This window comes from Acinetobacter sp. ABJ_C5_2 (assembly GCF_044538485.1).
Taxonomy (GTDB): Bacteria; Pseudomonadota; Gammaproteobacteria; order Pseudomonadales; family Moraxellaceae; genus Acinetobacter; species Acinetobacter nosocomialis_A.
On sequence record NZ_JBIUCS010000005.1, the window covers coordinates 1 to 171130 of the forward strand.

155 protein-coding genes and 3 pseudogenes are annotated in these 171130 nt (G+C 37.1%); 94 read left to right on the plus strand and 64 right to left on the minus strand.

The genetic code is table 11. The annotated features are described in order from the left end of the window. Positions 1-439: 439 nt before the first annotated feature. From ACH8JV_RS08150 to ACH8JV_RS08165, 4 genes are all read right to left on the minus strand, one after another. Positions 440-1459, minus strand: coding sequence for a fimbrial protein (locus ACH8JV_RS08150; protein ID WP_396520616.1), 1020 nt, complete (start codon positions 1457-1459; stop codon positions 440-442). Further along, positions 1456-3993, minus strand: coding sequence for a fimbria/pilus outer membrane usher protein (locus tag ACH8JV_RS08155; protein WP_396520618.1), 2538 nt, complete (start codon positions 3991-3993; stop codon positions 1456-1458). Before ACH8JV_RS08155 ends, ACH8JV_RS08150 begins: the two co-directional genes overlap by 4 nt. 55 nt (positions 3994-4048) lie before the next feature. Further along, positions 4049-4789, minus strand: coding sequence for a molecular chaperone (locus tag ACH8JV_RS08160; protein WP_263613552.1), 741 nt, complete (start codon positions 4787-4789; stop codon positions 4049-4051). A gap of 70 nt (positions 4790-4859) precedes the next feature. Continuing rightward, complete coding sequence (locus tag ACH8JV_RS08165; RefSeq protein WP_311071398.1) at positions 4860-5396, minus strand: fimbrial protein; 537 nt, start codon at positions 5394-5396, stop codon at positions 4860-4862. A 446-nt stretch (positions 5397-5842) separates the two neighbouring features. Between ACH8JV_RS08165 and ACH8JV_RS08170 the strand changes: the two genes are divergently transcribed. Both ACH8JV_RS08170 and ACH8JV_RS08175 read left to right on the plus strand, forming a co-directional pair. Beyond that, positions 5843-6193 (plus strand): hypothetical protein, encoded by a 351-nt coding sequence (locus ACH8JV_RS08170; protein ID WP_263613554.1) that lies wholly within the window; start codon positions 5843-5845, stop codon positions 6191-6193. Between the two features lie 66 nt (positions 6194-6259). Next, positions 6260-6472, plus strand: a complete 213-nt coding sequence (locus ACH8JV_RS08175) for a hypothetical protein (protein WP_396520620.1) — start codon at positions 6260-6262, stop codon at positions 6470-6472. A gap of 45 nt (positions 6473-6517) precedes the next feature. Here the strand turns inward: ACH8JV_RS08175 and bioB are convergent, their stop codons facing one another. Continuing rightward, positions 6518-7507 (minus strand): biotin synthase BioB, encoded by a 990-nt coding sequence (gene bioB, locus ACH8JV_RS08180; RefSeq protein ID WP_002049782.1) that lies wholly within the window; start codon positions 7505-7507, stop codon positions 6518-6520. A gap of 87 nt (positions 7508-7594) precedes the next feature. Then, a complete protein-coding gene (gene queG, locus ACH8JV_RS08185) occupies positions 7595-8695 on the minus strand; it encodes a tRNA epoxyqueuosine(34) reductase QueG (RefSeq protein WP_396520775.1) in 1101 nt (366 codons plus the stop codon). Positions 8696-8721: 26 nt separating this feature from the next. Between queG and ACH8JV_RS08190 the strand changes: the two genes are divergently transcribed. Continuing rightward, positions 8722-10182 carry an NAD(P)H-hydrate dehydratase gene (locus ACH8JV_RS08190; protein ID WP_396520622.1) on the plus strand — a complete coding sequence of 487 codons (1461 nt, stop codon included), beginning with the start codon at positions 8722-8724 and terminating at the stop codon, positions 10180-10182. Between the two features lie 4 nt (positions 10183-10186). On the opposite strand, the gene ruvC is transcribed toward ACH8JV_RS08190, so the two are convergent. Continuing rightward, positions 10187-10732 carry a crossover junction endodeoxyribonuclease RuvC gene (gene ruvC, locus ACH8JV_RS08195; protein WP_002121356.1) on the minus strand — a complete coding sequence of 182 codons (546 nt, stop codon included), beginning with the start codon at positions 10730-10732 and terminating at the stop codon, positions 10187-10189. A 193-nt stretch (positions 10733-10925) separates the two neighbouring features. On the opposite strand from ruvC, the gene ACH8JV_RS08200 reads away from it, so the two are divergent. After that, the gene (locus ACH8JV_RS08200) at positions 10926-11519 is read left to right on the plus strand and encodes a helix-turn-helix domain-containing protein (RefSeq protein WP_396520624.1); all 594 of its coding nucleotides are present in this window, start codon (positions 10926-10928) and stop codon (positions 11517-11519) included. Then, on the plus strand, positions 11516-12061 hold the full coding sequence (locus ACH8JV_RS08205) for a GNAT family N-acetyltransferase (RefSeq protein WP_396520626.1): 546 nt from the start codon (positions 11516-11518) through the stop codon (positions 12059-12061). Before ACH8JV_RS08200 ends, ACH8JV_RS08205 begins: the two co-directional genes overlap by 4 nt. A 71-nt stretch (positions 12062-12132) precedes the next feature. Here ACH8JV_RS08205 and blaOXA read toward each other — a convergent pair. Beyond that, positions 12133-12973, minus strand: a pseudogene (gene blaOXA / locus ACH8JV_RS08210) (class D beta-lactamase). 391 nt (positions 12974-13364) lie between these two features. Between blaOXA and ACH8JV_RS08215 the strand changes: the two are divergent. Further along, positions 13365-13925 carry an FxsA family protein gene (locus ACH8JV_RS08215; protein ID WP_311071383.1) on the plus strand — a complete coding sequence of 187 codons (561 nt, stop codon included), beginning with the start codon at positions 13365-13367 and terminating at the stop codon, positions 13923-13925. Between the two features lie 69 nt (positions 13926-13994). On the opposite strand, the gene ACH8JV_RS08220 is transcribed toward ACH8JV_RS08215, so the two are convergent. After that, the gene (locus ACH8JV_RS08220; RefSeq protein ID WP_396462968.1) at positions 13995-14186 is read right to left on the minus strand and encodes a hypothetical protein; all 192 of its coding nucleotides are present in this window, start codon (positions 14184-14186) and stop codon (positions 13995-13997) included. A 258-nt stretch (positions 14187-14444) separates the two neighbouring features. On the opposite strand from ACH8JV_RS08220, the gene ACH8JV_RS08225 reads away from it, so the two are divergent. Continuing rightward, complete coding sequence (locus ACH8JV_RS08225; RefSeq protein ID WP_263613561.1) at positions 14445-14693, plus strand: hypothetical protein; 249 nt, start codon at positions 14445-14447, stop codon at positions 14691-14693. A gap of 122 nt (positions 14694-14815) precedes the next feature. Here the strand turns inward: ACH8JV_RS08225 and metK are convergent, their stop codons facing one another. Then, the gene (gene metK, locus ACH8JV_RS08230; RefSeq protein WP_151739665.1) at positions 14816-15982 is read right to left on the minus strand and encodes a methionine adenosyltransferase; all 1167 of its coding nucleotides are present in this window, start codon (positions 15980-15982) and stop codon (positions 14816-14818) included. Positions 15983-16507: 525 nt separating this feature from the next. On the opposite strand from metK, the gene tkt reads away from it, so the two are divergent. Further along, positions 16508-18496, plus strand: coding sequence for a transketolase (tkt, locus tag ACH8JV_RS08235; protein ID WP_263613562.1), 1989 nt, complete (start codon positions 16508-16510; stop codon positions 18494-18496). A 58-nt stretch (positions 18497-18554) separates the two neighbouring features. Here the strand turns inward: tkt and ACH8JV_RS08240 are convergent, their stop codons facing one another. Continuing rightward, positions 18555-18962, minus strand: a complete 408-nt coding sequence (locus tag ACH8JV_RS08240; protein WP_396520629.1) for an OsmC family protein — start codon at positions 18960-18962, stop codon at positions 18555-18557. Positions 18963-19176: 214 nt separating this feature from the next. Here ACH8JV_RS08240 and ACH8JV_RS08245 point away from each other — a divergent pair, with 214 nt between their 5' ends. After that, positions 19177-19767 carry a YceI family protein gene (locus ACH8JV_RS08245; RefSeq protein ID WP_304400663.1) on the plus strand — a complete coding sequence of 197 codons (591 nt, stop codon included), beginning with the start codon at positions 19177-19179 and terminating at the stop codon, positions 19765-19767. A 46-nt stretch (positions 19768-19813) separates the two neighbouring features. On the opposite strand, the gene ACH8JV_RS08250 is transcribed toward ACH8JV_RS08245, so the two are convergent. Then, positions 19814-20404, minus strand: coding sequence for a lecithin retinol acyltransferase family protein (locus ACH8JV_RS08250; protein ID WP_087605546.1), 591 nt, complete (start codon positions 20402-20404; stop codon positions 19814-19816). A gap of 187 nt (positions 20405-20591) precedes the next feature. Here ACH8JV_RS08250 and ACH8JV_RS08255 point away from each other — a divergent pair, with 187 nt between their 5' ends. Beyond that, complete coding sequence (locus tag ACH8JV_RS08255) at positions 20592-21338, plus strand: phosphodiester glycosidase family protein (protein ID WP_396520631.1); 747 nt, start codon at positions 20592-20594, stop codon at positions 21336-21338. 35 nt (positions 21339-21373) lie between these two features. Here the strand turns inward: ACH8JV_RS08255 and ACH8JV_RS08260 are convergent, their stop codons facing one another. The 4 genes from ACH8JV_RS08260 to putA all read right to left on the minus strand — a co-directional run bounded on the left by ACH8JV_RS08260 (position 21374) and on the right by putA (position 27375). After that, positions 21374-21604, minus strand: coding sequence for a hypothetical protein (locus tag ACH8JV_RS08260; protein WP_002050077.1), 231 nt, complete (start codon positions 21602-21604; stop codon positions 21374-21376). 248 nt (positions 21605-21852) lie between these two features. Continuing rightward, positions 21853-22938, minus strand: a complete 1086-nt coding sequence (trmA, locus tag ACH8JV_RS08265; RefSeq protein ID WP_396520633.1) for a tRNA (uridine(54)-C5)-methyltransferase TrmA — start codon at positions 22936-22938, stop codon at positions 21853-21855. Between the two features lie 105 nt (positions 22939-23043). After that, complete coding sequence (locus ACH8JV_RS08270) at positions 23044-23517, minus strand: GrpB family protein (protein ID WP_396520635.1); 474 nt, start codon at positions 23515-23517, stop codon at positions 23044-23046. Positions 23518-23622: 105 nt separating this feature from the next. Then, positions 23623-27375 carry a trifunctional transcriptional regulator/proline dehydrogenase/L-glutamate gamma-semialdehyde dehydrogenase gene (gene putA / locus ACH8JV_RS08275; RefSeq protein WP_396520637.1) on the minus strand — a complete coding sequence of 1251 codons (3753 nt, stop codon included), beginning with the start codon at positions 27373-27375 and terminating at the stop codon, positions 23623-23625. Positions 27376-27499: 124 nt separating this feature from the next. On the opposite strand from putA, the gene ACH8JV_RS08280 reads away from it, so the two are divergent. Beyond that, the gene (locus ACH8JV_RS08280) at positions 27500-27988 is read left to right on the plus strand and encodes an Lrp/AsnC ligand binding domain-containing protein (RefSeq protein ID WP_019458967.1); all 489 of its coding nucleotides are present in this window, start codon (positions 27500-27502) and stop codon (positions 27986-27988) included. A gap of 35 nt (positions 27989-28023) precedes the next feature. On the opposite strand, the gene putP is transcribed toward ACH8JV_RS08280, so the two are convergent. The 14 genes from putP to ACH8JV_RS08350 form a co-directional block, all read right to left on the minus strand. After that, positions 28024-29514 (minus strand): sodium/proline symporter PutP, encoded by a 1491-nt coding sequence (gene putP, locus ACH8JV_RS08285; RefSeq protein ID WP_134261611.1) that lies wholly within the window; start codon positions 29512-29514, stop codon positions 28024-28026. 423 nt (positions 29515-29937) lie between these two features. Then, a complete protein-coding gene (locus tag ACH8JV_RS08290) occupies positions 29938-30645 on the minus strand; it encodes an NAD-dependent deacylase (protein WP_311088067.1) in 708 nt (235 codons plus the stop codon). 98 nt (positions 30646-30743) lie between these two features. Further along, complete coding sequence (gcvH, locus tag ACH8JV_RS08295) at positions 30744-31118, minus strand: glycine cleavage system protein GcvH (RefSeq protein ID WP_001016341.1); 375 nt, start codon at positions 31116-31118, stop codon at positions 30744-30746. A 38-nt stretch (positions 31119-31156) separates the two neighbouring features. After that, positions 31157-32182 (minus strand): AraC family transcriptional regulator ligand-binding domain-containing protein, encoded by a 1026-nt coding sequence (locus ACH8JV_RS08300; protein ID WP_396520639.1) that lies wholly within the window; start codon positions 32180-32182, stop codon positions 31157-31159. Positions 32183-32290: 108 nt separating this feature from the next. Next, complete coding sequence (locus tag ACH8JV_RS08305; protein WP_396520641.1) at positions 32291-32731, minus strand: MaoC family dehydratase; 441 nt, start codon at positions 32729-32731, stop codon at positions 32291-32293. Then, a complete protein-coding gene (locus ACH8JV_RS08310; protein WP_396520643.1) occupies positions 32731-34578 on the minus strand; it encodes an ABC transporter ATP-binding protein in 1848 nt (615 codons plus the stop codon). The genes ACH8JV_RS08305 and ACH8JV_RS08310 overlap by 1 nt, the downstream gene beginning before the upstream one ends. Positions 34579-34952: 374 nt before the next feature. Continuing rightward, positions 34953-35489, minus strand: coding sequence for a DUF2058 domain-containing protein (locus ACH8JV_RS08315; protein WP_263613572.1), 537 nt, complete (start codon positions 35487-35489; stop codon positions 34953-34955). A 3-nt stretch (positions 35490-35492) separates the two neighbouring features. Beyond that, positions 35493-36173, minus strand: a complete 681-nt coding sequence (locus ACH8JV_RS08320) for a YoaK family protein (protein ID WP_396520645.1) — start codon at positions 36171-36173, stop codon at positions 35493-35495. A 5-nt stretch (positions 36174-36178) separates the two neighbouring features. After that, entirely contained in the window at positions 36179-37381 is a 1203-nt protein-coding gene (gene sstT / locus ACH8JV_RS08325) for a serine/threonine transporter SstT (protein ID WP_396462979.1), read from the minus strand. 418 nt (positions 37382-37799) lie between these two features. Then, positions 37800-38108 (minus strand): metalloregulator ArsR/SmtB family transcription factor, encoded by a 309-nt coding sequence (locus tag ACH8JV_RS08330; RefSeq protein ID WP_263613574.1) that lies wholly within the window; start codon positions 38106-38108, stop codon positions 37800-37802. Positions 38109-38584: 476 nt separating this feature from the next. Then, complete coding sequence (locus ACH8JV_RS08335; protein WP_263613575.1) at positions 38585-39151, minus strand: TetR/AcrR family transcriptional regulator; 567 nt, start codon at positions 39149-39151, stop codon at positions 38585-38587. Positions 39152-39512: 361 nt separating this feature from the next. Beyond that, a complete protein-coding gene (locus tag ACH8JV_RS08340; RefSeq protein ID WP_396520647.1) occupies positions 39513-40676 on the minus strand; it encodes a JmjC domain-containing protein in 1164 nt (387 codons plus the stop codon). 30 nt (positions 40677-40706) lie between these two features. Next, on the minus strand, positions 40707-41300 hold the full coding sequence (locus ACH8JV_RS08345; protein ID WP_396520649.1) for a Maf family protein: 594 nt from the start codon (positions 41298-41300) through the stop codon (positions 40707-40709). Then, positions 41300-41683, minus strand: coding sequence for a DUF2237 family protein (locus ACH8JV_RS08350; protein WP_002050020.1), 384 nt, complete (start codon positions 41681-41683; stop codon positions 41300-41302). Before ACH8JV_RS08350 ends, ACH8JV_RS08345 begins: the two co-directional genes overlap by 1 nt. A gap of 138 nt (positions 41684-41821) precedes the next feature. Here ACH8JV_RS08350 and ACH8JV_RS08355 point away from each other — a divergent pair, with 138 nt between their 5' ends. The 3 genes from ACH8JV_RS08355 (at position 41822) to fba (ending at position 44532) form a co-directional block, all read left to right on the plus strand. Then, entirely contained in the window at positions 41822-43009 is a 1188-nt protein-coding gene (locus tag ACH8JV_RS08355) for a phosphoglycerate kinase (RefSeq protein WP_396520651.1), read from the plus strand. A gap of 121 nt (positions 43010-43130) precedes the next feature. Then, positions 43131-43373, plus strand: a complete 243-nt coding sequence (locus ACH8JV_RS08360; protein WP_396520653.1) for a hypothetical protein — start codon at positions 43131-43133, stop codon at positions 43371-43373. A gap of 121 nt (positions 43374-43494) precedes the next feature. After that, complete coding sequence (gene fba, locus ACH8JV_RS08365) at positions 43495-44532, plus strand: class II fructose-bisphosphate aldolase (protein WP_002121428.1); 1038 nt, start codon at positions 43495-43497, stop codon at positions 44530-44532. Between the two features lie 118 nt (positions 44533-44650). Here fba and ACH8JV_RS08370 read toward each other — a convergent pair whose 3' ends face one another. Both ACH8JV_RS08370 and ACH8JV_RS08375 read right to left on the minus strand, forming a co-directional pair. Next, positions 44651-45961: a peptidylprolyl isomerase gene (locus ACH8JV_RS08370; RefSeq protein WP_396520655.1), complete on the minus strand. Its 1311-nt coding sequence runs from the start codon at positions 45959-45961 to the stop codon at positions 44651-44653. Beyond that, the gene (locus ACH8JV_RS08375; protein WP_396520657.1) at positions 45961-48399 is read right to left on the minus strand and encodes an LPS-assembly protein LptD; all 2439 of its coding nucleotides are present in this window, start codon (positions 48397-48399) and stop codon (positions 45961-45963) included. Before ACH8JV_RS08375 ends, ACH8JV_RS08370 begins: the two co-directional genes overlap by 1 nt. 120 nt (positions 48400-48519) lie before the next feature. Between ACH8JV_RS08375 and ACH8JV_RS08380 the strand changes: the two genes are divergently transcribed. The 28 genes from ACH8JV_RS08380 to pyrF all read left to right on the plus strand — a co-directional run bounded on the left by ACH8JV_RS08380 (position 48520) and on the right by pyrF (position 70677). Next, positions 48520-49533, plus strand: coding sequence for an aminoglycoside phosphotransferase family protein (locus ACH8JV_RS08380; RefSeq protein ID WP_396520659.1), 1014 nt, complete (start codon positions 48520-48522; stop codon positions 49531-49533). Further along, the gene (murU, locus tag ACH8JV_RS08385; RefSeq protein ID WP_396520661.1) at positions 49533-50222 is read left to right on the plus strand and encodes an N-acetylmuramate alpha-1-phosphate uridylyltransferase MurU; all 690 of its coding nucleotides are present in this window, start codon (positions 49533-49535) and stop codon (positions 50220-50222) included. Before ACH8JV_RS08380 ends, murU begins: the two co-directional genes overlap by 1 nt. Before the next feature lie 87 nt (positions 50223-50309). Then, the gene (rsmG, locus tag ACH8JV_RS08390) at positions 50310-50942 is read left to right on the plus strand and encodes a 16S rRNA (guanine(527)-N(7))-methyltransferase RsmG (protein ID WP_032007248.1); all 633 of its coding nucleotides are present in this window, start codon (positions 50310-50312) and stop codon (positions 50940-50942) included. 21 nt (positions 50943-50963) lie between these two features. Next, the gene (locus ACH8JV_RS08395) at positions 50964-51746 is read left to right on the plus strand and encodes a ParA family protein (RefSeq protein ID WP_263613584.1); all 783 of its coding nucleotides are present in this window, start codon (positions 50964-50966) and stop codon (positions 51744-51746) included. Beyond that, the gene (locus ACH8JV_RS08400) at positions 51743-52630 is read left to right on the plus strand and encodes a ParB/RepB/Spo0J family partition protein (RefSeq protein ID WP_396520663.1); all 888 of its coding nucleotides are present in this window, start codon (positions 51743-51745) and stop codon (positions 52628-52630) included. The genes ACH8JV_RS08395 and ACH8JV_RS08400 overlap by 4 nt, the downstream gene beginning before the upstream one ends. A gap of 49 nt (positions 52631-52679) precedes the next feature. After that, the gene (locus ACH8JV_RS08405) at positions 52680-53315 is read left to right on the plus strand and encodes a MotA/TolQ/ExbB proton channel family protein (protein ID WP_396462986.1); all 636 of its coding nucleotides are present in this window, start codon (positions 52680-52682) and stop codon (positions 53313-53315) included. A 16-nt stretch (positions 53316-53331) separates the two neighbouring features. Beyond that, on the plus strand, positions 53332-53760 hold the full coding sequence (locus tag ACH8JV_RS08410; protein ID WP_000669682.1) for a biopolymer transporter ExbD: 429 nt from the start codon (positions 53332-53334) through the stop codon (positions 53758-53760). Next, positions 53757-55484 carry a lipid A export permease/ATP-binding protein MsbA gene (gene msbA / locus ACH8JV_RS08415; protein WP_396520665.1) on the plus strand — a complete coding sequence of 576 codons (1728 nt, stop codon included), beginning with the start codon at positions 53757-53759 and terminating at the stop codon, positions 55482-55484. Before ACH8JV_RS08410 ends, msbA begins: the two co-directional genes overlap by 4 nt. A gap of 2 nt (positions 55485-55486) precedes the next feature. Continuing rightward, on the plus strand, positions 55487-56497 hold the full coding sequence (gene lpxK / locus ACH8JV_RS08420) for a tetraacyldisaccharide 4'-kinase (protein ID WP_396520667.1): 1011 nt from the start codon (positions 55487-55489) through the stop codon (positions 56495-56497). 9 nt (positions 56498-56506) lie between these two features. Beyond that, positions 56507-57268, plus strand: a complete 762-nt coding sequence (gene kdsB, locus ACH8JV_RS08425; protein WP_396520669.1) for a 3-deoxy-manno-octulosonate cytidylyltransferase — start codon at positions 56507-56509, stop codon at positions 57266-57268. 11 nt (positions 57269-57279) lie between these two features. Continuing rightward, entirely contained in the window at positions 57280-58260 is a 981-nt protein-coding gene (locus ACH8JV_RS08430; protein WP_396520671.1) for a DNA polymerase III subunit delta', read from the plus strand. A gap of 12 nt (positions 58261-58272) precedes the next feature. After that, positions 58273-58614: a PilZ domain-containing protein gene (locus ACH8JV_RS08435; protein WP_001183024.1), complete on the plus strand. Its 342-nt coding sequence runs from the start codon at positions 58273-58275 to the stop codon at positions 58612-58614. 17 nt (positions 58615-58631) lie between these two features. After that, positions 58632-59405, plus strand: a complete 774-nt coding sequence (locus tag ACH8JV_RS08440; protein WP_311087771.1) for a TatD family hydrolase — start codon at positions 58632-58634, stop codon at positions 59403-59405. Between the two features lie 37 nt (positions 59406-59442). Further along, complete coding sequence (locus ACH8JV_RS08445; protein WP_000375838.1) at positions 59443-60051, plus strand: TetR/AcrR family transcriptional regulator; 609 nt, start codon at positions 59443-59445, stop codon at positions 60049-60051. Between the two features lie 9 nt (positions 60052-60060). After that, positions 60061-60612, plus strand: a complete 552-nt coding sequence (locus ACH8JV_RS08450; RefSeq protein ID WP_396520673.1) for a type II secretion system protein — start codon at positions 60061-60063, stop codon at positions 60610-60612. Continuing rightward, complete coding sequence (gene gspI, locus ACH8JV_RS08455) at positions 60602-60982, plus strand: type II secretion system minor pseudopilin GspI (RefSeq protein ID WP_019458993.1); 381 nt, start codon at positions 60602-60604, stop codon at positions 60980-60982. Before ACH8JV_RS08450 ends, gspI begins: the two co-directional genes overlap by 11 nt. Continuing rightward, a complete protein-coding gene (gene gspJ / locus ACH8JV_RS08460; RefSeq protein WP_077168510.1) occupies positions 60982-61797 on the plus strand; it encodes a type II secretion system minor pseudopilin GspJ in 816 nt (271 codons plus the stop codon). Before gspI ends, gspJ begins: the two co-directional genes overlap by 1 nt. Continuing rightward, positions 61797-62753 carry a type II secretion system minor pseudopilin GspK gene (gene gspK / locus ACH8JV_RS08465; protein ID WP_311071329.1) on the plus strand — a complete coding sequence of 319 codons (957 nt, stop codon included), beginning with the start codon at positions 61797-61799 and terminating at the stop codon, positions 62751-62753. The genes gspJ and gspK overlap by 1 nt, the downstream gene beginning before the upstream one ends. Positions 62754-62982: 229 nt before the next feature. Beyond that, on the plus strand, positions 62983-63579 hold the full coding sequence (locus ACH8JV_RS08470; protein WP_263613594.1) for a 6-carboxytetrahydropterin synthase: 597 nt from the start codon (positions 62983-62985) through the stop codon (positions 63577-63579). A gap of 49 nt (positions 63580-63628) precedes the next feature. Beyond that, on the plus strand, positions 63629-64342 hold the full coding sequence (ung, locus tag ACH8JV_RS08475) for a uracil-DNA glycosylase (RefSeq protein WP_263613595.1): 714 nt from the start codon (positions 63629-63631) through the stop codon (positions 64340-64342). Beyond that, complete coding sequence (locus ACH8JV_RS08480; protein WP_396520675.1) at positions 64339-65463, plus strand: enoyl-CoA hydratase/isomerase family protein; 1125 nt, start codon at positions 64339-64341, stop codon at positions 65461-65463. Before ung ends, ACH8JV_RS08480 begins: the two co-directional genes overlap by 4 nt. A 7-nt stretch (positions 65464-65470) precedes the next feature. Next, the gene (gene tadA / locus ACH8JV_RS08485) at positions 65471-65974 is read left to right on the plus strand and encodes a tRNA adenosine(34) deaminase TadA (RefSeq protein ID WP_396462993.1); all 504 of its coding nucleotides are present in this window, start codon (positions 65471-65473) and stop codon (positions 65972-65974) included. 69 nt (positions 65975-66043) lie between these two features. Further along, positions 66044-66484: an SRPBCC family protein gene (locus ACH8JV_RS08490; protein WP_032047936.1), complete on the plus strand. Its 441-nt coding sequence runs from the start codon at positions 66044-66046 to the stop codon at positions 66482-66484. A 10-nt stretch (positions 66485-66494) separates the two neighbouring features. Continuing rightward, complete coding sequence (gene cmk, locus ACH8JV_RS08495; protein WP_396520677.1) at positions 66495-67181, plus strand: (d)CMP kinase; 687 nt, start codon at positions 66495-66497, stop codon at positions 67179-67181. 104 nt (positions 67182-67285) lie between these two features. Beyond that, the gene (gene rpsA / locus ACH8JV_RS08500) at positions 67286-68959 is read left to right on the plus strand and encodes a 30S ribosomal protein S1 (RefSeq protein WP_002050239.1); all 1674 of its coding nucleotides are present in this window, start codon (positions 67286-67288) and stop codon (positions 68957-68959) included. A 156-nt stretch (positions 68960-69115) separates the two neighbouring features. Further along, positions 69116-69418, plus strand: coding sequence for an integration host factor subunit beta (locus tag ACH8JV_RS08505; protein WP_002050043.1), 303 nt, complete (start codon positions 69116-69118; stop codon positions 69416-69418). Positions 69419-69442: 24 nt separating this feature from the next. Then, positions 69443-69808 carry a lipopolysaccharide assembly protein LapA domain-containing protein gene (locus ACH8JV_RS08510; RefSeq protein ID WP_263613598.1) on the plus strand — a complete coding sequence of 122 codons (366 nt, stop codon included), beginning with the start codon at positions 69443-69445 and terminating at the stop codon, positions 69806-69808. A gap of 170 nt (positions 69809-69978) precedes the next feature. Continuing rightward, complete coding sequence (pyrF, locus tag ACH8JV_RS08515) at positions 69979-70677, plus strand: orotidine-5'-phosphate decarboxylase (protein ID WP_263614967.1); 699 nt, start codon at positions 69979-69981, stop codon at positions 70675-70677. Here the strand turns inward: pyrF and ACH8JV_RS08520 are convergent. Together ACH8JV_RS08520 and ACH8JV_RS08525 are read right to left on the minus strand one after the other, a co-directional pair. Continuing rightward, positions 70674-71585: a lysine exporter LysO family protein gene (locus tag ACH8JV_RS08520; RefSeq protein ID WP_396520679.1), complete on the minus strand. Its 912-nt coding sequence runs from the start codon at positions 71583-71585 to the stop codon at positions 70674-70676. The genes pyrF and ACH8JV_RS08520 overlap by 4 nt on opposite strands. A 49-nt stretch (positions 71586-71634) precedes the next feature. Continuing rightward, the gene (locus tag ACH8JV_RS08525) at positions 71635-73182 is read right to left on the minus strand and encodes a flavin-containing monooxygenase (protein ID WP_396520681.1); all 1548 of its coding nucleotides are present in this window, start codon (positions 73180-73182) and stop codon (positions 71635-71637) included. Positions 73183-73303: 121 nt separating this feature from the next. Between ACH8JV_RS08525 and ACH8JV_RS08530 the strand changes: the two genes are divergently transcribed. The 4 genes from ACH8JV_RS08530 to ACH8JV_RS08545 all read left to right on the plus strand — a co-directional run bounded on the left by ACH8JV_RS08530 (position 73304) and on the right by ACH8JV_RS08545 (position 78635). Beyond that, entirely contained in the window at positions 73304-74329 is a 1026-nt protein-coding gene (locus ACH8JV_RS08530; RefSeq protein ID WP_396520682.1) for a helix-turn-helix domain-containing protein, read from the plus strand. A 77-nt stretch (positions 74330-74406) separates the two neighbouring features. Then, positions 74407-75549, plus strand: a complete 1143-nt coding sequence (zapE, locus tag ACH8JV_RS08535; protein ID WP_151789524.1) for a cell division protein ZapE — start codon at positions 74407-74409, stop codon at positions 75547-75549. A gap of 369 nt (positions 75550-75918) precedes the next feature. Continuing rightward, the gene (locus tag ACH8JV_RS08540) at positions 75919-78084 is read left to right on the plus strand and encodes a malate synthase G (protein ID WP_151789523.1); all 2166 of its coding nucleotides are present in this window, start codon (positions 75919-75921) and stop codon (positions 78082-78084) included. A gap of 101 nt (positions 78085-78185) precedes the next feature. Then, a complete protein-coding gene (locus ACH8JV_RS08545; protein WP_000609164.1) occupies positions 78186-78635 on the plus strand; it encodes a GNAT family N-acetyltransferase in 450 nt (149 codons plus the stop codon). 66 nt (positions 78636-78701) lie between these two features. Here ACH8JV_RS08545 and ACH8JV_RS08550 read toward each other — a convergent pair whose 3' ends face one another. From ACH8JV_RS08550 to ACH8JV_RS08575, 6 genes are all read right to left on the minus strand, one after another. Further along, positions 78702-79115 (minus strand): biopolymer transporter ExbD, encoded by a 414-nt coding sequence (locus tag ACH8JV_RS08550; RefSeq protein WP_000525666.1) that lies wholly within the window; start codon positions 79113-79115, stop codon positions 78702-78704. A 19-nt stretch (positions 79116-79134) separates the two neighbouring features. Next, a complete protein-coding gene (locus tag ACH8JV_RS08555) occupies positions 79135-79557 on the minus strand; it encodes a biopolymer transporter ExbD (RefSeq protein WP_000525862.1) in 423 nt (140 codons plus the stop codon). A gap of 15 nt (positions 79558-79572) precedes the next feature. Then, a complete protein-coding gene (locus ACH8JV_RS08560; protein ID WP_396520684.1) occupies positions 79573-80454 on the minus strand; it encodes a MotA/TolQ/ExbB proton channel family protein in 882 nt (293 codons plus the stop codon). Between the two features lie 40 nt (positions 80455-80494). Next, complete coding sequence (locus ACH8JV_RS08565) at positions 80495-81211, minus strand: energy transducer TonB (protein WP_114158986.1); 717 nt, start codon at positions 81209-81211, stop codon at positions 80495-80497. Positions 81212-81322: 111 nt separating this feature from the next. Next, positions 81323-83995 carry a TonB-dependent receptor gene (locus ACH8JV_RS08570; protein ID WP_396520686.1) on the minus strand — a complete coding sequence of 891 codons (2673 nt, stop codon included), beginning with the start codon at positions 83993-83995 and terminating at the stop codon, positions 81323-81325. Positions 83996-84515: 520 nt separating this feature from the next. Next, the gene (locus ACH8JV_RS08575; protein ID WP_139344670.1) at positions 84516-84629 is read right to left on the minus strand and encodes a hypothetical protein; all 114 of its coding nucleotides are present in this window, start codon (positions 84627-84629) and stop codon (positions 84516-84518) included. 142 nt (positions 84630-84771) lie between these two features. Between ACH8JV_RS08575 and ACH8JV_RS08580 the strand changes: the two genes are divergently transcribed. From ACH8JV_RS08580 to ACH8JV_RS08610, 7 genes are all read left to right on the plus strand, one after another. Next, positions 84772-86562: an ABC transporter substrate-binding protein gene (locus tag ACH8JV_RS08580; RefSeq protein WP_396520688.1), complete on the plus strand. Its 1791-nt coding sequence runs from the start codon at positions 84772-84774 to the stop codon at positions 86560-86562. Positions 86563-86577: 15 nt separating this feature from the next. Then, complete coding sequence (locus ACH8JV_RS08585; RefSeq protein ID WP_396520777.1) at positions 86578-88401, plus strand: ABC transporter substrate-binding protein; 1824 nt, start codon at positions 86578-86580, stop codon at positions 88399-88401. Then, complete coding sequence (locus tag ACH8JV_RS08590; RefSeq protein WP_396520690.1) at positions 88402-90435, plus strand: M3 family metallopeptidase; 2034 nt, start codon at positions 88402-88404, stop codon at positions 90433-90435. 12 nt (positions 90436-90447) lie between these two features. Beyond that, the gene (locus tag ACH8JV_RS08595) at positions 90448-91386 is read left to right on the plus strand and encodes an ABC transporter permease (RefSeq protein ID WP_039251373.1); all 939 of its coding nucleotides are present in this window, start codon (positions 90448-90450) and stop codon (positions 91384-91386) included. A 7-nt stretch (positions 91387-91393) separates the two neighbouring features. Beyond that, complete coding sequence (locus ACH8JV_RS08600; protein WP_396520692.1) at positions 91394-92536, plus strand: ABC transporter permease; 1143 nt, start codon at positions 91394-91396, stop codon at positions 92534-92536. A gap of 12 nt (positions 92537-92548) precedes the next feature. Beyond that, a complete protein-coding gene (locus ACH8JV_RS08605; RefSeq protein WP_396520694.1) occupies positions 92549-94279 on the plus strand; it encodes an ABC transporter ATP-binding protein in 1731 nt (576 codons plus the stop codon). 107 nt (positions 94280-94386) lie between these two features. Further along, positions 94387-95046, plus strand: coding sequence for an SOS response-associated peptidase (locus ACH8JV_RS08610; RefSeq protein ID WP_263614969.1), 660 nt, complete (start codon positions 94387-94389; stop codon positions 95044-95046). 53 nt (positions 95047-95099) lie between these two features. Here ACH8JV_RS08610 and ACH8JV_RS08615 read toward each other — a convergent pair whose 3' ends face one another. After that, positions 95100-95468, minus strand: coding sequence for a hypothetical protein (locus ACH8JV_RS08615; RefSeq protein WP_311087757.1), 369 nt, complete (start codon positions 95466-95468; stop codon positions 95100-95102). Between the two features lie 310 nt (positions 95469-95778). Between ACH8JV_RS08615 and ACH8JV_RS08620 the strand changes: the two genes are divergently transcribed. Beyond that, positions 95779-96636 (plus strand): 3'(2'),5'-bisphosphate nucleotidase CysQ, encoded by an 858-nt coding sequence (locus ACH8JV_RS08620; protein ID WP_263613611.1) that lies wholly within the window; start codon positions 95779-95781, stop codon positions 96634-96636. Between the two features lie 57 nt (positions 96637-96693). Then, positions 96694-97428 (plus strand): phosphoglycerate mutase family protein, encoded by a 735-nt coding sequence (locus ACH8JV_RS08625; protein ID WP_311071295.1) that lies wholly within the window; start codon positions 96694-96696, stop codon positions 97426-97428. 57 nt (positions 97429-97485) lie between these two features. Here the strand turns inward: ACH8JV_RS08625 and rpsT are convergent, their stop codons facing one another. Then, a complete protein-coding gene (rpsT, locus tag ACH8JV_RS08630; protein WP_002117906.1) occupies positions 97486-97752 on the minus strand; it encodes a 30S ribosomal protein S20 in 267 nt (88 codons plus the stop codon). A gap of 213 nt (positions 97753-97965) precedes the next feature. Here rpsT and ACH8JV_RS08635 point away from each other — a divergent pair, with 213 nt between their 5' ends. The 8 genes from ACH8JV_RS08635 to ACH8JV_RS08670 all read left to right on the plus strand — a co-directional run bounded on the left by ACH8JV_RS08635 (position 97966) and on the right by ACH8JV_RS08670 (position 107225). Then, positions 97966-98631, plus strand: coding sequence for an NAD(P)H-binding protein (locus ACH8JV_RS08635; protein WP_335862167.1), 666 nt, complete (start codon positions 97966-97968; stop codon positions 98629-98631). 12 nt (positions 98632-98643) lie between these two features. Beyond that, entirely contained in the window at positions 98644-99150 is a 507-nt protein-coding gene (gene rraA / locus ACH8JV_RS08640; RefSeq protein WP_311071290.1) for a ribonuclease E activity regulator RraA, read from the plus strand. A gap of 24 nt (positions 99151-99174) precedes the next feature. Beyond that, positions 99175-99954 carry a glutathione S-transferase N-terminal domain-containing protein gene (locus ACH8JV_RS08645; RefSeq protein ID WP_396520696.1) on the plus strand — a complete coding sequence of 260 codons (780 nt, stop codon included), beginning with the start codon at positions 99175-99177 and terminating at the stop codon, positions 99952-99954. A gap of 143 nt (positions 99955-100097) precedes the next feature. Then, entirely contained in the window at positions 100098-101030 is a 933-nt protein-coding gene (locus ACH8JV_RS08650; RefSeq protein ID WP_396520779.1) for a Dyp-type peroxidase, read from the plus strand. A gap of 85 nt (positions 101031-101115) precedes the next feature. Beyond that, positions 101116-101472 (plus strand): hypothetical protein, encoded by a 357-nt coding sequence (locus ACH8JV_RS08655; protein WP_396520698.1) that lies wholly within the window; start codon positions 101116-101118, stop codon positions 101470-101472. Positions 101473-101606: 134 nt separating this feature from the next. Continuing rightward, positions 101607-105068, plus strand: a complete 3462-nt coding sequence (mfd, locus tag ACH8JV_RS08660) for a transcription-repair coupling factor (protein WP_396520700.1) — start codon at positions 101607-101609, stop codon at positions 105066-105068. A 200-nt stretch (positions 105069-105268) separates the two neighbouring features. Further along, entirely contained in the window at positions 105269-105703 is a 435-nt protein-coding gene (locus ACH8JV_RS08665) for an HIT domain-containing protein (protein ID WP_004701924.1), read from the plus strand. 52 nt (positions 105704-105755) lie between these two features. Further along, positions 105756-107225 (plus strand): adenylate/guanylate cyclase domain-containing protein, encoded by a 1470-nt coding sequence (locus ACH8JV_RS08670; protein WP_396463214.1) that lies wholly within the window; start codon positions 105756-105758, stop codon positions 107223-107225. 50 nt (positions 107226-107275) lie between these two features. Here ACH8JV_RS08670 and fdx read toward each other — a convergent pair whose 3' ends face one another. The 8 genes from fdx to ACH8JV_RS08710 all read right to left on the minus strand — a co-directional run bounded on the left by fdx (position 107276) and on the right by ACH8JV_RS08710 (position 113389). Then, positions 107276-107614, minus strand: coding sequence for an ISC system 2Fe-2S type ferredoxin (gene fdx, locus ACH8JV_RS08675; protein WP_002049779.1), 339 nt, complete (start codon positions 107612-107614; stop codon positions 107276-107278). Positions 107615-107632: 18 nt separating this feature from the next. After that, on the minus strand, positions 107633-109492 hold the full coding sequence (gene hscA, locus ACH8JV_RS08680) for a Fe-S protein assembly chaperone HscA (protein WP_396520702.1): 1860 nt from the start codon (positions 109490-109492) through the stop codon (positions 107633-107635). Positions 109493-109530: 38 nt separating this feature from the next. Continuing rightward, positions 109531-110049 (minus strand): Fe-S protein assembly co-chaperone HscB, encoded by a 519-nt coding sequence (hscB, locus tag ACH8JV_RS08685; protein ID WP_151793645.1) that lies wholly within the window; start codon positions 110047-110049, stop codon positions 109531-109533. An 85-nt stretch (positions 110050-110134) separates the two neighbouring features. Further along, on the minus strand, positions 110135-110455 hold the full coding sequence (gene iscA, locus ACH8JV_RS08690) for an iron-sulfur cluster assembly protein IscA (RefSeq protein WP_002050042.1): 321 nt from the start codon (positions 110453-110455) through the stop codon (positions 110135-110137). A 30-nt stretch (positions 110456-110485) separates the two neighbouring features. Continuing rightward, on the minus strand, positions 110486-110872 hold the full coding sequence (gene iscU / locus ACH8JV_RS08695; protein ID WP_002049835.1) for a Fe-S cluster assembly scaffold IscU: 387 nt from the start codon (positions 110870-110872) through the stop codon (positions 110486-110488). A 66-nt stretch (positions 110873-110938) separates the two neighbouring features. After that, entirely contained in the window at positions 110939-112156 is a 1218-nt protein-coding gene (locus ACH8JV_RS08700; RefSeq protein ID WP_002050229.1) for an IscS subfamily cysteine desulfurase, read from the minus strand. Between the two features lies 1 nt (position 112157). Continuing rightward, positions 112158-112631, minus strand: a complete 474-nt coding sequence (locus ACH8JV_RS08705; RefSeq protein WP_004701912.1) for an Rrf2 family transcriptional regulator — start codon at positions 112629-112631, stop codon at positions 112158-112160. 110 nt (positions 112632-112741) lie between these two features. Continuing rightward, positions 112742-113389 (minus strand): hypothetical protein, encoded by a 648-nt coding sequence (locus ACH8JV_RS08710; RefSeq protein ID WP_311087750.1) that lies wholly within the window; start codon positions 113387-113389, stop codon positions 112742-112744. A gap of 210 nt (positions 113390-113599) precedes the next feature. Between ACH8JV_RS08710 and ACH8JV_RS08715 the strand changes: the two genes are divergently transcribed. The 3 genes from ACH8JV_RS08715 to ACH8JV_RS08725 all read left to right on the plus strand — a co-directional run bounded on the left by ACH8JV_RS08715 (position 113600) and on the right by ACH8JV_RS08725 (position 116494). After that, complete coding sequence (locus tag ACH8JV_RS08715) at positions 113600-114055, plus strand: phasin family protein (RefSeq protein ID WP_396520704.1); 456 nt, start codon at positions 113600-113602, stop codon at positions 114053-114055. 169 nt (positions 114056-114224) lie between these two features. Next, a complete protein-coding gene (locus tag ACH8JV_RS08720) occupies positions 114225-114497 on the plus strand; it encodes an HU family DNA-binding protein (RefSeq protein ID WP_001043034.1) in 273 nt (90 codons plus the stop codon). Between the two features lie 131 nt (positions 114498-114628). Then, on the plus strand, positions 114629-116494 hold the full coding sequence (locus ACH8JV_RS08725; protein ID WP_396520706.1) for a SurA N-terminal domain-containing protein: 1866 nt from the start codon (positions 114629-114631) through the stop codon (positions 116492-116494). A 41-nt stretch (positions 116495-116535) separates the two neighbouring features. Here ACH8JV_RS08725 and ACH8JV_RS08730 read toward each other — a convergent pair whose 3' ends face one another. After that, positions 116536-117501 carry an AraC family transcriptional regulator gene (locus ACH8JV_RS08730; protein WP_396520708.1) on the minus strand — a complete coding sequence of 322 codons (966 nt, stop codon included), beginning with the start codon at positions 117499-117501 and terminating at the stop codon, positions 116536-116538. A 171-nt stretch (positions 117502-117672) separates the two neighbouring features. Here ACH8JV_RS08730 and ACH8JV_RS08735 point away from each other — a divergent pair, with 171 nt between their 5' ends. Then, positions 117673-118896, plus strand: coding sequence for an alkane 1-monooxygenase (locus ACH8JV_RS08735; RefSeq protein WP_396463218.1), 1224 nt, complete (start codon positions 117673-117675; stop codon positions 118894-118896). Between the two features lie 115 nt (positions 118897-119011). Here ACH8JV_RS08735 and ACH8JV_RS08740 read toward each other — a convergent pair whose 3' ends face one another. From ACH8JV_RS08740 to ACH8JV_RS08755, 4 genes are all read right to left on the minus strand, one after another. After that, a complete protein-coding gene (locus ACH8JV_RS08740; protein ID WP_396520711.1) occupies positions 119012-120217 on the minus strand; it encodes an acyl-CoA dehydrogenase family protein in 1206 nt (401 codons plus the stop codon). A gap of 21 nt (positions 120218-120238) precedes the next feature. After that, complete coding sequence (locus tag ACH8JV_RS08745; protein ID WP_396520781.1) at positions 120239-121522, minus strand: acyl-CoA dehydrogenase family protein; 1284 nt, start codon at positions 121520-121522, stop codon at positions 120239-120241. 228 nt (positions 121523-121750) lie between these two features. Then, positions 121751-123124, minus strand: a complete 1374-nt coding sequence (locus tag ACH8JV_RS08750; protein WP_396520713.1) for an ABC1 kinase family protein — start codon at positions 123122-123124, stop codon at positions 121751-121753. 234 nt (positions 123125-123358) lie between these two features. After that, a complete protein-coding gene (locus ACH8JV_RS08755; protein ID WP_396520715.1) occupies positions 123359-123661 on the minus strand; it encodes a hypothetical protein in 303 nt (100 codons plus the stop codon). A 191-nt stretch (positions 123662-123852) separates the two neighbouring features. Here ACH8JV_RS08755 and ybaK point away from each other — a divergent pair, with 191 nt between their 5' ends. From ybaK to ACH8JV_RS08795, 8 genes are all read left to right on the plus strand, one after another. Beyond that, a complete protein-coding gene (gene ybaK, locus ACH8JV_RS08760; RefSeq protein WP_396463220.1) occupies positions 123853-124317 on the plus strand; it encodes a Cys-tRNA(Pro) deacylase in 465 nt (154 codons plus the stop codon). A 430-nt stretch (positions 124318-124747) separates the two neighbouring features. Further along, the gene (mtlD, locus tag ACH8JV_RS08765; protein ID WP_396520717.1) at positions 124748-126895 is read left to right on the plus strand and encodes a bifunctional mannitol-1-phosphate dehydrogenase/phosphatase; all 2148 of its coding nucleotides are present in this window, start codon (positions 124748-124750) and stop codon (positions 126893-126895) included. A 105-nt stretch (positions 126896-127000) separates the two neighbouring features. Next, positions 127001-127627, plus strand: coding sequence for a 2'-5' RNA ligase family protein (locus tag ACH8JV_RS08770; RefSeq protein WP_396520783.1), 627 nt, complete (start codon positions 127001-127003; stop codon positions 127625-127627). Then, entirely contained in the window at positions 127615-128133 is a 519-nt protein-coding gene (gene cobU / locus ACH8JV_RS08775; RefSeq protein WP_396520719.1) for a bifunctional adenosylcobinamide kinase/adenosylcobinamide-phosphate guanylyltransferase, read from the plus strand. Before ACH8JV_RS08770 ends, cobU begins: the two co-directional genes overlap by 13 nt. Position 128134: 1 nt before the next feature. After that, on the plus strand, positions 128135-129190 hold the full coding sequence (gene cobT, locus ACH8JV_RS08780; protein WP_396520721.1) for a nicotinate-nucleotide--dimethylbenzimidazole phosphoribosyltransferase: 1056 nt from the start codon (positions 128135-128137) through the stop codon (positions 129188-129190). Beyond that, positions 129183-129785, plus strand: coding sequence for a histidine phosphatase family protein (locus tag ACH8JV_RS08785; RefSeq protein ID WP_396520723.1), 603 nt, complete (start codon positions 129183-129185; stop codon positions 129783-129785). The genes cobT and ACH8JV_RS08785 overlap by 8 nt, the downstream gene beginning before the upstream one ends. Positions 129786-129905: 120 nt before the next feature. After that, complete coding sequence (locus tag ACH8JV_RS08790) at positions 129906-131471, plus strand: histidine-type phosphatase (RefSeq protein WP_396520725.1); 1566 nt, start codon at positions 129906-129908, stop codon at positions 131469-131471. Between the two features lie 106 nt (positions 131472-131577). Next, entirely contained in the window at positions 131578-132321 is a 744-nt protein-coding gene (locus tag ACH8JV_RS08795; protein WP_396520727.1) for an adenosylcobinamide-GDP ribazoletransferase, read from the plus strand. A 73-nt stretch (positions 132322-132394) separates the two neighbouring features. Here ACH8JV_RS08795 and ACH8JV_RS08800 read toward each other — a convergent pair whose 3' ends face one another. The 6 genes from ACH8JV_RS08800 to ACH8JV_RS08825 form a co-directional block, all read right to left on the minus strand. Continuing rightward, entirely contained in the window at positions 132395-133504 is a 1110-nt protein-coding gene (locus tag ACH8JV_RS08800) for a 3-deoxy-7-phosphoheptulonate synthase (RefSeq protein WP_009504867.1), read from the minus strand. Positions 133505-133600: 96 nt separating this feature from the next. Further along, on the minus strand, positions 133601-134488 hold the full coding sequence (locus ACH8JV_RS08805; RefSeq protein ID WP_263613634.1) for a sulfite exporter TauE/SafE family protein: 888 nt from the start codon (positions 134486-134488) through the stop codon (positions 133601-133603). A 138-nt stretch (positions 134489-134626) separates the two neighbouring features. Continuing rightward, entirely contained in the window at positions 134627-134923 is a 297-nt protein-coding gene (locus tag ACH8JV_RS08810) for a DUF1634 domain-containing protein (protein ID WP_396520729.1), read from the minus strand. Then, the gene (locus ACH8JV_RS08815; RefSeq protein ID WP_396520731.1) at positions 134920-136476 is read right to left on the minus strand and encodes a PepSY-associated TM helix domain-containing protein; all 1557 of its coding nucleotides are present in this window, start codon (positions 136474-136476) and stop codon (positions 134920-134922) included. Before ACH8JV_RS08815 ends, ACH8JV_RS08810 begins: the two co-directional genes overlap by 4 nt. After that, positions 136469-136768: a hypothetical protein gene (locus ACH8JV_RS08820; protein ID WP_396520733.1), complete on the minus strand. Its 300-nt coding sequence runs from the start codon at positions 136766-136768 to the stop codon at positions 136469-136471. Before ACH8JV_RS08820 ends, ACH8JV_RS08815 begins: the two co-directional genes overlap by 8 nt. A 61-nt stretch (positions 136769-136829) precedes the next feature. Next, complete coding sequence (locus tag ACH8JV_RS08825; protein WP_396520735.1) at positions 136830-138965, minus strand: TonB-dependent siderophore receptor; 2136 nt, start codon at positions 138963-138965, stop codon at positions 136830-136832. Positions 138966-139185: 220 nt separating this feature from the next. On the opposite strand from ACH8JV_RS08825, the gene lpxB reads away from it, so the two are divergent. Beyond that, positions 139186-140361: a lipid-A-disaccharide synthase gene (gene lpxB / locus ACH8JV_RS08830; protein ID WP_396520737.1), complete on the plus strand. Its 1176-nt coding sequence runs from the start codon at positions 139186-139188 to the stop codon at positions 140359-140361. Here lpxB and ACH8JV_RS08835 read toward each other — a convergent pair. Then, a pseudogene (locus ACH8JV_RS08835) lies at positions 140358-140690 on the minus strand (CerR family C-terminal domain-containing protein); the annotation flags it as partial. The gene lpxB and the pseudogene ACH8JV_RS08835 overlap by 4 nt on opposite strands. Before the next feature lie 275 nt (positions 140691-140965). On the opposite strand from ACH8JV_RS08835, the gene ACH8JV_RS08840 reads away from it, so the two are divergent. The 4 genes from ACH8JV_RS08840 (at position 140966) to ACH8JV_RS08855 (ending at position 151473) form a co-directional block, all read left to right on the plus strand. Then, positions 140966-142312, plus strand: coding sequence for a tyrosine-type recombinase/integrase (locus tag ACH8JV_RS08840; protein WP_396520739.1), 1347 nt, complete (start codon positions 140966-140968; stop codon positions 142310-142312). 314 nt (positions 142313-142626) lie between these two features. Then, a complete protein-coding gene (locus ACH8JV_RS08845) occupies positions 142627-143637 on the plus strand; it encodes a hypothetical protein (RefSeq protein WP_396520741.1) in 1011 nt (336 codons plus the stop codon). A gap of 182 nt (positions 143638-143819) precedes the next feature. Further along, the gene (locus ACH8JV_RS08850; protein ID WP_396520743.1) at positions 143820-148856 is read left to right on the plus strand and encodes a RecQ family ATP-dependent DNA helicase; all 5037 of its coding nucleotides are present in this window, start codon (positions 143820-143822) and stop codon (positions 148854-148856) included. 319 nt (positions 148857-149175) lie between these two features. Then, entirely contained in the window at positions 149176-151473 is a 2298-nt protein-coding gene (locus ACH8JV_RS08855) for a hypothetical protein (RefSeq protein WP_396520745.1), read from the plus strand. A gap of 56 nt (positions 151474-151529) precedes the next feature. On the opposite strand, the gene ACH8JV_RS08860 is transcribed toward ACH8JV_RS08855, so the two are convergent. After that, positions 151530-151760: a helix-turn-helix transcriptional regulator gene (locus ACH8JV_RS08860; protein WP_396520747.1), complete on the minus strand. Its 231-nt coding sequence runs from the start codon at positions 151758-151760 to the stop codon at positions 151530-151532. A 493-nt stretch (positions 151761-152253) separates the two neighbouring features. Between ACH8JV_RS08860 and ACH8JV_RS08865 the strand changes: the two genes are divergently transcribed. From ACH8JV_RS08865 to ACH8JV_RS08885, 5 genes are all read left to right on the plus strand, one after another. Further along, positions 152254-153231 carry a hypothetical protein gene (locus ACH8JV_RS08865; RefSeq protein ID WP_396520749.1) on the plus strand — a complete coding sequence of 326 codons (978 nt, stop codon included), beginning with the start codon at positions 152254-152256 and terminating at the stop codon, positions 153229-153231. 131 nt (positions 153232-153362) lie between these two features. Beyond that, complete coding sequence (locus ACH8JV_RS08870) at positions 153363-154286, plus strand: hypothetical protein (RefSeq protein ID WP_396520751.1); 924 nt, start codon at positions 153363-153365, stop codon at positions 154284-154286. Positions 154287-154484: 198 nt separating this feature from the next. Then, positions 154485-155501, plus strand: a complete 1017-nt coding sequence (locus ACH8JV_RS08875; protein WP_396520753.1) for a hypothetical protein — start codon at positions 154485-154487, stop codon at positions 155499-155501. A 783-nt stretch (positions 155502-156284) separates the two neighbouring features. Continuing rightward, a complete protein-coding gene (locus ACH8JV_RS08880) occupies positions 156285-161177 on the plus strand; it encodes an AAA domain-containing protein (protein ID WP_396520755.1) in 4893 nt (1630 codons plus the stop codon). Beyond that, positions 161177-162523 carry a hypothetical protein gene (locus ACH8JV_RS08885; protein ID WP_396520757.1) on the plus strand — a complete coding sequence of 449 codons (1347 nt, stop codon included), beginning with the start codon at positions 161177-161179 and terminating at the stop codon, positions 162521-162523. Before ACH8JV_RS08880 ends, ACH8JV_RS08885 begins: the two co-directional genes overlap by 1 nt. Positions 162524-162964: 441 nt before the next feature. On the opposite strand, the gene ACH8JV_RS08890 is transcribed toward ACH8JV_RS08885, so the two are convergent. After that, positions 162965-163279, minus strand: a complete 315-nt coding sequence (locus ACH8JV_RS08890; protein ID WP_396520759.1) for a hypothetical protein — start codon at positions 163277-163279, stop codon at positions 162965-162967. Between the two features lie 686 nt (positions 163280-163965). Between ACH8JV_RS08890 and ACH8JV_RS08895 the strand changes: the two genes are divergently transcribed. The 9 genes and pseudogenes from ACH8JV_RS08895 (at position 163966) to ACH8JV_RS08935 (ending at position 170772) form a co-directional block, all read left to right on the plus strand. After that, positions 163966-164226, plus strand: a complete 261-nt coding sequence (locus ACH8JV_RS08895) for a hypothetical protein (RefSeq protein WP_396520761.1) — start codon at positions 163966-163968, stop codon at positions 164224-164226. Between the two features lie 103 nt (positions 164227-164329). Then, positions 164330-164479 carry a hypothetical protein gene (locus ACH8JV_RS08900; protein WP_396520763.1) on the plus strand — a complete coding sequence of 50 codons (150 nt, stop codon included), beginning with the start codon at positions 164330-164332 and terminating at the stop codon, positions 164477-164479. A 12-nt stretch (positions 164480-164491) separates the two neighbouring features. Further along, a complete protein-coding gene (locus ACH8JV_RS08905) occupies positions 164492-165565 on the plus strand; it encodes a DnaJ family molecular chaperone (protein WP_396520765.1) in 1074 nt (357 codons plus the stop codon). Between the two features lie 3 nt (positions 165566-165568). Continuing rightward, complete coding sequence (locus tag ACH8JV_RS08910) at positions 165569-165817, plus strand: hypothetical protein (protein ID WP_396520767.1); 249 nt, start codon at positions 165569-165571, stop codon at positions 165815-165817. A 103-nt stretch (positions 165818-165920) separates the two neighbouring features. Then, positions 165921-167036, plus strand: coding sequence for a hypothetical protein (locus ACH8JV_RS08915; RefSeq protein ID WP_396520769.1), 1116 nt, complete (start codon positions 165921-165923; stop codon positions 167034-167036). A gap of 92 nt (positions 167037-167128) precedes the next feature. Next, positions 167129-167422, plus strand: a complete 294-nt coding sequence (locus ACH8JV_RS08920) for a hypothetical protein (protein WP_128385813.1) — start codon at positions 167129-167131, stop codon at positions 167420-167422. Between the two features lie 67 nt (positions 167423-167489). Further along, positions 167490-168539 carry a DUF932 domain-containing protein gene (locus tag ACH8JV_RS08925; RefSeq protein ID WP_396520771.1) on the plus strand — a complete coding sequence of 350 codons (1050 nt, stop codon included), beginning with the start codon at positions 167490-167492 and terminating at the stop codon, positions 168537-168539. A gap of 126 nt (positions 168540-168665) precedes the next feature. Continuing rightward, a complete protein-coding gene (locus ACH8JV_RS08930; RefSeq protein ID WP_396520773.1) occupies positions 168666-169757 on the plus strand; it encodes a YqaJ viral recombinase family protein in 1092 nt (363 codons plus the stop codon). Positions 169758-169875: 118 nt separating this feature from the next. After that, positions 169876-170772, plus strand: a pseudogene (locus ACH8JV_RS08935) (hydrolase or metal-binding protein). The last annotated feature ends 358 nt before the right edge of the window (positions 170773-171130 follow it).

Here is a 171130-nt window from a genome sequence, read left to right on the forward strand (position 1 = left end):
ATATTGCACATTAGTCTCTATAAAATTCATATTTTCTTAATTAATAGAATGATAATTCTTTAGAAAGCCTGTAGAATAGGGAGTCTGAATTTTATTTTTAATTAATTTTTGTTTAAAATTAATCGGTTAAATAGTTTTATCAAACTTTTGTTAAAAAAAAGACTTGATATTTAAGCTAAATTTTGAAATTATAGTCATGCAAATTGTGATCTATTTCCCACAATTTGTATTTCAGGTTAAGTGGTTATCACTAATGCTCATGAGCTTTATTCGCTTATGAGCATTTTTTTAGCTTATTGATTAGTAAAATTTAAAAAATAATTCATGTTAAAAAATAATTTTTTTAGTATTAATTAAAAATTATTTCTATAGTTTTTTCATTCAATATATCTAACTATGTTCTGTTCAGAGTCAGTACTTAGAATGTACCAAAACTATTCTAATCATATTGAATCGTGACTGTGGCGTTAGCTTTGACTTCTCCAGCGGTGACATTGGCAGCAGTCTGGTAGTAACGCGCAGTTAAGGGGACATCATATTGAACCGTTTGGTTAGAGCCTATAGTACCAATCCCTAGTTTATTTCCTTTTTGAATCGTGTTGTTTGCACCATTCATATTCCATAGAAGCTCTACACCAACGCCGTTTGCTTTAGTCCATTCAGCAGCGCTGTTGTTAATAACCTGACTATTTGCAGTGTCAGAATTATAGTCAAAGCTTAAACTCAATGTATTACTTGTAGGTACACCCGAGTTATTCTCGCCACCGTTACACAGAATGGATAGGTTAAAGTTTTTCTCACCTTGAGTTGATCCGATAGCTCTAAAGCCTGATTTTGTCACAGTGGGAAGTTCGACAACCGTATCTACGCCATTTTGGATTTCACAAGATGATGATGCAATGAGAATAGGTGCACTTCCTAATACTGTGGTTGTTAAGAAGGGCCGATTTTGCTGACCTGTTACATAGTAAGTACTATAACGACCAGTCACCAATGCCCCAGAACCAGTAGTAGCAGCAGTTTTAATCACTTCCAAGACAATATAGCCTGGTGAAAGAGTGTATGTTGTCTGGGGAGTCAATGTAAGTTTATAAGGGTAATAGCCAGAAGCGTTTGAAGAGTCTGTTACTTCACGATAAATTCGAATGCCTATACCCGGAATATTTGTAGCATAAACATTATTGCCTATAGCACTAATTGGATAATTTAGAGGTAGAGCCGCTGTAATTTGGTCACTGGGGCGGTTACACGTTGCAGTAGAATTATTGGGTGAAATGGTAAAAGTATTCTTTTGTAGAACTGTTCCGATTGGATCGGTTGGACGAACTACAATGGTACCAATCGTTATTGGAATATCCACTGTGGTAAAACCTTTACTTAAAGTACAGTTTGCATAGACTTGGTTGTAAATAAAGAAACTCGTGATTAGTAAGCCACTCTGTATAAGCATTTTTTTCATTTGCAGATTGCCTCTGTCATAATAATTGATTGTTTTTCCTGTGAGATTTTTGATTGAATGTCATATTCAAGGTGACATTCTTCGGTATTACTTTCTCCCCATTTCACATAAAGATGATCATGGGTCAGAGGAGTACGTAAATAAATGCGACTACCTTGAGCTACCATTCCAACCGCTTCGTTATTCTGGTTAAAAACTTGCGCAGCAAATGGCAGATGACCACCATTAGGTGTTTGGGTACTAATAAAGAGTGCATAACCCGTTTTTGTTGAAAAATCGACTTTGGTTATTGATCCTGCATAAGGTGCAATACGGTGACTTGTTTCTGAAAGTTCAACATTTGATGGCATTCCTTGAGGGTCAAGGCTAATGTCATTCAAACGGTACGGGGTAACATAAGGAATAACTGCATAACCTTGTTTATTAATGCTTAGACCAGACGTGTTGCCGACTCGAGCACCTGTGGCTTCAGGCGCATAGACCAATACCATGGTTTGCACTTGATCTGGTCCAAATAAAAGACCTTTCGAATGGGCAACTACACTTCCGTTTAAATTGACCATTTCCTGTTGATATGCGTCTGATTGACTAAATGACGCACCTACAGTTGTGTAGTTGGTCCGGTAGGTACTATTAATATTTGCGCTGGTTTGTCCTTGATCTTGATATGAAACGGATGAGCCATATTCAAAGCGGTTTCCGATATAACCGCTCATCCCTAAAGTCTTACTATCTTCTGAAATAGAACTATTAAAGTTAATTGTGTTTTTCTTAATTTTAAGTGGAAAAGATAAGGACAATAAATATTGCGTTTCATGATCTGACCGTTGATTTTCTAAGTCTAGCTCATGAGTCATTGCGGAAATACTGTAGGTTAAATCTCTAAATTGATTGCTATATCCAAATTGAAATTGTTGATTACGATGAGGTTGATTCCAGTAACTAATCCATGAACCTACCAAATAAAAATTGCCCCACTGATTTGGAAGACTTTGATTTAATGTGACCTGAAATTCACTTTTTTGTTTACCTACAGAAAAACTATCGATATTTCGTTGTTGTAAATCTTGAATTAAAATTGAATCTCTTAATTTCAAATAATTTTCGGTTGAGTATCTGTAGGTTGCCAAAGTTAAATTTGTATTAGTTGGCGTAAATAATCGATTATAACTTAAACGGTAACTTTGCCCTTTAAGTGTAGGCTTTTGGTCAAAATCAGCATTCGATTGAGTTGCATCAAATGCAATTGCACCAATTGGAGTTGCAAATGCGCTACCTATGAGAAAAGACTGGTAGTGCTCGGTTGCCTGAAACCCTGCATAACTTGTTAAATAGTTATTAATGCCTCTTTGATATTTCCCTTGTACCAGCCATGGATTTAAATTGATATTGGCATCTCTAAACTGTCCCAGAGTAAAAGAATAACGGCTCATCTTTGGGCGTAGCATCTCTACTACAGAAGCGTAGGGAATAGAGAACTTTTGAATCTCTCCATTGGTCTCGTATATAGAAACTTGTAGTTCACCACCAAAACCTGTCGGGTAAAGATCGTTAATTTCAAAACTTCCGGGTGTAACAGTAGCTTGATAAATTAAATTTCCCTGTTGGCGTACTTCAACTTTCGCATTGGTCTTTGCATAACCCCGAATTTGTGGAGCATATCCAAGCATACTGTTAGGCAGCATGCGGTCATCACTTGATATGTTAATTCCACGATAAGGTAGGGCATCAAAAAAATTACTATTGGTAAAGTAATCACCTAAAGTAACAACACTATTAAGCTTAGGAAATGCTTTTTGGGCATAAGTATTATTAGATGTATAGGAAGAAGTCTTTTCTGAGATTTCGTTATGATCTTGCCATTTCCATTGCCCAGTATGGCGTAACTGCCAGTCATAGAGATTTATCCCGACATTTGTACCCATAAAAGCATGATTTGTTTCATGGTCATTACTTACAATACGGTAGGCAGAAGCATTGTATGCAAAAAAAGCAGCGTTTATACCACGATCCCATAAACGTGGGTCGACGTATCCTTGAGCATTTTTTTGTAAAGCAACTTGAGGGATCGAAATATCAAGTCTTAAACGAGAAGTATCAAATTGATAAAAAGCATCGTTGACCCATTTTTCTAAATCACTACAGGTAGGTAAATTATTTGTTTCCCGATGAAGAATTTCTGATTTAACCCCATATTCTAAAAGCATATCTGCGGTAAAACAGGTTTTTGCATTTTCATTGGAACTTGTAGTTTTAAAAACAAACTTTCTTTTACCTAACCATTGTCCATTAATATATACATCAAGACTATATTCGCCCGGTAAAATAGGATTGCCGTATTTAAATCGACCAATGTCGATTTTCTGTGCATTTCCTACTAAAAAGTTAGTATCAAAGTCTGCTTTTAGTATATTTTGCCCACTCATATTATCTGATGCATATGCGACTAAGGGCACATTAATCGCTATGCTTAATACTAGATAATAACTAGTGCGCTTTTTAAAGCATGTGCTGAGCATGAACCATTCTGACATAGTCTTTATGCCTATTCATAAATAGGTGTTTAAGTTTTTAAAAAGATAGATAGGTTTAGAACTTTATTGTTTTTTCAATTCGCCCGCCGTAATCATTTATATAAACAAAGCTCATATTCGTTATATTGCTATTTTTAAGTTTTATCTGATCTTCTGAAAATGGAGCAATCATCAAACCTTGTTTTAATAAGTCTGTTTTTTGATGATTCTGTTCTTGAAAAATTGAGCTTATTGTAATGTAAAAGGGAGTAGGGTTTTTAATAAGCAATGTTTCCCCGTTTTTTACCCACTGGATTTTTTCACTAAAAGTATCAATATTTTCTTTTAAATTTACTGGTCGATAAAAGAATTTAATTCGTGAACGAATCGCTAATTGAAGAAAATTATTAGGTAATGCTTCATTATTTTCTTGTTTTTTCCCTTCTGGTCTTGGGGGAATATCTAATACATTAAGCCAGAAAACACTTTCTTTATTTTGGTTTAATTGAGACGCATTGGGTAGCGCAGTAATTCGTAAAGTTTGACCTTTAGATGGTTCGATGCGTGAAATAGGAGGTGTAATAATAAAGGGTACATTCGACTCATCGGGAGTCGATTTAGCATTTCCGTCATCAATCCAAGCTTGAACAAGAGAAGGAGCTGTACCATTATTGCTGAGCTGTAAGCTGACTTCTCGGGCGTCCGATGGATATATTACACGTGTACCATGAAGTACTATTTCAGCATGTCCTGTAGTAGCAATTACGGCTTGAAGACAAGCCATTCCCCAAAAAAATTTACGACCACGAAAAAGCATGAGTCATATTCTCAATAACAAATAATAGATGAGATATAGCTTCTATTTAATAATAGAAGCTGGTTTTAAATTATTGATAAATAATAGTGTATTTTACTTGTGAAGTTACAGTACCAGCAGTAGATGCACCAGTCGCATAATATTCAGCATAATAATTAAGATCAGCATTACCACCAGCAGAAACATTTACCCATTGAGAGTTATCCTGTGCACCTGAAATTCCTTTAGCAAGTACAGGAATTACTGCATTATTGCTCCCTAATAGTTGAATATTGACATTAGCAGCTGCACCAGAGGTAGCTTGGTTTAATAAGCGGCCAGTATTAAAATCGACAGTTGCGCCTGGTTCAAAATAAGTCGCAACTTTTCCAGCTGAAGCACAATTGGTTAAATTGATTTGAAAAGGAGTGCGACCAGCAACATCACCTGCATTTTTTAAAGATTGAGATGATACTGTAGGTAAATTCACAGTAAGGTTTTTATCACCTGTATCAATTGTACAAGTATTATCAGTTACTAAACCATTAATAGTAATTGTACCGTCCGCTGCTTGTGCTGCTGTAATATTAAAAAGCGTAGCTGTCGCTATAAAAATAAATTTTTTCATGAAATCCCCGAAATATCCTATAAGTATAGATTGCTTACTTTTCAGTGCTTTTATTCTGATCAAGTAGTGCGGTGGAAATATAGCACCTTTCAATTAAAAAACAGGAATAACATTATATTTTTATATATTTTGATTGGTTATTTTTTAATAAATAAGTTTATTTTAATTGTGATTTATACCATTTGATAAAATACATTAAATTTATTTTATTTAAAATAAATTGATAATGAGTTTAATTTAAGTTGTTGAATTTAATTAATTTAAGTTTTTCTTTAAAAATAAATATAAAATGTATGTTTTCTTCTTTACTTAAGTGATTGTTTTTTAATGATAAAATTGTTTTGTTTATATTGCTTAAAGATATTAATTTTTTTAAGAATTTTTTAAGGTTTAATTCCTAGTGTTTTAGTTGTAATTCAATAAAAGATCGTCTGGAGTTTGTTTCCATGAACAGCATGAAATACAGTTATAAACCAAATTATTTTTTCTTTGCTCATAAATTAGTCTTATTTTTAAAAGACTATTTACTTAAACATCCTACAGAACAGAATACGACGTTTAACTTACAGACAATTTATGATGTCTTTAGCCATGACTTGGCATCTAGTACAACGAATTTAGAAGGCATTTTAAATATTGTTGATGAGTATGTTCTAGAAACTGAAGAAGGGCTGTTACCACTGATTAGTAGACACTCGATCAACTTAAAAAGTCATGTACTTTCTTTAGAGTTTTCACCTAAGGCGTTAACTAGCTTGTTGTCAGGTCACTCATTGGTAAACCCTAAAGCTGCCTAAGGAAATTTCTTTTAAGCTCTGAATATCTCGGATAAAATTTACTTGGTTTTTTTATTAGAGTTATTCATGAGCAAAGACTATAAAGCTTTGACTTATATCGCGGATGAAAATATTTCAGATACCATTCTATGGCTTTTAAACCACCAAGATGTTTTTGAATCTTTTCAGTTTGATGTATTGAGCCAAGAATTATCGGTTACACATGCGGCAGGTAGGGATATTATTCGAGTTGGAACCTTTCTGAATGCTACTTATGGAATATTAGTCACTTGTGTATAAATGAAAAAGCCCTGAATGATCAGGGCTTTTCTATTCTTGATGCTGTTAAGCACTCATTGCATCTACTGATAGGTCAGAAACAGTTGGTTTTGGCTTTTCAGCAGTTAAACCAAGTTTGTTAAATAATGCTTGGTCTTTACCTTCACCTGCATTTGGAGTGGTAAGCAATTTATCGCCCGAGAACAGAGAGTTCGCACCTGCCATAAATGCTAAAGCTTGATCTGAATCACTTAAAGATTCACGACCTGCTGATAAACGGATATAGCTATGTGGCATAACAATACGTGCTACAGCAATTGTACGAATCCACTCAATGACATCTAGTTTTTCAACATCAGCTAGTGGTGTGCCTTCAATTGGAACTAGCATGTTAATTGGCACAGATTCAGGATGAATTGGTAGGGTAGCTAGTTCATGTAATAAACCGATACGATCTTCACGGCTTTCACCTAAACCAACAATACCACCACTACATACTTTCATACCTGCTTGACGTACATAGTCCAAAGTATTTAAACGGTCATCAAAAGTACGAGTACTAATAATATGAGAATAGTACTCACGAGAAGTATCAAGATTGTGGTTGTAATAATCTAAACCAGCATCTTTTAGGCGTTCTGCTTGTGATTGGTTAAGCATACCTAAAGTCATACAGGTTTCCATACCTAATGCTTTAACTTCACGTACCATTTCTAAAACATACGGCATATCGCGTTCATGTGGGTTACGCCAAGCAGCGCCCATACAAAAACGAGAAGAACCTGAATCTTTTGCAGCTTTTGCTTCGCTAATTACTTTTTCAACAGCAATACGTTTTTCTGCTTCTAATTTTGAATCGTAATGTGCAGATTGAGAGCAATATTTGCAATCTTCAGGACATTTACCCGTTTTAATCGATAAAAGGGTGCTGACCTGAATTGTATTGGCAGTGAAGTGCTCACGGTGTACTTGTTGAGCCTTAAAAACTAAATCCAAAAAAGGTTGTTCATATAGAGCTTGGATTTCTTCACGAGTCCAATCATTACGTAGAGTCATTGTCATATCCATGATGATGGCATTAATTCACTGTACATAATCATACAGAATTCGTATTAAAGCTATAGGGCAAAAAACATCATTTTTTTAATTTGATAGCTGAAGTTGATTAAGTTGCTGCTCAATTGCCCAATCAATATGCACATTGACGATTTCGTCATGTAAATTTTTGCCTTTGTGTAGTTGATCTACAATCTCTTTGGAGTAAGGTGCATTACCTAAACCAATGGCGATATTGCGTTTAAATGATTGGTAACCTGTACGGCGTATTGGACTGCCTTCTGTATTGGCTAAAAAAGTGGCTTCGTCCCACTGCCAGATATCAAGCAGACTAATATTATCTAACCCATGTCTAGGATTAAAATCAGAAATAGATGCTGTTTTGGCAAAGCTATTCCAAGGACAAATTAACTGGCAGTCATCACAACCAAATATTCGGTTTCCAATACCTGCACGTAATTCTTCAGCAATAATTCCTTTATATTCGATAGTTAGGTATGCAATACAACGTCTAGCATCGAGCATATAAGGTTCGACAATTGCCTGCGTTGGGCAAATGTCGATACACGCGCTACAAGAGCCACAATGTGCTGTTGCAGGTTCGTCAAAAGGTAGGTCGAGTGATGTAAACAATTCACCTAAAACGAAAAAAGAACCCGACTTTTTATGAATGAGCAAAGTATGTTTACCCGTCCAACCCATTCCAGCACTTTCAGCCAGTGATTTTTCAAATATAGGCGCCGAGTCAGCAAAAGGGCGTGACTCAAAATCTCCTACTTTTTCACGAATTCGTGTTGCTAAAGTTTTCAATCTACCACGCATCACCTTATGGTAATCACGACCACGTGCATAACGCGCGATAATGGCTGAGTTCGGTTCAAGCGGTACATATCGTGGCTTTGGCGATTCCACCAAATAATTCATACGTACGCAAATAATACTTTTTGTGCCCGGAACTAATAAGGTCGGATCAGCTCGCTTTTCTAGATTTTCTTCTAAATAAGTCATATCTGCATGATAACCACGTTCAAGATACTCTAAAAAACGTGGCATTTGCTCTTGAGCATCTGGTTTTGCGATGACACAATCAGCAAAACCCAAGTCTAATGCTTGAGCTTTGATCCATGCTTTTAATTCATGTGGATCAATTTGTTGCACTGCAATGCGTGATGTGTCGGAAGATGTCATAAACCAAAATGCAAGAGGATAATAATATGCAGGCGGTAGTTTACCATAGCGATGATATTCGAGCATGGGAGCAGCGCTGGTTTGCTGCGCAAAACTCATCATTAGGCTTAATGCAACAAGCAGCTTGGTTAATCACTCAACAGCTCAACGTACTTTTTGAAAACCAAAATCTTAAGAATATTGCCGTCTGGTGCGGACAGGGGAATAACGCAGGTGATGGCTATTTTATAGCGAGTTATTTGAAACAAGCTGGATTTCATGTAGAGATATTTGCGGCTGAGTTGGGCGGCTCAACTGATTTACACCATGCTGTCGATTTTGCGAAAGAAAATGATGTTCAGGTTCACCTAAGTTTTGAGATGAGTAAAATCTTTGATTGCCATATTGACGCATTATTTGGGATTGGTTTAAACCGTCAGTTAAGTGGTTATTGGCAAAATACTATTCAACAATTTAATGAACAAGTTGGATTAAAAATCTCGATTGATATACCCAGTGGTTTGCACGCAAATACAGGACGCGTCTTACCTTCAGCAATAAAAGCTGACCATACTTTTACTGTTTTAGGTCTTAAGGCAGGATTATTTACTGGGCAAGGTAAAGAGTACGCAGGGCAAGTTCATTTAATTAATTTGATTCCGGTAGATCAAGAGCTAAAACCTTTAGCTTATTTAACACCTATAAGTATTAAACTTCCTAAACGTATGGCTTTTGGACATAAAGGAAGTTATGGACATGTTTTGGTGATCGGTGGGCATGAGCAAATGGGTGGCGCTGTCATTATGGCTGCTGAAGCTGCTTTTCATGCGGGTGCAGGTAAAGTGACCGTGATTTGTCATCGTAACCACCATCAGGCCATTTTGTCACTAGCTCCTAATATTATGCTCCGTGATATTAATGAGTTCGATGAAAAAGTCATCAAAGATATTTTGTCTCAAGTCGATGCAGTATGTTTTGGAATGGGATTAGGCCGTGATGACTGGGCGCAGCAAATTTATCAACAATGGTTTAATTTCCTAAATCACGCCTCTCATTTGGAAGTTGTATTAGATGCAGATGCTTTATGGTTTCTTGCCAAGCAGCCTGAAAAATTGGGTGCACATGTTTATGCGACGCCTCATCCAGGAGAAGTTGCTACGTTACTGGGTTCTTCTACAGCCCAAATTGAAAATGACCGAATTGCTGCAATTTATGCCTTGCAACATAAATATGCGGGTCAGTGGGTACTTAAAGGGGCAGGTAGCTTAATTTTAGAGGACAACTTGTATATTTGTACCCAAGGTAATGCTGGTATGGGAACTGGTGGAATGGGGGATGTATTAGCAGGTATGATCGCGAGCTTAAAAGCTCAGTTCCACAAAGATATTACATTACATGAGATAGTTACTCTGCATGCTCAGGCAGGTGATGAACTTGCAAAACATGGCATGCGTGGTTTGCAAGCTTATGAAATGAATCAGGCAATTACTCAAGTCGTGAATCAATAAGGCTTTAACGTCTACGGCTACTCGAGCGGCTTCGTCCACGTGCCATACCACCTAAAGCATTTAAGACCGAAAGCTTACTCATACTTCCCGATGCATGAGCATGGCAAATGGCAGCCGCAAGGGCATCGGCTGCATCGGATTGAGGTTTAATGGTCAGATTAAGTAATCGCATAACCATCATTTGTACTTGTTCTTTATCTGCTGCGCCATAACCCACTACAGATTGTTTAATTTGACGGGCAGTATATTCTGCAACTTGTAAATCTAAATTAACTAATGCGGCGATGGCAGCACCACGGGCTTGTCCTAGTTTTAAGGCAGAGTCTGGGTTTTGGGCCATAAAAACTTGTTCAACCGCAGCTTCAGTTGGACCATGAAATTTCACAATTCGCTCAACGCCAGCGAAAATACGCTTTAAGCGCTCTGGCATTTCTTGAGTTTCTGTTCGGATTGTACCGGCATCGACAAAACGCAGTTTACTACCATCTTTTTCAATGATTCCATAACCTGTTAAGCGTGAACCTGGGTCAATTCCAATAATCAATGCCATATGAAGACTTGTATAAATAGTTTAGAGAGTATTGTTACATAGCCAAAACGGTTCTGCATGCGTAATTTAAAGAATGCTGTGATGAACGGTTATTTTTCGGTTTTTATCGTACCAATTTATATTTTTAAAATCATTTGATGTAATTCTATTTTAGTGGAATACTTATCTATAATTGTGGAATTGAGTCTGATGAATGGACGATATCAATATACGAATTGCACATCGTATACGAGAGTTACGTTTAGCACGTGGGTATACTTTAGACGTACTTGCAGCCCGATGCCAAGTCAGTCGTTCAGCTATTTCTTTAATTGAAAGAGGGGCAACGAGTCCAACAGCAGTCGTGCTTGAAAAACTAGCCAATGGACTTGAAGTACCCTTAACTCAAATTTTCACGAACGAAGCAACTAGTCCATCTCCTCAACCATTTATTCACCGAAATGAACAAGCTGAGTGGCGAGATCCGGAAACTGGGTATGTTCGCCGTACCGTATCACCACCGAATTTAAAACTACCATTTCAAATTGTTGAAATTGAATTCCCGCCTCATTCTCGAATTACGTATGAAATGAGTGAAAGTTCTAAAGTAGTACAACAGCAACTTTGGCTAGTTGAAGGGCAAATTGATATTCAATTAGGTGAAAATTCTTACGCATTAGGTCAAGGGGATTGCTTGGCTATGCAATTAGATCAACCTGTCATATACAGCAATAATTCATCCCAAGTCGCTCGCTATATTTTAGTCGTCTCTAATCAACTCGTGTCTGCTCTTAAGGAATCTTTATGAACTATTCCCTCGATTCTAATTTCCGCTTAATTGACTGTAATGAGGCAGAACATGCAGCAGCAATATTAGAGATTCTCAATGAGGCAATTATTAACTCTACTGCTCTATATGACTATGTACCGCGTTCGCTTGCTTCAATGAAAACGTGGTTTTCTATAAAAAGAGAAAATAATTTCCCTATCATTGGAGTTATAAATGAATCGGGTAAATTATTAGGATTTGCCAGTTGGGGAACTTTCAGGGCTTTTCCAGCTTATAAGTATACAGTTGAGCATAGTATCTATATTCATCATGAACATCGTGGCTGTGGTTTGAGTAAAGTTTTAATGCAAGCGTTAATTGAGCGAGCTCAAGAAGCCCAGCTTCATGTACTGATTGGTTGTATCGATGCGACAAATCAAGCCAGTATAGGCCTCCATGAAAAAATGGGATTCACACATGCTGGTACTTTTAAACAGGTAGGTTTTAAGTTTGGACAATGGTTAGATGCTGCTTTTTATCAGTTAATTTTAAATACACCATTTGAACCTGTTGATGGGTAAATGATCAAATTTTTTATTAGACAATGGCCCAGTTCAATATAAGAAAAACTGAACTGGGGCATAGCGCAGGTTTATAAAATACCTAATTGTTCTAAGCTTTTATAAGTAATCTCTTTTCGAACAGAGCTAGGTATTCCTTTTTTCATTTCTAAATTGAGCGAGAACGCGACAATATTCCCTTTAGGTTGCACCACCCAGTCAGTTAACCAACCCACTTGTGGGTCTACATCCCATCCCCAACCACTTTTTGCGTATATTTTATTTCCATTTTTTTCTTCTATGAAAAGCATGGATTGAACTTGTTCTTGTACATTTTGACTAAATGGAAGGGTTCTGTTAGCTAACCTATAGGCAAATTGTGCTTCTTGTTGAGGTGTAATTTTTAAAGGGCCGACAAGCCAAAAATTATCGACTTGGGTGCCAATATTAGTATTGCCATAATCTACACGTTTTACCTCAGCAGACATGAGCTCAAGTCCAATACGACGAGCTAAATCTTGATAAACTGGAATAGTAAACTGGAATAGCAGAAGCCTTCATAGCATCGCCTAGTGTCATATCCTTTTCCCATTCGGGAAAGAGTCGCTTTTTTCCATCCCATTTGAATATTTCTGTTGTGGTTACTTTATGGTGCTCAAGGCCGATTAAAGCATTAAGTATTTTAAAGGTTGAAGCCGGTACATACTCTGTTGAAGCTCGAGTAAGATCATTACCATAGCTTTGTTGTGTTTGACCTTGTTGAATAACTAAAACACCAGTTGTATGTGCTTCTTCAAAGATGTCTTTAATTTTCTGCGCTTTTTCATCTACTTTTAAAACACTATTATTTGGATTTGCTGTGACTATATAAGGTGAGCAGGCAGAAATAAGAAGAGCGCTTGTTACCACCAATAAGATAGCTTTAATATTCATGCGATTTATAAAATTAAATTTAAAGTTTAGCTAATTAATGTAGCTTGAGTGGATCAAATATTAGATATCAAAAATGTAAGTTAGATTTTAGAAAAATGTCGATAAGAGTTAAAAAAACGACTAATTTTTGAAAAAAAAGCAATCTTGTAGAAAAAACACTTGATAAAGTCGTTATAGCACTCATTAATAATAAAGTATGGCTATTTTATTAATTTAGAATCAGTCTTAGTGATAGTATTGCAGAATGTTGGTTTAGCGGTGATTTGAAGTTACAAGAAAACATTGTCTAAGCTTTACAGCCTTTTTAATCCTATTTTCAACTGAAAATGGTTTATGGGTTAGATGGTGACACCTGCAATGAATTTTCTTTTTGAGATAGATAAAGTTTTACATGAATTTACTTCTTATTGTGGTTCTGGGCGCGATTGTTGAAATTGCCGTATGGATTGGCGTAGCACAGTTCATCAGTGGATGGTATGTGTTTTTCTGGTTCATTATTGCTTTCTTTATTGGTCTAACGCTTATTCGTAAAAGTACGGCTGGTATTATGCCGCAATTACAACAAATGCAGATGACTGGGCAATTAGGCAGTGATCCAACTGTGACTAAAAAACTAGCATATGCTTTTGCAGGTTTTTTATTGATGGTGCCTGGATTGGTATCAGACGTTTTAGCGCTCTTAATTCTAATTCCGGGCGTACAAACTGCGTTCCGTAATATCGCAATGAGAACACTTGCAAAGCGTCAGCAAGCCATGATGGAAAAAATGATGGGTGGCATGGGTGGCGCAGGCGCTGGTCAAAATCCATTTGCTGATTTAATGCGTCAAATGCAGGACATGCAAGGTCAACAAGGTGGCGGTCAATACCGTGGCGATTCAAGCATTATTGATGGTGAAGCACGAGAAGTTACCCCAGACCACAAGAAAATTGAACATAAAAATAAGGATTAATTAATTCCTTATATAAAAGATAAAAGGCCTAAATCTTAAATGTTTAGGCCTTTTTTAATGTTATATGCGTTATTCATCTGAAGTTTTAGGAGTATCCATGTCAGCTGGTGCTGCTACAGTTTGATTTTCTTCTGACTTGGTCTGAGGTTGATACTTGTTTGAAGGCAGACTTGCTTGCTTGTTTTCAGACTGTTGATATTTCTGGCTTCTATTGGCTCTTTCACGAAAGCCACCTTTATTAATGAGCTGTGTGTGTGACATAGATTGGCCTAGAAAATAAACTATTCATGTATTTTAACAAATTCAGCAAAATATCAAAATAAGAAAAATAGTACAGAAAAAATAATATTTAATTTATCTCTTTGTATAATTTAAATTTTTTAAAAATGAACGCATTGTTCATTCAGATTGAATTCTCTTTTCATTTCACATAGGATAAATATAAAGGATGTATAAATTAAAAATTGTAGCAAACCTATTAAAACAACAACGGTTGAAGTAAGGGAAGGAGGGTTACCTATGCTATATCAATATCATTGTGCATGTTGTGACAAAGTCGTGGCATCAACAGATAAATCATGTCCGTATTGTGGTTCACACCATATTCGAAGCCCGTATGGGTTATGGATGTTTTGTGTGATGGCTTGTCTGGCTGTGGTTGTTGTATTCAAAGTTGTCCATGTTTATATCCAGAATCATCAAGATACGCCTACGCAATCGACTTTGTTGGATGTACTAAATGAAGGTGATAAAACTACGAAACAGTAGTAGTGCTTAATTTGCTACATACTTATTCAATAATGTGTGTTGGTTAACTTATTGCTTAATTTTGACAATATATAAAAAATAATAAAAAAGCCCGCATTGAGCGGGCTTTTAATATATGGGACTTAGAGGCCCGCAGCATCTTTAAGTACTTCAACTTTGTCAGTTTTTTCCCACGTAAATGCAGAATCTGAACCTTCACGACCAAAGTGACCATAAGCAGCTGTTTGCTTATACATTGGTTGAATTAAGTTAAGCATACGAGTAATACCAAATGGACGTAAATCAAAATGTTCACGTACTAATTGGATAATTAACTCATCAGAAACTTTTGCAGTACCGAAAGTATTAATTGAAATAGAAGTTGGTTCTGCAACACCAATTGCATAACTCACCTGAATTTCACATTTGTCAGCAAGACCAGCCGCAACAATATTTTTAGCAACATAACGACCAGCATATGCAGCTGAACGGTCTACTTTAGATGGATCTTTACCAGAAAATGCACCACCGCCGTGACGAGCCATACCACCGTAAGTATCAACGATGATTTTACGACCTGTTAAACCACAGTCACCTACTGGACCACCGATAACAAACATACCAGTCGGGTTAATGTGGAATTTAGTAGCAGCATGGAACATTTCAGCAGGAATGATCGGTTTGATAATTTCTTCAATTACAGCTTCTTTAAGCTGAGTTTGACTAATTTCAGGATCATGTTGAGTAGAAAGTACTACTGCATCTAAACGTACAGGTTTGCCATTTTCATAAGCAAAAGTTACCTGACTTTTTGCATCTGGACGTAACCATGGTAATGCACCTGAACGACGAAGTTCAGCTTGACGCTCCATTAAACGGTGAGCGTAAGAAATAGGAGCTGGCATAAGCACGTCAGTTTCACGACTTGCGTAACCAAACATTAAACCTTGGTCACCGGCACCTTGATCTTCAGGTTTTTGGCGATCTACACCTTGTGCAATTTCTGGAGATTGTTTACCAATCATGTTGATGACTGCACAAGTTGAACCATCAAAGCCTAGATCTGAGTGGTGATAGCCGATACCGTTAACAGTTTGGCGAACAACAGCTTCTACATCAATATTCGCAGTAGTTGTGATTTCACCTGCAAGTACAACAGCGCCTGTTTTTACCAGTGTTTCACAAGCAACACGTGCGTATGGGTCTTCTTTTAAGATTGCATCCAAAATAGCGTCGCTAATTTGGTCGGCCATTTTATCGGGATGACCTTCGCTTACAGATTCCGAGGTAAAAACAGCGTACTCGCGCATGAAAGTCCTATCTTGGTTATTTCAAAAAGACATAATATGTTACATCGACTTGAGCTTGAGGACCAGTTCATACTGACTAAAAAGCATGAATTTATTTCATTTCTACTATGTTTTAATTGATAAGTGTATCAGTGAAATTGATATAGTCATCTGATAATTAATTATTTTTATAAAAGACGACGCTCGTAACGCATAAATTTTAAGCATTTGATTTTGCGAAAAATTAATCAACAAAATTTAGACTGTGAAGTGAAATAGTACAAATAAGAAAGATAAATTCATATTTATATGCTTTTTATAAACATCAAATGCCTACAACAGTTCATTAAAGAATAGCGATAAAACGCATTGTTTCATGCAACTTAATAATCTAAATGTTTTTTGAGTAACCAAGAAATGGTTAAAAATAAAGAAATATACAGTGTTGGGGTTTACCCTTAGACGTTTTTTTAAGACAATATAGCGGCATTGAATGGTTATTCATCTTCTTCTTTTCATCAATCTATTAAAATTGGATTCTGATCTATGACGACCCCTTTAAACGAACGTCGTATTGCAAACGCAATTCGTGTATTGGCAATGGATGCTGTGCAACAGGCAAACTCAGGGCATCCAGGTGCTCCAATGGGGATGGCAGATATTGCTGATGTCGTCTGGCGCGAGTTTTTAAATCACAACCCAACTAATCCACAATGGGCAAACCGTGACCGTTTTGTTTTGTCAAATGGCCATGGCTCAATGTTGCAATATGCTTTGCTTCATTTAACAGGTTATGATCTTTCAATTGAAGATTTAAAACAATTCCGTCAATTGCACTCAAAAACTCCTGGTCACCCTGAATATGGTTATGCACCAGGCATTGAAACAACGACTGGTCCTTTAGGTCAAGGTATTGCAAACGCTGTTGGTTTTGCGTTGGCAGAAAAGACTTTAGCTGCCCAGTTCAATAAAGATGACTTAAAAGTAGTTGATCACTTCACTTATTGTTTCTTGGGTGATGGCTGTCTAATGGAAGGTATTTCTCACGAAGTATGTTCATTGGCAGGTACTTTACAGCTTGGTAAATTGATTGCTTATTATGATGACAACGGCATTTCAATTGATGGTGAAGTAGAAGGTTGGTTCAGTGATGACACTGAAGAGCGTTTCAAAGCTTATGGTTGGCAAGTTCTTCGTGTAGATGGTCATGATGCTGATGCTATTCGTCAAGCAACAGTTGAAGCTAAAGCAGAAACTCAAAAACCAACGATCATTATTTGTAAAACAATTATTGGCTTAGGTTCTCCAAACAAACAAGGCAAAGAAGACTGTCACGGCGCGCCATTAGGTAAAGATGAAATTACCTTAACTCGTGAAGCTTTAGGTTGGACTGAAGAAGCCTTTGTTATTCCTGCTGATGTATATGCTGCATGGGATGCTAAAGCAAAAGGTAATGAAGCTGAAGCAGCTTGGAATGAAGTATTCGCTCAATACCAAGCAAAATATCCAACAGAAGCAGCTGAGTTACTTCGTCGTATTAGCGGTGATTTACCAGCAGAGTTTTCAGCACAAGCAGATGCATTTATTCGCGAAACAAATGCTAAAGCTGAGACTGTAGCAACTCGTAAAGCAAGCCAAAACACATTACAAGCATTTGGTCCTTTATTACCTGAATTATTAGGTGGTTCTGCGGACTTAGCTGGTTCTAACTTAACACTTTGGAAAGGTTGCCAAGGTGTTCAAGAAAACCCAGCTGGTAACTACGTGTACTATGGTGTACGTGAGTTCGGTATGACCGCAATTGCGAATGGTGTTGCATTACATGGCGGCTTTATTCCTTACGTTGCAACATTCTTAATGTTTATGGAATATGCACGTAACGCAGTGCGTATGTCTGCATTGATGAAACAACGTGTAATTCATGTTTATACACATGACTCAATTGGTTTAGGTGAGGATGGTCCAACACATCAACCAATTGAACAAATTGCTTCTTTACGTGGTACACCAAACTTAAATACTTGGCGTCCTGCTGATACTGTAGAAACAGCAATTGCATGGAAATCTGCTTTAGAGCGTAAAGATGGTCCTACAGCACTTATTTTCTCTCGTCAAAACTTGCCTTTCCAAACGCGTACTGAAGAACAAATTCAGAATGCAGCAAAAGGTGGTTATGTTCTTGCTCAAGAGAAAGGTGAGTTGAAAGCAATTATTATTGCTACTGGTTCTGAAGTTTCTTTAGCAATGGAAGCTTATGCTCAACTTGAAGGTGTTCGTGTTGTTTCTATGCCATGTGCTGAAGAGTTCATGAAACAAGATGCTGCATACCGTGAAGCTGTATTGCCAGCTCATATCCGTGCACGTGTAGCTGTAGAAGCTGCTCACGTTGACTACTGGTGGAAGTTTGTTGGTCTTGATGGCAAAGTAATTGGTATGACAACTTATGGTGAGTCAGCACCAGCGAAAGACTTATTCCAATTCTTTGGTATTACAACTGAAGCTGTAGTAGCTGCGGTAAAAGAATTAACTGCTTAATGATTTAACTGAGCAGAAGAAAAAAGCGTCCTAACTAGGGCGCTTTTTTTTATAAATCTTAAATATTAAGCTCAGTTTGAATCGAAATATTAGAAGTTAAAAGCTTATGAATTGGGCAACTTTCAGCAACTTTTAAAAGACGTTTATGTTGATCTTCAGTAAATTCACCCTTTAAAGTAATTTTACGTTCAATGTTATTTTGACCTGCTTCCGGATCACCATTTGGATTTAAGGCTAAATCGACTTGTACATGCTCAAGCTTAATCCCTTTGTGACTTGCATACATTTCTAAAGTAATGGTGGTACAAGCACCTAAAGCTGATAGTAAAAGCTGAACTGGGTTCGGAGCTGTATCTTGTCCACCTTTATCAGTTGGTTCATCTCCAAACCATTGATGACCAGATGGATCGGTAAGTGTTACTCGGTAAGGAGTAGAAGTGCTTTGTGCTTGAACAGTGTTAACCATGTTTTACCTTGTTATTTATCAATAAAATCGAAGTAAAAACCAATAAATCTGAAGGTTTCGAATAGAAAAATATCTATACTTTATAATATGGGTTTTGAATAACAACTGTAACGCTTTTATTGTTGCATGGATGAAACATATCGTTTTATAAAGAATAGTGAATTTAATTACTTGATGTATACACTAACGACTATATCAATAAAGGATACGAAAAATGCATCTTAAGACATTAAGCTTCGGTTTGGCAGTGGCATTGGCAAGTACAGTTACATTAGCTGCACCAGTGGACTATAAAATTGATCCAACGCATACAGCGACTGTTTTCTCATGGAATCACTTTGGTTTTTCAACACCAAGCGCTAACTTCTCGGACATCCAAGGTGTAATTAAAGTTGATAATGCTAAACCAGCAAATTCTTCTGTAGATGTTACAATCCCTTTAAGCAGCGTAAATACAAACGTACCTGCTTTAGATAAAGAATTCCAACAAGAAGCTTGGTTTAATGCAGCTAAATATCCAAATATTACTTTCAAAAGTACGAAAGTAGAAACTAAAGACAAAAAGCATTTCAAAATTACTGGTGACTTAACTGTTAAAGGTGTAACTAAGCCAGTTGTGCTTGATGCTGTTTTAAATAAACAGGGTGAACATCCAATGGCAAAAGTTCCAGCGATTGGTTTCAATGCGACAACTTCATTCAATCGTTCTGAGTTCGGTCTAGGCAGCTATGTGCCAAACGTGGGTGATAAGATCACTGTAAACATTACGACTGAAGCAACGGCAGCTAGTGCAGCTAAAAAATAAGTTGTAAGTTTTCTAAAAAAGTCCTCAATGATGAGGACTTTTTTAATTAGATTGGTTCTTTTTTATCTGGTTCTATAAAAACTAAAGGTTGAGAAGGATCTACATTTCTTTTTTCGGCTTTTTCTCTTAAAAATTGATAAGTTGGTACTTTCATTTTTGCCTGATCACGTAATTTCTTTTTAATATAAAGAACAAGAGCAAAGCAGGTCGTTGCTACGGTCAACATCATGCCATTCATATAACTCATAATTGAACTTACATAGCCTATTGTGGTTAGACGATGCATCATACGTTCAACTTGGGTACTGCTTTCTATACCCGTAATTGCCCAACTACATAAATGTTCGCAATTATTAATGATCAGATGATAATGGTTTTCGTGCATGCGTGAGCGCATACGCCGTACAACAACTTTTCCTTTGTAACGTGGAGCATCGTAAGAACGTACATGAATTTTTTTGCCATGGGAAAAGGCATCTATTGATGTGATTTCAATGGGACGTTTTTTGATGAAATGTGCTAGGCCCGAATAATGAATAACTCGACCTCTCCCAGCGTAAATACCATGATGGCTATAGCCGAGATGTTTTACAATAAGATGAGCCCCTAAAGGGTAGCGTTTATTTGTTTGTTGCATATTCACGCTGATCCAATAAAGTTTTAACCACTTTTATTAAAAGCTGTTCACATTATAACGAATATAGTTGTGTTCTAGTGTATTGATTAGGTGGAATAAGCGACTTTCGGGTATACATCACATAAAAGCATTTTTACTTAATAAAGTGTTCTTGTGAACAGAAAATGACATATGAGGTTTGTCATTAATGAAAATATTAATACTGTGTATTATGAACTTTATAGTTTTTGTGCAATCTGCTTTAGCAGTAGAGTATCGACAAATTGAAAATGCTGCAGATGATCAATTTGAAGTCATTGAAATTTCTAATTTAAATCAACTACGTCTATTTTTGAAGAATCCACAGACTAATCAATATCATAAAAGCTTCGACAATATTCAGCACCAACTCAAATCATGTGAACAGCTTACTTTTGCAATGAATGCAGGAATGTTTCATTCCGACTTTTCTCCGGTAGGGTTGTACATTGAACAAGGGAACGTTATTCAAGCATTAAATGAGGATAGCGGGAGGGGAAACTTTTTTTTGCAGCCTAATGGGGTTTTAGCATGGAATAAAAGACAAGCTGTTATATGGACAACTGAACAATATAAAGCAAAGGCTTTTCAACCCGATTATGCGACACAATCCGGCCCAATGTTAGTAATGAATAGGAAAGTAAATCCCTTATTTCTAGCAAATAGTGATTCAAAGAAAATACGTAATGGGGTAGGTATAAAAAATAATAAGCTATATTTTGTGATATCTAAAAATAGAGTGAATTTTTATAATTTCGCTGAATTTTTCCAAAAGAATTTAAAAGTAGAACAAGCTCTTTATCTTGATGGTTCTATCTCTAGTCTCTATTTGCAAAAGAATAACCGTAATGATAGAAAATTTTATATGGGACCCATTATTGGTTTAGTCAGTCATGCAAATTGTGCAGCCAAATAAAATGCAAAAAAGCCAGTACAGGACTGGCTTTATAATTAATGAATAGATGGTTTTTGAATGAGTTCATTTAACTCTTTTCGGCTATACCCACGGGAAATAAGAACTTTTTTTATTCCCATAATGACATCTTCATCTGTTGCTTGTGCGAGCGCACTTAGAAGTTGTTCATTAGTTTTACATGAGCAGTCATTTTCAACACAAGCAGTTTGATTCTTATGCTCGTTATGCTGTTGATCTGCTAAGAACAGCTTTTGCCAAAAACTCATAGAGCCTTCATATACAACCTAACATAGATCGAAATATAGCCAATTTAAATTAAAATACAAGCCTCTATAAGTGATAAATCCACCAGTTGAACTAGAGAATTTTCGATAGTAATGGTTGAGTTAAACGAAATTATGACGAATAGATGACTTGATATTTTTTTTAAATTTAAATACTTAATAGAAAAATGTTGAAAAATAAGGAGATATTTAATCTCCTTATAAAATAGGGTTACATTGAAAAATTTTGTTTAAATCTTCTCAAGTAATACACCTGACTCAACATGATGCGTATAAGGAAACTGATCAAATAAAGCAAACTTAGTCACTCGATGAGTTTTTGTCAGCGTTTTTAAATTTTCATATAAAGTGTCAGGATTACATGAAATGTAGATGATACGCTCAAAACCTTGTAAAAGTTTTAAAGTTTCATCATCAATTCCTGCACGTGGAGGGTCTACAAATACGGTATCAAAGTCATAACTTTGAATATCAATATTTGCTTCTTGCAGACGACGGAACTCACGCTCACCCTGATAGGCTTGAGTAAACTCTTCAGCTGATAGGCGAGCTACTTGAATATTATCGATCTGGTTTTGTTCAATATTCCATTGAGCCGCATAAACTGATGATTTAGCAAGTTCGGTAGCAAGTACGCGTTCGAATTTTAGTGATAATGGAAGGGTAAAGTTACCGTTACCACAATAAAGTTCTAGTAAGTGTTTTTTAGAACCCTCAGCTGCATCACATGCCCATTGCAGCATTTTTTTGCAAACTTGAGCATTCGGCTGGGTAAAACTGCTTTCAATTTGTTTGTATTTGAATGTACGGTTTAAAAGATCAAACTCTTCTACAACAAAGTCATCGCCAATAACAACTTTTTGACCTCGGCTACGGCCCATAATTTTAATATTTAGTTTTTCAGCAAGTGCTTTAGCTGCTTGTTCCCATTCCTGATTAAGTTTACGGTGATAAATCAGGGTAACTAGCATTTCTCCACTAAGTGTTGCGAGAAAATCAACTTCAAATAAACGCTGTGAAAGTAAAGGTTCTGCTTTGAGCTCTGCTAAAAGGCGAGGCATTAAATCATTAATGCTTTTGTCTGCAATAGGAAACTCATCTATGCGAACAACGGTTTTTTGCTTGTCTTCATCGTTACGTTCAAACATGGCATAAAACATATCATTTTCTGTATGCCAGATCCGAAACTCAGCACGCATACGGAAATGTTGTTCAGGTGATTCAAACACTTCTAATGTAGGCGGTGTAAATTCAGAAAATTGAGTAGTAATGCGATCAATTTTAGCTTGAAGTTGTTGACGATAAGAAGAGGTCATAGACAAGAAAATTTAGACAGAATCAAATAGTGAATGGTATCAAAAAAATCGCGCTTGCAGGAGCCAATTTTAGTCAGATATTCATAAAGAAATAGGGCACTTAAATTAGAGATGATTTAAGACGCGGTTAATAAAATCTGATTTTATTGTTCTATATTGATCATGGTCTAAATGGCTACACGCTAATTTTAATTGATTATATTCTTTCACCAACCTTGGTGAGTCTATAAGCTTATTTCTAAATGTTAAGAAAAATGTGAATACTGAATCGGTTACTACAACTTGAAATGCAACATCATCGTTGTTGAGTGATTCGAGCATGCAAAGCTCATCGGTTCTTAATGTATTTTGCTTTTCTATAAAATTAAGCTTTTTTAATTGCTCTATTGCAAACTCAAATTGCTCAGGCATAACTTCGATATAAATATCTAGATCACCTTTTGAAATTGCATTCGGTATTGCTGATGAACCAATATGCTCAATTTTGGAAAATGGGAGAAGGGTGGAAATATCCTTTTGATATGAGTTAAAAAGCTGAACACAATTTTTTTGATATTGTTCTGGTTCTAAAAAGATCATTATGAAATTCTCTAATCGATAACATTTATATATTTAAAATAGATTACTCGATTAAAGAAAAAAGCCCAAATACTGAGATTTGGGCTTTTTAGATAAGTTTAGGTGTTAGTCAGACATAGTCATTAAGCTTGCATTGCCACCAGCCGCAGCTGTATTTACACTAATTGCACGTTCAATTACTAAACGTTCAAGTGGAATTGACTCGTTCGATTCAACATGTGTAATGCCAACAATCGCACCTGAGCGGCTAGCAATTTCTTGCTGTAATGAAAGAACCTCTTCACGACTACCATGGTGTAAAACAGCATCAAAATTATCTGATGTGATGTTTTTAACTGTAGTAATCGCATCAAGTACATCTTTTGGTAACGTTTGTTTATGTTTTGCCAACAATGGACTATTTGGCATTACCGCAGCTTGGCTACCCACTGCAAAAATTGCGAGCAATTGATGCAATTGATTTTGTTCAGTGTCTGCAATTGAAAGCACACGGTGACGCGGCAGAATAATATATTGGTTACTTTCCCCAGTAGGGCCTTGTAACTCATAAAACTTACCTACACCAAATGGTTCAATATCACGATTTGCTTGTGGTAAATGCTGTTTTGCCCAGTTTTGTAAGCTCTGATAAACCTCTCGGTTAAAGCCTTCATATGCAGTTTGTTCATTTTTCATAGCAAATGGCGTTGCCAATACTTTATTTGAACAATTTTGCATTAAGCGATACATGTAAAGCGGACCACCAGCTTTCGGACCTGTACCAGATAAACCTTCACCACCAAATGGTTGAACACCAACAACAGCACCAACAATATTACGGTTGATATAAAGGTTACCCACTTCAGCATGTTGAATAACGGTTTGGATGGTTTCATCAATACGGGTATGTAGACCCATTGTTAAACCATAACCTTTGGCATTAATACGTGAGATTAGTTGTTCAAGTTCGCCGTATTTATAGGTAATGATGTGTAAAACAGGACCAAAAACTTCGCGTTGTAAGTCATCGAGGTTAGGCAATTCAATTGCTGTTGGTACAACAAAAGTTCCCTTGTTCAATTCATTTTGACTAGATACACCAAACATCAATTGATGTACTGGATAGCCTTTAGACTTCATTTTTTGGATGTGCTGATCAATTGTCTGTTTTGCTTCTTCATCAATAACAGGACCAATATCCGTTTTTAAAATAGCAGGGTTACCAACAATTAACTGCTGCATTGCACCTTTAAGCATTTTAATAACGCTTGCAGCACTATCTTCTTGTACACATAAAATACGTAAAGCAGAGCAGCGTTGACCTGCGCTATCAAATGCAGAACTTACAACGTCAAGTACAACCTGTTCAGTTAATGCAGATGAGTCCACAATCATTGCATTCTGACCACCAGTTTCTGCAATGAGAGGAATAGATTGGCCATTAGCAGCCAAACGTTTTGCAACTGTTTTCTGCAAAATCTTTGCAACTTCAGTTGAGCCAGTAAACATGATGCCATCAATGCGTCGATCTTGGCTAAGCTGAGCACCTACTGTTTCACCACGACCAGGTAATAATTGTACAGCACCATGTGGAATACCAGCTTCCCATAAAATTTGCACTGCTTGAGCCGCGATTAAAGGTGTTTGTTCAGCAGGTTTTGCAATAACGCAGTTACCACTGACTAATGCTGCAGCAATTTGACCAGAGAAAATTGCAAGAGGGAAGTTCCACGGACTAATACAAAGTACAGTACCAAGCGGCTGAATAGTTGTATTTGCAGGAAGATTCTCAACTTGAGTTGCGTAGTAACGTAAGAAATCTACAGCTTCACGAACTTCTGCAATTGCATTGGCATAAGTTTTACCACTTTCACGGCAAAGTAATACCATTAACTCTTGAATACGACTTTCCATAAGGTCAGCTGCACGTTTTAAATATTGTGCGCGTTGATCTTTAGGTGTATTTGCCCATTCAATTTGTATCTGTTCAGCTGCATTCAATGCAATTTCTACATCATTAAGATCAGCTTCTTGTACATACCCAACAATTTCATCATTTTGTGCTGGGTTTGTAATTGCAACAGAATGGCGTTGTTCTGTTGATGCGTTATTTCCTAGTAATGGATGGCTTTGCCAAACACGGTTACGAAGTTGTTGAGCTGTGCTATCTAAAGCTTCAAGCGGCGTATCGTTTGCTAAGTCATATCCTTTAGAGTTTTTACGGAGTGTGCCATACATATCTAAAGGAAGAGGAATTGATGGGTGTTTTAAACCAATTGAACCTTCAAGCTTAGCTGCATTGCGTATATCGTAAATTGGAGACTGAATGAGGTCTTCAACTTTAAGTGTTTTATCGGCAATACGGTTAACAAATGAAGTATTTGCACCATTTTCAAGTAAACGACGAACAAGATAAGCTAACAACGTTTCATGGTTACCAACGGGAGCATAAATACGGCATGGCACACCTAATTTATTTTGCTCACGTGGACCAACAACTTGTTCATAAAGTGGTTCACCCATACCATGTAAGCATTGGAACTCATATTGACCAGCATAATATTTGCTTGGATCAGCTAAATGATAAATTGTTGCCAATGTCTGAGCGTTATGAGTCGCAAATTGTGGATAGATATATTCTGGCGCTGCAAGTAATTTTTTAGCACAAGCAATATAAGATAAATCTGTATGTACTTTACGTGTGAAGACAGGGTAGTCATCCATACCTTCGATTTGTGCTTTCTTAATTTCGCTGTCCCAATATGCGCCTTTCACAAGACGAATCATGAGGCGTTTTTGGCTGCGTTTAGCAAGATCAATAATATAATCAACTACAAAGAAACAGCGTTTTTGGTAAGCTTGAATAACGAATCCAATGCCTTTCCAGTTCGCTAGTTCTGGCTCGAAACAAAGACGTTCGAGTAACTCAAGCGAAATTTCTAAACGCTCTGACTCTTCAGCATCGATATTTAAACCAATATTGTAGTGTTTGGCTAAACGAGCAAGTTCAAATACTTTGCCGTAAAGTTCTTGATGAACACGTTCAATTTGCGCACGTTGATAACGAGGGTGTAAGGCAGAAAGCTTAATTGAAATACCTGGGCCATCGTAAACGCCTTTACCATTAGATGCCTTACCAATTGCATGGATAGCTTGCGTATAATCGTTAAAGTAGCGTTCAGCGTCATGGTCAGTTAAAGCTGCTTCACCTAACATATCGTACGAATAGCGAAAACCTTTGTCTTCAAGTACTTTCGCATGGTCTACAGCTTCTTCAATGGTTTCCCCAGTTACAAACTGTTCACCCATCATACGCATTGCAACATCAACTGCTTTACGAATAATGCCACGTCCACTACGTGCTAAAAGGCCAGTAAGTACACTTGAAAGACTAGTTTGCTTTGGTGTTTCCATCAGCTTACCAGTTAACATGAGGCCCCATGCAGCAGCATTGACAAACATTAAGCTGCTTTGGCCAACGTGTTCTTTCCAGTTACCTTGGTTGATTTTATCTCGAATCAGTAAATCACGTGTTGCTTTGTCTGGAATACGAAGCAAAGCTTCGGCAAGACACATTAAAGCCACACCTTCTTGTGAAGACAGAGAGAACTCTTGTAATAATCCTTGAACAATACCTGCTTTCCCAGAAGAGGTCTTACGTTCACGTAAATTATGGGCAAGGTTAAATGCAAGGTCATAAATTTTATGATCTAAATCATCAGATACTGCAGCAGCTTGTAATAACTCTTCTACAGCTTCAGGTTCGGCACGTCGCCAAGCTGTATTAATGCGCTGTTCAAACTCACTTTTATCGTTGAATTCGGTGATATAGCCTTGGTGAGATTTATCCATTTGATGAAAAGTATCCATTGTGTTCATATCTATTTCCGACAACCGACTCTCATAAACTCATCTTGAGTAGAGAGGTTTAGATAATTTATGATTACAGAAGAAACACCGAATAACTCACTATATTTAGCCTATTTTTTAGAGGAAAATTCAGATGAATGGCCCATTATTAAGCCTTGATCGCACTGATTTAAAAATTTTGGATATTCTTCAAACAGATGGGCGAATTTCTAATAGCAAATTAGCCGAAATGGTGAACTTATCTCCAACCGCTGTTATGGCTCGAGTGCAGAAGCTAACAAAAGATGAATTTATCTTGGGCTATGAAGCAAAATTGAATCCAATCAAACTGAATGCAAATTTTTTAGTGTTTGTAGAGGTCTTGCTTGATAAAACAACGCCTAACGTTTTAGACGAGTTTATTGATGCAGTTGTGCATTATCCAGAAATCGTTGAATGTCATATGGTCAGTGGCGGATTTGATTTTTTAATTAAATTACGAAGTGGCAGTATGGAGGAGTTTAGACGTATTGCTGGGCAGGTGCTATGGCAACTGCCGGGAGTGAAAGAAACCCGTAGTTACCCTGTAATGCAAGTAGTCAAAGATACTTCAAAAATTAAAATCAAAACTAAAAATAAATAAAAAGGGGCCGAAGCCCCTTTTTATTTTATTCATTTTTACACACTTTCTTTGTAGAGTTTGTCGCCTTGTTCAAAACGATCAGTCACATCAGAGTTTGGCGCTTTTGAAATTAAGCTTACTACAATGATGCTGATAAACGCACAGATAAAGCCAGGAATAATCTCGTAAACCCCAGTGCCTGCGAAAAGATTTTTCCAACCAATCACAACAACAGCACCTACGATCATGCCCGCTAAAGCACCTTCTAAAGTCATACGTTTCCAGAACAATGACAAGATGATGAGTGGACCAAATGCAGCGCCAAAGCCAGCCCATGCGTAAGCAACAAGACCAAGAACTTTACTGTCAGGATTACCTGCAAGTACAATTGCAAGAACTGCAATTGCAAGAACCATGATACGGCCAACCCATACAAGTTCTTTTTGAGATGCGTTTTTACGGATGAAACCTTTGTACAAATCTTCAGTTAGTGCACTTGAACATACTAAAAGCTGACAGCTTAATGTACTCATAACAGCAGCCAAGATAGCAGCTAGAATGATACCCACAAGCCATGGATTGAATAAAATTTTAGTCAATTCCATAAATACAGTTTCAGGGTTCTTACTTACAACTGTTGCAAGTTCAGGGTGTTGCTGGAAGTAAGCAATACCAAAGAAACCAGCACCGACTGCACCAACTAAACATAAAATCATCCAAGTCATACCAATACGGCGAGCAGCAGGAATTGATTTTACAGAGTCAGCAGCCATGAAACGTACAAGGATGTGCGGTTGGCCAAAATAGCCTAAACCCCAAGCCATTGAAGATAAAACGGCCACCACACTTAAATCTGAAACGATGTTAAATGCATGTGGGCGAGCAGTTTCAATAAGCGTTACAAACTGAGTTGTATCGCCAATTGCAAGGTAAGTTACGATTGGGGTGAGCAAAAGGGCAAAAATCATTAAGCCAGCTTGGAAAGTATCAGTCCAGCTAATTGCCAAGAATCCACCAATACAAACATAACTGATTGTTGCAATAGCACTTAACCAGATTGCGGTGGTATATGACATACCGAATAAATTTTCAAATAAACGAGCACCAGCTACCATACCTGAGGCACAGTAAATTGCGAAGAAAACCAAGATAATAACGGCAGAGAAAATACGAAGAATCTTTTTCTGGTCATCAAATCGACTTGTAAAATAGTCGGGCAGAGTGAGTGCATTATTTTGGATTTCAGTATGAACGCGTAATCGACCAGCAACCAGTAACCAGTTAAGCCAAGCACCGATAATTAGACCAATTGCAATCCACGCTTCAGATAAACCAGAAAGATAAATCGCTCCTGGTAAGCCCATGAGTAACCAACCACTCATGTCTGATGCGCCTGCGGATAATGCAGTAACGAAACTGCCTAAACTACGACCACCAAGAATATAATCAGAGAAGTCGCTTGTAGCACGGTAGGCGAATAAGCCAATAAGTACCATTGCTACGATGTACACCATAAACATGATGAGGGTGGGATCAAAATAACTCATAATGGATGTGTGTCCTTATATCCATAATCCGTGATTGTAACCTAATCCAGGTCGCTGTTTTCTTGTACGGCATTTCAAGAGGTTGAGATTCAACCACAAAAGAATTTTTTTGCTCTGTTATCTTTGTGATGTGTTTTATGTATTTTTATGTAAACAAGTGTAATTACAGTTACACTTTAAATTAAATTTATTTTAATCAATGATTTATATAAGTTAAATAATTCATTTATTCTTTAAAAAATTATAGGAATAGTAAATTAGGAATAGTAAATTTAGAAAATAGATCAGCTTGTTTGGTTACAAAATTAGCAATGACAATATATCACTCAAGAAAAAATTTGATATGAGTTGAGTGTTTTCGCATCAATTTCATGTGAAAAGACAACTTTAGAAGTGAAATCTGCAATAAAAATGAAAGAAATATTAGCTCGTCAACTGATGAAATAGCTCTTTCATACCTTCTGTGGCTGTCATATTTAATAGTTTATATTGAGATGGAACACGAGAATGATCTGCTTGAGGATCTATATAGTAGGCTTCAGTGTAATTTGGAATTTCATGAACTAAAGCAGCAACAGGATACACACTTAAGGTTGAACCAATAACAATGAAAATATCGGCTTCCTGTACTTGCTTTATGGCTTCTTCAAATGCGGGAACTGCTTCACCAAACCAAACTACATGAGGACGAAGTGGATAGCCATTTGGGCAAAAGTCATGTTCTAAGTCTAACTTCCAACCATTAATTTCATAAAACTCAGTTGTATATTGTGCATCTGGTCCAGAGCTTTTTGCTAATCGAATATTGCCATGTAGATGCAAGACATTGCGGTTACCAGCGCGCTCATGTAAATCATCAATATTTTGCGTAATAACCTGTACATCGAAATGGTTTTGTAGTTTGGCAATGTACTGATGAGCTTCATTTGGCTGAGCTTCTAAAATATTTTTACGGCGTTCGTTATAAAACCGCTGGACTAAAGCAGGGTCTTTGTTCCAAGCTTCTGGAGTGGCAACTTGTTGTATATCATAATTTTCCCATAGGCCATTACTGTCACGAAAAGTACTAATTCCACTTTCTGCGCTCATGCCTGCACCAGAAAATACAACAAGTCTTGTCATGTCAGTGATCCTATTCATCTGGTTTTTATAGCTGATTTATACATATATAAAAAAACCAGTTTAAAAGTAAACTGGTTTTTATTAAATATTGAAAGCGATGCTATCTTTTATAAGCCTGCTTCATATTCTGCATTTGTTAAAAGTTTTTCAACATCAGCTATGTTGTCTGGCTTGATTTTATAAATCCAGCCTTTCCCGTATGGGTCTTCATTTACAAAATCTGGATCATCTTCAAGGTCTGTATTTACTTCCACTACAGTACCAGAAACAGGAGCGTGGATATCAGAAGCAGTCTTAACTGATTCAACTACTCCAGCTTGTTCTCCAGCTGTTACTTTGCTGCCTACTTCAGGAGTCTCCACATAGACCAAGTCTCCAAGTTCATCTTGTGCATGGTCGGTAATTCCTGTAATAACAAGATCACCTTCAATTTTTACCCACTCATGTGTACGTGCATACTTCAATTCTGAAGGGTGGTTCATGACAACTCCTTAAGCTTGTGTCCAATATTTTAATAACATTATAAATAGGGGTCTTTGCGCCAGTTACTCGGACTACGGCCACTCCAGCGTTTGAATGCACGGCTGAAATTTGCGACATCGGAGTAACCAAGTTCATCTGCAATTTGTTCAAGGCTATAATCTGTACGTGAAAGTAATGACGTCGCATGACGATATCGGACTTCATCTACTAATGTTGAAAATGAAGTCCCTTCAGCTGCCAACTGTCGTTTTAAAGTACGATCTGACATATGTAGGTATTCTGCTACATTTTCTATGCTTAAGTAATGTTGTTCAGAATTACTTAAAATATCACGTACGCGCATTGCCAAACGGCGGCGTTCACCCAAAGCAGAGAGTTCAGCTTCACATTGGTTAATGGCAATTTGACTAGCGATTGGATCGGAATTAATTAATTTAATGCCTAAATATTTTTTATCAAAACTAGAAATTAAATGAGGCTGATTAAAGCGAATAGTGCTGCTGAGTTTGCTTCTATATTTATCAAAACCTGCTGGTTCTGAAAAATCTAGGTCGACATCGCCTGCTAAATCTTCGATACCTGTCATTGCTTTTGCCATTGTCATGATGCCAATGGTTAAGCCTAAAACAATTTCGGTACGAAGTGGTTCTAACTCAATATCACACTGTAATTGTAATGTGGCTTTGGGACCGAATGTAGAAAAATAAAGTTGTAAAAAGGGTAAGCGTAACTGGATAAAACGAGCAGCAAGAGCAATCGCTTCGGTAATATCTTTTGCTGTCATTATCGCGTAGCCAATAAACCCATGAATTGAAATACGCATTTGAGTGCCAATATGGAAACCCAATGTACTTTCACCAGTGAGATTTAAGGCATGTTTAACCAGCTCATTTGCTACAGGTGTTGAAATACGATATTCAGGATCGGCCAATTGCTCACTCGTAAGATGAAAAGGGGCAAATAATGTTTCATCGTTGTATCCCCAACGTGAAACAACATCTAATAGCAATAAACCATAGACTCCTGGTATACCTTGATCTTGACGAGCTGAGGTAATTTTCATATGCGTTCCGTTGCTCTCATCAATTTTCTACGTGCATTTCTTACACATCTTGTCATGAAATATAATTTGAGTTTATAAAAACTGTTAGACAATCATATCAACGATTCGTTAAACATTCTTTTTAAAGACAACGATTTTTGTCGTTGAAATAAGTAAAACATCCCCATGATGATTTAAGGCTTGCGTAACGTAACTTACAATACCACGATCCAATTTTGTTTTGGATGGTGTAATCGCGGAAATTTCAGCTTCAACATGAATACGGTCACCTGGACGGGTTGGACGAGGCCAACGTAGACTCGACTCCGAACCCACTAGTCCACCATGAATTGGCATACATTCAGTCCATAAGCGCATCGTAATTGCAGAGGTATGCCACCCACTGGCAGCAATACCTTTAAAAATGGGATCTTCTTTGGCTAGCTCTTCATCTGTATGGAAAGGCTGAGGGTCATAGTGGCTTGCAAATTGTTTGATTTCATCTAGTGTAATTTCATATTCACGACTGATAAAACGATCACCAATTTTTAAATCTTCTAAATAAAGCATTAATCCTGACCCTGTACTACTTTTTGCTCAATAAGAAAACCGCCAGTTTGACGTTTCCATAATTGTGCATATATACCATCTTTGGCAATTAATTCTTCATGGGTGCCTTGCTCTGCAATTTTACCTTCATCAAGAACAATTAAACGGTCCATTTGAGCAATGGTAGACAAACGGTGAGCAATTGCAATAACTGTTTTATCTACCATCAGGTCATTTAAACTAGACTGAATAGCTGCTTCAACTTCTGAGTCTAATGCACTTGTTGCTTCATCTAATATTAAAATTGGTGCATCTTTTAAGAAAACACGTGCAATAGCGATACGTTGTCTTTGACCGCCTGAAAGTTTAACACCACGCTCACCAACCTGTGCGTCATAACCAGAACGACCTTTTAAGTCGACAAGTTGGGGAATAAACTCGGCTGCCTTTGCTTTATGCACTGCGCTTTGCATGTCTAGATCGGTTGCATCTGGACGGCCATATTTAATATTTTCAGCAACTGAGCGATGTAGTAGAGAGGTATCTTGAGTAACTAAAGCAATATTCGCTCTCAAACTATCTTGGGTAACATCTTCAATATTTTGCCCATCAATTAAAATTGCACCTTCTTTAAGATGGTAAAAGTGTAAAAGTAATTGAATGAGGGTAGATTTTCCTGCACCTGAGCGGCCAACGATACCAATCTTTTCACCCGCTTTAATATGTAGGTTAAAGTGATCGATGACATTTTTATTGTTATAGGCAAAGGTAACATCTTTAAATACGATTTCACCTTGCTTTACTGTAAGTGGTTTTGCATCTGGTTTGTCTTGAATATTAATTTTCTTACCAAGAGTTTGCATACCATCTTGAATAGTCCCAACATTCTCAAATAAAGCTGACATATGCCACATCATAAACTCAGCCATGCTATTCAGTTTTAAAATCATCGCGGTAGTCGCCGCAATTACACCTAATGCTGCTAAGCCTTGTGTCCATAGCCAGACTGCAGTACCAATTACACCTATAAATAAAACAGCAGAGAGTAGATTAATGCTGACTTCAAAAAGAGTACCTAAACGCATTTGCGCATAGACTGTTGACATAAACTCTTTCATTGACGCTTTTGCATACTGACTTTCACGCCCAGCATGTGCAAATAATTTAACTGTTTGAATATTTGTATAAGCATCAGTTACACGGCCAGTCATCACGGCACGAGCGTCAGCTTGTTGTTGGGAAACTTTGCTTAAACGTGGAATAAAGAACCAAGCACTTAATAAAAATAGTCCCAACCAAACCATAAGGGGAATAAGTAAAGTTGGTGAAATTGCACCCAGAACAATACTAACGGTAATAAAGTAAATGCTGACGTAAGCCAACATATCACCCAAAATTATCCAAAATTCGCGTATAGCTAATGCTGTTTGCATCACCTTTGCTGAAAGGCGTCCCGCAAAATCATTATGGAAAAAGTCTAGGCTTTGCTTTAATAAAAGGTTGTGGAAGCGCCAGCGTAAGCGCATTGGGAAAGTACTATATAAAATTTGGTGTTTTATAACAGATTGAATATTAACAAATAAAATATTGGCGAATAAAACACTAATTAAAATAAGGACATTGGACGCATGTTGGCTTAAAAAACTTTCAGGCTGGCTATTACTCAGCCAATCTACTAATTGTCCAATTTTTGAAAAAAGTAAGGCTTCAAAGCTAGCTGCACCAGCTGTACAAATAATCAGTAATAGTAAATATGGGCGTACACCCTCAGTAGCTTGCCAAACAAATGGGAAAAAGCGAGTTGGTAAGGGCTCATCCAGACCTTTGGTTGGATAAGGATCTACAAGTTTTTCAAACCACTTCAGCATGAATGACTACCTTTATACATCAGCTACTTTATTAAAATTTCGCAATTTAATTTGCAATAAAGTCAGTTAGATCAAACCTGATAAAGATGTTGATCTGTTGGGTGTGTTGGTACACGTCAAAGTCTATGTTGTATATCTTTGGCTAAAACTGACATGATTTAGACAAGACATAAATTTGGAATCGGGAAAAGCCTAAGAGGCATGGTAAAGACAAAATGTTTTATTCATTATATCGATAATAATAGATGAAGTGGTGAATGAATTTGCCCAGAATGTAATTTTTATAAGATTTTTTAATAAATGATAAAATATTGATATTTACTGCTAAGCAGCATGAGCCTTTATCTCAATATTGATAAAGGCTCTCATGATAATTACCACATTAAATCATCTGGAATTACATATGCTGCATATGGATCTTCTTCATCGGTAGTTTGTTCATTTTTCTCTGCATTATTAATTAAAATAAAGCCTTGCATTTTTTGATCAATTTTTTCAGCCAAAGCCTTTGGTAGATACGCGTATTGATCTTGATCTTTTGCAATGACTAAACTACCTGTTACAAGTGCATTGTAGACTTGCTGAGATAGGTATACTTTTTTAATTTTATTTTCATCAATAAATTGATATGCAACATCTCCAGCAAAATCTGCAATTTTATGTTGTTTAATCATTTGAATGATTGAAGCCTTTAATGCTTTTTCTTCGAGTTGCTGCTGCTTTTCTAGATTCAAAGCTTGGTCTTTTGCTTGCTTCTCTTTTTGAGCTTTTTCAATATTTGCTTTGATTTCTGCTTCATTACTTTGACCAGTACGCTGTTCATGCTGAGCTTGCTTGGTGAGTTTTTTTGCTTTTTTATTGTCAACTAAACCGGCTTTGAGTAACTGAGCTTGTAAGGCATTTTTAACCATGACTTAATCCGAATCTGAAGAGGAAGAACTATGAAAATAAACGGCCCAATACGAAATACTGAGAGTTAAGCTTAAAATTGCTGGAAGCAAAAATGATTGCAATTTTAAGTAGGGGTGAACTGAAGCAGCAATTATACCACCAATAAGAAAACCTGAAAAAATAAGTAGATGTAAAATAATACGACGGTTTTCTACTTTTAAACCACGTGCCATATAACCAAGCGCAAGCCCAAGGTCTGTTAAGACACCCGATAAATGAGTGGTTCTGATAATAGTTCCTTTATAATGGCTCACCATCGCATTTTGTAACCCCATGGCGACACAGGCCCATAATAATCCATATTTGGGGAAATAAGGCAGTAATAACCAGCAAAGAAAAATAAAGAGGGCAACTAGGCTTAAAGGAAGGCCATAGCGACGGCCTAATTTAAAATAGCTATTACCTAAAATAAAGCCGCTATAAAATGATCCACATACGTAACACAGTATAACAAGTACTAAATATATGATGTGTTCAAATTGCCAGTTTACCAAACTCATCGCTAGCATACTGACATTACCTGTCATATGCGAAACTGACTGATGTAAAAGGGTGATTAGCCCTAATACATTAATCATTCCGGCATTTATAGCCAGTAAAAAGGTACCCAGCTGGAACCAGTTTGGTAAACGTTGAAATGGCATGTTCTCTAAGAGTTTTGTTTTGAGCGAATATCAACTGCGGCTGTAAATAAAACATCGGTAGATGAGTTAAGAGCCGTTTCCGTTGAATCTTGTAATACACTAATAATCATACCCACTGCAACAACTTGCATCGCAATTTCTGATGAAATACCAAATAAACTACAAGCTACAGGAATTAAAAGTAATGAACCACCTGCAACCCCAGATGCTCCACATGCTGAAACTGTAGCGACTACAGATAAAATAATCATAGTTGCTAAATCAACATGAATTCCTAAAGTATGGACAGTTGCCAAGGTAAGCACAGTAATCGTAACAGCTGCACCAGCCATGTTAACAGTAGCACCTAAAGGAATAGAAACGCTTGCAGTAGATGGGTTAACACCTAAACGTTCAGCTAAATCGAGATTAACTGGAATGTTAGCTGCTGAGCTGCGGGTGAAGAATGCGGTAATACCACTTTCTTTTAAGCATTTAAAAACAAGTGGGTATGGGTTACCACGAATTGTTAAACCCACCAAAATTGGATTAACTACAAGGGCAACAAAAAGCATTGTTCCTAGTAGAACAGCTAATAATTGTGCATAGCTTTCAAGCGTTGCTAAACCAGCATCGGCAAAAGTTACTGCCACTAAACCAAAAATACCCACCGGAGCAAATGCAATCACTTTATGAATAATCGCGCTCACTGCATGTGAAACATCATGCATTACTTGTTTAGTGGTATCTGAGCTGTGGCGCATTGCTAAACCGAGACCAATCGCCCATGCAAGAATACCAATAAAGTTTGCTTCGCTAATCGCTTGTACTGGGTTTGCAATAAAACTTAAAAGCAAGTTTTTTAATATATCAGCGAGACTACCTGGCGCTTGTAAGTTGTTATGCGAAACAGTGTTGAGAAATAAGGTGCTTGGAAAAGATAAGCTTGCTACAACAGCACTAAAAGCGGCTAATAACATACCTACTACATATAATAGTAAGACTGGACGTAAATTTGCACTGTGACCAACCTGAAAGTTGGCAATCGATGAGAGAACTAGGACAAAGACTAAAATAGGGGCAACCGATTTCAATGCTTTAATGAACAGTTCACCAAACAAGCTTAGGTAGGGCGTAACGTTTGGAAATAAGAGAGCAACGCCTATCCCTAAAATAATGGCGATAATAATTTTGGTGACTAAGCTTAATCGAGAAAAGAATTCAAGCATATAAAGGCCTTATTAACCTATTCGTGGCTAAAGGTTGAACAAGCGGAGTATTTTATACTTAAGTGATGTGAATCTTAAGCTTTTTTATACTCACTAATCAGTTTTATAAAAAATGGTAATATTAAGTATTTGTTTTTAAAATATTAAAATAGGAATATCAAAGTAATTAAAATGATGTTTTGCTTATATTACAGACAATAATGGAAATAAGCAGACTTAATTATTGAGGTTTAAGTCGAGTTAAGGGAGATATAAAAAGAAATAGGGAGATTATTTTTGTTTTCAATAGATTTGAATGCTAGAAAAACTACGCGAATTTTCAGTCCTCTTTGCTTGGATCATTACCAGCTACCAAGTTGAAAAATCGCATATTTCAGGAATACATTAATATTATTATAATTTTATAAGTTCAGCGCAGTTATTCTATACAGTATAACTGATAAAGCGTATTTAAAATGGAGTGCATCTTATCATCCTTTATGGAGTAGAAAATTTGTTTGCCATCACGACGTGTTGAAACGACATCACTTTTACGTAGCATCATCAATTGTTGTGAAAGGGTGGGTTGGGTGATTTGTGTTTTCTCTTCGATTTGAGAGACATTCAACTCCTCATGAGCTAAGTGACATAAAATTAATAAACGGTCAGTGTTAGCTAAAGACTTTAATGTTCCTACGACTGAATCAGCCGCATTTTTCATTTCTTCAATTTGGAGTCCATCTTTCATACTTTATACCTATATCAATATGGCCGGCATAGTATAGATTGATCTTATGAAAATGAATGTAGCAAAACTAATCAATCCAATTGTTTTTGTTGAAAAGGTTTATAAGTGTAATTGATAAATATATAACATTATTAAGGTATAACAATAATTTGTAGTTGTTTTGTGTCAAAAGTGTTGCATTGTGTGAGAAGCGTAATTGTTAAGTATAAATGAAACAATGTCAAAGAAAATAAATCCTCTTTTTTGCTCCATCAATAGTTAATTCTGATTTATGTTTAAAAGGAGAATAAAAAAAGATTGAGTTTTTACTTTTTAAGGATATAATCGATCCTGTACAGACAGGTCTGTATATTCTAGTTTGGGATGTATAGTCCAAAAAAAACGTCTAACTCTAGACTAGAATGACTTTCAGACGCAGCGTGATGAATAAGAAGAAGATTCAACAGTATAAGAAGAATAATATCACGCTTTATTTTTTAGTGTGCAACTTTTTCAAACTCAATAAGTTTCTCTACACGCTTCCAATAGTCATAAATTTTTACTGAGCCATGTTCGACTTGAGCTTGAATGGTCATGCCTTCTAATATATTGACTAATAGCAATGCTAGAGGACGAGACTCTTCAATTTCATGCTGGACAAGAAGGTCTTGCATGAGTTGCGTTAACCATATTTTATATAAAGTCGCTGGTTGATGTGTTGAAGGGTATTGTTTTAATACTTCTTCTAAAGCTTTTTGAAACATACAGCCATTAAAGTCTTCGCTATTAAACCAATCTGAATACCATAAGAAAATTGCTTTGATACGACTCAACGGATCGTTTTCATCTTCTTTAGATATAGCAGCAGTCAGAGAATTCTGTAAAAGTGAGTTTCTTAATAATAAACACTCTTCAATAAGTTTCTCTTTTGAAGGGAAGTATTTATAAAATGTCATTTTTGCTACACCAGACTCACTGATGATACGATCAACCCCTATAGAGTTATAACTATATGAGTTAAAAAGTCTTAAAGCAGTGGTAATGATGTCATCTTTTTTTGACATATTTTAGTAGCCTCACACAAAAAAATTGCTCTTAGCCTAAATGGTCGAGTGTATAAATAAAAAGCACGAACGCACAATTTTACATTGTATTGATTGTTATTGATAGAAAAAAATGGGTTTTTTAAAAGCAATAGAAGTTCAAAGCATAATGCTCTAGGTATGAATTTTATATTTATTGAAAAAATTTCTATGTCTTAATCACACGTATTAACTAGATAATTTTTTGATGTAGAAAAATAAATTTATACCATAGACATATAGCCATAAAATAGATTTAAAGAATGGTATATTTAAACATGTATTTATAAAAGAAAAAAGGAGAAATTTTATAAATTCCTCCTTTTAATGTATTTAGGCGATATTATTCTGCAGGTGGCAGTAACATAAGAATTGAATCATTCAATAATTGAACAATATTCTCTAAAATATCTAAACTGCTCAGCTGGTCGTTGAAAGGGATGCTTTCTCCATCTGCAATTGCTTTGAGTTGAGTGGCAAAAGATTCCACAATTGGTAAATCTTCTCCATTACCCCAAAACTTTAAAGCGCCATTTTGTTCTGTATAAAGTAGACGAGAAGCTGGTTCAAGCAATAGTTCATAACCTTCTGACAAAATAGCATTGAGATCTTCAATTTCGATTTCGTCTGGTTCAGGAATGTTATCGGGATATTTAGGCTCAGTCATATATGCCATGATGGCAGCATCAAGTACTGATGAGTTTTGCAACTGAGCTAAAACTAACTCTCTTAAATAAGCCAATTCTTCTTTATTAATTTCACCAACTTGAGGAATATTCTTTCGAGCAATATCCACAACTGGATTCTGTAGTAATTCATCAGTCGCAAATTGATCGCTAATTCTATCGATCATGCCTGAAACATTAGGCATACGGAAACCAAATGAGAAAGTTAAACAATCATCTTCGGCAACACCATAATGTGATAATCCTGGTGGGACATATAATAAGTCACCAGGCGCTAAAACCTCATCAAAATGAACATCGATCTCTGGCAATAGCTTTAATGGTTGATTAGGAACAAGTTCAGTGCTTACATCACACATTTGGCCTAATTGCCAACGACGGTGGCCATGTCCTTGAACGAGAAATACATCATAAAAGTCAAAATGTTTTCCAACTGAACCACCTTTAGGGGCATAAGAAACCATGATGTCATCACGACGCCATTGGGGAATGAAAGGAAATTTCTTCCATAAACCAGCTAAATCAAATGAGTAGTGGTCAACTGCTTGTACCAAAAGCGTCCATAGCTTTGGTAATTTTTGAAAGTCACCTTTGGTTAGAGGAGAGGACTTTACGTGCCATTCATTTGGATTTTTGTCTTTCTGGCGGATAAGACGCGCACTAACATGATCTTCTAAAGCAAATTCTCTCACATCATTTGGCTCTAACATGCCAATGATTTCAGGCATGGCATTACGCACAAGTAATGGTTTCTTCTGCCAATATTCTGTTAAAAACTGTTCAGCAGTAATGCCGCCTAGAACGGTTAAAGGTTCTGTCATGGAGATAACCTATAAGTAAGCTAAAAAATATTAAGGAATTTGAAGTTCAAGCTGTCTTAAAATCTGACAAAGCTGAATCATGGGTAAACCCATTAGGATGGTTTGATCTTGGCCTATCATTTTCTCAAATAAACTAATGCCAAGACTTTCACACTTAAAACTTCCAGCACAATGAAGGGGGTGGTCTAAATCGACATATCTCTCGATTTCAAGCTGAGTTAAATTGCGAAATTTAACTTGATAATGTTCAACTAGAGTATGTTCAAAGTTTTTTTCAAGACATTGGACGCTTAAGGCTGTACTAAAAAAAACTGTTCTAGCTGAGTTCGCTGCTAACTGGGCTTTAGCATTTTCAATTGTTAATGGTTTGCCAATAAAATCATGAGGTGCATGTTCGCGCCATGCGACTTGATCTGATCCAATTACAATCGCTTGAGGATTTTTCTGAGCAATCACCTGAGCTTTAGTAAATGCTAGTCTTTTCGCTAAATCATCAGCATGAGTCTCGCCACGAGGACTCTCATCAATATCTGGACTAATACAGATATATTCGATTCCCAAACGATTCATCAAATCCTTACGTGTTTGACTACTCGATGCCAAAATAATTTGAGGGTGTTTCATTACACTGCATATTCCATCAATACATCTAATGGGACATAGCTTAATACTGCTTGATGGCAGGCATGAAGTTTGACAGGTGGTGCTTGACCAGCTTGATATGCTTCTACCCAGCGAGTTACGCAAATGCACCAGAAGTCACCTGGTTGTAGGCCGGGAAAGCCGGCTTCAGGTAGAGGCGTAATGAGATCGTTGCCAACTTTTTGCGAAAAATTTAAAAAATCAGATGTCATTTGAGCACATACGGTATGTTGCCCAAGATCTGTTACAGCTGTATGGCAAAAACCATTTCGAAAGTAACCCGTAATAGGGTCAAAGCAACAGCTTGCTAAAGGTTCACCTAAAACATTTAAACGATTGATTTGTGGATCTGGATGAATAGACATAATGGATGAAATATTAAATTACTACCTCTATCATAATCAAAACTTTGGCTTTCTACAGCTTTTATGCAAAAAAACTAACCTTTTTTGATGTAATCATTTAAAATTGGCGCGTTTTTAAAATCATAAAGAGAGCTTTACATGAATTTTCAGCGTATGACTGACCTTAACTTAGTAGGTAAACGTGTACTTATTCGTGAAGATTTAAACGTTCCTGTTAAAAATGGTGTGATTACCAGCGATGCTCGTTTACGTGCAGCACTTCCAACAATAAAAGCTGCTTTAGAAAAAGGCGCGGCTGTAATGGTATTTTCGCATTTAGGTCGTCCTGTTGAAGGTGAACCAAAGCCTGAGCAATCGCTTGCTCCAGTTGCAGCATATTTAACTGAAGCACTAGGCCAAGAAGTTAAATTATTTACTGACTATCTTGATGGCGTAGAAGTTCAAGCTGGCCAAGTAGTTTTGCTTGAAAATGTTCGTTTTAACGCGGGTGAAAAGAAAAATAATCCGGAGCTTGCACAAAAGTATGCTGCTTTATGTGATGTATTTGTGATGGATGCATTCGGTACTGCTCACCGTGCAGAAGCTTCTACAGAAGGCGTAGCACGTTTTGCTCCTATTGCAGCTGCTGGTCCATTATTAGCTGCTGAATTAGATGCACTTGGCCGTGCAATGCAAACCCCTGAAAAACCAATGGTGGCTATTGTTGCTGGCTCTAAAGTTTCAACAAAACTTGATGTTTTAAACTCATTGTCTACTATTTGCGATCAACTTATTGTTGGTGGTGGTATTGCAAATACTTTCCTAGCAGCTGCAGGTTACAACGTTGGTAAATCTTTATACGAAGCTGACTTGATTGAAACGGCAAAACAAATCGCTGCTAAAGTAAGTGTTCCACTTCCTACAGATGTTGTTGTTGCTGATGCATCTCAAATTAATTTTGAAGATTTCTTAGGTTCTTTAGCAGCAGCACAAGCAGTTGTTAAAAAAGTTGAAGACGTAACAGCAAATGACATGATTTTAGATGTGGGTCCTGAAACAGCTAAAGCATTTGCAAATATTTTAACAACATCAAAAACGATTCTTTGGAATGGTCCTGTTGGCGTATTTGAAGTTGATCAATTTGGTGAAGGTACTAAAGCACTTTCTCTTGCAGTTGCTCAATCTGACGCATTCTCGATTGCTGGCGGTGGCGATACTCTAGCTGCGATTGATAAATATAATGTTGCTGACCAAATTGGCTATATTTCAACTGGTGGTGGTGCATTCCTTGAGTTTGTTGAAGGTAAAACTTTGCCGGCAGTTGCAGTTTTATTAGAACGTGCATAATACATATATGTAAAAATAAGAAGGGGTTGGGTTCAACCCCTTTTTCATGGATAAGTCATTAAATTGTCATATTTCTGAAATAAAATAATGAGCACTAAATCACCAATTGTGGAAAATAGTGATGAATTTAAAACTTACCTTAGCTGCTTTGTTAATTGTTCCAGTGATGTTGACTGCTTGTGCTAAAAAAGAAGAGTCTTCTAAAGCAGGGCAAGGTGCTGCTTCTACAGCAGTTGCTGATAAAGTAACTCCTGAACAGCAAGCTACAATTGATTCGCTTGATAAGCCAGTTTTAGATGAAAAGAATACCGATGTGGTTGAAGGTGGCGCGTCTAGCGAGCCGGCTGCTTCAGAAACTCATTAATTTGTTGTATTTTGTTAAAAAGTCCCTGCAAATGCAGGGATTTTTTTTGAAATACTGTGATTTGTTGCTGAATTGAAATAAATGACAAGGTAGAATAAGCCGCACTACCTGGGAGGATATTATGGCACTCATTTCAATGCGCCAGCTCTTGGATCACGCTGCAGAACATAACTACGGCGTACCAGCATTTAACGTAAATAACTTAGAACAAATGCGTGCAATTATGCTTGCCGCGGATGCAACCAATTCACCTGTAATTGTTCAGGCATCAGCTGGAGCTCGCAAATATGCAGGCGCTCCATTCTTGCGCCATCTTATTTTGGCTGCAATTGAAGAATGGCCGCACATTCCAGTGGTAATGCACCAAGACCATGGTACAAGCCCTGATATCTGTCAACGTTCAATTCAGCTTGGCTTTAGCTCTGTAATGATGGACGGTTCATTAGGTACAGACGGTAAAACACCTACATCTTACGAATACAACGTTGATGTAACTCGTAATGTTGTTGCTTTGGCACATGCATGTGGTGTTTCTGTTGAAGGTGAGATTGGCTGTTTAGGTAGCCTTGAAACTGGTATGGCTGGCGAAGAAGATGGTGTTGGTGCGGAAGGTGTACTTGATCACTCACAACTTCTTACTTCTGTCGAAGAAGCGACTCAATTTGTTGCTGATACCAATGTAGATGCATTAGCGATTGCTGTGGGTACTTCACATGGTGCTTACAAATTCACTCGTCCACCTACAGGCGATATCTTGGCAATTGACCGTATTAAAGAAATTCATGCGGCATTACCAAATACTCACCTTGTTATGCACGGTTCAAGCTCTGTACCACAAGAATGGTTGAAAGTAATCAATGAATTCGGTGGTGATATTAAAGAGACTTATGGTGTACCTGTTGAGCAGCTTGTAGAAGCAATTAAACATGGTGTACGTAAGATCAATATCGATACAGACTTGCGTTTAGCATCTACTGGTGCAATTCGTCAGTTTATGGCTGAAAACCCAGCTGAATTTGATCCACGTAAATACTTTGCTAAAACTGTAGATTCAATGAAGCAAATTTGTATTGATCGTTATGAAGCATTTGGTACAGCTGGAAATGCTGACAAGATCCGTCCAATTTCTTTAGAGAAAATGGTTGATCGTTATAAATAATTCCCGTTAGGGTTTGATTTATAGAAACCGGTTATGTAAATAACCGGTTTTTTTATTCGCCAGATTTTATTCATAAAAAAACCTGTGATAACACAGGTTTTAATAGCAGCAAAAAGACTTACTTTTGTAAGTTCTTTTTGTCGAGGCTAGGGTCTTTAATTTCTACATATGCATTAGCACGTACTTCTCGTAACCAGCTATCAACTTCGGTATTGAATTGACGCTCACCTAAAATTTGACGTGCCATACGCTCTTGATATTCATGAGTCATATCTTTTTCGCGTTTATCTGTCACTTGTAGAATATGCCAGCCAAATTGAGTTTGGAAAGGTTCACTAATTTGACCTACAGGAATTTCCTGCATTTTTTTGTCAAACTCAGGAACCATCATGCCTGGTGTAACCCAACCTAAACTACCACCATCACGTGCTGAACCTGTATCATTTGAATAGGTTGCAGCAAGCGTAGCGAAATCTTGTCCTGCCTTTAATCGCTTGTAAATGCTGTCAATAATTTGTTTCGCATTTTCAGGACTTACCACTTCAGATGGTTGAATAAGAATATGGCGAGTTTGATATTGCGGTACCAATGCTTTTTGTTCATTTTGCTTGCGTTCTAAGAGTTTTAGAACATGTACACCATCACGTACAGAGATTAGATCAGTTGTTTGACCATCTTGGAGTGGAGTAATACGAGCAGCAAGCTCTGCTGGAATATCAGAAAGAGGGCGGAATCCCATATCTGCACCTTCAACTTTTACTGTCGCAGTTGAAAGTTTTTTGAGAGCATTTAAATCATTGCTTTGAGCAAGCTTTGAGCGAACTTCTTTGGCTACATTCTGAACTTCTTGAGGGTTGTCTCCAGCAATTCGCATATGAATCACGTGAGCCTGATTACCAAGAGCAGCTTGTCCTTGTGGTGACTTTAAAAAATTGTCGACATCTTGGTCACTAATTTTAATACGAGACATCACTTGTTGCTGACGTAGGCGATTAATTGCTAAATCTTCAGCAATACGGCCTCGTAAGTTTTCATATGTTCCTGGAGCAATTGCATCTAACTTTTGTTGAAAGGCTTCTAGACTTTTACTGCCGGATTGACTTGCTACTTTTAGTACTGCCTCGTTTAGACTTTTCTCATCAGGTTTAATGCCATAACGTTTTACTTGTTCAAGTTGAGCTTGACGTAAGATGAGTTGATCTAAAACCTGAAATTGTAGGTATTGTTGAGGTGGTACTTCTTTTTTTTGTGCTTGCAATTCGTGAGCAGCTTCTGCCATTCCTTGTTCAAGGTCACTTTTTAAAATTACGCTATTGTCCACAATTGCCACAACTTCATCAGTGGGTTGGGCAAAACTATGCATTGATGAAGATATTAATACAGCAAGGGTTGTTGCTTTAAAAAACTGTTTAAGATGCTTTGCCTTCATTAACGTTGTGTCCAAGATTGATTAATTTTGTTAAAACCTAACACGCGATTTTCGAGTAAAGATGCGAGTTTATTGTTTAAACCACCTAAACCTTTGAGTGTAATTTCAGCCATGATTGCGCGTTTTTCACTAACATTCGAAGCCTTCGGATCATCTAGGTCGTTATAGTAAGAACGACCGTAGACTGAGACACCCCAACAGCATGATTCGTAGTTAACACCAAGCAAAATTTCACGGGCAACATCATTGTCCATGTCATATTGTACGTGGCCCATAATACGCCAATTGTCTTTAATTGGTTGTATAAACGATGCAACAACTTGATCGTAAGTATCTTGACGACCAGGGATATCTTTACGATAGAAGTAACCTAAGTTGTATAGGTTGCCTTTGTCACCTGTATAGTAAACTTGGAAGTCTCGCTGAGCATTATCACCGTTTGACATCCAAGCCGAATTGGCTGCAATAGTAAAGTTTTGGTTGAGTTGACTTGATAAGCTTACAACTGGTCCTGTATTACGTTCTGTATCAATTTTATCTTGTTCGTTTAATGTAACGCGGCGGTCTTCAAAGTAATAACTTTGGCCCACGCTTGCACGTAAACGTTCTAAGCCTACCGTATCAAATAAACTATAACTTACACCAAGTGATAAGAAATTGTTGTCTTCAAGGCGGTCATGCCCGTAGAAGCGGTAAGGGTTAAATAATTGATCGTAATTAACCGATGCTGAAGTTGAGTCAAAGTTTGGATAACCAGTCTGATTTTTGTACGGAGCATAAGCATAAAATGCACGAGGTGTAATGGTTTGTAGATATTTACCATCGCGCTCAAATGTCAGACCAGTATCTAAAGTAAACTGAGGTACAACAACTGACTTGGATTCTGAACTAGCATCTAGGCCTTGTGAGGCAATACTGTCTTTGTCATAGAAAGTCTGAATAGAACGTACAGACACTTCAGGGATAACAAAAGCTGCCGGTGTTCGATAGTTATAACGTGTTGCGAACTGGTTATAAATACGCGTACCGCTACTTTCCTGAGCAGAATCGTCATTAATTGATTTTTTAAAGTATGCCGTATCGTTATTAAATTCGTATTGTAATCCTTGTGGGTTACCAGTGACATAATTTAATAAAAACTGTGGTAAACGTGCATAAGGTTTATTTACATCCTTAATTAAAGGGTCTAGCGTTTGGAAGTCTTCAACTTTAAGTTGAGCTTTTAAACCTGGAATACCATGTTGATAGTTTAACTCCCAAGCTCTGCGTAAATTTAGATCGGTTTTAGTGTTTGGACTGTGATCTAAATCCGCAAAATAATCTTTATCCGATGCATAACGATATTCAAGATTAGTTGACCACTGATCGTTAATATCCCAGTTATGGAGGAAATTAAAGTTTTTACGATCTTTATCATCGTATTTTTTATCAGATGGAAGTATGCCACCCCATATCTGGCCGGAACCGAAACCATCTGTTAAATATCGGAACGAACCTTGTAGCATTGCTCCACGATCTGCTAAATATCGCGGAGTAACCGTTGCATCATAATTAGGTGCAAGGTTTAAATAAACTGGTACTGAAAGTTCAACACCACCATCGTTTGAGAAACCAAACTGTGGGTTAAGAATACCTGTAGTTCGACGGTCATCAATTGGGAAGTTAAAGTATGGGACTGCTATAACTGGAACATCTTTAACATAGATCTTTGCATTACGAGTGACGCCTCGACCAGTTTCCTGATTCAGCTCAATTTTATTAGCCTGAATTTTCCAAGCAGGTTTTTGACCTGGTGGACAAGTGGTATAGCTTGCATCATTAAGAACCATTACATTTGGAGATGTTCTTTCGATTTTTCCAGCGTGACCATGTGCATGCTGCTGTTCAGAAATATAAAAACTATTATTTAAATCGCCAGTTTGAGTCTTTAAATTGTAATTAATTTCATCACTTTGAGAGAGTAAGCCGCCTTGGGCTAACTGAACTCGACCTTGTGCATGAGCAAATGTTTGAGTTTTATCGATGGTGACTTTATCGGCACGAACAGTACGACCTTCTTGGTCTATTACTACGTTTCCTTCTAGCTCAGAGTCACCAGCAGGGTTGTAATGACCGTAATCGGCAGTTACAACCGATGTAGCCTTATCTGCATCTAATGCTTTAGTTTCAGGATTGATTGGTGTAATCCAAGTTCCTTGGCAAAATGCCGAACTCAAATATTTATTATTGCGCAACTGCGCCTCAGGTGCAGATTTATCAACATAATATTGTTGAAAGAATTCCTGCCCTGGATAGGCTTCTTTAATACTCGCCTTAAGTTGATTATTGTCTATGTTGGAGACAACACCAGCTGACTCAGCATAACTTGATTGTATGGAGCCACATAAGAGCGTAAAAATAGCGGTCGCTAAAGGATTAAATTTAAACTGATGCTTCATTGTCTCATTAACCAAGTATGCTAATTCACAATTAATTATTGTCGCATCATAGAGAAAAAGTTTATAAGTGGCTACACTTAACCCTTCAAAAATCTCAGCTTGTTTTAGATTTTATTGCAAATGAATACACAACGTGAACAATTGATACATACATGGCTTACATCTGTTCTTGAAAATGATCAATTTCAGATCGCTTATTTAGCAGGGGATGCCAGCTTTCGTCGTTATGCTCGCATCCAGTTACAAAATAAAACGTATATGCTTATGGATGCGCCTCCTGAAAAAGAAGACTGTGTTCCGTTTGTAACCATTGACGAATTTTTTGCGGGTCATGGGGTTCGAGTACCTCAGATTGTTGCAAAAGATTTAACACAAGGTTTTCTGTTGTTAGAAGACTTTGGTGATGTACTGTTGTCGACATTATTGAATGATGCAACAGTTGATCAATACTACGAACAAAGCTTTAAGCAGCTCACTCATTTGCAATCAATTAATGGTACTGATCATTTCCCAGTTTATTCTTATGAAAAGCTTGTGTCTGAAATGCAGCTGCTAACAGATTGGATGTTACCATCACTTGGAATTCATCCAACGGCTGAGCAAAAGAAAACTATTGATGATGCATTTCATTTTTTAGCTCATGCTGCATTGGCTCAGCCTCAAGTTATTGTGCATCGTGATTTTCATAGCCGTAATTTAATGAAAATTACCAATGAAGAGGAATTGGGAGTAATCGACTTCCAAGACGCAGTTATTGGTGCTGATACTTATGATTTAATCTCGATTACACGTGATGCATATGTGCAGTGGAACGCTGAGCGTGTTTATCAATGGTTCAAAGTTTTCTATGAGCTTTTACCAGTCTCTGCTAAACAAAACCGAACTTTTGAGCAATTTAAGCGTGATGCCGATTTAATGGCAATTCAACGCCATATCAAAATTTTGGGAATTTTTGTCCGTTTGTTTGAGCGAGATGGTAAGTCTGGATACTTAAAAGACTTGCCGCGAGTCATGTGGTATTTGCTTGAAGAGAGCCGCGGTTACGCTGAACTTGACGAGTTTATGGTATTTATAAATAACATAGTAATGCCTAAATTTATCGAGAAATATGGTCCCTATGAGGTAGCAGCATAATGAAAGCAATGATTCTTGCTGCTGGCTTGGGCAATCGTATGCGTCCACTCACGCTATATACACCAAAGCCTCTGCTTGAGGTGGGAGGTAAGCCACTTATTGTGTGGCATATTGAAAAACTTAAGAATATGGGTGTGACCGAAATAGTCATCAATTCTGCGTGGTTAGCAGACAACCTCATCAGTAGCTTGGGAGATGGCTCTCAATTTGGTGTGGACATTCGTTGGACACGAGAAGAAGAAGGGCTAGAAACAGCTGGCGGAATTATTAATGCTTTGCCACTGCTTGGAACAGATCCTTTTATTCTGGTGAATGGAGATGTATGGACCACAATGGATTTTGAAGCTCTACGCGATATTAAGCTAAATGATGATTTGGCTCATCTTGTGTTAGTTGATAATCCTAAACAACATCCTGACGGCGACTTTACATTATTGGATGGGCGCGCTTTTGCATTCGATCAAGATGTGAAGGGTGAGAACCTCACTTTTAGTGGTGTATCTGTTATCCATCCTAAGCTTTTTGATGGATTGGAACCTGGTAAACGTCCTTTAGCTCCACTATTAAAGCAAGCGATGCAAAATCAAAAGGTATCTGCTGAAAAGCTTAAGGGTGCATGGGTAGATGTGGGGACGCCAGAACGCTTAATGGAGCTAGATTTGCAAATTCGTGAAGGCTTCTACGATTAACTGCGTAATCGCTAATCGTTAAATAGTGTTCCACGATGCATAAATGGGTATACTTTGTTTTAAATTTTACTTAGATGTTATCTGTTTATGCATCCATTTTTTCAAGAGTTACAACAGGGTAGTCAAAAATTAGGTTTGTCGCTTAGCGATGAAGCTTTGACATTATTGTTGAAGTATCAAGATGCTTTGGTACTTTGGAATAAAGCTTATAATCTAACAGCGATTCGTGATCCGAAAGAAATGTTAGTGAAGCATTTGTTAGATAGCCTAAGTATTTTGAAAGATTTGCCAGCAGGCCGGTTACTCGACGTAGGTACAGGTGGCGGTATGCCAGGCATGATCATTGCATTATGTCAGCCGGAACGCTCATGTGTATTGCTTGATTCAAATGGTAAGAAAATTCGTTTTTTGAAACAGTTTATTGCTGACCTTAAGCTTAAAAACGTAGTAGCTGTGCAAACACGTGTTGAAAATCAAGATACAATTGATGAGCTTGGCCAATTTGATGTGATTACAAGTCGTGCATTTGCATCGTTAACTGATTTTGTTGATGCTGCGCGTCCATATTTGCATGAGCAGAGTATAATTGCTGCGATGAAAGGACTGATTCCAGTTGAAGAAATGGAAGAGCTTAAGCAGGAATTTTCATGTAAAGTGATTGAACTGCATGTACCAAGACTTGATGAACAACGTCATTTACTTTTACTTCAACGAATTTAAATAAAAAGTATTAGGGTTACCATGGCTCAAATTATTGCGATTGCAAACCAAAAGGGTGGTGTTGGTAAAACAACGACTGCAGTAAATCTTGCAGCATCACTTGCTGTATTGAAAAAACGTGTGTTACTTGTTGATATAGATTCACAAGGTAATGCCACGATGGGGTCTGGTATTCAAAAGAATGATCTACTTTACTCAATCACTGATGTTTTATTGGGTGAAGTGCCAATTGAAACTGCAATTCAAAAGGCAGAGGTTGGATATAAAGTTTTGGGTTCAAACCGTGAGCTTTCTGGTGTTGAGCTGGCAATTGCCGAACAAGAAGGCCGTGAATTCATTTTAAAGAATGCTCTGAACGAAGTTAGAAATTCTTTTGACTACATTATTGTTGACTGTGCACCTAGCTTAAGTTTAATTACGGTAAATGCCTTAGCTGCCGTAGATAGTGTAATCATTCCTATGCAATGTGAGTACTATGCATTAGAAGGTTTGGCTGATTTAACCCAAACTATCGATCGTATTCAAAAAGCATTAAATCCTGATTTAGAAATTATTGGTGTTTTACGCACAATGTATGATGCGCGTAATGCTTTAACTCGTGATGTATCAGCTGAGTTAGAACAGTATTTTGGTAAAAAGCTTTATGACACCGTGATTCCTCGTAACGTTCGATTGGCTGAAGCGCCTGCACACGGTTTGCCAGTTATTTATTTTGAAAAGAGTTCAAAGGGTGCAGTTGCATACTTAAATCTTGCAGCTGAGATGTTAAAGAAAAGTAAAGTAAAGAAAGGAAGTAAAGTATGAGCATCAAAAAACGCGGATTGGCGAAAGGGCGTGGTTTAGATGCATTACTTGGTTCAATTCAAAAAGAAAAATTACAGCTAGAAGCTCAAGCACTGGATCACGGGCAGTTAAAGCAAATTGATGTGAATTTGTTGAAACGAGGTGAATATCAGCCACGTCGTTTTATTCATGAGCATGATTTGCAAGAGTTGGCATCCTCTATTGAAAAACATGGGGTAATGCAACCAATCGTTATTCGTCCTGTAGATGATGAAGCTCATCCTTATGAAATCATTGCAGGTGAGCGCCGTTGGCGTGCAGCACAAATTGCTGGTTTAACTGAAATTCCAGCAATTGTTCGTGATTTAAATGACCAAGTTGCGATTGCTTTAGCACTTATTGAGAATATTCAACGTCAAGATTTAAACCCAATTGATCAAGCCTTGGCATTGCAACGTTTTCATGATGAGTTTGGTTTAAGTCATCAGGAAATTGCCGATACTGTAGGTAAGGCGAGAACAACAGTCAGTAACTTGTTGCGTCTATTGAGTTTGGCTGATGACATTAAAGAATTTATGCAAAAAGGTCAGCTTGATATGGGCCATGCTCGTGCGATCCTGACCTTAAAAGGTAAAGAGCAACTTGAAGTTGCCAACATTGTTATCGAAAAAGGATTATCTGTTCGTCAGACTGAGCAGTTGGTTCGTGATTGGAACGAACCTAAACAGGAAAAGGAAAAAACTCCTGTTGCACCAGATATCGAGCAATTGACACAGAAACTCTCTGAACGATTTGGTGCCAATGTTAAAATTGATCATAACCAGAAAGGTAAAGGTAAACTTGTTATTCATTATCATTCACTCGATGAGTTAGATGGTATTTTGAATATTTGTTTACCAGATTAATTCTAAGTTAGGTCATATATTTCTAATTTATATTCTTGGGGAAGAAAATATGTGGGAACTTGTGAAAGCGGGCGGCTGGTTAATGCTGCCTTTAATTTTGTGTTCAATTTTAACAGTCGCTATTAGTATTGAGCGTTTTATACGTTTAAGACGTTCACAAGTTTTGCCTAAAGCACTGATGAGTGATGGTAGTGCAGATATTTCTCATATCATCACGAATTTAGAGCAAGATACTGATGCCCCAAGCACAGCATTAGGAAATATTCTAAAAGCTGGTTTTGAGCATCAGGAGCATGGAGAGCAATTTGCTCGGGCTCAAATGGAAGCAATGGCTTCTCAAGAAATTTCTTATTTAGAAAAAAATATTAACTTCTTGGGAACTTTAAGTGCTATTGCACCTTTACTTGGGTTACTTGGAACGGTTGTAGGGATTATTGAGTCTTTTCTTGTGATTGATTTTGGTTCGGCAGGTAGCCCAAGCTTAATGATTCCTGGTATTTCAAAAGCATTGATCACGACAGCGGTTGGTATGCTCATTGCAATTCCTGCTCTTATTTCATATCGCTATTTTCAAAGAGTGGTGCAAAATTACATTGCGGAGTTAGAGCAGCAATCTACACTCTTCCATGCATCGTTGTTTTACAAGCGTTCTTCAGTTGCGCAAGAACATCGCCGTGTTGGTTGATGGGTAGGGAACAAATATGAAGTTTAAACGTTCTCAAGTTGAAGACATTCATATCAATTTGACGCCTATGATTGATTGTTTGCTGTTCATTCTGGTGTTTTTATTGTTATCTACCACTTTTAATCAGCCAAGTCGCATCAATTTAACTTTACCAGATGCCCAAGGTGTCCCACCAAAACAGTACGATCATAAAATTGAAGTCGTGGTAGACTCTAGCGGTCATTACGCTGTCAACGGTCAGGCATTATCTAGCAAAGATGTGGCTGATTTGAGCACTGCAATTAAGCAAATTGCTCAAGAGCGCCGTGATTTTATGTTTATCATCGCTGCTGATGCAAAAGCGTCTCATCAGGATGTTATTCGCGTTATGGATGTAGCAGGACAACTCGGTTTTGTTAACATCAATATTAGTACCAAAGTTCCTTCTAGAGGTTTTTCTGAGTGAATCAAGATTTTAAGGTTTATTTGCGTCTCATATCTTATTTAAAACCTTATTGGGGCGTGGCCTTATTAGTTCTTATCGGATTCGGTATGAACTCGGCAACAGAGGTTTCTGTTGCTAAGCTCATTAAATTTATTATTGATGCAATTCAAAATGCGAGTAGAGGGGATCTGGATTGGTTCCCTTTATTAATCATTTTATTGGTATTTTTCCGTGGCCTAGGCCTATTTATGGGTGGCTACTATACTGCTGTTATCTCACGTAGTTTAGTTTTTAGCATTCGCCAAGAAGTTTATGCAAAACTTTTAAGACTACCAGCTCAATATTATCTCGATAACTCTTCGGGACATATCACAGCCAAAATTATGTATAACGTCGAGCAACTGACAGCTGCTTCATCGGAGTCATTAAAAACCATCGTTCGAGATGGCATGATTACGCTGGGATTGTTAGGTTATTTGTTTTATACAAATTGGCGTCTGACTCTTTGTATTATGGTGTTCTTACCTATTATTGGTGTTTTGGTGCGTAGAGCTTCAAAAAGAATGCGTAAACTTTCACTACAAGTTCAGGACACTATGGGGGATGTTAACCATGTAGTTCAAGAAAGTATTAGTGGTAGTGCAGTTGTTAAAAGTTTCGCTGGTGAAGAGTCAGAACAAGAGCGTTTTTATAAGTCATCTGAAGAGAACTTAAAACGCGGTTTAAAAATGGTGATTGTGCAAAACCTAAATAGCCCAGTGGTTCAAGTGGTCATGGCTTGTGCAATGGCTCTTATTGTATGGCTGGCCTTAAGACCACAAATTTTAGGTAACACAAGTGCGGGTGAGTTTGTCGCATATATTACGGCAGCTGGTCTTCTTTCTAAACCTGTCAAAAACTTAACTGATATTAATGAGAAGTTACAACGTGGTTTGGCGGCAGCACATTCAGTTTTTGAGTTATTAGATTTACCTGAAGAAGAAAACAGTGGTCAGCTTAAACCTCAGTTGCAAGGTGCAATTCGTTTTGACCATGTTGTACTTAACTATGCTGATGGCACTCAGGCGATTAAGGACTTTTCTTTAGATATTCGCCCAGGCGAAACTGTTGCATTGGTAGGGCGCTCTGGTGCTGGTAAAACTTCTTTAGTGAACATGTTGGTACGTTTCCAAGAAGTCTCAAGTGGTCAAATTTATTTAGATGATTTACCAATACGTGATATTGAACTTTCAAGTTTACGTACACAAATTGCGATGGTAAATCAGCAAGTTGTTTTGTTTAACCGAACTGTACGTGAAAATATCGCTTATGGTCAGCTACATGATGCGAGCGATGAAGAAGTTATCGCAGCGGCAAAGGCTGCTTATGCTCATGACTTTATTATGAACTTACCAAATGGGTACGACACTGTCCTAGGTGCTCAAGGGCTAAATCTCTCTGGTGGTCAACGTCAACGTATTGCAATCGCTCGTGCAATTTTGAAAAATGCGCCTATTCTCGTTTTAGATGAAGCTACAAGTGCGCTTGATAACGAATCTGAACACTTTATTCAGCAAGCATTTGATGAGGCGATGCAAGACCGTACAACGATTGTGATTGCTCATCGTTTATCTACAATTGAAAATGCAGATCGTATTGTCGTATTAGATCGTGGACAAATTGTTGAACAAGGTACTCATCAAGAATTACTTGCTAAGCATGGTGCTTATTATCAATTACATCAGCGTAATTTTGAGGACAACTAAGCATGTCTTTAGCTCAGCTGATACAAAATGCATGGAATAAGCAATCAAATTGGTTGGTTGTTTTGCGTCCATTATCATGTTTGTATCGTGCTGGGTTTTTACTGAATCGTCATTTTTATAATTCAGGTTTTAAAAAGGTCTATGACGCGCCTGTACCAGTCATGGTGATTGGAAATATTACAGTGGGTGGTAGTGGTAAAACTCCATTATTAATAGAACTGGTTAATTACCTAAAACAGCATAATGTAAAAGTAGGCGTCATTAGTCGCGGCTATGGGGGGGCTGGTCCTTTTCCTATGTTGGTAACATCGGCCAGTCAGGCAGCTGAAGCAGGAGATGAACCTGCCTTGATTGTACAGTCAACTGGCGTACCTATGGCAGTAGGACCCAATAGACAAGCCGCAATCGAGTTATTATTAACATCGGCAAAACTAGATTTAATTATTAGTGATGATGGATTACAACATTGGGCATTAGGTCGTCAAATAGAATGGATCGTGCTTGATCAAAATCGTGGTCTTGGAAATAGAAAGTTATTACCAGAAGGCTATTTGCGTGAACCTGCTGAACGTTTAAAAACGGGTACAGTAATCGAACATACATTTGCCCCATCAACAGCAATGCATATGCATCTGAATGCCGGACAACCTTACTTATTGAATCCTTCTTCAGCAATTGAATTATCATTCAATACTCAAAATAATTACCATGCAGTAGTTGGTATTGGTTTTCCTCAGCGCTTTTATCAAACACTTAAGGGTTTAGGTATAAATCAATTTCAAGAGCATGCTTTTCGTGATCATCATGATTACGTTATTGATGACCTTGTATTTAATGATGATCAACCTATCATTACGACTGAAAAAGATGCGGTTAAGTTGTTGCCTTTACTTGAAAAGCATCCAGAATTTAAACGGCCTATTTGGGTCGTACCTGTTAAAGCTGTTTTGTCTGAAGAGTGCTATCAGGTTTTAAATCAGCAATTGCAAAAGCTTGATATTCAAATATCTTAGGAAGAAAAAATGAAACACATCGTTATTCCAGCACGCTTCTCAAGTTCGCGTTTGCCAGGTAAGCCATTGTTACTTATTCATGATCGTCCTATGATTTTACGCGTAGTAGATCAGGCAAAGAAAGTTGAAGGTTTCGATGATCTGTGTGTAGCAACCGATGATGAACGTATTGCTGAAATATGCCGTGCAGAGGGTGTTGATGTTGTTTTAACAAGTGCTGACCATCCATCGGGAACTGACCGTTTGAGTGAAGTTGCTCGTATTAAAGGTTGGGATGCGGATGACATTATTGTAAATGTACAAGGTGATGAGCCTTTACTGCCAGCTCAACTTGTTCAGCAGGTTGCGAAGCTTCTAGTTGAAAAACCAAATTGCTCAATGTCTACATTATGTGAGCCTATTCATGCTTTAGATGAGTTTCAGCGTGATAGCATTGTGAAAGTGGTTATGTCTAATCAAAATGAAGCTTTGTACTTTAGTCGTGCAACGATCCCTTATGATCGAGATGGTGCTAAACAAGCTGAACTAACTTTACATAGCCAAGCATTTCGTCATTTAGGTCTATATGCTTATCGTGTGAACTTGTTACAAGAATATGTTACATGGGATATGGGTAAACTTGAAAAGCTAGAGAGTCTTGAGCAATTACGTGTTTTAGAAAACGGGCATCGTATTGCTATTGCTGTAGCAGAAGCGAATTTACCGCCAGGTGTTGATACCCAAGCAGATCTTGACCGTCTAAATAATATGCCTGTTGAGTCTTTTGAGTAAGTGTTAATTTAATGAATCAGAATGTGACTTCTAAGGTTTATCCGTGGCAACAGACGATGTGGGAAACGTTAACAACACGTTTTCCTAATATTGGGCATGGCTTATTATTTTATGGTAAACAAGGTTGTGGTAAGCATGCTTTTGCCAAGCATTTTTTAGCATGGGTACTTTGTTTAAATAAGCAGCCTCAGGGGGCTTGTGGAGAATGTAGTAGCTGTCAATGGTTAAAATCAGACACGCACCCGAACTATGTTCATATCACGACTGATGAAGAAAATAAAAAACAGAATGCAAAAATTAAAATAGAAAAAATTCGAGATTTATTGCCATTTGTACAGCAAACTGGTGAAGGATGGCGTGTTATTGTCATTGAACCAGCTGAAGCTTTAAATCTTGCATCATCAAATGCACTGTTAAAAACTTTAGAAGAACCCGGTGAGCGCGTTGTTTTAATTTTGTTGGCTGATCACTATTTGAAATTACCAGCTACCATTCGAAGTCGCTTACAGCATTTTGCTTTAGACCGTATTTCATATGAGCAGGCAACATCTTATCTAAATGAGCATTTGGCTGAAAACGCGGCAGTACCACCTGAATTATTGTTAGGTCTTTCTAATGATATGCCTTTGCAAGCAGTCGAAATTGCTACTAGTGATTGGTTTGCGAAAAGACAAACATTTTTAGAAGACTGGACTAAGGTAGTTAACCAAAAAAATATGCCTTTATTTTATTCAGCTAAGTGGCAGAAAGAGCTCAACTTTAGCGATTTTATGATGCTTCTTGAATACTTGTTAGGGGATTTAATTTGTGTCAAGCTGAACCAACCACAGAAAAATATTGATTTACAATTTGATCAATTGGCACAAAACTATAATTTAGAAAGCTTATTCAGTCTTTATGAGGAATTACAGCAATCTAAAAGATTGGTTGAACAAAATGTACAAACACAACTCATCACAGATCAACTTTTTATAAAATTAATGAACGTTTAAGGGGAAACTATAATGCAACCACAAATGGGTGGAATTATTCAGGTCAATATTCCTGATAGAGCAACCTTACAAGCAAGCTATATGGGGTATGTGCAAGGTGGGGGCTTATTTGTGCCATCGAAGCAAAAAGTGAAGATGGGCCAAGAAATTTTTATTTTAGCTACGTTACCAGAACAATCACAAAAAATTCCTTTAACTGGTAAAGTAGTGTGGATTTCACATAAGCAAAGTGGATTTAAACCGCAAGGTTTCGCAATTCAATTGAGTGGTGATAAAGGAATTTACTATAAAGCTGAAGCTGAGCGGATTTTAGCTGGTAGTATGTCTTTAGATCGTCCAAGTTATACCATGTAAGCAGATAGGAAAGTACAGTGTTTGTTGATACCCATTGCCATTTAACAATGTTAGATTTAACGCCTTATAACGGTGATTTAGATCTTGCACTTGCTGCTGCACGAGCAGAAGGTGTCTCTAAGTTTATGGCAATTTCAGTTGACCTTGATGATCATGTTGCTTTAGCTGAAATCGCAAAGCGTCATGAAGATGTTGGGTATACGGTGGGTGTGCATCCTTGTGAGGATGTAGATACTATGGCTCGAGCAACGACTGAGTATTTGACTGAGTTAGCTCAATCAGAAAAAGTGTGGGCTTTAGGCGAAACAGGTTTAGATTATTACCACAGTACTGACTTTATTAATGAGCAAAAGGCTTGTTTTGCTCGGCATATTCAAGCCTCTAAAAATGTCAAAAAGCCAGTAGTTGTTCATACACGTTCAGCAAAACATGATACGGTGGATATTATTCGAGCTGAACAATCTTCGCATGGTATTTTGCATTGTTTTACTGAAGACTGGGAAACAGCAAAAGCCGTATTGGACTGTGGTTACTATATTTCCTTTTCAGGGATTGTTTCATTTAAAAATGCTCAAGATTTACGTGATGTTGCCAAGCAAGTACCTTTAGATCGACTCTTAATTGAAACAGATAGTCCTTATTTGGCTCCAGTGCCATATCGTGGTAAAACAAATGAACCAAAATACGTACCCTATGTAGCGAAAGCACTTAGTGATGTATATGATAAATCGATTGAGGAAATTGCAAGAATCACCTCGCAAAATTTCGAAAATTTACTCAAAGCGATTTAACTTATAGAAACTATATAAAGAGAGTAATTGCGTGAAGATGGACCGTCAAGCTCAGTTCCGAGCAAGAGAAGCGTTAATATTTCAAGTTGCGGAACAGTTATTGTTAGAAAATGGCGAAGCCGGAATGACACTTGATGTGCTGGCTGCTGAGCTTGATTTGGCAAAAGGCACCTTGTACAAACATTTTCAAAGCAAAGATGAATTGTACATGCTGTTAATTATTCGTAATGAGCGCATGTTACTTGAAATGGTCCAAGACACTGAAAAGGCTTTTCCAGAACATTTGGCTTTCTTTATGTTGCACCATTTGCACCATCCGGAACGAACAGTATTGTTTCATCAAATTGAAGAAAAGCTTTCGATTACTGCTCAAGGTGTACACCATCTTTTTAATGAACTCTATCAAGTGAGAAAGCAGCGTCTACGTATTATTATTCGTATGACTGATCATTATTTAGAGTCAATCCAGAGTCATATGACTACACGAGATTACTTGGCTTCAATCTGGTCGCTCACTCATGGGGCTGCTGCAATTCTGAATTCAAGTTTTTACCAACGTTATTTGGGTTCAAGAGATACTTTAAGAGTAGCTTATATTGATCAGGCATTGGCCTTACCGAAACAAGCAGTTGAGCAATATGCTTAATAGGTCGATATGAAATCGAAATCATTTCAATCACAAAAAGGCTTTACTCTTATAGAAGTGATGGTGGTCATTGTGATTATGACAATTATGACCTCACTTGTTGTCTTGAATATCGGTGGTATAGACCAAAAGAAGGCAATGCAGGCAAGAGAGTTATTTCTACTTGATTTGCAAAAAATTAATAAAGAATCACTAGATCAATCACGTGTATTAGCTTTAGAAACTCATGGTGAGACAGATGTCTCACCATTTTCTTATGAATTATATGAATATCACGATCAAAGTACCTTGCAAGTACAAGATATAAAAAACCAATGGCAGAAATACACTGAATTTAAAACACGGCAACTTCCTACGCATGTGTCTTTTTCTGTAGAACCCTTGGATGGCCAGAATTATTCTAAGGCTAAAAATACCGATTTAGTGGGGGGAAAAACACCTCAACTCATCTGGTTTGGTAATGGTGAAGCCAAGACTGTTAAAATACAATTTTATCTAGAACAAAAACCGATTGGTTCGGAAATACAAATAGATCACTTGGGTAAAATAAATGAAATCTAAAGGCTTTACCCTCTTAGAAGTTATGGTTGCTTTGGCAATCTTTGCTGTAGCAGCTGTCGCTTTAACTAAAGTGGCTATGCAGTACACTCAGTCTACCTCTAATGCGATTTTACGAACCAAAGCTCAATTTGTGGCAATGAATGAAATTGCTATGATGGAGATTAATCAAGAGTGGTTGCAGGGCACTCAAAGTAAGCAAGTAACCTCTCAAGGTGAGACTTGGCAGATTGATAAATCAGCTGAATCGACTGTTAGCCCTAATGTTCAAAAAATTGATGTACAAATTAGCTTATATGATCCGGATAAGGGAAAAGTACAAAACGGTATTACTCATATGGTCTTTTTTAATTATCCAGTGAAAGCAAAATAATGATAAAAAATAAATATTTTCACTATCGTAGCACAGCTGCGCATCTTGCGGCACGATCAGGAGTTGTGTCGACTGGCTATTCAGAGCATAGCTCTTCGTTTTGCGCTCAGACTAAGTGTAGCTTTAAAGACCCTCACACTCGAAACATGGTTTCTCGTCTTGCGGCGCGATCGAGCAGTGTTCGATTAACTCGCGCCTCAGGATTTACGTTGGTTGAGTTGTTGGTTGCTATAGCTATCTTTGCGGTTTTATCTTTATTAGGGTGGAAAATTTTCGATTATCTACTCAAGGTTCGTGATCGCAACGCTGTACATGAAGTGCATTTATTTGAGTTACAAGACGCTTATCAACAAATCCTTCGTGATACTTTGCAAATTATTCCTCTATCGGCAAATCAGGGTGGGCAACTTCATCCAGCTTTAGAAATCGATAACCAAATTTTGCGTTTTAGCAAAGCAGGGGTAACTGATCCTTTAAAACAAGGGCTCTCACCGTTTGAACGAATTGAGTATCGTTATGATGCGGAACAAAAAAAACTATATCGTCTTAAATATACCAATTTAAATACTTCGAATAGGGAGCAGCCTTTATCGAGTACCTTGTTAAGTCAAGTTGATCAATACCAAATTATGGTTTTGACTCCGCAAGAGGTAACAAAATGGCCCGAGGTTAATATTGATCCAACAAAGCCTAACGAGTTAAAAAAATTACCGAAAGGAATAAAAATCCAACTTACAGTAGCGGGAGTAAGTTATGAATGGATCTATAGCTTAAATCAAGGCAACTTGGCCCTTTCTCAGCAAGGTGGTTCATAATGGCTACTTATAAACACCAACGGGGTGTTGCTTTACTGACAATACTCATTATGGTCGCCTTAGCTACAATTTTAGCTGCTTCAATTGCTAAGCATCAAAATAATACTATGGAAAATACGGCTTACTTAATGCGTCAAAATCAGTCTCTACTCTATGCGAAAAGTGCAGAAGCATTTTTCTCGGAATTATTAATTCAAGATGCAAATAATGCAGGTGGAGTGGATCATTTAAAGGAGACATGGGCTCAACCTATGCCGCCGTTTCCAGTAGAAGATGGTTCTGTCTCTGGGCGTTTACTTGATGAATCGGGTAAATTTAATTTAAATAATTTGACCAACGGGGAAGGTGCCGTAAATGAAGACGCTAAAAGTTGGTTCGAGCGTTTGCTCGTAAGAGTGGGTTTACCTGCTGAGTTAAGTCAAGCTGTGATTGATTGGCAAGATCCAAATGATGAACCGGCTGGACCAATGGGAGCAGAAAGTAGTTATTATCAAGGTTTAGATCCAAGCTATATGGCTTCAAATGCTAAATTTCATCGTATTGAAGAGTTAAAACTAGTTAGAGGCTTTGATGGGAAAAAATATGATCTGATCGCCCCATATATTTCTGCTTTACCAGAAAATACAAAGTTAAATATTAATACTGCTTCACCATTGGTTTTAGCAAGTATTGATGAAAAATTAGATGTTGGGGCGATCGAAAAAGAATTGCAGGTACGACAGCAAAATTTGAAGTTCTTCCAAAATGTTGATGAATTATGGCAATTGAGTGCTTTTTCAGCAGTTGATAGCCAAAAGAAAAAGCAGGCAAGTGGTCTTATTGATGTTAAATCCAACTTCTTTCAAGCTCAAATTGAAGTTGTTCTAAATAATAGGAAGCGTCAGTTTACTAGTGCTTTAATGCGAAAAGATAAGCAAGTATATGTCTATTCAAGAAGTTTGGCTCCATTTAACTAAATAAATTTATTGATATTTTTTTTGAGTCTGTAATACTTGAAACTTATTAATAAAAGGGATGAGGTCATATTTCTGTATAGACAGTATTTAAAGTAAAAATCAATATCTTCAAAATTCCTTCACATCTCTTATCATACTTTTTGCTAATTGTTTCTATTTGAAAAGTGGTGCGAAGTTTTTATCTTTTGCTTTATAATAATGTTCTTAGAAGGAATGATCGATTTGGCACATGTTAATTCGTAAGTTATTTAAGTTTGAAAATGCACATATAGTACGTAACTGTACATCTGATCGTTGTAAGCGATCGATTCATGGGCATAGTTATAAAGTCGAGTTATTACTTAAAGCTTCGAAATTAGATCATGGACAAATGGTATATGATTTTGGACTATTAAAAGGTGTCATTAAGGACCTTTTTGATAGTTTTGATCATGCGATTTGTTTCTGGGAAAAAGATGATCCGCAATATATCGATGCTTGTAAAACTTTTAGTGCACGTTGGATTTCTTTACCGGTGTCGCCATCAGCCGAGCAATTTTCTCGTATCTTCTTCTATCTAGCTCAGCAAGTATTAAAATCAACCGTCACCCAAAACGGGGAAGGCGATGTTGAAGTTTATTCAGTGATTGTTCATGAAACCGATACGGGGTATGCCCAAAGTTTCCTTGAAGATATTCAAAATGAACAAATGGGGTTATTAAACCTTGAAGGAATTGTTTTTTCAGAACAAGTTCAATCTGAATGGACTGATCCACAAATGTATGAAAATTTAAAACAAGGGATTAAGTTTCAGAATCCACATGTTAACTTACAAGTAGAAGTGTAAGTTAACTTACTTTTGTTTTAGAAATGAAAATTGATCTAGGATGACATTAATGCAATTAACTGAGCAACAGCAAGACAAACTCAGTAAAGTTCAATTAGAAGAAAGCTGGAAAAGATCATTAACTCCATTTTTGCTGAGTCCTTATATGGATAGTTTGCGAGACTTTCTGTTTCAGCAGAAGCAGGCTCAAAAAACAATATATCCACCAAGTAAACAAATTTTTAGTGCTTTAAATATTACGCCGTTAGACCATGTGAAAGTCGTTATTTTAGGTCAAGATCCATATCATGGACCTAATCAGGCAAATGGCTTAAGTTTCTCTGTGCAAAGAGGTGTTGCATTACCTCCATCTTTGCGTAATATTTTTCATGAGTTAAATACAGATTTAGGTGTACCAGTTTCACGCCATGGTGATTTAACCAAATGGGCCGAGCAAGGTGTACTTTTATTAAACAGTGTACTTACTGTAGAAGCAGGACAGCCCACATCACATCAAAAACAAGGTTGGGAAGAGTTTACTGACGCAGTAATTGATGTTTTAAATGAACAACGCGAACACATAGTTTTTATTTTATGGGGTGCTTATGCACAACGTAAAGGACAACGTATAAATAGAGAAAAACACTTAGTTTTAACTGCTGCACATCCATCACCACTTGCAGCTAATCGTGGTGGTTTTTTTGGATGTAAAGTGTTTTCAAAAACAAATCAATATTTGAAACAACATGGCATTGAGCCCATAGACTGGCAATTGGACGCATGATGAACTCTCCCAATGTAAATAGCTATCATCCGGATTTGGTAGTAGAAGAAGCGAAAAATGGTTGGCGTATCGTACGTTTGAATCGACCTAAATCATTACATGCTTTAGATGAATCAATCGTAACGGCTTTATTACGAGTATTTGAAGACTTCCGTGATGATGAACGAGTAAAAGCAATTTGGTTGGATTCGACAACACCAAAAGCTTTTTGTGCAGGCGGAGATGTACGTAAATTACGTCAGCTGGTCATTAATCAAGAAGTGAAAGCTGCAAATAAGTTTTTCCAGCAGGAATATGCTTTGGATTTACTTTTGCATAACTATGCTAAACCAGTTGTTGTATGGGGCGAAGGTTATGTAATGGGTGGTGGGTTAGGCTTGTTCATGGCAGCACCATTCCGTTTAGTTACGCCATACTCACGTTTAGCAATGCCTGAAATTAACATCGGTCTATATCCGGATGTTGGAGCAAGCCGTTTCCTTGCTGACCGTGGTCAAATTGGTTTATTTACTGGTTTGACAGGTTCTATCATGACTGCTGCTGGGGCATATAGTATTGGTTGGGCGACACATATTTGTGAAGCACAACGTGATAATGTTCTGCAAAAAGTACTCAATATTAATTGGGCTCACTATCCTGCAGGTGATTTCCGTGCGATTGACGATACTTTAAATAGTTTGCATCGTCCTGTGGCAGCTGGACCTTTGCAAAATTCATTAGATGTTATTCATAGCGTTTGTCGTGGTTCAAGTTTTGAACAAGACTATCAAGCCATCGTAAGCTTACGCGATGCAAGCAGTGATTGGTTGCGTCAAGCCAGTGAAAACTTACAAAAGGGTTCACCGAGCACAGCGGCTATTACTTGGCTGTTATGGCAATGGGGTAAACAAGTACATTCTTGGGACGAAGTTTTTGATCTAGAAGCGCAAATCTCTGAATGGAAAATTCGTCACCCTGATTTTGTGGAAGGTGTACGTGCCCGCTTAGTTGATAAAGATTTATCACCAGAATGGAAAGCATGTGAAGACCTTACATTAAGAGGTATTTTGGCTGATGATCCGCCAATAACGACTATTGATAGCTGGAATGCATTACTTAGACAATATGGCGTAGTTTCATAATAAACAAATGTCTAAATTTAGTGATGAGTATTGGATGCAGCTTGCTTACGAGCAAGCTGAATTGGCAGCCAAGCAGGGGGAAATTCCTGTTGGAGCTGTAATCGTAAGTCAAAATAAATTAATTGGAGCTGGTTTTAATGCTCCAATTGGTTTATCTGATCCTACTGCCCATGCGGAAATCCAAGCTATTCGTTCGGCTTGTGAGTCATTGAAAAATTATCGTTTACCCGAAGATGCGACTTTGTATGTTACGCTTGAACCCTGCACAATGTGTGTAGGTGCTTTAGTGCATGCAAGGATTAAACACGTTGTATTTGGGACAACAGAGCCTAAAGCTGGTTCACTCGTGAGTGCACGTCAACTATTAGAAAATGGTTATTACAACCATAAATTTACTTTTGAGCATGGATGTTTACATGAAAAATGTGCTCAACAATTAAGTCTTTTTTTTAAGCAACGACGTGAACAAAAGAAACAAGAGAAGCAACAAAAAACGTCCTTAAATGATTAAAAAATGTCATAGGGTTATGGCAAACTAGCGCCGCTTCATTGACATGATTTATTTAAATAAGGAACTTTCATGCGTAATGTAATTACTATACAAAAAGAATTTAATGCTCCTCTTAGTGATGTATTTAACCTGCTTTCTAAACATGCAACTTACAACAAGGCATTTGCTCCACTACAAGTTGTACGTGTGAAAGACTCGGCAGATCCTGAAAGACCAGATGGAGTGGGATCTGTTCGTCGTATGGGGTTTGGTGCGATTAAACCGCTTAAAGAAGAAATCACTCATCTCGAAGAAAACAAGCGTATTGAATATAAATTGATTGATAATCCTTTAGTTAAACACCATTTAGGTCGTATCGAGTTTTCTGAAATTACCCCTTATATTACTTTGGTTACTTATCGTATCGAATTAACGGCAAAAGCCCCCGTTGTAAGTAAATTAATTCTTGCACAGCTAAAACTAGCGATTACACTAGGCTTTTCGAGATTAGCTAAAGCATTTGCTTCTTAGTGAGAGTTCAATGACAGTTCAAATTATTACTATTGATGGTCCGAGTGGTTCGGGTAAAGGAACATTAGCGGCAAAACTTGCTGCATATTATCAATTTCATTTACTTGACTCTGGCGCCTTGTATCGTTTGTTAGGGTTGTCATTACATAAACATGATTTATTGGAAAAATTAGATAGCCATTTAGATGAGTGTGTGAATTATGCTCGTCAGCTAAATATCAAGTTTGAAACTTCACCTGAGGGAACATTGATTTTCCTTGATGGAGAAGAGGTATCGCAAACCATCCGCACAGAGCGAGTTGGTGAATATGCATCTAAAGTTGCTGCAATCCCTGAGCTAAGACAAGCACTCTTTGATCGTCAAAGAGCATTTGCACAAACTCCAGGTTTAGTTGCAGATGGCCGAGATATGGCAACATCAATTTTCCCGGAAGCCAATGCAAAAATTTACCTAACAGCTTCAGCTGAGTCTCGTGCTGAGCGAAGAGTAAAACAGTTGCAGGGCATGGGTCTAGATGCTAAAATAAACGACATTTTAGCTAATATACAAGCGCGTGACAAAAGAGATATGGAGCGAGAAGTTGCTCCTCTCAAGCCAGCCGCAGATGCTTATATTATTGATAGTTCGGAATTAACGATCGATCAAGTATTTAAGTTAATGGTTGATTATGTCAATAGCCGTACTGTTAGCAACTAAGATTATCAGTTGACGCATAGCTTGATCAGTCTATAAAGACTATGTTGATACTTAACTAAACCGGCCTTGTCTGATCCAAGACCGCTGAATTTATCAGGTATATCATGACCGAATCTTTTGCAGCCCTCTTTGAAGAAAGTGAATTAAACCTCAACGTTGAAAAGGGTGCAGTCATCCAAGGTGTTGTTGTAAACATCGATAGCGACTGGGTTACTGTTGACACTGGCCTTAAATCAGAAGGCATTGTTGATCGTGCTGAATTTTTAAATGAACAACGTGAACTTGAAGTTCAGGTTGGCGATACTGTTGACGTAGTTGTTGAAGCTCTTGACAACGGTATGGGTCAAACAGTTTTATCACGTGAAAAAGCTAAACGTGCTGAAACTTGGACTAAACTTGAAAAAATCTTTGAAGATGGCGAAATCGTTACTGGTGTTATCTCTGGTAAAGTTAAAGGCGGTTTCACTGTTGACATCGGTCCTGTTCGTGCGTTCTTACCAGGTTCATTAGTTGACACTCGTCCTATCCGTGACACTACTCACCTTGAAGGTAAAGAGTTAGAGTTTAAAGTAATCAAACTTGATGCTAAACGTAACAACGTTGTTGTATCTCGTCGTGCTGTTATGGAAGCTGAATCTTCTGCTGACCGTGAAGCATTACTTGCTCAACTTGAAGAAGGTCAAACAGTTACAGGTACTATCAAGAACCTTACTGATTACGGTGCATTCGTTGATCTTGGCGGTATTGATGGTCTTCTTCATATCACAGATATGGCTTGGAAGCGTATCAAGCACCCTTCAGAAGTTGTTGAAGTTGGTCAAGAAGTTACTGTTAAAGTACTTAAATTTGACCGTGAGCGTAACCGCGTATCTTTAGGCCTTAAACAATTAGGCGAAGATCCATGGTTAGCGATCATGAGCCGTTATCCTAAAGGTTCTATCGTTAAAGCACGTGTTACTAACTTAACTGACTACGGTTGTTTCGCTGAAATCGCTGAAGGCGTTGAAGGTTTAGTACACGTTTCTGAAATGGACCACACTAACAAAAACATCCACCCATCTAAAGTTGTTCAGATCGGTGACGAAGTTGATGTTATGGTTCTTGAAGTTGACGAAGAACGTCGTCGTATCAGTCTTGGTATCAAACAAACTCGTGCTAACCCATGGGAAGAGTTTGCTAAGTCTCATGAGAAAGGCGAAAAAGTTTCTGGCACAATCAAGTCTATCACTGACTTTGGTATCTTCATTGGTTTAAATGGCGGTATCGATGGTCTAGTTCACTTGTCTGATATTTCTTGGAACGAACAAGGCGAAGAAGCTATCCGTCGTTACAAGAAAGGTGACACAGTTGAAGCTGTTATCTTGTCTGTAGACGCTGAAGGTAACCGTATCAGCCTTGGTATCAAGCAATTGAACAGCGATCCGTTCAATGATTTCTTAGCTGCTAACGAACGTGGTGCTTTAGTTAAAGGTACTGTTACTGCAGTTGATGCTCGTGGCGCAACTGTTAAGTTAGCTGACGAAGTAGAAGCTACTCTTAAAGCTTCTGAAATCAACCGTGACCGCGTTGAAGATGCGACTAAATTCTTAGAAGTTGGTCAAGAAGTTGAAGCGAAAATCATCAACGTTGATCGTAAATCTCGCTCTATCAACTTGTCTATCAAAGCGAAAGACGAAGCTGAAGAGAAAGAAGCAGTTGCTAACTTACGTACAGCATCAGCTTCTCAAGAAAATGGTCCTAAGACTATTGGTGACTTGATCAAAGCACAAATGAAGTAATAAGGTAACAAAGTACAGTTTCATGTAACGAAATTGTACTTTTTATACAAATTACTGTAAACGGTAGCGTAGTATTCAACATACTGCGCTACCGTTTTGTATTTAAACAGGTTATTATCAAACGACTTAGAGTAGTAATAAATAACGAGGTCGTAGATGACTACTGAAGCTCTTAATAAGTCTGATTTGATTGAACGCATTGCGCTGAAAAATCCACACTTGGCTGAACCATTAGTGGAAGAAGCGGTTAAAATCATGATTGATCAAATGATCGAAGCTCTTTCGACTGACAATCGTATTGAAATCCGTGGTTTTGGTAGCTTTGCTTTACACCACCGTGAACCTAGAGTTGGTCGCAACCCAAAAACAGGTAAGTCAGTAGATGTTGCAGCTAAGGCTGTTCCACATTTTAAACCAGGTAAAGCACTCCGTGATGCAGTGAATGAATCTGGAAAATAAATAAAACTCATAAGTGGGGTGCCTATGCGTTATATTCTAATTGCATTACTCATTATTGTATTTGGCTATTCTTTAGCACTTGTTTTGCAGAACCCAACAGAACTTCCTGTTGATTTATTATTTACTCAAGTTCCTGCAATGCGTTTAGGTTTATTATTGCTGCTTACCTTGGCGCTTGGAATTGTAGTTGGACTTTTATTAGGTGTACAAGTTTTCCGCGTTTTTCAAAAAGGTTGGGAAATTAAGCGCCTTAGAAAAGATATTGATCATTTGAGAAAAGAACAAATTCAAAGTGCTCAATTGGCAGCAGCAGAAGCAGCTGCAAATGTAAGACATGAAAAAACTGTGGTAGATATTTATCCTCAGGATAAAAACTCTACTCCGTTATAATTATTCTTGGTACTACTCTTTATCTAGGTATAAAGAGTAGTATTTTGCTTCCTATATTTCCTCATTATCTATCAAATTTAAAATCAATATTTTCTCATTCAAAAACTTGTCTCAATAGATTTCTTTATTAGTAGCTGACTTGTCTATTATAATAGCCCTGATTTTATATGATGGAAGAAAGTCTCTTGAGTATCATTGTTGCGTTGGATGCTAAAAGCCAATATGACGCTTTAAAAATTGTTGAACAACTTGATCCTACGTTATGTCGCGTAAAAGTAGGTAAAGAGCTTTTTACTCATGAAGGCCCATCTGTTGTAAAAAAACTTCAAGAAGAGAATTTCGAAGTTTTCCTAGATTTAAAATTCCATGATATTCCTAATACAACTGCTCAAGCTGTATGTGCTGCGGCAGATTTGGGTGTATGGATGGTGAACGTACATGCATCAGGTGGCCGTAAAATGATGGAGACCTGTGTAGAGCGTTTAAAGGCTGGTAATTATCAAACTCAGTTAATTGCAGTGACAGTTTTAACTTCAATGGGTCGTGAAGACTTAAAAGATATTGGGTTAGATATTGAACCTGTAGAGCAAGTTAAAAGATTAGCTAAACTGACTAAAGATAGTGGTTTAGATGGTGTAGTTTGTTCTGCTCAAGAAGCTAAAATTCTCCGTGAATTAATTGGGCAAGATTTCTCTTTAGTTACTCCTGGAATACGTCCAGAGGGTAGCAATGCAGATGACCAAAAACGTATTGTAACTCCAAAACAAGCAATGCTTGATGGTTCTACTCATTTAGTTATTGGTCGCCCGATTACTAAAGCAGAAGACCCAACTCAAATGTTGAAATCAATTCTTGCTTCAATTGCTTAAAAGTTTAAAAACACAGTAATTAAAAGTGGAGCGAGCAGGCTTAGAAGTAAGCCACTCATCATGGCATGTGGTACATAATGTGTGCCACATGACTGTTTTACCATAGCTAATGTTACATCCATCGAGGTAGCGCCAGCGCTTGAAATTGCTGGACGTGGAAAACGCCATCCCATTGTGTACATCAGCAATATTGCCACTATTTCTCTAAATAGGTCTGTGAGTAAGGCAATTCCACCTAACTCAGCTGAATGTAATTGTGTAAATAAAATACCTGACATTGAATACCAACCATAGCCTTGGGCTAAAGCCAGCATTTCATTAAGTGTAAAGTGATCGCCTAGTAAGAAATAGTTGAGAAAACCAGCTATGCATGAACCTATAAAGGCAGCCAAAGGTACAATAAGAATTTTCCAGCTTAACCATGTACGGTTGAAATGAGTAAAAGCAAGTTCGATTCCGATTAAAAAAATAAAAAGTAAGAGTAAATACCAGCTATTAAATGGAATATGGACATTTAGCCGAGTAAAAAGAACACCTAAAATTACGCCGACAGTTAAAGCTAGAAATGCCTTGGCAATATTTTTTAGAGCATTTATAAAAAGCTGAAGTGAAATTTTTCCTTTAACACTTTCTTTATCAAATATTGTATAGGCAATTAAACAAGTAAAAAAAGAACCGAGAGAGGTGGTAAGTGCAATTAATAGAGCAGGTGGGAGTATAGTAGAAGGATTCTCAATTTGATCAAGTGCAAGTGTTAATTCTAAAGCGACACTTGCTAATAAAATATAAGAGAAATAAGGCAGAATTTTAAAAATAAACCGCCGAATATTTAATGAAAGTTTAGGACCTAGAAAATAACCAAAAGCTAATACAAGAAAAATTTGAATAATGAGGCTAACAGATTGCATATAATAATAGATAGATTGTTATCAACCTATCTATTATGTATCGAACATATTATGCTGCATAGCTCTTAAAGCATTTATTTAATAACAAGTAATCTTTGGGATTCACTTTACGGGTTTCTAACCAATATTTCCAAGTATAAGTTGGCCATAAGGAGAAGTTCTTTCCATCGGCAGCCTGATACCAACTATTACAGCCACCTGCTTGCCATACAGTACCTTGAAGTTGTTTCTGTATTCTTTCATTGAAGCTATCTTGGACTTCCGGTTTTATTTCTATCGCGTGTTGACCAGATTTATCGACAAGTTCAATCAGTTGTAAAATATAATTAACTTGTGACTCGATCATAAAAATAACTGAGTTATGACCTAAAACAGTATTTGGTCCAACGAGTTGGAATAGGTTAGGAAAATTCTTGGTCATAATCCCATAATAACTTTCTGCACCATCTTTCCAAGCCTGTTTTAATTCAATTTGATTACGACCAATACACGTAAAATGTTTTAAGTAAATGCGTGGATCTGTAATAAAGCCAGTCCCATAAATCAGACAATCGATAAGTCGTTCTTTTCCATCTTTTGTGATAATGCTGTGCTCTTTAATTTCTTGAATACCATCCGTCACTAATTCAACATTTTTACGGTTAAATGTCGGGAAGTATTTATTTGAAATGAGAATGCGTTTACAACCCATCACAAAGTCTGGTGTAAGTTTCTTAGCTAATTCTTTATCTTTGACCTGAAAACGTATAAAAGCCTCAGCTAATTTTTGCCCATATTTCATAATTTGCGGCTGAACTATAGGAACAACACGTGATTCATTACTCCAATAAAGGCGGCTGCGATGAATTTTTCTGTAAAGATTAGATGTTTTAAATAGAGTTTTACTCAAACTGGAGTATTTACGTTCATCTCGTGGAATAACCCATGCGGCTGTTCTTTGAAAGACATATAGTTGTTTAACATCTTTGGCTATTTCAGGAATATATTGAATTGCGCTACCACCTGTACCAATAGATGCGACTGACTTTCCGTTTAAGTCATAGTCATGTTCCCATTGTGAGGAGTGAAAGACTTTACCTTTAAACTTTTCGATCCCACGAATATGAGGGATTTGTGGAATATGTAAGGGCCCAGAGGCAAACACTAAAAATTGTGCTTCGATAGAAGGTTGGTTTGTAAAGTCTAACGTCCATACATGGCGCGTTTCATCATACTGAACATGATTAACTTCATGATTAAATTTACAGTAGTTTTTAATTTGATATTTTTGCGTTACATCTTGAATATAATAAAAAATTTCCGGTGCTTCCGCATAACGTTTTGACCAATCAGTTTTAGGTGCAAAAGATAGAGAGTACATATGTGACTGGACGTCACATGCAGCTCCCGGATATCGGTTTTCTCGCCATGTTCCACCAACGTCATTAGATTTTTCTAAAATAAGAAAATCTGTTTGTTGATTCTGTAATAGACGAATAGCCATTGCAAGGCCACCGAATCCAGCACCAATAATTGCGATTTTAGTTTTTTGAATAGCGTTTTGTTTTGCACTGAGCATTGTAAACCCTGCATATGCTGTAAAGAGGATTGTAAGCAAGCCTAACGTTTTTTGATCAGTTTAAACATGATTGTATCGACGTGAAAATTGATAGATTCGGCAATTAATTTTATTACTTCTTTATAGTAAAACATTTCAGTCTAGAGAAATTGATTGAAGAATGAAACGATCGGCACTTGGTTTAATCTATTTAATTCAAGGAATGCGCAATGCGGGCATTGATGTCGACTCACGTTTGGCAGATATCGGTATTAAAGTAGATTCCTTGGACCCCAGTTCAACAATTCATGACAGTTTAGAATGGGATATTCAACAAATTATTAGTGAAAATGTTGATCCTGAAAAAGGATTATTCATTGGGCAGCACTATGCATTAGCAGGTTATGGCCCTTTGTTAATGCTACTTGTAACAAGTCAAGATATACAAACCGCCTTAGAAAAAGGCATAAAGTATCAAAAACTTACTCATTTATTTGGTACTTTGAGCTTACAAGAAACTGAAAATCATATTATTTTGAACTATTTACCTGTCGATTTAAAAACAGAAAACGGTTTACTTCGTGCCCAATGTGAAATTTCGGGGACCTATAAGTTTATTCAGGATATTTATACCATGATGGGCTTAACCATGCCTCATATGCGTATAGATGTACCGTTTCCCAAACCAAATAATACAGATACCGTTGCTCAATATTTCTCATATTATGGAGATGATCTGCATTTTAATTCTACACATGCAGCATTTAGCCTAAGTAAGAATGTGCTTGGAATAAAAATTCCTTCGGCAGATATCATTACTCATCGTATCTATGAAGCTAAATGTATTAAAGAAATAAAACGATTAAATGAGCAAGATCATCAAACACCACCCATTATTCAATATGTGCAAGATTATCTAGAGCTACAACAAGGAATTATCCCGAGCATGGCGGAAACCGCTTTTGCTTTAAAAATGCCTGAAAGGACATTAAGGCATCAATTGCAGCAGCTTAATACGAGTTATAAACAAATTCGTGAACAGATTATTAAGAATAAGGCGCTTAAACTTATGGAATATAAAGAATATTCAATAGAGGTTATTGCTGAATCGCTTGGCTATTCTGAACCTGCAGCTTTTAATCATGCATTTAAAAGATGGTTTGGGCAGAGCCCTCGGCAATATGGAAAGGAGTTTTACGGAGCATAACTCTTGATGCTAAAAGCTAATGTGGTCGGACAAAATGTTCGCTATACTCTCTTCAGTTAAAATTGAAATAAAATGATATGTTAAATTTAAAATCTTCTCATAGTACTGCATTTACCCCTTCTTCCCCAGCAGAGCGCTATGCTGAGGCATTGGCTTCAGGCCAGTTTATGGCAGATGAAGCACAAGCACAGGCAGTGCAAGAATTAGATCGTGTATGGAAAGAACTTTTAAATCGTTATAAGGCTTCTAAAAAAGCTTTCCGTCGTTTTCGCCGTCAAACCTCACCAAAGGGTGTATATATGTGGGGCGGTGTAGGACGTGGCAAAACTTGGCTTATGGATCAATTTTACGAATCTGTACCGTTTCGCCGTAAAACACGTATGCATTTCCATCACTTTATGCAACATGTTCATAAAGAATTAAATAAACTTTCTGGTCAACGTAATCCACTCGATATCGTGGCTGATCAAATCTATAAAGATGCTGTTGTTATTTGTTTCGATGAGTTCTTCGTTTCAAACGTAACAGATGCAATGATCTTGAGTGATTTATTCCAGAAGTTATTTGTTCGCGGTGTGACACTCATTGCAACTTCAAACATTGCACCAGACGGTTTGTATAAAAACGGGATTCATCGTGATCGCTTTATTCCTACAATTGAAATGGTTAAAAAGAACTGTGTCGTTTTAAATGTAGACGCAGGTGTGGATTACCGTTTACGTGTTTTAAAACAAGCTCAATTGTTTAAATCACCACTGGGCAATGAAGCTCAAAACTGGATATCAGAGCGTTATACAGCTTTAACTCATACTCAAACGAATTCTCATGAACCGATTGTGATCAATAACCGTGTTGTTGAAACACTAGGTCATACAGAAGATGTTTTATGGTGTGAGTTCTCTGAACTTTGTTTAAAGCCGCGTAGTCCTGCAGACTTTATTGAAATTGCCAATATCTATAATACTGTTCTGGTGAGTAATGTTCCGCACTTAACTGACTTCTTGTCAGAAGGTACACGTCGTTTTATTTATCTAGTTGATGAATTTTATGATCGTGGCGTGAAGTTACTCTTAACTTCTCAAGACAGCATTATTGATATCTATCAAGGCGAGAAATTAGCTTTTGAAATTGAGCGTACTCGTTCTCGTTTGTTAGAAATGCAATCAGATGAGTATTTGCATTCTGAGCATCGTCATATTGATGCTACTAAAACTTCTTAAGAAATGAGATATAAAAGAGCGCTCTAAATAGGGCGCTTTTTTACAACAAAAATAGATAAATTTAGCTAAATAATACTTTTTCATTGTGCAAAGTTTGATATAACTAAATACGCTTTAGAAAAAATAAGATAGTGAAGCTTTTTGTATGTTAACAAAAAGTCTAGTTTCAGTATCTTTCAATATTGAATAAATTGTTGGGAAACCTAGTTAGAATTTTAATATTTTCCTATATAGAAAAATTTATCTTTGTCAATAGTTTTGCAAGGGAAAATGCTTACTATTTAGGAATGTGATATTAGTATTCAGCTTAATTTAAATCGGTATACTAGGTTTCTCTTGGTATAAAAAGTAGCAACTTCAGGAAAGACAATGACTGCACGTATTCAAAAAGGCAAGTTAGCGATTGCTAAAGAACTTTACGATTTTATCGAAAATGAAGCTTTACCAGGTTCTGGTTTAGATAGTGAAACTTACTGGAAGAACTTTGAGCAAGTTGTTGTCGATCTTAGCCCAAAAAATAAAGCGTTATTGGCTAAGCGTGATGAATTACAAGCAAAAATTGATGAATGGCACCGTAATAACAAATTTGAATTAGGTGCTTATAAAGCGTTTTTAACTGAAATTGGTTATTTATTACCAGAAGTTGAAGATTTCCAGATCACAACTGAAAACGTAGACGAAGAAATTGCATTATTGGCAGGTCCGCAGTTAGTAGTGCCTGTACGTAATGCACGTTATTGCTTAAATGCAGCAAACGCACGTTGGGGTTCTTTGTACGATGCACTTTACGGCTTCGATGTAATTTCTGAAGAAGGCGGTGCTGAAAAAGGAAAAGGGTATAACCCTGTTCGCGGTGCTAAGGTAATTGAGTTCGCTAAGAATTTCTTAAATGAAGTTTTCCCGCTTGCACAAGGCTCACATGCAGATGCAACTAAATATGCAATTGAGCAAAATAAACTTGTTGTAACTTTGAAAGATGGTTCAAAAACAGGTTTAGCTCATGAAGCTCAATTTGTCGGTTTCAATGGTGAAGAAGCAAATCCTTCAGAAGTTGTACTTTTAAGTAATGGTTTACATGTCATTATTGAAATTGATGCGAATAGCCCAATTGGTCAAACTGATTTAGCAGGTGTTAAAGATTTAACACTTGAAGCTGCGGTTACGACGATTCAAGATCTTGAAGATTCAGTTGCAGCTGTAGATGCAGAAGAAAAAGTTGAAGGTTACCGTAACTGGTTAGGTTTAATGAAGGGTACACTTCAGGAATCTATCGAAAAGAATGGTAAAACAATTGTCCGTGCGTTAAGCAAAGACCGCGAAATTAAAAACTTAATTGGTGGAACAACAAAACTTCATGGTCGTTCACTTATGTTACTTCGTAACGTAGGTCACTTAATGACGAACCCTGCGATTTTAGTAGATGGTGAAGAAATTTTTGAAGGTATCATGGATGCATTGGTAACTCCATTGTTATCAGTTGCTGATATCCGTAGTACGAACGAAAATAAAAACTCTCGTAAAGGGTCTATGTATATTGTTAAGCCAAAAATGCATGGTCCAGAAGAAGTTGCTTTTGCTGTTGAATTATTTGAACGCGCTGAGCAAGCACTAGGTTTACCAGCGAAATCTTTAAAAATCGGTATTATGGATGAAGAACGCCGTACATCTGTAAACTTGAAAAACTGTATTGCTGCTGCTAAAGATCGCACTATCTTTATTAACACTGGTTTCATGGACCGTACAGGTGATGAAATCCATACTTCTATGGAAGCTGCACCAGTTGTTCGCAAAGAAGCGGTTAAAACACAAAAATGGATTGCTGCTTACGAAAACCGTAACGTTGCAATTGGCTTGAAATGTGGTTTACAAGGTAAAGCTCAAATTGGTAAAGGCATGTGGCCAAAACCAGATAGCATGAAAGATATGTTGGCAACTAAAGCTGCTCATCCAAATGCTGGTGCTTCATGTGCTTGGGTACCATCACCAACTGGTGCTGTACTTCATGCGATGCATTACCATCAAGTAAATGTAAAAGCACGTCAAGATCAGTTGAAAGCTGAAGAAATGTTGTCATTAGATGACCTATTAACACCTCCATTTGCACCTGATACAAACTGGTCAGCGGAAGAGATCAACAATGAACTTGAAAATAACTGCCAAGGTATTTTAGGTTACGTTGTTCGTTGGGTTGACTTAGGTGTAGGTTGTTCAAAAGTTCCTGATATTAACAATGTGGGCTTAATGGAAGACCGTGCGACATTACGTATTTCTTCTCAACACGTTGCGAACTGGCTACGTCACGGTATTGTGACTCGTGAACAAGTTGAAGAAGTGCTTAAACGCATGGCAAAAATTGTTGATGAACAAAATGCGAATGATCCATTGTACAAACCAATGGCAGCTAACTTTGAAACTAATATTGCTTTCCAAGCAGCTTCAGACCTTATCTTTAAAGGTTGTGAACAGCCTTCTGGTTATACTGAGCCATTACTACATGCGGCTCGTTTAAAATTAAAAGGTTATACAGGTGACTAATTTTAACCTGTTATAAAAAAAGCCTCTTCGGAGGCTTTTTATTTTCGGTATATTTTGTGCTTATAGATAAGGCGTGAATTTATAAATAAAGGATTTCAAGTTTGATTAACTTAAACAATCTCGATCGTGAGAATTGGCTTCTATGCGCAAAATTATCATTAGATGAATCTCAAAAGGACTACGTCGCACCAAATGTATATTCTATTGCTGAGTCTAAAGTCGAGGAACACTATTGCCCAAGAGTGATCTGTTTTAATGATGAGGTGGTTGGGTTCTTAATGTATTGTGTGGAAATTGATCCCCCTGATGAGACATTATTTTGGTTGTTTCGATTTATGATTGGCAAAGATCATCAAGCTAAAGGTTATGGTACCTTAGCGTTGCAAATGGCAATTGATGAAATGGCTTCAAAAGGGGCTAAACGAATCCGAACGATGTATAAATCTTCTAATAACATTGCTGGAAAACTTTATAAAAAAATGAATTTTATAGAAACTGGGGAATATGATGAATGTGGTGATATTATTTTAGAGTTGGGTATTTCTTTTTAAAAAACGCTAACTGAGAATTCAAGTTAGCGTTGAAGGAAATGGAATTAACTAAAGTTAAAAGCGATATTAATTGCTACTCACAATCCCAATTTTAGTTACACCTAAACGCTGCGCCGTAGCCATGACCATCGCTACATTTTTATATTCAGCCATTTGGTCTGGTTTAAGTTTGATTTGGTCTTGATCTTTTTTGGCGACAACACCTTGAAATAAAGTCTCTAGTGCCTTGCGGTCAGAAACCTGTTGGTTATTCCAAAATACTTTGCCTGCTGCATCAATTCTTACATCAATGATTTCAGGTGGCTTTTCATTTGTTGGTGGCGGTGTGCCATTTGGCAAATTAATATTAATCGCATTGTTTGGTGCAGGTATAGTAATAATAAACATAATAATGAGTACCAGCATGACATCAATAAGCGGTGTCATGTTCACCTCTAGCATTACATCGTCATCATTATTTGAGCCAACATTCATACCCATAAAATTCTCCTTAAAATCATTACGGGGAAGCTGGAGGGGTAGTAACAAAGGCAATTTTGCCAATACCAGCTTGTTTGGTCGTACTAATGACCTGATCTATCGCTTCAAAATGGGTAAGCTGATCTCCTCGAATATGTACCTCCGGCTGCGGTCTTTTTTGTGCCACAGCTTGTAATTTTGCTAACAATATTTCTTTATTCGGTACATAACTCTCGTTCCAGAAAATATCGCCTTTCTTATTAACTGAAAGTTGAATATTTTCAGGCGTGGTCGCGTACGGAGTATTTTTTTCTTCTGGTAGTTTCACCGGAACTGTATGTGTAACTACCGGAATAGTAATAAGAAAAATAATAAGTAAAACTAACATGACATCTACGAGAGGTGTCGTGTTAATCGTTCCAATCATTTCGTCATCATCTTCAGAACCAACACTCATACCCATAATGTCTGCTCCTGATTATTTAATGCTGCGATTAATTGAATTGTTGGTATTAATTTCTCCGCTTAATAAAACTGCATGTAAATCTGAACCAAATGAACGAACATTTTCCATCACTGCTTTATTACGACGAGTCAACCAGTTGTAACCCAGTACAGCAGGTACTGCGACCCCAAGCCCAATAGCTGTCATAATGAGAGCTTCACCAACTGGGCCTGCAACTTTATCAATAGATGCCTGACCTGAAATCCCGATTGCAGTTAAAGCGTGATAGATTCCCCATACTGTTCCGAAAAGACCTACGAAAGGTGCTGTAGAGCCAACTGTTGCTAAAAAAGCGAGACCGCCGCCTAAATGGTTTTGTACTTTTTCGATGGCACGTTGTATTGAAATGCTCACCCAGGTATTAAAGTCAATGCGTTCAAGTAGAGAGCCGCCGTGTGATTTAGTCGAGTTAATGCCTTTTTCTGCAATAAAACGGTACGCGCTACTTTGTTCTAAACCTTCTGCAGCATTATCAAGCGAAGTTGCCTCCCAGAAATGTTTTTCAGCTTCTTTACCTTGGCGTTTGACTTTACCTTGTTGTAATAATTTAGAGATGATGATGTACCAAGTACCAATCGACATGAGTACTAAAATAAATAAGGTAGACTTAGCGACTAAGTCACCTTCACGCCAAAGGGCTTCTAGACCATATGGATTTTTAACAGTTTCACTTGTTGCAGGCTTTGGTGGTGGAGTTGGAGTAGTTGTATTTGAAGTAGCTTCAGTAGTTGCTGTTGCCACAGGAGCATTGCTCGTTTCTTCTGCGAAAACTGAGCTTAATGGAAGTAACGAGCAAGCTGCGATTAAACTTGCAGAAGCGAAATGTACTAGTGGTTGAGTTGATTTTTTCATCATATATCTCCAATATTTTTTAATTTCTTGCTAATTCAATTGTTTATTCAATTACGAATGGATATTCAATTTCATACCAGTCTTGTTGAGGCACGCCATCTTTCATTGCTGGTTTGAACGTACATAAGCTGTAGGCTTTAGTTGCTGCTTTATCTAAAATTTTGCTGCCACTCGATTTTTTTACTTTGGCATCAATGACTTTGCCGGATGTATCAACCAAAACACGTATACGCACCGTTCCTTGCTCTTCGTTCATGAGTGCTTCGCGTGGATATTCCGGTTTTTCACAGCCCGCAGAGCCTTCTGAAACACCACGAGTTACACCAGCGGGTTTAGGTGCTGGTGCAGCCGCCGCCACTGGAGCGGGTGCAGCAACAGGGCTCGGAGAAGGAGTACTAGGTGCAGCAGGAGCCGGAGTAGCGACTTTAGTCGGTTGAGCTACTGGCGTCGTTTTTTGTACTGGTGTTGCTACTTTCTCTACTTCTTTTGGTGGCTCAGGAACCTTGGCAACTTTTTCGACCATTTTTGGTGGCTCAGGTGGTTTTTCCTTTGGTTTCGGCTCTTCCGGCTTTGGTGGAGGAGGTGGTTTAATATCCTGAATAATTTGTAATTCCACAGGTTTTTCTGCTGGTTTTTGAATATTGTTTGCTAAACCTGACATCAGAATATAGGCAACAAAAAGATGCAGAAAAATGACTGCAGCAATACCAATTAGGCGTTTGGCAGATTTATTTTCTATGTCTGTAAAAGTCATGCCCATAGTTACTCCTGAAACTGTAGACAAACAATTTTTTGAAATGACTGTTTGGCTAAGAATGAGTATTTGTTCTGCAAACTAACTTTTTGAGAGTTATATTTGCAGAACAACCATTTAGAACTTATATGTACCTCGTACAAAGTAAGTACGTCCTAATGGATCTGCGTAACGTGGGTCGTATCCCATTTGGAAGTTATCAATTACGTTAGAAGCAGGTGGGTCTTCATCAAATATATTTTTAATGCCTGCTGTTAACTCTAGGTTTTTAAAGCCTTTGTAAGTCCCTGAAATATTGTAGGTTGTATAGTCACTTACTCTATGGTTCTGATCATTCGCGTTTTGATCTTGATAACCACGTGAGAAGTTTTGTTGTAGATTTAAAGCCCAGTTCTCATAGTTCCAGTTTAAGTTGGCGGTATGTTTCCAGCGCAAAATAATCGATTGATAATCTAAGCCGCTATATGACCCCGCAACACCTTTCCAGTCACCATCTGGTTCTGCTTGATATTTGTAGTCAGTGATATATGTACCATCAATATTGAAACCAAATCGACCTGTGGCAGTCATTGGTGAAACCCAACTTAAGCCCACATCAAAACCAGATGTTTTAATACCACCTAAATTTTGTTGTGTAGTAATAATATAATTTAGTGAACCGTCAGCATTACGTACAAATTTGTCTCCATATTTCACAGGATCTGCAAATATAGCTGCTTCGGATAGTGTGGCAATTTGTTTATCTACTTCTATATTGAAGTAATCAAGAGTGAAGGCTAAATTTTTAACAGGTTCAAATACTAAACCTGCTGTAAAAGATTTAGATTCTTCTGGATTTAAACTCTTATTCCCACCGTTTTGACGTTTGAACTGCATATTACAGTCGCGTTCTTGTTTACCACCAGGTTGTACAACTCCTCCAGGACAAAGTGCTGGGTCGTCATATGTTGCACCAGTATTTGTGACAGAGTTCGGGCCATTAACCTCCCAAAGTGTAGGAGCTCTGAAACCTGTACTATAAGTGGTACGGAACATTAACTGTTTAATCGGCTCCCAACGAAGTGCAAATTTTGGATTGAACGTATCACCAAAGTCATTGTAGTCATCATATCGAGCAGCAATTTGAGCTTCTAAAGTTTTGTGCAGTGGAATATGAAATTCGGTAAATATCGATTTGATATTACGATCACCTTTATTTTCCGGTTCGTCTGGATCAGTACCCGTACTAGGAGCTAGTCGAGCAACATCCGCAACTACCTTTGAAGTCCAATCTTCATAACGATAGCTTGCTCCAACAGCGAACCCAACATCACCTGCTGGTAGTTTGAAAATAGGTCGACTTGCAGTGAAATCAACTGTGGTTGTGTCTAGGTTGGCTTTTAAATATTTGCCCTTAACACCGAGTTGATCCCATACACCAGCATCTTCAGCGTTCTGAGGTCCGAATGGATTTAAGGTGCCATTGTTTAAAGCTTCTTGAGTTTTGTCATAGTTTAAATATCCACTCAAGATTGCATCGGAGGCACTGCTATGTGCATAGGTCACCCCTGAATTGATATCCCAACCATGTGTTTCACCTTCAATACCCGCAAATATCCGGTGTGATTGATTAATACTATTACTTACACGATTACCAGCTTGTGAACGTAAATAAAGATCGATAGGACCCGATGCTCCAGCAAGAGCAGGGGTTATCCCATTTCCTGGGTAATATTTACTGTTAGGGTCTAGGCTTAAATCAAAAAATACGTCTGGTGCGACTGAAGTGGTGACCTCATTTCTTGCATATAAATATTCGGCAATTGCATTAAAATTATCGCTGAGTTTAAAAGTCGCACGGCCCATTACAGAAATGTCTTCTGTTTTTGGAACTATTCCAATAACCGCTTGGCTGTTATATCTACAAGTTTTGCCATCAGGACTGCTGACTAGAGGGTTATCACTACAACCTATAGATGCATAAGGATTGCCTAAACCTGGAACATTGGCAGGGAATGAACCACTACTGGTTTTATTTACACCTAATTCAGGTAATATGCCTCCGCGTCGACTGACTTTACGGTCTTGGGCCATGACATCATCACCTTTTCGGTAATCGACAACTCCAAAAACGTTGTAGCCATTTTCCTCTAAGTCACCAAAACCGCCGAAAATGCTATAGTCTTGTTGATCTCCACCTTTTTCTTCTGGTTTTTGATATCCAGCGGTTAGGTTAAGACCCGTAAACTGCTTTTTAGTAATGAAGTTGATAACCCCACCGATTGCATCTGTTCCATAAATGGAAGAAGCACCATCACGTAAAACTTCAATACGGTCTAACATGGCGAGTGGAATAATATTTAAGTTTGTCACCCCACTATCATATGCATTAGCAGCTAATCTACGACCATTCAGCAAAATAAGTGTCTTGTTAGCACCCAAAGCTCTCAGGTTTGCTGCTGACCCCACGGTTTTACTAGCGCCCACATTGCTAGCAGTTACGAAGTTTGATTGGTTTGCACTAATCTTGGCTAAGGCTTCTTCAGTTGATGTTACCCCTTGTTTTAAAATTTCATCAACTTTTACAACAGTAATTGGTGAAGCACTTTGAGCAGCAACGCCTTTGATTGAAGAACCTGTAACGGCAACTTTCACAACTTTTGCTGGTTTATCATCATTACTTGTTTGTTCGGTTTCTGCTGCTTGTGCCATGGTAAGACACATCATGCTTAAACTAAGGGTACTTAATTTAAGTATTGTCTTGCCGATCTTGGGGGTTACCTGAGATCGAACATTGTATTTTTTTTTCATCGTGGACGTGATCCCTTTTTGTTGTAGTTAGCGATATTGCTGGAATTTTTTTAAGCAAAGCAAGTGCCAACTATATATTTTTCTTTTTTTAGTTTATGCAAAATATTGATAAATATTGATTTTATTATGTTTGAGGGCAGTGTTTCTGTTTCTTTTGAAGTTAAATAAATTTTCCGTTTGGCAAATTTTTTTGTATTGGCTAAAAGTTTCAAATTTATTTGTATAAAAAATATACATTAATGGACACTTCACATACTTAATAAATAAAAATGTATCGTTTTAGAACTTTATTATATGTAATGTTATACTATTTGTTGTAAGATTTTTTTATATAATTTTATTTAAATATCAGTAGATTAAGTTGATATTTTTAATTAAGTATAAATGGATTAATATGATGCATAATGAATCATCAATGTATTTTTTTTGTGCATTTAAGGTGTTAAATGATTAACATATACAAATATAATATTTGGCAAAAAGTAACTTTTATTTATATAGTTCAAACGGATTTAAGTACCTAATAAAAATATGAATTTCTAATATTCTTAAATATTTTATTATGAATACTCATAGATGGCATGAAATTCGCTTTATATTCAGTAGTTACAAAACACTGGGTACTTGAATTTATTTTTCCATTTGATCAAATAAAAAGATGATAAAGGAAAGTGAATTCCAAATCCCAAATAGGCCTATCTGCTGAAAAAAGAACTTTTCTTATGCGGATTTAGATGTTACTCAAAAGGTTAATATCTTTTAAAAAAATTAGTTATGTGGATATGAACTTGAAATTAAAATTTTTTAAGCTCGCCATTTTAAGTTTGGCTATTACATCAATTCCATGTGCTTATGCAATTACGCCAGCACAACCAAACAAGATTTTGCATGTTGCCTATGAAGCACCTGATGACGGTTTTGACATGGTTAAAACCACCAATTTCTATAGTGCAAGTATTGCAGAAGCTATTTTTGAACCTCTACTCAAATACGATTATTTAGCACGTCCACTACAACTAGTTCCTTATACGGCTGAAAGCATGCCGAAGGTTGAGCAAGACGGTAAAGTTTATATATTTAAAATTAAGCCAGGTATTTATTTTACGGATGATCCTGCCTTTAAAGGCAAACGCCGTGAATTGGTGGCAGAAGACTATGTTTATTCAATTAAACGTATTTTAGACCCTAAAAATAGAGCACCTTCCGTTTCTTTTCTGGATGGAAAATTAGTGGGTGCTGATGCAGTTGTAGCTCAAGCAAAGAAAATTGGAAAGTTTGATTATGCTACGCCAATTGCAGGACTTAAAGCGACTGATCGATATACCCTACAGTTTACCTTAACTCGGCAAGACTATAATTTTCCTTATATTCTTGCCTATATTACGTTTGGTAGCGTTGCTAAAGAGGTTGTTGATTATTACGGTGATCGTATTGGCATGCATCCAGTAGGTACCGGACCGTACATGTTAAGTAAATATGTTCCAAGAAGTAAGGTCGAGTTGGTTGCCAACCCTGATTATCGTGGTTTTGTCTGGAATTTTAAGTCAACAGGAACACCGTGGGATAACCAACTTGTTAAGGAAATGTCTGGAAAGAAAATGCCACAGGTTGGCAAGGTGGTGGTTAGTATCATTGAAGAACAACAATCAAGATGGTTAGCTTTTCAATCGGGTCAATTAGATTTTGACAAACTTACAGCAGATGCCGTTCCTCAAGCGTTAGATGGAAATCAACTTAAAGCTTCTTTTCAAAAAAGAGGCATTAAACATTTTCCATATAAAGAACCTGAAATGACTTATACCATGATGAATATGCGTGATCCGGTTATTGGGGGTTTTAGTCCAGAAAAAATTGCGCTTCGTCGAGCAATTACTTTGGCCTATGACCAAAAAGAAAGCATAAAACAGGCATATAAAGGTCAGGCCGTGAGAGCAGAAATGTTCATACCTGAAGGTGTAAATGGATATAACCCAAAATATAAAAGTAGCGTAGGATATAATCCGCGGTTAGCAAATAAACTGCTTGATTATTATGGTTATAAAAAAGGGGCTGATGGCTATCGGACCTTACCAAATGGCAAACCTTTAGTTTTAAAAATTAATAATGAAAATAGCTCAGCATCCGTTATTCATTCTGAACTCTGGAAAAAAAATCTAGACGCAATTGGTATTCGTGCTGACTTTAAAGTAAGTAATTTTGCAGATAACTTAAAAGCCGCAACTCAATGTAAATATATGATGTGGAGCGGGGCATGGATTGCTGATTATCCCGAAGGAGATAATTTTGCACAATTATTATATGGACCAAATGCTGGGCAGGGAAACCATGCCTGTTATCAGTCTAAAACATATGATGCTCTTTATACTCAGGCCATTCATTTACCACCGCAACAACGTCTACCATATTATGAAAAGCTTAATCGCCAGATTGAAGCTGACAATCCTTGGATTATTCATGTCACTCGAATTCGTAATTGGTTGATACGACCACAAGTTCAGGGTTTTAAACCTCACCCGATGATGAATACAAACTGGCAATATCTTGATATTACCCCTATTAAAAAATAATTTTAGATAAAGATCATCATGACTGAAAATTTAAAACAAAAGCTCAAGCACTGTAGTGTAGGTCTATTATTTGCCAGTATGGCATTAACGGGTACCACGACTATTTTTGCAAAAAGTCCAGCCGATCCGAATAAAGTTTTACATTATACGTTCCCAACAGCTGAAACAGGTTTCGACCCAGCTTATATCCATGACTTATATTCAGCACATGTAACCACTTCGATATTTGAAACTTTATATACCTATGACTATTTAGCAAGGCCAGCAAAGCTTATTCCGCAAATCGCAATCGCTATGCCAGAAGTGAGTGCAGATGGTCTGACTTATACTATTCACATTAAAAAAGGTATTTATTTTACACCGGACCCTGTTTTTAAAGGTAAACCTAGAGAGTTAACGGCTTACGATTATGCGTACTCTTTTAAGCGTTTATTGGACCCAAATTTACGTTCGCCAAATAGCTGGTTATTGGAGAACAAAATTGAAGGTATGGATGCTTTAGTACAATCAGCTAATAAAACAGGAAAGTTTAACTATGATCAAAGTGTGAGTGGTTTACAAACACCTGATAAGTACACCTTGGTTATTCGGTTAGTGAAGCCTGATTATAACTTCCCTTTATTACTGGCACATGACCCTACAGGGGCTGTAGCGCGTGAAGTTATCGAAAAATATAAAGATAAATCTGGCTTTGTTATGGGGCATCCAGTAGGAACAGGACCTTATATGCTCAGTAAGTGGGTGCCTGCTTCGCGTATTGTTTTAAAAGCGAATCCTGATTATCGCGGTTTTACTTGGAACTTTGTAGCCAGTAGCCCTGAGGATCAAGCAATTGTAAAACGCCTCAAAGGTAAACAAATGCCTCAAATCGGCACAATTGATATTCAGGTAATGGAAGAAAACCAGTCACGATGGTTGGCATTTCAGCGTGGTGAAGTTGATATCATTCAGCTCGAAGGGCAATTAGTCTCGAAAGCCATTAAAGACGGTAAATTAAGACCCGAGCTTGTAAAAGAGGGTGTGCAATTATCACGTATCGTCGATCCAGAAATTAGTTATAACTATTGGAATCTTAAAAATCCTGTAGTTGGTGGAATGAGTAAAGAAAAAATCGCTTTACGCCGTGCAATTGCAATGTCCCGTTCAATAGATCAAGAAATTAAGTTAGTGCGTAACGGTGATGCAGAGCGTCTACATTTTCCAGTTCCACCAGGTGTAGTAGGAGCCGAACCTCAATATAGAAGCAGTACCCCATATTCGGTTAAAGCAGCAAATTTATTATTAGATAAATATAACTACAAAAAAGATGCATCAGGATGGCGTACACAACCAAATGGTAAGCCTCTGGTCATTGAATATATGGCGCGTAATGACAGTATTGGTCAGCAAAGCGCTGAGCTTTGGAAAAAGAACTTTGACAGTTTGAATATCCATATGGTGTACAAGCCAATGCTCTTTTCAGACCTCATTCGGGCACAAAAACAGTGTGACGGAATGTTTGGCTCCTCTGCATGGATAGCCGATTATCCGGATGGGGATAATTTTATGCAGAATTTTTATGGTCCGAATACCCATATGACCAATTGGTCTTGCGGTTCAATACCGGAGTTTGATCAATTATACCGTCAGTCTCAACAGGTCAAGCCAGGACCAGAACGAGATGTGATTTATCGAAAAATGACACGTTTATTAGAAGTTTATATGCCAGTGCAAGTCTTGTATGCACGTTATAGAAACATGTTGGCTCAACCACGAATCATTGGATATAAGAAGCATCCGATTTTACATGCTGAATGGATGTACTTCGATATTGAGACAAATACGAAATCTAATCATTAAATGAAAAAAATTGGAGATACGATGAAAAATAACACACTGAAAATGACTAGTTTATGTATGTTGACGATAGGTATAAGTCAGTTTGCATCGGCAGAGACCACACGCGCAACCTTACCATTACTTAAGGCAGAACAACTCCCAGCATGGTGCGATTCTAATTTAAAAAAAATCCAGCAAGAGATTTCAAACTTTGAAAAAACACCTGTTAAAACTGATGCTGCCGCAGCTCCAATATTAGCAAAGTGGGATAAAATTTTTGCTCATCTTGAAGATTTTTCAGGACCCATAGGTTTATATAGTAATGTAGATCCAGATGCGAAATTACGTAAAGCAGCAGAAGATTGTGAGATCAAAATTAATCAATTTCATACTGATATATTCCAAAACTCAAAACTGTATAACGTAATTAAAAATACAAAAGTAACTGATCCGATAGATCAGAAATACCGTCAGGATATTCTGGATCAGTTTGAAGACACAGGGGTTCAATTAGAACCAGCCAAACGTGCAAGAATGAAAGCGATTCTTGATGAATTGACTAAACTCGAGCAAGAATATAACCGCAATATTCGTGATAACCCTGAAAAACTTGAATTTACACCTGAAGAGATGAAAGGTCTGCCAGAGAGTTATATTTCAGGGTTAAAGAAAAATGCCAAAGGAAACTATTTATTAGGTTTTGAGTATCCGGAATATCGTCCATTTATGGAACTGGCAGATAATGATGATGCCAGAAAAAGATACCAGATTGCCTTTACACGACGCGGTACTGAACAAAACTTAAAATTACTCAAGCAGGCAATAGATTTGCGTTATGAATTGGCGCAATTATTTGGCAAAACAAGTTATGCTGATTGGGCGTTAAAAGACCGTATGGCAAAAACGCCAGAAACTGTAAATCAATTCTTAGCAGAAGTACAAAAAACGGTAGCACCACTTGAGCGCAAAGAAGTAGAAGAGCTCCGTGCATTTAAAGCACAAACTTTAAAAACACCATTAGATAAAACCGAGATAACACGTTGGAGTGAAGCTTACTGGAGTGAAAAACTTCGTAAGAGCAAATATCAAATTGATCAGGAAAAGCTTCGTGATTATTTCCCGACTTTAGCAGCACAAAAATGGTTATTTGCTATTTCATCTGACCTTTATGGTATTGATTTTAAACCTGTCAAAGTGAAAGCATGGCAGAGCGAAGTTGAATATTACGATGTAGTCGATAAAAAGACAGGAAAACTTCTAGGCGGCCTATATATGGATAAATTCCCTCGCGAAGGGAAATATGGTCATGCTGCCGTTTGGGGAGTATATGGTGGTAGCACTTTAACCAACCGCTTACCGGTTTCAGCATTAGTCACAAACTTTAACCGTAAAGGTTTAAATAGTGATGAGCTCGAAACTTTTGTGCATGAATTTGGTCATGCTTTACATGGCATTTTATCCAATACACGTTATGCAAGTCAGTCTGGAACTTCTGTAGAGCGTGATTTTGTAGAAGCGCCGTCTCAAATGTATGAAGAGTGGGCACGCCGTAAGGAAACTTTGTCTAAAGTAGCTGATTATTGCGATCCAACATGTCCACGAGTTGATGATGAATTAATTGCCCGTTTAAAAGCAGTACATAACTATGGGCGCGGTTTACGTTATGCACGTCAAACGCTTTATGCGCAGTACGATATGGCACTTCATACGGCGGATGCCTTAAAAGTAAAACCTTTAGAAACTTGGCAAAAAATGGAAGCAGCTACTGCCTTGGGATATGTACCAACAACAGAGTTTCCTGGACAGTTTGGACACTTAATGGGTGGGTATCAAGCGGGTTACTACGGTTATATGTGGTCTGAGGTTTTAGCTCTCGATATGCTTTCTGCTTATGGTGACAACCTAAATAACCCACAAGTCGGGCAACGTTACCGTCAAACCATTTTATCCCAAGGTAGTCAAAAACCAGCAGCTGAATTGGTTAAAGATTTCCTTGGTCGTGATCCTGACAATAAAGCATTCTTTAATGAAATTACCGGACAACGGGTTAAATAAGGAATTATCACTATGCTGGCATATGTTATTCGGCGTTTATGGCAGATGATTCCAACCATGTTGGGAGTAGTACTGTTTATCTTTATTCTTTTTAACTGGGTAGGTGGAGATCCAGCTTATATTTTGGCAGGTAAGATGTCTAATCCTGAGCAGATTGAAAACATTCGTAAACAGCTAGGGGTAGACCAACCTTATTACGTTCAGCTCTGGATTTTTATTAAGCAGATTCTCACTTTTGACTATGGTGCAAGTTGGAGTACAGGGGAACCTGTTTCACAAATTATTTTAACTCGCTTGGGACCTTCGTTAACGTTGTTAATTCCACTCACTATTTTACAAACCGTCATCTCAATTGGCTTAGCTTTGGCTGTATCGGCAGTACGTGGCACTTTAACTGATCGTATGGTCATGATGTTATGTACAATTGGTATGTCGATCAGTATCTTAGTTTACATTATTGTTTTTCAATATGTTCTGGCTTATCAGTTAAGTTGGTTCCCAGTGCAGGGCTGGAGCGATAATTTTACCGATAATTTATTTAAGTTCGCCTTGCTTCCAATTTTAATTATGTTGGTGGTGAGTATTGCACCTACTTTGAGGTTATACCGTAGTTTTGTGCTGGATGAGATTAACCAAGATTACGTTAGAACGGCACGGGCTAAAGGTGTAGGTGAAAGCCGAATTTTAGGTGTGCATGTTTTACGTAATGCCTCAATTCCTATTATTACCGATGTGATGGCAACTTTGCCTGCGTTGCTCATAGGTGCATTTTTAATTGAACGTTTTTTTGGTATTCCCGGTATTGGTCGAGAAGTAATTATTGCGGTTGAGCGAAGTGATTTTCCTGTGATTAAAGCAATTACAGTTTATATCGCAGCTGCAACCATGATTTTTAACTTGATTGCCGATTTAGTCTACAAAGTGGTTGATCCACGTGTACAGTTGAAGTAGGTGGGTTATGCTAAGTGTTCTATTAAAAAGAAAATTACAAACCCAGACAGCTCCAGCTTCAGCGGGTTTATGGCGCCTTGCAATGCGCCGTCTTCGGGCTGATAAAATTGCAATCGCATCGCTCATTGTTGTGCTGTTCTATTTGGTCGTATTGTTACTATCATTTACTGGAGTAATTGCATCGGACTGGAACAAAGAAGTTGCTGTCAGTTATGCACCCCCTACATTTATAGGTGCAGATAAGACAACTGAAGCTTTGAAAAGTACAGCCGCTGTAGATGAGGAATTACCAGAAAATCCAGTCGATCCTTTAAAAGATGTCATTCACCAACTTAAGGCTGAAATTAAACAAGAAAAGAGCTCTGGAAGTGCAATTGATTATTATGGTGTGGTTGACCCGCTGGCTGATGATATGAAAGCAATTGATCAGCAACTAGGTGGACATTTACTCGATCAGCAAAGTGAACTAAAAAGTACTCTTATATTTGGGGCCGACAAATGGGGGCAAGATGTTCTTAAAAAAACCATTAAAGGTGCTGAAACTTCAATTATTGTAGGGCTAGTTTCTGCATTACTCGCAGTGACCTTAGGCACCTTATTAGGGGCAATTTCAGGCTACTTTGGTGGTTGGGTAGATGACATTCTTAACTGGTTTTATAACATTTTTACTTCCATTCCATATTTATTATTAGTTCTTGCGATAGCTGCCGTACTGCAACAAAAGGGTATTTTATCTATTGTTTTGATTTTAGGTTTAACGGGTTGGACAGGTGTTTACCGTTTAATTCGTGCGGAGTATATGAAACATACCTCACGTGAATATGTTTTAGCGGCCAAGGCAATTGGTGTTGGGCATTTCCGCCGTATGTTTATTCATATTTTTCCTAATGTCAGCCATATCGCTTTGGTTCAAATGTCGATTTTGGTGGTTTCCTTTATTAAATCGGAAGTTATTTTGAGTTTCTTAGGTTTCGGTGTGCCAGTAGGCGTAGTGTCTTGGGGCAGTATGTTAAATGAAGCTCAAAGTGAACTTCTTTTAGGAAAATGGTGGCAGCTTGTTGCAGCCTCTGTAGCAATGGCTGTTTTGGTTACGGCATTTTCAATGTTTACTGATGCACTGCGTGATGCATTAGATCCAAAATTAAAATAAGAGGAAAACCTAATGTCAGAACAACAAAAAAGTATCCCTTTACTCCACATTGAAAACTTACGTGTAAGCTTTAAAGGTGAAGACAAGCAGTATATCGAAACTGTTAAAGGAATCTCCTTTGATATTCCAGCAAATACCACTGTCGCTTTAGTTGGCGAGTCGGGTAGTGGCAAGTCAGTTACTTCTTTGGCAACTATGGGTTTACTACCTATAGGCCAAAGTAAAATTGATGAAAAAAGTAAGATTGTTTTTGAGGGTCAAGACTTACTCAGCTTATCCCGTAAGGATATGCGAAAAATCTGTGGTAAAGATATTGCCATGATTTTTCAGGAACCGATGTCATCATTAAATCCGGTTTTTACAGTTGGCAATCAAATTGCAGAAGTATTGTGCATACACATGGGTATGAGCCGTAAACAGGCCCGTCAACGTGTTTTAGAGTTACTCAAAGAGGTCGGGATACCATCACCTGAAACGAAAATTGATGCTTATCCTAATCAGCTTTCCGGTGGTCAGCAGCAACGTGTCATGATTGCAATGGCGATTGCTTGTGAGCCTAAACTACTGATAGCTGATGAACCGACTACAGCGCTTGATGTCACCATTCAAAAACAAATTATTGATCTGCTTGAGTCATTGCGTCAGCGCCGTCAAATGTCGATGCTTTTTATTACGCATGATTTGGCTTTGGTGGGTGAAATTGCGGATCAAGTCATTGTAATGCGTCATGGTGAAATTAGAGAGCAAGGTCTTGCAGAACAAGTTCTAGAGCAGCCTAAAGATATATATACCCGAGCCTTACTTTACTGTCGCCCTCAAATGTCACAGCGACCTTATCGTTTGCCTGTGACCAGCGACTTTATGCGTCAAGAAGACAATGTATTAGTCGAACAAAGCTTTGATGTTTCAGAAATTCCACAATGTAAACGCGGTTTAAATGGCGATGAGCAAATTATTTTAGAAGTAAAAGATCTGAAAAAAAGCTTTTATAGCCGTAAAGGATTATTTGGCAAAGAAGAGTTTCAGGCAGTAAAAGGCGTCTCATTCAAACTTGCTAAAGGGAAAACCCTTGGTCTAGTGGGAGAGTCTGGCTCAGGCAAAACCACTGTGGGCTTGTTGCTTATGCGTTTACACGAAGCAACAGGTGGAGAAGCCTTAATTGAAGGTAAAGATATTCTTTCATTAACTGAAAAAGAGTTTGCCAAATATCAACGAAAGATTCAGATCATCTTTCAGAACCCATATGCTTCGCTAAATCCACGCTTTACGATTGGGCAGATTTTATTAGAACCTATGCAAATTCATGGTATTGGTAAAGATGATGCTGAGCGTAAACAAATCGCACTTGGGTTGCTTGAACGAGTCAATTTACCTGAACAAGCTTATTATCGATACCCACATGAGTTTTCTGGCGGTCAACGCCAACGTATTGCGATTGCACGCTGTTTAACCCTAAAGCCTGAAATTTTGATATGTGATGAGTCTGTTTCGGCACTAGATGTGTCTGTACAAGCACAAGTACTTAACTTATTACAGGACTTACAAGATGAGTTTGGACTCAGTTATATCTTTATTTCACATGATTTATCGGTTGTGAAATATATCTCTGATCAGGTCATGGTCATGAATCATGGTGAGGTTGTTGAAATCGCTAACTCAGACGAGCTCTATGCACATCCTCAACATGACTACACTAAACGACTATTGCAGGCGATTCCCCAAGGCATTCAACACGTTTCATAAGCGTAAAGTTACGTCGTTCAAGGCACTTTCGAGTGCCTTTTTATTTGGTTTATAGAATAAATACTTATAAAATAAGAGAAGTAAAATTACAGTATTTTATTCTTGCTATGTGTGCCAACTTTAAACCTTTAACTCTTGCCCAATTACAGCAACTTCAGTTGCCTGTGGTCGGCTTTAGCTATGCCGATGAGGTTTATCCTGCTGGAACAATGCCGTTATTATTTAAATCACCGCAAGGTCTTGAATGGCGTGAAGTCATGTTTGGATTAGTTCCCAAATGGGCGGAAGATACAAACATAGCAAAACATACTTATAATGCTCGTCACGAAACAATTTTCCAAAAACCGAGTTTTCAAGAAGCTGCTCTTAAATGTAAGTTCGGTGTAATCCCCGTGACTGAGTTTTATGAAAGTAAATATATAAATGATAAACCTGAGCGATGGGCTGTACGCCGTAAAGATGGACAGGCTTTTTTCATTGCAGCAATTTATGAAATTTGCAAAATGAATGAAACGATTGTCCGTTCTGCAAGTATGTTAACCATGGACGCGATTGATCATCCGATGATGAAAGACTTCCACGAACCGGGCGATGTCAAAAGATCAGTCATTGTGATTCCGCATGACCGTTTAGATGAATGGTTAAGTTTAGAAAAACCAGATATTTCAAGCTTTATTGAGGGTTTCCCTGTTGAGGAGTTTGAATGTTTACATGTTCCCAAAGAGAAAATTATAAAACCTACGCCTCAATTAAGTATGTTTGAATAGCAATAGTAGAGCAAGGTTATTGGCTTAATTGTTAAGTCAATAACCCTTTATATTTAATCAATATTTTTACTTAAAGTTTGTACCTGATTATCTTGTGCTAGATAAGCCAATTCAATGGGTGAAATTACAAAAGTTGAGTTATCTGAAGTTTGTTTAAAAACAAACCCATATTCAAATGATTGCGTATTTTTACTCGGTAACCAAAATAAGTAAGGGCAACCCGTATAGCTACCGTCCCAACCCATTTCTTTAGCCAAAGCCAAAGCCGTATCTGATTTAGCAATAATTTCTTTAAGCGATTCTTTGTCTCTTTGGGAAACATCGCCGTCATCATCTGCAAATGTTTGTAAAAACTCATTTAATGGGGTTAAGTCTTCCCAGTTATTTTCAATTGTTGAGAAGTGATATCCATATAGCATCATTATTTAGTCTTCCATTTTGTTATTGTGTTAATGAACATAGCAAGAAAAGTGTGAAAAGAAAATGGTTGGTTTCACATTAAGTTGTTTATTTTTCATAAGTTATAGCATGTTTTTTATACAAAATTTAACGTTAGTTTCTCTTGAATTATAAGCATCTTGCCCAGTTAAAATATAAAGACTGAGCTTTTGAAGAAATAACCGTGTTCTTAATTAAAGATAAAGCATTTTTATAAGGATACTAGACTGTTGGTGAATACTGAATTTGTCATAATTCACTTATAATGAAAAGGAAAGTAAATAGAGCTTATTTATGTTTATAACAACAACTCGTCCCAACGATGCCTTAATTGAACAGCTGCTACCAATTTTGGAAGAGGCTAGTCAGATCTTATTACAAGAATATCAAAACTATTCAGCAGGATATGAGTTTAATATTCAAGAAAAACATGATGATTCACCTGTAACTCAAGCAGATTTAAAGGTAAATCAATTTTTATTAAAGCATCTTGCAGAAATCACACCGGATTTACCGGTTTTATCGGAAGAAAGTGACTATAGCGCTCGCCATGACTGGTCTTCTTGCTGGATGCTTGATCCGCTTGATGGTACCAAAGAGTTTATACATGAACGGGATGAGTTCACGATAAACTTGAGCTTGATTGAGGGACGCGAAACAGTATTTTCTGTGATCGTTGTGCCTTGTGAACAGGTTGTTTATTTAGGTTATTTAAAAGATTTGCCTTTTAAATATAGCTTTAGCCAAAAACAATGGTACCAATACCAAAAAGAGTCTTATTCAACACAAGCACCTGTACAAATTGGTTTAAGTCATAGTAGTAAAAATCCGAAATATCATAAATTTATTGAACCGATTGAAAAAAACCGTACCGTAATTCGACGTGAAGCGGGCAGCGCTTATAAGTTTTGTATGATGTTAGAGGGTGAGATTGATATTTACCCTAGATTTCATCCTACATCTGAATGGGATACCAGTTCAGGTCAGGGGTTATTAGAAAGTATTGGTGGAGGTTTACTCACTCTAAAAGGTAAACCCTTTGAATATAATCAGCGTGATACTGTATTAAACGGGGGCTTTATCGCATTTCGTGATCAGGAAAGCAAAAAAATAGCATTTGAAGCTTTAGCTCAATCGGGTGTTTTGGATTGAGAGTTATTGTAGACATGCTATAGTGGCAAAATATTGAGAAAAGATGACACGATCAAAATGGCACTCGATTTATTGCCTAAAAGCATGTTTGAAGCAATTGATTTATTGCCTGATGCTTCAACCCCTGTAACCCTTTTTACACGTCACTCTTTAAGAGAGCTGGTAGATGGGCAAGGCTTGGCGGGATACGACCTTCAACTTACTCCTCAAGGCCGTGAGCTTGCACAAGCATGGGGTAGCTACTTAATTAAAAATACGGATCGTGTGATTCAACACTGTATTTCTAGTCCAATTCAACGTTGTGTCGATACGGCTGCACTTATGATTGAGGGTGCAGACGGTGTAAGTCCTGAACCTAATACGCATACGATTGAAATTGTTGAGCAAGGCTTATTGGTAGAGCCGGGAAGTTTTGTACTCGATATTCAGCAGGCTGCTCCTTATTTTCGTAAACAAGGGGCACTCGGGTTTATTAATAGTTTTGTGAATAATGCTTTGCCAGGCATGAAACATCCAATTACTGGTGTTTTAGATGTATTAGAACTGATTTATCGAACTCATCCTAAAACAAAAAGTGGGCTAAGTTTAGCTGTAAGTCACGACACGATTATTGCAGCCATAGTTGCCGTAATTTCAGGTAATAATCAAATACAAAAGGCAGATTGGCCAGAAATGATGGAAGGTCTATTTGTATGGTTTGAAGGGGATGAATTTCCAAATTGTAAATTGAAATGGATTTGGAGAGGCGAAGCTTACGAGTTAGATGTATCTAAATTTCATAAAGTAGAGTAATTATAAAATTATAGGTAATAAAAAAAGCCCTGTTGGGCTTTTTTTACATACTTCAAATTAGTTAGCTAACGCTTTAACTTGAGCATTTAAACGGCTCTTATGACGAGCAGCTTTATTTTTGTGGATGATGCCTTTATCAGCCATGCGGTCGATTACAGGAACAGCTTTTTTATAAGCTTCTGTAGCAACTGCATAATCACCACCAGCGATTGCACTTAAAGTACGCTTGATGTAAGTACGAACCATAGAACGCAAGCTTGCGTTGTGTTTACGCGCTGTTACGTTTTGGCGCGCACGTTTTTTAGCTTGAGCAGAGTTTGCCACTCTTGCACTCCTTGAAAATAAGTTGGTCTGGGCGGGCTGTGGTCAATCCAGTAAACTGGTGTAACCATCACCAGCCCGTAAACAAGTGCCATATTGTGATGAATCAATACCGTGAAGTCAAGCCTTGCGAGCATTTTAAGCTGTTTTAGGGGCTGCTAAAACCGTAAGAAAAGGTTAAATTTGATACAAACTTAAAGAGGGTTGAATAAAAAAATGACTATAAGCACGAAAAAAGCAATTGTAGTAGGTGCTACAGGACTCGTTGGATTAGCTCTAGTTGAAGAGCTTGAACAAACACCAGAATTTGAAGCAATTACGGTTGTTGTTAGAAAAGAATCACAACTACTTAATACATATAAAAAAGTTACTCAGTTGGTGATTGAGGATTTTTTATTGCTCAATGATGAAGACGTAAATGATCATACTCACGCATTTAGCTGCTTAGGTACAACTTTAAAAATAGCAGGTTCAAAACAAGGTTTCTATGCAGTGGACTACGAAATAAATGCCCACTTTGCAGACTTAGTTCAAGATAAACATATTCATTTTTTAATTGTGAGTGCACTTGGAGCAAATGCAAATTCACCAATTTTCTACAATAAGGTCAAAGGGCAGTTAGAAGACTATATTGAGAGTTTAGGTATCGAAAAACTATCTATTTTCAGACCATCTCTATTGATTGGTAAGCGTAGCGATGTGCGTTTTATGGAAGATTTGGGGCAAAGTCTTTTTAAATTCATTGAAAATAAATGGAATAAACCATTCAAATATAAACCCGTTACAGCTGAGCAATTGGCTCATACGATGGTCGTAGCGGCGCTAACGCAAATTGAAGCATTTAAACGATATGATAATCTCAGCATACAACAAACTCGATAAGGGAGAATAAAAGTGTCGACAGTACCATTTGTGACATGTGATTTATTGGATGATAACCCAGAAAAAGATTTACAAGTGGTCATACCCTCAATGGATGGTAAGTTCTTTAAAAGTTATGGTGCGCGTCAAACCTTTGGCGGACAGGTTGTAACTGTAAAGTGCTTTGAAGATAACTCACGTGTAAAAGAGTTATTAGCAACAGATGGTACAGGGAAGGTGTTAGTTGTGGATGGTGGTGCTTCAATGCGCTGCGCACTGATGGGAGATATGATTGCTGAATCAGCTGTTAAAAATAACTGGAATGGTGTGGTTATTTATGGCTGTGTACGTGATGTTGATGCACTTGCAACCCTAGATTTAGGTGTACATGCATTGGCTGCAATTCCACAAAAAAGTAATCGTAAGGGCATTGGTGAAGTTGATATTCCTTTGTATTTTGGTGGAGTCACAATTCAATCTGGTGATTTTATTTATGCAGATAACAATGGAATTGTGATTGCTAAGGAAAAATTAGTTTAGCTCCACAATATAAAGGAACGTGTAATGGTGAATCATCAAATTAAGGTGCTGCAAGCAGTAGCATCCGCAATTGCTCAAGGTGGTAGAGGGGTTACAGGTACAGCATTTCCTAATCAGCCTGTTAAAGCTCTAAAACTTTATGAATTTGAAGGTTCGCCATTTTGTCGACGTGTTCGTGAAGTGATTACACTATTAAATTTGGATGTTGAAATTTATCCATGTCCCAAAGGTGGATCGAAATACCGTTCTATTGTCAAAGAAACGGGTGGCAAGTTACAGTTTCCTTTTTTAATTGATGAAAATACAGGCGATAAATTATACGAATCACAAGATATTATTCATCACTTATTTAAACATTATGGTAAGACAGGACAAACGCCTCAGAAATTTTCAAATTATCCAAAAATGCCATATCTGGCATTTGCTGGAACATTGTTGAATGGTGCTCGTGGAGTCTGGATTAATAAAAAAATAGTAAATAGAGCTGCGCCTGAGCAAAAACTTGAACTATGGAGCTTTGAAGCAAGCCCATATTCGAGAGTAGTAAGAAGTCTACTATGTGAGCTTGAAATTCCTTATATTTTGCACAATGTGGCAAAAGAACGATGGCAAGATATGGGACCTGCTATTCTTCGCTTAAAACCGGGTAAATATATACCCTTAAAAGATGGAAAAAGAGAAAAGTTGTTGCCGATTATGCAAGGTAAAATGCAAGTACCTTATCTAGTTGACCCAAATACGGGAGTGAAGATGTTTGAATCTGCTCAAATTGTAAAATATTTAAAAAAGCAGTATGGTAGCTAAGATAAGTTAGAAAAGTTAAAAGAGATTGAGTAAATTCAGTCTCTTTTTAAGTTATGAGAACAATAAGAAATCGTACGATAAAAACATGAATATGCTAAATTACTACCGTAAATTACCAAAATAAGGCCTGTTTTATGGAATGTATGAGAATTCAGCCTGTAACGAGTCATTCTGGAGAAAATGCATTATTTATTGTATTGGGGTTAGCTCAAGGTGATTCTGTTGTAGAAAAAGTAAAAGATTTTGCTGCTAATTTTTCAGCGTTAACACGAAGTTTGTCTAATCGTTATCCAGAAAGTAAATTTAATGCCACATTCGGTTTTAGCTCAAATGCATGGGATGTTTTATTTCCAGAGCAAGCAAAGCCTCAAGAATTAGAAACATTTCAAGAAATAAAAGGTCCAAAGTACACAGCTGTTTCAACACCTGGTGATTTATTCTTTCATATTCGTGCTGATCGACAAGCTCTCTGCTATGAATTGGGAAGTATAATCAATGAACAGTTGGGTAAAGTGACTTACCCAATTGATGAAGTACACGGTTTTCGTTATTTCGATGGTCGAGCGATTATTGGCTTTGTGGATGGAACAGAAAACCCTGAACCTGTAATTGCTGCACAATGGGCGCTAGTGGGTAGTGAAGATCCCGAATTCATTGGGGGAAGTTATGCATTTATTCAAAAATATACCCATGATATGGAAAAATGGCGTGCTTTAAGCGATGAAGAACAAGAAAAAGTGATAGGTCGCAAAAAGTTTAATGATATTGAACTTGGTGATGATGAAAAGCCTTTAACGGCCCATAATGTGGTAAGTAAAGCGCATGATGCTGAAGGCAATGAGCTAAAAATTATGCGTGCCAATATGCCTTTCTCGAACCCTTCAAAAAATGAATATGGTACTTTTTTTATTGGTTATTCCCGTAAATTTAGTACAACACGTCAAATGCTTGAAAATATGTTCTTAGGAAATGAGCAAGGTAATCTTGACCGATTACTTGACTTTAGTACTGCCCAAACAGGAACTCTATTTTTCGTACCGACAGTAGATTTTCTAGATGATTTGGGTGACGAATAGTCGAGAAAAAAATAATTAGATATAAGTGGTGGAGGCGAGTAGGTTGCCTCCATTATTTATATTGAAACTAATATGATGTGATGAAATGTTTAAAAAGTTAAGCCAGCTTTTTCAAGGCTCGAAAGAGTCACCAGAGCAGCTATATTTACAAGAGAATCAACTTAGTTTTGATTCTGAGCGTGGTCCAGTAATTAAAAATGTGGTGATTAATGAAAAATGGTCAGAGCACCTTGAATATTTTTCAAATCGTAAATTACAGAACTTTGATGATTTACGTAAGTTATTTCAAATTACGCCACAAATTAATGAAAAAATTGACTTAGAGATTGCAAACCAACGCTATGTCGAAAGGTTGGGTAATACTCAAGAAAAGTTACTTGAACTTAAAGCGATCATACAAATATTGAACCAATATTATGTGATGTTTCTACGTGATAAATAAGTTCAAACATTTGTTTAAGAACTATAAAAAAGTATTGTAAAGTAGTAGCTTGATTTCAGAAAAATAACTCAATTCAATAAAAACATCATGCTACTATTAACCTCATATCTTTTTAGCTCATAAAAGCCATATACATGTTTCAACAAGAAATCTCTCAATTGAATTTGCAACAGCTCAAGGCCGGTGAAAAGCGTTGGGTGGGGTCATTATTAGGTTCATCAGCCGCTTTATTGCTTAAAGAAATTGCGACTCAGCATTCTTCTTTATTAGTTTTAGTCGCTCGAAATAACCAACATGTTGCACAATTAGAAAGTGAACTTGAGTTTTATGGAATAAAACCGACAATTTTCCCCGATTGGGAAATCTTGCCTTATGATCGGTTATCTCCGCATCAGGATATTGTCTCGGAGCGTCTCGCTATTTTATCGAATATGCCGCAACAAGGCGTATTACTCATTTCAGCAAGTACTTTGGCTCAACGCGTTGCACCTTATTCATGGGTTTTAGGTAAGCACTTTGACATAAGAGTGGGGCAAAAATTTGATTTAGAACAGCAAAAATTAAGATTGGTTCAGGCTGGCTACCACTTAGTAGACACAGTGTATGATCATGGAGAATTTGCGGTACGCGGTAGTATTATGGATATTTTTGCATCTGGGCAAGAAGCTCCTATCCGCATAGACCTATTTGATGACGAAATTGATTCTTTAAAATTCTTTGACCCTGAAACCCAAAGAACAACCACAACGCTAAAAAGTTTTACTGTTCTACCAGCTAAAGAGTTTCCATTAAAAGAAGCACGGTCAGTTTTTAGAGATCGTTATTCTGAGTTTTTCCCGACAGCAAATCCTAAGAAAAATCCAATTTATCAAGATGTCTTAGATGGCATAGCATCTCCAGGGATTGAGTTTTATTTACCGTTATTTTTTGATAAAGAACAAATGCAATCGCAAAGTATGTTTACAACGTACTTACCAAAGAATTGCATTGTAATTACAACTAATGATGTTGATACCGATTTAACTAACTTCTGGAAAGAAGTTATGCGTCGTTATGAAGATCGACGTCATAATATTGATCAACCTCTTCTTGCACCTGAAGAGCTATTTATTTCTCCAAATAATTTGCTGAGTGCTTTAAATCAGTTTCCACGAATGCTTGTGAGTGCAGAAACGATTGAAGAAAAAGCTGGTGCACTTAATCTTAAAACTGAGCAACCACCTAAATTACCGGTCGATCCAAAAAAAGAAAAACCATTTGCAGCTGTAAAAAAATATATTGATGAAGCAAACCATCCTGTTCTACTAGTTGCGGAAAGTGCAGGACGCCGAGAAAGTTTAAAAGATGCATTGCGTTCAAGTTTGGGTGAAATTCCGAATGTAGAGAATTTTGAGCAATTCAAAACCAGTCAATTTGCAATTGCGATTACCAATGCACCTTTAGACCGTGGTTTACTTATAACTGATCAATTAACAGTTATTTCAGAAAATCAGCTTTACGAACACCGAGTTGTACAGCGTCGTCGTAAGCGTCAACAAGAAGTTTCGGAAGAGTTTCTAATTCGAAGCTTAACTGAACTAAGTATTGGTGCTCCTGTTGTACATATTGATCATGGTGTGGGGCGTTATGCTGGCTTAATTACACTGGCTATCGAAGGGCAAGACTATGAGTTCTTGCAACTGGATTATGCTGAAGATGCAAAAGTGTATGTCCCAGTAACCAACTTGCATCTGATTAGCCGTTATAGTGGCGGCGACCCAGATTTAGCACCGTTACATAAAATTGGTACAGATGCTTGGAGTAAAGCAAAGCGTAAGGCATTGGAGCAAATTCATGATGTTGCAGCCGAGCTTTTACATATTCAGGCACGTCGTCAGTCAAAACCCGGCTTTGCTTTTGAATTGGATCAGTCGCTTTATATGCAATTTGCGAGCGGCTTTGCCTATGAAGAGACACTTGATCAGGCCAATGCAATTGAAGCCACACTGTATGATATGCAGCAAGCAAAACCAATGGATAGATTGGTGTGTGGTGATGTAGGTTTTGGTAAAACCGAAGTGGCCATGCGTGCAGCGTTTGTTGCAGTGCAAAATGGTAAACAAGTTGCAGTTTTAGTTCCTACCACATTACTTGCTCAACAGCATTATGAGTCTTTTAAAGACCGTTTTGCTGATTGGCCAGTACGTATTGAAGTGTTATCACGTTTCGGTTCAAACAAAACTCATGTAAAAAATATTGAAGACTTGGCAGATGGTAAAGTCGATATTGTGGTAGGTACACATAAACTATTACAAGAAAATGTTCAGTTTAAAGATTTAGGCTTAATGGTTGTAGACGAAGAACATCGCTTTGGCGTGCGTGACAAAGAGCGAATTAAAGCTTTGCGTGCCGATGTCGATATGTTGACTCTTACCGCAACCCCAATTCCTCGTACGCTTAATATGGCTTTTTCGGGAATGCGTGATTTGTCGATTATTGCCACTCCGCCAGCACGTCGTTTAGCAGTAAAAACCTTTGTACAAGAACATACAGACGCTTCAATTAAAGAGGCGATTTTGCGTGAGTTATTACGTGGTGGACAAGTTTACTTCTTACATAATGAAGTAGATACCATTGAGCGAGCGGCTGAAAATATTCGCATGCTTGTTCCTGAAGCACGCGTGGCAGTAGCACATGGACAAATGCGCGAACGTGAACTTGAGCAAGTTATGCAGCAGTTCTACCACAAAGAATATAATGTGCTGGTGTGTTCAACCATTATTGAAACGGGTATTGATGTTCCAAATGCCAATACAATTTTAATTGAGCGTGCAGATAAGCTTGGCTTAGCGCAATTGCACCAGTTGCGTGGACGTGTAGGTCGTTCACATCACCAAGCTTATGCTTACTTATTAGTGCCTTCAATCAAACACTTGAAAGGTGATGCTGAAAAACGCCTCGATGCAATTCAACGAGCTTCTACATTAGGCGCAGGCTTTATGCTCGCTACGGAAGATTTAGAAATTCGTGGTGCTGGTGAATTATTGGGTGAGCAACAAAGCGGTTCAATGCAGGCGATCGGATATAGCTTGTATATGGAAATGCTTGAGAAAGCAACCAAAGCAATTCAACAGGGTAAAACACCGAATTTCGATGCACCATTGTCGTTAACTGCCGAAATTAATTTACATATTCCTGCACTTATTCCTGATGATTACTTAGGTGATGTTCATCAACGTTTATTATTCTATAAACGCATTAGTAATACAGATACTCAAGAAAAACTAGATAATATCCGCATGGAGCTTATTGACCGTTTTGGTGTTCCACCGCAATCAGTTAAGCACTTGTTTAGTGTGCATCAGATCCGCTTAAAAGCGGAGCAATTGGGTATTACAAAAATTGATATTAATACTCAAGGCGGCAATATTGAATTTTCACCAGATACTCCTGTTCAGGCTATTAGTATTATTCAACTCATGCAAAAGAATCCGACCTATTATCGTATGGAAGGTGGACAGCGCTTGAAAGTGATGGTGCAGCTTGAAGATTATGAAAAACGAATTCAATTTATCAATGATTTACTAGAAAAATTGATGAGTGAATTACATGCCTGAGTTCTGTTTTTTTAATAATCGATAGCTGATCGGAATATTTGTTTTGTTGTGATTGGATTTTATGCATTTTTTATACCTTGAGATATGAATAAGTGCATAAAATCATTGTTATTTGTAAGCAAACGGGCTACTAATAATATTCACATCAAAACTGATGTGATAGTATTAGCCATTATTGTTTATTGTCATTTATAAAAGATATGTTTAGTTTGCATCCACAACTTGCTCAAGATACTTTTTTTGTAGGCGATTTTCCGCTTTCAACATGTCGTTTAATGAATGATATGCAATTTCCTTGGTTGATTTTAGTACCACGCGTACCAGGGATTACGGAATTATACGAATTAAGTCAAGCTGACCAAGAACAGTTTTTACGTGAATCAAGTTGGTTATCTAGCCAGTTAGCTCGCGTTTTTCGTGCTGACAAAATGAATGTCGCAGCTTTAGGTAATATGGTTCCTCAATTACATTTTCACCATGTAGTCCGTTATCAAAATGACGTAGCTTGGCCTAAACCAGTGTGGGGTACACCAGCCGTGCCATACACAAGTGATGTTTTGGCTCACATGCGTCAGACCCTTATGCTTGCTTTACGTGGTCAAGGTGATATGCCTTTTGATTGGCGTATGGATTAAATCAATGTCATGCCACATGTGAGTGTGGCAACATTGAAATGTGGAGGATAGGGTGCAATTAGAGAGGTTTATAGATCGGGAACCTAAGCAGTTTGCATATTTTCATCGTTTGATGGGGTATTCAATTCTGTCATTGATTTTAGTGATCTATGCCTTTACCTCACCAGATACTAATTATCAAATCTATATTCCTCCTTTCTTTCTCTTTTTACTTTTTGTTAGTTCTAAATTAGAGCACTGGTTACAGTACCAGTTTGATAAGAAAACCCAAAAAAGTGTTTTCTTTGCGATAGATGCAATTGTGGTGGCGGTTACTCTAGCGGGCGTACATCTCAATCTTGTTCCTACATTTATTGCGCTTTTTGCATTATTTTACTCAGCAATTAATAGTCGTATTTCGTTTGCAGTAATTTGTTTAACGAGTCTACTTGGTGCGATTATTTTTTATTTAAGTACTTTTTTCCTATTTGGTTTTCATCCATATTTTGAAGCAACGAGCCAAGAATTAACGGTAATTACCTTACTTGGCTTAGTGATGTTTATAACCATTGGAAATTATTACCAACATCGCTGGGTTAAAAAAATTAGTCAGCAACGTCAGCATTATTATGACCAAATGACACGTTATATCGCTTTTGCTAATCAGTTAAGCCGTTATGCACCATTACAGCTATGGCAGTCAATTATGCGTGGTGAGGCTGAAGCAAAAATCGAATATAAACGTAAAAAAATGACCGTATTCTTTTCTGATATTCAGGGTTTTACTGAATTGTCGGAAACCTTAATTCCAGATGACTTAGCTTTCTTGCTTAATGACTATTTAAGTCATATGACTGAAATTGCGAAGCAATACGAGGCGACTGTCGATAAATTTATGGGAGATGCCATTCTCATATTTTTTGGAGATCCAAATTCGCAAGGTGTTGAACAAGATGCTAAATCTTGTGTAGAAATGGCAATTGCGATGCGTCAGCAAATGAAGCTGCTACGCGAACGTTGGAAAAAGATGGGATATTCAGCCTTACATATCCGTATGGGTATTAGTACAGGTTATTGCCACGTTGGGAACTATGGGGCAACACATCGTATGGCCTATACGATTGTAGGTCGTGATGTAAATTTGGCAGCACGTTTACAATATGCTGCTGAAATCGATGAAATACTTATTTCTGATGATACTTATCAACTCATTAAAAGTGATTTTCTATGTGCGCCTAAAACACCAATTTATTTAAAAGGTATTCAAGGTGCAGTAAAAACATGGCAAGTCATGGAAAAATATACAGGGAACAAGTCAGATCATCAGCAATGGTTTGATTATGAATATAAAGGTTTCCATTTAGTATTGAATTTAGAAGAAGTACAGAACTACGAATATCCAGAGTTGGTTGAAGTGCTTGAAAAAATGATTCAACGCATTAAAGTTCAACAAACTTTAATTAATACTCAAGGTGTTGCTCAGCTTAGACTCGAAGATGAGGTTAAGCCAATAAATATTGATCAAGAGCAAGATTCGGTATAAATCATATAAATAAAAAAAGCTGCTTAAGCAGCTTTTTTTACCATTAAATCTTAATGATTTTCTGAAGCATGGTTAATTGTATATTTCGGAATCTCGATTTCAAGATCTTCATCTACAATTTTAACCTGACATGAAAGACGAGAGTCAGGTTCTAATCCCCAAGCACGGTCTAAAAGATCAGCTTCAACATCATTCATCTCTTCTAGGCTATCAAAACCTTTGCGAACAATCACGTGGCAAGTTGTACATGCACAAGACATATCACACGCGTGCTCAATTTTGATACCTTTATTGAGCAGACTTTGGCAAAGATTGGCATTTTGTTCAACCTCAAATTCTGCGCCTTCAGGGCAAATCTGAGCATGAGGAAGTACTTTAATACGTGGCATATTGATCACCTATACCTTTTAGTTTGATTTTGACCAATCGTCGAGCTTCGTGCCTTTTAAGGCATGGTCAATATGTCGGTTCATTCGTAATGCTGCAAAAGCGTCACTATATACTTTAAGCTGTTGAACTGCATGTTCAATTGCTTGGATATCACTACCTTCAAGTTGAGCTTTTAATGATTCTTTTGCAGAATTGAGTTCTACGAGCTGCGTTTCATCAAGTAAATCTGCATCTACTTTTAATGCTTGCTCAAGAGCTTCAAGTTCACGTTCTGCTTCAACTTTAGTTTCCTTTAAATGACGAAGATTTTTGTCTTCTTCGGCATGTTGGAAACCTTCAATTAATAAGCGCTCTGTATCTGCTTCAGATAAACCATAAGATGGTTTGATATCGATATGAGCTTGTACACCAGAGGTTGCTTCACGAGCAGAAACAGTGAGTAAGCCATCGGCATCAACTTGGAAAGTGACTTCAATACGTGCTTGACCTGCAGTCATTGGCGGAATGCCATGGAGTACAAATCTACCTAACGAGCGGCAATGTTCAACTAAATCACGTTCACCTTGAACTACATGAATTAACATGGCAGTTTGGCCATCTTGGTAAGTTGTGAACTCTTGACGACGTGCAACAGGAATAGCTGTGTTACGAGAGATCAGACGTTCAACTAGGCCACCCATTGTCTCTAAGCCAAGAGAAAGAGGAGTTACGTCTAGAAGAAGTGAGCCATCTTGGCTATTACCAATTAACTGGTTTGCTGTAATTGAAGCACCGATTGCCACAACTTCATCTGGGTTGATTGTGCAGAGAGGTTCTTGGTCAAAAACTTCACGTACAGCTTTTTGAACTGCATAAGAGCGGGTAGAACCACCCACTAGAACTACATTTTGAATGTCACTTAACTCGAGCTTTGCATCACGCAGTACACGCTTACAAACACTGATCGTTTTATCTAACGCAACTTGAATAATACTTTCAAATGTAGGTCGGTCTAGAGTAAGAGTTGCATCAAGCAGTTTTAATTCAACAGCATCTTGAGTAGATAATTGCTCTTTAGCTTGACGTGCTGCAACTATAAATACGGCATAGTCTTCATTACTTAATACATCAATATTAAGCTGTTTTTTTGCCCATTTCACAATTAGACGGTCTAAGTCATCACCACCTAAAGCTGTATGGCCACCGGTCGCTAAAACTTCAAATACGCCTTGTGAAAAACGTAGGATTGATACATCAAAAGTACCACCGCCCAAATCGTAAATTACATAATTACGGTCGGTCTCGAAATTACTTTCTTGATCTAATCCATAAGCGACTGCAGCAGCTGTAGGCTCATTTAATAAACGTAATACGTTTAAACCAGCAAGTTGAGCTGCATCGCGAGTTGCTTGACGCTGAGCTTCATCAAAATAAGCAGGAACGGTAATTACAGCACCATTAACAGGATTTTGTAAGCTGTCTTCAGCACGATCTTTTAATTGTTTTAAAATTTCAGCTGAAATTTCTACTGGTGTTTTGCGCCCAGCACGTGTTTCAAAAGCAGGCATTTCATTTTCTGAGCCTACTAATTCATAAGGATGCTGAAACTTAATATCTGCTTTTGAGCGACCCATAAATCGTTTAACAGATACAATTGTATTTTTGGGATCTGCAATAATAAATGGTTTAGCTTCTTCACCATAATGAGTTCTATTTTCCCCATAATGAACGATAGAAGGAAGTAATCTTCTATTTTGGACATCATTGAGTACTTTAGGTTTGCCTGATAACACTGTCGCAACTAATGAGTGTGTTGTTCCTAGGTCAATACCAATCGCAATGCGATGTTGGTGTGGGGCACTGGATTGACCCGGTTCAGCAATTTGCAAAAGTGCCATGAGTTAAATCCCTTGAAAATAAAGTAGAGAAAGCAAAATTAAAAATCATCGTCTAAATCAAAGCTGTCTTCTTCATCTAACAGTTGATCTTCTGCTTTATCAATATCGTTTAAAACACGTTGAAAGAAACGTAACTTACGTACGGTATCACGTGCTTCAGCCCAATCTTCTTCGCTGTAATCAATTTTGAATTCACGAACTAAGCCATCAATCCATTGTTGTACTTCTAATCTTAAAGTACGTAAATGTTCAGGTGTTGTGGCTTCATCAAGTTGTTCACGAAGTTCTAATGCAGATTGTAGAAATTCAAAATCACTAATAGATTGGTCAAGATGATGATCTTGCTTTTTAAGTGCTAAAAGGTAGGCAGCACGGCTATCAACTTGTGAAAGCGTTTTAAAAGCTTGATTGATTTCACTTGATTTGATCAATGCTTGATCTTTATCTGCGGCTTTATCTGGATGATATTGTTGTTGCAAACTCAAGAAATTTGATTTTAAGCTTGCCAAATCGATATCGAGTGCCACAGGTAAATTGAACAACTCAAAATGATTCATTAGAAATGGGATCCACGTTAATTAAATACATTAAAACAGTGCTGTTGAAAGACACTGTTTTAATGAGAAAAAGGAAAGGAGAGGATTAAACAGTGAAAGACTCACCACAACCACATTCACCCTTTTTATTAGGATTGTTAAATTCGAACCCTTCATTAAGGCCATTTTTAACATAGTCCATTTCTAAGCCTTCTAAGTAAACTAAGCTTTTAGGATCTACAAAAACCTTAACGCCGAATTGTTCGAAAACTTGATCATGCTCATCGATATCGTCTACAAATTCGAGAACATAAGCCAACCCAGAACAACCAGAAGTTTTCACACCAACGCGAATGCCTTCACCCTTACCTCGGTTTTTAAGGTAATTGCTAATATGAGTCGCAGCATTTTCAGTTAAATGAATCATGAAAACTCCAACGTTTATAATGGTAACAAATTAAGCTTTTGACTTTTTACTACGATAATCTTCAATCGCAGCTTTGATTGCATCTTCAGCTAAAACAGAACAGTGAACTTTTACTGGTGGAAGAGCTAACTCAGTTGCAATATCAATGTTTTTGATTGCTTGAGCTTCATCAAGAGTTTTGCCTTTTAACCATTCAGTTACAAGGGAACTTGATGCGATTGCAGAACCACAACCGTAAGTTTTAAAGCGTGCTTCTTCGATTACGCCACTGTCATTTACTTGAATCTGTAAACGCATCACGTCGCCACATGCAGGTGCACCCACCATACCTGTACCAACATTTTCAGAGTTTTTATCTAAAACACCAACATTACGTGGATTTTCGTAATGATCAATTACCTTTTCGCTATAAGCCATTTCGCTTCTCCAAACCTCGGGGTCAGCCTAATATTAATATGAGGGTTAAAACACTAATTTCAATAATTAGTGTTCTGCCCATTCAACTGTAGAAAGATCGATACCTTCTTTGTACATGTCCCAAAGCGGAGAAAGTTCACGTAATTTCTCAACAGCGGCTTTGGTAATTGTAAGCACGTGGTCAATGTCTTCTTCAGTGGTATATTTACCAAAACTAAAGCGAATTGAACTATGTGCTAGCTCATCAGATAAACCTAATGCGCGAAGAACATATGAAGGCTCTAAAGTTGCAGAAGTACAAGCTGAACCACTTGATACAGCAGCATCTTTAAGCGACATCATTAAAGATTCACCTTCAACAAAGTTAAAGCTGACATTTAAATAGTTAGCAACGTTTTGAGTAGGGTGGCCATTTAGGAACACTTGTTCAAGGTCTTGTAAACCGTTCCAAAGTTTGTCACGAAGTTTACGAATACGCTCTTGTTCTGCATGCATTGTTTTGCCTGCAATTTCAAAAGCTTCACCCATACCAACGATTTGGTGAGTTGCCAAAGTACCAGAACGCATACCGCGCTCATGACCACCACCATGAATTTGTGCTTTTAAGCGAACACGTGGACTACGACGTACATATAATGCGCCGATACCTTTTGGACCATAAATTTTATGAGCAGAGAAACTCATAAGATCAATTTTCATAGTAGATAAGTCGATATCAACTTTACCAGCTGCTTGCGCTGCATCTACATGGAAAAATGTTTTGTTGGCACGTGTTAATTCACCAATCGCCGCTACATCTGTAACTGTACCAATTTCATTGTTTACCATCATAAGGGAAACAAGAATAGTATCTGGGCGAAGGGCAGCCTTAACCATCTCAGGAGTAATTAAACCTGTTTGTGGCTCTGGCTCTAGGTAAGTAATTTCAAAACCTTGTTCTTCTAATTCACGACAAGGATCTAGAACAGCTTTATGTTCAATTTTACTTGTAATGATGTGTTTGCCTTTAGATGCATAGAATTGAGCTACACCTTTAAGAGCAAGGTTGTCTGATTCAGTTGCACCAGAAGTCCAAACGATTTCACGTGGATCGGCTTTAATTAAATTTGCGACTTGCTCACGTGCATATTCAACTTTTTCTTCTGCCTGCCAGCCGTAAGCGTGGGAACGAGATGCAGCATTACCAAAGGTACCGTCGAAAGTTAAACACTCCATCATACGTTCTGCAACTTGCGGATCTACTGGAGTGGTTGCTGCGTAATCAAGATAAATTGGACGTTTCATATCAAATACCTGTACCCGATAAAAGAGCTGAATCTATGCCAGTCACATTTTGGCGTAGTGCAACAGTTTGAACGTTGTCTCGGCTAATGAGGTCGGCAAGTGTGATTTTGGCTAAATAGTCGGCAATATGATGAGAGAGTTCTTGCCATAAATCGTGAGTAAGACACATTGCACCATTTTGGCAGTTGCCTTTGTGGTCACAACGTGTTGCGTCAACAGTTTCATTTACGGCTTCAATGATTTCTAACACAGTAATTTCATCAGCGTTTCGAGCCAAATGGTAACCACCATTTGCACCGCGAACACTAGAAACTAACCCATGACGCTTAAGTTTTGCGAACAACTGCTCTAAATAAGCAACTGAAATAGATTGACGTGCGGCAATTTCGGCGAGCGTGATCGTTTGTTCAGTTGGCTGCAAAGCTAAATCAAGTAGAGCAGTCACTGCGTAGCGACCGCGAGTTGTAAGGCGCATGATTCGATACACATGTTAAGACTAGATAATGGGATTTTATGAATCCCGACTAAAATAGTCAAGTTTTTTTATTTTTAATTCAAGTGTAGGATCAAGATAGGAAAAATAAGTTAGGCCACCCACAAATTATATATGAAATAAGCAATAAATATTAGGCTAATTATACCAAAGCACAAGTTAATATTGCGTTGGCGCTGTTGTAAGCGTGCAATTCGATTTTGATATTGTTTAATTTCGACATGCAACGAATTTATCTCTGAACGTTGTTGATCGATTTTTTCAAGTAAAGGTGCAATTCTTTTGCGTGAAGCTAGGGCTTCGGCTTCATCATCTGGTGTGTTGAACCATTGTTTCCAGTCTGCAAGAAGCTTAGGTAAAGTAAGATGTGAGATTAAATCGATAAGTTCTTTTTTAGTTTCTGCATCACCATCAATTCGCATGTTGTTTAAACTGCGTTGGTTTGAGAAAGCAAAAATTTTGATAAGATCGATGAGTGTACTATTGATTTCTAGATCAATACGACGGTCATATGAATGAATATCAAATAGCAGTCCTTTTTCCGTAAATTGCACATAAAAGTCAAAAAATGGCAAATAGCTATTAATACGGATTGTTATTTTGTTGGCGATAAACTTTTTCGCTTGCAAGCGAAGAACACCATCGTGGGTGAGAATAAATGAGAAAAAAGTTTCTAAAATAATTAGAACAATATTCAGCAACAGACGTGGATGTTTTTGTCTTTGTTGCGTTTCACTCATAAAAGTTTATCCTTAAATATTAGAGATTAATTGAGAGAATGAGACATCCTATCTCAAACTTAACACAATGTCCTGTTAAATATATTTACATGACATGATTGTTTTGTAGAACAGTTTCATAAATGTATCAAGTCTTGACTTTGTTATTATAAGAATATTTTGTGGTTAAATAAGACTTCGTCTGTCTCATCCGATCAGGAGCTTAGATCAATGGATAATGCAAATATAGAAACACAAGCAGAAGATCAAGGAGAAAAAAATAAATTAAAATCAAAAGGTTCTAGGAAGTCTGCATTAGATTTTAGAAAGTATACCAAGCAAATCTGGTTAGCGGGATTAGGTGCTTTTTCTCGTGCAGAAGAAGAAGGCAATAAACTATTTGACTCTCTAGTCAAAGTAGGTGAAGAGCTCGAGTCTAAAACTGGTGATTTAGCCGATACAACTGTTGGTAAAGTAACCGAAAAAGCGAAAGAGTCAGTGTCTGATACAAAAGACAAGGTCGAAAAAATTTTAGATACGAGTGTAAACCACTCTTTAAATCGAATTGGTTTGGTTACTCCGAAGGATTTACAGCACATTGAACAACTCCTAGTTCAACTGCATATAAAGGTAGATGCTTTAATTGAAGAAAATCAGAAATTGAAGGCAAAATTGAATGAAAAGTAAAAAAATGTAGGGATTTAGCAAATATATAACAGTTTTTTAGCATTTATTTTTGCTAAAAGCTCTGCTCTAGTATTGCGTTTTCCCCCAAAGCATTGCTATAAAGGCGTCATGGCCTTTTAAACTATAGCCTTGGACCTTAAACAAACGATATTAAGAGGATGTTTTATTCATGAATAAATCAGAATTAATCGATGCAATTGCTGAAAAAGGGGGAGTATCTAAGACTGATGCAGGCAAGGCACTCGATGCGACAATTGCGTCAATTACTGAAGCACTTAAAAAAGGTGACACAGTAACTTTAGTTGGTTTTGGTACTTTCAGTGTTAAAGAACGTGCTGCACGTACTGGTCGTAACCCTAAAACTGGCGAAGAGCTTCAAATTAAAGCAACAAAAGTACCTAGCTTTAAAGCTGGTAAAGGTCTTAAAGATTCAGTTGCTTAATCTTTTAAGATGATTAAACGCGCCGATATAGGCGCGTTTTTTATTAAATATCTGAATTGACCAATATTGCTCATTCATTCATTGTGGTTTTTCAGTTAAAATTCTCCTCGAAATAAAATATTGGAATACTTATGGAATCGTTTCGTACAGTCATTAAGGGTTGGCTCGGCAAAGTCCTTTTAATTTTGTTTTTGACCCCTTTAGCGCTTGTAGGTATTAATGGATATTTTAATAGGGGAAACAAGGCAGATGTCGCAAAAACTGTAAATGGACAGGACATATCAAAAAAAGACCTTGAAACTTTAACGCAAAGGTATAAAGAACAATATTTAGCTGCTGTAAAGGGTGATGAAAGTTTATTGAATTTACCAGTAATTCAAGCAAAAGCACTTGATATATTGGTATCTCGTAATTTACTTATTCAGCAAGCTGAAAAACTGGGCATTTCTTTGAGCGATGCTCAAATCGAGCAAATGTTAGCTCAGCAGCCAAGTTTGCAAGAAAATGGCCAGTTTTCACAAAAATTATATGAAAATTATTTGCGTTCGATTGGTATGACAAGCCAAGCTTTAATTGCGAGCTTGCGTCAAGATCACGCTTTAAAAATGTTGACTTCAACTTTTTCAGATTATTCTTTAGTAAGTAAAGTTGATTTAATGCAAATTGCGAATTTGCAAACTGAACAACGTACATTACATTTGGCTAGCATTAAGTTAGACACTTATAAAACTGGTTTAACAGCATCTAATCAAGAAGCTACTGACTACTACAACAAACATCAAAATGAGTTTAAACAGCCTGCTTCTGTTGATGTAGATTATGTTGTTTTATCTCCGTCTTTAATGGCGAAACCTGCACCAGCAACAGATGCTGAGCTTAAACAAGCTTATGCGAAGTTTGTAGAAACTCAGCAAAAAGATGCTAAACGTGTAGTGAAGCATATTCTTATTACGACAGATGCTCGTGATGATGCAGCAGCTCAAAAGCTTGCTAAAGATGTATACGCAAAAATTCAAGGCGGTCTTTCGTTTGCTCAAGCAGCAGCTCAGTTCTCAGAAGATCCAACTTCAAAAGCGAAAGGCGGTTTAGTTGAGGCTTATGCACCTGGCGTTTTCTCTGATGCATTTGATAAAACTGTTTTAAGTTTGAAAAATGGTCAAGTTTCACAGCCAGTAAAAACACAATATGGCTATCATATTATTGAAGCAGAAACCCCAGCGACTCAAATTCCTTCATTTGAAGCTGAGAAGGTGCGTTTAACTGCTGAAGTTGAAAAGAATAAAGTTGCTACTGTCTATTCAGATACTGTAAATAGTTTGAATGAAACAATTGTTGGTAATGACTCTTTAGATGCAGTTGTACAGCAAGTTAAAGGTACTAAAATTGAATCATTAAATGGTGTAACTTTAGCGACTCAAAATCCACAACTAAGTGATCCAAACGTAAAAATTAAATTGTTTAATGATGATGTGAAAAATGGCGATCGTAATGCTTCATCAAATATTCAATTAGCGAATGGTGATACAGTTTGGATTAAAGTACGTGATTATCATGCTGCTGGTGTTAAACCAATTGCTCAAGCGATGAATGAAGCGAAAGCTAAAGTGATCGATGAAAAAGCACGTAAAGCAGCTCAAGCTAAAATTGCAACAATGTTGACTGAATTCAAAACTCAGCCAGCTGAACAAGTTGTTGCGAAAAATAATGTACCTTTTGAATCTGCTGGTGTCTTTACTCGTTCACAAGGTTTGAAGCGTGCGATTGAGCGTGCAGCATTTAGTGTTCCTACGCCAAAACCTGGTATGTGGTCTGTTACAACAGCGAACTTACCAAATGAGTTAGTCGTTGTTGCAGTTTCTAATGTAAATTCAGCTGCCGTAAACGCTATGCCAGCCGACCAGTTAAAGCAATTACAACAGCTTTATCGTCAATCTCGCGGTCAGCAAATACTCGAAGATTACAGTGAATACTTAAAGTCACACGCTAAAATCAAATAAAACTTATGTAATAAAAAAAAGCGCTTCGGCGCTTTTTTTTATTACTGATCAAGACTACTGCCAATATAATTTTGTCTATATTGTTTAGGCGATAAATCAAATACTCTTTTAAATGCCTGACTAAATGCTGTTTCTGACGAATAGCCCACTTTATTTGAAATTTGTTGAATTGATAAATTACTTGTACGTAGATATTGGCTCGCTAAACGAAAGCGATAATGCTGTAAATAAGTGAGAGGAGGTTCACCAATAATGCTATTAAAAAGATTGGCAAACTTAGAACGTGACATGCAGCATTGTTCAGCTAATGATTCAACAGTCCAATTTGCTTCAGGTTGGCTATGAATTGCAGATAGAGCATTACTTAACTCAGGATGAGTTAATGCTCCTAACCAGTTTTGTTGGTCAGACATTTGTTGAATATGATCTCGAATACATTCAATTAAAAGAATACTAACTAAGTGATCAATAATTTTGTCATGACCAGGTTGGATTTTTTGTGTTTCGACCGCTAAAAAATAAAGTCCTATTTGCAACCATTCAGGTGGAGTCGTTTGGTTCTCGTGTTGAATATGCATAATAGAGGGTAATGCATTAATAAGTGGCCCTGCCATATACGTATCAACTTGACAGCGTAGGCAGAGCAATAATGTATTTTCAGATGCTGATGAACCTAGTTCAATTGGATCATGACGATGTCCATTAAATAACGGAGTAATATCGACAGGATCTACAAGTTTACTCGCAGTAGCTTTTGAGTCTGTAGCATGGTGAGCTTTTCCAGAGGGTATTAAAATAATATCTCCAGCTCTTGCTGTTATTTTTTCTGAAGCATTTATGTGAATATATACAGAACCCGTTAAAACGATATAAGCAAGTAAAGCAGATTGATCTTGTGTTTTAAAGGCCCATTCACCTTGTGCTTTTATATAGATATATTCAGACTTATTTAAGTGGATATCATCAAAAAATTTACTTAGTGCATCCATATTTACGTGATCAATCATTATTTTAATAAAATTATAGTGAGCTATAAGAATAGATCAACATGTGTTTTTAGGACAAAAAAGTGGAAGAAAATGCCAAAGACTTTGAAATAGGTTTTTTGGACGGTTACAACTGTTAAGCAAATGGTATTTCTTTAACTATATAGATATATAGAAAAAGGAAATATGACTATGAATGCACCAGTAAATGTTCAGCAAGAACTTATGCCAGTGCCAGCGTCTATGCGTGAGATAGATCGTAAGCGCTATTTATGGATGATTAGTCCGGCTCTACCTGTAATTGGTTTAGGTATTTTAGCTGGTTACCATTTTGGTCCACGCCCATTAAAGAAAGTATTTGCTTTAGGTGGCCCACTTTTATTACACGTTGTGATTCCTGCAATTGATACGATTATTGGTAAAGATGCACGTAATCCAACCGATGAAGAAATTAAACTTCTAGAAAAAGATCCGTATTATTCACGTTTGGTGAAGAGTTTTATTCCATTACAATATGCAGCAAACGTTTATGCATGTTATTTAACAAGCCGTAAAACTACTTCATTTATTGATAAAATTTTGCTTGGTATTTCAATGGGTGCAATTAATGGTATTGCAATTAATACAGCCCATGAATTAAGTCATAAACATGATCGTATCGACCATATTTTATCTCATCTTGCTTTAGTACCTACTGGTTATAACCATTTCCGTATTGAGCATCCATATGGCCACCATAAACGCGCGGCAACGCCTGAAGATCCAGCATCTTCACGTATGGGTGAAACATTCTATGAATTTTGGCCACGTACAGTGATTGGTTCTTTCAAGTCAGCAATTGAAATTGAGAAAAACCGTCTAAAACGTAAAGGTAAAGAGTTCTGGTCACTCGATAACGAATTGCTGCAAGGCTGGGGTATGAGTGCTGCTTTCCATGCTTCTATGGTCGGCATTTTTGGTAAAGGCACAATTCCTTATTTGGCAACACAAGCATTTTACGGTGTTAGTCTATTCGAAATTATTAACTACATTGAGCATTATGGTTTATTGCGCCAGAAAAAAGAAAATGGTCAATATGAACGTACAATGCCAGAGCATAGCTGGAATAATAACAACGTAGTGACAAACTTGTTCTTATATCAGTTACAACGTCACTCAGACCATCATGCTTATCCAACTCGTCCATTCCAGGCACTGCGTCATTTTGATGAAGCACCTGAGTTACCAAGTGGTTATGCAAGTATGTTGCTACCAGCATTAATTCCTTCACTGTGGTTTAAAATGATGGACAAGCGTGTATTTGATCACTACAAAGGTGATTTAAATAAGGCAAATATTTCACCAAAACGTCGTGCAAAAATCTTTAAAAAATTCGGTGTAGTTGATAAGTCATTAGAAGTTACACCAGCTAAATAAATAAAAAATATATTCCTGAAATACCAAACCCTCTAATCAGGTGACTAGAGGGTTTTTATTTTGTAGATAGAATAGTGCTAAACAGCAAGGGAATTTAAACTCCCTTGCAATGCTCTTATTTTAATTCACTTGAAGATTTACCAAGCTCACGTCGAGCAATAATAAGTTGCTGGATTTGTTGAGTACCTTCAAAAATATCGAGAATTTTTGAGTCACGTGCCCATTTTTCAAGTAATTCATCCTCGTTATAGCCAACACTTGCTGCCAACTCGACACATTTTAAAGTGATTTCATTACCAACACGGCCAGCTTTTGCTTTGGCGATGGAAGCTTCTTTTGAGTTTGGTTTTTTGTTATCTGCCATCCATGTTGCTTTCAACATAAGTAACCGTGCGGCTTCCCATTCGGCTTCCATACGGTAAATTTGTGCCGCAAGATTGGACGTTTGTAAATATGGCGTTGAGTAATCTGGATCTAACTGGTCTTTAAAAATTTCTTTAATATGTTCTAAAGAAGCCTTTGCACAGCCGATGGCCATAGCAGCGACCAGTGGGCGTGTATTATCAAAAGTTTCCATTACACCTGCGAAACCTTTAGCAACGTCCACTTCTGCATTACCTAAAAGATTTTCAGCTGGCACACGACAGTCAGTAAAACTAATAACTGCTGTATCAGAAGCTTTAATTCCCAATTTGTGTTCAAGGCGCTCAACCTTCATTCCAGGTGTGCCTTTAGGTACGACAAATGACTTGATTGCTGCACGTCCAAGTTTTCGGTCGAGGGTAGCCCATACGACCACAGAGTCTGCACGTTCACCAGAGGTTACGAAAATCTTTTCACCATTTAAAATGTAGTCATTACCATCTTTAGTTGCTGTAGTACGGATAGCAGCAGAGTCTGAACCACAGCCGGGTTCAGTAATGGCCATAGCAGCCCAAGTACCTTTAAAACGTTCTAGTTGCTCATCATTTGCCACTGCAGCAATTGCAGAATTCCCTAAACCTTGACGTGGCATGCTGAGCAATAAACCCGTATCGCCATAACACATTTCAATGATGCCTAGTGCTGTCGACATGTTGGTGCCATTACGGACACCTTCATTATCAGTTTCACCACGTTTACCGGCACCAGCTGCACCTGCATTAATTCCTTCACCACCTTCATTCATGCCATCAATGAGTGAAGCGAGCATATCGAGCTCTTTTGGATAAGCATGTTCTGCTTTATCGTATTTTCGGGAAATAGGGCGTAATACATTGATCGCAACATCATGTGCCTGATCAATCATCATTTTGAATTTTTTTGGATTTTGTAAATTCATGGAAATATCCTCTGATCAATCTTAAGCATGTAAGCCAGAATGCAAAATTGCGGTCGCACGTAAATCACGATACCAACGTTCAACAGGGTGCTCTTTTGTGAAACCATGACCTCCCAAAATTTGTACGCCATCTGTTCCTATTTTCATGGATTTTTCTGCGCAAAGAAGTCGAGCTAAATATGCTTCACGATGGAAAGGTTTACCTGCTTCGGCAAGACTTGCGGCATTTAGAATCAACATACGCATAGCATCAATTTCAATAGCCATATCTGCAATCATGAATGCGACACTTTGACGATGTGAAATTGGTTCTCCGAAAGCAGTTCGCTCATTGGCATATTTAATACAGTAGGCTTTTACAGCTTCACAGGTTCCTACAGCCATTGAACACCACATTAAGTTACCTAAATCTAAAAAGGCGGTGTAATCAAAATCTGTTGCACCTAGTCGTAGAGCAGGTGTATGGCTGAATTTTAAAGTAGCTGTCTCTGTTGCTTTGAGGCCCATTGCTGGAGTGTTCTTAATGGAAATGGTGTCACCAACTTGCACTACAAATACATCTGGCTTGCCATTAAAGTCAGCACTCACCAAGAACACATCAGCCAGATCACCTAAAATGACTAAAGTTTTTTCACCATCTATAAAATATTGATCATTTTCAAGAGAAGCTTTTGTTTTTAAAACATAAGGGTTGAATGCTGGAGTTGCTTCTTGTACTGCAAAGGTTGCAGTAATGTCTGAGTCTTCAGCAAAACAAGGCAAATACATTGATTGAACTTCAGTCGAACCCCAACGTGTGATTGCATTAATAACGCTAAATGTACTGAGTAATCCCGCTGTAAGACTAAAATCACCCTCAGCTAGTTTTTCAGCGATGAGTAAGTTACTGACAATATTTTGTTCAGCAGCAACACCACCTAGTGCTTCCGGTAGGGCGTAATAATTTAGCCCTAAATCTTCAACATATTGCCAAAGACTTTCTGGAAATTGAGCTGCCTGATCAGCATCATGAGCTAATTCTAGTAAAACTTCTTGAGCAAATTGAGACATTGCTTCAGAAGTCATTTGTTGTTCTTCAGTCAGGCTTAAATCAAATAGGTTTTTCTTCTGTTGTGGTAGGCGCTGCTGTGAAATTTGTTTTGGTTTAAATGCTTTCTGGGTCTGGCTTAATGCTCTAAAGCCAGCTTTTGAACCTTGATAAAGAGACTTTTCAAGAAATTTACGTAGTTTGAGTTGATCAAGTACATCGCTTCCAGCTAATTTTGTGATCAGCGATAAACCCAGCCCTTGGGCTTTATTGATCATATTTGTCATGATTATGGTGTCCTAACACATTGTTATTGTTTTATGCTGACACGCTATATAAGAAAAAACTATGTCGTTACTGACAGTCAAAAAATGAGTAGATAAATGGTAAGAACAAAATAGAATTGATTTTATGTATTTGATTTTATAAATGAAAATCAATTGTTAAAAATAATCATTTTATGTGGATTGACTAGAATGACATGGAGCCATTCTAGTCTTGATAAATTAAGCAAAGTTACGAATCATACGACGTACATTTGTTTTGGCATCAATAACAGTCATAAATGTATATGCACCAATAAACTTACGGCTAATAAACATAAATTCTTTTGGAGGAACTGAGAAATAGCGCGACGCCATTGATTTGCTTGCTTGTTGCATAACACGACTATGTAACTGGCTTTTTTTCCAGTCATAACGTTCATGTTCATCCATCAGGCCAGCTGGCATATCTGGATTATTTGCAGGGGTACTGAATGCTTCGGTCGCAAGTAAAAAGACATCGGCCATGCCAGGTTTAATACTTTCAGGCATCGCATCGAAAAACTCATATCCAGTCATTGCTTGGACCATTGCATGTTTATCATGCTGATAACCCGCTTGTATGAGATTGCGTGCAACTGAGAGTAAGTGTTCATCGAACTGACGAATCGCGCCGAAGTCTAATAGTACGATTTTGTCCTGAACATCTTGGCCATTACCTAAACGAACTAGGTAGTTACCAAAGTTAGGGTCAGTTTGCATTTCACCCCATTCAAAAATCTCACGAACAGCAATCTCTAATGATGCTTCACCAAGTTGATTACGACGTTCTTGTGGAAGAGAAAGCATAACAGGACTATTAATAGGTACGCCGCGTTCGAATGTCATACACAGGACTTGATCTGTGCAGTAGTCATCTACAATTGTAGGGACAATATAGCGTTCATCATCTTTTAAGCGCTCACCAAAGCGGCGAGTGGTTGCTGCTTCTACATCATAATTGACTTCACGATGCATCATTTCACGTACTTCATCAAACCACTGATCAAACTCACGGGTTTGTGGCACCATACGTGTAAGCTTAAGCATGTTTTTAAATAGACTCATGTCTGAGTCAATTGCACTTGCCACGCCAGGATATTGAATTTTTAAAACTAACTCTAAGCCATCTGATTTGCGAATAGCGCGATGAACTTGTGCAAGAGATGCTGTACCAATAGGTTCATGATCAATCGTTAAGTCGTTTAATTTTGAACCGAGTTGTTCTTGTAAATGCGGCTTAATCGCAGGCCAGTCTAAAGCAACGGTTTGGTTGTTTAAAGTATTTAATGCCTGAGTAATTTCTTCTGGTAAAAAATGTTCACCATAAAGCGCCATCATTTGGCCAATCTTAACAATAGAACCCTTAAGTTTGCCAATTTCAGAAACAAGATAATTAGCTTGCTCGCTCATTGCCTTTTTACGCTTCTTCTCTTTTTCTTCTTCACTAGAAAAGAGGGTAGAGGCACTCGCAGTAGCCCAACGTGTTCCTGCCAGTAAAGAAGCTTTCGCGATTGATAAGCGTCGATCCATGGAAGAAGTTTTTAAACTCTTAAGCTTATCTTTCTGATTTGACATGAAAATAGAATCCTATGCGCATCATGCAGCCAAACGCTGGTGATCTAAAATTGTAACGAATATTACATGTTTTGAACGTATTAAAATAGTTCCCTCAGACTGAATGGTGAGTTGAAAGTCTCATTTTGTATCTTAATTTTCTGTAAATAGCCTAAGTGGTATAATGAAAATTAAAATACAAGTCTTTCAGAAAGAGAAGCTAGATTAAAAAGCCGTTAGGTATTAACCGCTAACTCACATTTTAAACTGAATTTTTAATTCAGCCTTTTGCATTAAGTGGATACGATTAGCTTGAATATGTTGAATAACCATTTGCTTGACAGAATCATGCATAAAACCAAGTGCATGAGCCTTTACAATGATAATGCTAGGCAATGTATAGAAAAAATACTTAACATCCTCAAAAGTCGCATTATTAAAAATGCCTTGTTCGATTAAGGTCTGCTGTAAAAATTGCTTTTCATTGAATACATGATCTGACGACTCATCCCAAAAACGGTGACGCATTGCCATCAGATTGTTGTGTTTATAACTCATAAATTTGCCAGTTCAGACTTTAAATCTCAGTTAAATATATTGGAGTCATCCACTCAATATCAAGTTCAGATTGTTTTTTGTTCAGTGTCTGTTTGATTTTTCATGTAAATGATGTAAATAGCCTAAGCAAATTTTAAAATTTTCTTTAAAATAAATATAATCAACCTCATTTCATTAAAATCTAAAATCCTATGACACCTGCATGTAGACTGTTAAAAAGTAATAAAATTGAATTTTCTGTTCATGAATATGAACATGATGCAAACGCCAAAAGTTTTGGCTTAGAAGCTGCGGAAAAATTAAACCTTGATGTAAATGAGGTGTTTAAAACACTTCTTGTTACCGATGAAAAAAATTATTTTGTCGCAATCATACCTGTTAATCATCAGCTCAGTTTAAAAAAGGTTGCAACGGCGGTTGGGTGTAAAAAATTGCAGATGGCAAATCCAAAAGATGCCGAACGTTTGACAGGGTACTTAGTGGGGGGAATTAGTCCATTAGGCCAAAAGAAACGTTTGAAAACTGTGATTGATGCATCTGCACAAGAGCTCAGCAAAATTTATGTAAGTGGCGGTAAAAGAGGTCTAGATATTGGTTTAAATCCTAAAGATCTGGCGCAGGTATTAACGGCGCAATTTGTAGATGTACTGGATTAATTAAAAGAAAGGTATTACAAGTTGACATCTTAAATGAAAATGATTATCATTATTATGTATTGTTTGGTTCTACCAGAAAATAACAAGAATTATAAACGCTTCTGGTATTGGTATGCCTGCAAGACATAATAAAAAGAATGCAGGTTTATTTAGCAGTAAATGGACCTAAGAAAAATAAACATTATCAGCGCAATAAAAAGAACAAGCAAAGGTAGCAAGCGAGGATGGCTTGCTACTTTTGTACTTAAATTCAGTTTCAGAATTATTTTCATTATTCAACTTTTTTGAGCTTTTAAATTAGCCTAGTAACAGAATACTTATATTTTTGATTAAAAAATAACCACTAATGTTTCATTTATTATCGTTATCCCTTTTTAACCATTTTTTTGTATACCCTGAATAAAACATGACCAAAAAAAGAGGTAAAAACGTGCTTATTTTTCATGGAAAACCTGTTCATGGAGCTATCTTTGATATGGATGGGACAATGTTTGATACTGAGCGTTTACGGTTTCAAACATTGCAACAGGCATCTCAAGAACTCATTGGGCAGGAGTTTTCTCACGAATATTTAATGCAATGTTTGGGTTTAAGTGCAACAACGGCGGAAAAACTTGCACAACGTTTATATGGAGTAGATGTGCCATATAAAGAAATACGAAAAAGAGCCGATGAGATGGAGCTTGAGCATATTCGTAAACATGGTGTGCCTATTAAAAAGGGATTAGTTCAAGTTTTAGAACGTTTACGAAAATCGGGATTAAGAATGGCTGTTGCGACTTCAAGCCGTAGAGCAATTGCCGAAGAATATTTAATTAATGCGAATGTTTATAAGTTTTTTGATGTGATTACTTGTGGAGATGAAGTTGAACAAGGAAAGCCGCATCCAGAAATCTTTTTAAAAGCAGCTAGTCAACTTCACTTGGACGCTAACCAGTGTCTTATGCTTGAAGATTCTGAAAATGGTTTAACTTCAGCTCACACTTCAAAAGGTTTAACCATTTTATTAAAAGATATTAAAGAACCAAATGATGAAATGTTAGATAAAGCGCATTTTTATTATGACCAGATGTATGACTTCTTAACTGATCTTGACCAGTTTATTCCTGTTATGGATATGCCAGAGATACAGGAACCTTTTCCGCAAAGTCTGAATCAGCTGACGGTTGGGATACATGGTTTTGGAGCAATTGGCGGTGGTTATGTAGCACAAATCTTGTCGCATTGGGATGGTTATACAAAACCAAAACGTATAATTGCGTCAACACGAAATAGTCTTTTCCGCGAAGCTGTAAATGCGTTTGGAACCTATAGTATTCGCTATGGGCAATTTTCTTATGATGAACGTATTGAAAATATGACCATTGTTGATTCTGACAATGAACAACAAATGTTAGAGATGTATACTCATTCAAATTTGATTGCATTATGTTTGCCTGAGCAAGCGATCGAAGCTGAAGCAAAAATAATTGCAAAAGGGTTATATGCGCGTTTTAACTCACCACTTGAAACATGTATAGAACCGCTAACCTTTCTAATTATTTTAAATAAAGTCGGTGCGAAATATTTAGTGATGAAGCATCTGAGAGAAGCTCTACTAGAGTTAACCAACGATGAAGATATAACCGAGCATATTTTAAAAGAGCATTACTTTTGCGACACCGTTGTAAACCGCATGGTCTCAAAGCTATCTAATCAAAATTTATATCGCCAACTTCGTATTAAGCATAATTTTCTTGAACAGCATTTAGAAGATGTGGAACAAGAAGATCAAACCGAAATTGAAGACTGCAATAAACTGACTCAAGATCAGCAAAATCAGGCTTCTATCTATGTCGATAACATGCGTCGTAATTTCCAACCTGGGCATATATTACAAAGCATGGATTTAATTTTGTTCCATAGTGAAACTGATATGCCAATCTATGTAGAGAAAGGCAGTCCTTTACTTGAAAAATTGCGTCAGGTGGTATTGGTTGACCAAATTACAGATATTCAACTCATTAAAAACCGTCTATGGAACGGCGTACATGCGATGCTTGCTTGGTATGCATCTTTAATGGGTTATGAATCTATTGGTGTTGCTATGGGTGATCATTCAGTTAAAGCATTTGCAGAGAACTTAATTACAGAAGTGAAGCAAGGGCTTGCAATTGCATTACCTAACTATGCAAAAGATCTGGATCGAATAGCTCAAAGTTTTCTAGACTCATGTGAATATGCATTTAAAGATCCTTGCCAACGCGTAGCTAGAGATCCATTACGCAAACTCAATCATAATGAACGTGTTATGGCATCAATTGAAGTGAATATTCGTCATGATTTGACTTATAAAAATTTATTAAAAGGCGCTGCTTTAGGTTATGCCTATGCAATTCAATTTTTAGAAATTGAAGAGACTAAAGCGGTTGAACATTTGCAACAGCAAATTCAAAAAATGGATATTAATACTACCCAGAAAAGACAACTTGAAGTTGAGTTGTTTCAACTTATTCAATATTTGTTTTCTGAACAAGAGAAACAACCCTTGAACATGAGTATTACCAACGCCAAAATTACAGGTACTCAATATGTTTAAATTCGCTTAATAAACTAAGACTCTACAATTTAAAAGCAAACATGTTTTAATACAGAACTTGAATGATTTTGAATTAAAACTGTGCTGTTAAAACCCTCAACACTCATGGTGCCGACACCTATACGGGATTATCCTGAATGGCACCGTGGGCGTCAAAATTACGGTTTATGGTATCTAGAAATGAATGATCAAAAATTAGTTGATTATTTAGATACCTTGCGTGCGCATTTTTCAGAATTTCTATTAGAACCTAATCACCGGCAATATCATGTCACGCTATTTATATGTGGGTTCTTAAGCCATGAAATTAAAGTTCATAGTGATGACTTTAGTTTTAGTGAGTTTACACAACAAAGGGAAATTTTAAGAAAAGAAGATATTGCACCATTTCGATTAAAAATTGGTTCGATTGATAGCTTTAGTAGTGCTTTATTTGTAGAAATACGAGACACAGAAAATGTCTTATCTCTCATACGCCAAAAATTAGACACGATAACTAATGAAATTGCCGCTTTAGATTACTGTCCGCACATCACGCTAGGGTTATATAAAAATACCTATAGTAGTGATTTGATTTTGCAAAAAATTTCTGAATTACCTGTACAATACAAAGACGCTGAATTTGAACTTAAAGTTGAGCATTTAACGTTTGGCTATTATAAGGCTCAAACTTTACAAGGTAAGCTGTATTCGTATCAGCATTTGTTTTTAGGTGATTCATGTTGCAACTGATTTTGGGTGGCGCCCGCTCTGGCAAAAGTCGACTCGCTGAACAAACAGCCATATCTACGCAATTACCTGTAACTTATGTGGCGACGGCGCAAGCTCTTGATCCAGAAATGAAAAATCGAATTGCTCATCATCAAAATCAGCGTCCTGCACATTGGTCCTTAATTGAAGAACCATTATTTTTAGCAAATGCTCTGAAAAAAATTGATCAACCTAATCAAATAATTTTAGTAGATTGTTTAACGCTTTGGCTAACCAATTTGTTACTGTTAGAAGATCAAAATGTTCAACAACTTGAGTGTAAGCAACTATTAAAAGTTTTACCTACACTTGAGTCAGAAATTATTTTAGTAAGTAATGAAACAGGACTTGGGGTTGTGCCACTCGGTGAAATTAGCCGCCGTTTTGTAGATGAAGCGGGAAGACTACATCAAGCTTTAGGGCAAATTGCAGATAAGGTTGTGTTTTGTGTGGCTGGTTTTCCAATGATTTTAAAAGGTGAGAAATAAAATGAACTGGTGGTTAGAATCTTTAAAGCAACCTAATTTGGAAGCAAAACACCAAGCTGAACAACATCAACTCCAGCTCACCAAACCTACTGGTGCCTTAGGTGATTTAGAGCAGATTGCAATTACACTTGCTAGTTTACAGTCAAATGCTCACCCACAAGTTAGCCATCCATGGATCGCAATTTTTGCAGGTGATCATGGCGTAGTTGAAGAAAATATCTCTGCATATCCTCAAGCTGTTACCCGTCAAATGTTGCAAAACTTCACGACGGGTGGCGCAGCAATTAGTGTACTTGCTAAATATCATGAAGCTCATTTACAAGTCATTGACTGTGGCACAGTGGGTGAAGCATATGAATATGCAGGTGTTGAGCGTCATTGTATTCGTGCTGGCACAGCAAATTTTGCCAAACAAGCCGCAATGAATGCTGACGAATGTCGTGCTGCTTTAGAGTTGGGAAAAAAGAGTGTAGATACAGCTAAAGCCGACGGCGCAGATATTTATATTGCAGGTGAAATGGGAATTGGAAATACCTGTTCAGCTTCTGCCTTGGCTTGTCTTTTACTAAATGATACTGCTGAGCAATTAACGGGAGTTGGTACAGGAATTGGTGCCGATCAGTTAAGACATAAAATTGAAGTGATTGAAAAAGCAATTGAACTTCATCACAAACATGTCGTTGGTGATATCTTCAAAACACTATGTGCCGTAGGTGGTTTGGAAATTGCGGCAATTATTGGTGCTTATATTCGATGTGCACAAGTGGGTTTACCTATTATTGTGGATGGTTTTATTAGTTCTGTAGCCGCTTTATGTGCTGTGCGGATGAACCCTAAAGTGCGTGACTGGATGTTGTTTGGTCATCAATCGGCTGAATATGGACATCGCCGTATTTTACAAGAACTCAATGCTGACCCGATTTTAAAAATGAACTTGCGTTTAGGTGAAGGTAGTGGCGCTGGTACTGCCTTAGCATTAGTTAAAATGGCATGTGTATTACATAACCAAATGGCTACCTTTGCTCAAGCTGCTGTAAGCGGGGATAAAATTGGGTAAATTTAGGATCGATTTGCTCAGACATGGTGAAAGCCAGTATAGCCATACTTTACGTGGGCATTTAGATGATGAGTTAACAGCAAAAGGTTGGCAGCAAATGCAGTCAACCATTGAGCAAGTTTCAAATCAGACATGGGATGTCATTGTAAGTTCATCATTAAAACGATGTGCTTGTTTTGCCGAGCAGCTGTCGAAGACAACTCAGCTGCCTTTACTTGTAAATCATGACTTAAAGGAAATGTATTTTGGTGAGTGGGAAGGTGTCTCAACTCAGCAAATTTACGAAACTTCACCCGAACTACTTGCAAACTTTTGGCAAAAACCAAGTGAATATTGTCCACCTCGCGCAGAAACATTAAACCAGTTTCAAAAAAGGGTTTTGAAAGGCTTTCAAGATTTACTCTTAGAGATGCAAAACCAAAATTGGCAACATGCATTAGTCGTTACACATGGTGGTGTGATTAAGCTATTGGCTTGTTTGGCTAGGCAACAACCTTTAGATGACTTACTTAAAATGCCGGCCGAGCTTGGGAAGTTATATTCTTTAGAGTTTTCTCAAACAGATGGTCAACTAAATTTTATGTTAAGAGAGTAGCTTTATATTTTATACACTTGTAAGTTATTATTTTTATAAAGATATTTAAAATCATGTAATCGTACTGTCATTGCTAAAAATTAAGCTATTGCTATTTCTTATTAATAGCCTATTTGACTTATGAATATTTTATTTAAAACGACGTTGCTTGCCACAACCATATTGCTTATAGCCTGTAATAATAATGATGAGCAAGAAGTTCAGACTACACCTACAAACTCATCGAAATATTATCAAACAAAAACACCTTATCAACCGCAACAAGACCTAAAAAGCTATGAACAAGCACCAAATGGGTTCCAACCAGTTTTTACTGAGTTAGTCGCACGTCATGGTTCACGAGGACTCTCAAGTCTTAAGTATGATTTAGCACTTTATAATTTATGGAAACAAGCAAAAGCAGAAAATGCTTTAACGCCGTTAGGTGAGCAATTAGGTGCTGATTTAGAAGCCATGATGAAGGCAAATATCTTATTAGGTTATGGCGTGGAAGGGATCCGCCAGTATGGTTACGGAAATGAAACCATGACTGGTATTTTAGAACACCGTGGCATTGCCGACCGCTTATTACAACGCTTACCAACACTTTTAAACCCACAAGCATCTATATTGGTACAAAGTTCTGGGGTAGATCGTGCGGTGGATAGTGCTAAATTCTTCACTGCTGAACTAATGAAACAACAACCGCTGCTTAAAGATAAAATTGTGCCAACGTCTTATACCAGTTTATCGAGTTCAAGTGTTCCTAGCCTTGTAGATGGGGGTGTTGATCGTTTTAAACTTTATTTTCATAGTCTGAATGCGACTGAAGATTTGACTCAGCCATTGAGTGCTAGCCAACAAAAAATTTATGATGCGAGTCAGGCCTATCAAGATTTCGAAGCAAATAATAAAGATTTAGCCCAAAAGTTAGATGAGTTATCAAAAAATACTCAGGCAGAAAAAATTGCCCAGAGCGTACTCACTCCGATTTTTAAAGCAGACTTCATTAAAAAACTCGGTACAACAGGGTATAGCTTTAGTAATAATGGATCCTTTACAGTCACTTCACCAAAAGGTGAGCAAATTACAGAAAAAGGTAAGGGCAAAAATACGATTGCTAGTGCAGTAGATGCCGCGGCTTATATTTATGAGCTTTATTCAATTTCTGGTGGTATGAAAGATGAGTTGAAAGGTATCGATTTTGATAAATATATGCCTTTAGATGCTGCAAAATTTTACGCTGAATTCAATGATGCCAATGATTTCTATGAAAAAGGCCCAAGTTTCACAGAGTCAAACCAAGTTACAAGTGAAATTGCTCAAGGGCTCAAACAAGATTTATTCCAACAAGTTGATGCGGTTGTAAATAAAGCTCAACCATATAAAGCAGTTTTACGCTTTGCTCATGCTGAAATTATTATTCCTCTGGCAACAAGCTTAGATTTGCATAATATGATGCAGCCTTTACCACTACGCCAGACTTATAACTATTCAACAAGCACATGGCGTGGTGAAGTGGTTTCACCTATGGCAGCTAATGTACAGTGGGATATTTACCAAAATAGCCAAGGCTCGACTTTAGTGAAGATGCTTTATAACGAAAAAGAGACTTTATTTAAATCTGCATGTAACTATGCGCGTTACACACCAACTAGTTTTTACTACGACTACATAAAATTGAAACAGTGCTATCAAATGCAATAGTTTTTCAGTTTTTGACGTCTTTAATGGGAATAGGGATTGCTATTCCCATTTTTATTTCTTCATAATTCAATTTGTTTTTAAATATAGATCAGTTAGAGAGTGGGATATGACACCTTTTTGGATTGCATTGCAATTTTTAACTGTTCTACCCATTGAGCTAAAAGCAATACCAACGGCGCAACAAAATGGTCGGGCTATTTTATTCTATCCGCTGGTCGGGCTGATTATTGGCGGTATGCTTTTTATTGTTGCCTGTCTTTTTGCTAAACTCCCTATTGTTTTACTTTCGGCAATCATACTCACTTTATGGATTTGGCTGACAGGTGGACTGCATTTAGATGGACTAGCCGATACTGCTGATGCGTGGGTAGGTGGTTTTGGAGATAAACAACGTACTTTACAAATCATGAAGGATCCAAGTTGCGGTCCAATTGGAGTACTCAGCCTAGTTATTATTTGTTTGCTCAAGTTTGTACTGATTTATGTGCTGATTGAACAGCATCAAACGTTATTTTTAGTCTTTGTTCCCATCCTTGGACGTGTGGTACCTTCTATTTTGTTTTTAACTACGCCATATGTCCGTGAAAAAGGTTTAGGGCGTTCTTTGACAGACTATTTGCCCAAAACTGCTTCATGGATAATAACTGGGTTTGTTCTGCTGCTACCTTTGTATTGGGAATTGCAAGGGCTTATTGCCATTATTGGTTTTTTAATCAGTGTTGTTTATTTAAGACATTTATTTTTAAAAAGAATAGGTGGTATTACGGGGGATACCGTCGGTGCAGCAATTGAGCTTAGCGAAACCGTGCTACTTTTTACTTTTGTCCTAAGTTATTTTTATTTAGTTTGATATTGAATTCCGTCCAAACAAAATAAAAAAGCCCTCATTTTTGAGGGCTTAATTTTCAATCTTAAAAGATGAATTAACGGTTTGGTAAAACTTCTTTTAAAGCTTCATGCATTTCAAGCAATGTCTTTTCAGTAGTTTCCCAGTCGATACAACCATCTGTTACTGATTTACCATATTCTAAATCGCAAAGATTTTCAGGAATATCTTGGCGACCACCTTTTAGGTGACTTTCAACCATAATACCTACGATTGACTTATTGCCATCTAAAATTTGTTCAGTAATGTTCTTAAGAACAAGTGGTTGTAAGTAAGGGTCTTTATTTGAGTTAGCATGACTCGCATCGATCATGATTTTATTGCTAACTTTTGCTTTTGCTAAAGCATTTTCTGCTTCCGCAACAGAGCCTGCATCATAGTTTGGCTTACCATTACCACCACGTAATACAACGTGTGCATAAGGGTTACCATTTGTATTAATGATTGAAACCTGACCGTCTTCGTTAAGACCTAAGAAGCTGTGACCATATTTAACAGACTGCATGGCATTGGTTGCAACAGTTAAACCGCCGTCTGTACCATTTTTAAAACCTACTGGTGATGATAGACCAGAAGACATTTCACGGTGAGTTTGGCTTTCTGTTGTACGTGCACCAATCGCAGACCAAGAAATTAAATCTTGGTAGTACTGTGGCGAGTTAGGGTCAAGTGCTTCAGTTGCACAAGGCAAACCTTTTTCATTTAACTCAAGCAAAAGCTTACGACCAATACGTAAACCTTTTTCGATGTTAAATGAGTCATTCATATCTGGGTCATTGATTAGACCTTTCCAACCAATTGTTGTACGTGGTTTTTCAAAATAAACACGCATAACTAGATATAAAGTATCTTTAACCTTTTCGCTTAGCGCTTTTAAGCGATCAGCATATTCGTGAGCAGCTTTTGGATCATGAATAGAGCAAGGACCAATAACGACAAATAAACGTTTATCTGAACCATCTAAAATATTACGAATAGTTTCGCGACCTTTTAGAACAGTTTGTGAAGCAACATCAGATAAAGGAAGTTCTGACTTAAGCTCGGCAGGTGTTACAAGAGTTTGGATGCTTTTAATATTAACGTCGTCGATATCTGGCTTGGAAACGGAATTTGAATGTGTAGTCATTGCTGTCACTGGTTCGATCATACTAAAGGTTGTTTTGTGTACTGAATATACCATGAAATAATTATGAAAATGCTACATCTCATGGTATTTCAGTTTGGAAAAATCCTATTGATTTTACTATCTTTCAGTCGAGTTGCTTGTTTTTTCAGCAACCACTGCTTGTTGTTGTACCACAGCTGCTTTTGGTTTAGCTTTGACTGGGTGAACCATAAAGTTAACACCGAGGGCAAATAGGGTAATCCCTAGAATTTTTCGGATTAAGCGTTCCGGCATACGAGAGCTAATTAATGTCCCAATAATAATTGCCGGAATAGAACCTACTAATAACCACATAAGCAGCATAAAGTCGACATTACCCGCACTCATATGTCCAAGACCAGCAACTAGGGTAAGTAATACGGCATGTACCACATCTGACCCAATAATTCGAATCATTGGTAAGTTCGGGAACATAATCACAAGCGCCATAATGCCAAAAGCACCAGCACCAACAGACGATAACGTTACGAATACACCTAAAATGATGCCCATAATGACAATATAGGTACGCTTGTTTTGAACAGCTAATTGCTCATTTTCAGTATGAGTAATTTCTTTATTTCGGAATTTACTGAAGAACTTTTCAATCCGAGAACGGAAAATAATAGAAACACCAGTCAAGGTCAGCATAAAGCCTAAAACCATTGTTAAAACGGCTTTATAGTGTGTTGACTGACTTAAATAATGTTCCAATACCCAAGCAGTACCGAAAGATGCAGGAATACTACCGACTGCGAGCCATAAAACGATAGGCCACACAATATTGAGTTTTTTTGCGTGAACCATTGATCCACAGAACTTTGAAATTGCGGCATAAAGTAAATCGGTACCAATTGCGATATGAGGTTCAATTCTAAAAAGACCAATTAAAATTGGTGTCATTAATGACCCACCACCAACTCCTGTAATACCTACACAGAAGCCAACTAACATACCCGCTAAGATAAATTCAAAAGCACCAGACATCTTTATCGCCACTTATCACGAAACGCAGATATCTTATTCCTTTTAGAGATAAACAGTTGTCATGAATAATGATTTACTTATGCAAAAAAAAGCTAAGCAATCAAAAAAATACCTATTTTGATGAAATTTTATTCAGATTTATGACTTAGATGATGATCGTGAAGCTCGCAATGGGTTAAGCCATAGTATGAGTAAAAATGTCAAAGGCGTTGCAAAGATCCACCAGCTGACAAAACCAACTGAAAAACCATACTTTTTGATGAGTACAAATCCGCTTAAAGCAAATAATAGAAAGGCCGATATCCTGAACAATGGATAATATTTTTGAGCCAACGATTTGAAATAACCCGTTGATTTCGGTGATCGATATTTCTCGCTAGATATGAATAGTAAATACATACCCAGCAAAGTCAGGACAAAAACAAAAATCATCATGAATTCACCTCAATATTTAACTTATTCAGCTTTTTTTGAATTTTTTGTGTAGCTTTATGCTGAATAGGTCTAATTTTGCAGAATATGAAAAGTGCTAAAGCTGCAAATAACCAGAAAAATACGTCTACACGAGCAAAGTTCCAATAGTCGCTGAGGCTTTGAATGTAATCATATTTGAGTAAATAGCTTAAATTTAAGATTGGAAGTGCAATACAAAGCAGAATAAAAATACTCAGTTGAGTTCGCCACAAATGCTGCTTTTTAGTGATTAAGGCAATGATTAGGCTCATGAGCCAGACTAAAAAGAAACTATAAATTTCATAATTTATTGTAGTCGGGGTGACGGTAAATAATCGATTTGCATATAAATAAGCAATGGTTGCACAAGGTAAGCCTACAAATGTGGCAACATTTAAACGGTCCACTAAATAGTGCCCGAAATGAAACTTAGTATTTTTATTTTGAAGTTGGCGTTTAAGGCTCCAAAGTAACAAGCCAGACGCAATCATCACACAACCTAAAATGCCAGAAAAAAACAATCCTAAGCGAAGTAAAGGTTGAGCAAAAGTTGCCATGTGCAAACCATATACTCCCGCATAAAGTGTCGCAATCGCACTATGATTACGCGTATCACTTAAGACTTTAGCGGTTGTAGCATCTAGGGTGATTTGTGCTTGATCACGGGTAATAGAGCGGTCTTCTTGCTGAATAAATGTAATTTGAGCCTGATTAGTATTTGGGTTTTTAACACTAATAGTTGCCAAAGTTTGATTTCCCCAACGTTGCTGAACTTGGCTCAATAACTTCTCAATAGCTAAGTTTTGAGCAGGTTGAATCGATTGGTTCTCAGAGACAGTCTTTGTGCGAATTTCGGTAAAATATTGATATGGATTCTCTGGATAGAGTTTTTGCATTCCCCAAGGAAGATATAAATAGAAGAAAATAGCTAAGCCTGTAAAAGTAATAGTCAAAAAGAAGGGCAGTGCAAGAACAGATGAGACATTATGAAAATCTAGCCATGAACGCTGAGACTTAAAGGTGCGTAAGGTAAAAAAATCGGTAAAGATTTTTTTATGGGTAATAATGCCCGAGACTAAGGCGATCAACATAATAAAAGCTGCTAAAGATACAACGAGCCGTCCAATGAAGATCGGAACACCAAAAAGTTGATAGTGGAAATGATAAAAGAAGTCACCACCTTCGGTTGCCGAAAGTTTTAGTTCTTGACCTGTGTTTGCATCGAGTGTGGCATTGCCATAACCACCGTCAGGTTTTTCCCAATACATGGTGTTAACGGGGCTTTCTGCGGTAGCAACAGTTAAATACCAGGACTTGGCATCTGGAGCGTGTTTTTGTAAGTATTGATATGCTGTTTTAATTGCCACATCTTGTTTTATTTCGTACTGTGCAAGTTGTGGTTGCATCCACAAATTAATTTCATGGCGGTAATACGACAAACTACCCATTAAAAAAATAGCAAATACGAGCCATCCAAAAATTAATCCAGTCCATGAATGTAGCCATGCCATAGATTGGCGTATACCTTTATGCATAACTCACCATCCGTGTCACAAAAAAGAAAAGAAGACATAACGCGATTGATAGCCCAGTGAGTTTCAAAAGTGATTGAATGCAGAAACCTATAATCACGAAAAGTAGATAAAATAAAATAGAGATAAATGCTGCCAAATAAATGGCTTCAGGTTTGTCTAGAGTCAAATGAAAAATGCCAGTAAGACCAAGACTTAAATAAGCCATACAGGCATAACCCATACCGAAAACGACTAAGAATCGATAGAAAACTTTTATGCGATATGACATAGGGAGACTTAAAGTTTTGGACATCTTTACTGGCACATAAAAAATAATAAGAAAGCCAACGCCTAAACTGGAGTTGGCTACGCGATTAATATTTAAACTTTACAGCAACTGTATAGTTAGCTGAGGGTCCATAAAAGCCTTGACCATTAGGGAAACTATATAAATATTTCTTATCGAAAATATTATTACCGTTGGCTTGAAGCGTAATGTGGTCATTCACTTCATAGCTCGCCATTAAATTCACCAAAGCATAAGAATCTTGTTTAATGGTGCTGTTTGCTGTCGAGTCATATAGTTTCACGGCGTCTTGCCATTGTAAGCCTGCACCAACTTTCAGCTTAGGTAAAACTGAGGGTGTATAGGTCGTCAGCAAGTTAAGGGTTTGGTTCGGATTATACGTTCTCGCTTCACCACCATTTTTAATATCTTTAATACTAAATTGGGCATAGCCAAAAGCAAGATTGACGTTATCAGTGATTTGACCAGATAAGCCGACTTCTACACCTTGTGACTCTAAATCACTGGTTGGTACTTTTCGATTAAGTGGATTTCCGTCCGAGTTACGTAGTGGGTAATTATTTTGCTCAGTTTTAAATACTGAAAGGGTGCCGGTTAAACGGTCATCTAACCACGAGCTTTTTACCCCCATTTCATAGCTTTTACCCTCAACAGGTTTTAAAGCCTGGTTGGTATCTTGATCAATACCATTTTGTGGACGGAAAATTGAGGTATAACTCATATAACCTGTATATTCAGGCGTAAAGTTATAGGTTAAGCCAGCATAGGGTGAAACTTTACTTTCACTATATGCCATAGGTGAACCATAGCTTTCGCCTTTACTCTCGGCTCGCACATAGTTTGCGCCAAGCAAAAGTTTTAAATCTTCATTGAGATGTAAACGTGTAGCTGCATAAATTGAATCTATATTTTGCGTATAGTTCGCTGCTTCAGTGAAGTCTGACCACGTTATAGATTGAGGCATCCAGCTGGCCCAATTTGTAGTGGTCGAATTGATAACATTACTGTCGTTAATTGTTCCTGTAGATTGATTATCATGCTGACGACTACGTACATAGTTATAGCCTAACGTTGCTTCATGCTCTCGATTAAAAAGTTTATAAGTCCCTTCAAGATTAAAATCTACAGCATGTTGTTCTTGATGCTCTTGACCACCCCATGGTGTTAAAGATACCCCTGAACCATCAGCTTTTGGATAACCATAATAGTAAAGGAGACGACTATTATGCTTATTATCCAGATAGTTATAAGTCAGTTTAGCTGCCCATTTTTCATTAATTTTTTGCTTTAATTCAACAAAAGCATTTTGTGTTTCATTATCCCAATGTGCCCAGTCAGGGTTTGGGTTATATGAGCGGTCATATGAAATTTGTTTGCCGTTGGCACCCAGTAAGGGTAGAGCACCCCAATTGTTTGCATTCGGTTTATTTTTTTCTTGGCTATAACCTACGGTAAGTAACGTGGTATCTGTTAAATCAGCTTCCACAATACCAGCGAAACCATTTTTCTCTGAAGAATATCGGTCAAGGTAAGAATCACCAGTTTGCTCATAGCCCATAATACGGCCACGGACTTTCCCACTCGGTAGAATTGAGCCAGATACATCTGCTTCATAACGCTGAGTATCCCAAGACCCATAACTTATACCGCCGCTTGCTTGAAATTCTTGAGTTGGGCGTTTTCGAATATTGTTGATGGTTGCACTTGGGTCACCAAATGCGTTCGTTAAAGAGTCAGCACCTTTAACGACTTCTACACGATCATAAAAATAGGTATCAGGATTGGTATTGTTATAGTTATAACCAGAGAGGGGGAAACCTACGCCGTCAGTCAATATATTTGAAATCTCAAAACCACGAGCCATATAAGTAGTTCGCTCGGTTTCCTGATTGGTTACTGTTACCCCAGGTGTATTGTTTAGAACATCTCGGGTGCTAGTAAGACCAAAGTCTTCAATTTGTTGACGAGTAACGACATTAATAGTTTGAGGAGTTTCTTTAGCCTCAATATTAAGCTTGGTTGCGCTACTCGAGTTTTTAACATTATATGCTTTGGTTTGTTCAGAAGATTGCTCTGTACTTGTCGCTTTAACTTGAATCGTCTGCAAAGCTTGTATATCTGCGTTTTGAGCATAAGTGAGATTTACATAACAAATCGCGCAGGCGATTACAGAAAGTTTAAATGGTCGAGGCGAGGTGGTCATAATAGTAAAGATAATGTAAATAATTCTCATTTATTTTATTGTTTGTAAATGTAAGCTACAATTCAAATCACATTGTTAATTTAGATTAAAAGATAGGGCATGAATGTAATTTTAGATTGTGGTGTGCTTTCACTGGCTTTAGCCACATGTATTTAGCAAGTTCAAGATTAATAAGCCTCTATGCTAGAATGCATTATTTCAAATTTTTGGGTAACTCGCCTTGGCAAATCGAAAACTTAAAATAGGCATTGTGGTTGGGGAAGTTTCTGGAGATACACTGGGTGTGAAACTCATGCGTAGTTTCCGTGAGCAAGGAATCGATGCTGAGTTTGAGGGAATCGGTGGACCCCAAATGATTGCTGAAGGTTTTAACAGTTATTACCCAATGGAAACTCTGTCTGTGATGGGGATTGTTGAGGTATTAAAAGACTTAAAAAAGCTATTCGCCGTTCGAGATGGTTTAATTAACCAATGGACTCAAAATCCAGTTGATATTTTTATTGGTATTGATGCGCCAGATTTTAACCTCAGACTTTCTAAAAGTATTAAAGAAAAGAATCTTCCAATAAAAACAGTTCAATATGTCAGTCCTTCAGTTTGGGCATGGCGTCAAGGACGTGTTCATGGCATTAAACAGAGTATAGATTTAGTACTTTGCTTATTTCCTTTTGAAAAAGTTTTTTATGAACGATATGAAGTTCCAGCAGCATTTGTAGGCCACCCATTAGCTAAACAATTGCCACTTGAGAACCCAATTCAAATTGCTAAGCAGCAATTAGGTCTTAATGAAAATCAGAAGCATATTGCTTTGTTACCGGGTAGCCGAAAAGGTGAAGTAGAGCGACTCCTTCCTATGCTGCTGGGTGCTGCTAATATTTTGCATACAAAATATCCAGACATCCAATTTTTAATTCCAGCAATTAATGATGCCCGTAAGCAACAGATTGAGCAGGGTGTTGAACAATTAGCACCTCATTTAAAGGCCTGCATTCATATTTTAGAAAATACTGATAGTGAATCTAAAATTGGCCGTATGGTCATGAATGCAAGTGATATTATCGCGTTAGCTTCTGGAACGGCGACATTAGAAGCTATGCTCATGCATAGACCAATGGTTACTTTCTATAAATTGCATTGGTTGACCTATATAATTGCTAAGCTTTTAGTGAAAATTCCTTACTATTCTTTGCCTAATATTATTGCAGGTAAGAAAGTCATTGAAGAGTTGATACAAGCTGATGCAACACCAGAAAATTTAGCAGCTGAAATAGAAAAACTAATGAATGTTGAAACAGCTCAAATTCAAGTGATGCAACATTTAACTATGCATAAACAACTTATTTCTGGAAATACAGAAGATCCGGTACAAGCCATTTTGCAATGTTTAAATCGCTAATTTGTAAGATTTGGTTGGCTAATTGCTTTTAAGCCAGCTAAAGAAAATTTCTTAAAATGTTCAACTAAATCGTGTAATGGCATCTGAGCAATATTTTTAAGCGGCTCAGGTGCTTGAGCATTTGGCCCTGCAATAATGAGCATCATGCAAGGTGTCATCACGCTTAAAATACAAGGCAAAACAGCTGGATCATTTTCATCTAAACCAGCAACTTGACTAATGAGCCTACGAATAAGAAAAAATTTCCTCATACCTGCAAGTTCAATAAAATTTAATAAATGCTCAGAAGGTGAAAAGAGTTCACGAATAAAGACTTTGCCATGCCAGAGGTGTGTGATAATTTTTGAGAGTTATTGTTTTTATGATTTTTAAACTTTTTAAGTTATTAAATTTAAATAATAAAATAGTTTATTGTGGAGGTTTAATAGTCCAGCCAAAGCTAACAACATCTATGCAAATCTGACCTAATCTAAAGAAAAAGTATACCTTTTAGTATACCTTTTTTTGTGGCAAAATTGAGTCAATAGTGTGCGAAAGGTTAACTTAAATTTTCACGGTTGCTATCTGAACAAATTGAAACTGACTAACAAAAAGGATTCCTAAAATGAGCAAGGAAATAAACAATAAAAATAAAGTAGCATTATCAGCTCGTGCAATAGACAAGATGAAGGTGGGAGATCCAGATAAAAGTGATATTGGAGAATATATTGGTTTACGAGTGGTCTGTGGGAAAACAGGTCTTAAAAGCTTTGTTTACCGTTATAGAAGTCCGATAGATAACTCATTAAAAAAAATCACTTTGGGTAATTATCCTCATATGTCTTTAGCTGAGGCGCGTATTGAACTTCAAAAGTTGAAGCTTTTAAGATCAGAAGGTATTTGCCCTGCATCGGAAAAGAAAGAACAGAAAATTGCCTCAAAACAAAAAAAAGTAAAGTCAGAAATTACTCTTAAAATATTAACTTTAAAAGATGTAATTGATCTCTACTTAACTGAGGTAGTTGAGGATAGGGTAATTATTGATCAACGTACTGGGGCTAAAAGAATTATTGAAGGTTCACGTATTTTAAAAGGTCAACAAGAGGTTAGAAGGACTTTATATGTAGATGTAGTTGCTAAATTAGGTAATGTACCTGCTGAAGATTTAGTAAGAAAAGATATTGTGGAGCTTATTAAAGGAATTATTGACCGAGGGGCGCAGGTCCAAGCTGGAAGAGTATTATCAGGGTTAATAGCTGCTTATGATTATGCAATTGGTTTGGATTACTTTCCAGAAAATTTTGCTAATCCTGCATTACTTGCTAAGTCAAGTTTAAAACAAACCAGGATTAAACTTACCTGCAATAAACGTACTCGTGTGCTTTCTGAGTCAGAGTTAAAACACGTACTTTCTTGGATACCAATATCTGGATTCTCGAAACACCATAAAAGCATATTAATGCTTGCACTCTGGACAGGAGCTCGTACAGGAGAAATCTGTTCTGCTGAATGGATAGATATTAATTTTGAAAAAGCAACTTGGCATTTAAAAGGAACTAAAAATGGTACTGAACGTTTTGTTCAATTATCTAGGCAATGTATGGAGTATTTAAAAGAGCTTCCGAGTTCAAATAATAAATATTTATTTCCCTCAATGCGAACTGGTAAATCAATAGCGCAGAAAACAATAACAGAAGTTAAGTGGGTGTTGAAAGATGAAAATAGAGCAAAAACTTATAAACTCCAACCTTGTCAACTATGGCCAAAAGATATGAAAGATTGGAACCCTCATGATTTGAGACGAACCTTGAGAACAAATTTATCACGGTTAGGCTGCCCAACAGATATTGCAGAAGCCGTGCTTGGTCATTCGAAAAAAGGAATTGAAGGGACCTATAATTTGTATACTTATGAAAAAGAATGTGCAATTTGGTTACAGAAGTGGGCTGATTATTTAGATATTTTAAAATAATAAAAGTTGGAAATTAATTTTAGATAATTTTATTTTAAATCTATTTAAATAATTAAAAGGAAAAAGACTGATTTTTCTTTTATAACCTTATATACTGACTTTGTGAAGATAGTAGATGCTTCTTAATGATTTTTTTATAATAAAATTATTTTGTTTAGTAAAACTTTGAAATAGTGAATTTAAGCAAGGGATTGTAAAGTACTATTTGAGTTTTAGCTAAATTTTAAATAGAGCGGAAATTATTTTTTAAACTTTAAATTATTTTTGAAAATATATATTATATTACAATACCTATGCCTCAATTTTAACTAGTAATGACCGAGAAAAAATCAATTTTTGCAAATTATAAAAGTATCGTTGAAGATTATATAAAGTCTTTGTATCGGAACGATCATGTATTTTCAAGCGTAGTGAATGATAAGTTGAATCCTAATTATCAGCATTTAAAAGAATTTTTTAAATTGATTGGTGTGCAACCAGATCTAGAAAAACATTATAGTATTGCTAAAGCGATGCTTTCTGCACGTGAGGGTAAAGTTATACATTTAGATTATCCTCATTTTAAAAATGTGGCGCATTATGTCTTAGATTTTATACCAGAGTATTGGAAGCACTTTCGGTTGGTCTTAAAAATTTATACCCATCAGGAATTAATCGGCGAAATTTTAAAAGATAAAAAAATTCAAATAAAAATTGAGAAAAAAAAGTCATTTATTGAGAATCCAAGTCATTTGCATAATACCTATATTGAGTTTTTATGCCCAGAATTTAATGGACGCTTGATTAGTTGGGGGCAAGGTTTACTAGATAGTGATCAAATAGAATCTATACAGGCTAGTTACCCAATCAACATCTTCAAGAACTTACTCAAAGAGAATCCAGAGCTACCTTTGAATCCCACTAATCATGAACAGTATTTAGAACTTATACGCCGTTATTTTTTATTTAGTGTTAAAGTTGATGAAGATATACCATCTCATGTACTAAATACAATTTTTGATTTTATTCATAATGTGGTTGGTGATAATCACTCTCATAGTCTTTTTAACTACTATGGGGAATTTCGAACAGATATTTTGTTCAAAAATTATCTGAATGCTATTGTAGATATCTTTGATTTAGAATTTTTAATTGATGATATGGGATTTGGCGATAATGTATGTTCTATAACTTTAAAGAATAATACAAAACATTCAGAAGATGATTTAGAGCTTGTTATTTTGAATATGGAAAAATATTTTTTATTGAGAGAAGCGATCAAGTGGTGTGAGAAAAAAACGAGAGTTGTGTGGAATGATTTTTTTGTAGAAGTTACTTCGCGTTAAATATATTACCTCAGTAACAATATAGAATTTAATTGGATGAACTAGATATAACTTAACTAGAAATGGTTTATTTATACGATAAGATAGATTGCTGACTCTAGGTTTAATTATAGTTGATTTAGATTAGTTATTCTTTTTTAAATTTATATTATGATCAAAACTAAATATACGATATAAATGATATGCAAATTTCTCAGGTTAGCTTAACTGAAGCACTCGATTTATTTTATAAAAAGGATGTTTGGATTGATTTAGAAATAGATCCACAATCAGAAAAATTAATATTAGGCGGTTTAGTTGTCGCAGATATTGATCATCAAACTTTTTATGCTCTTAATTTTTCAAGAAATGATCTTAAAATTATCATACAAATTTTAGGTCAAGCTAAACATGTGTGTGGACATAATATTTTAGCTTTCGATCTTCTATGGTTAAAACAACATACTCCTTATCATCTTTCAATTGATGATATTTGCCAATCTAAAGCTTTAGATACTTTACTGTTAACCAATTTAATTTTTCCACATCAACCCAGCCATTCTTTATTAAAACTTTATAAAGTTAAAAGTACGATAAACGATCCTATTTATGATTGCATAGAAAGCTACCATTACTATCAGAGAGTTTGCAAAACATATCAAGAAGGTATACATCCACAACTAGTTGAATGGATTGAAAAAAAACTTCCTTTTTCTAATATTCTCCCGAAGTCTTATGTAAATCAGAAGGCTTTGGATTATAGTGCATTGATTCCTCAAGGACAGAATGAAAAGTTTATTAATTGGATGAATGCATTGCCTAATCAATCTCTGGATAATTTAGGTGCTATTGTGTTTGCTCATTGGCTATTGCATTTAGAACAGCCCACTTGCCGACGTCCAACCTGGTTACAAGATATCTCTGATTTTGGAGAAAAATTTACTCAGGCTGAAAAAGTATTTTGGAATAACCAACAATTTACAGAGATTGATTTTGATCAAGAGAGTAAAGATTTTTTTGGATTTGAACTCAGAGAAGGGCAAAAGAAAATTGTCCATCAATTGGCTCAAGCTCGTAGCATTCCTATGGGCTTATTACCAACTGGCGGTGGTAAAAGCTTAACATTTCAACTCCCTGCATTAATCCTAAGTAAGTATCGTCGTGAACTTACTGTAATTATTTCTCCATTAAAGGCTCTTATGGAGGACCAAGTAATAGGATTAAGTCATACTGGTCACTGGGGAAATCGTGCTGCATGTTTAATTTCGGGACAAACGGAAGAAGAACAAGCAAAAATTTTGGAAGGAGTTTGGTCTGGCACAATTGATTTACTTTACATCAGTCCAGAACGCTTACGGACACATACCATACAAACATTACTATCTAGAAGACGTCCAGCTTTATGGGTCGTTGATGAAGCACATACTATTGTTCAATGGGGTAATGACTTTAGGCCAGATTTTTTACGTATTGGTAGGCTAATTGCACAGTGTTATCGCGATGAAAACGCGACAGCACCACAACTTATGTTAGTTACTGCTACAGCAGCACAACGTGTGATTGACGAAATTGATAAAGAAATTGTTCAACCTCTCCATTATTTGATTGGTTTACCTCTTGAAACCGTAATGGTAGAAAAAACACAAAAAGTATGGCGTGATAATATTCAAGCTGAATTTATTCAAATTGAGCGGTCCCAAAGACTTCCCGAAATTCGTAAGGTACTTGCACAAATATTCTCTGACAGAAATTCACTTGAGCAACCAACTTTAGAAACACTTACAGATGATCATCCTGTTGTTCTTATTTATGTGCGTAGTAGAAGTAAAACTGAAGAGTTTGCACAAGAGTTACGTAAACAGGGTTTTATTGCCCAAGCTTACCATGCAGGTATGTCTTCTAATGATAAGCAAAGGATTTTAGAACAATTCAAAATGCATCAACTGGATGTGGTTATTTGTACCAATGCATTTGGTATGGGGATTGATCGAGCCAATATTCATACGGTCATTCATTACTCACCACCCCCTAATTTAGAATCATATTTGCAAGAAATTGGCCGTGCCGCACGTAAATTAGGTGAAAAAGGGCGCGCAATTTTGTACTGGAGCCAAACTGATCTAGATCAGCTGGTACAGCAGAATATTGATAGTCAAATTGGCGGTCATAAAGTATTATTAGAATGCTGGCAACAAGTGATTGCTAATGTGCTTAAACGTGAAAAAGCTTCAGATAGATGGTTCACTGCACAAGAATTACAAACATTTTTATCATTTGAAGGCGAAGAGCTGGTCACCCAGATTCGTGTCATCCTATTGGCATTAGAAAAATATAACCTATTAGTTGAAAAGGAACATTTACCAGCCCTCCTTAGTTTGAAATTGAAAGATGCTCCACCATCTACTGAAGGTCAAGCAGCAGAGCTATATAGACGCCTGTTACCTTTAATCCAACAAAATGATAGTCAACTTTATTTACCCGAAATCTCTGTAGCGCTTGGGCTTAACGTTAAAAGCCTGCTTCGGGGTATTCGACAATTGGTGAAACTTGATTGTGCACGTTGGGCATGTGAAGTGCGTATTCGACTTTCAAAACGACATGCTCTTTTACAACGTCAATTGAAGCATAAACGTGATGCTTTGGTTACATTAGAAGATTGTTGGAGTATGTATGAGCCAGAAGAAGTCGAACGTATTGATTTGAGAGCTTTAGACCAATGGTTTGTTCAACATAACAAACAGATAAAATCACGCGAAATTTTTTATATCTTTAAAAATTTTAAAATTTTAAAAATTAAAGAGAATAAATATAGCTTAAGAGTGTCACCTATTAATTTAGAAATGAGTCATTGGCGGGATTGGATACAAGCAGCCAAAAAGCAAATGGATGAACTTGCTGAAAGTCTTGATCTAGTATTTAAATATACTGAAGATACCGCGAGTCAAACAAATCCAGTCACACAGTTGCTAAAAATAGAAGTATTAGTTGATAAAGAGGGAATTTGCCCAGAACAGTTTTTACAGAACTTAGAATATATGCAGTCTTTCGGGTGGCTCAATGTAAGTCGCTTAGATGATGAAGCGCAAAAAATATTCTTTATTGATCGACCAGTTGGTGAGCATGCACGTAAGCGCTTTCATTCATCTAAAGATGCTTATCAATACTTAGAGAAACATTATCAAGATCGTAATCGTCGCCTACATATCTTAAATCATTGGTTAAGCTGTGATTTGGAAGTAAAAAAACATTTAGTTGAAGATTATTTTAACTTGGATATTGAAGATGTATGTGAAAAATATCTTTCTGATCCAGATCTTTCAAAACAAGCACATTTAGAGAATTACGAACAAAAGATTTTCCCTAAATTTTTAAGTCCTATGCAAAGAGAAATTATTTCAGATGACCAACGGAGAGCAATGTTAATAATTGCAGGACCGGGATCTGGTAAAACTACGATTATTGTGCATCGGGTAGCTAATTTGATCATGTGTTGTAATATTTCTGCGGAAAAGATTCTGATCTTGGCTTATAACCGTCAAGCTGTATTTGAAGTAAGGCAGCGTTTGATTAAGCTGATTGGATATGAATATGCTGCTCAGGTAAATATCTTTACTTTCCATGGCTTAGCTCGTCATTTAACTAATATTAGTGAAAATCAAGCTCCTCCTCATAGAGATAATAATTATAAATATCAATGGCTCTTAGAACAGGCTGTTGAGTATTTGCAAGATAATCCTCAATTTTTTCAATATATTTTAGTGGATGAATTTCAAGATATTGATGACGTTCAATACAGTATCATTTCGCATCTAGCAGGGCTAAAAGTAGAAAGCAATGACGAGGAAGAAAATGATATTTTCCAACGTGGTTACTTGGTCGCTGTAGGGGATGATGATCAAAATCTATATGGGTTTAGAGGAGCTAATATTCAATATATCCGAAACTTCCAGAAAGACTTTCAAATAGCAGAAGAAGATATATTTTATTTAATTGATAACTTTCGGAGTCCTAAAGATATTGTACAACTAGCCAATACTTATATTCAAAATATGCTGCCAGCCCACGAGCGCTTAAAAACAAACGAATATGCAATTCGTTCCGTTACTAAAGAGGGGCGTCAAGAAAGTGGTAATTTACAGCTAGTCTTATCTAATCAATCTATGAATCTGGATGCTATAAAATGGATGATAAAAGACATCCAAGATAAACAAGCTTCTTCAAAATGTGATTGGTCAAATTTTGCGATTCTCGTTCGAGAATGGAGTGAATTATTTTTAATACAACATTGCCTTATTGAAGCCAAATTAAACTTCCAGTTACTCAATCAGCAAAATGATTTGGATTTTAATGAGAGTTTATTAATTAAGAAATTTATTCAGGATTTACAGCGTCGTCCTGCTCTCGATATTATTGAAGGTAATCCGAAAAATTTTGCAGTCAAATGGGTCGAAAACCAAGGTTTTTCCCAAAAGGACTTTAGTTTTAAGCGTCTTATACAGCGTTTATCTGTTGATGAAAAAGACTTAACTTGTCAGCAACTTTTAGATTTGCTACTGATTAGGCCAGACTCAGGTATGAAAAATTTAATTATTTTGTCAACATATCATTCATCAAAAGGCTGTGAATATGACCATGTTTACATTCTTGATCAGAAGCGTCAATTTAAGAAAATAGATGATACAAGTAGTGTCCGAGCAATGTACGTTGCACTCACTCGAGCCAAAAAAAGTCTTACGTTGATACAGTCACAAGAGGCAGCAATGAGTGCAAATAATATGTTAACAAATTATTTACAACGGCATTCTCCTACGATTAATCCTCCAGCTGTACCGTTGGTTAATGAGATTACCTATTATGAGCAACTTGGTTTGGCAGATATTTATTTGTCCTATCCAGAAATTATTACAGAGAAGGGCCGGAACAATATCCAAAAATTGGCTTATGATAATGATTTTAGTATTAACCAAGAATTCACTGTTGAAGTAAAACGATATAATCAAAAGGAAAGTATTTTCTTAAAAAGTAAAAAATATGGTCTGATTGGAAAACTGTCTAGCAATTGCATTAGCAGACTAAAAAAGCGAAATCTAAGTAGTATGAAATTAGAATGTGTCAGCTTTTGTATAATAGAATATTATCAAGCTGATCGTTCTTTCTATGAAAAGGCTGGTTACTTTGGTTTAGAAAATAATCACCATGTTGTGGTTCCTTTTTTTAAAATCACACAGCAATTATGTTAATAAAGTGGATAGCTAGAGGGTTGTAAAGTGATGCTATGTGCCACTTTGGAAATTATATTTCACTAAATTATTTATAGATAATAAATATAAATGAGTTGAGGGCATGAATGAAAGGTAAGGCATGCCTCTTGTGACTTATTCTGAATTGGAAAGATGTGGCTAATTTATAGGAAAGATTCTTATTTGAGAAAAACGCTATAGTAAAATATAAAAATCTCTTAGTTAAGATTAAGAGATTTTATTATAATAGTGGCTTTGAAAAAGCATGCTAAATTTTTAATGATTTAATACTCTCACCTTGCTGAGTATAGGATTTTTGATGGATATTGATAAGAAAATAGAGATATTGGAAACTTGTTTTTTATTTTATTTGCATCGCATGGGGAAGAGTAGTGATCACAAGAAAAAAGCAATAGTAGCTACAACTGAGAAAATTATTTTAAGTTTATTAGAGATTGAAAAAATAAGCCTGAGACACCAATATGGCTTAGAGTTGTCGCGAGAAAAATTGGATAAAGTTTCGGCATGTTTAGATAATTTAAGATCGTTACAAACTCTAAATAAAAATAGATATTACTATCCTATCAAGAGTAATCCTACTTCTGAGGTCATTCTAAACGAAGTTGAGTTTTCTGCTAGAAACTCTTTACAGCATCCCCTCAGATCATATTCATTGGTGTTGAATATTATTGCCAAGCAACACAATGTGAATAGTATTCCTTCACTGGGATTTTTGAATTCTGTATTTAGAAACGAAGCACATCCTTTAGATACGGATAATAGAACCTTTTTGCCATTATTTAAGGAACAGTTAGATAAATACTTTCATCTAGACAAATCTTTGAAAGCTGTATATGTGGATTTAAGCTATAACTTTAATGGTGTTTCCAAAGATATTATCAAAAAACACTTTAGTTTCTTTTTACAATTACTTCAAGAACAGAACCAATATAGAGGTTGTTTCCATAAACTCGATTATAGTGTCACGGACGGCTTTTCGATCTTTTTCATTGGGCTTTTTGAAAATTTAAAAAGTGTACCTGTTAACCACTATTACTTGCATATCAAACAGACATGGGAAAGGGCTTTTGAAAAGTTAAAAGCTTCATCTAACGAATTGGCTTGCCCTCCAAATTTAATAGCTGAAACTAAATTTAGAAATGTAATCGTTGATCGTTATATATTTGCAAACAACATAGCGATAGTTGGTAAAGAGGGGGTTAGTTATCAAAAATTTATTGAAGGACCTCTAGCCTATATCGCTTTAATTGATGAGTTTTTGCCGATATTTTTAAATGGTGAACAATTACAGGGTGATCTAGGTATAACAGCATATCCTTCAGTCCATAATTTTCAATCGGTATCTGTTCCTAAAAAAACAAGAAAGCACAAGCAAAAAATAATTTACGATATAGAAAATGATAGCCTTTTTAAAAAATATTTTTCAGACATTAGACTATTAAAGCCACTTGAGAAAGATATTAAAGATATATGTTTTTGTTACGAGTATATTGTCAATTTTTTAGACCATGAAGAAAAAGACATATGGGAAAAATTATTACAAATCGAAGTAATTACCTTATTAGCTCAACATTGGAAGCAACCTGCTACGGAAATCATTGATGGGAAGATCATTCATCATGATCTAGCCAAGTTGCTACTCAGTGTAATTGGAAATAACTCAAGTTTATTTAGAGCTAATGTAATTAAAAAAAATAATTTACAGGGAGTTCGTTCTTGTATCTTTCTGAATGCATTCGAACACGTTGACAATAAAAAATTATCCAATACATCAATTGTAAACCAGCAAGTATGGTTTTATCAGGATTTAATAAGTGAAATTAGGAATTATCTAAATTTACCGATTCAAAAGTTTTTACCCTTATTCGAGTTACATACAAATATAAAAGGTATCTGTCCAGAGAGAGAAGAACTGGTAGTTGAAACACAGTCACAGGCAACCAAAGAGCAAACAGTGCAGGAATGGCTCAGTATTCAAGAGCGTTCAAGAAGACAATCTTTTCGGAAGTTGGAAGAGTATTGTCATGCAATGTTAAAAAATGGACAAATACATAAGCTAATTCGTATTCAATTAGGTTCTGAGTCGACTCAAGATGCATCAATACTGCCATTAATTGATAAGCTTATTAGACAGTCAATGGACCCTATGCAAAGGAAATTTTGTGGTATACGGGGTTACTTAGGTGGTTGGGAGTTTGATTTTAAAAACCATAACTACTATTTTGAATTAAATTTATTCATAGATTCCCACTATATTGAGCAGAATTTACAACCATTGATAGAATTTCTATGTGAACAAATCAATGAGAAAAATAAAAAAAATAATGGGTCTACTTCTATCTTGTTAAGCAATTCTCATCTGTCTGAAATTAACTTACATGATCAATCAAACACTATTGCTCATATTCTTGGAGAGTTTATATCGCACAAAACTTCTCCAAAAAAATTAAACCTAAGTAAATATTTAAGGAATTGGTGTTTTTATTTGGTCCATCGTGATCTTTACTGCTTAACCTATTTTCTTCCCATGTCTCAAAAATCTATAAGAGGGAAAATGAACTATAAACTGAGAAAATCCTCTAACAGAAACAGTTAGTCTCTATAGGTATTAAAAATATGTATAGATAGTTTTAATTGTACTTCTAGCACAACTTAACGTTGGGCTAGCTTTGATTCAATCCACTCATTAATTTCAAAGGCGGACCAGCCAACACGGTTTGTGGTTAGGCGAACCTGTTTAGGGAAAGTAGGGTCATAGTATTCTGATTTAGGGTCTAACAAGTTGTAGATCGTAGCACGGCTTAGACCGGTAAATTCTATCACTTGTTTAATGTTGATGATTTTGTTCATCACGAAAGTTGTTTGAGTTAAAAACGCATTCATGGTTTATTCCTTTTAAGAAATGCGTGCGTTTGTGCACATACCATGGGCAACCCAATAAAAAATAAATGCTTGTGATCTGGAAACAAGGCAGATGCTTGCTGCCATATTTCCAATAGTTGTGTGCGTAACTTTAGCTACCCCAACTTTTAAGATCTTTTCGGTAAAAGGAGTAGCCTTTTATCCAAGATGTTTGGCTATACGGGTAGTTCAACCTGCATGCCTTAGTGGGTTATTTATATTATTCCTACTACTATCTACGATTATTTATCTACTTTCTGTATATATCAGATATCAACTCATAGTAATGCTATTACCTTACTTACACATGACTTATGTCTATATAGGGCAATGACTACTCTGGTGGTGATAAGACTACCAGAGAGTAGGTGTACAAGAGATAGTTAGGTTATAGAGAACGGTGTGTAGTGACTCAGTACAATTAAAAAATATACATGACGACATAGCTATGATGTTTAACTCATAGGACTAACACATGCAAACTGAAGCACAAACACTACTAAAAATTGAGAAACTCCTGATTAAAGTTGGGGAGTTATCTCAAGATCAATGGCGTCATCCTGCCAGACTTAAACTCATTGTTCGAGAGTGCTGTCAACTAATTCAGGGCTTTAAAAAGATATATGACTCTGAGTTGCATTACGCTCCCTTTATTAATCTCTTTAAACTCAATGTAGTCGACCCTGTTGATGCCTTGTGCCGATTCAAAGGTTATTCACTAGCAGATATTGAACACTGTGATGAGTGGTTTAGAGTTATGGTAGGTATCTACAATTCTTATCAATCGATGATCAAAGGTGAACGATATGATTTTACCCGGCAGGAAAAGCGCAATGCTTGTAGTCTTGGGAAATATGTAAAGAGCCTGATAGAGCACTATAGCCGTCTAAACTTTGTACGGGTGGATTTGAAGTACTGTAAGAACTCTCCCAAAGAAATTACGATTGATGATGTTTATGGGCATGTAGCAATACTATGTAACCGACTTTCCAATGCAGATGGGGGCTTTAAATATTTGCAAGGCCATGCCTGGGCGATAGAACAGGGAGAGCAGGAAGGCGGTTATCATATTCACTTACTTCTCATCTATGATTATTCGGAGCGTGATAATGATCGGCATCTAGGGAAGCTTGTTGGTGAAGAGTGGGGGAAGATTACAGAAGGATGCGGGACCTATTTCAATATCAATGATTCAGAAGTCCGTGACGGTTATATCGCAAAGGGGATAGATGGTTTGGGGCTAGTCAGCCGAGATGATCCTCAAAAAGTGAAGAATGCCATCAATGCTGCTCTATATCTCACCCGACCAAGCAAGTTTCAGCAACGGCTACGAGTCAAGGTATCGAGAGCAGCACATAGCTTTGACAAGGGCGATTATGAACGTAGTTTTCGTCGTCAGTTAAACCCTCACGTTGAATTTAATCTGTATGACTACGAATGGCTCGGTTGCTAGGGCTTATTGTAGATAATGTTTATGGACGAGATCACTTTTTAATATGAGTGATTTCGTTTTTTACCCTGCAATAATTTTTTATCGGCTTGGACTTCTTATGCGATTAAGCACAATCAAATAGGAATAAGACGATGATTAATTTTACCCCAACTTATCTGGAACATGATGTCGCTGCTCGTTTTGAGCGAGATATTAACCAAATGTATTTACGTGTTCGGTTTAAGCACGGTGGTGATTACGATCACACATACTGGTTTGAACGATTTTTAGAGTATTACAACTTTTGGAACTTCTTATGTATTACAAATGAGTTGCAATCGGGAATCTGGATTGAGTCATTTAGACAATGCTTTTATGCCAGTAAACAGGAGTTGATGCGACTAGGTGCGCATCCAGTGCATGTGCCAGAGTATAGAGTACAGTTGCTTGAATTAATTCTTGCCAAGCTGGTTAAGATATTTAGTGTTCCAGCATTTCTGGAAGAACTGAAAGCCAGAGAGGAAAAGCACGGTAAACTTGTTGAGCAATACAGCAATGCTTATGATGAGGCAACGAAACATTACTTTGACCTGAATAAGATTAATCTGTTTCTGGGCTATCTGCCCGATTACGCAAATTATGTATCGATTCTTGATATGGCGAAGCATATCAAGTCCTTTGAGAAATTTCTGAACCAGTTTAGATATTTTCCAGTGGACTATTTATTTCAATATCAACGGGTCGTTCGTCTACCTGAAAAAAATGAATATGGGTTACTACTTTCATTGACTTTGAACGCAAATATTTATCAGGATAGAGCATCGATTGTTATGATGCTAATACAGCTTTGGCATTTTGCGACTGAAAGTATGGGAATGGGTATTGATCTAGATATAGAGGTGACAGCACAAACTCATCCTGTTGGATTCATGTTTGGTGAGTTTGATGATAAGAGTGACCTTGATTTATTGCTACGACAGGATTTAACAAGTACAGCCGAGACTTCAACGAATGTTCGGGTCTGGCCTATCGCTTTTAAGCCCTTTATTGGTAGAGTGCCTCGTAGACGAGGTTAATACGCTTGGAAAAGAATAGGGTTGTTAATCAGCCCTCACCATTCCTCTTTGAAGGAAATATTCTTTGATCTCCTCTTCTAAATTATTTAGCTGATGTTTAAGTTATTAATAGAATTGGGCTGCTTGATGAAACAGTAGTTGAGATGGTTTAGTATTTTAAAGACAGTTTATTAAAAATAGGGGAGAGGGCATAAATCCATGATAGAGGAAAGTAAAAGAAAAAAAGCTCCACATGATTTGCCTCGGCTGATCCAAGAAGTTCTAGCGCAGCTTGGATATGATCTTGATTCTGATACTGTGGTTGAGCAAGTTCGTAGACTTGATATTGGCCTGCCAGTTGAAGATGAATTTTCAGTGGTATGTGCATGGTTAGGAAAGTGTCTACTTTTACATAAGCTCGACCAACAACAAGTACCTGTTATATCTAAACAAAGATTTCAAGTCCCAGACTTACTAGCAAAATTTTCAACTCAAACCAATAAATCTCCTGTTTTAATTGAAGTGAAATCAAAAAAAGGAAATGTATTGTCTTTTAAACCAGATTATCTGGAACGCTTAAAACGTTATGCAGATTTGGTAAGTATGCCGTTATTGATTGCATGGAAATTTCATAATATTTGGCTACTTTTTGAGGCCAGACATATGAAAAAATTTAATAAAAATTTTAATATTACATTTGAAACAGCAATGAAAGAGAATTTAATTGGAGCATTAGCTGGTGATATTGCTTATAAAATTGGAGAAGGAGCTGGATTACATTTCTGGTTAGACCAAGAGGAATTATTGAGTATAGAAAAAGAAAAAAATAAGCAAACAGAATTAGATACAATGAAATTTGAGGATGTGTATTTTACAAATTATGAGAAGATGCAGATTCTAGATTTAGAAAGTGACATTAAATCTTTATTTGCTACTTGGGATCTTGCTGAAAAAATTGAGCAGATAAATTCTCGTACTTATTTACATTATATTGCTGAGAAGGAGGGACTTCAATTTACCCATATGACTCTTGTACGTCTTTTAAGCGCAGAAAACCCTCACGAAATTCGACCCCACTGGCGTAGTCTTCTTAATAAAGAAAAGGTGATATCAAGCGTGACCGACTTTTCCTCTACTTTAAATAAAGCATTGGATCAAAAAATTGTTTCTTCTATTTTTGATATACGGCCCCAGAATATTCCTGAATTTTTGAAAGATGATAACAGTAGCGAATAGAAAGAGTTGTATCTTTATAATCATTATCAAAATTTATTACGGTGTCATATAGGGCATGCCTATTTTTAGGTAATATAGAATTCATCTTGTATCTCTTCTCAATTTGTTAAGCTAATGTTATATATTAAAATTTCTGCTTTAATTTAGATAAATTAAAGCTTATCTGGTAGTAAAATCATAGTGATGGTCAAATGATTTGTTTGATGATGTAGGTGGGAGGGAAATGCCCATACATATATTGTCCACTTCCAATTTCATCGCAAGAAAATGACTCTTCAGAAGCTGTTAACAATTGGGTTGGAGGGATTAAGAAAGGATTGAAAGATCTAGATTAGAATATTTATAAAAATAGCCTTGATGAACTTGAAAATCAATATTAATTATTAGGAAGTTGATGAATAAGTTTGAGAACAAAATTGAATATAAAACCAATGTTTGTTCAGTAGATAATGTAATAAAGATTTTAATTATTCACGCTTTATTATATTTCATATTTTGGAATTTTTAACTTGCTAAAAAAATTACCCAAGAGTAGGCTTTTAAAAAATCTGAACCAAATAGAGTAAAAGCTGGCAAGATAAACAAACTGACCAAGCCATAGTTAATGTTTGATTGAAAATGACAAATTATTAATTTTATTAATCTCACATTCTATTGGCACATTAAGATCCTTGAATCTTAAAATTTTTTTCAAAAGAAAGCGTACTTAGATCTATAGATCATTGAATTTCTCTGTTCTATATATTTTTTATTTGTAAATTCTTGATTTATTTAGGCAAAATCATGATTAAAATCAATACATCAAATTTGTCAGCACAGCAAAAAAACTTAATTTCTAAACTTAATATAGAAATTCAAAAACAACCCAGAAATAAACAATGGCAAGGATTCTCTTTCTTTTCTCATTCTTTGGGTGATCAAAAGCAGCAATATGACTTAGTACTTTTAACGAATGTAAATATTTTATGCATAGAATTTTGTAATGTTAAGGGTAAGATTACATCTGACCGATATAATAATTGGTGGGTAGATAACGAACGCCTTAGCCCTTCACCTCTAACTATTGGAGGAAAAAAATCTCGTAAATTAACAGCAGAAATCGAAGCTATTAAACATCAACTCCATAATGCTGATCAATTAGTAAAGCACCCCTATTTTTTACCTAAAGTTTTGAATTTAGTAGTAATGACAGGCACAGCAGACTGGTCTGCACTTAGTGGGGTGCCATTTGTAGATCGGATTTTATCATTTGAAGATTTCTGTCAATTAATTCCCGAGGAAGATTTTTATCTTCGTTTTTCTAAAAGTAAAAAGCCTTTACCAATGAGTGCAAAGCAACTCAATCGCGATTTTGATATTTTGACTAAAATATTAACTACCAATACAGGACCGATTGCATCACAAGTTATCGAAGGTTACGAACCAAATTCACTATTAATTATGCACTCTCATAAGATTTATAAAGTCTTTAGTGCTGAATCTATAGGGAATGATAATGCTGTAATTAAACAATGGGATTTTTTTGCTCATACTATAACTGATAAACATCGTAAAGCGATTATTAATAATGGGATTAATACCGTAAATAGTATCAAAATCAAAAACCCTCAACTTTACGAAAAATGCCTGATCTCTTTAGAAACAAATCCCCAAGACAATGTAGATCAGTACTATGATGAAGTCATTGAGCTACCTGATTTCAACCATATAACTCTCAAATCATATTTAGAAACGTGTCCACAAGGTTTAACAACAAAGAAATTGGACCTAATTCAGTCTATGATCTATGTCGTTAGTGAGTTGCATAAGCTTGGGATTGCTCATGGCGACCTGAATATATTTAGTATTTGGATTGATAGTGTTAATAAAATTAAGCTTTCACAATTTTCAGCAGCATTTAACCCTGATTTTAAAGTCGATGATGCTGTACGGACTATTTTGCCATTATTCAATCAGAGTGTCTTTAATGGATATTCATTAACGCCCTATGTGAAAGATGTTTTTTGGATTGCTTGCCTCGCTTGGCATATTATTGAGGGACTAAAGGTTACTCCTCAAAGTATAAATATATTTAAAACATTAAATTCTTCTGATTGGCTGACTAACTTGTTTAAACAAGCTGCTAGTTTCATATATACAGATGCATCAGATTTTCTAGCAGCATTCTTAAAATCACGACCTATCTTAAATATTGAACATCAAGTTCCAAACGATATTTTAAATTCTTATATTAGAAATGAGAATTTAGAGCAATACTCAAATATTGTCTTTGAAACCCTACCAAATCCTTTGTCATCTTATGATTGTTTATACTATAAAGCGAAGTTAGACAAGCTAGATATATTGAGGACTCAAGGGGCAAAGAGTTATATACCTGAAATTACGGCTTTTGGAATTATTGAGCAAGATAATCAAAAAATATTTTTTTCTGTAGTTCAGCCTATTACCACACCTACATGGAGTGACTGCGACTTAGGAAGTCTAAGCTTTGAAGATAAAAAACAGCTTGCGGTAAACTTGATTGGGGCCATACAACATTATCATCATTTACAATATAGCTATGGTCAACTGTCTGGAGAGACGGTTCATGTTGATTTGGCTGATTTAACCATTAAGTTAAGTAATGTTTTAGAGCCTGAACCAGTATATCAGGGTCTACTCGACCCAAATGATGTGGAAATGCCAACACCACAACAGCGTGATAATTATGCTGTACTACAAATGTTGAACTTTCTATTTAGAGAGGAATGTGAATATCACAACTTTAATTGGTTATATGAAGCATTTTCGATTGAGTTTGAACAAGAGCAGGGGAAATATCTCGATTTAAGTCGTTTTCTCGATACGCTGCTGGCTGAAGGTCAAGAAGAACAAGTACCTACGCTAATCATCAATAGATCAGGTTGGTCTAATGGTGAGGATGATTCTAGTCCAAATAACTTTAATTATATTCTGCCTGATAACGGCAAAATATATGGACATATTAAACAGAAATCTGGACGAGATATAGAAGTTGAGCTTTGGGGAGTAGGAGGGAAAGTAAGTTTCTTTTATACTGACTATCAGCAAAATCCGGGCTTGATGCCTAGATATGTACAACAAAAATCCTTTATTAATAAAAAATTTATTGATAGTTCCGTATTTGTATTAAACATCCGTATTAAAGTTGAAGATGAACGCAGCTTTTACAGAAGTACTTTTCCATGGCTAAGTGATTTTTTAGTCCAAAATGCTGACTTTAATCATGCTCTACAGGAATTCAAGGCACAAGAAAATTCATCTAAAGGGGCTGTTGAGTTCTCTGAAGAAGTTATTGATGTTCTTGATTCTAATGAAATTTCGACTAAAACCTTGTGGCGTTTAATTAAAGACACTGAAGAAGAAGCATTACCTATTGTTGAGCTCACTGATGTCCTAAAGCCAATTCGTTCTAATCATTATATCAATTATTACAAAGCTAATTATGATCCAGTTGAAATTAATGATGTGTTAGATCGCTTTCAGAAAAAAGATAAGGTTAAAGCTCTTTTAGTTACTGAAAATAGAGAGGGTGTGTCTGAGGCTAAACTTGTTGGTGAGGTTGATATGGTCAAATCGACTAGAGGGGCACTTTACATTAAAAACTGTAAATTAACACGATTAAACAAAGGGAGTCGTCTTACTTTGCAGAATGTAGCAGAGCAATCTTCTAATCGTAAACGTAAAATAGCTATTGATAATATTTTAAAAAATCGGTCAGTCATTCCAAATCTGATTGAATATTTCGAAAAAAATAGCACTGCTGAAGTAGTTAAATATGATATTGATTTTTGTGATCAACAACTTGATTACTATAACTCGACAACTAGAGAGGGTAACACCATTGCATTAAATGCATCACAACGTCAAGCATTTGAACAGATTATTACTAGTGGTCCAGTGAATGTATTGCAAGGTCCTCCAGGAACAGGAAAAACTGAATTTATTTCGGCATTTGTGCACTACTTATTTCATCATCAGTTGGTAAAAAATATCTTGGTAGTAAGCCAATCACATGAAGCAGTTAACACAACTGTTGAGCGTATTCGCAAACGGTTCACTGGTTATAATCAAGATATCAGTATTGTGCGTATTAGTAATAAAGCTGAACTTGTATCAAAAGACTTGTTAGATACTTATTCAGGTTCAATTATTGAGTCACAGCAGGTATTTTTTCAAGAAACCTTGGTACATCGTATATTAACTTTAGGTTCGCATCTTAAGCTTCAAGAAGATTATTTAACTGATTTGATTCGCTTAAAAGTTGAAATCTTCGAAAAAGTTAAACAAACACGTTGTCAAGTTAGTGAAGAGGATGATGTTGGTGCTATATCACCAGCTACATTTCGACAGTTTGCTTCATATCAATTAGAATGTCTTCATAAAATATATGAGCTAGATATGAAAGGGGGTGATTCAGATATAACAAGTGAGAATTTTTGGCAAGCTATTGAAAATGCTGTGATGAATGCTTTAGATGAAGAATATGCGGTTGATACAGAAAATTCAGCAAAAGCACAAGCTTTAATTCGTTTGGCCAAAGATTGTGAAACCTTAATAGATACTCCATATGCTCAATATGAACGTTTTTTAGCCCAAACACGTCAGATTGTTTGTGGTACCTGTGTAGGTATCGCCAATAATAGTGTAGATATTTCGAATCAAGTTTTTGATTTTGTAATTATTGATGAAGCAGCGCGTTCAAGCTCATCTGAACTTGCAATTGCAATGCAAACAGGTAAACGCATTTTATTAGTGGGTGATCACAAACAATTATCACCTTTATATGGTAGTGCACATAGCAATTTATTGAAAAAGAAGTTAGGTATTTCAAACCACAAAGAACTAGAAGACGTTTTAAAAAGCGATTTTGAGCATGTTTTTAATTCGCCTTATGGTAAAAAAATTAATGCTCAACTATTGCAACAATATCGTATGGCACCTGCTATTGGGTATTTGGTTTCTGATTGCTTCTATAATGGTAAATTGCAAACTGCTGTCTGTGAGCCACCTTTTGATAAAAAGGATAATGCAAAACGTGTAGTCCCATCCATTTATTACTCAAATAAAGTGAAAGAACTACAATCTACTGTCACTTGGGTAGATACAGGTGGTAAGGGAGCATTTCATCGAAAGATTTCAGATGAAAAAACAAGCCTGTATAATCCTCATGAATTAAACGAAATTTTAAATTTCCTTCGTCGTATAGACTCTGACCCTGCGTTATTACAACGTGTGAATCAAAATGTTAAAAATGATGAAGCTGCTATTGGCATTATCTGTGCCTATGCAGAGCAGAAGAAACAGCTTATAAAACGTTTTACTGTTGGCAACTTTTCTACATTACTTCAAAAGTCAGTAAAAATTGATACTGTCGATAGTTATCAAGGTAAAGAAAACCGTATTGTTGTGTTCTCTGTGACACGAAATACCCCCGACTTTTCTAGTGCATTCTTAGCTTCAGAAAATCGTGTGAATGTTGCATTATCCCGCTCTATGGATCGCCTTGTGATTTTTGGTGCTACGGAGATGTGGGAGCATGAGAAAAATTCTAATAGCCCATTATATAAAACTTTGACTTACATCAAAAACCGTTTGAGTCAACCAGAATACCAAATACTTAAATGTCGTAATGAAAACGTACAAGGAGCAAAATAATGTTAAATTATCATGATATTGATGTATTGCTACCTGTGCAAAAATTTCTGGTTGATTTTAGTTTTTCAGGTAATAAGCCTTTAAACTTTGTTCATTCTATACTTTTACGTACTCTGCGTTTGGGTCCATGCAGCTCGGCTCAATTGGCCAACTTTTTAAATCTAGATCAAAATGAAATTACTATAATTTTAAATGAGTTACTTGCCAAGAAGGAAATTAAATCAACTGAAAATGATTTATTTGAGTTAGCTGAAGTAGCAAAGCGTTACTTTAAATCTATCTCAGATATTCCTCAAGTCGAGCAAATCTCAGATCGCACAGTTTCATTAATATATGATTTGATTGGATTTGATCCAGTTTTATCTTATGAATCTTCAAGTAATAATGGTATACAGATCCAAGCTGATCAAGATCGGCTCTCTGAATCAGAAAAAATTGCTAAGGCTGCATTCCAAAAAAATTTTTATAGTTATATTGACCAAGGCATACTAACATTTTATCAAAATCATCCCCAACTTTATAAGATTGGTAAAGTTACTAATGACCGTCAACTCTTTAATCGAGTAAACCTTGATTTATTACTTAAATTACAAGGTGATCAATTAACACCTGATGTTCATGCTATTGAAAGCTGTTTTAGTCACTTACCGAGTAGTACAGCCCTTCTTACTGAAATGGTTATTTCAATTTTACAAAGTATAAAAGTGGATAATATCGATTCAATTCAAGCTGAATTAGCATATAACCCAATGCTTGAGTCACTGAAGATTAAGAACTTTTTAAAAAAAGGAAAACTTGATCTAACAGGTTTAGCCCATCGAACAGAGCACCAGATTGTAGGGCCTATTTATATGCCAAATAATCAAGAAAAATTCCTAAACTTACTTGAACGATGTGCTGAAGATAAAAATGTTCAGGATTTATATTGGTTAACACCATCAAATCCTTTTTTTGGTGAATCAACAAATTTTAAGAATTTATTGAATAAGCTAATTACTTCTGAAAGCTATGATTTAAATATGTTTCTTCCATGTACATCTTTGAAAAAGGCACTATGGGAGAATAATCATATTGAACGCTCGCTATTCAGTAAGGGGAAATTTCTTGCATTAGATGAAAGTGGTTTATTTAATAGTGATTTTGAAGTACTTGTTGTTAAAAACAAGTTCTGTATTGTGATTGCCCATATACATGACAGTGATGCATCTGTCCTGACAGCTGTGCCGATTGGCGAGTTAACATTTGATTTAAATGTAGTGAATGGGTTTGCCGATGTATTTGCTAAATCAAAGCAACAAGCGGATGAAGAACGAGGGCCATGCTATGGTGTTATCACAGCTAAATAAACTATCATTTTTTCTTAACAATTAAATTGATTTATTAAAATTTAAAGCTAAATTCTTGTATATCGTTTAAATAGAATGACTTAGAAATAAGCTCTTTGATTCAGAGCTTATTTCTAGTTAAAACTAGCTTACGAAGATAGTCAAAACTCTGCTCAAGGTTCTTTTAACATCTTTACGTCAGAATAATCCAACATCCCTAAAGCACAGTAACGGTAATCTTCTTTCTTCATAATTGTAAGGATGTGAATAAACTTGCCCATATAGTGGCCCACCTAGGCATTTTAACCGTAACACTCAGTTTTCCTTAAACTCCCTCATTAAGAGTTATAGTTTATCATTGCAAAACAAATTTCTTCATAATTGAAGGTAAACCAGTAAGTAGAAATTTAATTATGAGAGAATAAAAAAGAGAACTCTGAAGTTCTCTTTTTATTTAAATAATTATAATGCATCAATATTAAAGTTAGATGCAGTAGCACACTCTCTAAACTTTTGAAGATAAGTTGCAACATTTGCACCTTTTTCAAAAATTAGTCTAGTGTATTCACTGTCACGAATATGATCATAATTTTGGCTTGAGATCTCGATGTCTTGTCTCAAACTGTTGTGGTGAAGATGATCTCGGCCAATATATAACGCACTTACAAATTGTTGCTGTACAAGTGCCGAATACTGACTAAGAAAAATTTTGACATCATTAGAGGAATTAATTGATGTTGAAAGAAAATGAGTAATTGCTGTAGATAAGGTTGTCATGAAATAACTCTAAACTATTGTTATAGAAATATTTATAACATAAATTAATAGAATATGAATTCATTAATTAACTTTATTTTTAATTATTTTGATAAAAGTAAGTCATTTTTAATTTTAAATAGTTTTAAAGGGTGATCTAATTCTTACTATCATCTCAATAAAAGGGATATTTATATATTTAATTGAGCATGAAATCTAATGAAAAACAATAACAATCACTTTACGACTTAGTCGATAGATCATTGACACCTTAAATATTGCGCATTATCCTTTGCTTGCTGGCCTACATTGCCAGTCGGCTTTGACAGGCCGAATAGTAAAGTGCATTGAAAACTTGTTTTTCGATGTAGGTACACCCGTCCCCCTTTTTGTTGCGGTAGGACGGAAGGGGGACGCCTTGTGCGTGCTGGTTCTTTACTATCAGTCTGTCAACCCTCTTTCGTTCTGCCACCATAATTCTAAATTAATGCTTTGGCAGAACTCCAAATATAAGGAGTTGGCTATGCATATTCTTTTTACACTTCCCGACTAGTTTTAATCGAGTTTGATGAACTTCTGGTTTCTCAAGCTTTCGTTTTTTTCGTCTAAAAATTTAACTTAAAAAATGTCATGTGAGCTACACCGTGGCAGGGCTTTGTATTGCCTAAAAAAGCCTAACCTCCATGACTATGTCACTGGATATAACGATGAAAAATAAAATTTTGATGGGTGTGGTGGGTGTCAGTTTTCTGATCATGAATGGTTGTTCTTCCGATTTCGAAAAGGGCGTCAAACATGGCTGTTACAACATGGGTGGCAGTCGCAGCTATTGCTCTTGTGTCTATGACAAGGTCGAAGAACACTATGGACGTAAAGTCATGCGGCAAGTTGAGCGTATGAGTTACCTTCCTGCCGATCTGGACCGTGTGATGTATCAGTCTGGTCAACAATGCGTGGACAAGTTTTAACACCAGTTATTTAAAGCCTTAAGCAAATCATAAAGCACTCATTTCCTGTTGCCTGTTCAGGCAACGGGAAGGGCTTATGCATCTCAATTTAGGAGTTTTGATCATGAAACATCCATTTTTTACCTTCTATTTCACGATTGTCATTGTCTACTGGCTGTATTGCATTTGGGAGTATCCGGGACATTACTCTGGTGCTTATTTACTGGGTCGTGCTCTGGTCTGGCCCGTTATCTTTATACGTTGGTTCTTTTAGAGGGGCATGACTATGACTATACAGGAACGAATCCAGCAAAGTCAGTGGGTGCCGTTATTACGAGGTAGTGACAATATTTATTTTTCACCAGTCATTCCCAATAAGAAGCTGCAAGGTGCCATGAGCTATTTACCTCATGGTGTAAGCCCGAATGAAGTCCTGATGCTGATTGATGATACAGTTTTTGGTAGTGCCAAGGTCGGGATGTGTTTAACTGCAAAGGGACTCTTCTATAAAGCCAGTTTTGAAGATGAGCAGGTTTATCTGTTTGAGCACATTCAGCGGGTGGATGCAGATATTGGCATGATGACTAGTTCCATTCTGATCAATGGTCATGATGAGCTGAGCTTTAGTCAACTCGATAAAGGTGTGGTTCGTGCTTTGGTGGCATTCTTAAATGAATGTTGTCAGGGGCCACAGGGTAGACAAAGAGCAGAACAGTCAATTGTAAATATTGATCCTGAGATGCAGATCATGATTGATCTGTTTGCCTATTTTATTACCTTTAGTGCAGGGCAATGGAATACCCGATCAAAAGCAGCGGTATCCGATCATTTTACTAAATTGAATGATAAGGCTGTGCATCAGTATGTCGAGAAACTACTCAAGGAGCAAACGCGCTTTGACTATGACGACCTGTTGCATCGTCTGGCAGACCTGAAAGATGACCTTGCCTATAACGTGCGTAGGGAAATGATTGAACAACTGGTCTATGCCATGGCACTCGGTCAAGTTGAGCAGAATCAAGCTGATCTGTTCATGACTCATTTGTGCCGTGTAACCAACGTCTCTCGGGCTGTCTTTCCAGACCTCGTCAAAATTGTCTATCAATGTATGGCAGGGGAAATTAACCAGAAAAAAGCTTCTGATCTGACTGATCAACAGTTACAAGCCTGCAAACTTCTTGAGATTCAGCCAGAAGTTCTTACTGAGCAAACCCTGCAAGCTGCTTACCGAAAAAAGATGGCCGATTTCCATCCCGATAAATATCAGAATTTACCTGAATCAGTACGGCAGCTTATTGAGCAACAAGCCCAGCAACTCAATCAGGCTAGAGCAGTATTAAAAGCCTATATGGGAGTGTAGCCAATGACGATCAATATCCAACGGCTCAAACGGCGCTGGAAATGGTATGCAGCTTATATCGTAATTTTTATGCTGTCCTTTGCCTTGTTCTATGCATACGACCATGCTCAGGATCAATCAACAGAACAGATGTTAGAAGACATTAAAAGTCATACAGTCACTGCTGAGGATAGCGCCGTAACCAGTATTCACGGTGAACAAGAAGTCCCTGCTTTTAATCAAGCCGATCTCAATCAGGAAAATCATAAATAAAAAAAATTCAAATACACATTACCCCTGTGAAGAAGGTACTGATCTTGATGGAAATCTTTCGATCAGCCTTGCCAATCACGTCAATAAATTCAGAGTACTTACCATGATGAAAAAACAATTACTTTGCTGCTGTATTGCCAGTGTTTTATTTTTAGGTGGCTGTTCAAAAAAAGAGGAACCGCAAACAACGCAGGATGAATATAGTGATGTCTCCGGTTCGGTTGAGACAGAAACCGAAACTGGAGTCCTGTCACCTGTGATTATGTCTAAAACCGCTGTTCAACCTTTACCTTTGATTGATGGCGATATTCTGGGTAATTTTCCAGATGATGATTACCGATATGCGAGTCCGGTCAGATTCCCACTCAATCTTGTTGAGAGACGGGATGATCAGGATACTCATTCATTTGATCAAATCGCTGCGATATTAAAACAGAACCTGAAATTACGTGACGATCAGATTTTAGTGATGGGGCGTGAAAGCGGACCGATGGAAGGGATGGATCAGGTGCTGTTTGATTTAACCAATGACCAGCTCTACCAGTTTGCCAATAATCTGGCGATCAATTATGTCCGCATGTTAAAAACACCAATCATTAAGCCGAAAGGTGAGTTTGAAACCACGGAACAATACCAGTTACGTGTAGAGCAGACAAAGGCAGAGTTAGAAGCTTATCAGGTTGATTATGATGTTAACCTATTGCAAAACGCCTTAAATAAAGCCATGCGTCGGCTTTATATCAATAATGGATTTGCAAATCCTGATTATCAATACGATGCCGATAAAGGCATTCTGACTTTAAAGCTTGAAGAGAGTGCATCCTCCCGAAGACTGGAAACCTTATTAACCTTACCTATGACGGCAGCAGATGCACAGGAACTGGTCAAAGGTTCAGGCTGGGCGCGAGCTTATATCATGGAATTTAAACAAAACCACTTAAAAGTATCAGGGGTATTGTTCTTTAAGTTCCGTTCCCAGATTACCCAGCAGCAACGAGTAGGTGGTGAATCTCTCATCTATACCCGAGTGTATAAACCACTTAAGTTTGAACAGAAATCAAGTGATACATGGCTAGAACCAAATGTCGATTTTGCAACGCTACCGTTTAAGGATGTATTGAACTCACCAGCAAACCAGTTTGAATTTGGTTTAAAACATTATCTTTCAGCAGAGATTTATACCAAACAGTGGGAAGCAAAACGTCAACAGGCTGAATAGCTATTTCACTTGATTTAAAACTTACCCATAGCAGAGGACTTGCCGATCAGGCAGGTCCTTTTTTTATGCCGTTTATTTAAAGGAGGAACTACATGCACCAGTGTCCTTACTGTCATTCATTACATATCACCTTACTGCGCCAGACCGAGCCAACCTCGGGTGTATTTGCAAAGCTTTCATCATTTTCACCGATGTCTCTGGCAGCCGCTTGTATGCAGTTGTCAAAACGCAGTCCCGTTCACCCTTTAGTCGGCGGTTTTGTGGGCTTGGTGATTGGCGGCATGTTTCTGCTCTACGTTCAACATCAAGACAATATGGTGACGCTGTTTTACCAGTGTGAGCAATGTCTGGAGCATTTTGAAATCCAGCAATCAGGCTTCGCGTAATTCTTATTATTTACAACTTTCAAATTATTTAAATCACTTCATTTATATTACTTAAAGGAAATTAATCATGGCACATTTCGTTGAAACAATGGCATTCGTTGGTCAAACCCCTTGGCATGGGTTAGGTAATCAACTCCCTCAAAATCAGCCAATAGAAATCTGGGCACAGCAAGCGGGTATGGACTGGCGAATAGAATCATCTAATGTCAGTTATATGGCAAAGAATGAACGTGGACAAAATATTTTAATGCCTTATGAAGAACAGCGAGTGCTTTATCGTTCAGATACTCATGCACCGTTATCGGTGGTGAGTCAACGCTATCAGGAGGTACAACCCAAAGAGATTCTAGAGTTTTACCGCGACCTTACCGAGCAATCGGGCTTTGAACTGGAAACGGCAGGAGTACTCAAAGGTGGTCGTAAGTTCTGGGCATTGGCGAGAACAGGACAATCGGCAGCGTTAAAAAGTAAGGATGTCAGTAACGGCTACATTTTGTTGGCAACCGCATGTGATGGCACATTGGCAACCACGGCGCAATTTACCTCAATTCGTGTGGTATGTAATAACACCTTAGCGATTGCTCTACGTGGGCAGAATAGCAGTGCTGGTGTAGTTAAAGTTCCACACAGTACCAAGTTCGATGCTGAAAAGATCAAGCAGCAACTCGGTATTTCAGTTCGTGCATGGGATGAACACATGTATGAAATGAAGCAACTCAGTCAACGTAAAGTCACCCAGCAGGAAGCCGCAGCCTACTTCGATGCCGTGTTTAATAATACGAACCTGAGTAGTGCCGAACAGGATGACAGTATCATTCAGTTCTACCGTAATGTCGCCATGCCTAAACAAATCCATTCATCCAGAACCGACAGTAAAGCCGAACCCAATGGACGTGCTATGTCTAAAGTCATGACCATGTTTAACGGACATGGTCGTGGGGCAGAGTTAGCCTCAGCCAAAGATACGGCTTATGGTTTATTGTGCAGTATTACCGAGTTTGTCGATCATGAGCGACGGGCGATTTCAACGGATCACCGGATGGATTCCGCATGGTTTGGGGCGGGAGCCAACATTAAACAGCGTGGGTTGGAACAGGCATTAAGAATGGTGTATTAATCATACTGTCAACTATTCAGTTTAAATTAAGTTTATCTATTTAACTTAAATCTATTCTTTACGCTGCGTCTTAAAACTTATTCAAATCGATCTTTAGCCACATTTCTCCCAATGTGGCTTTTTTTTATGCCTAAAAAATACAGGAGTGCAGTTATGGGACAAACCATGATGAGCCAACAGCAACCTTTTATAGGTCCACCCGTTCGAGCAAAAACCTATTCACGTCATAATAGACGGAGTAATAAAGCCAAACGATTGGTTGAAACCAAACAGATGAGCCGTGAACAATGGCTACAAATACGAAAACAGGGCATTGGTAGTAGTGATGCGGCAACAGCATGTGGGTTGAATCCGCACATGTCGATGCTTGAACTCTGGATGATTAAAACGGGTCGAATGCAGCAGAGCATTGAAGATGAAAGTGCAGGCTATGCCCCTTTGTACTGGGGAAAACGACTCGAACCTTTAGTTGCTGAATACTACAGCATGCATACCAACCATAAAGTCCGTCGGGTCAATGCCGTGTTACAACACCCTGATGAAGATAAGGCATTTATGCTTGCCAACCTAGATTATGCTGTTGTTGGAAGTGATGACGTACAGGTACTGGAGTGTAAATCAGTGGGTGAATATGGTGCTAAACTCTGGCGAGATGGTGTTCCGCTTTATGTGCTTTGTCAGGTACAGCATCAACTTGCGGTCACTGGTAAACAGGCAGCTCATGTCTGTGTGCTGATTTGTGGACATGAAACCCGAATCTTTAAAGTAACCCGTAGCGAGAGTGTGATTGAACACATTATTCAGGCTGAACGCCATTTCTGGAAATGTGTGGAAATGGATATTCCCCCAGCAGTGGATGCCTCCGAATCAGCAGGCAAAGCATTACAAGCACTTTATCCTGAGCAGACTCCGTTACTGACAGAAGACTTCACAGACAATGAGGTTGCCAATCAATTGTTTAATGAGCTACTGGAAGAAAAGCGCAAGATTGAAACTCATCAACAACTGTTTGATGAACTGAAACACCGTTTACAAATTCTGATGAAGGATGCCGAACGGGTAGTCTTTATAGGCGGGTCGATTACATGGAAGAAGGCACAAGATTCAATCAGCCTAGACAGTAAAGCCTTACTCAAACAACATCCTGAGTATTTACAGCAGTTCTCACAAACCAAAGTGGGAACACGGCGTTTTCAGATTTATCCAAATGGACATTAACTTAGCTCAAGATCGAAATCGGATTACATCATACCGCTTATTCAACCTATACCGCCCATGATCCCATGCTGTTAAACAGCATGGGATTTTTATTTAACAAAGATAATAGAGGTCAAACATGATTAAAGGTCTAGCAATTACACCGCCGATATTGGGGCGTATTAGTATCGGTAAAATCGTAGAAAAGAATGGCAAACGTATCCCTGAAAAGGATGACCAGTTCACGATTACCAGTCAAATTCAAAGTAAGGATGGCTGGGTGAATCATCCCATAGATGAAACCTTGCGGGCAAAAACAGGTAATAACAAACTTCGCAGCATTCCAGTCAGGATGATTTTTAATGATCCTGAACTCAATCTTCGAGCTGAGTACACCTTATTTGATCGTCAGACTGGACGTCCTGTTTGTATTGGAAACGGCGAGACATGTCAGCGATCAGGGCAAAAGGGGATTGAACAACATTCATGTCCTTCGCCAAGTTTATGCCCATTGGCACAAGGGGGCTTATGTAAACCTTATGGCAGACTTTACGTTAATTTGGATGATGCGGATGAGTTCGGGACATTTATTTTTAGAACCACCGGTTTTAATAGCATTCGCACATTGGCAGCACGACTGGCTTATTACCATGTAGCATCTGGCAAGCTACTTTCATGCCTGCCACTACAATTAAACTTGAGAGGTAAAAGCACCACACAAAGTTATCGAACTCCAATCTATTACGTGGACTTAACTTTAAGAGATGGAACAAGCCTACAAGAGGCGATTACTACAGCAAAGGAAATTGATGAGCAGAGTAAACAGGCAGGGTTTTACCAAGAAGAATTAGATCAGGTGGCACGATAAGGCTATGCCAATGCCAAGTTTGAAATGGATAGTGAAGAGGGATTGGATATCGTTGATGAGTTTTATCATCGTGATGAACAGGAACAGCCGCCCCAGACTAATGCTTTAAATACGAATGTAGCATCACTGCAACAGGAATTAGCACAGAGTGTCAGAGCAGTGAATTAAGGAGCCTTAGGGCTCTTTATTGCCCATCTTTTTTTTTTACACCTAAAAGTATAGAAATGTCTTTATTGAACAAACCATAACTCGACCAGAGAAATCTTTTGTTCGGACAAGGTGATTATAAATAGTAAAGTTTTACTTAAAGAATGACTTGTGCGTTTAGAGGTTTTCTTAATCATCGAAGTGGAGTAATGCATTTTCATGTTAACCGAATGAACAGTGATGGAGAGCATTCTAATCTAGTGATGTGAGCTGTGTATCTTTGATTAAAGCTTATATATTTTAGTTTTTTCCACATGTATGTAGGATCAATATGTATTTTTAGTGATTATTTTTGTTTGGAATAAGTCATATTTAGACC

Excerpts from the sequence above, each read along its gene's own strand:
- iscU (WP_002049835.1), bottom strand. The coding sequence starts at position 110,872 with ATGGCTTATAGCGAAAAGGTAATTGATCATTACGAAAATCCACGTAAT.
- ACH8JV_RS08820 (WP_396520733.1), bottom strand. The coding sequence starts at position 136,768 with ATGTCCAAAACTTTAAGTCTCCCTATGTCATATCGCATAAAAGTTTTC.
- queG (WP_396520775.1), bottom strand. The coding sequence starts at position 8,695 with ATGACATCTTCCGACACATCACGCATTGCAGTGCAACAAATTGATCCA.
- tkt (WP_263613562.1), top strand. The coding sequence starts at position 16,508 with ATGACGACCCCTTTAAACGAACGTCGTATTGCAAACGCAATTCGTGTA.
- ACH8JV_RS08665 (WP_004701924.1), top strand. The coding sequence starts at position 105,269 with ATGTTTAGTTTGCATCCACAACTTGCTCAAGATACTTTTTTTGTAGGC.
- trmA (WP_396520633.1), bottom strand. The coding sequence starts at position 22,938 with ATGACCTCTTCTTATCGTCAACAACTTCAAGCTAAAATTGATCGCATT.
- ung (WP_263613595.1), top strand. The coding sequence starts at position 63,629 with ATGCAATTAACTGAGCAACAGCAAGACAAACTCAGTAAAGTTCAATTA.
- putP (WP_134261611.1), bottom strand. The coding sequence starts at position 29,514 with ATGAGTTATTTTGATCCCACCCTCATCATGTTTATGGTGTACATCGTA.
- kdsB (WP_396520669.1), top strand. The coding sequence starts at position 56,507 with ATGAAACACATCGTTATTCCAGCACGCTTCTCAAGTTCGCGTTTGCCA.
- ACH8JV_RS08375 (WP_396520657.1), bottom strand. The coding sequence starts at position 48,399 with ATGAAGCATCAGTTTAAATTTAATCCTTTAGCGACCGCTATTTTTACG.
- ACH8JV_RS08890 (WP_396520759.1), bottom strand. The coding sequence starts at position 163,279 with ATGACAACCTTATCTACAGCAATTACTCATTTTCTTTCAACATCAATT.
- ACH8JV_RS08595 (WP_039251373.1), top strand. The coding sequence starts at position 90,448 with ATGCTGGCATATGTTATTCGGCGTTTATGGCAGATGATTCCAACCATG.
- ACH8JV_RS08300 (WP_396520639.1), bottom strand. The coding sequence starts at position 32,182 with ATGAAAATTACCTCAGCTCGTCAAGATCAAGGTATACCAGGAGTCTAT.
- ACH8JV_RS08260 (WP_002050077.1), bottom strand. The coding sequence starts at position 21,604 with ATGAGTTTTTGGCAAAAGCTGTTCTTAGCAGATCAACAGCATAACGAG.
- ACH8JV_RS08395 (WP_263613584.1), top strand. The coding sequence starts at position 50,964 with ATGGCTCAAATTATTGCGATTGCAAACCAAAAGGGTGGTGTTGGTAAA.
- ACH8JV_RS08885 (WP_396520757.1), top strand. The coding sequence starts at position 161,177 with ATGTTAAATTATCATGATATTGATGTATTGCTACCTGTGCAAAAATTT.
- ACH8JV_RS08410 (WP_000669682.1), top strand. The coding sequence starts at position 53,332 with ATGAAGTTTAAACGTTCTCAAGTTGAAGACATTCATATCAATTTGACG.
- ACH8JV_RS08855 (WP_396520745.1), top strand. The coding sequence starts at position 149,176 with ATGGATATTGATAAGAAAATAGAGATATTGGAAACTTGTTTTTTATTT.
- ACH8JV_RS08530 (WP_396520682.1), top strand. The coding sequence starts at position 73,304 with ATGAAACGATCGGCACTTGGTTTAATCTATTTAATTCAAGGAATGCGC.
- ACH8JV_RS08815 (WP_396520731.1), bottom strand. The coding sequence starts at position 136,476 with ATGCATAAAGGTATACGCCAATCTATGGCATGGCTACATTCATGGACT.
- ACH8JV_RS08895 (WP_396520761.1), top strand. The coding sequence starts at position 163,966 with ATGAAAAATAAAATTTTGATGGGTGTGGTGGGTGTCAGTTTTCTGATC.
- ACH8JV_RS08505 (WP_002050043.1), top strand. The coding sequence starts at position 69,116 with ATGACTACTGAAGCTCTTAATAAGTCTGATTTGATTGAACGCATTGCG.
- ACH8JV_RS08715 (WP_396520704.1), top strand. The coding sequence starts at position 113,600 with ATGGATAATGCAAATATAGAAACACAAGCAGAAGATCAAGGAGAAAAA.
- ACH8JV_RS08370 (WP_396520655.1), bottom strand. The coding sequence starts at position 45,961 with ATGAAGGCAAAGCATCTTAAACAGTTTTTTAAAGCAACAACCCTTGCT.
- ACH8JV_RS08825 (WP_396520735.1), bottom strand. The coding sequence starts at position 138,965 with ATGACCACCTCGCCTCGACCATTTAAACTTTCTGTAATCGCCTGCGCG.
- ACH8JV_RS08590 (WP_396520690.1), top strand. The coding sequence starts at position 88,402 with ATGAAAAAAATTGGAGATACGATGAAAAATAACACACTGAAAATGACT.
- ACH8JV_RS08920 (WP_128385813.1), top strand. The coding sequence starts at position 167,129 with ATGCACCAGTGTCCTTACTGTCATTCATTACATATCACCTTACTGCGC.
- ybaK (WP_396463220.1), top strand. The coding sequence starts at position 123,853 with ATGACACCTGCATGTAGACTGTTAAAAAGTAATAAAATTGAATTTTCT.
- ACH8JV_RS08215 (WP_311071383.1), top strand. The coding sequence starts at position 13,365 with ATGAATTTACTTCTTATTGTGGTTCTGGGCGCGATTGTTGAAATTGCC.
- ACH8JV_RS08795 (WP_396520727.1), top strand. The coding sequence starts at position 131,578 with ATGACACCTTTTTGGATTGCATTGCAATTTTTAACTGTTCTACCCATT.
- ACH8JV_RS08735 (WP_396463218.1), top strand. The coding sequence starts at position 117,673 with ATGAATGCACCAGTAAATGTTCAGCAAGAACTTATGCCAGTGCCAGCG.
- cmk (WP_396520677.1), top strand. The coding sequence starts at position 66,495 with ATGACAGTTCAAATTATTACTATTGATGGTCCGAGTGGTTCGGGTAAA.
- ACH8JV_RS08565 (WP_114158986.1), bottom strand. The coding sequence starts at position 81,211 with ATGGGCATGACTTTTACAGACATAGAAAATAAATCTGCCAAACGCCTA.
- ACH8JV_RS08560 (WP_396520684.1), bottom strand. The coding sequence starts at position 80,454 with ATGATGAAAAAATCAACTCAACCACTAGTACATTTCGCTTCTGCAAGT.
- ACH8JV_RS08335 (WP_263613575.1), bottom strand. The coding sequence starts at position 39,151 with ATGTCAAAAAAAGATGACATCATTACCACTGCTTTAAGACTTTTTAAC.
- ACH8JV_RS08155 (WP_396520618.1), bottom strand. The coding sequence starts at position 3,993 with ATGTCAGAATGGTTCATGCTCAGCACATGCTTTAAAAAGCGCACTAGT.
- ACH8JV_RS08430 (WP_396520671.1), top strand. The coding sequence starts at position 57,280 with ATGAATCAGAATGTGACTTCTAAGGTTTATCCGTGGCAACAGACGATG.
- ACH8JV_RS08845 (WP_396520741.1), top strand. The coding sequence starts at position 142,627 with ATGACCGAGAAAAAATCAATTTTTGCAAATTATAAAAGTATCGTTGAA.
- iscA (WP_002050042.1), bottom strand. The coding sequence starts at position 110,455 with ATGATTCATTTAACTGAAAATGCTGCGACTCATATTAGCAATTACCTT.
- ACH8JV_RS08345 (WP_396520649.1), bottom strand. The coding sequence starts at position 41,300 with ATGAAACACCCTCAAATTATTTTGGCATCGAGTAGTCAAACACGTAAG.
- ACH8JV_RS08910 (WP_396520767.1), top strand. The coding sequence starts at position 165,569 with ATGACGATCAATATCCAACGGCTCAAACGGCGCTGGAAATGGTATGCA.
- ACH8JV_RS08860 (WP_396520747.1), bottom strand. The coding sequence starts at position 151,760 with ATGAATGCGTTTTTAACTCAAACAACTTTCGTGATGAACAAAATCATC.
- ACH8JV_RS08470 (WP_263613594.1), top strand. The coding sequence starts at position 62,983 with ATGTTAATTCGTAAGTTATTTAAGTTTGAAAATGCACATATAGTACGT.
- rpsA (WP_002050239.1), top strand. The coding sequence starts at position 67,286 with ATGACCGAATCTTTTGCAGCCCTCTTTGAAGAAAGTGAATTAAACCTC.
- ACH8JV_RS08240 (WP_396520629.1), bottom strand. The coding sequence starts at position 18,962 with ATGGTTAACACTGTTCAAGCACAAAGCACTTCTACTCCTTACCGAGTA.
- ACH8JV_RS08850 (WP_396520743.1), top strand. The coding sequence starts at position 143,820 with ATGCAAATTTCTCAGGTTAGCTTAACTGAAGCACTCGATTTATTTTAT.
- ACH8JV_RS08520 (WP_396520679.1), bottom strand. The coding sequence starts at position 71,585 with ATGCAATCTGTTAGCCTCATTATTCAAATTTTTCTTGTATTAGCTTTT.
- ACH8JV_RS08700 (WP_002050229.1), bottom strand. The coding sequence starts at position 112,156 with ATGAAACGTCCAATTTATCTTGATTACGCAGCAACCACTCCAGTAGAT.
- ACH8JV_RS08405 (WP_396462986.1), top strand. The coding sequence starts at position 52,680 with ATGTGGGAACTTGTGAAAGCGGGCGGCTGGTTAATGCTGCCTTTAATT.
- ACH8JV_RS08635 (WP_335862167.1), top strand. The coding sequence starts at position 97,966 with ATGACTATAAGCACGAAAAAAGCAATTGTAGTAGGTGCTACAGGACTC.
- ACH8JV_RS08250 (WP_087605546.1), bottom strand. The coding sequence starts at position 20,404 with ATGCAACAAACAAATAAACGCTACCCTTTAGGGGCTCATCTTATTGTA.
- ACH8JV_RS08790 (WP_396520725.1), top strand. The coding sequence starts at position 129,906 with ATGAATATTTTATTTAAAACGACGTTGCTTGCCACAACCATATTGCTT.
- ACH8JV_RS08270 (WP_396520635.1), bottom strand. The coding sequence starts at position 23,517 with ATGATCTTTTTAGAACCAGAACAATATCAAAAAAATTGTGTTCAGCTT.
- metK (WP_151739665.1), bottom strand. The coding sequence starts at position 15,982 with ATGCGCGAGTACGCTGTTTTTACCTCGGAATCTGTAAGCGAAGGTCAT.
- rsmG (WP_032007248.1), top strand. The coding sequence starts at position 50,310 with ATGCATCCATTTTTTCAAGAGTTACAACAGGGTAGTCAAAAATTAGGT.
- gspK (WP_311071329.1), top strand. The coding sequence starts at position 61,797 with ATGGCTACTTATAAACACCAACGGGGTGTTGCTTTACTGACAATACTC.
- ACH8JV_RS08340 (WP_396520647.1), bottom strand. The coding sequence starts at position 40,676 with ATGACAGAACCTTTAACCGTTCTAGGCGGCATTACTGCTGAACAGTTT.
- ACH8JV_RS08280 (WP_019458967.1), top strand. The coding sequence starts at position 27,500 with ATGAATGGCCCATTATTAAGCCTTGATCGCACTGATTTAAAAATTTTG.
- ACH8JV_RS08930 (WP_396520773.1), top strand. The coding sequence starts at position 168,666 with ATGCCTAAAAAATACAGGAGTGCAGTTATGGGACAAACCATGATGAGC.
- ACH8JV_RS08350 (WP_002050020.1), bottom strand. The coding sequence starts at position 41,683 with ATGTCTATTCATCCAGATCCACAAATCAATCGTTTAAATGTTTTAGGT.
- ACH8JV_RS08870 (WP_396520751.1), top strand. The coding sequence starts at position 153,363 with ATGATTAATTTTACCCCAACTTATCTGGAACATGATGTCGCTGCTCGT.
- ACH8JV_RS08600 (WP_396520692.1), top strand. The coding sequence starts at position 91,394 with ATGCTAAGTGTTCTATTAAAAAGAAAATTACAAACCCAGACAGCTCCA.
- ACH8JV_RS08650 (WP_396520779.1), top strand. The coding sequence starts at position 100,098 with ATGAGAATTCAGCCTGTAACGAGTCATTCTGGAGAAAATGCATTATTT.
- ACH8JV_RS08160 (WP_263613552.1), bottom strand. The coding sequence starts at position 4,789 with ATGCTTTTTCGTGGTCGTAAATTTTTTTGGGGAATGGCTTGTCTTCAA.
- ACH8JV_RS08320 (WP_396520645.1), bottom strand. The coding sequence starts at position 36,173 with ATGCCATTTCAACGTTTACCAAACTGGTTCCAGCTGGGTACCTTTTTA.
- ACH8JV_RS08605 (WP_396520694.1), top strand. The coding sequence starts at position 92,549 with ATGTCAGAACAACAAAAAAGTATCCCTTTACTCCACATTGAAAACTTA.
- ACH8JV_RS08620 (WP_263613611.1), top strand. The coding sequence starts at position 95,779 with ATGTTTATAACAACAACTCGTCCCAACGATGCCTTAATTGAACAGCTG.
- bioB (WP_002049782.1), bottom strand. The coding sequence starts at position 7,507 with ATGACTCTACGTAATGATTGGACTCGTGAAGAAATCCAAGCTCTATAT.
- sstT (WP_396462979.1), bottom strand. The coding sequence starts at position 37,381 with ATGCTTGAATTCTTTTCTCGATTAAGCTTAGTCACCAAAATTATTATC.
- ACH8JV_RS08570 (WP_396520686.1), bottom strand. The coding sequence starts at position 83,995 with ATGAAAAAAAAATACAATGTTCGATCTCAGGTAACCCCCAAGATCGGC.
- gspI (WP_019458993.1), top strand. The coding sequence starts at position 60,602 with ATGAAATCTAAAGGCTTTACCCTCTTAGAAGTTATGGTTGCTTTGGCA.
- hscA (WP_396520702.1), bottom strand. The coding sequence starts at position 109,492 with ATGGCACTTTTGCAAATTGCTGAACCGGGTCAATCCAGTGCCCCACAC.
- ACH8JV_RS08170 (WP_263613554.1), top strand. The coding sequence starts at position 5,843 with ATGAACAGCATGAAATACAGTTATAAACCAAATTATTTTTTCTTTGCT.
- ACH8JV_RS08310 (WP_396520643.1), bottom strand. The coding sequence starts at position 34,578 with ATGCTGAAGTGGTTTGAAAAACTTGTAGATCCTTATCCAACCAAAGGT.
- ACH8JV_RS08625 (WP_311071295.1), top strand. The coding sequence starts at position 96,694 with ATGGCACTCGATTTATTGCCTAAAAGCATGTTTGAAGCAATTGATTTA.
- ACH8JV_RS08905 (WP_396520765.1), top strand. The coding sequence starts at position 164,492 with ATGACTATACAGGAACGAATCCAGCAAAGTCAGTGGGTGCCGTTATTA.
- fdx (WP_002049779.1), bottom strand. The coding sequence starts at position 107,614 with ATGCCACGTATTAAAGTACTTCCTCATGCTCAGATTTGCCCTGAAGGC.
- ACH8JV_RS08805 (WP_263613634.1), bottom strand. The coding sequence starts at position 134,488 with ATGTCTGGTGCTTTTGAATTTATCTTAGCGGGTATGTTAGTTGGCTTC.
- mfd (WP_396520700.1), top strand. The coding sequence starts at position 101,607 with ATGTTTCAACAAGAAATCTCTCAATTGAATTTGCAACAGCTCAAGGCC.
- ACH8JV_RS08900 (WP_396520763.1), top strand. The coding sequence starts at position 164,330 with ATGAAACATCCATTTTTTACCTTCTATTTCACGATTGTCATTGTCTAC.
- tadA (WP_396462993.1), top strand. The coding sequence starts at position 65,471 with ATGTCTAAATTTAGTGATGAGTATTGGATGCAGCTTGCTTACGAGCAA.
- cobT (WP_396520721.1), top strand. The coding sequence starts at position 128,135 with ATGAACTGGTGGTTAGAATCTTTAAAGCAACCTAATTTGGAAGCAAAA.
- ACH8JV_RS08380 (WP_396520659.1), top strand. The coding sequence starts at position 48,520 with ATGAATACACAACGTGAACAATTGATACATACATGGCTTACATCTGTT.
- ACH8JV_RS08925 (WP_396520771.1), top strand. The coding sequence starts at position 167,490 with ATGGCACATTTCGTTGAAACAATGGCATTCGTTGGTCAAACCCCTTGG.
- ACH8JV_RS08315 (WP_263613572.1), bottom strand. The coding sequence starts at position 35,489 with ATGGTTAAAAATGCCTTACAAGCTCAGTTACTCAAAGCCGGTTTAGTT.
- ACH8JV_RS08450 (WP_396520673.1), top strand. The coding sequence starts at position 60,061 with ATGAAATCGAAATCATTTCAATCACAAAAAGGCTTTACTCTTATAGAA.
- gspJ (WP_077168510.1), top strand. The coding sequence starts at position 60,982 with ATGATAAAAAATAAATATTTTCACTATCGTAGCACAGCTGCGCATCTT.
- ACH8JV_RS08445 (WP_000375838.1), top strand. The coding sequence starts at position 59,443 with ATGGACCGTCAAGCTCAGTTCCGAGCAAGAGAAGCGTTAATATTTCAA.
- ACH8JV_RS08355 (WP_396520651.1), top strand. The coding sequence starts at position 41,822 with ATGAATTTTCAGCGTATGACTGACCTTAACTTAGTAGGTAAACGTGTA.
- ACH8JV_RS08875 (WP_396520753.1), top strand. The coding sequence starts at position 154,485 with ATGATAGAGGAAAGTAAAAGAAAAAAAGCTCCACATGATTTGCCTCGG.
- ACH8JV_RS08540 (WP_151789523.1), top strand. The coding sequence starts at position 75,919 with ATGACTGCACGTATTCAAAAAGGCAAGTTAGCGATTGCTAAAGAACTT.
- ACH8JV_RS08710 (WP_311087750.1), bottom strand. The coding sequence starts at position 113,389 with ATGAGTGAAACGCAACAAAGACAAAAACATCCACGTCTGTTGCTGAAT.
- ACH8JV_RS08915 (WP_396520769.1), top strand. The coding sequence starts at position 165,921 with ATGATGAAAAAACAATTACTTTGCTGCTGTATTGCCAGTGTTTTATTT.
- ACH8JV_RS08610 (WP_263614969.1), top strand. The coding sequence starts at position 94,387 with ATGTGTGCCAACTTTAAACCTTTAACTCTTGCCCAATTACAGCAACTT.
- ACH8JV_RS08220 (WP_396462968.1), bottom strand. The coding sequence starts at position 14,186 with ATGTCACACACACAGCTCATTAATAAAGGTGGCTTTCGTGAAAGAGCC.
- ACH8JV_RS08720 (WP_001043034.1), top strand. The coding sequence starts at position 114,225 with ATGAATAAATCAGAATTAATCGATGCAATTGCTGAAAAAGGGGGAGTA.
- gcvH (WP_001016341.1), bottom strand. The coding sequence starts at position 31,118 with ATGAACCACCCTTCAGAATTGAAGTATGCACGTACACATGAGTGGGTA.
- ACH8JV_RS08655 (WP_396520698.1), top strand. The coding sequence starts at position 101,116 with ATGTTTAAAAAGTTAAGCCAGCTTTTTCAAGGCTCGAAAGAGTCACCA.
- ACH8JV_RS08510 (WP_263613598.1), top strand. The coding sequence starts at position 69,443 with ATGCGTTATATTCTAATTGCATTACTCATTATTGTATTTGGCTATTCT.
- ACH8JV_RS08225 (WP_263613561.1), top strand. The coding sequence starts at position 14,445 with ATGCTATATCAATATCATTGTGCATGTTGTGACAAAGTCGTGGCATCA.
- ACH8JV_RS08480 (WP_396520675.1), top strand. The coding sequence starts at position 64,339 with ATGATGAACTCTCCCAATGTAAATAGCTATCATCCGGATTTGGTAGTA.
- ACH8JV_RS08840 (WP_396520739.1), top strand. The coding sequence starts at position 140,966 with ATGAGCAAGGAAATAAACAATAAAAATAAAGTAGCATTATCAGCTCGT.
- ACH8JV_RS08360 (WP_396520653.1), top strand. The coding sequence starts at position 43,131 with ATGAATTTAAAACTTACCTTAGCTGCTTTGTTAATTGTTCCAGTGATG.
- ACH8JV_RS08200 (WP_396520624.1), top strand. The coding sequence starts at position 10,926 with ATGGACGATATCAATATACGAATTGCACATCGTATACGAGAGTTACGT.
- putA (WP_396520637.1), bottom strand. The coding sequence starts at position 27,375 with ATGAACACAATGGATACTTTTCATCAAATGGATAAATCTCACCAAGGC.
- ACH8JV_RS08750 (WP_396520713.1), bottom strand. The coding sequence starts at position 123,124 with ATGTCAAATCAGAAAGATAAGCTTAAGAGTTTAAAAACTTCTTCCATG.
- ACH8JV_RS08745 (WP_396520781.1), bottom strand. The coding sequence starts at position 121,522 with ATGATCAATAAAGCCCAAGGGCTGGGTTTATCGCTGATCACAAAATTA.
- ACH8JV_RS08205 (WP_396520626.1), top strand. The coding sequence starts at position 11,516 with ATGAACTATTCCCTCGATTCTAATTTCCGCTTAATTGACTGTAATGAG.
- ACH8JV_RS08490 (WP_032047936.1), top strand. The coding sequence starts at position 66,044 with ATGCGTAATGTAATTACTATACAAAAAGAATTTAATGCTCCTCTTAGT.
- ACH8JV_RS08550 (WP_000525666.1), bottom strand. The coding sequence starts at position 79,115 with ATGGGTATGAATGTTGGCTCAAATAATGATGACGATGTAATGCTAGAG.
- fba (WP_002121428.1), top strand. The coding sequence starts at position 43,495 with ATGGCACTCATTTCAATGCGCCAGCTCTTGGATCACGCTGCAGAACAT.
- ACH8JV_RS08800 (WP_009504867.1), bottom strand. The coding sequence starts at position 133,504 with ATGATCGAACCAGTGACAGCAATGACTACACATTCAAATTCCGTTTCC.
- hscB (WP_151793645.1), bottom strand. The coding sequence starts at position 110,049 with ATGAATCATTTTGAGTTGTTCAATTTACCTGTGGCACTCGATATCGAT.
- murU (WP_396520661.1), top strand. The coding sequence starts at position 49,533 with ATGAAAGCAATGATTCTTGCTGCTGGCTTGGGCAATCGTATGCGTCCA.
- ACH8JV_RS08880 (WP_396520755.1), top strand. The coding sequence starts at position 156,285 with ATGATTAAAATCAATACATCAAATTTGTCAGCACAGCAAAAAAACTTA.
- cobU (WP_396520719.1), top strand. The coding sequence starts at position 127,615 with ATGTTGCAACTGATTTTGGGTGGCGCCCGCTCTGGCAAAAGTCGACTC.
- ACH8JV_RS08755 (WP_396520715.1), bottom strand. The coding sequence starts at position 123,661 with ATGAGTTATAAACACAACAATCTGATGGCAATGCGTCACCGTTTTTGG.
- pyrF (WP_263614967.1), top strand. The coding sequence starts at position 69,979 with ATGGAAGAAAGTCTCTTGAGTATCATTGTTGCGTTGGATGCTAAAAGC.
- ACH8JV_RS08740 (WP_396520711.1), bottom strand. The coding sequence starts at position 120,217 with ATGAATTTACAAAATCCAAAAAAATTCAAAATGATGATTGATCAGGCA.
- ACH8JV_RS08810 (WP_396520729.1), bottom strand. The coding sequence starts at position 134,923 with ATGATGATTTTTGTTTTTGTCCTGACTTTGCTGGGTATGTATTTACTA.
- ACH8JV_RS08865 (WP_396520749.1), top strand. The coding sequence starts at position 152,254 with ATGCAAACTGAAGCACAAACACTACTAAAAATTGAGAAACTCCTGATT.
- ACH8JV_RS08725 (WP_396520706.1), top strand. The coding sequence starts at position 114,629 with ATGGAATCGTTTCGTACAGTCATTAAGGGTTGGCTCGGCAAAGTCCTT.
- ACH8JV_RS08245 (WP_304400663.1), top strand. The coding sequence starts at position 19,177 with ATGCATCTTAAGACATTAAGCTTCGGTTTGGCAGTGGCATTGGCAAGT.
- ACH8JV_RS08190 (WP_396520622.1), top strand. The coding sequence starts at position 8,722 with ATGCAGGCGGTAGTTTACCATAGCGATGATATTCGAGCATGGGAGCAG.
- ACH8JV_RS08400 (WP_396520663.1), top strand. The coding sequence starts at position 51,743 with ATGAGCATCAAAAAACGCGGATTGGCGAAAGGGCGTGGTTTAGATGCA.
- ACH8JV_RS08150 (WP_396520616.1), bottom strand. The coding sequence starts at position 1,459 with ATGAAAAAAATGCTTATACAGAGTGGCTTACTAATCACGAGTTTCTTT.
- ACH8JV_RS08730 (WP_396520708.1), bottom strand. The coding sequence starts at position 117,501 with ATGATTGATCACGTAAATATGGATGCACTAAGTAAATTTTTTGATGAT.
- lpxK (WP_396520667.1), top strand. The coding sequence starts at position 55,487 with ATGTCTTTAGCTCAGCTGATACAAAATGCATGGAATAAGCAATCAAAT.
- ACH8JV_RS08645 (WP_396520696.1), top strand. The coding sequence starts at position 99,175 with ATGGTGAATCATCAAATTAAGGTGCTGCAAGCAGTAGCATCCGCAATT.
- ACH8JV_RS08770 (WP_396520783.1), top strand. The coding sequence starts at position 127,001 with ATGGTGCCGACACCTATACGGGATTATCCTGAATGGCACCGTGGGCGT.
- ruvC (WP_002121356.1), bottom strand. The coding sequence starts at position 10,732 with ATGGCATTGATTATTGGAATTGACCCAGGTTCACGCTTAACAGGTTAT.
- ACH8JV_RS08165 (WP_311071398.1), bottom strand. The coding sequence starts at position 5,396 with ATGAAAAAATTTATTTTTATAGCGACAGCTACGCTTTTTAATATTACA.
- ACH8JV_RS08435 (WP_001183024.1), top strand. The coding sequence starts at position 58,273 with ATGCAACCACAAATGGGTGGAATTATTCAGGTCAATATTCCTGATAGA.
- ACH8JV_RS08615 (WP_311087757.1), bottom strand. The coding sequence starts at position 95,468 with ATGATGCTATATGGATATCACTTCTCAACAATTGAAAATAACTGGGAA.
- ACH8JV_RS08255 (WP_396520631.1), top strand. The coding sequence starts at position 20,592 with ATGAAAATATTAATACTGTGTATTATGAACTTTATAGTTTTTGTGCAA.
- ACH8JV_RS08175 (WP_396520620.1), top strand. The coding sequence starts at position 6,260 with ATGAGCAAAGACTATAAAGCTTTGACTTATATCGCGGATGAAAATATT.
- ACH8JV_RS08305 (WP_396520641.1), bottom strand. The coding sequence starts at position 32,731 with ATGCTTTATTTAGAAGATTTAAAAATTGGTGATCGTTTTATCAGTCGT.
- ACH8JV_RS08705 (WP_004701912.1), bottom strand. The coding sequence starts at position 112,631 with ATGCGCCTTACAACTCGCGGTCGCTACGCAGTGACTGCTCTACTTGAT.
- ACH8JV_RS08555 (WP_000525862.1), bottom strand. The coding sequence starts at position 79,557 with ATGGGTATGAGTGTTGGTTCTGAAGATGATGACGAAATGATTGGAACG.
- zapE (WP_151789524.1), top strand. The coding sequence starts at position 74,407 with ATGTTAAATTTAAAATCTTCTCATAGTACTGCATTTACCCCTTCTTCC.
- ACH8JV_RS08330 (WP_263613574.1), bottom strand. The coding sequence starts at position 38,108 with ATGAAAGATGGACTCCAAATTGAAGAAATGAAAAATGCGGCTGATTCA.